Below are 230,686 nucleotides of genomic sequence, written 5' to 3'. Positions count from 1 at the left end.
TCGTTTGATTCATTTTTAACTTCGTTTCAACATGTGCCTGTCTTGTTGATTGATGACATTGGTGCTGAGGCGATCAGCCCGTGGGTGCGCGACGAACTGTTCGGCATCATTCTCCAATATCGGATGATGCATCGATTGCCGACGTTATATAGTTCGAACTTTAGCGGAGAAGAGCTTGAGACTCACTTTTCAATCGATGGGTCCGCGCAAAATAAAATGAAGGCACAGCGTCTCATGCAGCGAATTTCAACGACGACGACCCAAATCGAGCTGAAGGGTGAAAATCGACGTCGGTAAAGGATTGTTTTTCTTGGATGAGTTGACTATACTAATAACCATATAAGTGATGCATAGAAGAGGATATGGATCATCGAGACGAGTTTTAGCGAGGGAAGGGCGGTGGAAGCTTCCTAACGACGACGATGCATTTACTCCCTCAGAGCACCGTACGGGTCAATCGTGCGGCGATTCACACTCGTTATCGTGTGTTCGAGCCAAGCGTGATGCTTGGGAACGAGGGTGGTACCACGAGAATCAAAGCTCGTCCCTTTTTGAGGGATGGGCTTTTTTTATATTCATTTTTTGAGAGGGGACAGATGTACATGATTCAATTGACATTTCCAGATGGCGCAGTAAAAGAATTTGATGCCGGCGTCACGGCAGAAGAAGTCGCAGGCTCAATCAGCCCGGGACTTCGCAAAAAAGCAATCGCAGCAAAACTAGACGGAGAACTCATCGACTACCGTCGTCCGATTGAACAGGACGGCAAAATCGAGCTCGTCATGCCAGATTCAGAGGACGGTCTCGACTTGATGCGTCACTCGTCAGCGCACTTGATGGCACAAGCGATCAAGCGTCTGTACGGAGAAGAGAATAACATCTATCTCGGGATTGGACCGACAATCGAGAACGGATTCTATTACGACATCGAAATGGACCGCCGAATCAACGAGGAAGACCTGCCTGAGATTGAGAAGATGATGAAACGCATCGTCGATGAAAACTTAGAAATCACTCGTGAAGTCGTTTCACGTGACGAAGCGCTCGCTCGCTATAAAGAGTTGGGAGACCCACTCAAAATCGAGTTGATCGAAGACATTCCTGCCGATCAGACACTTACAATCTATCATCAAGGTGAATTCTTCGACCTTTGCCGCGGACCGCACGTCCCATCGACTTCGAAGTTGAAAATCTTTAAATTGATGAGCGTGGCTGGAGCATACTGGCGTGGCGACTCAGACAACAAGATGTTACAGCGTATTTACGGGACGGCTTGGGCGACGAAAGAACAACTCGCCGAGCACTTGCGACTTCTTGAAGAAGCGAAAGAACGCGACCATCGTAAACTCGGAAAAGAACTCGACCTCTTCTTCGTCTCGCAAGAAGTCGGTCAAGGACTTCCGATGTGGCTGCCAAAAGGTGCATCGATTCGTCGTACGGTCGAACGCTATATCGTCGATAAAGAGCTCGAACTCGGATACCAACACGTCTATACACCGGTGCTTGGGTCGGTCGACTTGTATAAGACATCTGGACACTGGGACCACTATCAAGATGACATGTTCCCGAAAATGGAGATGGACAATGAGGAACTCGTCCTTCGTCCGATGAACTGTCCGCACCACATGACAATCTACAAACATGAGCCACGCTCATACCGTGAGCTTCCACTCCGAATTGCTGAGCTTGGTGGGATGCACCGCTACGAGATGTCAGGCGCGCTCACAGGACTTCAACGTGTCCGTTACATGGTCTTGAACGACGGGCATACGTTCGTGACACCTGAACAGATGAAACAAGAGTTCAAAGACATCGTTCACTTGATTCAAGAGGTGTATGCTGACTTTGGCATCAAAGATTATCGTTTCCGTCTCTCGTATCGCGATCCTGCCGATAAAGAGAAGTACTTCGATAATGATGCAATTTGGGAAATGGCACAGAGCCAGTTGAAAGAAACGATGGACGAGCTCGAACTTCCATACTTCGAAGCGGAAGGGGAAGCGGCATTCTACGGACCGAAACTCGACGTGCAAGTACGCACGGCGCTCGGGAAAGAAGAGACGCTCTCGACTGTTCAACTTGACTTCTTACTCCCAGAACGTTTCGATTTGACGTACACAGGACCAGACGGAAAAGACCATCGTCCAATCGTCTTGCATCGTGGTGTCGTTTCGACGATGGAACGATTTGTTGCGTATTTGATCGAAGAATACAAAGGCGCATTCCCAACATGGCTCGCACCGGTACAAGTGAAATTGATTCCGGTATCACATGTCCATGATGAGTATGTCGCTGAAGTCAAAGCGGAACTCGTCAAGCGTGGGGTTCGCGTCGAAACGGACCTTCGTGACGAGAAACTCGGCTATAAGATTCGTGAAGCGCAAATGAAGAAGATTCCAATGACGCTCGTACTTGGGGATAAAGAACGTGATGAGCGTGCGGTCAACATTCGTCGTTACGGTCAACAAGAACAAGTATCAGCATCACTTGACGAATTCATCGCATCACTCACAGAAGAGATTGCGAACCGTTCACGCTAAGCAAGGAGCCACCTTTCCATCTAGAAAGGTGGCTTTTTTCGGTCTAAAGACGGATGTGTATTTTGTCGTCTCCACGTATCGTAAACATTAAGGAGTGATAATTCATGAATTATTTGAAGCCAGTATTGGCACTTACTATTGGAGCAGTCGCATTTACAGGAGCACTTCCGAAAGTCGGGGCGGAGGCAATCGTCAATGACACGATTGTGACGCTCGGGGAATCGCTCTCTTCAGAACAACAAAAATGGGTACTTGAACGTATGGACGCGCCAGAGGGAATCGAACCGATTATTACGACGGCAGCGGATGAAGAAAAATATTTAGGAGATTCTGTCCCACAAGCGCAACGTGGGGGTGGCATGTATTCGTCCGCACGAATTAAATTAACGGACGGAACAGGTCTTGATGTTCAAACTGAAAATGTGACGTGGGTCACGAAAAATATGTATGCGAACGCATTGGTCACAGCAGGTGTGACGGATGCGGACATCTATATCACGTCGCCAATCAACGTGACGGGTACTTCTGCGTTGACAGGGATCATGAAGGCGTATGATCAAACGGCGGCCGAAACCGGAATTGAACTGTCTGATGAGCGAAAAGAGCTTGCGCAAGAAGAGTTAGCAGTGACGTCTGAAATCGGAAAGACGGTCGGTCAAGAAGATGTAGCCGGTCTCATGAACGAAATCAAAGCGGAAATCGCGAACCAAATGCCGGAGACGAATATTGAGATTCGCGATATCGTCATTCAAGTGTTAAATCAAAATAACGTTCAATTGTCTGAAGGACAACTCGACCAATTGACGACACTATTTGAAAACATGCAACAAGCGAATCTGGATTGGTCTGCGATCAGTAACGGATTAAAAGATGCAGGGCAGGACGTACAGGCTTTTCTTGAACAAGAGGAAGTCCAAGGATTTTTCGCAAGATTGTTTGAAGCAATCAGTAACTTCTTCAAGTCGCTCACGAATTAATTGTGTATCATTGTGAAAAGAAGGAAAACTGGATAAGGAAATCATCAGACGGGGTAAATAACTTTCATCCACTATCTTAATCTTAGGGAGGAATCGTTATGCTCGGTGGTGTTCCGCTACATCCATTGCTCGTGCACGCTCCGATTGGTCTTCTACTGTTTGGGACGCTTTTGATTTTGATTAGCTTCAAATGGACAAGTTTTCGACTGTTTGCACTCGTCACGCTCGTTGCTGGATTGATATCGGGCGGAGTGGCATTTCTATCGGGTGACAGTGCCGAGGAGTATGCGGAAGCAAACCTTCCTTCGGTCACAGAGGCGATGGTTGAAAACCATGAACATTTTGCCTTGTACAGCTTGATCGCGTTTGGCATCACTGTTGTCTTGCTTGCCGTAGGATATCGTGCGAAAGGGAAGCTATGGATCACACTTAGTTTTGTGATTGCGCTCGTGGGAGCGGGACTTCTTGCATACGCCGGGCACCTCGGGGGACAGATGGTTTACGCACAGTAAACATGAATAAACGTCCAATTCCATTGATGTGGAACTGGACGTTTTTACATGGTACATAAGAAAGACAGAATTCCTCACTCTTTAGTACCATCGTTTATGAATATAGTTTTGAGCTGACTCGTGATCATCGACAATCTTTAATGTGATACGATTCATCTCTTCTAATAAGTCCGTTAATACTGCCTGTAACTTTTCATCTTCTAAGCCATGCGCCTGCATCGTTTTACTGACGATCTGCTGAACCTGGTCGTGATAGTCATGTTCGCGCGAGACGTCTTTTCGCCAATTCATGTAAATCCCTCCTTTGTTATTTCATTATTCCCTTTGAAAAGGTATTGCGAAACGAGAGAATGACTGGTATCATCATAAAAGTGTGAGCTACCAATTATTCATGCGCGATATCTTGACATCTTTTCCTGCTAGTGCTAAGATGACATAGTGATTAAAAACAACAAAGCAGAAGCACCCGCTTTTCACCTCGTCTGAGAGTCATCAGGCAGGTCCATCAAGTTCTTGGTTCAATCGGCATCGTCTGCCGTTTTATGACCTCAACTGATGTGTGGGTGGGAAACTGCCGACGCTTTTTTTATTGCCATGTTGTCTTGTCAATCTAAATCTCGTGCAATCGCACGATGGAGGTGCTAACCATTAGCAAAGAGCTCTTTATCAACGAAAACATTCGTGCCCGTGAAGTACGTCTCATTGGCGCAGACGGCGCACAACTCGGTGTGAAATCGCGTAACGATGCGTTACGTTTAGCTGAAGAAGCGGAACTAGACTTAGTCTTAGTCGCGGACAAAGCGAATCCACCGGTCGCTAAAATTATGGATTATGGGAAGTACCGTTTCGAACTCCAGAAAAAGGAGAAAGAAGCGCGTAAAAACCAAAAAGTCATCCAAATGAAAGAAGTACGTCTCAGTCCAACAATCGAGGACAACGATTTCCAAACAAAATTGCGTAACGCACGCAAGTTCCTTGAAAAAGGAAACAAAGTGAAGGCTTCGATTCGTTTCCGCGGACGTGCCATCACACACTCGGAAATCGGGAAACGTGTTTTGGACAAAATGGCAGCGGAATGTGCCGATTTGGCAACAGTTGAACAAAAGCCGAAGATGGAAGGACGCAGCATGTTCTTAGTGCTGGCTCCGAACAAAGAAGATTAATCATCGATTCTCAGTGGGGAGGAAATACTCATGCCGAAAATGAAATCGCACCGTGGTGCTTCAAAACGTTTCAAACGTACAGCATCAGGTAAACTCAAGCGTTCACACGCTTACACAAGTCACTTGTTCGCAAACAAATCGACTAAAGCGAAACGTAAGCTCCGTAAAGGCGCTATCGTATCAGCTGGAGACTTCAAACGCATTCGCAACATGATCGCGAAGTAATACAGAAACAATTAGGAGGGAATCCATATGCCACGCGTAAAAGGCGGTTATACGACTCGTCAACGTCGTAAAAAGCAAATTAAACTTGCCAAAGGATACTTTGGTTCGAAACACATTCTATTTAAAGTAGCAAAACAACAGGTCATGAAGTCACTCATGTACGCTTACCGTGACCGTCGTCAGAAGAAACGTGATTTCCGTCGTCTTTGGATCACACGTATCAATGCGGCAGCACGTACAAACGGTCTCTCATACAGCCGTATGATGCACGGCCTCAAGCTTGCAGGAATCGACATCAACCGTAAGATGCTTGCTGAGCTTGCTGTGACAGATGCACAGGCATTCGCGTCACTCGCTGAAACAGCTAAATCAAAATTGAACGCGTAATCGTTCAATCGACAGCGCCGAGACACTCTCTCGGCGCTTTCTTTTTTCTTCAGAATTTCTTAGAATTAAGAGAAGGAGGAAAGCGTATGAATCAATCAGTTGTCGCCATCGTTGCCCTTGCGCTGATCGTCTTGAACGTATATACCTATATCCAGGCAAAACGTTATACGCATGGCCAAGGTGATTTTAACGTACTATACGCCTATGCGGGAGGAGCCATCGGTGCCTTGTTCGGTCTCCATTTGACACGAAAAAAGACCGTTCATGCCCCAAAACTGCTCCAATTACAAGTATTGATTTTAGCGGTAGGCTGGTCTTTAATGATTTTAGTACTGCTATAAGTGGAGATAGAGGAGGAACATCCGGTGAACTGGACAACACTGTTTGATCGGCAGCGCGAATTAGACGAGCGGATCAAAGAACAACATAGATTATCCGGAAATCAATTCGATGAACGGTTACTAGCGCTGCTTGTCGAACTCGGTGAACTGGCTAACGAAACACGTAGCTTTAAGTTTTGGTCGAAGAAAGGACCGTCGCCTCAAGATGTGATCTTAGAAGAATATGTAGACGGCATTCATTTCTTACTGTCACTCGGCCTTGCACTTGGATATGAACGAGACGCGTTTCCTGCGGGAAGCTCATATCTTGATGCGACTGATGCTTTTTTAGATATTTATCGGAAAGTGACGAACTTTGGTCTTTCGAAAACAGAAGCGATGTACGAGACGCTGATGGCAGCGTATCTTGAACTTGGCTATACGCTTGGGTTCAATGAACAACTCATTTTCATGGCGTATATGAACAAGAATGAAGTGAACCATGAGCGACAACAATTAGGCTATTAAAGAAAAGGAGCGGATTGGTATGAATGAATCGTTACATATGTTAAAACGTCTGACAGACGCAACTGGCGTCCCGGGAAATGAAGGGGAAGTCCGTCAGTTAATGCGTGAATACCTTGAACCACATGTCGAATCATTTGAACAAGACGGTCTCGGAAGTTTATTTGGTCGAGTGACTGGAAACGCAGAAGGTCCTCGTGTCATGATTGCAGGTCACATGGATGAAGTCGGTTTCATGGTCACGCGTGTGGAAGAAGGTGGGTTCCTACGTTTCCAAGCGCTTGGTGGATGGTGGAACCAAGTCTTGTTGGCACAACGGATGGATGTGGTGACACGTTCAGGTGAAAAGATCCCGGGAGTGATTGGTGCGAAACCACCACATGTCCTTCCCCTTGAAGCACGTAAAAAACCGGTTGAAATCAAAGACATGTTTTTAGATATCGGTGCGACATCAAAAGACGAAGTCACCGAATGGGGAATTCGTCCGGGTGATACGGTCGTCCCGCATTGTGAATTCACGGTCATGAAAAATGAGAACTTCTTGATGGCGAAAGCTTGGGACAACCGAATCGGTTGTGCCATTGCCATTGAAGCTGCAAAACGCCTGAAAGAAGAAGCATTCCCAGGTGTCATCTATACAGGTGCGACGGTACAAGAAGAAGTTGGATTGCGTGGAGCGGTTACAGCGGCTAACTTGGTTCAACCGGATGTGGCGATTGCTGTCGATACAGGAATTCCAAGTGATACGCCAGGAATGACACCGGCAGAAGGATTGTCAAAACTCGGCGATGGCGTTCAAGTCATCTTCTTTGATGCAACGACCGTGACAAATCCACGTCTCGTCGACCTCATTGTTGAGGTAGCAAAAGAAAACGACATCAAATATCAGCTTGATTTGACACCGGGTGGTGGAACGGACGCAGGACGATTCCATTTGTCTGGGATTGGAATGCCGGCAATCGCGTTGACAGTACCTGTTCGTTATTTACACACGAACGTGTCAATCATCCATAAAGACGACTACGAAGCAGCGATTGAACTCGTAGTCGCATTAACGAAACGCTTAGACCACGAGACGGTCCAATGGTTGAAAGAGGGATAATATGACGAAGATTACGTCTACGAAGAGCGAGACGATTAAACGATTAAAACGATTGATGACGAAAAAAGGACGCCAAGAAACCGGGCAATTCCTTGTAGAGGGAGAGCATTTGGTAGATGAGGCAATCCGAGCAGGTCGTCTCGTACAACTTATCATGGCAGAGTCGTACGTACCGAAAAAGACGTGGCGCATCGAGGACATGCCGGTGCTCGAGTTATCTGATCATGTCGCTGACCTGTTATCTGAGACAGAAAAGACACAAGGTGTGTTTGCTGTCGTGAAGATGACACCGGTAGAGCGTAAGATGAAGAAAGTTCTCGTGTTAGATCGAGTACAGGACCCGGGTAACCTAGGTACGATGATTCGGACGGCAGATGCAGCCGGATTTGATACGGTGCTCCTCGGGAAAGGGACGGTCGATCCGTTCAATGCCAAAGTCGTTCGTGCGACTCAAGGTTCCCTGTTTCACGTGAACGTGACTTCGGTTGACTTGCTTGAAAAACTACCTGCACTGAAAGAAGATGGTTTCCATGTGTATGGAACGGCTCTTTCGAAAGCGACATCGTACGAGCAGGTGGCATTTGAAGACAAAGTAGCTTTGGTCATCGGAAATGAAGCACAAGGTGTACATGCCGATGTGTTGGCACTGTGCGACACACGTGTCCATATTCCAGTACTCGGTGAGGCAGAATCGCTTAATGCGGCGGTCGCTGCCGGTATTTTAATGTATCGGATCGCTTTACAATAATCTTGTCAGCACGTGAAAAACGTGATAGGTTAAACACATCGATGAATATGATATGACGTTGAAAGAACATAGTAAGCGAATGACCGATTCCGTTCAGGGAGCATAGGCCGTGACTGAGAGCCTAAGCCGGAATCGTCGCTGAATTCACTCTGGAGTCGTGTTGGAGACAACACCGGTTTGGCATCTCGATAACGATGCTCTCAAGTGGGCCAACTATTGGCCAAGTAGGGTGGTACCGCGATGATTCGTCCCTTCAGTCAACGACTGAAGGGACTTTTTTATGTAGAGGAGGAAGTGAACACATGAAAGAACAATTAGAACAGTTACAAATGGACGCACTTGAAGAAATCAAACAGGCATCCACACAAAAATCATTAAATGACGTCCGCATCAAATATTTAGGGAAAAAAGGTCCGATGACCGAGGTACTTCGTGGGATGGGTAAGTTATCCGCAGAGGAACGTCCAGTCATTGGTGAATTGGCGAATACGGTCCGAACGTCGATTCAAACGACGCTCGATGCTCGAATCGAAGAAGTGAAGGCAATCGAGCTAGAAGAGAAGTTAAAAGCGGAAACGCTTGACGTGACGCTCCCGGGACGTACATCGGCTCCAGGGCACAGTCATCTCTTGCAACAGATCATCGACGAGATGGAAGATTTATTCGTCGGACTTGGTTACACGATTGCAGAAGGTCCTGAAGTCGAAACGGACTTGTACAACTTTGAGATGCTCAACTTGCCAAAAGACCATCCAGCACGTGATATGCAAGACTCGTTCTATATTACCGAGGAGACGTTGCTCCGTACACATACGTCGCCGGTACAAGCACGGACGATGCTAGAGGCGAACGGGAAACCGATTCGCATCATTTGCCCAGGAAAAGTATATCGTCGTGATGAAGATGACGCGACGCACTCGCATCAATTCATGCAAATCGAAGGGTTAGTCGTCGATGAGTCGATTTCGATGGCAGACTTAAAAGGGACACTTGAAGTGTTCGTGAAGCAATTGTTCGGTGAGGCACGTGAAATTCGTCTTCGCCCAAGCTTCTTCCCATTCACGGAGCCATCCGTTGAAGTTGATATTTCATGCTTCAAGTGTGGGGGAAAAGGTTGTAACGTCTGTAAGGGAACCGGCTGGATTGAAATTCTCGGAGGCGGGATGGTACATCCACATGTGTTAGAGATGGCAGGCTATGACTCGTCAAAAGTGTCAGGATTCGCATTCGGAATCGGTGTTGAGCGTATGGCGATGCTCAAACACGGTGTCGATGACATCCGTCACTTCTACACAAACGACTTACGCTTCATCGAGCAATTCTAAGGAGGAAGACAGATGTTACTATCAAAAAAATGGTTGAATCAATATATTGATGTGTCAGATTTGAGCGGAGAAGCACTTGGCGACTTGATCACAAAAAACGGGATTGAAGTGGAAAGTGTCACAAACCGTGCAGAAGGACTTTCTGGGATTGTCGTCGGTCGTGTCCTTTCATGTGAGAAGCATCCAGAAGCGGATAAATTGAACGTGACAAAAGTAGACATCGGCGAATGTGATCCCGTTCAAATCGTCTGTGGCGCACCGAATGTACGCGAAGGTCAACACGTCATCGTGGCGAAAGTTGGCGCACGTTTACCGGGATTAAAAATTAAAAAAGCGAAACTTCGCGGTGTCGAATCTCAAGGAATGATCTGTTCGCTTGAGGAACTCGGATTCGAGAAGAAGCAAATTCGAGAAGATGAGCAAGACGGAATTCACACATTCCGTGAAGATGTCCAAGTTGGAGCGGACGTACTCGACTTACTCGACTTAAACGATGAGGTCATCGAGCTTGGCCTGACGCCGAACCGTTCGGACTGTTTGAGCCTTTATGGAATCATTCATGAAGTGGCGGCCATTCTAGAACGTCCGTACACGTTACCAGAAGCAGATGTCACGTCCTCTTCTGCGTCTGAAGTGTCGATTGAACTCGCTACACCGAACTGCCCGTACTATGCGGCGCGTGAAGTACGAGGAGTCACAATCGCAGAATCTCCACAATGGCTTAAAAACATCTTGATTGCAGAGGGCGTTCGTCCAATCAATAATATTGTTGATGTGACGAACTACGTGATGCTTGAGATCGGTCAACCGCTCCACGCATTCGATGCGAAAAAACTCGGTCAATCGATTGTGGTCCGCCAGGCTGAGGACGGAGAAGAAATGGTTACTCTGGATGATGTGACACGTACGCTCGACGCTTCAATGATGGTCATCACAGATGGTCAGACACCGGTAGCAATCGCAGGTGTCATGGGTGGTGCGAACACAGAAGTGGACGCCTCTACGACAGATATCGTCTTAGAATCAGCATACTTTGATCCGGCTTCAGTTCGTAAGACGAGCCGTACGCTCGGTCTTCGTTCTGACTCAAGCGCTCGTTTTGAAAAAGGTGTGGACCCGGAACGTGTCATGCTTGCGCTCGACCGTGCCGCTCAATTGATTGTGGAGCTCGGTGGAGGCGAGATTCGGGAAGCGACTGTTTCTGGTGAAAAAGCGTCACGCGCTCGTCAAATCGAAGTCTCGGTCGATTACATTAATAAACGTTTAGGGATGACACTCGATCGTCAAACGATTGAACGTATTCTAGAACGTCTCGGTCTAGCTACAGAAGGCGATGATGTATTGAGTGTCCATATCCCTTCTCGTCGTCCGGACTTAGAGCTGCCGGCTGACATCACGGAAGAAGTTGCGCGTCTATACGGATATGACAGTCTCCCATCGACGTTACCTGCATCTCAGTCGAAAGGCTATTTACCAGCAATCAACGTGTTGCGCAGAAAGACACGCCGCATGTTACAAGGTGTCGGATTATCACAAGCGATCACCTATTCATTAACGAGTGAGGCACATGCGACACGTTTTGGTGGTCAAGCCGATCAACTCGTCCGTCTAGCGATGCCGATGAGTGAAGAGCGTTCTGTACTTCGCACATCACTCATCCCTGGGTTGCTAGAGGCGGCACGTTACAACACGGCGCGTCAACAATCAAACGTCGCACTCTACGAAACAGGGCGTGTCTATACAGAGCAAGGTGATACGTTACCAAGTGAAAAAGAACGAGTGGCGGGAGTTGTCACAGGTCTTTGGATGGATCATCGTTCACAAGGCACTCGGATTCCGGTCGACTACTTTGTCGCGAAAGGGATTGTCGACACGTTGGTTCAAACACTTCGTCTTGATGTCACGTATGAAGCGGTATCGATGCCAGATATGCATCCAGGTCGTACGGCGAACATTTTGATGAATGGTGACGTCATCGGTTATGTTGGACAAGTGCATCCAGGAACATCAAAAGAAGTCTACGGGATGAAAGAAGTGTACGTATTTGACCTCGACCTATTGGCACTTAGTGGGGAAGAGACGCTTCTGTATCAAGACGTGCCGCGTTATCCATCGATTTCACGAGATTTGGCACTCGTCTTGCCACGTTCGATTCCGGCTGGCACAGTGGAGCAAACAATCCGTGAAGCGGCAGGTCCACTCTTGATCGACCTCGTCTTGTTTGACGTATATACAGGGGAGAATGTTGGACCAGAAGAGAAGTCGATTGCCTTCTCACTCAAGTTCCAAGACCCGTCACGAACGTTACAAGATGAAGAAGTAACAGCAGCATATGAAACAATCGTCGAAGCGGTCCGTGCAGCACACGGCGCTGAAGTACGAGCGTAAAAATAAGGAGCGTTGTCCGATTTGGACAGCGCTCCTTATTTCATTGAATTTCAAGGGCGAGGTCACCGAACTTCGTCCAACCGACGAGGCTCGTGACACGATAAAGTGCCCAGGTAATGAGTGCAGGAAGAACAACACCCGTCATCGTGAAGATGAGAAACGCGTCCATTCCTTGTACCGCTAAAATTTGAAGAGGGGCAATGAGAGAGTTGAGTCCGAGACCGGCGATTTCATACGGCACTTGTAGTGAGAACATTAACGTGGCAATCGGTGCTGAGATCATCGCTGCAATGAATGGTGGAACGACGATTCGCGGATTTTTGATGATGTTCGGGAACTGAACTTTCGGCGTGACAAAGAAGGAAGCGACCAAACCACCTGGATCGGTTTGACGATACGCCATCAATGTAAATCCGACAAACTGAGCAGAACAACCAATCAATGCGGCAGCACTAGCGACAGGGTCTAATTGAAGAGCGATGGCGAGTGCGGCTGATGAAGCAGGTGACATGAGCATGACACTGAAGACAAGGGCGATGACGAGAGATGTCGCGATTGGTGAAGTTTCAACGGACGCTGTGATTCCTTGACTAATGGAGTTGATGAGAGGAGTCGTGACTGCCGCTGCGGCAACACCGACGACTCCACCTCCGAGAACGGCTGTTACGGGTACGACCATCATGTCGAACTTTGTTTTTCCGAGAACGCGTTTGCCGAGCCATACTGCTGCTGCGGCTGCAATCAATGCACTAATTGGTTGACCTGGAACGAGGACGAGCCCACTTTCGGTCGCTTTTAAAGCAGCACCGCCAATCGTTGCGGCAATCATTGCGCTAAACAAGATGAGCGTGTTCCCACCGAGTTGAAAGGCAACACCGGCTCCTAGTGCTGGTGCCAACAAAGATTTCGCAACTTGCCCGATTTGAACGAGCATCGCGATCCCGGTCAAATTACCGATCGTCTCAATCAATAGACCAACACCGAGCGTGACGAGTACGGCGTTTGCCATCCCTGCTGAAATTTTTACCATTCGATCCATCATATACTGCTTCACTTCCATCATCTCCTCTTTGTCTATGTGCCAATAAAAAAACCTATCCAACTAGGATAGGCGCGGGCTACATGTGCAGGCGCCTGTCCGATTACCACGGGAACAAGGGCCTGAAAAGTCGTTTTTCAAAAACAAAACGATTTCAGTCCCTCAGTCGAATAATAATCAGCAGGCTGTTCATATGTACGGGTTTGAACATCTCAAGCATCTCCTCTTTGTTGGATTTGCTAAAGAATACCATCTATTTTTGTAATAATCAATATTTTCTGAAAATAAACTGAAAAAAATTCAGGATGTATGGTGGCATCCTGAATCAGCTCATTTGTAGAGAGCGTGCTTGAATTTGATCGTCGATAAATTTCATCGACAATGAATTGAATTGCTCGGGTTGGTCCACATTCACGACGTGACCAGAGTCTGCAACGATTTCAACATTGGCAGTCGGTTGGTGTTTTGCGGTCCGTTCCACAGCTTCGAGGAACATATAATCTTCATCGCCCATGATATATAAAATCGGGACGTTCGTTTGAATCGAAGTGATTTGATTTAATAATGGATTGATGTTCTCAGTCATCTTAAACCAGCGTATAAATTCGCGTTGACACAAGTTCGCAGCGTCTCGTACAAACATCATCCGTGATTTTTTATGCCGTTTTTTCGGCAGTAAGATCCATGCGAACAATTTGTATAACCACATATAGGGAACGAAATTTTGAACGAGGCTACCGAGTCGAATGAGAAGCGTCGAACGAACGTTGAACTTGACGATGGCACCTCCAAGGACGACCGACGCGATCCGATCCGGATAATGTTCAAACATCGCTTGAATCACAATCGTACCTAAAGAGAGTCCGACCATATGACCTTTTTCGATGCCTAAGTGGTCCATGACCTCGATGACATCTTTCGCGACGACATCGAACGTATAGGCGTTCAATGGTTGTTTGAGCGATTGTTCAGCATCGTATGAACCACCATGTCCACGTAAATCGACGAGCAACACATTATATTTCTTACGGAATGGGCGAAGTTGACGATACCAATGCGACAAACTTCCACCGGCTCCGTGAATGAAGACGACCCAAGGATGGTCATCGCTGATCGTGTAGGTTTTATAATGCAACATGAACGCTATCCTCCAAAAATTTTAAGTTCATTTAACCATAAAATGAGTATATCATATTTGAAATCGAACCTCTACAGACGACGTTCGTTTAAGTTTATTGCTTTTTTTGTGTTGGCAAAATGGACTTTAGCAATCTTTTGTAAATAATCTTGTCCATGACGTCGGATGATTTGAGCGGCCACTTGGTCGACTTTTGCCCCTGCCCCTTTCGGAAGGGTCAATCCTGCTTGTTTACTTAGTTTGTCCATCTCTTTTAAGAAAAAGGCGCGGGCTAAGATGGAAGCGGCGGCGACTGCGACGTGTAGTCCTTCCGCTTTTGTTGAAAAGTAGACGTCATCACGGACGACATCGCGCTCTGCCCGTAGATGTTGATAGTAGACCGACTTTTCGGCAAACTGATCGATCAGGATGGCGTCAGGTTTCTGTTCAAGTTTTTCAAGCAAGGCATGAAGTGCAGCGTTATGTGCGATGGCGGTCATTTTGCCTTGTGTCATCGTGCGTTGCATCTTATTATACGTCGGGTTGTGTAGTGTCGCCTTTTGATATGGAATGGCTGCGTGTAAATCTCTAGCGATTCGAATGATTTCAGGATCAGATAGCTGTTTTGAGTCTTTGACACCGAGCTCTTTGACGAGTGCGATCTGGTCGCGTGATACAAAAGCGGACACGACGACGAGTGGTCCGAAATAATCCCCTTTTCCGACTTCATCGCTCCCGACGACAGACCAATTCGAAAAGCCTTCAGGTAATGTCGTCTTCGGTGGAGACGCTTGTTTTTTCTTGGCAGGGGTTCCCCATTTCACTGCCTCGGAATCTGCATCTTTACCTTGGAACATCACTTTACCCGATTGATAAATCGTGACGACAAATCCAGGGGTTTTTGCACTGAAAGTCGCGTAAGGAGGCGGGGTGACTGCATACTTGTGATACATGGTTTTTAGTTTTTCTTGATCAGCAGTTGATAGCTTGATGACTTGGTTGCCCAAAATGAGCACTTCCTTTCTGTCTGGCAAATTCATTTTACATTTTTTTATGATTTTTTGAAACCGATGATGAGGTTTTATCGTATATGAAAGTGATTAGAGTAAAGTGAGGTGAGATGGACGTGTGGTGGCGCGATGACACGAATCAAGATGAGGTAGAGGAATTGTACAAGCACATTCTCGAACTCGAAGCGAGAATTGCCAAGTTAGTGGCTCATCAAGTGAGAGTGCGTCGGCTGCTGATGCAAGATTCTTCTGAGGACGTGACGGATCAAGTGGTTCAGGTTCAAAAAGAAGTTGAATATTTTTTAAACAGGATGCGACTCGAACGTCAAGAACTCGTCGATGTATATAATCGACGGCGCATTGAACAATCGATTGGTCGAGTTCGGGAAGCGAACGATCTATCCACGTCGTCCCTATCCGAATGGGATAAGATTGAGGATCAGCTCGCCCTTGAAGTCGAGCAACTTCGACGTATGTTATTTATGGAACAGCAACGTCGACATGAGGAGGGGTGGTAATGGAGGCAATCGATCAACTGTACTGGTGGGTGTTGATCATCGCTGGTTTTGGAACCTTCATCTATATGATGTTCTCTGATGCATTTGACATGTTTGAAGGCTGGTTTAACCCTGCAGTTATTTTATCGTTTTTAGCACTTGGTGCTGGAATCGGACTCATTTTAAACGCATTGGCGCACGTGTCACCGGTGATTGGACTTGCTGTCGCATTGGTCGGGTCGCTCGCTTTGACAACACTTCTCTATTTGTTCGTGTTGTTACCATTATCCAATGCTGAAGAGTCAATCGGATTGACCGATGAAGCGTTGGTAGGACAAGTCGGACGGTTAACAGTACCGATCCCAGAAGGCGGATACGGTGAGGTCATGATTGAGACAGTGACCGGGTCCCTTTTGAAGACAGCTCAAAGTTTAGATGGGACATCGATTTCCACTGACCATCGCGTCATTATTATTGAAGTGAAAAGTAATATCGCCATCGTCATGACATATGACGAACCTACGATTCGAGAGGAGAAATAACTTATGAATACGGCTATTTTAGTCAGCATCATCGTCGGGGTCATCATCCTCGCACTCGTGTTTGTATTCGTTTTGAAATACCGCACGGTCGGACCTGACGAAGCGTTGATTGTAACAGGTAGTTATTTAGGCAAGAAAAATGTACATAGCGACACCTCGGGTAACCGTGTCAAAATCATTCGTGGTGGAGGAACGTTCGTCCTCCCAGTGTTCCAACAAGCAGAACCACTCAGTTTACTCTCTAGCAAGCTAGAGGTCACAACGCCTGAAGTGTATACCGAGCAAGGTGTACCGGTCATGGCGGACGGAACGGCCATCATTAAAATCGGCGGGTCCATCAGTGAAATTGCGACAGCCGCAGAACAGTTCCTCGGAAAACCGAAAGTTGAACGAGAAAACGAGGCGAAAGAAGTATTAGAGGGTCATTTGCGATCTATTCTTGGTTCGATGACGGTTGAAGAAATTTACAAAAACCGAGACAAGTTTTCTCAAGAAGTCCAACGCGTCGCCTCTCAAGACTTAGCGAAGATGGGACTTGTCATCGTCTCCTTCACAATCAAAGATGTTCGAGATAAAAATGGTTATTTAGAATCACTCGGTAAACCTCGTATCGCGCAAGTGAAGCGTGATGCCGATATCGCAACAGCGGAAGCGGATAAAGAAACGCGCATCAAACAGGCGGAAGCGATGAAAGATGCGAAAAAAGCAGAGTTAGAACGAGCATCAGAAATCGCAGAAGCAGAGAAAGAGAATCAGCTCCGGATTGCGGCATACCGTCGCGAGCAAGACGTTGCCAAAGCCCGGGCCGACCAAGCTTACGAGCTCGAGGAAGCACGTGCGAAACAAGAAGTTACAGAACAACAGATGCAAGTTCAAATCATCGAGCGTCAAAAGCAAATCGAGCTCGAAGAGAAAGAAATCATGCGTCGTGAGAAACAGTATGATTCAGAAGTGAAGAAAAAAGCCGATGCGGACCGTTACTCGATCGAACAATCGGCCGCTGCGGATAAAGCACGTCAAATCGCAAGCGCAGATGCCGAGAAATATCGCATCGAAGCACAAGCGAAAGCGGATGCGGAACGAGTTCGTTTGGCTGGTCTTGCTGAAGCCGATTCTGAACGCGCGAAAGGTGAAGCGGAAGCTGAAATCATTCGCTTGACGGGTCTCGCGGAAGCGGAAGCGAAAGAGAAAATCGCCGAGGCGTTCGCTCAATATGGGCAGGCAGCGATTCTCGATATGGTCGTCAAAATGCTTCCGGATTATGCGAAGGAAATTGCGGCACCACTTGGTAACATCGATCAAATCACGGTCGTCGACACAGGCGGTGGTCAAAACGGTGGAGCAGGGAAAGTGACGGGATATGCAACGGACCTTATGGCTTCATTGCAACAAACGTTGAAAGCCTCTTCGGGTATCGATATGAAAGACTTGCTCGAGAACTTTGCCGGTAAAGGGAACGTCGCAAAGGCGCCTGCACCGGAGCGAGAGTTAGCGGATACGACGGTCGCTGCATCAAAAGAATAATTGACACGAGCCATAGACATCGTCTATGGCTCTGATTTTTGTACATGATTGACTAGTATGAAATGACTTCAAATGCTTTTAGGACGGAAATAAAATAATACAATGTCGGCACGAACGTGATGAATAGACCGAACCATTTCGTTCGCGGTCTGAACTGTAAAACAAAACCGACCGTCCATAGTACAAACCAAAGCATGAAATACCAACGATATTGTGGGGTGTCTGTCTCTGCTATACCAGGACCACTCAACCAAAGTGACAATAAGAGAACAAATAATCCAGATATGACGTTCCAACTATGTCGAATGATCTTTTCTATCATTTCCTTCATCCTCCCTTCGGATTTGTCATCAAAGTCATTCATATGTGTATTCAACAATTAGAAAAAAATCCCTTTTGAAACATCTAACGTTCTCAGATATCCCGATATTTTATTCCCACAACTTTTAAAAATAATGATGGATAACCGTGTCTTCTCTGTCGATAAAAGAGTTGTCAGACCAATAGAGAGAGGGAGTATGGAATACATGAAGAAAAGCATAATCATCAGTACAATCACAGCTTGTTCACTGTGGTTGTCCGGTTGTCAGTCGGTCATCGATGACCCGACTGCCGCTGTTGAAGAACGTCAGACGATGGGCGTCGTCCTATCGGATGTTGGTCTCGGGGACCAATCGTTCAGTGATGCGGCGATGCGTGGCATGGGGGAGTTACGTGAGACGGGCGAATGGTTCGTCGACTATCGTGAGTTATCCGAGACAGAAACATATCAGGCAGGGTTTGAAGAGTTGGTCAAAGAGGGACATGATGTGATTGTCGGTCTCGGTTTTGCGTGTCAGGAAGATCTTGAGACGGTAGCGGCAAAACATCCGAATCAACAATTTGCCCTCATCGATGGCGTGTCAGCCTTACCGAACGTTTTAAATGTCACGTTTGAAGAAGGAGAAGGCAGTGCGCTTGCGGGTGCGGTAGCTGGTCTTGAGACAGAGACGGATAAAATCGGTTTCATCGGCGGGATGGATATTGAACTCATTCAGAAGTTCGAGGCAGGATTTGAGCGCGGAGCGAAATCCGTAAACGAGGATATCGAGATGCTCGTTGACTTCTCGAACGACTTCGCCTCACCCGAACTTGGACGCAAACTAGCGGAGAAACAAATCAAAGAGGGGGCAGACGTCCTCTACGCAGCGGCTGGACTGACAGGAGTCGGGGTATTGGAGACTGCTGAAAAGTATGGAATTAAGGCAATCGGAGTCGATAGCGATCAATCGATGATTGCACCTGATGCGGTCGTAACTTCGATGTTAAAACAAGTCGATTTGGCGATTGTTGAAATCGCAGGTCGTGTGACAAAACAGCCGTTTAATGATCATGTCATCCTTGGTATTGAAGAAGGTGGCGTCGGCTTAGCGCCGCTTCGTCGCATTCAGTGGGATGAGCAAGAGACGACTCAGTATGAATCGGTCGAACGTCAACTGAAAGAGGGGACACTAAAATGAGTTTACGTAAACGGTTTATCTTCTCAACGGTGTTCACCGTCGTCTTGATCGTTCTCATGATGAGTTATGTCTTGTCGACCTTGAACCGTCTGCAGACTTACAATGAACAGTACGGGAGTCAGATGATTGAATTGTCTCAACTTGAGACGTCACTCTTACAAGAACAGTCGCTCTGGACGTCGCTTGGCGAACAATCGAATCAATCAACACTCGTCCAACTTGAGCGAATCCGTGTATCGAATGCGAAAACGTTTGACGATCTCAAACAAACTTACTTGATTCCAGAGTTTTCGAATCATCTAGAACGTGCCACGATGAAGTATGAACAAGTGAACGAGGATGTCGAGTCTGCATTAGAAGGTGGGATTGGAGCGCGGATTCAAGCTGCCAAGCTCGAAGGGTTGTTAAATGATATCAACACACTGATTGCAAAGAACGGTTCGTTCTACGAGGCGCTTCAAGTAGAGGCGGCAAATGAGACAGAGCGTCTATTATTCATCTCAATCTTGTTGACGATTCTCGTTGTCTTAGCGCTCGGCATTTACAACTTCTTCTTCGCGCGTTCCATCACACGCCCGCTCGAACGCAACGTGAAAGTCGCAGAAGCCATCGCTTCAGGACGCCTCATCACATTGCCAGAATCAACTCGCAATGATGAAATCGGGCGACTAGAACGCGCAATGCGCGAGATGACGACATCTCTTCAAACGGTCATCGGTTCGATTCGTGTGACATCGATGAAGGTGAATGGGATGACGGAAACGGCAGCGGCTGAAAATGAAGCGGTTGTCAGCACGACGTCAAACATCACGAACGCAGTGGATGAAATGGCACATGGCGCGCAGTCCATCGCTAATGAATTGCAAGAGACGCTCAGCTCGGTCCATACGATGGCAACGTCGTTCGAGACGAGCTTGAATCAAACGAAACAGACGACAGAAGAAACGACTGAGATGACACGAGAAGTGGCAGCCGGGATTGAGACGTTGACGGATCAGGAACACATCCTTGATCGCTCGAGCGAACGAAATGAAGTCCTTGTCACGAGAATGGATCATTTTGCTAGACAGACGGCGGAGATCGAATCGATGGCGAAGCTCGTGGAAGACGTGGCGGCCCAGACGAATTTACTCGCCTTGAACGCAGCGATTGAAGCGGCTCGTGCCGGTGAAGCAGGACGTGGGTTCGCGGTCGTGGCGAGCGAGGTGAAAAAGTTGGCCGAAGAGAGCAATAAGGCAACCCGCTCGATTTTCCATGTCGTGGAGACGATTCAACAAGAAGTCGTGCGATTGACGGAAACGGTGAACGAATCAAAACGCGAACAAGAAGCACAGCTTGAAGCATTCGGTTTAACAAAGGAAGCGTTCAACCGAATCCATGAACGTACAGACCATGTTGCCTCGTTCGTCCGTACGATTGAGCAAGAGATGCGCACATCTAGTAGTGAAGTGAACAACGTGTTGCGTCGTGTCGAGGAAGTATCGGGCGTGACAGAAGAATTGGCAGCTGGAAATGAAGAAGTGGCTGCTTCGATGAAAGAACAACAAGCAAGCTTTGATCAAATCTTTACGTTGATGCAAGAACTAGAAGGACAGGCTGCGGCACTCGCTGACCAAGTCCAGCATTTCGAGGAAGAGTAATGATCCTTATGCAGAAGGACCGAAGACCATCGTTGGTTTTCGGTTTTTTTGCTATTTCGAATGTTTGGACCCCTTCTTCTGTTGTCGCAAGGAAATGAGCGATTATCTTTCAGATTGTATGAGGGTCGGGTACGTTGCAGGCAAGCAAACGACTCCGTTGAGAATGAATTAAGACCTGGAACGGGACAAGTATAGTCACGCTGGATTCGGCATACTAGATACAATAGTCGAAACAGGGGGAGAATCGTCTTGGAAAAGTGGAAGCAGGTCATCATCGGTGTTGTCGTCGTCCTGTTTTTAGGTGTTGGTTATTTATTTTATAGTAAAGAACCAGAAGAACGTGTCGTCGATGAATTCGTCGTAGAATCAGAAGAAGTAGTTCCGGATGAGACCGTAGAGCGATTAGAAATCGTCGTCTATGTCACAGGCGCGGTCGAGTCTCCGAACGTCTATACCGTGCCAGAAGGTGCTAGAGTCGGGGATGTTCTCTCGTTGGCCGTATTAACAGATGAAGCCGACCCGGAACAATTGAACTTGGCACAACTCCTCGTGGACGGTGTAAAAATCATCGTACCGAAAAAAGGAGAAGCGCCGATTGCACAAGAGGTACCTAGCACAGAGTTAGAAGCAAATGGGGTACACGTGAATAGTGCCACGAAAGACGAGTTGATGTCGGTCCCTGGTATTGGTCCTGCAAAAGCAGACGCGATTTTGAACCACCTGAAAGAGAATGGTCCCTTTAAAACATACGAGGACTTAGGTGATGTGAAAGGATTTGGGGAGAAAACATTAGAAAGTATGAAACCTTACTTATTGGTACCATGAGATGCCGTTATTTCCACTATTTGCGATAGTGATGGTGACCGGATTGACTGAAGGAATCTACCTCGTCACAATCGTTTCCGGTGTGTTATACTTCGCGTCTCGAGGCGGACAACATCTATATGCGAAACTCGGTGTCATTTTCCTCATCCTGATTGCATGGCTACATGCCGATCCGGCAGAATGGACACCGACAGACACAATCGTGTTCTCGATTGAGAGTCGTAAAGAGAACGGGAAGACGGCCCGATTATATGGGAACGTGGGGACTCATCAAGGTGTGTTGCGGGGGAGGGAGCTCTCGATTGGTAGACCTGGTGAGACGTGTCTCGTAGAAATGGAACAAGAACTGTTTCAGCCGTTACGGAACATCGGGGGATTTGACGAACAGAAATGGGCGGCTAGCGCGGACTTGTCCTTAAAAGGAAAGATCAAGCGAATCGACGAGTGCCGTCCGACAGCAGGGATGGACGGTTGGATGTTGAGGTGGAAAGAGAGACGTCTCCAACAGATTGAACAACAATATCGCGCCGATGTCGCGCTATACATAGAGGCCTTACTGTTCGGTGAGAGCCGGATGCTCGACGAACAGACTTCTTTCTCATATCGAGTGACGGGTCTCCTGCATCTTCTCGTCATCTCAGGTTCGCATATCGCCATGCTGATTGTCGCGCTTCGAGCAATGTTTCGGCCAATCCCGATTCGACGAGAGACGAAGACGGTATTGATTCTATTGACGATTACGGCGTTCGGATGGCTGACTGGTTTTTCACCACCGGTCGCACGAGCTGTCCTCGTGGCAGATGTGTTGCTCATCCTTTCTTTATTTGGTGTATCGGTAAGGGACCCGATTCGTCTCTTAAGTTGGTGCGCAGCTGCCATGCTTGCCTTTCAACCACACCTTCTCTCAAACTTAGGGTTTCAGTTAACGGTCGGGATGACGTTCTTCTTGTTGGTCACGAGACAACTGTGGACCGGGTTGTTGGAGTTGTCCGTGTTTGCCCAACTATTTGGATTATTTGTCCTTTGGCAAGTTCAACCGATTCTATCCGTCGCTGCACCCCTTTTCAATATCATCATGGCGTTTTGCATATCATGGGTGATGATGCCGCTCGCACTGATTGTTTGGGTCGTTCCAGAAGCCGCACAATTATTCATGGTGATCCTAGACGCCATTAACGGAATATTCTCCATGCACGATATGAATCGACCATGGCTACCGTTGCATGAACTGACATTTCCGCAGCAAGTCGCTTTATGGATTGGGATTTGGGGAAGTTTACTTCTTGTCCAACGGAAGCGATGGTTCGGATGGTGTATGGCCATATTGACGTGTATTCTCGTTGCCGGTTGGGCCGAATGGGCAGAGGCTCCACGGGTGACATTTTTAGATGTCGGTCAAGGCGATGCGATTGTTGTAGAGTCAGGAGAAACAATTGGTGTGATTGATGTCGGCGGCGTCTTTCAGGATCCCAAGGAGCAAAAACGGACAATATATGACCCGGGAGCGGACGTTGTGGCTCCATATATATGGAAGCGTGGGGAGCGTGCACTTGATTTTGTCCTCTTGACGCATGCGGACCATGACCACATCGGTGGCTTAGAAGGATTGTTGAAGCTCGTGCATGTAAAGGAGATTTGGTTATCGAAAGAAGTGGCGAATGCAGAGAAGCGTGAGGAGATTCTTCGGTTGGCGGTAAAATACGGGGCATCCGTTCGCTATCTCGAGGCAGGAGATCGACCGAGGTCTTGGATGTGGATTGTCACACCGACTAAAGTGCATGAAGATGAAAATGATCATTCAATTAGCCTCTATATGAACGTAGGTGACATGCGGTATTTATTGACAGGGGATTTGCCTATAGAAGAAGAAATCAACTTACCGACGGTTGATGTCGACGTGTTTAAGTTAGGGCATCATGGATCGAATACGTCGTCAGGGGAAGAACTGCTCGAGCGAATCGATCCGGAATGGGTGATTGCGAGCGTCGGAGCGAACAATCGTTATGGCCATCCACATCAGGAGACGTTAGACCGGATTGTCGGACGTCGCTTGTTGCGAACCGATTTCGATGGGATGATCATCTGTGAAAAAAGAATGTGTCGGGGGATCATCGACTAGTGCGTTAATAAATATGATACACTAAAAAACGATTGCTCCCCCGGGGCAATCGTTTGAAAACTTATAGGCTTAAGAACTTGATGATGACACCGATGAAGAAAATCGTGAAGAAAAAGCCAAATGGGACGATGAAGCCGATCGCAGAGTCGATCGCGTCATTACGTTTGCATTGAACATCATTTTCAAACGGGTTTTCACTCGGTGGGCGTACAGAGTTAATTTGCATATTAGGTCCCTCCTTATCATACTTCCTTTATAAGTATAGCGAATCATGCGAAGATAATCTATGTTTAGATGAGAATAAATTGTGAAAGTGGTGTGTGTTTTGAATGAACCGTGGTTACATAATGGTAAACTAGCGAGCGTCTATGTTCTCCATGGAACTGAAAAGTATTTATTAGAGAATTGGGAACGTGGAATCGTGAAGGCGGCCAACCCATCCGGTGATCAATTTGATGTCATGCAACTCGATCTCCAAGAGACGTCATTAGATACTGCGCTCGATGAAGCGGAAACGGTCCCTTTTTTCAGTGAATTTCGGACGGTCATCGTCAAGAATGCCCAATTTTTGACGGGAGCGAAAGAAAAGCAAAAGCATAACGTCGACCGTCTCGCCGAATATGTCGTTCAACCCGCGACTTACTCTGTCCTCGTCCTCATTGTGGAATCAGAAAAACTCGATGAACGTAAAAAAATCGTGAAACGGTTGAAAGAACGGGCCATCGTACTCGAAGCGAAAAAGCCAAGCCAAGCAGAATTGATGCGATATGTGAATGATACGCTTAGTCAGGAGCAACAAAAAATGGAACGGGCGACCATGGAGCGACTGTTGTTCTTATGTCAGGATGACTGGGGAAAATTAGTCCGAGAATTAGAAAAACTACAGTTATATGCAGGAACAGGCGCGATGATTCCGATTGAGATCGTGAATGATTTGGTGCCACGTACGCTAGAAGATAATGTGTTTCAGCTGTCCGAGCTCCTCGTCAAACGACGCGCAGATGCGGCGCTTCGGTTAGTACGTGACTTAGAGAAGCAAGGACAAGAACTGATTGGACTTCTTGGTTTGTTAGCAAGGCAATACCGAAACATGTATCTATCAAAGCAGTTGACAGAAGCGGGGTACGGAGAAAAACAAATCGCTTCAAAAATTGGTGCTCATCCATATACCGTCAAACTAGCAACACAAGCGAGTCGTAATTTTTCAGAAGCGCAGCTCGCGCAAGCGTTGACGTTGATTGCAGATGCGGATGAAGCGATGAAAACAGGTCGTGGCGATAAACAAATCGTATTCGATACACTCGTTTGCCAACTGGCCTTATTGTGAGGTGAGAATATGGGATTGAAACAAGTATCACTACAAGATGTGATTCCACTTCGACATATTGTACTCAGACCAGGTAAAGGGATTGAGACTTGTTATTTTGAAGGGGATGAGTCGTCGACGACTCGTCATTTTGCTTGGGTCGAAAGAGAGCACGTGCAATCGGTCGCGACTGTCATGTTGTCATCAAGAGAAATTGAAGGCGAGTCAGTGCCGTATCAACTTCGGGGAATGGCGACGGACCCGAATCTAGCCGGACAAGGAATTGGATCGTATTTTCTACAGGCATTACACGAAGAGTTGGATGGGTCGTGGTGGTGTAACGCCCGAGAGGTGGCAGTTCGCTTCTACGAACGGAACGGTCTCGAGCGAATTGGTGAACCGTTCGATATTCCTGGAATTGGTCCTCACTACGTCATGGTATACAAAAAAACAGCCGGCTCCGAGTAGGAGGCGGCTGTTTCGTTTGGTCTCTAATTAGAGAGCAGCGATACGAGCTGCGAGGCGTGATTTATCACGACCTGCTTTGTTTTTGTGGATAAGGCCTTTTGATGCAGCCTTGTCGAGCTTCTTCGTAGCGAGGACGAAAGCTTCTTGAGCAGCTTCTTTGTTTCCTTCGAGTACGAGAGCATCAACACGTTTTACTGCTGTACGCATTGCCGCTTTCTCTTGAGAGTTCGCAACACGACGTTTTTCAGAAGTTTTTGCACGTTTGATTGCTGATTTGATGTTTGCCATTGTTTGTCACCTCCTGAAACAAGAAAGTGTATGTTCTTATTACTTCAAGTAATCATTCAACAGAACAAGCACAATTGTAGCAAACGGTTATATGAAAAGCAACCACTTGATGATTATTCTGAAAACTATATGTGGTATTGTTGTAGTAGGTCGTACACATTACTTTAGGATTTTGATATAATGACACGGTATGCATGAGAAGGATAGGTGAACCCATATATGAATAAACAAGAATTAGAGAATCGTCAGAAGAAGATTCGTAACTTTTCGATTATCGCTCACATCGATCATGGAAAGTCGACACTCGCTGACCGGATTCTTGAGAAAACTGGTGCACTCACGGCTCGTGAGATGAAAGAGCAGACGCTTGACGCGATGGATTTAGAGCGTGAGCGTGGGATTACAATTAAATTGAACGCTGTTAAATTGAACTATACGGCAAAAGACGGAGAAGAGTATATTCTTCACTTGATTGACACGCCAGGACACGTCGACTTCACGTATGAAGTGTCGCGTTCGCTTGCGGCATGTGAAGGTGCAATTCTCGTCGTCGATGCGGCACAAGGAATTGAAGCGCAAACTCTTGCGAACGTATACTTAGCACTCGATAACGACCTCGAAATCATTCCGGTCATCAATAAAATCGACTTGCCGTCAGCGGATGTCGATCGCGTGCGTCAAGAGATTGAAGACGTCATCGGTCTCGACGCGAGCGATGCGGTCCCGACTTCTGCCAAGGCAGGGATTGGAATCGAAGAGATTCTCGAGCAAATCGTCGAACTTGTTCCACCTCCGACAGGTGATCCGTCAGAACCGTTACAAGCCTTGATCTTCGACTCGTACTATGATGCCTACCGTGGTGTCGTCGCATCGATTCGAATCGTCAACGGTTCGGTCAAAGTAGGAGATAAAGTTCAGATGATGGCTACCGGGAAGACGTTCGAAGTAACGGACCTCGGTGTATCGACACCGAAGCCTGTCTCGGTCAAAGAATTGAACGTCGGTGATGTAGGAACACTTTCTGCATCAATCAAAACAGTCGGAGATGTTCGTGTCGGGGATACGATTACACTTGCGAAAAATCCTGCCACGAGTCAGCTTCCGGGTTACCGTAAAATGAACCCGATGGTGTACTGTGGATTGTATCCGATCGATGCAGCCAACTACAACGACCTTCGTGAGGCACTCGAAAAGCTTCAACTTTCGGATGCCGCGCTCGAGTTTGAACCTGAGACGTCACAAGCACTCGGATTCGGTTTCCGTTGTGGATTCCTAGGGATGCTTCACATGGAAATCATCCAAGAACGGATTGAGCGTGAGTTCGGGATCGACTTGATCACGACGGCACCATCGGTTATCTATCACGTGACGACGACTTCAGGAGAAGTCGTCCACGTTGATAACCCATCGAAGATGCCGGAACAACAAAAAGTGGAATCGATCGAAGAACCTTACGTCAAAGCGGCCGTCATGACACCGAACGATTATGTCGGGGCCATCATGGAGCTTTGTCAGAAGAAACGTGGGACGTTCATCGATATGCAGTATATCGACACGACACGCGTCAAAATCACGTATGAAATCCCGCTGAGTGAAATCGTCTATGACTTCTTCGATCAATTGAAGTCGAGCACGAAAGGATATGCGTCTCTCGACTATGAGTTGATCGGCTATCGTCAATCTCGTCTCGTGAAGATGGACATCTTGCTCAACAACGAAGTGGTCGATGCCCTCAGCTTCATCGTTCACCGCGACTTCGCGTATGAACGCGGAAAAGTGATTGTCGAGAAGTTGAAAGCACTCATCCCGCGGATGCAGTTCGAAGTCCCTGTACAAGCTGCCGTCGGAACAAAAATCGTCGCGCGTTCGACAATCAAAGCACTTCGTAAAAACGTTTTGGCTAAATGTTATGGGGGAGACATCTCGCGTAAGCGGAAACTCCTTGAGAAACAAAAAGAAGGTAAGAAGCGCATGAAGATGGTCGGGTCTGTCGAAGTCCCGCAAGAAGCGTTCATGTCCGTTCTATCGATGGACGAAGAATAATTGGATTGAATCACCCTGATGTTCGAATCGGGGTGATTTTTTTGTTTAGGCAGGAAATGGCACTTCGCTTAAGGAAGAGTACACCCTTAGACAGACAAAAGAGGAGGAAACACCGTGTCGACGTATACATACTCTGCGGGTCCCGGCATGCTACCAAAAGAAGTGATGCAAGAGATTCAACAACATCTGCTGACATTCGAATATGAAGGGGTCTCGATCATCGAAACGAGTCATCGTTCAGAGTCATTCCAACAAGTGGTCGACTCGCTCGAGGCAAGGCTCAGAAGACTCATGCATATTCCCGAGAACTATGCCGTACTTTGGTTGCAAGGTGGGGCGACACTGCAATTTTCCATGATCCCGATGAATTTACGGAAACGAAATCGTTTCGCCTATGTCGATACAGGGATTTGGTCTAAAAAAGCGATGGAAGATGCCAGGCACTTCGGACAGGTCGACGTCATCCATTCACTCATAGATGAGGCAGGTGGGATGTCATTTGAACCGAGACTCGCTCAAGATGTCGACTATCTACATGTGACGTTAAACAATACGATTGAAGGAACCCGATTCACGACTATACCCGAAACGGATGTCCCACTCATTGCGGATGCCTCTTCGAATATTCTTGCCGAGCAGATTGACGTTGAGCGTTTCGGTGTAATTTATGCGGGGGCGCAGAAAAATATTGGACCAGCAGGACTGACGGTCGTCATTATACGTCGCGACTTGATTCAGTCGATGGAGCTACCAAGTTATCTTCATTACGGGTCTCATGTCGATACGTTATTCAATACGCCATCGACGTTCAGTATGTATGCTGCAGAACGTGTCCTCAAGTGGGTCGAAGATCAAGGGGGCGTCGAGGCGATGGAGCGACTGAATCGTGAAAAAAGCGATACGGTCTATTCGTTCCTTGAACAATCGAATGTATTTTCTTCTCTCGTGTCGGGAGAACGCCGCTCCTTGACGAACATCCCGTTCACAACGGGTGACCAAAATCGAGACAAGGACTTTCAACAATTTGCCCTTGAACGCGGATTACTCGAACTCGGCGGTCATCGTTCCGTCGGTGGTCTAAGGGCGAGTCTTTATAACGCGATGCCAAAAGAAGGTGCTGTGCGCCTTGTCGACGTCATGAGAGCATTTGAGGAGGAGAACCATGTATCACATCAAAACATTTAACCAAATCGCTGCAGCGGGTCTGAAGCGATTTGAGCCGAATGAATATATCATCAATTCATCAGATCAAGCTGACGCCTGGGTACTCAGAAGTCATAACGTGCACGATGAAGCGATCCCACCCCATCTGCTCGCCATCGCAAGAGCCGGAGCAGGTGTCAACAATCTCCCGCTCGATCAACTAGCAAAACAAGGAATCGTGGCGTTTCATACTCCTGGCGCGAATGCGAATGCGGTGAAAGAACTCGTCCTGGCCAGTATGATTCTCTCGGTCAGACCGATCGTCAAAGGTTTCAACTGGGTAAATGAACAGGCGACCGAGTCACAATCTCAGTTAGAAGAAGCGATGGAGCAACAGAAACGGCAGTTCCTCGGGGCCGAGTTACGGGGGAAGAAAGTAGGAATCATCGGGCTTGGGGCCATTGGGGCTTCACTTGCCAATGACCTTCTACAACTTGGGGTCGATGTCATCGGATATGATCCCCATCTCTCGGTCGATGCCGCTTGGAATATTTCAAAACACGTCACACGCGCCAAGCATTTGAGTGAGGTTCTAGGATCCGTTGATCTCTTGTCGATTCATATGCCGCTGACGAAAGAGACGCGCTTCAGTATCGACCGGAGTTGGTTCGAACGGATGAAGCCAGGGATGACCGTTTTGAATTTCGCGCGTGGGGAGCTCGTGAAGGATGCTGATTTAGTTGAAGCATTCCATCATCACGTCGGACTATACATCACCGACTTCCCTCGACACTCGCTCATCGGACATCCTCAAGTGATGGCGTTGCCTCATCTCGGTGCCTCGACAAAGGAATCAGAAGTCAACTGTGCCATCCAAGCCGTCGAGACACTCAAATTTTATCTGGAGACTGGTAACATCCGTTCGTCCGCCAACTTCCCAAATGCGGAACTTCCGTATACCGGCAAACGTCGCCTCGCGATTTTGCATCAAAATGTGCCGAACATGGTCGGACAAATTACGGGAGAGCTCGCCTCACATGGACTGAACATCGATAACATGATCAACCGTAGCCGAGGCGAGATGGCCTATACATTGATTGATTTAGACAACAACGAACATGAACCGTTATCAATTCACGCACTGTATGACATCAAGGGCGTCATTCGCGTCCGAGAATTTTAAGGAGGATCCTATGGTCGTATTTAAACCGTTCAGCCCATACATGCCCGTACACGCTAAAGAAGTTGCCGCAGATCCGTATGACGTCGTTTCTGTAGAAGAAGCGAAGGCGGTCATCGCTGAGCAACCGAACTCATTTTTGAAGGTAGATAAGCCAGAAGCTCTTCAAGCAAACCTCTCACTCGAAGACTGGGGAAAGCGTGCTCGTCAGGAGCTAGAACGTCTATACGAAGACGAGCTGACGGTTCGTCCGAGTGGATTTTACGTATATCGATTGACCCGGAACGAACGTCAGCAAACGGGCTTAGTCGCCACATTTTCAGTTGCGGACTATGAAGCCGGGCGAATCAAAATTCACGAACATACCCGTGAAACGAAGGAACGGGAACGGGTCGAACATGTCCAAGCGACGGGGGCGCATACCGGTCCGATTTTACTTAGCCACCCGCCACATGCGAGTCTGAAACAGATTTTAAACAGTGCGACGGAAGAAGAGACACTGTTCTCGTTTACGGATGATCGTGGCGTGTTACATGAAGGATTCATGATTCCGAGCCGAGAACTTGCGCGCGTCATGATGATTGGTGCGACGATTCCGTCTATCTATATCGCGGATGGTCATCATCGCGCAAAAGCGGCAGCGGTCGTTTCTGAGATGGGTGGGGGACATTCTCAAAAGAATGAACGAACACACTTTTTAGGTGTCCTCTTCCCGAGCGACGAGTTGACGATTTTGCCATATCATCGTCTGTTGACCACTATCGCCCCTGAAGAAGTGGAACATATGTTGGAAGGACTTTCGTTCTCGTATGAAGTGACAGAAGAAGATGAACTCGTCTTACCTGAAAGTCATGGCGTGTTCGGCGCTGCGTATCGAGGAAATTATTACAAGTTATCGAAACGAAAAGATGAAACCGATCTCGATGTCGCCGTGTTACAGCGTGATATCCTTGCTCCGTACTTCAACGTTGAAGATATTCGTACGGATGCCAGAGTCGATTTTGTTGGAGGGAACCGGTCAATCGAAGAATTGCAACAACTCGCGCAAGTACCCGACCAATTACTGTTTACGTGCCATGAAACGACGATGCCACAGTTGATGCGAGTGGCTGATGGGGGTGGGCAGATGCCACCAAAATCGACATGGTTCGAACCAAAGTTAAAGAGCGGTTTGTTTATTCATCGGTTCGATTGATGGCGCATGCTGGAAAGAACGGACGAAAAGCGTTATAAATGGAATGAGAAGAAAGGGGTGGCCGAAATTGGCTAAAGCCGTATATCTTCACATTCCATTTTGTGAACATATTTGTTATTACTGTGATTTCAACAAGGTGTTTTTAAAAAACCAACCTGTTGATGAATATTTAGATGCATTAGAACGAGAGATGGTATTGACGCTCGAAGCGTTTCCGACAGAACGGATTGAGACCATCTTTATTGGAGGGGGCACACCGACGGCGCTCAATGAAGCGCAGATGGGTCGCCTGATGGACATGGTCCGTCGACACCTCCTCCCGCTCGCTTCAGACGACCTAGAATATTCTGTCGAAGCGAACCCGAACTTTGTAAGTTCGGAAAAACTCGACACGATGAAAGCCGGCGGCGTCAATCGACTCAGCTTCGGTGTCCAAACATTCGACGATGGTGGGCTCGAACGGATCGGAAGAACGCATCGCGCTGACGACGTATTTGAAACGGTGAATGAGGCGGCGAAGCGCTTTGATAATATCTCGATTGACCTCATGTTCGGGCTACCAGAACAGACGTTCGAACAGATTGACCGAGACTTGAAACTAGCGCTCGAGCTTCCGATTCAACACGTCTCATCCTATTCCTTAATTCTTGAGCCGCATACCGTGTTTGCGATTCAAGACCGAAAAGGTAAGCTCCGTTTACCGGGAGAGGATGTCGAGGTCGAGATGTATCTTAAAGTAATGGAGACACTTGAACGACATGGACTGAAGCAATACGAAATCTCGAACTATGGGTTGCCGGGTCGAGAAAGTCGTCACAACCAAGTGTACTGGCGGAACGAAGAGTATTATGGATTCGGGGCAGGTGCGCACAGCTATTTAAATGGCACACGTCGTGCAAATATCGCACCGATCCCTCACTATATTAAAGCGGAAGGTATCCCGGTGAAACGGGTGACTGAGCTCGAAGAAGTAGAAAAAATGGAAGAAGAGCTGTTCCTCGGATTACGAATGCGTTCAGGGGTCTCCCTTCAGACATTTGAACAGAAGTATGGCGTGGCACTCGATCATGTGTTCGGTCACGTCATCGACGATTTGGTGAAGAAGTCGTTGATTGAACGGACAGACTCCCATATCCGATTGACGGCGTCTGGTCTACCACTCGCGAACGAAGCGTTCGCGGCATTTATCGGAGAGGCAAAACTCGAGCATACCGAGTCATGAAAAATGGACAAGTTCCTTATTTGGGACTTGTCCATTTTTTAGCATTATAAGACGAGATCACGATAGAGCGGCGTGAGCCGAGCGAACGTGTCTTCGACCAAAGCGAGAAAAGCGTCTTCGTTTTGAAGAATCGATGCATCGGCAGGCAGTTGTCGTCCGATTAAGAAATCAGCCTTTTTGACAGTGCCGAAGCGCTCGAGCAACGCCTGGATGTCTTCGTTTGATGTCTCTTCAATTAGGAACGCATCTTTTTTCATATGGTCGCCCGCAATATGGAAATCAGTAAACGTTGATTTAAAATCGATTTGTTGCAAATGTTTCGCGATTGCGTCTTTGTTCGGCATCTCATAGATGAATGCGAGCCAGATGAAAACGCGGTCGTCGAAAAGACCGACTTGTAAGTGTGGATGTTTTTTATACCCGCGCTTATCGTGACAGATGGCCATCCATGTGTCTTTCGGAGGGTTTACCGTGCGGCGTGCATGTTTTGCGACATGCAGGTAGAGAGGGATTCCGACATCTGCCTCGAGCTGTGGGCCGACCTCGTCATAAATCCGATGAAAGAGCGGTTGAATATCCGAACGGATGCCAGACATGCGTTCGTCGAGTCCGTCCTGTTTGAATACGTTAAATTGTTTTGTTGTAAACATTTCATCACCTCACGTTCTATCATAACGAAACGCTGCTTCTTTTTCAGGTTTGCCGTCTGCAAAAAAGGTGAAAAAATCCGAGTGTATGAATTGACAAATAGTGAGAACATGATAATATTTGAAGTGTGATTAGCACTCGTTAAATATGAGTGCTAATAAAGCGAGGTAACTTTTTCAGAGAGGAGTGATGTTGTGCTGACAGATCGACAATTGCTCATTCTTCGAGCCATCATTGACGATTATATTCAGACGGCTCAACCGGTCGGTTCGCGTACGTTATCGAAACGAGACGATTTGACGTTTAGTTCGGCAACGATTCGGAACGATATGGCCGATTTGGAAGACATGGGGTTGATTGAAAAACCACATACTTCCGCGGGTCGAATCCCGTCAGAGGTCGGATACCGATATTACGTGGACCATCTCGTCGAGAAGCAAATCATCGACGAGCGGGAAACGGGTCGCTTAGAAGAGCGTTTAAAGCAATCTTCAAAAGAGTCTGAGATCCTGATTCGCCAAGCTGCAGATCTCCTTTCTGATTTGACCAATTATACGACGGTCGCCCTCGGTCCCAATAGCCAATCCGAAAGATTGGCACGTGTGGACTTTATGCCATTAGATGAGCGACGAGGTGTCGTTCTCATCGTCACGGATCAAGGTCATGTCGAGCATCGTACGGTCATGTTCGAATCACGTGTAGCTCCTGAAGTCATCGAGGAAACGATTCGACTGTTAAACGATCGTCTCGTCGGGACAGCGATCGGACAACTTAAAGTCCGAATCGGAGAAGAGGTTGCAAAATTGCAACTCGCGCAGCGACAGCAATATGAAAATATGATGCAACTGATTCAGTCGACGGTTGGAATTCAAACGCCGTCTTCGCTTTATCTCGGAGGCAAGAAGAATATCTTCAACCAACCTGAGTTTCAGACGTTAGACACGCTCAGACCGTTCCTAGAATGGATTGATGAGCAAGAACGATTGACGCACTGGCTCGAATCGTTGCCAAATCGCGAGATTTATGTGAGCATTGGGAGCGAGAACGGAATTGTCGCCCTTCAAAACTGTAGTGTCATCACTTCGGATTATACACTAGATGGAAAAACGTTCGGAACGATTGCCATGATTGGCCCGACTCGAATGAATTACCGTCACGGTGTCCAAATGATGGGACAAATTATTGAAGCGTTGCGACGAACGAAACTAGATGAATGACGGAAAGGAGTTTTACTATGACAGCAGATCATCAAAACGGGCACGAACAAGAAGACGTGCTTGAAGAAAAATCTGTAGACTCGGCACAGACAGAAGAGAACGAGTCAACTGAATCAAATGAAGATGAGGTTTTAAATGCTGAGATTGTGGAAGAAAGTTCTGAGGGGACGGACTTACAAAAAGAAATCGAAGCGTTGAAAGCGAGCGAACTTCGCATTCGTGCCGACTTTGACAACTTCCGTCGTCGGACGAATGAAGAGAATGCAAAACGCGTCAAGTTTGCTTCACAGTCTGTCATTGAAAAATTGATTCCGCTCATTGATAACTTTGAGCGTGCACTTCAAGTGCAAGCAACTTCAGAGGATGCTTTGCAAATTCAATCAGGCGTCGACATGATTCATCGTCAACTGCTTGACGTATTGAATGCTGAGCAAGTCGAAGTGATTGAAGCAGTCGGACAGCCGTTCGACCCGAATTTCCATCAAGCAGTCATGCAAGAGCCGAGCGATGAGTTCGAGTCTGGCATCGTGACGATGGAGCTTCAAAAAGGATATACGATGCATGGTCGAGTCATTCGCCCAAGCATGGTAAAAGTTGCAGAATAATACTACTTAACGAGACGGAGGAATAAACGATGGGTAAAATTATCGGTATTGACTTAGGGACTACAAACTCATGTGTGGCAGTAATGGAAGGTGGCGAAGCAGTCGTCATCTCAAACGCAGAAGGTAACCGTACGACTCCTTCGGTTGTTGCATTCAAAGGAGAAGAACGTCAAGTAGGTGAGGTCGCAAAACGTCAGGCCATCACGAACCCGAACACGATTCAATCAATCAAACGTCACATGGGAACGTCACATACAGTTGACGTAGACGGCAAGAAATTCACACCACAAGAGATCTCGGCAATCATTTTGCAGAAGTTGAAGAAAGATGCTGAAGACTACCTCGGTGAAACAGTCACGGAAGCAGTCATCACAGTTCCTGCATACTTCAACGACGCTGAGCGTCAAGCGACAAAAGATGCTGGTAAAATCGCTGGTCTTGATGTCAAGCGAATCATCAACGAGCCAACAGCTGCGGCACTCGCTTACGGATTAGATAAAGGTGAAGACCACACGATTTTGATCTATGACCTCGGTGGTGGTACGTTCGACGTTTCAATCCTTGAACTTGGTGATGGCGTATTCGAAGTTGTCGCTACAGCTGGTGACAACCGTCTCGGTGGAGATGACTTCGACCAAAAAGTCATCGACTACCTCGTTGCAGAATTCAAAAAAGAGAACGGCATCGACCTCGGGAAAGACAAGATGGCACTTCAACGTTTGAAAGATGCAGCTGAAAAAGCGAAGAAAGACCTTTCAGGCGTCACAAGCGCACACATCAGCCTTCCGTTCATCACAGCAGGTGAAGCAGGTCCACTCCACTTGGAGATGACACTCACGCGTGCGAAGTTTGAAGAATTGACGGCTGACCTTGTCGAACGCACAATGGAACCAACTCGTCGTGCCTTGAAAGATGCAGGACTTACACCATCTGACCTCGATAAGATCATTCTCGTCGGTGGTTCGACACGTATCCCTGCCGTCCAAAAAGCAATCCACGACTTCACGAAGAAAGAGCCATTCAAAGGGGTAAACCCGGATGAAGTTGTTGCACTCGGTGCAGCAATCCAAGGTGGAGTTCTCGCTGGAGACGTAAAAGACGTCGTCCTTCTCGACGTTACTCCACTCTCACTCGGTATCGAGACAATGGGTGGCGTGATGACGAAACTGATCGATCGCAACACGACGATCCCGACATCGAAATCACAAGTGTTCTCAACTGCTGCAGATAACCAGCCTGCTGTTGACATCCACGTCCTTCAAGGGGAACGCCCGATGGCACCAGACAACAAGACACTTGGTCGCTTCCAATTGACTGACATTCCGCCAGCACCACGTGGTGTGCCACAAATCGAAGTTAAATTCGATATCGATGCAAACGGAATTGTTCACGTATCAGCGAAAGATCTCGGTACGAACAAAGAACAGTCGATCACAATCCAATCTTCTTCAGGTATCGATGAGGCAGAAATCGAGCGTATGGTAAAAGAAGCTGAAGCAAACGCTGACGCAGATAACAAACGTAAAGAAGAAGCGGAACTTCGCAACGAAACAGACCAACTCGTCTTCGCGACAGACAAGGCAATCAAAGACCTTGGTGAGCAAGTGGAAGAGGCGGACAAAGAAAAAGCAGAAGCTGCGAAAGAAAAAGCGAAAACTGCTCTCGAAGGTTCAGACCTTGAGGCGATCCGTACAGCCAAAGACGAATTGTCAGCTGTCGTTCAAGAGTTGACGCAAAAAGTATATGCTAAAATGGCTGAACAGCAAGGTGCTGAAGGCGCAGAACCACAAACAGAAGCGAAACAGGACGATGATGTCGTGGACGCAGAGTTTGAGGATCTCGACGACCGTAAATAAACAGCCGTTGTAAAGGAGAGCGCCAAAGCAGGTTTCTGCTTTGGCTCTTTCCATGTTAAGGTAGAATCGGTAAAATCGATACGTAGATTGTAAGGATAGGAGCGAGAATAGTGGCGAAACGAGATTATTATGAAGTGCTCGGGCTCGACAAGTCGGCCTCGGCACAAGAAATCAAGCGGGCATATCGGAAATTGGCCCGTCAATATCACCCGGACATCAACCAAGAAGCAGATGCGGCGGATAAGTTTAAAGAAATTGGTGAAGCCTACGAAGTGCTTTCTGACGAACAAAAACGTGCCCAGTATGACCGATTCGGTTTTGAAGGGGCGAACCAATTCGGAGGCGGCGGTGACTTCCAAGGTGGATTCGGTGATATCTTTGACATGTTCTTCGGAGGCGGCGGACGTCGTCAAGACCCGAACGCACCGCGTCGTGGAGAAGATTATCAATACGTTGTTGACCTCGATTTCATGGAGAGTGTGACAGGCAAGACGGAAACAATCGAGCTCGAAATCGAAGTCGAATGTGACACGTGTATGGGGAACGGTGCGAAACCTGGAACGAAACCAGAAACGTGTAACCAATGTGGCGGCAGTGGCGTCGAGACGGTTGAGCAAAACACAATTCTCGGTCGTATGGTCAACCAACGTCCTTGTAGCAAGTGTCACGGTAGTGGTAAGACGATCAAAGAAAAATGTCCGACTTGTCATGGTTCGGGTCACGTGAAGAAGAAACAGACCGTCGAGGTGAAAATCCCAGCCGGTATCGATAACGGGCAACAGATCCGTTTATCTGGAAAAGGCGGTCCTGGCGTGAACGGAGGACCAGCGGGAGACTTATACGTCGTCGTCCGCGTGAAAGCTCATGAGATCTTTGAACGTGTCGACCAACACATTGCGATGGAAATGCCGGTCACGTTCGCACAAGCGGCACTTGGCGCAGAAATCGAAGTTCCGACGGTTCACGGGAACGTGAGTTTGAAAGTGCCAGCTGGAACACAAACTGGCTCGAAGTTCCGTTTACGCGGAAAAGGGATGCCAAGTGTGCGTGGTGGCGCGAATGGCGACCAGTACGTGAGCGTCATTGTCATGACACCGAAAAATATGACGGACCGCCAAAAAGAATTGCTTCGTGAATTCGAAGAAATCAGTGGCGAATCGGGTGTCGAAGAGGAACACGGCATGTTCCAAAAAATGAAAAAGTTCTTTAGTCACTAAAAGGAGTGTGTACAAACGATGAAATGGTCTGAAATTTGTGTCCACACGACACAGCTTGCGGTGGAAGCCGTATCGAACTTATTACACGAAGTGGGGGCACAAGGTGTCGTCATCGAGGACGTCGAAGACTTCGACCGAATGATGGCGGAAGACCATTTCGGAGAGATTTGGGACGTTTCGGATCGTGAAACGTATCCGACTTCTGGAGTACACGTCAAAGCGTACGTGCCGGCTTCAGGTGATTTCCAAGATGTGCTCGCAAACTTGAAAAAAGAAATCGAGCGACTCCGGAACATGCTTGATATCGGATCAGGTGAGGTCACGGTCGCAGAGATTGATGAGGAAGATTGGGCGCATTCTTGGAAGCAGTATTACAAGCCGGTCAAAATCTCACAACAGCTGACGATTGTCCCTTTGTGGGAAGAGTACACACCACAACCGGAAGAGAATGTCATCTTGCTTGACCCGGGCATGGCGTTCGGTACAGGGACACACCCGACGACGATGCTCTGTATTCAAGCGATTGAGAACTACATCCGGGAAGGTGACCGCGTCATCGATGTCGGTACAGGATCAGGCGTATTGTCGATTGCCGCTGCGAAACTTGGAGCGACGAGCGTAAAAGCGCTAGACTTGGATTCGGTTGCTGTTGAAGCTGCTCGTCAAAACGTAGAGACGAATGGTGTTGAATCACTTGTTCAAGTGGATACGGGAAATTTATTAAAAGGTGTAGATGGAGAATATGACTTAGTCGTGGCAAACATCCTTGCCGATGTCATTCTTCTCTTCATCGAAGATGCATATGCTCGTACAAAAACGGGTGGTCGCTTCATCACATCCGGGATCATTGGAGAGAAACGGGCGGAAGTTACGAACGCTCTGATAGCTGTAGGGTTTGAAATTGAAGAGACACGCGTGATGGAAGACTGGGTCGCAATCATCGCCAAGAAGGGGTAAGCTATGCAACGTTATTTTCTGATACCAGAAGCTTTCACAGGCGATGTTGTGACACTTCCTTCAGATGTCGCTCATCATATCGGAACGGTCCTGCGACAAGGGGCGGGTTACGAAATGGTTCTTCTCGACGGGACGGGCAATGAGTATGCATGTGTCGTGACGTCGCTTGAGAAGAAGAGTGGAGTGGCTAAAGTATTGTCGACTCGTCAATCAGAGACCGAACTGCCGATTGACGTGACGCTCGCTTATGCGTTGCCGAAAGGTGACAAGGTCGAACTTGTCGCGCAAAAAGCGACCGAGCTCGGCGTTCATCATCTTCTATTGTTCGAATCTTCCCGATCAGTCGCCAAATGGGACTCGAAAAAAGTGCCGAAAAAAGTAGAACGTATTCAAAAAATCATGCAAGAGGCGGCTGAGCAATCGTATAGGGCCGTTGTTCCGTCATGTACGTTCCTCACTTCGAAGCAACTGTCGAAGCAATTTGAACAGTATGATGAAGTCATCATCGCATATGAAGAATCGGCGAAAGAAGGCGAACAGTCGGCACTTGTCGACACATTGAATCGACTTCAATCAAAACAACGCCTCCTCGTCATCACGGGACCTGAAGGCGGATTTGACACAGCAGAAGTCACGCAATGGATAGACGCGGGTGCGATTGCTTGTGCGTTCGGACCTCGAATCCTACGTTCGGAGACGGCTCCGTTATATGCACTGTCTGCCATCTCGTACGCGCTTGAATTGGCGAAAGAATAAGAAAACGGCTGACCCTCGTGGGCAGCCGTTTTTTTCGTGAATAAATTATTTTTTATTGATCGTGATGACTTTCTTCGTCACATTGCCACCGAGGTCAGTCACTTCAAATGTGAAAGTGTTTTGTCCCTTCGTTACAGGAAGTGAGACGGTTTCGGTACGTGAGAATGCGCGCATCGCATAAGGTTCTTTCAACGTATGACTCCATTTCAAATCACCGTTGACACGGAGTTTGATGTCGTCAAAGTTATCCGTCACTTGAACTTTCACGTTCACAGAGTTTTGTTTCGCCGAAACGTTTTTCGGCACGTTGCTGATTGAGAGCGTCGCCTCCGTAGAATCGACAAAGATTGGACGGACAAAGTTCGTCACGTTACCAGACGTGTCTTCCGCGATGAAACGAATCTTGTGGAATCCATCTTCATACGAACGTGTCGTATTGAACGTGTATTGTTTTGCAGCTGCGTCATACGTGAGCGGTACGTCCACATCGTCGACGGTGAACGATACAACGTCAGAGGCATCTTTAATCTGACCGATGATTGGCACAATCGATGAACCGTATGGAGACAGGGCGAGTGGTGCATCGACAAAAACTCCTGGTTTATCTGCGTCATTTTCTGTAGATACGTCGCGTGTGATCACGTTACCCGCATTATCTGAAACGCGAACCGATAGTTGGTCCGTTGATTCAAGTGGCGCATCGAGTGTGAAGTTTGCTGTATCTTTTGCTTCTTTCGCAACGACTTTCCCATTGAGGAGGAACTCAATACCGTTGATTCCTGCAAAGTCGTCGGATGCTTTGACACTAGCCACACCTTCGTTCCAACGAATCGTGAAGCGAGGATTCGTGTAATCCACTTTCACTGGGATCCGTAGCGTCTGGGCTTGTTTTTTCATGTAGTCGATGCTCGCTTCAATTTCGTAGTAGTACGTTCCTTTCGGCGCCATCTCTCCGTTCAGTTTTCCGTCCCAAGCGTTATCTGACGTGTAGTAGTATGGGTCACCACTTCCGCCATCAAAGTAGTTCTTTCTCAATTCCTCGTCGATTTTAAGGGTACGAAGGACGTTTCCTTTTTCATCGACGATCCGATACTTGATGTCTTTCGCATTTCGTAAGAGCGAGTAGACCGGGGTAGCCGTGTCTTTTGAACCGTCTCCGTCAGGCGAAATCGCTACCGCCTCTTCAGCTACAGACTCATCAAGTTTCTCTCCTAAATAGTTCCCGGCCGCATCGACCAATCCAGAGATTCCATAGAATGAACCATCTTCATAAATCGTTTCGTCAAAGATTGGTGCTTTGCCCCAATCGCCTTCGAATCCGACGAATGGGACAACGAGTGACGGATTGCCGTCTGTCCCACGTGGGTCAGTCAAGCGTAGGAATCCATCGACGAAGTAACCATTCTCAAAGACTGATTTTGCAGATACCGTTCCTTCTAACGTTTCAGGATTAAGTACTTGTGCCTTCGAGACGTCAATCGAGACTGTGATTTCTTTCTTTTGTTTTGCCTTCAACGTGACTTTACTTGTGTTTTTGCCATTGATCTTAATGATTGCTTGTTGAAGAGCCTGAGCTTCCATCGCATTCTGAATGACGCCATCCTTGTTAGTAACGGCAAGGTCTGTCTGGAGGGAAGCGGCCACATCGTATGTGAGTGATTCGTCAGACATGTTTTCAACGACAATCGTGAACTTCGCCTTACTCTTCGACAATTCTTTTAAAGCGACTTTCGCTTCTTTCGTCTTCTTCTCATACGCGACTGCCGGAGATGTGACGGCCGCATGGAGTTGCATGAGACCAGCTCCCGCCCGACGTGGTGAATATGGAAGAGACTGCTTCAATTCCTGGTTATACGGTCCGATGTCTGTGACAGGTTTCGACGTATTGAGTAGCAAGTTCTTTGCCATCGTCACACGAGCCGCTCCGCTCAAGTCGAAATCGCGATCGACACGTTCAAGAACAAGAGCTGCACCGCCGGCAACGTGAGGTGCGGCCATCGATGTTCCGCTCATCAAACCGTATTGGTTGTCGTTGAACGTTGAGAAGATTTGACCGCCTGGGGCTGAAAGTTCCGGCTTGAAGTCAAGGTTCGGTGTGACACCCCAAGATGTGAAATCAGACATTGCGCCTGCCGAGCGGTTGTTGACGCTGATTCGATCACCGGCAAACGTGAGTTGGAGCGGTCCATCCGCTAATTTCTCTTTTAATTCGTTCCCGTCTTGGATGCTGAGTGATGCCATCGGGATGAGTGGTTGATCGAGAGCCATAGACACATAGTCTCCGTGTGAGACGGCGCCTCGTACGATGACACCGGCTGCCCCTTGTGCCTCAGCCGTTTTTTGAATCTTCGAGTAGAAGTATCCTCCGTCGCGAACAGCGAGAACGAGCTTTCCTTTCACGTCTTTCCCGGCATAGTTTTCTGGTTGTCCATCTCCGACGTAAACGATGTCATATGTACCTTCCGAGAATGCAGGTCCATCTTGTTTCTTCCATCCGATTTTTTCATCACCGACGCGGAAAGCATCCAGTTGAATTTGATCGTTCTCGAGTGAAGCGACCGATGTCGATGCTTGGCTGACACTAGGCGCCCCGACGACACCCGTATCTGGGTTTGAAGCCGTTGGTAAGTCGAATCCATGTCCGAAGTATGCTGAGTTCCCAGCAGAGATGGACATGAAGACACCGTTGTCTACAGCGCGTTGAACGGCTTGTTGTTCAGGAGAGTCAACATCGACAAAGCCTGCTGTTGAACCAAGACTCATGTTAATGACGTCAGCTCCAAGCTTGATCGCATCGTCAATCGCTTTAATATAAATATCTCCATATGTAGATGCGTAGTTCGGGTCGTTACTGAATACTTTAAGGCCAAGGATTTGAGCTTCAGGTGCGACACCTTTAATTCCACCGTTTTCTAAATCACCGTTTGCAGCGACCGTCCCTGAGACGTGCTGACCGTGCATAGAAGCGCCTGGGGAATCATCTTTAATATCATCGTTTTCGTCGTAGTAATTATAGGCGTATGGAACTTTCTCATTCACATATTCACCAGGTAGACCGAACGAAGTGATCGCCTGATCGACTTCTGATTTCGTCAATTCTGCCGTTTTCGAATCTGTGATTCGGTAATCACGGTGGTTGGCATCAATTCCCGAGTCGATGACAGCGACGACGGTACCTTCTCCGGCAAATCCGTAATCTCCCCATGTTTGTTCGGCTTGTACCATTCTGTTGCTTGTAACCATATCTGGTTTCACTTCAGGACGTTCATATTCATTCACGACATGTACAGTCGCTACTTCAGGTAGCGCTTCAACTTTAGCGATTTCACTTGTAGAGAGGAAAGTGGAGAAGCCGTTAAAAACGGTCGTGAACTCTTCGATTGGTGTAGCAGTCACGCCTTGTTTTTTCAATGCGGATTTTGCGCGTTTCTGTTCAGACTGAACAGATTGTTGCGCCTTGTCTTGTTCTGATTTCGTCAACTCATTAAATTTTTTCCCTTTTTGCGCTGCTTCTGCGATTGCAGGTGCACCGACGAGTTCGACGACGACCCGGACTTTTTTCTGTTTCTTTTCGAGCTCAATTTTTGGTTTGATGGAAGCTTCTGCTGAAACAGATGACGTACCCGCTTGAATCAACACAGGTGTTAAAGCAATACATGTAGCAAGTGAAGCGTTTAAGTAGACTTTTCTTCTTGGCAACGTGTTTACCCCCTAATATTTGTTATTACCTGTAAAAAACAAAGTTTTTTTCTTGCATTGTGAACTATCATATCGTTGTTCAGACGAAAAAGAGTGGATTTTTTTGTAAAGTAGGGGAGTGTTTTTGCACAAATTTAAATGTTCAGACAATTACTAAAGACCTGAATCATAAGACCTATATCAAATTTTGGTGATCGTAAGAATCACGCGAATGACTTGAAATGTCCAAAAAAACCTGTTAATGTAACGTTAATGTTAAATACCAATAAAACATATCAATTTAGTCAGAATTAAGGATGGGGTGGCGCTATGAATTTACCATTCATGGATATCTTCAAGGATTGGGCGAAAGATTACGATACGGCAGTCGGGGGGCATGACGAACAATATCATGAAGTATTTGTCGGATATGATCAAATGCTTGATGACGTTGCGTTACACGTTGAAGGAACGGTCTTGGAATTTGGTGTCGGCACAGGCAACTTGAGTGCCCGAATTTTAAAGGGACATCCTTTAATTGCAATCGAACCTTCTCCAGAAATGAGGCAGATTGCAATTGAGAAGTTGGGCATATCGGTCAAACATGGAGATTTTCTCCGTTATCCAACGTTCTCACATGTCGATACGGTCGTTTCCTCGTACGCTTTCCATCACTTGACGGATTCTGAGAAAGAAACAGCGATCGGTCAATATGTTCGCGATTGGGGACATCCGAAGTTCGTATTGCTTGATACGATGTTCGAATCTCCACACGCACGTCAAGAAATTATTGACTGGGCTACGGAACAAGGCTATTCAGACTTGGTCGAGGATTTAAATCGTGAATATTATCCGTATACGACAACCATTCGTACGATGCTAGAGGCGAATGGATACAACGTGACAATGACACAGAAAAATAAATTTGTTTGGCTTGTCGTCGCTACAAAATAATTAGGAGGAATTACTCATGAAAACATATAACGTTGAAAGCTTTAACTTGGATCATACGAAAGTTCAGGCTCCATTTGTCCGTCTCGCCGGTGTGAAAGAAGGAACGGCTGATACGATTTACAAGTATGATATTCGCTTCATCCAACCGAACGAAGGCCTCATGCCGATGCGTGCTGTTCACTCTCTCGAGCATTTGATCGCCGAAAACAGCCGTAATCATTCAGAAGACATCGTGGACATTTCGCCGATGGGATGCCAAACAGGTTTCTATTGGACGATGTTGAATGATGGGAACTATGAGCGCATGCTCGACCTCGTAGAAGCGACATTGCGCGATGCGATGAACGCGGAAGAATTGCCAGCGCAAAACCCTGTACAGTGCGGGAATGCGAACCATCATGATTTTGAGGGAGCCAAAAAATTAGCAGCTGACATGCTTGCGAAACGTGACGAGTGGCATATCGTCTTCAAGGACGAAGCGTAAGATGATTGTCCGTGACGTCTATGAACTCATCGGGGACACACCGCTCATCGAGCTCCGTTCATTACCTGTTCCAGCTACGGTAAAAGTGTACGGGAAGATGGAGATGATGAATCCGGGAGGAAGTGTCAAAGACCGACTCGGTATGAATTTGATTGAGCGGGCGATGAAACGTGGAGACGTGGCACCAGGTGGTACTGTGATCGAGCCGACAGCTGGGAATACGGGAATCGGACTCGCGCTCGCTTGTCAGCGATACGACATTCGTCTGATTACCGTGACCCCTGAAAAGTTTAGTCAAGAGAAACAAGCATTGATGCGTCTCCTTGGAGCGACCGTCGTCAACACGCCAACCGAGCTTGGAATGAAAGGCGCAATCAGTTACGCGCTTGAATTGGCTGAAGAACATGACGCATACGTGCCGGAGCAGTTTTCAAATCCGGACAACCCGGACGCCTATGTCGACATCCTTTCGCAAGAGTTGTTGAAGGACGTGCCACAAATCGACGTATTTGTAGCGGGGGCGGGTTCAGGAGGTACGTTCACTGGTGTCGCCAAAACGTTAAAACCACAAGGGACGAAAACTGTGGTCGTGGAGCCGGTCGGTTCGATTTTGAACGGCGGTGAGCCAGGTCCACATAAAACAGAAGGAATTGGCGTCGAAAAATGGCCGCCATTTTTGGAAAAGGCTTATGTCGACGCGATTCATACCATCACAGATGAGGAAGCCTTCTATTACGTAGCGCATCTCGCGAAACAGGAAGGATTGCTCATCGGAAGTTCTTCTGGTGCTGCCATCGCAGCATGTGTAAAGGAAGCAAATCAAATGACTGAAGGCACGATTGTGACGATCTTGCCAGACAGTGCAGAACGATATTTAAGTCAAGGAATTGTCAAGGAGGCAGAACATGCGTACAAAGACAGCACTCATTCACGGCGGTAAAACGACCGACCCATTGACAGGAGCGGTCACACCACCGATTTATCAAACGAGCACATATAAGCAAGACGGAATCGGTAACTTACGGGAAGGATACGAGTATTCTCGATCTGCAAACCCGACACGTACCGCACTTGAGACACTCATAGCGGATATCGAAGGCGGTGTGCAAGGTTTTGCATTTGGGTCTGGGATGGCTGCCATCTCGACCGTACTCATGTTGTTGAAATCTGGAGACCACGTCATCGTCGGGTCTGATGTATATGGAGGAACATACCGTGTATTCAATCGAGTATTTCAGTCACGAGGCTTGGAGGCAACTTTTGTCGATACATCCGATGAAACGGCGGTTCGTGATGCGCTACAAGCGAACACGAAAATGATTTATGTGGAGACGCCGACAAATCCACTCTTGAACGTGACGGATATCCGAGCGATGCGCACGATTGCGGATGAGGCAGATGTCTTGCTCGTCGTTGACAACACGTTCATGACACCTTACTTCCAAAATCCGATCGACCTTGGTGCCGACTATGTCTTACACAGCGCCACAAAATATTTAGGCGGTCATAGTGACGTCGTGGCAGGTTTAGTCGTTGCACGTACGGAAGAACAAGGAGAAGCGTTGGCATTTCTCCAAAATTCGGTCGGTGCAGTCCTCGGACCTCAAGACAGCTTCCTCGTCGTACGTGGGATTAAGACACTTGCCGTTCGAATGGAAGAGATTGAATCGAACGCACGGGCGTTGGTTGAATTCTTACAATCAAACGAGAACGTGTCACGTGTCCTTCACCCGAGTGTCTCTAGTGAAGAAGCGAAACGCGTCCACTTGTCGCAAGCGCGTGGGTTCGGTGGCATGATTGCGTTTGACGTCGGTTCGGCCGAAGCGGCTGAAATGATGGTCGCGAAGACGAAGTATTTCACGCTCGCAGAGAGCCTAGGTGCAGTTGAAAGCTTGATCAGTGTTCCGGCTCGCATGACACATGCGTCGATTCCGGCTGAGCGACGTGCAGAACTCGGGATCACGGACGGACTCGTTCGAATCTCAGTTGGATTAGAAGATATCGATGATTTAGTTGAAGATTTAGCACAAGCTCTATCTGCCATCGAACAGATAAAGCAATAAACAGTAGGGGACGCGATTTCGCGTCCTTTTTTCATGAAACAAAAGCCTTGTATCGGAAGTCATTCATCGACTAAACTATTTTTATCTTGAAAGAGAGCGGGTGAACGTGTGAACAAGGGAGTATGGACGACAATCGGGGCCTACGTGATGTGGGGCGTCCTCCCAATCTATTGGAAGTTTTTGCAGGAAGTGCCGAGTGGACAAATTTTGGCACATCGTATCGTTTGGTCCTTTTTATTTATATTACTCGTCTTAAGATGGACGAATCAGTGGAAAGAGTTCGGTTACGCTCTTCGCCACCCTGCCACACGAAACGCGTTCATGTTGAACGGATTCATCGTCAGTGCAAACTGGTTCGTGTACATATGGGCTGTCAATCACGGTTATATCATCGAGGCATCCCTCGGCTATTACATTAATCCGCTTGTCAGTATGGTGTTAGGGGTGCTCGTCTTTCGGGAATCATTAAACCGAGTCCAATGGATGGCGGTCGGGATCGCGTCAATCGGCGTCCTCGTCTTGACGCTTGGGTATGGCTCGTTTCCGTGGATTTCGTTCGTATTAGCGAGTACGTTTGGTTTTTATGGAATGGTGAAAAAAAGGCGACCTCTCGCTTCAACAGTGAGTCTCGGGATTGAGACGTTAGCTGTCGTGCCTGTCGCGCTCATCTTTCTCAGCAATCAGGTCGTCACGGACCAGATTGCCTTCGACATGTCGCCGATGATTTGGGTTGCACTACTAGGAACGGGTGTGGTGACGGCGCTTCCGCTTCTTTTGTTTGGTTACGGGGCACAACATATCCCGTTCACACTCGTCGGATTCCTTCAATTTATCGCACCGACACTTAGTTTGATTATCGGAGTCGTCATGTATCATGAACCGTTCACAGCGTATCATGTCTTCGCATTTACTTGTATTTGGCTGGCCATCTTCTTTTTCAGTTGGAACAGTTGGGTCGTCGCTCGTAAACGTCGTCAACTCATTTAAATTTGGAAGCTGTTACATCTCGAGAAAACGTGGTAATATGTTAGATGTCAGACTTATTTGTCAGAGGAGGAAATGAATAATGGAATTAGCCCGTTATATCGACCACACAGCTTTAAAAGCTGAAACAACAAAAGATCAAATTACAAAACTTTGTGCAGAGGCACTCGAATATAAGTTCGCAAGTGTCTGTGTCAACCCGACATGGGTCAAATATGCTGCGGAGCAACTTAAGTCAGATGACGACGTCAAAGTATGTACAGTCATCGGGTTCCCACTCGGAGCGAACACGCCTGAAGTGAAAGCATTCGAAACAAAAGACGCAATCGCAAACGGTGCGGATGAAGTCGACATGGTCATCAACATCGCAGCACTCAAAGACGGCGACTACGACCTCGTAGAACGTGACATTCGTGCGGTTGTCGAAGCGGCAAACGGTACACTAGTCAAAGTCATCTTCGAGACATGCATGCTTACAAAAGAAGAAATCAAGAAAGCTGCTGAACTTTCAGTGAAAGCTGGAGCAGATTTCGTCAAAACATCAACTGGTTTCTCAACTGGTGGCGCAACGGTCGAAGACATTCGCCTCATGCGTGAAACAGTCGGACCAGACCTCGGCGTAAAAGCTTCAGGCGGTGTTCGTGACTTCGAAGGTGCGAAAGCGATGATCGATGCTGGTGCGACACGCATCGGTGCTTCAGCTGGTATCGCAATCGTCACAGGCGGACGTTCAGACAGCGACTATTAATAAGTGGTTGACCACACGACTTAATTTCACTATAATATGATATGACGTGTGAAACACGTTTCCTTAGTCGTGTAATTCGGAGGGAGGGAAAACTAGTGGAAACTCGTGTCCGTAAAAACGAATCGCTTGAAGACGCTCTTCGTCGTTTCAAACGCGGTGTTTCGAAAGATGGCACACTTGCCGAAGTTCGTAAACGTCGTCACTACGAAAAGCCAAGCGTAAAACGTAAATTGAAATCAGAAGCTGCGCGTAAGCGTAAGAAATTCTGATTCCAGTTTCATTGTGTAGAGAGGGTGTTGGCTCATGAGTCTTCAAGAACGCTTGACGGACGACATGAAGCAAGCCATGCGCGCTAAACAAAAAGATCGTCTCACGACGATCCGGATGGTAAAAGCGTCGCTCCAAAATGAGGCTATCAAACTAGGCCGTCAAGATCTTACCGAGGAAGAGGAACTCACGGTGCTCAACCGAGAGATGAAACAGCGCAGAGACTCCCTCCGAGAATTCGAAAGCGCTGGTCGTGAAGACCTTGCTTCCAAAGTAGCAGAAGAGATTGTCGTCCTAGAAGCCTATATGCCTGAACAACTTTCAGAAGATGAAGTGACTGCGATTGTCCAAGCAGCAATTGCTCAAACGAACGCATCCGCTCCATCTGATATGGGTAAGGTGATGGGCGTCGTCATGCCGCAAGTCAAAGGCAAGGCAGACGGTGGTCTTGTGAACCGAATCGTCAAACAACAATTGACGAATTGATGAGAAAGCAGAACTTTTCGGGAAACCGAAAGTTTCTGCTTTTTTTGCGTATTCTGAAACCACATTCATTCTTGTTTCGTATACACTAGAGATAGGAGATAGCTTTGAATTTGGAAGGGGGTAGCAAGACGATGACATTTGGTCTCGGAGTGATTCTGACAGTCTTTTTTGTCGGAGTCGTCCTTCTTGGAATTGAAGTGTTCGTTGCAGGGTTTGGATTGTTCGGTTTGCTTGGGATCGGAGCGGTCGTTGCCAGTTTGATCATGGCGGGTGCGACGATCGGTCAGCTATGGCTCTCTATCGGTTTGGCGGCAGCGGTGCTCACTGGACTTGGGTTCTGGGCATACCGCCGATTAAGTACGAATCGTCCGCTCATTTATAAAGGGTTGATCTTGACGGATTCGACATCGACCGAAAAAGGTTACTTGTCCCATGATGACCGTAAACAACTTCTCGGGAAAGTCGGTGTGACGTTAACACCACTTCGCCCGGCCGGTACTGCCGAAATCGACGGAGAACGTATTGACGTCGTGACAGAGGGTGGCTATCTCGATCAGCAGACAAAAATTCAGGTATATAAAGTGGATTCAGGGCGGATTGTCGTTCGGACCTTTATAGAACCGAAGGAGGATGTAACAGAATGACACCAGAATTATTGACGACGTTACTCATCACAGGTGGAGGATTGATTGCGCTTGCCGTCTTCTTCACGTTTGTACCAATCGGATTATGGATTAGCTCATTCGCAGCAGGTGTACACGTCTCGATTTTCACATTGGTCGGGATGCGCCTTCGCCGCGTCGTACCATCAAAAATTGTTAACCCATTGATTAAAGCAGTCAAGGCGGGTCTCGGTTTAAACACGAACCAACTGGAAAGTCACTTCTTAGCGGGTGGTAATGTTGACCGTGTCGTAAACGCATTGATTGCGGCACACCGCGCAAACATCGAATTATCGTTCGAGCGTGCCGCTGCCATTGACTTGGCAGGACGTAACGTACTTGAAGCCGTACAAATGTCGGTTAACCCGAAAGTCATTGAGACACCATTTATCGCCGGTGTGGCAATGGACGGGATTGAAGTGAAGGCGAAAGCACGTATTACAGTGCGTGCCAATATCGATCGTCTCGTCGGTGGTGCGGGAGAAGAAACGATTATCGCCCGTGTCGGGGAAGGTGTCGTATCGACAATCGGATCTCAAAACAATCATAAGCACGTACTTGAGAACCCAGATATGATTTCACGTACCGTGCTCACAAAAGGTTTGGATTCAGGTACGGCGTTTGAAATTCTCTCGATTGATATTGCAGATATCGATATCGGTAAGAACATCGGGGCGGTCCTTCAGACTGACCAAGCCGAAGCAGATAAAAAGATTGCCCAAGCGAAGGCGGAAGAACGCCGAGCGATGGCGATTGCTCGCGAACAGGAAATGAAGTCTTCTGTAGAGGAAATGCGCGCGAAAGTTGTCGGCGCCGAAGCGGAAGTCCCGCTCGCGATGGCCGAAGCGTTGCGTAACGGTAAACTCGGCGTCATGGATTACGTGAATTACTTGAACGTTCAAGCAGATACGGAAATGCGAAAAGCGATTGGGTCCCCTATCGATTCTGAATCAGATAGTGAGTGATAAATATGGAAGGACTATGGGTACTTTTGTTAGCAGCCTTCGGGATCGCCTCGGCGGTAATGAAGCGGCTTGAGAAGTCATCGTCTTCAGGCGACCGTCCTCAGAGCAGTGAACTGAAACGCTACTTGGATTCGGTCGGAGACGTGATGAAAGAAATTGAATCGGCGTTTGACGACTCCGAATCAGAACAAAAGTCAGCACCACAAAAGGTGAGACGACGGGTAGCGCGAACCGAAGAGCGACCAGCGCCTCGGGAACGTCAAGTCGAGATGCCGAAAGTGAGTGCGCAGTTTGAACAAGCGGTGAAAATCCCTCCAATTCAGGAGGAAATCAAACCGAGACAACTGAAAGTTTCGAAAAAACAAATGCGGGAAGCTGTCATTTGGAGCGAGGTGTTACAACCTCCGGTCTCGAAACGAAAGAAGTAAGGCAAAGGCAGTAACCTCGCGTTACTGCCTTTTGCATGGGGAAATACACGGTCTTTCTTTCACGATAGGCGTGATAGTGCTAAAGTAAAAGAGGAATAACCGATATTTAGAGGGGGCAACGTATCCATTGATTATGACCGATAAAATACCTTTCGTCATGGAACATGCGAATGAAGCACAAGCTTTACTCGGACCGAAAGATGAAGTGTTCCAAGCGATTGAGACAGAATTGAAAGTGGCACTCATTCCAAGAGGCGAGGAATTGATTATCCAAGCCGATACCGGAGAAGCGCTAGAATTGACAAAACAAGTCATCCTCACGTTACAGACGTTAGTGAAAAAAGGTGCACGTCTTAACGAAAGCGACGCCATCAGCGTCATTCAACATATCCAAGTCGGAAAGGGTGACGAACTGCTCGAACATTATGAGCGTGTCGTCTTCACGACAAACAAGGGAAAACCGATTCGTGCTAAAACAGTTGGGCAGAGTCGCTATGTTCGCGCAATCGAACGACGAGACCTCGTCTTTGGAATCGGACCGGCTGGAACGGGTAAAACGTATTTGGCAGTCGTGCTAGCGGCGCGAGCACTAAAAGAAGGTCAGGTGAAACGGATTATCTTGACGCGACCTGCCGTTGAAGCAGGGGAGAATCTTGGGTTTTTACCAGGTGATCTGAAAGAAAAGGTAGATCCTTATCTTCGACCGTTATATGATGCCTTGTTCGACGTCTACGGCGTGGAACAGACGAATCGCTTATTAGAACGAGGGACAATCGAAGTGGCTCCACTCGCCTATATGCGTGGACGTACGTTAGAAGATGCGTTTGTCATATTAGATGAGGCACAAAACACGACGAAAGAACAAATGAAGATGTTTTTGACGCGACTCGGTTTCGGATCGAAGATGGTGGTCACGGGGGATTTGACACAAGTCGATTTACCGAAAGGCAAGGCGTCAGGTTTACAAGAGGCGTTACGCTTACTAGAGGGAGTGGATGGGATTCACTTTGAACACTTCAGCGCGTCTGACGTCGTCCGCCATCCACTCGTTAAGAAGATTATCAACGCCTATAGTACAGACCTCACATAAGGACGATAGTGAGGTCAACGATTGTGAAAGGGGGGCACACGAATGCAGCAAGCCAAACATTGGACAGTCGCAACGATTTCGCTGATTTTCTTTCTCTTACTAGGTGCCATTCTATACTTCACCGTGCGCCCATCCATTATTAGTGTGGAACCGTTAGGGATTGCCGAACAGGACATCCGGTCTCCGATTACGGTCGAGGATCGAGTGGCGACTGAACGGTTGAAACAAGAAGTCACGAACGGCGTCGGCAGTCAGTTTTCGCTTCGTCGGGAATTTGCCGATCAACAGATTGCTAAAGTCGAGCAATTGTTCGCGGCGTTCGACCAAACGGATGAAGAGACGGAACTGGCAGATATCAAGAGCCGTCTGAACTCGACGGAAGCGAGCGGGGTACTCGCAGACGAAGAGCTGAACTCACTCCTCGAGGCGACGGAAGATACGCGCCAAACCGTTGAAGACGTGACGGTGACGGCTTTGCAACAAGTGATGGATGATCGGATTGAGACGAGTAATGAAGCGGTCGCAGCGGCCAGAGACCGCGCGGCTGCAATCGTCGATCAATCACCACTCTCGTTTGAATTCCGTGCGATCGCAAAAACATTAAGCGATGAACTCATCGTTCCGAACTATGTGTTTGACTCTGAGGCGACTCGTCAAAAAGAACAAGAAGCCATCGATGCAGTCGATCCTGTCATCATCCAAGAAGGGCAACTCCTTGTTAGTCAAGGAGAAGTCGTCACGCGTGAGATTTATCGGAAGCTAGAACTCACTGGAGCGATCGATCCGAACCGGTCACTCGCTCCACTGTTCGGATCATTCTTATTGAGCGGATTATTGACGGGCGGTTTCTTATTCATGCTTATCCGCTCGAAAATCAAAGATCTATTACTAAGCCCGAAAATATTAGTGACCGTCTATGGGTTGCTTCTGTTACAACTCGGTATCTTCTTTGGCGTCGGATACATCGGCGTCGACTACACGACGTATGCTTATCTTTTGGCACCGACCGCCTTCGTCGTATTATTACTACGTATCTTGATTGACGAGCGTGTCGCCCTCGCATCGGCGTTCATTACCATGATTGCGGGGAGTATCGTCGTCACATTCGGTCAAAGCACGAACTTCATGACGTTGGTATATGTCGCAACCGGAAGTTTCTTAGCCGTCTTTTTAGTCGAGCCAAAAATTCAGCGGAAGCGCTTGTTCTTGTCGGGCGTCTTACTCGGCATCGTGAATATCATCATGGTCATCGCGTTGCTCTTATTACGAAACGTTCAAGTGACTTGGGAAATGGCGATGTACCTTTCTGGGTTCGCCGTCATCAGCGCCTTGCTATCCATCGTGTTGACATTTGGATTCTTGCCTTTCCTAGAACCTTGGTTTGGCGTCCTGTCGTCTGGTCGACTCGTCGAATTGATGAGTCCGACACATCCATTGCTCCGAAAGCTCTTAATGGAGGCGCCAGGCACGTATCATCATAGTATGATGGTGGCAAACTTGGCGGAATCGGCATGTGAAGCCATTGGGGCGGACGGGTTGCTCGCGAGGGTGGCGAGTTATTACCACGACCTCGGGAAAACGGAACGTCCTCTTCACTTCATTGAAAATCAGCAAGGTGGAGGGAATCCGCACGATCGTCTGACACCAGAAGAGTCCGCTGACATCATCATGGCTCACCCTTATGATGGGGCCGATCTATTGAGACGCTATAAACTACCAAAGGAAATTATCGATATTGCTGAGCAACATCATGGGACATCTTTATTGAAATACTTCTTTGTCAAAGCGAAAGAAGATCATGAGAAAGACGTGGTGGAGTCTCGATATCGTTATCCTGGTCCGAAGCCTCAAACACGTGAAGCGGCGGTAGTCATGATTGTCGACTCAATCGAAGCGGCCGTTCGTTCGCAAAAGCAACCGACACCGGAAAAAATTCGGATGCTCGTTCGTGCCATCATCCGTGATAAGCTGGCAGACGGACAGTTTGAAGACTGCGACTTGACGACAAAAGAAATTTGGCGTGTCGGTGAGAGCGCATGCGAGACGTTGACGGGCTTGTTCCACGAGCGAATTGAATATCCAGAACTAAAGAAAGAGGGAGAACTACATGCAAATCATCTCGAACGATGAACATGAATTGTTGACGGCGTCTCAAATCGAGCTTGTCGAGTCGATTCTGCAACATGCCGCACAATTAGAAGAGGTCGAAGAGCCGAGTGAGTTGTCGGTCACGTATTTAACGAATGAAGAAATCCATGAGGTGAACCGGGAATGGAGAGGAAAAGATGCCCCGACCGATGTGATCAGCTTTGCCTTTGATGAGATGGGCGAAGACGAAATGGACTTCACACTCGATGAGGACGAACCGCATCTCCTCGGAGACTTGGTCATCTCGGTGGAACGATGCCGAGAACAAGCGGCGGACTACGGACATTCTTTTGAGCGAGAACTCGGTTTCTTGGCCATCCATGGATTCCTTCATCTATTAGGATATGACCATATGACACCAGAGGAAGAGGCGGAAATGACCGCAAGACAAGAGGAAGTTCTCACTCATTTCGAGTTGAAGCGAGGCAACGTGTGAGACCGTTTCGTGTGGCATGTGAGGGAATCTTCCATGCCATTCGGACAGAACGGAATATGCGTGTCCATCTCATATCCGCCTTACTCGTATTTGCTGTCGCGATTTGGCTACAAACGACAAGGATGGAAAACCTTATCCTGCTCGGATGGGTGACGCTAGTCCTGAGTTTAGAGCTCATGAACACGGCCATCGAACGGGCGGTCGACCTTGTCACAAAAGATGTCCATCCACTCGCGAAGCAGGCGAAAGACGTGGCCGCGGGTGCCGTCCTCGTCGCTTCAGTCGGAGCGGCTGTGACAGCACTCATTATATTCGGTCCAAGGCTATGGAACGTGCTATACTAAGAGTTCTGAAATTGAGAAAGCAGGTGCATTATGTATCAAGAAGATTTTAAATCTGGTTTCGTGTCGATCATTGGTCGACCGAACGTCGGGAAATCGACATTCCTCAACCGCGTGATCGGTCAAAAGATTGCCATCATGTCGGATAAACCACAAACGACACGAAATAAAGTACAAGGTGTATATACGACGGATGATTCTCAAATCATTTTCATCGATACACCGGGAATCCATAAACCAAAACACCGCCTCGGCGACTTTATGATGAAAGTGGCGACGAACGCCCTTCGCGAAGTCGATGCAATTCTTTTCATGGTGAACGTGACGGAACCTCGTGGTGCTGGCGATGACTTCATCATTGAAAAATTGAAAGGACTCGACACACCTATCATTTTGGTGATGAATAAAATCGACTTGATTCACCCGGATGAACTGCCGAAAGTGATCGAGCAATATACAAATGAATTGGACTTTGCAGCGTACGTCCCAATCTCGGCTTTACAAGGCAATAACGTCGAACCGCTCTTAGGAGAAATCAAGAAATTGTTACCTGAAGGACCGATGTACTACCCGGCCGATCAAGTGACAGACCACCCGGAACGATTTATCATCTCAGAGATGATTCGCGAAAAAGTGTTGCATAAGACGCGAGACGAAGTCCCGCATTCGATCGCTGTGGCAATCGAATCGATTAAGAAACGTGATAACTCGGAAATGATCGATGTCGAAGCCGTCATCATGGTGGAACGTGATTCGCAAAAAGGAATCATCATCGGGAAAAAAGGTTCGATGCTCCGTGAAATCGGTACAGATGCCCGTCAAGACATCGAGGCGCTTCTCGGCACGAAAGTGTACTTGAACCTTTGGGTCAAAGTCCAGAAAGACTGGCGTAACAAGATGGGTCAGCTTCGTGACCTCGGTTTCCGCGACGACGAGTATTAAGCCATGTTACAAAAAGTCACGGGAATCGTCATTCGTACCGTCAATTATGGTGAATCGAATAAAGTCGTGACATTGTTTTCAGAAGAGCTTGGCAAAGTTGCGATTATGGCACGAGGCGCAAAAAAACCGGGGAGCCGGTTTCATGCCTCGAGCCAACCGTTTGTAGAAGGTGTGTATATTTTCCCATCTAGCCGTGGGCTCGCTCAGTTAAAATCATCCGATGTTATGACTTCTTATCCAGAGATTCGAAAAGATGTCGATCGGATGGCGTACGCCATGTATTGGTTAGAGCTCGTCGACCGGTCTGTCGAGGATCGGGTACAAAATCGTCCGCTCTTTCGGATTTTACAGGATGCGCTTCAAGCATTGAATGCGGGGATGGACGCAGATGTGATCACCCATCATCTCGAACTGCGTATCTTGCATCTTCTAGGTGTTTCCCCTGTGCTGACAGGGTGCGTCCGCTGTGGAGACGTGACGGATCCGATGTATTTCTCGGTCGCCTCTGGCGGTTTTTTATGTGGACGGCATCGAGAAGAGGGAGCGGTTCGATTATCAGAACGTCTCGCCAAATTGCTTTACTTGATGAGCAAACATGAGCTGTCGGAATTTCGGAACGTACCGTTATCGAACGAGTCTAGACTCCTCTTGCGTCAACTCTTTGATGCATACATGGAGTCGTATAGCGGACTACGATTGAAGACGAAACGAGTGCTCGACCAAATGATCCGTCTTCATCTGAATGAGGATTGACTTTTTAAACCGAATTCGATACGATGAGTTACGATTAGACAAATGAAATAGCGTGCGCGATGAAGGAAAAAAGTAACTCTTCCTGTCATGAATGAAGCGAGTTCGGGGTGGTGTGAGCCGAGCGTCATGAGAAGAGTGAATGGCGATTCCAGAGCGCCCACATCTTTTAAGAGTGGCCCCGTTGTTGGGGCAAGTAGGGTGGAACCGCGGGAATCAATCCCGTCCCTATGTGCTAGGCACATAGGGGCGTTTTTTGTCGTTTCAATACTATTGGAGGTGTCATTTATGAAGCATATGACTATGCAAGAAATCATTCTCACGCTACAAAAGTTTTGGGCATCGAAAGGTTGTTTGACGATGCAAGCGTACGATGTAGAAAAAGGGGCGGGTACGTTAAACCCAATGACTACATTGAGAACGTTAGGACCAGAGCCTTGGAACGTTTGTTACACGGAACCGTCACGCCGCCCGGCTGACGGACGTTATGGGGAAAACCCGAACCGCCTGTATCAACACCATCAGTTCCAGGTGATCATGAAACCGTCGCCGAGCAACATCCAAGAGTTGTACTTAGAAAGTCTCGAGTTGATTGGAATCAACCCGCTCGAACATGACATCCGCTTCGTCGAAGATAACTGGGAAAACCCGACATTCGGAGCAGCCGGTCTCGGTTGGGAAGTATGGCTGAACGGGATGGAAATTACGCAATTCACGTATTTCCAACAAGTTGGAGGAATCGAGTGTGACCCAATTGCGGTTGAAATCACATACGGTCTTGAGCGCCTCGCTTCGTACATTCAGGAAGTCGAGAGCGTATTCGACCTCGTTTGGACGGATGGATTCAAGTATGGAGACATCTTCTATCAACCAGAGTTCGAACACTCAAAATATACGTTCGAGTTATCAGACGTCGATATGCTCTTCACGCTATTTGACACATATGAGAAAGAAGCAAAACGTGCTCTCGAAGAAAATCTCGTCTTCCCTGCGTACGATTACATTTTGAAATGTTCACATACGTTTAACTTGTTAGACGCAAAAGGTGCGATTTCCGTGACAGAGCGTACTGGATTTATCCAACGCGTCCGTAACATGTCACGCGCGTGTGCCGCTAAATTTATTGAAGAACGGGAGCGCCTCGGTTTCCCACTTTTGAAACAAGAGAAAGCAGGTGACTTGAATGCGTGACCTTTTATTAGAGATTGGATTAGAAGAACTACCGGCTCAATACGTCTTGCGCTCAGAGAAGCAATTGGCAGAGCGCATCGATGCGTTCTTGAAAGAAGCGCGTGTTGAATTTGGTTCAATCGATGTGTATTCTACACCTCGTCGTTTAGCTGTAATCGTTCGCGATGTGGCAGAGACACAACAAGATTTGACGGAAACTCTTCGTGGGCCTGCGAAAAAGATTGCTCAAGATGCTGAAGGGAACTGGTCGAAAGCGGCAGAAGGTTTTGCTCGTGGTCGTGGATTAACAGTAGAAGACCTATACTTCGCCGAAGAAAAAGGTGTTGAATACGTCTTCGCAGAACGCCATGAGGCGGGCCAGGATACGATGTCGTTATTGAATGGTCTTGAAGATGTCGTTCGGAGTTTGACGTTCCCGAAAAACATGAAGTGGGGAACGAGCAGTTTACGCTATATGCGTCCGATTCGTTGGTTGATCGCCCTCTTCGGTCAAGACGTCATCGACTTTACGATTGAAGGCGTGAAAACAGGGGATATGACTCGAGGTCACCGTTTCCTCAGCAAGGGAGATGTCGTCGTCGAGTCACCTGCTGAATATGTGAAAGCGCTAGAGGCTGCATTTGTCATGGCAAGCTACGAGACACGTAAAGCCGAAATCGAACGTCAAATTCAAGCGCTCGCGACAAATCAAGGGTGGACGATTCCGCTTGATGCCGATTTGTTAGAGGAAGTCACGAACTTAGTCGAGTGGCCGACTGCACTCTTTGGTGAATTTGATGAGGCGTATCTTGACTTACCAGAAGAAGTTCTCATTACAACGATGAAAGAGCACCAGCGCTATTTCCCGGTATATGTTGATGGAACGTTGAAAAACTATTTCGTGACCGTTCGAAACGGGAATGCCGATCATCTTGAAAACGTCGCACGCGGGAACGAAAAGGTCATCCGTGCGCGCCTTGCGGATGCGGTCTTCTTCTATGAAGAAGACAAGAAGACAAAAATCGATGACCAGCTTGCACGTCTCGACCGAATCGTTTTCCACGAAAAATTAGGAACGACTGGAGCGAAAGCACGACGTGTGACCGAAATCGCACAAGCCCTTGCTCCTTTGTTTGATGCAGATCTTGAAAAAGTAAATCGTGCTGGTGCGATTCATAAGTTTGATCTTGTCAGCCAGATGGTTTACGAGTTTACTGAACTCCAAGGAATCATGGGTGAGAAGTATGCCCTACAACAAGGTGAGGACAAGGAAGTAGCTGCGGCGATTCGTGAGCACTACATGCCACGTTTCGCAGGAGATGCATCTCCTGAGACAGCGACAGGTGCGGTGCTTGCTCTCGCAGATAAGCTCGATTCGATTGCTGCGTTCTTTGGTATCGGCATGATCCCGAGTGGTTCACAAGATCCGTTCGCACTTCGTCGCCAAGCACAAGGAGTCGTACAAATCCTTGGGGATTGGAAGATTGATCTCTCAATCGACAAACTACTTTCGAAAGTTGTCGAATTACAACTGGAGGCAGGACTCTATGAAGCCGATAAAGAACAAGTCAAGGCACAGCTCGTCGAGTTCTTTACACTTCGCTTGAAATATCGCTTGCAAGAACAGCAAGTTCGCTATGACGTGATTGATGCCGTGTTGACGACTACGCTTACGGTTGACCGTCTTGATGCTCGTGCACATGCGATTCAACAATTCGTTTCGACGGACGCGAAGTCATTGATCGAGCAATTGTCACGCGTCGTCAATATCTCGAAAAAGGGTGAGCCAGGAGACGTCGATCCGTCATTGTTTGAAAACGACCAAGAGGTTGCATTACATGAAGCGATTGAACAGACTGCTCCTGACGCGATGAATGCCGTTCAAATAGGAGATTACAACAAAGCGCTTCAACTTCTTCAGACGCTTGAATCACCAATTATGATGTATTTCGAACATACAATGGTCATGAGTGATAACGAGGCGGTACGCCAAAACCGGCTCCACGAAATGAACCGACTTGCTACGACGATTAAGAGTGTCGCAGACTTCAACGCGCTCGTACTCTAACAAACTAGAGGGGGTTGGCTATGCAACTGAATGAACGCCAACAAAAAATCGTCGAGATTGTAAAAGAAAATGGACCGATTACAGGGGAGCAAATCGCGCAGGAATTATCGCTGACGCGTGCGACCTTGCGTCCAGATCTTGCGATTTTGACGATGACAGGAATACTTGAAGCAAGACCTCGCGTCGGCTACACGTTCGTTGGCAAACGGAATTCGTCGATGCTCCGCGAAAAGCTAGATTCCTTAACGGTCGGAGATTTTATGTCCTCTGCGAAAGTCGTTCGGGATGAGATGACGGTATATGATGCGATTGTCACGCTCTTCTTAGAAGATGTGGGCTCGCTGTTCGTTGTCGGACGTGACAGAGAACTCGTAGGGGTACTGTCACGTAAAGACCTCCTCCGCGCAGCAATTGGGAATCAAGATTTAGATCAATTGCCGGTCAACGTCATCATGACACGCATGCCGAATATCACGGTTTGCGAGAAAAGCGAGACATTGATTCGTGCGGGAATGAAATTGATTGAGAAGCAAATCGATGCCATGCCGGTCGTTGAAGAGAAGGATGGCAAATTGATTGTTCTCGGTCGGATGACGAAAACGAACATGACGAAGGTGCTCATTGCGTTAGCGAACGATGAGTCGATTTGAGGAGGAAACCGATTTGACTACGAAACAACTCGTTTTTGTGGTAAGTGATTCGGTCGGAGAGACATGTGAGCTCGTCGTCCGAGCAGCGAGTATCCAATTCCATGAGAATGCGATTGATACGCTTCGCATCCCATTCGTTGAGGATGAGCAGACGATTATCGATGTGGTCACACAAGCGAAGGCGCAACACGCAATCATTGCATTCACGCTCGTCAATGAAGAGCATCGCGCGCTTCTCATGAAACTCGGGGAAGAACACCAGGTCAAGACGGTTGACTTGCTCGGTGATTTGCTCGATGTCTTATCGGGACAGCTGAAAGAAGCCCCACGTGAAAAACCGGGACTCATCTATCGCTTGGACGATGATTACTTCCGTAAAATCGAAGCGATGGAATTTGCCGTCAAATATGACGATGGTCGAGACCCGCGTGGTCTGAAAAAAGCTGACATCGTACTCGTCGGCGTCTCGCGAACATCGAAGACACCACTGTCTCAGTATTTGGCATTGAAGCGATATAAAGTCGCGAACGTCCCACTCGTACCAGAATCACGACCTCCAGAGGAGTTATTCGACTTACCGGCAGAACGGTGTGTCGGGTTAATCATCTCTCCAGAGAAGTTGATTTCGATTCGAATGGAGCGCCTCAAGTCACTCGGTTTGAAGCCGGAAGCAGACTATGCACAACTTGAACGAATCAATCGAGAGCTCGAATATGCTCGCGGGATTTATGAACGAATCGGTTGTGATGTGATCGATGTGACGAACAAGGCGGTTGAAGAGACGGCGGGTATTATCTTACGTCATCTCGAGCAATCAAAAGACGACTAATCTGCATAAGTGTTTCGATTAGTAATCGTTGCTTTGAGAGGGTATAATAGAGTATTGACAGTACAGTGAAACGGAACGTGATGAGCGTTCCGTTTCGTTGCGAGATTGGAAACAGGGAGTGGTCAAGATGCCACGGATACCAGATGAAGTCATCGCAGAAGTGAAGCAAGCGACCGATATCGTCGAATTGATTGGCGAGCGTGTCGAATTAAAGAAACAAGGACATCGGCTTGTCGGGTTATGTCCATTTCATTCCGAAAACTCACCGTCTTTTTCCGTTTCACCTGAAAAAGGGATGTATCACTGCTTCGGTTGTGGTGCCGGAGGGAACGTGTTCACGTTCGTGATGGAGACGGAAGGGTTATCTTTTCCTGAGACAGTGGAGCGTTTAGCAACGCGCGCGAATATTTCAGTAGAAGGTATACAAGGGGACGAAGAACTCACACGTGAACAAGTATGGCGTAAACAAATGCGTGATGCGCATCGACTCGTCGCGGACTTGTATCATGAAGTCTTGATGAAAACGGAAGCTGGCGAAGTGGGATTGTCGTATTTGCGAAACCGTGATTTAACGGAAGAAACGATTGCGCAATACAAGATTGGATTTGCCCCAGACCAACGACGCTTTACTGTCGAGTTGTTGGAGCGGCGAGGGTTCGATTTAGAAGTAATGGTTGAGGCAGGTTTAATCTCGAAGTCCAAATCCGGTGAATATTTTGACCGATTTGAAGGACGGGTCGTCTTTCCGATTGCGGATCGAGACGGCACCATCGTTGGCTTCAGTGGACGTGCGATTGATGACCGTCAACCAAAATACGTGAATACGGCTGAAACACCGCTATTCAACAAGAGTGAATTGCTATTTGGCTTCTCTCAAGCCCGGGCATTGATGCGTAAGAAAAAGCGAGTCTTTCTCGTAGAAGGAAACGTAGATGTCTTACAAGTCGCGCAAGCAGGTACACAAGAAGTTGTGGCATCACTTGGGACTGCCTTCTCTCCACAACATGCAAGAGCATTGTCTCGAATCGTGGAGGAAGTCATCATCTGTTATGACGGAGACCATGCGGGACAAGAGGCGACTCAAAAAGTCATTCGCTTATTGGAGTCATCCCCGCTCGATGTACAAGTTTTACCGTTACCCGAAAAGACAGACCCGGATGATTATATACGTCAACACGGGGCGTCGCATTGGCAACAGTTTGTCGAGACGGAACAGTTGAGCGTGCTTGATTTTATGAATCGCATGCTCAGACGAGGAAAAAACTTGAACCGAGAAGGAGAACGGATTCGCTTTATTGAATCTATGCTTGAAGAGATCGGTAAGACGAATGATTCGATTCGAAGAGATTTATATGTGAAAAAGCTGTCGGATGAGTTTGAGATTCCGCTCGAGACGCTTCGTTCGAGAATTCCTCGTCCGACGTCAAGCGAATCGACACCCGTCCGTACGATGGAGCCTGTGGAACCCGTTCGAAAACGTTCGAGTAAAACGGGCGAACCACGCTGGATGAAAGCAGAGAAGTATTTGTTACGTGCCATGTTGACTGGACCGGAACAAGTCCGCTTTGTACGCGATCGTCTAGGGCTACGTTATCAGGATGAGACACATCGTATGCTAGGTTCGGCATTGTATGAAATCGTCTCTGAGACGATGACACAAGATGAGTTCGATCAAGTGACGTTGCCGTTTATGGAGCGTTACTGCGACCAACGTCCCGATTATGCGATGCGTTTTGCGGAGATCCGACTGATGGCTGGACCGGATGAACTGTCTGAAGAGGTTTTAGACGAATACATTCGGGTCATAAACAGTTATGAGGAGCAACGTCAAATCGAGCGTGCAAAAAGGGAAATCGCTCAAGACGCCGAAAGTATTGTTGACCAGGCGTCCAAGCTACAAGAATTGATTGCCCGTAGTCGTCGTCTACGAGAACGATGAACGTGGATGAAGTTTGGAAGGAGTTGAACTGCTAAATGGCAGAGAAGAAGAAAGAGGATTTATTTAACGCCATAGAAGAGCTCGAAAAGTTAGGAAAGAAAAAAGGCGTCGTCTCAATGCAAGCCATCCAAGACCGCCTCAGTCATTTTGAGGTGGACTCGGATTTCATTGATAACTTCATCGAAGATTTAGAAGCGAAAGATATCCGTGTCACAGAGGACGCAGCTGACGCTGAAGAAACACCTGCGAAAAAAGAGGATGAGGAAGTCGACTTAAACGACTTATCGGTACCACCTGGAATTAAAATCAACGACCCGGTTCGAATGTATTTGAAAGAAATCGGACGTGTCGACCTTCTCAGTGCGAAAGATGAGACGGAGCTTGCGAAACGAATCGAGCAAGGAGACGAAGAAGCGAAAAAACGTCTTGCGGAAGCGAACCTTCGTCTCGTCGTTTCGATTGCGAAACGTTACGTCGGTCGTGGGATGCTCTTCCTTGATTTGATTCAAGAAGGAAACATGGGCCTCATCAAAGCAGTCGAAAAATTCGACTACATGAAAGGGTTCAAATTCTCGACTTATGCGACATGGTGGATTCGTCAGGCCATCACTCGTGCGATTGCTGACCAAGCGCGTACAATCCGGATCCCAGTTCACATGGTCGAAACGATTAACAAATTGATTCGCGTTCAGCGTCAATTGCTCCAAGACCTCGGTCGTGAACCTTCTCCAGAAGAGATTGCGAAAGAGATGGAACTCACACCTGAAAAAGTACGTGAGATTCTAAAAATCGCGCAAGAACCGGTGTCACTTGAAACACCAATTGGGGAAGAGGACGATTCACATCTCGGTGACTTCATTGAAGACCAAGATGCAATGGCCCCACAAGATGCGGCAGCCTATGAATTGTTGAAAGAACAGTTAGAAGACGTTCTCGATACGTTGACGGACCGTGAAGAAAACGTCCTTCGTCTTCGTTTCGGTTTAGACGATGGTCGTACGCGTACACTTGAAGAAGTCGGGAAAGTGTTCGGCGTCACACGTGAGCGGATTCGTCAGATCGAAGCGAAAGCTCTTCGTAAATTACGTCACCCAAGTCGTTCCAAACGCTTGAAAGACTTCCTCGATTAAGTTCATATTTGAATAAAGTGTGAAGTTTTAGAAGAAAGGAAGGAAAATGAGTGATTTTCCTTCCTTCTTTATTATTTTTTGAGTAAAATAGTGTTGGATAGAAATTTGGAATGAACATGAGGGGGAACTACAATGCGTAATCCATTGTTACCGTTTGCGGCAATCGCAATCGTCGCAATTATTGCCATGGTATCATTATCGTATTTTGGTGTGAATCAGGCGCAACAAGCGGCTGAAGGTCCAGCAGTCACTGAAATGAACCCAGAAGAGTTATATGCAGCGAAGGGTTGCACAGGTTGCCACGGCGGAAACCTTGAAGGTGGCGTTGGTCCAGCACTTACTGGTGTTGGCGATCGTCTTTCACCAGAAGAAATCGCAAACATCATTGTCAACGGACAAGGTGCGATGCCTGCAGGTCTTGCATCAGCTGAAGAAGCAGAAGTGCTTGCGAACTGGTTGATCGAACAATAAGAAGTGGCGCACTCCGTAGCGGGGTGCGTTTTTTGTTGTCGAAGTGTAAAGAATTCGATACGCTAGGGAAGAAGTAGAACAAAGGAGTTGTCTTACATGCAAGAACGTGTCATCTTAGATCGCCGCTTGAAGCAAGTTGTCGATTATATCCCGAAAGGAAGCGTGCTCGCTGATATTGGGTCGGATCACGCATATGTGCCATGCTACGCCCTTCAACAAGGAATCATTTCAAAGGGGATTGCAGGCGAAGTAAATGTTGGTCCGATGGAGGCCGCGAAAGCACAAGTAGACTTGATTGGAGCGCGAGAAGTCATCGACGTACGTCTCGGTGACGGTCTGGCTGTACTACATGAAGACGAAGCGACATGTATCTCGATTTGTGGGATGGGTGGCAGTTTGATTCGTTCGATTCTAGAATCCGGGAAAGAGAAGCTCGGTGCAGTCGAGCGTCTGATTCTTCAACCGAATGTCGACGGACAACACGTTCGGAGTTGGTTGCTTGAGAACGGATATGTTCTCGTCGAAGAAGCGATTGTCGAAGAGAATGATAAGGTATATGAGATTCTCGTCGGCGAAAAAGGGACTGAGACAATTTATTGTGACGATCTCACAGAACGGACTTGGCAACTATTATTCGGTCCATATTTGATTCAGGAACGCCCTGAGGCGTTCAAACTGAAGTGGAGTCGTGAAGCGGATAAACTCGAATATGTACTCGATCAAATGGCAGATGGCATTCAGTCAGAGGCGTTGGTTCAAAAACAAATCGAATTCAAACGGATGCGTGACAAAATGAGAGAGGTGAGTCAGTAATGGCGAACGGCAATCAAGTGATCCAGTTGTTTGAAGAGTTTGCGCCAAAACACTTAGCAGTCGAAGGCGATAAAATCGGCTTGCAAATCGGATCGCTCAATAAAGATGTCAAACGGGTCATGGTGACGCTGGATGTGCTTGAATCGGTCGTGGATGAAGCGATTGAGAAAAAAGTGGATTTGATCATTGCCCATCATCCGCCCATCTTTAGTCCGTTATCTCAAGTCAATGATCGTTCTACGGCAGGGAAAATCACGATGAAATGTATTCAGCATGACATCGCGGTCTACGTGGCACACACGAATTTAGATGTCTGTGTTGGCGGTGTGAACGATTGGATGAGTGAAGCGATCGGGTTGCACGACACAAAAGTACTCGTACCAACGTATGAGGAGCCAGTCTATAAATTAACGGTGTTCGTGCCGGAATCACACGCAGAAGACGTGTCACGTGCATTAGGCAGAGCAGGTGCCGGACATATCGGAGACTATGCGGATTGTCAGTTCCGAGTTTCTGGAAAAGGACAATTCACTCCTCTTGAAGGGACGACACCATTCATTGGTAGAGTTCACGAGACAGAACAAGTCGATGAGGTTCGAATCGAGACGGTCGTCCGCGAAAGCCAGAAGAAGCGAGTCTTGAAAGCGATGAAAGATGCTCATCCGTATGAAGAAGTAGCATACGATTTGATTCGAGATGAGATTGAAGGACACGTATACGGGTTAGGACGCATCGGTAGACTTGAACGTCCTGTAACACTTGAAGCGTTCGCCGACCATGTGAAGACGAGCTTTGGAGTGGAAGGTGTCCGTTTCGTCGGAGACCCGAAACAATCCATTGAGAAAGTGGCTGTACTTGGAGGGGACGGAAACAAATATGTTTCCGCTGCACATTTCAAAGGTGCAGATGCCTATGTAACAGGTGATTTATACTTCCACGTGGCGCATGATGCGATGGCACTCGGACTCGCGGTCGTCGACCCAGGACACCACGTCGAAAGTGTCATGAAGCATGGTGTGGTCGGGATTCTCACTGAGAAGTTTCAGAAAGCAAAAATCGATGTCGAGTTGATGATTTCCGAAGCGAATACAAATCCGTTCCAATTCAGATGACATCAAAAAATCCCCCATTCTCAACCAGAATGGGGGATTCGTTCACTTACGCAATGCCTTTACTTTCGGTAAGATACTGCGAAGTTCGAGATATGGTGTTTTATCATGCGTACTCAAATCTTCTGGATTGTACTGTGACAAGAAATCGATGACCTTTTTCGTAATCGGTGTCGGTGTAGAGGCACCAGACGTCACAGCGACGGTCTCAACGCCCTCGAGCCAGTTCAAATCAAGTTCGCTCAAATCGCCGATGCGATATGCATTTGTGCCGGCAATCTCTTTAGAGACTTGCGCCAAGCGATTCGAGTTATTTGATTTTGGATCGCCGACGACGATTAATAATTCGCAGTCTCCGGCTTGTTCGGCCACGGCTTCTTGACGAACTTGAGTCGCATTACAAATTTCGTTATGCACTTCAACGTGTGGATAACGGGACTGAATCGTCTCAATCAGTGCAGAGACATCCCATTGACTCATCGTCGTCTGGTTCGTCACGAGAATTTTCCGGTCGAATAACCGACTCGGTAACTGATCGATTTCATGTTCATATTGAATCAAATGAACATGGTTCGGTGCGACTCCAATCGCGCCCTCTGGTTCTGGGTGGCCATGTTTCCCGATATAGATGACATCATATCCTTCAGCCGTTTTTTCCCGAATCAAATCGTGTGTGACGAGGACGTCAGGACAAGAGGCATCGACAATCGTCAATCCTTTTTCAATGGCACGTTTCCGAACGAGTGGGGAAATCCCGTGCGCCGTGAAGACGACCGTTCCGCGGTCGATGGTTTCAAGCGCCTGCATCCGGTCCTCACCGTCAACCGTTTTGACACCGAGATCCTCGAACGCCTGTGTGACGTGACGATTATGGACAATCATTCCGAGTATATGAATCGGGCGTGGCAAATCTGGATTTGCAACCGCCTCATTTGCGAGTTTCATGGCATCGACGACACCATAGCAATATCCGCGTGGACTAATTTTTTTAACTTTCATATGAAGACGAAGGCTCCTTTCGAAGTGCTTTCATACGTATTAGTCTAACATTGTTTCGAAAATACGAAAAGATTTGCGTGTATTCATGCTATAATTTTTAGGTTAGAAAGGAGGGACATCGTGAATCGAATGAAACAGTTGCGTGAACTTAAAAAATCATACTTTTTCCAAATTACGTTTATCATCATCATTATTTTAGCACTTGTTATCTCGTCGCTTGCATTCTCTGCTGATCGCGTCACGGTGTCTCGTGCAGAAGAGCTGGCGAAAGAGCAATTTGACTATGCGATTGACGATAGTATTGAAAATGTCGAGTCCCGACTCGGTAAATTGTATGAGGACCTGGTTTATCTTGGAGCTTACGTCGGAAACGAACCATGGATTGAAGAACGTATCCGGACAGGGTATTTAAATCAACGAACGAGTTTTACATCGATTTTCTATTATGATGTCAGCAAGAATTCGTTTAAATGGTATTCTGAGCGTCAAGTTTCCTCTTCTGTGATCAAACGTGACCCTAAGTTCGCAGAAGTATTGACTGCGAGTGGAAAAGAACTATATATGAGTGACCCCATCATGATTAGTGGGGACATGGGAACATTCTTATATGTTCCTGTCATTGAAGACAATCGGCCAATCGGTATTTTTGGGGGAAGCATCAGCGTGCTCAACTCCGATTTGTACCGTCGGTCGCTCGAGTCAGCGAATGATGACATGATTCTTTACCTGTTAGATGAACAAGGAGAAGTGTTGACGACGTCGTTCAACTTGGTCACAGATGCAGAACGTCGCGTATCACGTGAAGTCATTGACGACGTTTTAGGACGGAGTACACGTACGATTTTAAGTACAGAAGAAGACACGATGATGTACGAACCGGATGCACGAGTCAGTGGCTGGAGCATGCTTGCAAAACATCAGAACGACTCTGTATATGAGACGGTCTACGATACACGTTGGCAGTACTTGATGATTGCACTTGTGACGTTTTTCTTGAGCATCCTTGTCGGATTGTTGCTCTCGCGAACGTTGACGAACCCGCTCGTCGAACTTGTCAATCAAATCAAGAAGCAACAGTCACTCGGTGCCATCACGCTTGAGAGGACCGGTTCAAAAGAAGTTGAGACGTTACTGGATACGTATAACGATTACGCCCAGCGGATGGAAACATCAAGGCGTGAACAGTTGAGCCAGCAACAATTGATTTTGCATCAAGAAAAGCTAGCGTCACTTGGACAATTAGCAGCCGGGATTGCCCATGAGATTCGAAACCCGCTCACACCGGTGCATATCACCTTACAGTTGGCACGAGAAGGACAAAGCAATAAAGACATGGTAGACGTCGCCATCAAAGAGTTGGAGCGGGCGAATGATTTAATCTCGACGATGCTGACACTCGCCAAACCTGATCAGGCAGGAAGAGACGAAGAATGGATTGATATGTTAGACTTTGCGAAGCGACTCGAATTCTTGATGGACGCTGAATGTTACAAGCGTCCGACCAAGTGGGAATTACTCGTTCCGAATGACATGCCTCCTTTCTATGCCTCGTTTGATATGCTCGTTCAAATCATCTATAACCTGTTCAAAAACGCGGTCGAGGCTGTCGAGTCGAAAGGCGCAGAGGGAAGTGTTGTCGTGACCGTCCTCTTTACGGAGCAGGAATATCGGTTCTTAATTGAAGATAACGGGATTGGCATGACGGAAGAACAACTCAAGACAGTCGGTTCGGCATTCAACACGACGAAAGACAACGGAAACGGTCTTGGGATTTACATGATTCATGAATACTTGAAGAGTGTGAACGGATCAATGGAGATTGATAGCGTCGTCGACAAAGGAACGGCGATGTTGATCAAAATTCCAAGGAGAGATCCATCATGAAAACCCTCAAACACTATTGGCTTTGGTTACCAATCGTTTGGGCCATGACGATCCTACTGATCACATCGATTCAATTACCGGAGCAAAAAACAGATGAAAGAGAAGTCGGATTCGTGTTCGTCAGCGATAAACATGAGCATGCGAACAAGCTGTTAGACTCATTCGTTCATACGGCCAACCAAAAAGGATTTATCCCGATTCCTACGACGAGTGAAGATTCACGCGTGTTAGAAAAAGAAAAATTGGACTCCTTGATTGACCGGGGTGTCGAGGCCATCTTCTTGACGACGCTCGATGACACGTTCATCCAACCGTCGTTAGAACGTGCAAAACGAGAAAATATTCCGATTATTGCGATTGACCGGATGATTGATCATCCGAGTGTCTTGACATCGGTCGTCTCTGACAATGTCGATATCGGTCGGATGGCAGCGGAACAAATTGCCGCGAAATATAGCGACCTGGATCGACCGATTCGTGTCGTCGAAGTGAGAGGTACGCCGAAGGTACGCTCCACGATGGACCGCAGTCTTGGGATTCGGGAGTATGAAAAAGCGAATGCCGACCAATTCGAGATCATTGCCTCTATCACGGGGAACTATGATACATTCCAAGCAGAGATTGAGATGTCACGTTGGTTAGAAGAAGAAATTCCATTTGATGCTGTCTTTTCGCACAATGACGATAATACGTTCGGTGTCGTCCGAGCTTTAGAAAGTCGTGACTTATCGGACAAGACGATTGTATCGGTAGACGGCATTTCTGATATTTATCCACTCATTCAAAATGGGAAAGTCAATGCGACTGTCGTACAGTCGCCAAACGAGATGATGGAAGTCGGCTTCAAAGCGCTCGAACAACATTTAAATGGAAAGAAAATTGCCAAGCATTATTATTCATCGAGTTATTTATATGAAGGCGTGGCAAAAGATTGATTGACAAATGATTTGATTCCGCTATGCTAGGAAAAGTGGAAAGAAACAGGAGGTGTATCGATTGAACAGCTTCCAACAGTTCAAATTGCTACCGTTTATGATCGATGCGTTAACAGAAAAACGCATCACGAAACCGACCGATATACAAGCACGGATTATTCCGGCTGCACTGAATGGTCGAGATATTATTGGGAAATCACAAACAGGAACGGGGAAAACACTTGCGTTCCTATTACCGATTGTAGAAGCAATCAACCCAGAAGAGGAATCTGTCCAAGCGATCGTTGTCGCACCGACACGTGAACTCGCATGGCAGATTCATGAAGAATTAAAATCAATCCTCATTAAGAATCCGGATTACATCAAATCAAGTTTGATTGTCGGAGGAACAGACCGCGAACGTCAAATCGATAAGATGAAAAATCCACCACAACTCATTATCGGGACACCGGGACGAATCCTTGACTTGATGAAAGCACAAGCATTGTTCCCGCATAAAGTGACGCATTTCGTTGTCGATGAAGCTGACCAAATGCTCGATATGGGATTCTTGCCGGAAGTTGACCGCATCGCGCAATCACTTCCAGAAAAACTTCAAACGATGGTCTTCTCAGCGACAATCCCTGAGAAGCTCGAGCCGTTCTTGAAGAGATACTTGCATGATCCACGTTTCGCTGAAGCGAGCCCTGAACATCGTGTCGCACCAAAAATCAAGCACCATGTCATCCCGGTACGTCACCGTGATCGTAAGGAATTGACTGTCGAAATTGCGAAAGCAATCAATCCGTTCGTCTGTCTCGTATTTACGAATACGAAGCAAGAAGCGGATGAATTAGAGACATCATTCCGTGAAGCGGGATTGAATGTCGGTACGTTACACGGGGACATGCAGGCACGTCGCCGTAAACAAGCCATTAAGGACATTAACGATGCGAAGTATCAGTACGTGATTGCTACAGACTTGGCAGCTCGAGGAATCGACATCTCAGGCGTTTCTCACGTCATCAACCATGGGATTCCGAAAGACCTTGACTTCTATACGCACCGTGTCGGTCGTACAGGTCGTGCGGGCGCTTCTGGTGAGGCGTATACGTTGTATGAAGACCATGAAAATGGACCGATCAACCGACTTGAAGAACGAGGGTTCGAATTCACACACGTGGACTTGCGCAATGGTTCGATTCAGCCAATCAAAACACGTCGTCGTCGCCAAACGGACCGGAAGATGAAAGTTTCGCATACGGCACACAGTCGTATGGCCGGTGAAATCAAGAAGGCGAAGAAGAAAGTCAAACCTGGCTATAAGAAGAAATTTAAGTATAAGTTAAAAGAAACGGCTTCACGCGAACACATGCAACAGCAGCGCTCGGATCGTCGTGCCGCTCGTAAGAAAAACAAGCGTTAATCGTTTGAAGAATCGACTTCTTGGAGTCGGTTCTTCTTTTTGTGTAAACTGAAGATAGAAGCTTATGAAGGGAAGATGATGATGTTAAAAATAGGTTCACACGTTTCGGTATCAGGTAAAAAAATGCTACTTGCAGGTAGTGAAGAGGCTGTTTCATATGGGGCGAACACGATGATGGTGTATACGGGAGCTCCTCAAAATACACGTCGAAAGCCGATTGAGGATTTGAATATCGAGGCTGCACTCACACATATGGCTACTCATGATATCGAAGAGATTGTCGTCCATGCACCTTATATCATTAACCTCGGAAATACGACAAAACCTGAAACGTTCGAATTGGCCGTTTCATTTTTGACACAAGAGTTGAAGCGTGCTGAAGCACTCCAGGTTGCTCGACATGTCGTTCTTCACCCAGGGGCTCATGTTGGTGCTGGAGAAGAAATTGGTCTTGCTCGTATCATTGAAGGACTGAATGAAGTGTTAACTGGCGACGAACAGGTTAAGATTGCGCTTGAGACGATGGCAGGGAAGGGAAGCGAGCTCGGAAAGACGTTCGAAGAATTAGCAAAAATCATAGACGGCGTCACACACAATGACCGTCTCTCTGTCTGTTTTGATACGTGTCACGTACATGATGCAGGATACGACTTGGTCGGTGACCTGGACGGAGTGATTGAAGAATTCAATCGAATCGTCGGACTTGATCGTCTCGGTGTAATTCATGTGAATGATTCAAAAAACGTGCGCGGTGCGAGGAAAGACCGGCACGAAAATATCGGATACGGTGAGATTGGATTCGATACATTAAATCGAATCATTCATCATGAGGCATTTGCACATCTCCCAAAAATTTTAGAGACGCCATACATCCCGGTTAGTGAAAAAACGAAAGTGGCACCATATAAAAAAGAAATCGAGATGTTCCGTGCGAATCAATTTGATCCTGAATGGCGTGAACGCTTCACGCTTTCTCATCAATAAATGATGGCGATCCTTCAGGTCGATCCGAATCGATATGATGTCTGGAACGCATTCCCGACCTATTTTCTTGAACAGAGTCCCGTTTATGTGAAAGGGTCCGTGACGACCCCGACAGCGTTCATCGAAGTGGTGGGACATGGGATTGTGGCAGAGGCAGAGGTATTGTTAGAGGAAATGATTGAGCAACCTGACGATCCATACTGGCTTAGCGCTGAGAAGGAAGAGGTGGCGACATATAGCTTGGTCGATTTAATCCAACTTCATTTCCACCATCCGCTTTTGAAAATAGGGATGTATGAGGCGGATGAACCGTACGAATCTATTCATCAGAAATGGATAGATGGGTACCACGTTCCCTCATCGAAATGGACAAAAGCGAATTACGAAGCGCATCTGTTTCGGGAGAAGCTTGTCGCCCCGTACGCTTCGGTGACAACATGTTCTGTTTGTGAGATCAATCTTTTCGAACGATACGGAAACGATGCATCGAAACTGATGGAATATCATCTGCAAGATGACCACGGAATTTGGGTGTGTCCGACCTGTCATAAAGCGATTCATACGTTAGACTAAAAAAAAACGATGCCTGAGAGGCATCGTTTTTTTTAGAATGGCCAATTTGCCACGACGAATTGATATACTTTCATCCCGAGGAAAACCCCGAAGATTCCGACGACACCTGGTAACACAGGCGGGGCTGGCAATGGCAATTTGAGTGCCGTGAAGATGGCACCACAAATCAAGCCAGCGAGTAATGAAAGTAGAATTTCTTGCATGTATAATTCCTCCGTCTCTTCTGGTGAAAGCGCTTTATAATGACTGAACCGCATTTATTATACAATGACTTTCTCTTTTTGAGAAGTCTAACATCAGTCATCCGTCATTTTCTCATTTTCAGCTCGGAGTCGTAAAACTTCCCGCTCAGCCCAATTTGAAGGCTCTCGTTCAAATACGCTAGGAATGTTGTTCCAACGCCCTCCGGTATATTGATGAATGATAATTTGAGACTGAATCTCTTCTTCATTATTTTCGCGTTTTACATATACATAACGACCATCAGAACGTTGTCTTCTCGCCTTCACGTTATCGACAAGTTGAAGTGCCATCATATCTTTGATGTACGTTTTATGCGATGCATTGAGGATTGGAAAGAGAATCTCGATTCGCTTCTTCATGTTGCGTGTCATCCAGTCTGCGGAAGAACAGTACAAGTCTTCTTTTCCGTTTTGATAGAAATAAAAAATACGTGAGTGCTCGAGATACCGATCAATGATGGAGATGACTCGAATGTTTTCAGAGACGCCTTTGATTCCTGGTCGTAAGCAACAGATTCCTCGAATAATTAAGTCGATTTTTACACCTGCGGACGAAGCATCATACAATTTTGTGATGATGGCCCGATCTGTAATCGAGTTCATCTTCGCAACGATTCTACCGTTCCCGTACTTCTCGTGTAATTTGATTTCATCTTCAATTTTGTTGAGGAAGAAGTCTTTCATATCATCAGGTGACGTCTCGAATTGGTGCCAAGACGGTCGTTCTCCATAACCGGATAGCCAGTTGAAAAAGTTCGTGGCATCCTCGGCAAGCTCTTCGTTTGTCGTCAAGAGTCCGATATCCGTGTACAGTTTTGCCGTGGAGTCGTTATAGTTGCCCGTTCCGAGGTGAATGAACCGTTGCAACACACCACCTTCTAAAATACGTACGACGAGTGTGATTTTTGAATGCGTCTTAAGTTCTTTATAGCCGTAAATGACGTGGGCGCCCGCTTTTTCAAGTTGTTTGGCCCATTGAATATTTTTCTCTTCGTCAAATCGTGCTTTCAATTCGACGAGGACGGTCACTTGTTTACCGCTCTCGGCCGCATCGGTCAAGGCCTTGATGATCGGAGAGTCACCGGAGACCCGATACAGCGTTTGTTTAATCGCCAGTACGTTCGGATCTTTAGCGGCTTGGACGATGAATCGTACGATTGGATCGAACGAGTGGTACGGGTGGTGAAGAAGATAATCTTGTTTGGCGATACTTTGGAATAAATCTTTTCCGGATTCGAGACCTTCCGGGATAAATGGGATCAACGTCTCATTGATCATGTCGTCATATTCTATCCCGATTTGACTATATATACCGAACAGGAAGGTCAAATCAATCGGACCATCCACAATGAAAATATCACGGTCGTGCAAATCAAGCACATCTTGAAGCATGAATAACAGTTCTTTTCGTAATGAGCGTTGCTGCACTTCGAGCCGGATGGCGACCCCATAGCGGCGTTTTTTCAGCTCTTTTTCAATTTGTTTCAACACATCGCGACTCCCTTCCTCATGGAAAGGCATATCCGCGTTACGGGTAATCCGGAACGGCATCGTCGATTCGACGACAAACCCTTTAAATAAGGAATCGATAAATTGAATGATCAAATCTTCGAGCAAAATCAAATCGGTATGTTCCTCGTCGTCCGTAGGCAGTTCAAGATAACGGGGGAGGACGGAAGGTACTTGAACGAGGGCGAGTCGCTTTTTCCCTTCGCCATTCGAAGCGATTTCGACGGCAATATTTAATGATTTTGATAACAACATCGGGAAAGGACGGTAGGCGTCGACGGCAATCGGTGTGAGAACCGGGAAGACGTGTGTACGGAAATACTCTTTCACGAAGTCTTGTTGTGTCTTGTTCAAATGTTTCGTGCGCAAAAAACGCACGTTTTGATTGGATAACTGTTTCGTGATTTTCTTATACGTCGCATATTGTGTCTCGACAAGTTCTTGAGCACGCATCGAGATAGCTTTAATCTGTTGCTTCGGAGTGAGTCCTGTCTTGTCTTCCGGACGATTAAATCCTGCAAGCACCTCATCTTTCAAACCTCCGACACGAACCATGTAAAACTCATCTAAGTTTGAACTGAAGATTGCTAGAAACTTCAGCCGTTCCATGAGCGGATTACGATCGTCCACCGCTTCTTCGAGGACACGTTCGTTGAAGTCGAGCCAGCTAAGTTCCCGATTGTTGAAATGTTCGTACGTATAGTCGGGCATGTTTATTCCTCCTCGTTCAAGACAATCTCAATCGATTGGTCGATTGCGCGTTCTAAGTGTTTTTTGTGTCGAGTGCTTCGTTGTAACTCAAAGCGGGCAGACCCGTTCGTATCTAATGAGAGTGTAAGACCATCTTTTGAGCTAGAGACGTGGATGTCCGTGACGATTTGGCGCTCAGTCAAATCAAGTGCATCGACAAGTTTGACAATTGAACCGAGCAATTCAAGACTCTTCAACAATTTGTGGTCAAACCACTTCGGAAAGGCCTCGATATGTTGTTCTAACACGCGTTTTGATTTAAATGATGTAACAAGCGCGAGTGCGAGCCGGTCTTCATTATTCAACCCTTTGAAATCATTCGTCGTGATCAAATGGAACGTGTGGTCGCTCTTATTGTTATGGTCGATATATTCCCCGACATAAGCGAGACGACAAGCACCCTCGAGTAGACCTGGTTCGAACGGTTTCGGTTTGATGGCCTTCTCTTCAATCAGTCCGGTATACAGCTGACGAGCCAATCGAATCAAGTGTTGGTGGCGGGTCGGGTTCACATCATATTGTTTTTCAAAATGTCGAAAGCTTTCTTCTTTCACATCGGCAAACCGCACTTTATCATGCTCATGTAAATAGTTCTCATAAAACAATCCTTCTCGAAGTCCGTTATTGCTCATCGTGAACTCCGGAACTTTCAAATATTTCGCCAGTTCGCCGATTGCTGTGACAGCCGGGGCGATGATGTCGACACGATCTTTTGACAATCCATCTAATCGTCCGAGTTGCTTACTCGACATGTCGACGAGTTCATCCACGACTTCTTCGAGTTGATCGGATGAAATCGTATATTGATGGATTCCTTCAAGTGGGAAATTCGACATGGTCTGTTCGACGCGAACTAAGTTACGGGCTGTTCCTCCGACGCCGACAAGCGGGACGCCATGAGGTTCTAACCATTCGATTTCTTTAAATGCTTTCTTTAAGTATGAGGTCAACGCTTTGCGTTCGTCTTTGGTCATCGTATCGTCTTTCATGAACTCTTTCGTCAAGGTGACGGCTCCAAATGGGAAGCTATGATAAAAGACAAGCTCACGATTCTGGAAATAGGTGACTTCCATTGATCCCCCGCCGATATCGACAGAGTAACCGTCTTCAACATATGTCGAATTGACAATGGCAGAGTACCCATAGAATGCTTCTTCGTAATCACTTAGTAAGCGAATCGTCATACCGGTGGCGTTTTTCACTTGCTGTAAGATATCATCCGAATTGTTTGCATTTCGGATGGCCGCTGTCGCGACAGGAAGAACATCAGTAACGATATGATAATCGTTCAATTCTTTAAAATGCCGAAGCGTATCGATCAAAGCAGCGATTCCGTCCTCTGTCATTTCATTCGAGTCACTAATATGACTAGATAAACGAGCTACTTCTTTCACGTTTAGGCGCTCGAAATATTGTCCTTCCTCGTTGACTTCAAAGATGACATTCCGAATCGAGTTGGATCCGATATCGATGACTGCAAGTTTCTTTTCCATAAAACCATCCCCTTCATATCTTTAGTGTAATCGACAAGGTTTTGGACGAACATATGATTTACGTGAATTTAAAACATTTTGATTAACGAAAACGGTCTCGCTTGAAGGCGTGCCGGATATTCTGTATAATACAAACGCCTAGAAAGTAGAAATGATTACGATTTATCAAATGAGAGAAGGGATTAGATGACAGCATCCGTCGTCAAATTAAACGATGTGTCTTATTACTATGATGGGACACCGGCCTTACAACAAGTTTCGATTGATATTCGACAAGGGGACTTCGTCGCAATCGTTGGAGAAAACGGTTCTGGGAAGTCGACATTGATTCGAACGATTCTTGGTTTACTACAACCACAACAAGGATCCGTTGAACTGTTCGGAAAGCCAATTTCGCAGTTTAAAGATAAGTCTCGTATCAGTTACGTTTCCCAAAAAGCGGCTTCATTTAACTCGGGATTCCCGGTTACGGTTGAAGAAGTTGTGGCGATGGGGAGATATGGCCGCCTCGGTTTATTCAAGCGTCTAAAAATGGAGGATCAGGCAGCGATTCAAAATGCGCTTGAGACGGTCAACATGTGGCAGTTCCGCCATCGTAAAATTGGGGACTTGTCAGGAGGTCAACAACAACGCGTCTTTATCGCGCGGGCAATGGTCAATCAACCTGATTTATTGATTTTAGATGAGCCTACGGTTGGTGTGGACCAGAAACACTTACAAGACTTTTATGAAGTGTTGCATATGCTCAGGGAACATACGACGTGTACGTTCGTCCTCGTCACCCATGATTTAAACGTCGTGACGGACCTCGTCACGAAAGTCGTTCATCTCGACCGTGGGCGTTTGGCATGTAATTGTGGTCTTCGAGAATATAGCGAGCTCGGTGAACTGGCGTCATCCATTAAACCATATCCTGTGAAAGTGCTTGTCCATGAGGGTACAACATGATTGCAGACCTTTGGACATACAGTTTTTTACGTTATGCGTTCATTGCAGCGCTCGTCATTGGTTTCACAGCACCGCTCATCGGCTCGTTTATCGTCGTTAGACGAATGAGTTTGATTGCCGATGCCCTGTCACATATGACGCTTGCCGGTATTTCATTCAGCTTGTTTCTCGGGCAATACATCGCCTTGTTCGCTGATCTCAATCCTCTCTATATGGGAACGTTGATTTCGGTATTGGCGGCGCTCGGACTCAACTGGTTACGAAGTAAATATGTTCACTTTCAAGAATTATCGATTCCCATCATGATGTCAGCTGGGATGGGACTGAGTGCTATTTTCATCTCGCTCTCAAGAGGATTCTCCGTGGATTTGTCGACGTTATTATTCGGATCAATCTCCGCAGTGAGTCAGTCAGATATCACATTGATTGTCAGTGTGGCGATTTTAACGGTCCTTGTAATCTTTATCTTCTATAAACAGTTATTGTTCTTGTCATTTGATGAAGAACAAGCGAAAGTCTCGGGACTTCCGAGCACATTGCTCCATCTATTGTTCATGTTCATCGTGGCACTTGTCATCGCTGTCAGTATGCGAATCGTCGGTACGCTTCTCGTATCAAGTTTGATTACGCTACCTGTCGCAGCGGCGTTACGTTTCACTTCAAGTTTCAAACAGACAATCCTTTGGTCCATCATCTTTGGTGAAGTTGCGACAATCGGTGGACTTGTCCTTGCTTACGACCTTGATGTCGCACCAGGTGGGGTCATCGTGTTAATCGCGGTCGGTATCTTGGCGGGTGTCATGATTCTTGAGAAAGTGATGAGTTTCAGGAAAAAGGAGGTACAACATGAATGAGACTGAACAATTGAATCGTCTTCGTGCATCTTCTTTAAAAGTTACGCCGAAACGTCTTGAGATGTACGCCTTTCTCTCTGAAGAAGATCGCTACGTCAGTGCTAAAGACGTACTGGAATATATGCGCGATAGGCATCCGACGATGAGTTTTGATACAGTTTATCGAAACCTCAAGTCTTTTGCTGAGGAAGGGCTACTCGAAGCGACAGAGCTTGAAGGCGAAAAGTCGTTTCGCGTCACATGTAGCGCATCACATCATCATCACCATTTGATTTGTCGAAGTTGCGGAAAGACAAAACTACTTGATTTGTGTCCGATGCGTTTTGTAGAAACAGTGGATCCTGAATTTGAAGTGGTCGATCATAAATTTGAGATATATGGGTATTGTAAAGAATGTAAGCAAAAGGGATTGAATTGATTCAATCCCTTTTTTGTATCGAAAGGGGGAAGTCAGATGATTTACACAGCGAAAGAAATCAAACAGATCGATCAAACCGCCAGTCAAAACGGGATGCCTGAGGCAGTATTGATGGAACGAGCGGCTTCGGCAATCGTGCCGAAGATGCAGATAGATTCCTCTTCAACAATTCTAGTGATTTGTGGGAAAGGCAATAACGGCGGAGACGGATGGGTTGTCGCGAGAGAACTTGCGGTGAAAGGTCACAACGTGAGCGTTTGGTCACCACTAGGTGAAAGTAAATCGGAGGCGGCATCGACACACGCGATTTATGCGGCATCATTCGTTCACATCATTGAACAACCGATTGCTACGGACGTCATCATTGATGCGTTGTTCGGTGTCGGACTCTCAGGACCCGTTTCAGGAAAAGCGAGAGACGTCATTGAATGGATCAATGAACAATCGGCAGAGGTGTTGTCGATTGACATTCCTTCCGGTATGCCGAGTGACCACGCTCGTGAGTTTGATGGCCTGGCTGTTCAGGCGACCCATACTTATTCTTTACATGGCTATAAGCGGACAGTTTTTTTAAACCGCACTGCACTTTATTATGGGCAGCTCGAACGAATCGATATCGGGCTCCCGCATACATCGGACTGGAACGTATTGACCGAATCTGATTTTGATCAATCGCTTTTAGAGAGAGACCGATTCAGTCATAAAACGGATTATGGGCACGGCATATTGATTGGAGGGAGTCGTCATCTTCTCGGGGCCCCATTTATGGCTGGCCGCGCAGCACTTCGCTCCGGGATTGGCTTGTTAAACCTCTCGATCCCAAGGGAGGCGAGTCCTCTCATTTCGACGTTACCTGAAGCGATGTACGACCAGCATACGGATCTCTTGGAAAAAACATACGACGCGATTGCAATCGGTCCTGGAATGGTGGAAGGTGAGGGTTTGGACTTGATTTGGCAACAAGTGACTCGGCAGTCGTGTCCCGTCATCGTTGACGCGGGCGCACTATCGACAAAGCGACTTGAAGCACGAGGACCGCTCATCCTCACCCCGCACCCTGGTGAATTTTCTAAATTGACAGGTCGATCAGTTGAAGAAATTGAAAATGACCGTTTCACCATTGCTGCCGAATTTGCAATAGAGCACCGTGTCCATCTGATTTTAAAAGGGACATATACCCTCATCGTGGCACCCGATGGAACTGGCGCGGTCAATACAGTGGAAGCCTCTGCCCTAGCCAAAGGAGGGAGCGGCGACGTGTTGACAGGAATTTTGCTCGCTTTATGGGCGAGAGAAGGTGGGTCATGGTCACCAAATGAACAAGCAGTCCTTTGGCACGCACTCGCAGCTAAATCGATCAGTCAAACGATTCATCCAGCAAGTGTACTGGCAAGCGACGTGATTGAAGAACTTGGTCGTATATAAAAAGAAGACATTCCCGTTAGCTGAACGGGAATGTCTTCTTAGCGTTGGTTAAGAACTATTTGTTTTTCGATATGCGCAATCTGGTGATGCGCTTCACGCCATGTTGAGATACGTGTCACACCTTCAGGTAGCACTTTCCGATTGTAAGGTGCATCGAACAATAGGACGGGGATAGACGTTTCTTCGTGGATCGATACCGCATTCTCATAACGGTCCTCCATGAATAATTCGAGTGACAAGTCTTTGACGACATTGATTTTATCGTGTGATCCGGTCATCACGAGCGAATCGAGTGGAAGTCGGTGACTCGTAATCCATTCTTCTGTGACAGGTCGAACCGCCTCGCTTCTTGCAGTGACGTAGTGAAGGTGATGTTGTTGTTTCAACTTCCATAATACGTCCAATACATCGGAATGGGGAAGGGAACGACGATAGATTGCTTCCTCATGTCCTTCTTCAATCATAAACTTCCAAAACTCATGCTGTTCCATCGTGGTATACGTATGCAGTTCATACTCTGTCGCACGATGATAGTCAATGGAGTAACCAAGTGATTCATTCATATATATAAAGCAACTTCTAGGGTCTGTTACGGTCCCATCTAAATCAATACCGATTCGCATCTCATCACTCCTCCTCACATGCCCTCTATTCTATCAAAAACCCGCACGGTTGCAACCGTGCGGGTAAAGTGATTCATTAATTTGATTGATTAGCAAGCTCTTGTTCTTCACGCTCGCGTTCAGCTATCTTCTCAGCAGCAATCGCATCGATTTCTTTTTTCAATTCCTCAACCATCGTGGCTTCAGGAACTTTACGGATAATCTTACCGTGGCGGAAAAGAAGACCTTCATTGCGGGCACCGGCGATACCGATGTCAGCCTCACGTGCTTCACCAGGACCGTTTACCGCGCAACCGAGAACAGCAACTTTAATGTTGACGTTAATGTTTTGAATATATTCTTCTACTTCTTTCGCGATCGAGATCAAATCGATTTCGATTCGACCACAAGTCGGACAAGAAATCAATGTTGCGGCATTTGCAGCAAGACCAAATGACTTGAGCACTTCTTTCGCAACTTTTACCTCTTCGACTGGGTCATCTGAAAGAGAGACACGAACCGTTGAACCGATTCCGAGTGAGAGGATTGCGCCAAGCCCGGCTGCTGATTTAAGTGAACCAGAGAAAAGTGGACCTGATTCTGTGATTCCGACATGGAGCGGGTAATCAAACGTCTTCGCAGCGAGCGTATACGCTTCAAGTGCCAAGTTTACGTCAGAAGCTTTGAGTGAAATAATTGTGTTATAGAATCCGAGATCTTCGAGAATCTTCACGTGGTGCATCGCACTCTCGACCATTCCTTGTGCAGTCGGATAACCATACTTTTCAAGGAATTGTTTCTCGAGTGACCCGGCATTGACACCGATTCGAATCGGGATTCCTTTTGCCTTCGCGGCGTTTACGACAGCTTCTACTTTTTCGCGGCGACCGATGTTACCTGGGTTGATTCGAATTTTATCGACGCCACTTTCGATAGCTTTTAAAGCAAGCTTGTAGTCGAAGTGAATATCGACAACGAGCGGGATGTTAATACGGCTCTTGATTTCAGCGAGTGCGTCAGCTGCACGTTCGTCTGGACATGCCACGCGAACAACCTGACACCCAGCTTCTTCTAGACGCTTAATCTCGGCGACAGTTGCCTCGACGTCGTGAGTTTTTGTTGTAGTCATAGATTGAATGACGACTTCGTTCGATCCTCCGATAATCAAATTACCGACGCGAATCGGACGAGTTAATGAACGATGCAAAATTTCTGACATATACGTAATCTCCTTCTTTTGGAAAGATTCCAATCGATTTAAGAAAATAAGGTTTCTTCATTATCATAACGAAAAGAATGTGAAAAAGCATCTAGGATGCGTAACGGATGTGTGCTCTTTACAAACTCTAACGTTATCTTAACATCTACTTCATAATTTTCCACCGTCTCAAGACCGATATAAAGGCGAGAATAGAAAAAGAGGTGGCAACATATGAAATGGGGCTTCAAACGGAATCAAATGAAGGAAGCGAGAGAAAACAATCGACCGAATCGACATTATAAAATGGCACACCGCCTCCAATGGACGCTCATGCCGCTTATTTTACTAGTCTTTATCATGACGTTTGGTTGGTTCGCATTAAAGTCTGAACAACTCTTGTCCGCAGAAATCGAGCAACGTCTCGTCCGGGAAGTCACGGTCATGCGAGAAGCGGTAAAGACATCCTACAGTGCATACGTTGCAAACGAGAAGCAACTGAATCGTTCATTAAAATCTACTTATATGCAACAAGCTTCTATTCTATCGGGGGATGAATTCGAAGCCGCACAATTTTTAGTGCGTGGACAGTCTATTGAGCAATTGAGTGGACCAAAAGGGATGGAGAGAACAGAAAGCCTGGAGAAAGTCGCATCGAAGACGAAACCGGAAGTGACAGAAACGGAGCGATACTTAATGGCATCTATCTCCATTCCTGAGTTAAAAGCGGATTATGTTCTCGTCGTAACGAAAGAATCGACACTTGGTCCGATGAATGAGCTACGACGATTGATCATTTATATCTTATTGATTTCGATGATAGGGATGGCAATCCTATTTACACGATTGATTCAGCGCGAAGTCAGACCGTTGAGTATACTTGCCAATTCATTGCGTCATGCCGTAGAATCGCGCCGATTCGATGATGTGTCACTCGGAGCAAAATCAAAGGAGATTCATATTCTCGAAACGGAGTTCAATACGTTCATTCGCTTATGGAATCAATCTATGGAAATGATGGGGAAGACGGCAAATGCGTTCCATCAAAGTCTTCCTGTCTTTAAACGGGAATTGATGAACAGTCATCATCAAGTGGAACAGTTCCAAGAAGTCGCAACCACTGTAGAACATACGAGTGATTCGTATCAGATGGTAACGAGCGACTCTACATCAAAAATGAAGGAAGTGACCGAACAAATCGAAATGCTCGGACGTCAAATGGACAGTGTCGATGAGCGAGGGAATCGCTTGAAGTCCATTTTACATGATGAACTTGAAACGTTTTCTTCTGTCAAAAACGCAAGTGAGTATGTTGAACACCAAGTGGGGAATATTCAGCAAAAATTAATCGAAAGCGAAGCCAACTCGTCAAAAGCGGATGAAGCGCTGAAGAGTATCCTCTCGGTTTCGGCAGCCACAAAAATGTTATCGCTAAACGCATCAATCGAAGCGGCAAGAGCGGGCGAGCATGGGAAAGGATTTGCTGTTGTTGCCAGTGAGGTGGGGAACTTAGCGAAAATGACAAATGAAGCGACACTGCTCGCGGTATATGCAATCGAAGCGCTGAACGAGGAGCGAAAGGATTTGTTAGTGGAAGTCCATGACTTCATCAATCAAGTACATGGATTAAAAGATGCCGTTTCACGAGTAGAGAGTGGAATTGGAACGATCGATCACGAGATCAAAGTTCAGCTAGGCGAGTTTCAATCCATCACGGATCATACCTCACACACAGGTAGACAGCTTTTACAATTAATCGAATCAAATGAGCAACTACGAGAAATCAGTTCGTTACTTGAACAAAAATTGGGAGAGCTGAGCGAGGGAGTCGATCGGTGGTCATACGTTCAATCTGCCTTACGATCTGCGGGCGCAGATTTAGAAGACCAAAGCGAAGCGTTAAATCGAACGCTTGAGGATCTTTCACCAAAATAAAAAACAACGACGAGCGTTCACGAAGACGCTCGTCGTTGTTTTTTTTGAGGTACTTTTGTTAATGGATAGGTGATATATCCAAGTCCAATCACAAAGCCAATCGAAATCAATGAAGAGTTCATGTGATACAAAATCACTAATAAAATTGTTGGTACAAGTGTCATCGACACTGCGTATGGCCAAGCTTGGCGGTAAGCCCACATGTTTTTGGAATAGACTCTTGTAAATAATTGAACATATAAAGCCATGAAAGCGACCCAGATTAAATAGAAAAAGAAGATGGCGAATCCGTGTAAGAAGAGCCACATCGGAATGAAAAAGTCAGGACGAATCACAATAAAGTCCAAGACGGTAATGAGTAACGTCAACACAAAAGTGGCTCCCATATAGGCGTGAAGTGGAGCGAGGCGGAGACGGAGGGCTCGTTTTGACGGCACTACGCTCGTTCGAATAAATGTAAAAATGGTGGACAACATGCTAAAAACTCCAATCTGTTATATTACAACATCCATAAAAACATTAAAATTAGTACAGTGTTTTAATAAAACTTTTACATAAAACGTGTTTACATGAAGATGCCGATGAAGGCATAATGAGTAGGGCATTAAAAACCAAGCAAATCCAACCAATTCTTAATTAAAAGGAGTACAAAAATCGTGGAATACAATTTGCAAGAAATGTTATTCATGTTTTTTGGAGGTCTAGGGATCTTCCTCTTCGGGATCAAATCGATGGGAGACGGACTCCAAAAGTCTGCAGGGAATCGCCTGCGCGACATCCTAGATAAGTATACAACGAATCCATTCCTTGGTGTACTCGCCGGGATTATCGTTACTGTATTGATTCAATCTTCTTCAGGTACAACCGTTATTACGGTCGGACTTGTTAGCGCCGGCTTCATGACACTCCGTCAAGCGATCGGGGTCATCATGGGGGCAAACATCGGTACAACGGTGACGGCATTTATCATCGGATTCGATGTCGGTGAGTATTCACTCCCGATGATTGCAATCGGTGCAGTCTTACTCTTCTTCTTTAAGAAAGAGCGTTACCAACATCTTGGACAAGTCATCTTTGGACTTGGTGCATTGTTCTACGGTCTTGAGTTGATGGGAGACGGCATGCGTCCGCTCCGCTCAAGTGAGTATTTCATCGACTTGACGCAATCAATGAGTGACAATCCGTTCCTCGGTGTCATTGTCGGTACAGTATTTACAGTTATCGTCCAGTCATCTTCTGCAACAATCGGAATTTTGCAAGAGCTCTATGCAGGTGGTTCAATCGACTTGGATGCCGCTCTTCCAGTATTATTTGGTGACAACATTGGTACGACAATCACTGCCATTTTAGCATCAATCGGTGCATCGGTTGCCGCACGTCGCGCAGCTGCAGCACACGTTATCTTTAACTTAATCGGAACGACAATCTTCATGATCTTGTTGATTCCGTTCACAAACTATATTTATTGGATTACAGACTTCTTGGCAATTGAAGACAAGATGCAAATTGCATTCGCTCACGGAACGTTTAACGTCGTCAATACATTCGTCCAATTCTGGTTCATTGGAACGATTGCTTGGATCGTGACGAAATTGGTTCCTGGTGAGGATTCAATCGTCGATACGAAAGCACAGCACTTGGACCCAATCTTCATTCAGCAATCTCCTTCGATTGCAGTGGAACAAGCGAAATACGAAGTCATCCGCATGGGAGATTTCGCAAAACTTGGTCTCGACGAAGCGCGCAACTATTTGACAACAGGAGATAAGAAGCACTCTGAAAAGTCTGCGCATATCGAAGAAGCGTTAAACTCGTTGAATGCGAAAATTACAGATTACCTTGTGAAATTGGCTGCGGTTGATTTGACTGAGCAAGAATCACAAGAGCACAAGACGCTCATGCATGCAATCAACGACATCGAACGTATCGGTGACCACGTTGAAAACATCATTGAGTTGATTGACTATAAGACTGCTACGAAAGTGACACTTTCAGCAGATGCTCAAAAAGAATTGACTGAAATGTATGACCTCACACGCGAAACGTTAGAGAAATCACTTCAGACGTTAGCGAGCGGTGACATGGTTGAAGCACGTAAAGTCATCGAAATGGAAGCGAAACTCGACATGCTCGAGCGTCAATTCCGTAAAAATCACGTTGTTCGTTTGAACACGGGTGCTTGTGATGGACAAGCAGGTATGTTCTTCGTCGACATGCTCTCAAACCTTGAGCGTATCGGTGACCATGCTATGAACATCACGGAAATCACACTCGAAGATGCAAACGAAGTGACGGTATAAAGATGAGGCACTCCAACTACGTGTTGGAGTGCTTTTCTTTTCAATGGAAAGGAATTTCCCTTGACAGTATGGAGCAAATTCAGTATATTATTACTGTATAACAACATGGCGGTGTAGCTCAGCTGGCTAGAGCGTACGGTTCATACCCGTGAGGTCGTGGGTTCGACTCCCTCCGCCGCTACTTATAAGGACCCTTAGCTCAGCTGGTTAGAGCAGACGGCTCATAACCGTCCGGTCGTAGGTTCAAGTCCTACAGGGTCCATTTTAAACAACTTTCATTTTGTGAAAGTTGTTTTTTTGTTTTCAATCTAAAATTCGTGGGTAAATAGTCGTTAGCATTTTGTTTTTTGAAAAATATGAAATGAGGCGGACAAAATGGAACGAAATCACACCATGATGCAGTTTTTTGAATGGCATGTCGAAGCGGATCAAAAACATTGGAAGCGGTTAAAAGAGAGAGCGGAAGATTTAAATAAAGCTGGGATTACGGCGCTTTGGTTACCACCTGTCACAAAAGGGCAAAGCGGCGAAGACACAGGATATGGCATCTATGACTTATATGACTTAGGTGAGTTCGATCAAAAAGGATCGATTGCCACGAAATACGGAACGAAAAAAGAGCTTCTTGAAGCGACAACCTATTGTCAGCAAGAACTCGGGATGCAAATTTATATGGATGTCGTCATGAACCATAAAGCAGGAGCAGACGCGACCGAGAAGTTCGAAGTGCTCGAAGTGGATCAGAATGATCGTACGAAAGTTCTTTCAGAAGAACCTTTTGAAATCGAAGGATGGACTAAGTTTGATTATGAAGCTCGTGATGGGAAGTATTCTACATTTAAATGGGACTTCACACATTTTAACGGTACCGACTATGATGCGGCGACAGATCGTTCTGGTATCTTCTTTATTGTTGGAGAAAACAAAAGATGGAACGACAATGTCGATGACGAATTCGGTGTCTATGACTATTTGATGTTCGCAAACATCGATTATCATCATCCTGAAGTTCGGGAAGAAGTCTTGAACTGGGGTAAATGGTTCATTGAGGAAACGAAATGTGACGGCTTCCGATTGGATGCAATCAAACATATCAACTATGATTTCGTGAAAGAGTTCAGTCAAACGATGCGGGAAGAGAAAGGCGATCAATTCTATTTCGTCGGAGAGTTTTGGAAGTCTGATTTGGAAGCATGCCGTGAATTCCTCGATAACATCGATTACCACGTCGATTTATTCGATGTTCCGCTCCACTATAAATTACATCAGGCGTCAGAAGAAGGGGCCGCATTCGATATGCGTACCATTTTTGATGATACGCTCGTTCAGTCACACCCGCTCCATTCAGTGACGTTTGTAGACAATCACGATTCGCAACCGGAAGAGGCACTCGAGTCGTGGGTAAAAGATTGGTTCAAGCAAATCGCATACGGTCTCGTCTTGCTTCGTAAAGATGGCTATCCATGTGTCTTCTACGGGGATTACTACGGCATCGACGGACCTCACCCGACTGATGGGATGAAGCTCGCCATTGACACGCTTCTTTATGCTCGTCGGGAAAAGGCTTATGGGGAACAGGATGATTACTTTGATGATGCAAACGTTATCGGCTGGGTACGCAAAGGTGTGGAGGAGATCGAGCGTTCAGGATGTGCCGTTCTCATCTCAACTTCAGATGAAGCTGAAAAGAAAATGTTTGTCGGGGAAGAGCGAGCTGGCGAAACATGGGTCGACTTGACGAATACACGTGAAGATAAAATTGAGATTGATGATGAAGGATTTGGGGTATTTAAAGTGGCGGCGGGATCTATTTCAGTCTGGGCGTTACCAGAAGAAGATGTAGAGTGAAGCATTACAATTGAGTCGACCGTCACAAATCTGTTACATTTATAACGAACGTTGTTCAAAACACTTTTAAGGGGGATTTTAGTAATGGCTAAATTTGAATTACCACAACTTGATTACGCATATGATGCACTCGAACCACACATTGACGCACGCACGATGGAAATCCACCACACGAAACACCACAACACATACGTCACAAACGTAAACAATGCACTCGAAGGAAAAGACGTGGAGTACTCTTCACTCGAAGACTTGCTTCAAAAAATCGATTCGCTTCCTGCTGACATTCAAACTGCTGTCCGTAACAATGGTGGCGGCCACTGGAACCACTCGTTCTTCTGGAAACTCTTGAAGAAAAACGAGAACGGGACACCTTCAGGCGATCTCGCTGCTGCAATCGACGAGTCGTTCGGTAGCTTTGATGCATTCAAAGACGAGTTCACAAAAGCTGCAACTACTCGTTTCGGTTCAGGATGGGCATGGCTCGTCGTGAAGAACGGCAAACTCGAAGTGACATCTACACCAAACCAAGATTCACCGATCATGGAAGGCGTTACGCCAATCCTCGGACTTGACGTTTGGGAGCACGCTTACTACTTGAACTACCAAAACCGTCGTCCTGACTACATCAATGCATTCTTCCACGTCATCGACTGGGATTATGTTGCGAAATTGTACGCTGACGCAAAATAAGTCGTTTGTCCCGAGATTCTCCATAGAGTCTCGGGTTTTTTTGTGTCTTTCATTAATTTGTAAACAAATTATGATATAGTGAAAAACGGACAAAATAGTAGATGACCGTGTACGCTATACTATAGAAGGAATCGATTGTGGAAGGAGATAACGGACTTGGCAAAAAATCGTGTGAAAGTGCCGAAGAAACGGCGAAACCACTTACCGTTACGTTTAAATTTGTTATTTTTCATCGTCTTCGTTCTATTTGCGACCTTAATCTTTCGATTAGGCGTCGTTCAAATCGTGAATGGGGAATTGATTGCACGTGAAGTACAAAAAACTGAGTCAAGTAAGATTAAATACGAGGTACCGCGAGGGAAGATTTATGACCGTAACGGTCAAGTGCTCGCGGATACGATTTCAAACTACTCGATCATGTACCGTCGTTCGCAGGTGACGAAAGCGGATGAACGCTTAGATGTCGCCAAAAAGTTGTCAGAAATCGTCGATATTCCGAAAGAAGATCGCAAAATGACGGAACGAGACCGTAAAGATTACTGGATTGCAACAAATCCAGAACTCGCACAAGAACGTACGCAAGCATTGTTGGAGGAGTTACCGGAAGATGAGCGGGCTGCCTTGTCCAACCAAGATGTAGACCGGCTCCTACTCGACTCCATCACAGAAGAAGAGATCACGTTCGATGATGCGACAGAAGAAATCATCGCCATTAAACATAATATGGAGAGCGGCTATGCGCTCGACCCACAAGTCATCAAAATCGGCGCAAGCCCGAAAGAGATGGCAGTCATTGAAGAAAACTTAGAAATGTTGCCAGGTGTGAGCGTTGAGCCATACTATCAACGGGACTATCCGTTCGATGAGACGTTCAAGAGTTTCTTAGGAAGCTATCGTCAAATCCCGGCAGAACAACGAGCTTCTTATCAGGCGAAAGGATATGGACTGAACGACCGTGTCGGGACGTCCTACTTGGAGCAACAATATGAAGACGTCCTTCGCGGAACGCCTGCATACGATGTGTTCACGACGTATAAAGGTGAACCGGTCGGGGAACCGACTCGCGTGAGCGGGAACCCGGGGAAAGATATCGTGTTGTCGACTGATATTGAATTCCAAAAAGAAGTCGACGAGATTTTGAAAAAAGCGATTCGGGCCGGACGTTCTGGAAGCCCTCATTTCGACCGAGCTTTTGCTGTCGTCATGAACCCGCAGACGGGTGAACTCCTCGCTTTGTCAGGTCAGGAGCTTGATCTAGAGACGAACGAGTTCAAAGATGTCTCGACAGGTACCGTGCTCCGTGCCAGCCAAATCGGGTCAACCATCAAAGGGGCGACGGTCGCTTATGGATTTGAAGAAGGCGTCGTCGAGCCGGGAGAATATATTTATGACGCGCCAATTAAAATCGGATCGTCGACCAAAGCCTCTTACCGTAACATGGGGAACATTAACGATTTAGATGCACTCGCGATGTCGTCAAACATTTATATGTTCCAGATTGCCTTGCGTTTGGCTGACTATTATTCGACTGGACAAATTGTCGGGGAAAACGTCACACAGGCGTTTGAAACGATGGAACATTATTATAAACAGTTCGGACTCGGAATCGAGACGGGAATTGATTTACCGTTCGAGTCGACCGGATTCCGTAGCGTGCCCGACCGTGTCACGCTCCTCATGGATATGTCGATTGGACAGTATATCTCGTACACGCCAATCCAGTTGGCACAATACACCTCTGCGTTAGCGAATGGCGGTTATCGCATTCAGCCGCATTTACTGAAGGAAATCATTGAGCCAGGTTCGCTCGATGAAAACAAGAAACAAGTCGTCAGCACGTTCCAACCGAACGCGTTGAATAAAGTCGATATTCAAGACGAGTATATTGAGCGGGTTCGTGAAGGATATCGTCAAGGGGTTGAATCTTCATCTGGTTCATCTCGGATTTTGCAACAGACAGGGATGACTGCGGCCGGTAAGACAGGAACGGCACAGGCAATTGCTGAAGGTGCAGACGGTCAGGCGAAACGTAATGCAAAAGGGGAACCAATAAAGACGCTTAACTCAAACCACGTAGGTTGGGCGCCATTTGATGATCCTGAAATCGCATGGGCGATTATCATGCCTGGACTTGAAGCGGAAGGAATCAATACACGTGTCGCGCACGATATTATGAAAGCTTACTTTAACTTAGAAGATGTGAATGCAATGCTTCAATGAAAGGAGTCACTTCGGTGACTTCTTTTTTTGTCTTTACAATTCTTTTACGTTCCGTTTATTTCTCGTTAATAGAAGTTCATTAGGATATTAATTGTAGGACAGAACAACAGATCCACAACAAAAATCAAAGCAAACTCAAGGAGGACGTCACAAATGTCTTGGATGAAAAAATCAGCTTTACTCGCTTCAATCACTTCGGTCGCACTCGTAGGTGCAGCCTGTGGGAACAATGAAGAAGGTGGCGCTGCTGAAGGCGATGCGCTCTCAGGAAAAGTCGTCATGGACGGATCATCAACTGTATTCCCAATCATGGAAGCAGTCGCAGAAGAATATTCAGCTGAACAACCAGAAGTTGAAGTGACGGTCGGTGTCTCTGGTACGGGTGGTGGCTTCAAACGCTTCGTGACGGGAGAGACAGACTTCTCGAACGCATCACGTGAAATCAAAGAAGAAGAAGCAGCTGAAGCTGAGAAAAATGGTGTGGAATTTACACAACTCTCAGTCGCACTTGATGGTCTTTCACTCGTTGTGAACCCGGCGAACGATTGGGCTCAAGATATCACGATTGAAGAATTGAATAAGATGTGGACAGATACGAGCGTGAAAACGTGGAAAGATGTTCGCTCAGACTGGCCAGATGAGGAAATCTCATTCTTCGCACCAGGTAAAGATTCAGGTACGTACGATTTCTTCGACGAGAAAGTTCTTGATGAGACAGATATTCGTCAAGACGCACAATTGTCTGAAGATGACAACGTACTCGTAACAGGTGTAGCTGGGACAGAAGGTGCAATCGGATTCTTCGGATTTGCTTACTACCTCGAGAACCAAGACACACTTCGTGCCTTGAATGTTGAAGGAGTAGAGCCGACACATGACACAATCAACGATTTGTCTTACCCGCTCTCACGTGAAATTTACACGTATGTTAACAACGCTTCGTTGAAAGACAAAGAGCAAGTAGCTGACTTCGCACGCTTCATGAACGAAAATGCAGCTGACCTTTCTGAAGAGGTTGGTTACGTAAAAATGGAGCAAGCGCGTTACGACGAAAACATGAAGATGATCGATGAGATCGCTGGAGAATAAAATGATACGTGGCAGAAGGTGAGGGTAACTCTCACCTTCTCGCCATGCTTTCTAGTATGAAGAGGTAGGGAGCGATACACGAGATGAATGAACCAAACAAAGAGCTCTCGATTCGAGAGATGATTCAACAAAATAAACAAAAGAAATATAGTACGACGAACGTGTTTGATAAAATCATGCCGTTCTTATTATTCTTGAGCGCATTCGTATCGGTCGTCACCACAATCGGTATTGCGTTCACACTTGGCTTTGAGCTATTTAAGTTCTTTGAACGAGTGCCTGTCGCTGAATTTTTAGGAACGACAGAATGGTACCCGCTTAGTGCAGACCAGCGCTTCGGGGTATGGGCCCTTGTGATGGGAACACTCCAAATTACTGTGATTGCAATGATCGTTGCAGTGCCGCTTGGACTGGCGTCTGCGATTTATTTGAGTGAGTACGCTTCGGAGCGAGCGCGTCGAGTATTAAAGCCGATCTTAGAAGTGTTGGCAGGTGTACCGACCATCGTATTCGGTTTCTTCGCGTTGTCATTCATCACACCGATTTTGCAAGCGTTGATTCCAGGACTTCAAATTTACAATGCGCTTAGTCCTGGTATTGTCGTCGGGATCATGATTATACCGATGATCGCTTCGATTTCTGAAGATGCGATGAGTGCGGTGCCGAAGAAAATTCGAGATGGTGCGCTTGGTCTTGGTGCAACGCGTCTTGAAGTGGCCACGAAGGTCGTTATGCCGGCAGCGACGTCTGGAATCATTGCTTCAATCGTTCTCGGAATGAGCCGTGCGATTGGGGAGACGATGATTGTAACGATTGCGGGTGGGTCGCAACCGAACTTCGAGTTCAATCCGCTCAATGCGATTCAGACGATGACAGCATATATCGTTCAAATCGCAAAAGGTGACGCAGGTTACGGCACAATCGAATATTACAGTATCTATGCGGTCGGTGCGTTATTGTTCGTCTTCACTCTATTGATGAACTTGTTCGCAAACTGGGTGACGCGCCGCTTCAGAGAGGAGTACTAATATGGCTTTACCGAACAGTGAGTTCAAGAATACGAAGAACCTGATGGATCGTGAAACGGTGTCTGAACGAATCAAACGCCGTTTACAACTGAATGAAATTTTCAAATACGTCTTTTTGGCAGGACTCGTCTTTGCATTAGTCGTCTTATCGACTTTGATTTATGACATCGTCTCAAAAGGGGCGGGCTGGGTCGACCTTGATTTCTTACGTAACTTCCCGTCACGTCGCCCTGAAGATGCTGGTCTATATCCTGCATTGATCGGATCATTTTGGTTAATGTTATTGATCGTACCAATGGTGTTCGTCATCGGTGTCGGTGCAGCCATCTACCTAGAAGAGTACGCACCGAAGAATCGAATGACTTCATTTATCGAAGTCAATATTTCGAACTTGGCTGGTGTCCCTTCAATCGTTTTCGGATTGCTCGGTCTGACGATATTCGTCCGAGTCATGGAATTAGGGAACTCGGTTATGGCAGGTGCGTTAACGCTCGGACTCATGAGTTTACCGATTGTCATTGTAGCTTCACAAGAAGCTTTACGGGCAGTCAAAATGGAGTTACGACACGCTTCTTTAGCGCTAGGTGCTTCAAAATGGCAGACGACGTTCAATGTCGTCTTGCCGTCAGCGATTCCTGGGATTATCACAGGAATCATTCTAGCCGTGTCTCGTGCAATTGGTGAAACAGCACCGTTGATCATGGTCGGCGCAGCAACATTTATTTCAACAACACCAAGCAGTATTTTCTCTGACTTTACGGCGCTCCCAATCCAGATTTATAACTGGACGAGTCGACCGCAAGCAGAATTCCAAAACTTGGCTGCGGCAGGAATCATCGTACTCATGACGATGCTCATTGCGATGAACTCTGTAGCGATTTATATCCGAAACAAATATACGAACCGACATTAAGTCGTTTTTGCAGATGAATGAGGAGGAAGCTCGAGATGATGAAACAACAAGAGCTCAATAAAGGAGATCAAAACGTGAACACAACAACGACAGAACCGACAACTACTGAGATGAAAAAAGATAGCGCTTATGTCGTCAATAATTTGAACCTATGGTACGGCGAAGATCAAGCTTTGATTGACGTCAACCTCGATATTAAAAAGAATGAAGTTACGGCCATCATCGGACCATCTGGATGCGGGAAATCAACATTCATTAAAACGTTGAATCGCATGGTAGAACTCGTACCATCTGTTCGGACGAATGGTGAAATCTTGTATCATGGTCGGAACATCTTCGACCGTGGATATAAAGTAGAAGATTTACGTACATCGGTCGGAATGGTATTCCAACAACCAAACCCGTTCCCGAAATCAGTATATGATAACGTAGCGTACGGTCCTCGTACGCATGGCATCAAAAATAAAAAAGTACTCGATGAGATTGTCGAGCGCTCACTTCGTGGCGCTGCCATTTGGGATGAAGTGAAAGATCGTCTGAACGAAAACGCATACGGACTTTCTGGTGGACAGCAGCAACGTCTCTGTATCGCTCGTACGCTAGCAATCGAACCTGACGTCATCTTGATGGATGAACCGACATCTGCCCTTGACCCGATCTCTACATTGAAAGTGGAAGAACTTGTTCAAGAGTTGAAAGAGCAGTACTCAATCATCATCGTCACGCATAACATGCAACAAGCTGCCCGTGTTTCGGATAAAACGGCCTTCTTCTTAAATGGAGAAGTTGTCGAGTTCGATGTAACAGATAAGATTTTCTCGAATCCATCTGACAAACGGACGGAAGACTATATTTCTGGCCGTTTCGGTTAAGGAGGAGACTAGATTGATGGCACAAAATCGCACATTTTTTGATACGAAATTAACTGAATTAGAAGATAAAGTAGTCCGTTTGGCAAACTTGACGATGCGACAAACGGCGACGGCAATCGAAGTGTTAGAAAAACATGATCTTGAGTTGGCGCAAACGGTAATCGACAACGACAATGAACTAGATGATTTAGAATTAACTATCAACGACGAAGCGATTTTATTGATTGCTAAGCAACAGCCTGTTGCGACTGACTTGCGTCGTCTGATTGTAACGATGAAATCGGCGACGGACTTAGAACGCATTGCGGATTACGCGACGAACATCGCCAAAGCTGTGACGCGAATTGAACATGTTCCTTATTTACATGACATTCAACCACTCAAACAGATGGCTGAACAGTTGATTGACATGCTCGAATTGGCGACGCGTGCGTATCGTAAAGGAGAAGTGAGTCGTGTCCGTGAACTCAATGAAATGGACCGTGTGATTGACGAAATCAATCTAACGGTGATTAAACAATACATCGGTTCCCTTCCGGCAATGACGGTCGGAACGAACGATGTATACGAGTTCTCAAACATCGCTAGATATCTCGAACGGATGGGCGATCACGTGACAAACTTCGGAGAACATTTAATTTTTCTTGAAAAAGGGAAACATTATGATTTGAATCAATAAGATTAGTGGTAAAGAACAACAGTGCTGTTGTTCTTTATTTTTTTTTTGGAGGAATTCATAAAGAATGAGCGAATAATAGTCTACATGGATTTTTACATGAAGGGAGCCATACAGAGATGGAAGAGAAAATCGTATCCTTGAAGCAACAAGGACTTACGTTGAAACAGATTGCGGCAGAACTAGACGTCCCGATTGGCAAAGTCCAATACGCATGGCGAAAATGGAGAAATCAGCAACAAGAGTCGGAGGAAGTTGTCCCTGTGAAACAAAAGAGTAATAAAAAAACAAAGGCTAAAGCGCAAGGAGCAACTTCGCGTAAACAAGTCGCCACAGCGAAAGAAACGAGTGATGTGAACGTTTCGCCACTTCTTGCGAAAGGGCCAGAAGGATACTGGCAGTTGCCAGACCGATACAATGTAGACTTTTTACATGCAGTCGTACAATCACCGAACTCGGTTTATGTGTGCTGGGAAGTGTCTGATTTGGTCAAAGAGACGTTAGAGCTTCAGTTTATGAGACGATGGGAAGAGCTACCGAAAGCATTCCGTATTTTAGACGTGACGTTGCTTGATTATGCAAGTGGTCATGCAAATCGTTCATATACGTTCGACCTACCTGAAATGACGAATAGTTGGTTCGTTCGTCCTCTCGATCCGAATACGACATATGTGTTCGAATTCGGGATTCGTACGATGGAGGGAGAATTTTTACCAATCGTGGTATCGGCACCGCTTGATACACCGCGTGCAGAACCAGCTGGCATCGGACGTTTCGCGGAACCGGTGAGACGTTGGCAGTACGGAGAAGTGGATTCTCCTGAGTTATTAGATACATTACCAAAATATGCGGCATACCGTCACGTACGTTAAGGAGGATATTTTTACATGAAACCAGGATACTTTTCACTCGTCCTTCATGCTCATTTACCGTACGTTAGGCATGAAGAGAAGCACCGATTAGAAGAAAGATGGGTATATGAAGCCATCTCAGAAACATATATTCCAATCCTTTGGCAAGTTGACCGCTTGAAGCGGCAATTGCATTGGACAGTCAGTATTTCGCCACCAGTTGTGGAAATGCTCGCAGACCCGCTCATCCAAGACCGCTACGTTGAGCATATCGATGAGATGCTTGAATTGATTGCGTTAGAACTCTCAGAGGGAAGAACGGATGAGGAGACGTCGACGCTACATTTCTATGAACAGCGTTATCACGACTTAAAAAATACGTTCCTTCATTGGAATAAAAACTTGAATGAAGCGTTCCGTACATATCGTGAAGCGGGATATATCGACATGGTGACATGTACGGCGACCCACGGCTTCAACCCACATCTCTTCACGGAGCAGGCGGCACGGGCTGAAATTCGGACAGGTCTCAACTGTTTCGAACGTCACTACGGGTTCCGTCCGACAGGGATTTGGTTGCCAGAGTGTGCGTATACACCAGGCGTGGACCGAATTCTTTACGAAGAAGGGATTCGATACACGTTTGTCGATGAACATGCATTGCTCGATGCGGACCCGACTCCTGAAAAAGGCATTGGTGCTCCGGTCTATTCTCCACACGGTGTCGCATTGTTCCCACGAGACCAAATCATCTCGGGTAAAATCTGGAGTTCGATGATTGGATATCCAGGTCACCCTGACTATCGAGAGTTTTATCGAGATTTGGCCTACGACCGAGATTGGGACTATATTCAATCGTTCATGCATCCGGAAGGCATTCGATTCGACACAGGATTAAAAATGCACCGCATCACAGGTGACACCGATCAAAAAGACTTTTATGTACGTGAGTGGGCTGAACATCAAATCGAGAACCATGCGACAGACTTCGCTCAAACGTTAGAAGGGCACCTGGAGGCACATGGCGGACAAACGTTCCCGCCGTTCTTGGTCACAGCACCGTTCGATGCGGAATTGTTTGGCCACTGGTGGTTTGAAGGTCCTGAATTTCTTGGGAAAGTCGCAGAGCGACTCGAAGAATTTGGAATCGAAACAATCACGCCAGCAATCTTTCTTGAGCGTCACTTCAAAGATTTACAAACCGTCCATGTTTCCATGAACACATGGGGACGAAAAGGCTACGGTGAAGTTTGGATCAATGAACGAAATGAATGGATGCTCCGTCACCTGCACATGATGGAGATGCAACTCGTCAAAGACGTAGCAGATTATCGTGATCGATCGGATTTGACGAATCGTGCGTTAAAGCAATTGATTCGCCATTATGTGTTGGCTGTATCGAGTGACTGGGCGTTTATCTTAGATGGGCAAACGACAGCACAGTATGCGGCTGAACGCTTCAGGGAGCATACACGTCTCTTCGCAGAACTTGAAACGGCGCTTTATCAAGGCACTGTCTCGAACAAGTTGCTCGATGATCATTATGCGGCGTATCCATTCCTTCAAGACGAAGATCTTGATGTCGATTCATTCCTCTCCCCACACGACTATTACGTGACGACTGAACGAGATGCAGAAGAGTCGGCAATTCTTATGCTGACACCCGAATATCACGGTCATATCGTCGGTGGACTTGGTCATCGTGTCGTCGAGGAAGTGGAGGCGAGAGCAAATGAGGGAGAAACCGTCTATGTGCTGACGCCGTATCACGATGAGTTACCGGAATACGAACGACACGGAAACGTTCATGTGTATCGAGTTCGTCCGACTAGTCCATTTTTAGAGCACGTCATGAATCAGGTTGCCACGCAAAATATTGCGTATGTTAAACTCGTTCATGAACTGTCGAAACGGGTATCAATCAAAGTGATTCATCACTTTGATTGGATGACGATTCCAGCTGCAAGAGAACTTGCGCAATCACTTGCGCTTCCGTTATACTCAACTATGTTGTCCTTTGAAGCGACACGGAACCCGCACGGGCACGGTGGTTTGTTCGATGCGATCCATCGTATTGAAAACAGTGTGTTCTCGTCAGCGGAGTACGTTTATGTCGGCGAAGAGCTCTCGATGAACGACCTGAAACAATGGTATAAAGTAAGCGAGAATGTCAACACATGCCTACCTCTTGAATCTTCTCCTTACGGACAGGAATCAATGAAAAAGAACGTGAAATAACCTTGCTTTTTCATAAGAAACTTGGTAGGATAATTGAGTATGCTTAGACTGTAAAGCAAAAGCACTTGATACAACATCATTAAGATGGGAGTGAAAGAAATGCGCGTTAAAATTACATTAGCTTGCACAGAAACAGGCGATCGCACGTACATCACGAAGAAAAACAAACGTAACAACCCAGAGCGCCTTGAGTTGCGCAAATACAACCCACGTCTCCGTCGTCACACGCTTTACCGCGAAGTGAAGTAATGAGGGACCGGCCGTCACATATGTGGCGGCTTTTTTTGTAAGGAGGAATGCGTTGTGGAAGACAAAGCAGCGTTAAGACGAACGGTCCATCAGTATATTAAACAAATGAATAATCGCCAACAAGTTGACCGAGTCATCCATCAGAAGTTGTTTGCAACAGAGATATGGAAAGAAAGCCAGACGATTGCCGTGACATCGTCACTTCCGCTTGAAATCAATACATCGCCAATCATTCATGAAGCATTTGAAGCAGGAAAAACGGTGTGCGTCCCGAAAGTAACGGAGCAGGGGTTAACGTTTCATATTATTCATTCGGTAGATGACCTTGAGACGGGCGTCATGAATATTTTGGAGCCGACGACCCCGCCAACAACGAAAACCATCGACCTCTGTCTTGTGCCGGGAAGGGTATTTGACCGTTCAGGATATCGAATCGGTTGGGGTGGAGGATACTATGACCGATTTTTACGTACATATGAAGGGGAGACGGTTTCATTAGCGTACTCCGTTCAATTGGTCGATCAAGTGCCGACTGAACCACATGATCTACCTGTTCAGTGGATTGTGACAGAAAAGGAGATGATTCAATGTTCGCCATATTTATTGTAACTTGTATCGTCGCCTTTCTCGGGTATCGGTTGCACTCCTTGACGATCTCGGGAGCCGTCTTGACAGTGGTGACGGGGGTATTGATCGGGTTATCGTTTGGTTGGTTCGGCCTCTATTTACTGGGTGTATTCTTCTCGACGTCTTCTCTTGCATCGAAATATCGATCTCGTGATAAACAAAATGTAGATGACATAGTCGAAAAAACGGGAGCGCGCGACGCCATTCAAGTGTTAGCAAACGGTGGGGTAGGGATTCTTTGTGCCCTCGGTTACTTACTGACAGATGATCCCGTTTATCTTTATATGTACATCGTGTCTATTGCGGCAGCGACGAGTGACACGTGGGGATCTGAATTCGGTGTCCTCGCAAAACGTAAACCGCGTTTCATGTTCACGTTTAGAGAAGTTGAGCCGGGAACGAGCGGTGCTGTCTCAACGTTTGGAACGATCATGTCGATTGTAGGGGCATTCGTGATCGTCTGTTCTTCTCTCCTGTTTGTCGAATTGAACATGGCATTACTAGTGGCGCTTTGGGGAATCGGACTGAGTGGGAGCGTCATCGACACATTGCTTGGGGCGACGGTACAACGGAAGTTTCGCTGTACGGTTTGTGGAAAGCTGACGGAAAAGAAAGTTCATCATCAAGTTCCTACAACATATGTGTCAGGGTGGCGTGTGCTAGGGAATGATGCAGTCAATTTTTTATCCGTTCTTGGAGCGGCGTCTATTTGTTTTTTTGTGTTCGGATAAGGGTAGTACAGAAAATGAAGATGTTTCAATTGAATGTGAAAGTTGTCACAATATCGCCAAAGTGAAAACGGTTTCCACTGTAGTTAAGGTTTGTGAATGATGTTACAATCTTGTTGTAACAGAGATAACAAAAACATGAAACAGATTGATCGAAGGGTGGAGAATCAATATGGAAACATTAAATCATGCTAAAGTAACGCGCGTCGCACTTGTAGGGGCAGGGGCAGTTGGAGCGAGCTTTGCGTACCAGTTAACGACAGCAAGCCTTTGTGAAGAACTCGTCATCATCGACATCAACAAGGCAAAAGCAGAAGGGGAAGCGATGGACTTGAACCACGGCGTCTCGTTCGCGTCTTCACCGATGCGTGTATGGGCAGGGGATTACGCAGATTGTGGTGTAGCAGACATCGTCGTCATTACCGCAGGTGCACCGCAACGTCCAGGGGAGACTCGTCTTGACCTTGTCGAAAAAAATGCGAAGATCATGAAGTCGATGATTTCAGATATTATGGATTCTGGTTTTGATGGCATTATCATTATCGCCTCAAACCCTGTCGACATTATGACGCATTTGGCATGGAAGTATTCAGGACTCCCTAAACATCGCGTCTTCGGCTCAGGTACTGTACTCGACACGTCGCGTTTACGTTACATGCTTGGCGACTATTTTAATGTCGACCCACGTAACTGTCATGCTTACATTATGGGTGAGCACGGTGACACCGAGTTTGCTGCTTGGAGTAATGCTCGTATCTATGGAAAGTCTGTTGAGCAGTTGCTTGAAGAGCATGATGAATATAACTGGCAAGACCTTGAAGACATATATGTGAACGTACGTGATGCGGCATATCACATCATCGAACGTAAAGGTGCGACATACTATGCCATTGGACTCGGATTACTCCGTTTGGTCAAAGCGGTCCTTCGTAATGAGAACACGTTGCTGACAGTCGGTGCTCATCTTGATGGGGAATACGATTTACACGATATTCATATCGGGGTACCGGCGATCATCAACCGTCAGGGCGTGCGTGAGGTCGTTGAGATTGAGTTGTCAGAAGAAGAACATCAAAAAATGCAACATTCTGCGAACGTCCTTATGAAAACGATGGAACCTGTCTTGTAATTGCGATATATGAGTGCCCGTAGCCGTAAAGGTTGCGGGTTTTTTGTACGTTTGAGGCAAACCTCGACTTTGTAGTGAGGTACAACGTGATTTACAATAGAATGAGAGAGGAGGGATTTTGTTGGCGACTTGCTTCTGGGAAGACATTTATCAAGCGGTCGAGAACGGTGGACGAATCGAAGGGATATTAGAACCGTCCCGTGCAGTCATCTTGTTTGATACAAAAGCAGGTGATCGCTATGACTTATACGTTCAAACTGAAAAAGCATGGGCGAATCATCTCGGTACTGACATTAACGCAATCTTAAGCGCCTTTCGTCTGTCTCGTATTGGACGAAAACGTTTGACGATTCACATATATGGTGACCGTCTCGTTGATGAAGAGCGGGTCGACTCCATGACGTTCCCGATTCCAGCGAGAGTGACATTATCTCGCTCGATTTGTACACCTACGATGGAGGAAGATCGCTTTCGAATGCTCGCGGTCGCGATGGATCGAAAGAAGAAAGCGGAATTAAAAAAGCGATTCTCCTTCGGCAAACCGCAAGTAGTATACGGCTTGATGTTCATCACGTTTTTAGTCATGTGGCTAGCTGAGTCAGTCGGTTCGACATTCGATCCGAATACGTTGATCGCATTCGGTGCGAAAGTGAACCCGCTCATCGAAGAAGGAGAGTGGTGGCGGCTGATTACGCCAATGTTTCTGCATATCGGATGGTTCCATTTTGCCATCAATATGTTTGCGCTCTGGTCACTTGGTCCGCTCGTTGAACGAATGTACGGCTCTCTCCGCTTTCTCATCATCTACGTGGTCGGTGGGATTTTAGCGACGACAGCATCGTACGCGTTCAGTGAATCCGTTTCAGCGGGGGCATCAGGAGCCTTATTTGGTCTGGTCGGTGCCTTACTCTATTTTGGACTGCGGGATCGTTCGCTCTTTATGAAGACACTCGGACCTCCGCTCTTTATTATGTTAGGATTAAATGTAGGACTCGCGTTCGTATTGGGTGCGAACTTGGATCATTTTGCACACGCGGGTGGTTTACTAGGTGGATTCGTCGTCTCTGGTGTCGTCGGATTGCCTGATGAGGAAAATCGAACACAACGCATCTTATTTTCTGTGCTCACGGCCACGTTATTTGGTCTACTGTACGGGTATGGATCTTGGTAAGGGGAGAATATGATGATAGAAACACTGAAAACATTAGTTGAAATCCCGAGTCCGTCTGGTATGACGGAGGAGGCGATCGGATTTGCAGAAAATAAACTCCAAACACTCGGTGTCAAGACGTCTCGTTTACATAAAGGAGCGTTGATCGCGACGTTCCCAGGACGTTCGGACGAGGCGCGTCTTTTGACGGCGCACGTCGATACCCTTGGGGCGATGGTCAAGGACATCTTGCCGAGCGGACGCTTACGACTCACGCAAGTGGGTGGATACGCTTGGACGGCGATCGAAGGAGAAAACTGTCTCATTCATCGCGAGGAGGGGGAGGCGATCGAAGGAACCATCCTCATCCATCAGTCGAGCGTTCATGTGTATAAAGACACGAACTCTGCAGAACGATCTGCTTCAAACATTGAAGTTCGATTGGATGAGAAAGTCCATTCTCGTGAAGATGTGACGGCACTTGGAATTGAAATCGGTGACTTTGTGTCATTTGATCCACGATTCAAGGTGACGTCTTCCGGATACGTGAAATCTCGTCATTTGGACGATAAGGCGTCTGTGGCCATTTTATTAGACTTAGCTAAAGATTTGGTTAGCTACGAGTTGCCACATACGGTTCACTTCTTAATCTCGAATTATGAAGAAGTCGGATTCGGGGGAAATGCCGGCATTCCTGAAAATGTTGTGGAATACATTGCTGTCGATATGGGGGCGCTCGGAGATGGCCAACATTCAGATGAATATACGGTTTCGATTTGTGCCAAAGATTCGTCTGGACCATATGATATTAGCTTGCGCCGTAAGTTTACTTCATTATGTAAAGCACATGACATCGCTTATAAAGTGGATATCTACCCTTATTATGGCTCGGATGCGTCGGCTGCGATCCGTGCAGGCTACGATGTGAAGCATGCCTTGATCGGTCCTGGAATTGAGTCAAGTCATAGTTATGAACGGACACATGTGACGTCTATGGAAGCGACAAGAGAATTGTTAAATCGTTATGTCTTGTCAACGATGGAGGAAGAAGCATGAAAAACTTTTATGATGTCCAACAGTTTTTAAAGTCGTTCGGGACCATTATTTACATCGGGGAGCGGGATGCTGAAATCTCACTGATGATGATGGAACTCGACGAGTTGTATGAAGGGGGCATCATCGAGCAGCGTGTATACGATACGGCGAAAATCATTTTGACCCACGAATTGAAAAATTCAACAGATTGACAGAAATCCCCTTAGTGCAAAGGGTTGCACTAAGGGGATAATAGTGTACACTATTGAATGAAAGCGATTTAGTTGAGATGAGGAGTGAACGGTATGAAATGGTTATTAGGGATCGACATCGGTGGTACAACGGTGAAGATGGCTGTTTTAGACATGAATGGCATCATTTCTGATAAGTGGGAAGTTAAAACGGATATTCGAGAAAACGGTGTACATATACCAAAAGACATCGCAGCCTCATTTGAAACGTATTTAGAGACGTCAGGCAAGAAGAAAGAAGACTTCGCAGGTGCAGGTATCGGAGCCCCTGGATTCATCAATTTCTCTGAAGGTGTTGTCGAGTATTCACCGAACATCGGATGGAAAGACTTCGCTCTGGTGAGTGAGTTCGAAAAAGCGGTCGGACTCCCCGCTGTCCTCGAAAACGATGCGAATGCCGCTGCCCTCGGTGAGATGTGGAAAGGTGCAGGTGAAGGTGCATCAGAATTACTTGCCATCACGCTCGGTACAGGCGTCGGTGGTGGCGTCATCACGAACGGAAACATCGTTCATGGTACGGCTGGTATGGCAGGAGAAATCGGTCATATCACCGTCGAACGAGATGAGGCGAAAGCTGTAAAATGTGGCTGTGGCCGATTAGGGTGTATCGAAACGATTGCCTCTGCGACAGGTATTTCACGTTTAGCGTTGCAAAAACGAAAAAATCAAGATACTTCGTTGAACGAATTGAAAGAAATGACGGCACGTGACGTATTCGAAGCCTATAAAGCTGGGGACACAATCGCGACAGAAGTGGTCAATGAGATGACGGAATATCTCGGATTGACGATCTCGAATATCGCCAACACACTCAACCCGAAAATGATTGTCATCGGTGGCGGTGTCTCAAAAGCAGGTTCAGCATTGCTTGAACCGCTCGATACTCAGTTCAAGCGTTTCGCACTCGAACGTGTCTATGAGTCAACGACGTTTAAAATCGCTGAACTTGAGAATGATGCCGGAGTCATTGGTTGTGGCTGGTTAGCACGTAAACACTTCCTTCCGACACGCGTATAAAACTGACACGTCTGCACATCGCAGGCGTGTTTTCTTGTGGGAAAGGGTATGGGATATTGTAAAATTTGTAACGTCACAGTTGATTTTTTATTAAAAAAGGGGTAAGATTTGGACTTGATACTGGACGTGTACTATTCAAATCGAATTGTACAATGTATGAACAAATATAAAAATAAATGGCTATAAAAACATGCCGAAAACTGAAAAGAGGAGGAGACCGTCAGATGAATTCATCTCAACGCTTCTCGAAGCTATCGACGAGACTGAACGATACGGTCCGCGCTTCGTTTCAAGAATATCGTCTATTTTGGATATTTACGTTATTGCTTTGGACGAAGACGTATATCGTCTATCAATTTTTCTTCAACATTCCGATTGAAAACACCGCACAAGCTTTTATCTTACTGATCAGCCCGATCAGTTCGACATTATTCTTGTTTGCCTTCCATTTCTTCTTTAAAGGAAACAAACAAAAATGGGTGCTCTACACGCTTTACGCGCTCGCATCCTTCATCTTGTTTGCGGATGCCGTATATTATCGTGAATTTACGGACTATTTAACGATGCCGGTCATTATGCAACCATCGAACATGGAGACGCTGTCGACATCGTTCACATCACTACTTGAATGGAAGGACTTGATCATTCTTGGTGACGTATTTGTCTTACCGTTTATCTTATGGCGGATGAATATGAAAGAGAATGCCGCTTCACATCGTCGCGCGCTCGTGACATTCGTTGCAGCTGTATCGGTATTCTTGTTCAACCTTTCGTTGGCGGAGACAGAACGTCCTGAATTGTTGACTCGTTCATTCGACCGTGAGCTATTAGTGAAAAACATCGGAACGTTTAACTTCCACGTGTATGATGCAATGCTTCAAACGAAAACATCTGCTCAAAAAGCGATGGCTGACGAATCTGAGCTTGCAACGATTGAACAATTCACTCGTCAAAACTATGCTGCACCGAACCCTGATTTGTTCGGTAAGTATAAAGGGAAAAACGTGATTGTTGTGTCGTTCGAATCTGCACAAAACTTCACGCATAACATGAAAGCGCCGAACGGTGAATATATCACACCAAACTTGAACAAGCTGATTGAAGAGTCTCATTATTGGCCAAACTACTACCATACAGTAGGTCAAGGGAAGACATCGGATGCGGAGTTTGCGCTCGATAACTCGCTATATGGCTTACCGCGTGGTGCCGTGTACTTTACGAACGCGGACAACGAATATCAAGCACTTCCAGAATTGATTAAAGAAGATAACTATTATTCAGCCGTCTTCCATGCGAATAATAAATCGTTCTGGAACCGCGACCAAATGTATAAAAATATCGGTGTCGATCAATTCTTCGATGAGAAGAGCTACGATCTCGGAAACCCAGAAGACATGACAGAATGGGGTCTCTTAGATGATAGTTTCTTCGAACAATCGATCCCGATGCTTCAAGAGTTGCCTGAGCCGTACTATGCGAAGTTCATCACATTGACGAACCACTTCCCATATACGATGCCAAGTGAAGACTATGAGCTCGTACCGAAGTTCGAGACAAGTTCAACGACGTTAAACAACTTCCCGCAGGCGCTTGCATATCAAGACTATGCACTCGGTCTCTTTATCGATCAATTGAAAGAGAACGGAATGTGGGAGGATACGATTTTCGTTGTTTATGGTGACCACTACGGTATCTCGACGAACCACAACAATGCGATGGCAGAGTTGCTCGGTAAAGAAGAGTTGACACCATATGATGTGGCGAAATTACAACAGGTTCCGTTTGCGATTCACTTGCCGGATCAAGAAAAAGGTGAAGTGCATGAAACAATCGGAAGTCACGTCGACATGAAACCGACAATCTTGCACTTACTTGGAATTGATACATCGGACACAATCGGATTCGGGAATGACTTGTTCTCTGAAAACCGAAATAGTCGTGCAATCTTCCGAGATGGTACGGTTGTGACGGATGAATATGTATGGACACAATCAACTTGTTACAATGCTACTTCTGGAGAAGTGGTTGAGGACACAACGCTTTGTGGTCCAATGACGGAAGAAGCAGAAAAGATCTTACAAATGAACGATGATTTGATCTATTCCGACCTTCTCCGCTTTAAAGAACAAACGAATGAATAACCTAAAAGCGAACCAAACCACTATGTGATTTGGTTCGTTTTTTATATCGAGGAATTATAGGCACAAAAAAAGCGACCGAAGTCGCTTGATGATTGCTTGATACAAATCCATTAACCTGGAATACCGCCGTAGATCAACGTGGCAACACCAAAGAATCCGAATACGAGTACAGTTAAGCCTGCAACTGCGAGTGGAAAGAATTGGCGTTTTTTGAATGAACGAATCATTCCCCATACAGCCACAATCGCGACGATGACAGAAATCCATCCGAACGGTTCATACAAATGCATGACGAGTTCCCCCTTTAATTATACGTCATGAAATTCATAAAAATTTCACTGAAATATCATTATTATTTTATCCGATTATTGAGGCGCTGTCGAGTAAAGGTTGACATCGATACAATTTTGCCACAATATTGTTTTGAATGAGAGGGGGATCAATCATATGCAAGTGAAGAAGATTACGTCAGGCTTAGCGCAGGAGAATGGATACGTCCTTGAAAAAGAAGGTAGTGTCGTCATCATCGACCCAGGAACGGATGACCCAAGATTTTTCGAGGTGATTGATCGTCTTGGTACACCCGCTGCGATTTTGTTGACTCACGCCCATTTTGATCACATTGGAGGAGTGGATGCACTCCGTGAACGCTATAAAGTTCCAGTATATGTCCATCGTCTCGAAAGTGATTGGTTGACGAATGGAGAAAAGAACGGGGCGGCTGCTTTCAATCTTCCTGTACCGGCGATGAAGCCGGCTGAAAAGGTATATGAAGGCGATACGTTGACTGTCGGCAATTTTACATTCGATCTTTATCACACCCCTGGTCATTCACCAGGTAGCGTCGTGTTATACATGGCGGATGAAAAGATTGCGTTTTGCGGTGACTTGATTTTTAAACAATCAGTCGGTCGTACCGATTTATTTGGAGGCGATCAGGCAACGTTGATGGGATCCATTGAACGCATAAAGCACTTGATTCCGGGTGCGACGGTTCTTTATCCGGGTCACGGACCAAAAACAACGCTTGAAGAAGAAAAGCAAACGAATCCATTTTTCAAGCAATAAAAAAGATTGTCTCCGACGAGACAATCTTTTTTACATTTGGAAGTTGCTCCAATACGTAAAGACAACGAAGAAAATTGTCAAATACGCGCCGAAGACGTATACATATGTTTTTTCAGTAAGCTTTAAGTAGCCAAGTGCGACGAAGAAAATCGTTTGTGCTAAGAAGACAAGTCCCATAACGATAAAGTCACCAGTATGTTCACTACTACTTTGGTCGCCGCCTAGTGCGCCTACGAAAGCAAGTGCCGCCACTAGCCCAGTCCAGAAGCCTAGGACACGAAACATTCTTGCCATGTTAATCCCCCCATACGTGCATTATTCCATTCTCATTCACTATTTTACCAACACATTCGAAAAAATGCTATGGAAACGTGAGAATTGAGCAAAATAATCGTGAAAAATATGTGAAATCAATACGGAAAATAAAGTTGTACAAAATTTATAAAAAAGTTGTACAAAATATGTACAAACGGGGTATAAGAGATGTATAATCAACTTATACAAAATGAGCGAAATAAAAAGTTGAAATGAGGAGGAACATAAAATGGCATCAGAATTAATGTTTTACACGTACCCGAGCTGTACTTCTTGCCGGAAGACGAAAGCGTTTTTACATGAACAAGAACTTCAAGTGAGTGAACGTCACATTTTCAGAGATGCACCAACTGTCGACGAATTACTACAACTCCTTGCGATTAGTGAAGAAGGTGTAGATTCTCTTCTTGCTACTAGAAGCCAAGCCTTCAAGCAACTCGACGTTGATGTTGAGGATTTGAAGCTGAGCGAACTACTCAAGCTGATGAGTGAAAATCCGAAATTGTTAAAACGTCCGATTTTAACAGATGGAAAAGAAGTCATTGTCGGTTATGACAAGGTTTCAATCGAAACATATGCACGCCGTCATCATGTCGTTTCGACACAAGTTTCATAAGACAAGTCCACTTTCAACAGAGTGGGCTTTTTTTTATGCTGTTCTCGAGGTGAATGAAATGAAGGAGCTTATTGAACAACTGATGATTATGGCGAGAGAGGCGGGGGCAAGCGATCTTCATTTTATACCGAGTACACATGAAGTGAAGATTCAAATCCGATCAGATATGAAACTGCTTGATCTTCAGTCGATGGATATCGATCAATATGACCGTCTCACACTTCATATGCGATATTGGTGTTCGTTATCGGACACGAATCAACGTGTGCCCCAGTCGGGCGTGTACGAACTTGATCGAGAAGTCATCCGCGTAACATTTCTCCCATCATTTGCGCAAACATTGATGTCCTGGAGGGTACCGAATCAAGCGTTTGAGCTTCATCACTTGTTGAGACCAGGGGACGTTGAACGTTTTCAAGAAATGTCTGCATCGCGACATGGTCTCCTATTAATCGGAGGGGCTACTGGTGCGGGCAAGACGACAATATTGTATGCGCTTCTTAATCACTTAAAGCGTGAGCGGATCGTCACGATTGAAAATCCTCCAGAACAAAAGATTGATGGGGTGATTCAACTCGAGGTGAATGCAAAAGCAGGGTTGAATCATCGGCAGTTATTAAAAGAAACGTTACGTGCCGACCCAGACATCATTGTAATCGGAGAGGTACGGACAGAGGAAGAGTTGAACGTCGCCTACGATGCTGCACTCAGTGGGCATTTGACGATTACTACGTTTCATACAGCGACGATTCAGGATGGGGAGAAACGGCTTGAACAATTACTCGGAAAATCGTCAGTGACAAGACATTGGTGTGTACTGACGCGTGATCAGGAGGTGACGTGTGAATGGGAAACGCTTCAGTAAAACCACCGATTCAATTGATTCACCGTTTTCTGCGTCTTCAATCCCGAGGCGTATCGTTGAAAGCCACAATGGAGACACTTGAATATCATGAAACAGGAAACAGGAAAGCGGACGTTCAGGAGATGAGGGCACAACTCGAATCTGGTACTTCTTTAGCGGACGTGTTCTCGCTAATCATCACAAATCGCCAAATGCAAGAAATATTGATGACAGCCGATCGGAACGGGCGGTTTATGGATGGGTTATCTCAAGTCGTTTTAGTTTTAGAAATGCGGATGCGGCTGAAGGAGGAATTGAAGCGACTCATTCGGTATCCTTTAATCATTTTCTTTATCTTGCTCGGTCTTGGGATGGTCTATGCGTTGTACATTTTCCCGAAGCTGATGGGGATGGTTGATGTGTCCACGTATGAGGGAGCAGGTTCAATTTTACTATCGAAATGGTTCTTTCCAGCTCTGTTTTCTGTATTTGTGATGCTTGGGATCACGGTCTACATGCTGCATCGACGAGGTGTAGAACTACCGTTTTACATATGGAACCGTGGTAAAACTCTGTACCTGACTTATTTGTTTGTCAGCGAATTGTCGTTATTACAACAGACAGAAACGAACATCAGGCAAATTATCAGTCGACTCGCCAATGAAAAGGGGGAGATGGCTGAAATGGCAAATCGGATTCACAAACGATTGTCTGCCGGTGAAGGAATCGAAATGGCTGTCAAACAGGAACGGTTTATTGACTATGAAGTGGTTAGTTTGTTAGGGGTGGGGTCGATGAGTGGAGAACTCGGTGAATTGATGTCACTTCATCGAGAACTAGTATTCGAAGAAATGGAACAATATAGTCGTCAATTGATTGAAAAAGTAGAGCCGGCACTTTATGGAGTGCTCAGCGTCATGGTCGGCACTCTATTCTATACGCTTTATTTGCCTGTAAAACTTATCATGGCTCAATTATGAAAGGGGACATTCACATGAAGGAAGAACAAGGATTCACACTCGTTGAGATGGCTGCAGTCTTACTCATTATTTCAATCTTACTGTTATTGCTCGTGCCGACGCTGACAGAAGGAAAGTCACGGGCGGACCAAGTGAGTTGTGAGGGAAGTGTCCGAATCGTCGAGTCAGAAATCAATTTACACTATGCCGAACATAAATCGTACCCTGCCACATTAGAAGTGATTGAACGTGCTTCTGCATCGGATCCACTTGTATATAGTTGTCAATCGTCAGCCTACACGTATTCTCCACTTGATGGTTCGCTGAAGAGACAATGAAAGGCTATACGTTTGTTGAGATGGCGTGGGTACTCGTGATCATTTCCTTCCTCCTGCTGATTAGTAGTCCTGTAGTGAAGCCTTTTGAGCGACTTGAACTTTATGACTTTACAGATACGTTAGTGACAAATATTCAAGAAGCGGGACAATACCCATACATTTCGGAAAATGGAAGTTGCGTGCCGAAGTTGATTTGGGTGGCTAAACAGCGAAGGTATTTAATCATGTGTGGAATGACGTTAGTGCGAAGAGTGGACGTACCGGAAGGAATCATTGTTTATCTTCCGACCTACAATACCATCACCTTCTCCCAGGCAACAGCTTCCTATGCAGGACAGTGGAAATTTGTCAGTGGGAAAACATCCGTCACGTTTAAATTTCGACTTGGAACGTATGAACCGGAGGTGATCATCCATGAAGGGGGATGAGAAAGGATTCTCGTTATGGGAAGTGAGTGTGAGCCTAGCGATTGTAATGGGCTGGGTACTCATTTTGACGTCGTTTGTGACACAAGGAAATGACCAAGTCGCAAGGTTACGTGACACGTTGTTCATTTATGAACGATTACAAGGAGAGGTGCTGCTTGAAGCCGCTGAACCGACTGGGCGTGAAGAAGTGTGTGAAAAGGGTTTTTGCTTACCGACGCTTTGATTCGGGGTTTACCATGCTAGAAATGACGGCAGTATTGTTGATTCTTCCCATCTTTTTATTATTGTTGGTCGAATTGCTCACCCTTGGTCAACGTCTTTACGAACAACCGAAGTGGAACCACCATACGACTCCCCAACTCATTGTGCGTCGTTTGCAGAACAGCAAAAATTGTCGCGTCGATGAGGGGCGATTAAGAGGTGACTTTCTTAAAGCGGATGAAGAGGTATGGTCATGGACAATCAAACAGTTGAACGGAAACTTGGTAATGGTTGGAGACGGAGGAGGGAACTTGTTATTTTTAAGAGGAATCGATCAGTATCGCGTCGAAACGGTCGGTATGGGATTTCGAATTTCATGGAAAGATTCAACTTTCGAGAGGGAGCGGTACGTCATGTGTATGAAAGAGGATTCTTTCTAATCACTACGTTGACAATCGTCGTGTGGTTACTTGGTACTGCATTATTTTGGTATACTGATGTAGAACGAACGACGAGACGAATCTCAGATGAGATATTGGCCATACGTTTTGAATCCCACTTGTTGTTGGCAAAAGAACGTTGTGGCAATCAACCAGTAACACTCACCAAACCGACGGGGACGGTGACATGTCGTCCGATTGCACCGAATCGAACGGAAGTGGAGATGGTGTTGACATCTGGTGAACGTCATAAAGAGGTGATTGCTTATGAATAAGAAACCGTTTTATATCGTGGGATTTATGGGTACAGGTAAGTCTACCTTGTTCAATTTTATGCAAGAACATGGAGACGTCGTGGACCTCGATGGAGAAATCGAAACCTGGATTGGAACCGACATCGCTACATATTTTGACCAATACGGGGAGTCAGCGTTTCGCGACGTGGAATCAAAAGTGCTTCAGCGGATTGATGCTGACTTTGTCCTCACGGGTGGTGGTGTGGTCGAACGCTCTAAAAATATACGTTGGATGCGCGAACACGGTAAAATCATTCATTTAGACTTACCATTTGAGGAATGCTGGGCACGGATCAAAGATTCGAATCGACCACTTGTGAAACATGGAGAGTCGGAAGTTCGGGCATTATACAACCGACGGACCACTCTTTATCATGAAGCGGACGAGACGATTGATGCGTCTCAGACACCGCGGTGTATTGCAGAACAGATTATTCGTATGAAGGAGGAAAAGTATGATTTGGATTAACCTTGCAATTCTTTTATTCGCCATCATTGGACTTGGTGTATATGGATATTTGTTATTTAAAAAACAGATGAAGCCGACGTTTGGAAGACTAAACCGTTTGACGGAACGATTTAAGATTCGTGCTGACGTCATCAACCAACAAGTCACTGAAATCAAGGGGCATGTGGACGCGGTCAACCGTTCCGTTACCCAAATCAAAGATTTTGGCATCAAAGCTAAAGACGAATCGATTGAATTGAAACAGGCGGCAGTCGGGCTGACACATGAAATCAAACGTACAGCGGGAATCGAACGCTCTGACGTTTCCACCGAGACAAAAATGTGAAATAATGAGGATGAAAACGTTTTCGTTTTTCATCCTTTTTCTTTTTCGCTTTTTTAACTATGCAGAAAGAATAAAAATTGTTAAAGTGGAATGGAAAACGAAAGATTTCAAAAACAAAAGCATTTTATGTTCGGGATTGGGGGATATTATGGAAAAGGTTACTTTGAAACGTACGCCTTTGTTCGAATTGATTGAACCGAAGGCGAAGATGGTTGATTTTGCGGGGTTCGAAATGCCGATTATGTTTTCTTCGATCAAAGAAGAGCATCAGGCTGTACGTCAAAACGTGGGGATGTTTGATGTATCTCACATGGGAGAAATTCGGATTGAAGGACCGGACGCTCTAGAACAAGTGCAGAATCTTGTGACGAATGATGTCTCAAAGATTAAAGTCGGTCAAGCGCAGTACAACCTTCTCTGTCTCGAGAATGGTGGCGTAGTGGATGACTTACTCGTTTACCGGTTAGATGAAGATACTTATTGGCTCGTCGTCAATGCCTCGAATATCGAAAAAGACGAGGCGCACATTCGTCAATTTGTTTCTGGTGACGTCACTGTGACGAATGAGTCTGATGAATATGGCCAAATTGCCATTCAAGGTCCAAATGCGGAAGCTGTTCTTCAAACGATTACGAATGTAGCGCTTGACGAAGTTGGTTTCTTTAAATTTATAAACGGTGATGTGGCCGGTGTTGCTTCAATCATTTCGCGTAGTGGTTATACAGGAGAAGACGGATTCGAGATTTATGCGCGGGCAGAAGGAATCTCAGCAATCTGGGAAGCGCTTGAAGCAGAGGGTGTTACACCTTGCGGGTTAGGTTCACGAGATACGCTACGGTTTGAAGCGTGCCTTCCGCTCTATGGGCATGAACTAGATGAGTCGGTTACGCCGTTCGAGGCGAACCTTAATTTTGCGGTTAAATTAGATACTGATTTTATTGGGAAAGAGGCGCTCGCTACACAAAAAGAAAACATTCCGAACCGGATGGTGGGCTTGAAATTGCTTGGTCGCGGAATCGCACGTCAAGGTGCGCAAGTAGAAATCGACGGGAACGTCGTTGGAGTCGTTACTACCGGTACGATGCCTCCGACAGTAAACGAGTCGATTGCTTGGGCACGTGTGGATGCACGTTACAAAGATGAAGAGCGATTTGTCATCGACATTCGTGGCAAAAAGATTGAAGCCGAACGCGTACCGACACCTTTCTATAAACGAACGAAATGAAACAGGGGGATTCAGAATGAACAGAATGGAATTTCGTTATTTACCGATGACCGAACAAGATGAGCGAGACATGCTTCAAACGATTGGAGTGGATTCCATCGAATCGTTGCTCGCGGATATTCCAGAGTCGCTTCGCGAAAAAGCGTCGCTTGCAGCAATCGGGTCACCACTTCCGGAAGTTGATCTCGTTCGTCACATGACGAAACTAGCGGATAAAAACAAAAACACGAAGTCTTATCCAAGTTTCCTCGGTGCCGGGATGTATGATCATCTCTCACCGACTGTGATGAACCATATGCTTTTACGTTCTGAATTTTATACGGCGTACACGCCATATCAACCTGAAATTTCACAAGGCGAGCTTCAGGCGATGTTCGAGTTCCAGACGATGATTTGTGAGTTGACCGGAATGGATGTCGCAAACTCGTCGATGTATGACGGCATCACGGCTCTTGCTGAAGCGACTTACCTAGCGAGTGCGCAGACGAAGAAAAAACGCGTCGTCGTTTCTGGAGCGGTACATCCTGAAGCGAAAGATGTCATTCGCACATATGCAGATGGTCCAGGACTTTCTGTCGAATATACAAACGTCACAAATGGGGTAACGGATCTAACTGACCTCGATTTAACAGACGCTTCATGTCTCGTCGTACAATATCCGAACTTCTACGGTCGTATTGAAGATTTGGAGCAATTGGCGAAACAAGCGCATGATGCAGGTGCACTGTTCGTCGTATCAAGTAACCCGCTTGCATTAGGCATTTTGGAATCACCAGGTGCGCTTGGAGCGGACATTACGGTCGGGGATGCTCAACCGTTCGGGATTCCACAAAGCTTTGGTGGTCCGTCTTGTGGTTATTTTGCGGTGAAGAAGTCGTTGATGCGTAAACTACCTGGTCGACTCGTAGGACAAACGGTAGATGAGGATGGAAAACGTGGATTCGTCTTGACGTTACAGGCGCGTGAACAACACATTCGTCGTGACAAAGCAACCTCAAACATCTGTTCGAACCAGGCGCTCAACGCATTGGCCGCCTCGATCACGATGTCCGCTTTAGGGAAATATGGCATTCGAGACATGGCTGTCCGGAATATCCAAACAGCCCATTACATGAAAGAAGCATTGAAAGCAGCAGGATTTACAATCGTTGACGAGGGACCAATGTTTAATGAATTCGTTGTTGATTTCGGACGCGATGCAGAAGAAGTATCTCGTCACTTGCTTGAACATGGAATGATTGGTGGACTACCGCTCGGAACGTATGAAGAAGAGCGCCAGTCACAGATGCTAGTCTGTGCGACAGAGTTACGTACAAAAGAAGAGATTGATCAGTTTGTCGAAGTGGTCGGGGGGATGAAATGATGCAACACGAACAAACGCTAATTTTTGAAGTATCACGTGAAGGACGAACAGGATATAACTTACCGACGCCAACCGTTCCGGAAGTTGACCTCGAGTCATTATTGCCGGCGACGATGATTCGAAAAGAAGTGGCTGAACTACCTGAAGTATCTGAGCTCGATGTCGTTCGTCATTACACGGCGCTCTCTACACGAAACCATGGAGTAGATTCAGGATTTTATCCACTTGGTTCTTGTACGATGAAATATAATCCGAAAGTGAACGAAGATATGGCACGCCTTCCTGGATTCGCGCACATTCATCCATTGCAGCCCGTTGAGACGATTCAAGGTGCGCTTGAACTAATGGTCGACTTACAAGAGCAACTTGCTGAGATCACAGGGATGGATGAAGTGACGTTGCAACCAGCAGCAGGGGCGCATGGCGAATGGACGGGGCTCATGTTGATCAAAGCGTTCCACGAACGCAATGGGGATACGGCTCGTACGAAAGTACTCGTTCCAGACTCGGCACACGGAACGAACCCGGCTTCTGCCGTCGTTGCTGGATTTGAGACGGTGACGGTCAAGTCGGATGAGCGTGGTCTTGTGGATTTGGATGATTTGAAATCAAAAGTTGGTGCAGATACGGCTGCTCTCATGCTGACGAACCCGAATACGCTCGGATTGTTTGAGGCGGACATCCTCGAAATTTCAAAAGTGGTTCATGAGGCTGGTGGAAAGCTTTATTATGACGGTGCGAACTCGAACGCGATTCTTGGAATCGCACGTCCAGGAGACATGGGCTTTGATGTCGTTCACTTGAACTTGCATAAGACATTCACGGGTCCTCACGGCGGTGGTGGTCCGGGTTCTGGTCCAGTAGGGGTAAAACGTGATCTGATTCCGTTCTTGCCAACACCGATCGTCACGAAGACAGACGAAGGGTTTGGCTTGGATTACGATCGTCCACTCTCGATTGGTCGAATCAAGCCGTTCTATGGAAACTTCGGAATCAATGTTCGCGCGTATAGCTACATTAAAACGATGGGAGCAGAAGGGTTGACGCGTGTATCGCGTGAAGCCGTGCTCAACGCGAACTATATGTTTGCTCGATTGAAAGATGCCTTCGACGTACCATACGATACGTATTGCAAGCATGAATTCGTCTTGTCAGGGAAGCGACAAAAGGCACTCGGTGTCCGTACGCTTGATATCGCGAAACGATTGCTCGACTTCGGGTACCACCCACCGACAATCTATTTCCCATTAAATGTGGAAGAGTGTATTATGGTGGAACCGACTGAAACCGAATCAAAAGAAACGCTTGATGCGTTCTGCGATGCGATGCTTCAAATTGCAAAAGAAGCGGAAGAAAATCCAGAAATCGTACAGACGGCCCCGCATACGACGGTCGTTAAGCGTATGGATGAGACGCTCGCTGCTCGGAAGCCTGTTTTAAAATATGAACGTCGTGAGGCGTCATCCGTGAAATAAAAGGAGCGGGTCGATTCAATCGACCCGCCCATTTTTATGCTTTTTTAATTTTGCCTTTCCAGTTCTTGAAGCCGCCTTCAAGCATGTAGATATTGTTATATCCATTTTTCATGAGTAGTTTGGCCGCTTGGTTAGAACGTGAGCTTCCTTGGCAATAAATTAAAATCGGTTGGTCTTTACGTAATTCTTTCATACGCATCTTGAGTTGACCGACCGGGATGTTTCGAGCACCGACGATGTGACCACCTTTATATTCATTCGGTTCACGTACGTCAATCAATTGTCCTTTGCGGAGTGAAGCACGGAATTCTTCTTGTTTCATTTTTTTCAACCCGCGAGCTGGCATGAAGCGCCATACGATGTAGGCGATCAAGGCAACCCATAGGAGGATGACGAGGATTGTTTCAATTCCCATAGATGTTCTTCCCTTCTCTTTCAAAGTTACCATATCTCATTATAATGAATTTAAGGTCACGAGACAATGATTGACTGAATGAATCGGGGCTTTCCCTTTCGATTTCAGCTTCGTTAGGATAAAATATAAAGTGGAAACCGGAACATTAGGGGAGGTCGTGCCCATGCCGACACCGAGTATGGAAGATTATTTAGAACGGATTTATTTACTCATGTCAGAAAAAGGATATGCGCGTGTTTCTGACATTGCCGAACATTTAGGAGTTCATCCCTCCTCTGTCACCAAAATGGTTCAAAAGTTGGACCGTGAAGAATATCTGGTGTACGAAAAATACCGCGGTCTCATGCTTACGAAGAAAGGTCAAAAAGTAGGGAAACGACTCGTCGAGCGCCATGCGATGCTCGAGTCTTTTTTACGTCTGATTGGAGTCGACGAAGCGGATGTATACGAGGATGTGGAAGGAATCGAACATCACCTCAGTTCAAATACGCTCGATTGCATGACGCAGTTTGTGGAATTTTTTGAAGACAAACCTGAACTAATGGATCAATTCAGAGAATTTCGTGAGCAAGAGCGAGCAGTAGAAGAATAATGTATAAAAAACGTCAATTTCTTGCGATTGACGTTTTTTTGTAGAGTGAACAGGACTTAAATACGAACGAAAACATCTATTTTATCTACTAATGTATATTTTTAAGTTGAAAATATGATAAGATGAATCGTGGATTCACTAAATAGGGGGTGACGGCGAACATTCGCCGAGCTGATGGACATTATAATTAAAGGAAAACTGTTTGATGAGCAACAAATTCGAAATCGGGTACAAGAATTAGCAGAAGAAATTGAGAAAGACGCAAACGGGACGCCTATTGTCATTGTTGCGGTCTTAAAAGGGTCAATGGTATTTGCTGCTGATTTGATGCGTTATATGAAAGGGAGTGTACAACTCGACACAGTCGCGACGTCTTCTTACGGGAAAAAGACCGTTTCGAGTGGGAGTGTACAACTACGTAAAGACCTTGACTTGGATGTGGAAGGAAAGTATGTCGTGATTATCGAGGACATCATCGATACAGGGCAGACGTTGAAGTTCTTGTGCAAACATATGGAACTCCATCAACCGAAACAGCTGAAAATCTGTACGCTTCTCGATAAACCAGCTCGACGTCTCGTGCAATTAGATGCAGACTATGTCGGCTTTGAGATTCCGGATGAGTTTGTCATCGGATATGGCATCGACTATGCCGAGCAGTATCGCAACTTACCATACATCGGATATGTAGAGACAACGTAAAAAGGAGCGCCGCGGCGCTCCTTTTTACATGTTGGCTTTCTTTTTCTTCTTCCCTTTTTTTCCCTCGATCACAGTGAGATGCGGGGGATTGCTTCGATGAACGTTCGATCGTTTGGACAACTTCGTGACGTTCGATCCCGGCTTCTTGTTCTTCTTATTCTTCATGGATGCGGAAGGTTTGACTTGAGGTCCACGGTTCCCTTGCATACGTTTCTTAGAGGCTTGAGCGGTTTTACGATAGCGCATATCCTCTGGGGACATACGTCGTCCGATGAAAACGCGATAGATCACATAAAAGACTAACCCGAATATCCCGATGAACAACAATTGTCTAAATAATCGACCAGGATCGGTGGCGAGCATATGCCCGACCCCGATGAAGCCTAAGATAAACACGATTGTTGCAGCGGTCGAACCAATTCTTTGTCTGATCATGGTGCTTCCTCCTCTTATCCCTCTCTATGAATGACCGATTCTCCTAACTCTTTACGTTCCCATGTCTCGAATGCTTCGATTGCGACTTGAATCTGTTCATCGCTCGGCTCTCGAGTCGTCAATAGCTGGAGAGACAGACCCGGTTTTCCGAGGAATGAAAGAAAGCGATGTTCACGGAAACGGTTGGTGAATTGAAGGACTTCAAATGAGATTCCGATGACGACAGGTAAGAGCGCAATTCGGCTGACGAGTCGTAACCAAAGTGGATCGATTGGGACGATCATGTACACGCCAATCCCGACGAAAACGGTGAACAAAATAAAACTCGACCCACAACGGTAATGAAGACGTGAGCTCTTTCGAACTTGTTCGACCGTAATCGGACGTCCGGACTCATAACAGTTGATGACCTTGTGTTCAGCCCCATGATATTGGAAGACGCGTTTAATGAGTGGCGTCAACGATATCAAATAGAGGTAACTGAGCAACAATACTAATTTTATTCCCCCTTCAAGGAGGTTTTGAACCACGTGTCCGGAAAATAACGGCACGTCTTGAAACATCGAGGCAAGAAGAGCTGGAGTCACGTTAAAAATCAACTTCCCAAAGACATAAGAAATCACACCGATGACGGCAATGAAGGCAATCATCCACATGCTCTGCTTCTGTTCCTCGTTCGTACTGACATCTTCACTCGGGTCGACGTCATAACGATTGCTTGCAAAATTCATATGCGCTGATCCGTTCTTCAATGATTCATATAAGGCGACAATTCCTCTCAAAAACGGTACCTTTTTCAACGATTGGACCCACGGGACGAGGATGCGCGCTTGCTCGAACGTTTCGATGGAACCGTCTTTTCGCCGAATGGCGGATGCGCTCTCGGAGCGGCCTTGGAACATGACGCCTTCCACGAGTGCCTGTCCTCCGACAGGAATGTTTGGTTTAGAATTCATTCACTTTCCTCGATTCTTACAGAGTTGTACTTGAATTATACCGCGATTTATAAAAAAAACGAAAGGGCGGAAGGCTCGATTCACGTTCTTTCGATAAATTTGTTACAATAGATAAGACTTGACGAACGAGGGGGAAGAAGATTGCGGATTCTAGTGTTGAATGGTCCGAATTTAAATTTATTGGGTCGCCGTGAACCGAACCTGTATGGGGACGTGTCGTTAAAAGGTCTAGCTGCCGAATTGATGCTTGCTGCACCGGATGACGTCGAACTCACTTTCATTCAATCCAATCACGAAGGAGCGTTGATTGATGCGCTACATGATGCCTACGACTATGATGGTGTCATTTTGAACGCGGGTGCTTATACGCATACATCGATCGCGATTCGCGATGCCATATCTGCAATCGCTGCCCCGGTCGTTGAAGTACATATCTCGAACGTGCATGCCAGAGAAACATTTCGCCACGAGTCAAAACTCGCAGGCGTTTGTTTAGGTGTCATTACCGGCTTCGGGCTGACGAGTTACACGTTGGCACTGCATGCACTAATCGAACATTGGAGGAATCGACATGATTGAACGCGTAAACAAACTGCAATCACAGTTAGAGGCAAACGAGATTGACGCATTGCTCGTCACAAAACGAGAGAACATCCGTTACTTATCAGGCTTCACTGGATCAAGCGGTGTGATCGTCATCACGGCGAAATCTGCAAGCTTTATCACAGACTTCCGTTACACGGAACAGGCGAACGATCAAGTAAAAGGATATGACATCATTGAACTTGATACGTCACTCATCAAATCGGTAGCAGATGTTGTGTCACGTGAGTCAATCGCACGCCTTGGAATCGAGCAAGACGCGATGACAGTCGGTCAATATCGCGCTTATGAAAAAGAAGTGGATGCAAATCTGATCGAGACGTCTGGAATCGTTGAAAAACTGCGCTTGATTAAGGATGAATCAGAGATTAAGATTATGAAGGAAGCTGCGGCAATCGCTGATGCAGCGTATGCACATATCCAGACATTCATTCGTCCGGGTCGTACCGAGAGAGAAGTCGCAAACGAACTCGAAATGTTCATGCGCTCAAAAGGTGCTGATTCGTCATCGTTCGATATGATTGTTGCCTCTGGTCTCCGCTCGGCACTTCCGCACGGCGTTGCGAGCGATAAGGTCATCGAATCTGGCGAACTTGTCACACTTGATTTTGGTGCTTACTATAAAGGGTACTGCTCAGATATTACGCGTACACTCGCGGTCGGACCGATTTCGGACGAGTTGCGTCAAATCTATGACACAGTGCTTCGTGCCCAACTCGCTGGTGTGGAAGGTACACGTGCTGGCATCACAGGGATTGAAGCTGACGCATTGACACGAGACATTATCAAAGAAGCAGGATATGGTGAATACTTCGGCCACTCGACAGGTCATGGTCTTGGCATGGAAGTGCACGAGGCACCTGGATTATCATTCCGCTCGGAAACAGTACTCGAGCCAGGGATGGTCGTCACGATTGAACCGGGTATTTACATTAACGGTGTCGGCGGTTGCCGAATTGAGGACGATGTCGTCGTTACGGAAGACGGATGTTACCGTCTGACGCAGTCGCCAAAAGAGTTAATTACGATTGAGGCTTGAGTCTCGTCTGAATTTAGGAGGAAATCAACATGGTATCAGTTAACGATTTAAAAACAGGATTGACAGTCAAAACATCTGACGGTTCGATTTGGCAAGTCATCGAATTCCAACACGTAAAACCAGGTAAAGGTGCAGCATTCGTTCGTACAAAAATGCGTAACTTGCGCAACGGAGCGATCCAAGAAACAACGTTCCGCGGCGGAGAAAAAATCGAGCGTGCGCACATCGAGCGTAAGCGTATGCAATATCTCTATCCAATGGGCGACACGTATGTCTTCATGGACAATGAATCATACGAGCAACTTGAGTTGACGAGTGAACAAGTGAAAGCAGCGCTTCCTTACTTGCTTGAAAACATGGAAGTCAGTATCGCGGACTACAATGGTGAGATTCTTGGAATCGAGCTTCCGACGAGCGTGGTGTTGACAATCATCGAAGCAGACCCAGGCGTCAAAGGGGACACAGCATCGAACGTGAAGAAAAACGCGACAGTTGAAACAGGTCATGTGATTCAAGTACCACTTTTCATCGAGCCAGGTGAAAAAGTGACGGTTGATACACGTACTGGAGAGTTCATGGGTCGTTACAACGGTTAATCTGAGAGAGTGTTCATTCGAATGAATGGGCACTCTTTTTTTCTCGTTGCATTCATTGGTCTGACCAGTTATAGTGAAGAGGAGATTAGTACCAGGTATAAACAGGGGGTAAGAAAGATGCAAATCGATCAAATCAAAGAGCTCATTCAACTATTGGACCAATCAACGGTTCATGAAATGGAGCTTGAAACATCTGATTTCAAACTGTCATTAAAGAAAGAAGCGCAAGCGGTCATGAGCGCGCCTGTGATGCAGACACAAGCAATCGCGCCACCTGCGCCTGCTGCTCAAGCAGAAGAACATAAAGAACAATCGACGCCAGAACAAGCGTCTTACCGTACAATCACCTCTCCAATGGTCGGAACGTTTTATTCCCGTCCAGCTCCGGATAAAGAAGCCTTCGTCAACGTAGGTGATCGAGTGGAGTCAGGACAAATCGTCTGTATTCTAGAGGCGATGAAACTGTTTAACGATGTCGAAGCGGAAATCAGTGGCGAAATCGTAGAAGTGCTCGTCGCAGATGGCGATCTCGTCGAATTCGGTCAACCGCTCTTCAGCGTGAAGTGAGGTCGTTATGAAATTATTAATCGCTAACCGTGGAGAAATCGCGGTTCGAATCATACGTGCTGCAAAAGAATTGAATATTCCGACGGTCGCTGTTTTTTCAGAAGCAGACCGTGAAGCATTACATGTTCATTTGGCCGACGAAGCATACTGTATTGGACCAAATCCGTCCAAAGACTCGTATTTGAACATTCCAAACATCTTGTCGGTCGCATGTGCCGTGGACGCGACGATGGTGCACCCTGGATACGGATTTTTAGCTGAAAATGCTGAATTTGCCGAGATGTGTGAGGCGTGTGGCATCCAATTTGTCGGGCCGAGTAGCTATGCCATCCGCAAGATGGGAATCAAGGATGAGGCCAAACGAACGATGATTGAGTCAGGTGTGCCGGTCGTCCCGGGTTCTAGCGGTGTCGTCACGGATGAAGAGGCCGTAGAACTCGCGCGCGAGATGGGCTATCCGGTCATTATCAAGGCGACGGCAGGTGGTGGGGGACGCGGTATTCGGGTCGCCCGAAACGAAGACGAACTCATCCAAGGGTTGGTCGCTACACGCAAAGAGGCGAAGCAGGCGTTCGGTAACGGAGACGTGTATCTCGAGAAATTTATCGAGTCGTTCCGTCACGTAGAAGTGCAAGTTCTCGCTGACCAATTCGGGAATGTGATTCATTTAGGCGAGCGTGATTGCACGATTCAACGACGGATGCAGAAGCTCATTGAAGAAGCGCCATCACCTGCGATTGACGAAGCAACACGTCAAATGATGGGAGATGCGGCAGTCAAAGCGGCGAAAGCGATTCAATATTCTGGAGCGGGGACAATCGAGTTCATCTATGTTCCAGAATCCAATGAGTTCTATTTCATGGAAATGAATACGCGGATTCAAGTCGAGCACCCGGTCACGGAGATGATCACCGGATTCGATCTCGTGCAAGCACAATTAGAAGTGGCACTCGGGCATCCGCTCGCCATCTCACAAGAAGACATTACCTTCTCCGGGCATTCGATTGAATGCCGAATTAACGCCGAAGATCCATTCATGGATTTCCGTCCAATGGCGGGGAAAATCGATCAATACATCGTCCCAGGTGGTATGGGTGTTCGGGTAGATAGCGGTCTATATGCAGGAGCGATGATTCCTCCGTTTTATGACTCGATGGTCGCCAAGTTGATTGTGCACGCACCGACGCGTGACGAGGCGATTTTGAAGATGTTGCGCGCTTTGGACGAGTTTACGGTTTCAGGAATCAAAACGACGATTCCGTTCCATCAGCAAGTGATGGCACACGAGCAGTTCCGAATCGGCACATTCGACACGAAATTTGTCGAAAAAGAAATGTCATTGGCGAAATAACAACATCCAGGAAGCCCGAACATTATTTCGGCTTCCTGGTTTTTTGTACTGAATTTATGAGTGCTTTATGCTAAACTATCACAATGAAAGCATGTAAAAGGAGAGTAACTGAATGAAACGTCATGAAGCACGAGAGAAAGCGATTCAAACGCTTTTTCAAATCGAAGTATCTAAATTAGAGGTGGACGAAGCTATCGAATTCGCATTGGACGGGCAAGAGTCTGATCCGTTTTACGAACAACTCGTCACAGGAACGCTAGAGCATCAAGAGGATATCGACGCCTTGCTCGTCGAAAACTTGAAAAACTGGCGCTTGGATCGCCTAGGGAATGTCGAACGTACGATTTTACGAATGGCGACGTTTGAATTGTTATACGTTGAAACGATTCCGGAGAACGTCACCATCAACGAGGCGGTCGAACTCGCGAAATCGTTCGGAGACGAAGAAGCCGGTAAGCTCGTGAACGGCGTACTCGGCAACATTATTAAAGAAGACTAAAAAATAGAGATAAGACACCAGACCAACTACAGAAAAACCTAAAGACAACGGGGGATGAGAGAGATGGCAGTAGTGATCGACGGGAAACAAGTGGCAGCATCATATCGAGAAACGTTAAAAGAGCGTGTGACAGCACTTCGTGCACGCAACATCGTACCGAAATTGAAAGTAGTATTGATTGGGGATGACCCAGCAAGTCATAGCTATGTACGCGGGAAAGAACGGGCAGCACAAGAAATCGGAATCGATTCGCAAGTGCTCCGTTTTGATGAGACGATTAGCGAGAAAGAATTGCTCGACTTGATTGACTTGATGAATGAGGATGAGGAAGTACACGGGATTCTCGTGCAACTTCCACTACCAAAACACATTGACGAATCACGAGTCATCATGCGCATCTCTCCTGAAAAGGATGTAGACGGCTTCCATCCTGAGAACGTCGGAAAGATGATGCTCGGTCTTGATACGTTGCTTCCATGTACACCACACGGCATCTTGCATCTCGCAAAGACACAAACTGAGATCGCTGGGAAACACGTCGTGGTCGTCGGTCGCAGTCAAATCGTCGGAAAACCAGTCGGCATGTTGTTCTTGAATGAGTCTGCTACGGTCACGTACTGTCACTCGAAAACGAAAGACCTTGGAGAAATGACACGACAGGCTGACATCTTAATTGTCGCAGTTGGGCGTGCAAGTCTCGTTACTGCGGACATGGTCAAACCTGGTGCGCTCGTCATCGACGTCGGCGTCAACCGTGTCGAAGGTCGTCTCGTTGGCGACGTCGACTATGAGGCCGTTAAAGAGAAGGCGAGTGCGATTACACCGGTTCCTGGCGGTGTCGGTCCAATGACGATCACGATGCTTATGCACAACACGGTCGAGGTAGCGTCACGTGGCTAATCCACTTCCGGTCTCCGAAGTTGTTCGATATGTGAAGCGACAACTCGATGATGATGTCTTGCTTCGACAAGTCGCGGTCATCGGTGAGATCTCGAATTTTAAACGCTATTCATCTGGTCATTGTTATTTCACCTTGAAAGATGATGCGTCCCGCATGAAAGCCGTCATGTTCTCTCGAGATGCGAAACAGCTTCAATTCGAACCGAAAGATGGAATGAAGGTCATCGCCGTCTCAAGAGTGACTATGTATGAAGCGACCGGTGACGTTCAATTGTACGTCGAACTGATGCGTCAAGACGGAATCGGTTTATTATATGAACAGTATGAGGCGAGAAAACGTGAACTTGAGGAGAAGGGTTGGTTTGATGTAGACCGAAAACAACTCCTTCCGACGTTTCCTGAGCGGATCGGAATTGTCACATCTCCGAAAGGGGCAGCGTTACATGATATCGCGACCACACTTCGGCGTCGTGCGCCCCACGTTGCCATCACATTCGCCCCTGTGGCTGTACAGGGCGAAATGGCTGCCCCACAAGTGGCATCTGCCATTCGGTGGATGAATGAACGGACCGACTGTGATGTGCTCATCGTCGGCCGTGGTGGCGGCTCGATTGAGGAATTGTGGGCGTTTAATGAGGATGTCGTGGTCGAAGCCATCTATGCGTCGACCATCCCGATCATCTCTGCTGTCGGTCACGAGACGGATTATACGCTCGCAGATTTTGTCGCAGATGTTCGGGCCGCAACTCCGACAGCGGCGGCCGAACTCGCCACAGCGATGATTGACGCCCAGCGGAAAGATGTAGAGCGTCTAGACACCCATCTGCATAAAGCCGTCAGGATTCAACTCGATGATTCTCGGAACCGTGTAGATCGGATGATTAACAGTTATGGCTTGAAATCGCCACGATATACGATTTCTCAAAAGCGAGAACGGTTTGCTCAGTCGGAAATCCGCCTCGAGCAAGGGATGAAACGACATCTTTCAGAAGCGACTCACAAGCTCCGTCAGTTGTCACAACAGCTAGATGTGAAACGGTTCTCAAAAACCTTGTCGCAACAAGGAGAACAGGTCAATCAAATGGTCGATCGACTTCGTCGGACAAAACCATTAGAACAATCGAAACGACAATTTACACAACAGGTAGGAAGATTGCATGCGGTCAGTCCGCTTGCGGTCCTATCACGGGGCTACACGTTCATTGAACAAGATGGAGCATACGTGCAAAATGTGAAAGAATTACGCGATGGAGACATCTCGATTCGTTTTCGGGACGGTCACGCTGTCGCTGAAGTGAAGGAGAGGATTGTTGGTGACGAAACAAGAACAGACGTTTGAAGCGGCACTTGAACGACTCGAACAGATTGTCGCTCAACTTGAGACTGGTGACGTACCATTAGAGGAAGCGATGACTTTATATGAAGAAGGTGTCCGGTTATCTGCTTTGTGCCAGACAAAACTCTCGGCCGCTGAAAAGAAAATGGACGAAATACTCGAGTTAGACGGTACCCTTCGTGAAAAAGGAGGGTCTGCATGAACCGCACGGATGATTTGAACAAGTGGAAGCGAACTGTCGAAGAATCGATGCGTTCGCTCATTGAGGCGAGTGACATGCCGACGCGACTTCGCGATGCGATGGTCTATTCTCTAGAAGCGGGCGGAAAACGAATACGTCCCGCGCTTGTCTATGCTGTTCTAGAAACGTACGGTGTTCCACTCGAGCGAGGTAGCGAGGTTGCGGCGACGCTCGAGATGGTCCATACATATTCGCTCATTCACGATGACTTGCCGGCGATGGATGATGATGATCTTCGCCGGGGTCGACCGACGAATCACCGACAGTTTGATGAGGCGACTGCCATTTTAGCAGGAGATGCGCTTTTGACGGATGCGTTTCGCATTCTCACACAAATGTCGCTCCCTGCTGGAGAAATCGTCGAAATCATTCGCGTTTTCGGTCTAGCAGCTGGTAGCTCTGGCATGGTCGGCGGTCAGTTGGACGATATGCTCGCTGAGAAACGGAGTGACGTCACGTTACAGGAACTCCAGTCGATTCATGAACGAAAGACGGGTGCTCTGCTCGTCTATGCGCTTGAGGCGGGTGGGATCCTGGCCGGTGTGTCAGAGGAAGATCGGACACAATTAAAACAGTTCGGCCGACACCTTGGCATCGCATTTCAGATTCAAGACGATATCCTAGATGTCGTCGGAGACGAGAAGGCAATCGGGAAACGTGTTGGTTCGGATGAAGAGAACGAAAAAACGACGTATCCGAAACTGCTCGGATTAGACGGGGCGAAGCGTGCACTCGATGCAGAAGTAGAGGCGGCGACCTTTGCTATCGAGTCGCTTTCGATTCAAGCTCCGCTATTATTAGACTTGTTGGCGTTTGTGGTGAAACGAAATCATTGACCCAGGTGACACGATGAGCACATCGTGTCACCTTTGTTTTGGGGAATGTGTGGCATCTACCGTCACATTCTTGTAAAATGTAAGGTACGAATCAGTAAAATGTGAGGAGAAAGGATGGTCATTATGGACTTGACATCCATTCAAGACCCGTCATTCCTGAAAAGGATGTCTGTCACCGAACTCGAATCACTCGGCTCAGACATTAGACGATTCTTGATTGAAAAATTGGCAGTGACGGGAGGGCATTTAGCGCCAAACTTAGGAGTTGTAGAGTTGACGCTAGCCCTGCACCGTGTATTTGACAGTCCGAAAGACCAATTTGTATGGGACGTCGGTCATCAGGCATACGTTCATAAAATTTTGACAGGACGTACGAGCCAGTTTGATACCCTTCGACAATACAACGGGTTGTGTGGTTTCCCTAAACGTTGTGAAAGTGAACATGATGTATGGGAAACTGGTCACAGTTCGACGTCGCTTTCAGCAGCAATGGGGATTGCAATCGCAAATGAATTAAAGGGACGTGCGAATGATCGTGCCATTGCCATCATCGGTGATGGAGCGTTAACCGGAGGAATGGCCCTCGAGGCGTTGAACCATATTGGTGCCGAGAAGCAGAATGTCATCGTCATCTTGAATGACAATGAGATGTCCATCGCACCGAACGTTGGGGCGATGCATAATATGCTCGGTCGAATCCGTGCGTCGCGTAAATTGAAGCATGCACGTGAAGAGATGGAATCAATCATCAAGCATATTCCACTCGTCGGCAATTCACTCGAACGAAGTGGGGAGCGAGTAAAAGATTTGTTGAAGTCTGCACTCATTCCAGGCACATTCTTTGAAGAACTCGGTTTCACTTACTTTGGACCGACAGACGGTCACGATTTGAAAGACTTGCTTGAGACACTCGAGTATGCGAAAAAAATCGATGGACCGGTTCTCGTTCATGTCATCACGAAAAAAGGGAAGGGTTACCGTCCCGCTGAGTTAGACGGTGTTGGAACATGGCACGGTTTAGGACCTTACAAGATTGAGTCAGGTGAAGTGATCAAGGGGAAACCGAAAGGACCTAGCTATTCGAAAGTCGTCGCTGAGACGATCACGAGAGTGGCAGAGTCGGATGAGCGGGTGACGTTGATCACGCCTGCAATGAGTGTCGGTTCAAAACTCGACTGCTTCACGAAAAAATTCCCGGAACGCATGTTTGATGTCGGGATTGCCGAGCAGCATGCGGTAACGTTAGCGGGAGGTCAGGCAACACAAGGTTTGAAACCGGTCGTCTCGATTTACTCTACATTCTTCCAGCGCGCGTACGACCAACTTGTCCATGACATTTGTCGTCAAAACTTGAACGTTGTATTCACGATTGACCGTTCAGGACTTGTCGGGGCAGATGGAGAGACGCACCAAGGGGTATTCGATATCGCCTTCATGCGTCACGTACCGAACATTCGAATTTTGATGGCGAAAGATGAAGAAGAGTTACAACAACTCGTTTACTCAGCGCTTCGTTATGATGATGGACCGATTGCAATCCGCTTCCCTCGTGGCGAAGGGATTGGCGTGCCGATGAGTGATACGCTCCAAGAAATCTCGCTCGATGATTGGGAAGTCGAGGCAGAAGGAACGGATGTCGCCATTTTGACGTTTGGACCACAAGTTCAAGATGCTTTGGAAGTACGTTCATTATTAGAAGGCAAGCTCAGTGTGCGTGTCATCAATTGTCGTACGATCAAACCGCTCGATGATGCAATGCTCACTTCTTTATATGCAGAAGGCATTCCGCTCGTGACACTTGAAGAAGCGGCACTCGCAGGTGGCTTTGGAAGCAGTGTGTTAGAACATGCGAATGAAACAGGAGCGTTCCCGCGGATTCAACGCCTCGGGATTCCAGACCGATATATCGAGCACGGCGGTGTCAACCAACTTTTGGAAGAGATTGGTCTCCGACCAGCCCAAATGGCGGAATCGATTGAGCGGTTCGTGATGGAGACAAATCGACAGAATGTGTGAGGGATTATGGAAAAAAGAACGAAAACAAGATTAGATGTACTACTCGTCGAACGCGGTCTCGCTGAAACACGAGAGAAGGCGAAACGGGCCGTCATGGCCGGTCTTGTCTACAGTGGGACCGAACGTCTGGATAAAGCAGGCGATAAAGTGTTTGACGATATCCCTCTTGAAGTGAAAGGTCAAGTTCTACCGTACGTCGGACGAGGCGGACTGAAGCTTGAGAAAGCTCTGCAAGTATTTCCGCTCGACGTACAAAATCGTGTAGGGATTGATATTGGTTCCTCTACGGGAGGCTTTACAGACTGTGCGCTTCAAAACGGGGCCACACAAATGTATGCGGTCGATGTCGGTTACAACCAGCTCGCTTGGAAGCTTCGCAGCGATGATCGCGTCATCGTTATGGAACGGATGAATTTCCGTCATGCGACAGCCGATCAATTCCCCGTCAAACCGGATTTTGCGACGATCGATGTTTCTTTCATCTCACTTCGTCTCATGGTGCCACCTCTTAAAGCGATTTTAAAGCAAGAAGGGGTCGTCATGGCGCTCGTTAAACCTCAATTCGAAGCCGGTAAAGCCGACGTCGGAAAGAAAGGGATTGTGCGAGACCGTGACGTACATGAGCGTGTGGCGAGTGATATGGTTCGCTATTTTGCATCGGAAGGGTTCTTCGTCGAAGGATTGGATTACTCCCCGATCACGGGTGGAGACGGAAATATTGAATTCCTCTTATTCGCCCGTTATACGGGAATAGGCGGGATCGAACCATCGCTACGAGTCGAAGACGTGGTAGATGCGGCACATGCCAAACTAAAGGGATAAGCAATGGCTACAGACAGATTTGTCTGTAGCTTTTTCTTATCGACGAAGAAGAGATGGGGAATGGTGGAAATACCCACTGGAATGCTAGACCTTTTTTCGACAATACTTTAGAATGATAATGTGTATGTGAAACGAAGAATGAGGTGTCAGCGCTTATGAATAAAGGACAGCGATTGATTAAAATTCGAGACATCGTGACGAATCGTGAAATCGAGACGCAAGATGAATTAGTAGACGAACTTCGTCGCCTAGGATATCCCGTCACACAGGCGACTGTATCTCGGGATATTAAAGAGTTACATTTAGTGAAAGTTCCTTTGAATGACGGACGATACAAATACAGCTTGCCTGCGGATCAGCGGTTTAACCCATACGGAAAAATGAAGCGCATCCTCGGTGACAGCTTCGTCTCGGTCGACTCAGCTCAAAACTTGGTTGTTATGAAAGTGTTACCAGGTAATGCGGATGCAATCGGCGTCTTGATTGACCATCTGTCATGGGATGAATTAATTGGAACAGTTTGTGGGGATGACACGATTCTCATGATTGCTCGCGATGAGGAGAAAGCGAAGCAAATCATCGAGCGACTACTCGGAATGTTATGAGGTGAAAGTACGTATGTTGGCAGAACTATCAATCAAACAGTTTGCGATTATCGACGAATTAAACATTCCGTTTAATCGGGGCATGACCGTTCTCACAGGTGAGACAGGTGCCGGTAAATCGATTTTGTTAGATGCGATTGGGTTGCTTGTTGGAGGACGTGGATCGAGCGAGTTCGTTCGTTATGGTCAGGATAAGGCCGAAATCGAAGGAATGTTCATGGTTGAATCGGATCATCCGGTCATTGAGGCGGCCGAACAATATGGCATTGAAATCGAGGACGGGACAGTCATTTTGCGCCGAGACTTACATAGTAGCGGGAAAAGCGTCTGCCGTGTGAATGGAAAGATGATGCCACTCTCGACGCTACGTGAATTCGGTCGCTTGCTTGTCGATATCCATGGTCAGCATGAACATCAACACTTGATGGACTCAGAATTTCACTTGGGCATTCTCGATCATTATGCCGAAAAGGAAATCGGACCACTATTAGAGGAGTATCAGACAGCGTACGCATCCTGGAAAAAAGTCGCGGATGAACTGAAGCGACTCAGTCAAAGCGAACAAGAGCTTGCACAACGCATGGATTTGCTATCGTTTCAAACAAAAGAGATTGAGGCGGCTGAACTAAAGGCAGGTGAGGAACAGGCGTTAATGGAAGAACGGGATGAATTAGCGAACTTTGAACGCATTCATCAACACATTCGCCTGTCTTATGAGGCGGTCGCGGAAGATTCGAACGGACTTGACCAAATCGGGGTCGCAATGCGCGAGATGGAAGAAGCTTCTCAATTGTCCTCTTCCCTCGCATCCGTGTCAGAAACAATCTCGAATGCTTATTATTTGCTCGAAGATGCGAAGTTTCAGTTGCGGGATCAACTCGACTCACTTGAGTTCGATCCGATTCGGTTGGATGAAATTGAGTCACGTCTAGCGCTGTTCCAACAGCTTAAGCGGAAATATGGCACGACAATCGAAGAAGTCATCGCTTACGGGGAACAAGTATCCGATGAATTGAAATCGATGACGAATCGTGAGGAGTTGCTGCAAACACTGTCAGAAGACCTTGTCCGACTAGAGACGGTTGCAAAAGAGGCAGGTGCACGACTGTCAGCGTCACGTAAAGCGGCGGCCGAGTCCCTTCAGCACGACATCCATCGAGAACTAAAAGAATTGTATATGGAGAAAACAGCGTTTGAAGTTCGATTCCGAACGACGCCATTAAAACAAGACGGTCTTGATGATGTCGAATTTTATATGATGACGAACGTTGGGGAACCGTTCAAGCCGCTTGCGAAAGTGGCTTCAGGTGGTGAACTTTCTCGTGTCATGTTAGCCCTTAAATCAATCTTTTCCCGAACGGTGGGAGTCGCATCGATTATCTTTGATGAAGTTGATACAGGAGTATCAGGGCGTGTCGCACAAGCAATGGGAGAAAAAATCTTCCGTCTGTCTGTCGGTTCGCAAGTACTGTGTATCACGCATTTAGCGCAAGTTGCTGCAATGGCAGATCAACACCTTTACATCACGAAGACGGAAACAAACGACCGGACGAAGACGAACGTTGCCACTCTTGACCGTGAGAGCCGGATTGACGAGCTAGGTCGAATGATTGCGGGTATTCAAATGACAGACTTGACGAAGCAACATGTTGAAGAGTTGCTCGAAATGTCACAGCAAGTAAAACAGAAGTTCATCAAAGGAGTGTCATAAGTGATTACATTATGTATTGCGGACGACAATCGAGAAATCGTCGATTTGTTGAGCCGACAACTAGAATCTGAGCCTGATCTCCGTGTCGTTGGAACAGCGCACGATGGTGAAGCATGCTTAGAGGTCGTCAAGACACACCAACCGGATGTACTCTTACTCGATATTATCATGCCTCATTTGGATGGAATCGGAGTATTGCAACGTTTACATGAAGAGCTCGGAGATGCTAAGCCAGAAGTGATCATGTTGAGTGCGTTCGGAAAAGATGAAGTGACGAAACAAGCGGTTCAATTGGGTGCCTCTTACTTTCTCGTCAAACCTTTCAATATCCAACAACTGTTGACGAAAATTCGTGAGTTGTCGGATGGTGCGAATCGCGAATTCGAAGGAATGTCTCCAGATGAAATTGAAATTTCGCTCTTGCTCCAACAGCTTGGCATTTCTCCTCGAATCAAAGGGTTCAAGTATATCCGCCAAGCTGTCATATACGTACGCGAGCGTCAAGAGTTGCTCGGATTGATCACAAAGGAATTGTATCCGATGGTCGCAAAAGAGCATGATACGACTTCGTCACGTGTAGAGCGGGCGATGCGTCACGCCATCAAGACGGCGTGGGAGAATGGCATGCGCGACCATGAGATGTTTGAAGGGCGACCTGAGCGTGAACGGAGTCCGAAGAACTCGGAGTTCATTTCGTATTTCGTCACCTACTTGTCGTTTAAAAGTAATTGAATCGTTCAGAAGGACTAAGCCGTTTGATGGCTTAGTCCTTTTTGTAAAATAATCATTAAAAAATTTATTTACTTTATGAAAGAAAGCGCTTGCAAAACGAGCATGTTTTGTTATAATAAAGGTGTACCAAGTTACTTGGACAAGCGTCAGATGAACGCTTTTCAAACTTGTTCCGGAGCAATGTTTGAAGAAACAAAATCATCTCGGTTCGCTATCCGACAATAGCTCAGAGGTGGGAACGACATCTCAAGTCGTTAATGTCCCGACGTGAGGTCGCGACAGTCGCTCATTCGCGAGGCGATTCTATCATCAACTCGAAGCTAGGGGTTGGTATAGGAAAAACAAATCGTTCAGTTAACCAAAAGGAGTGTTGTCAACCGTTGAACAGTTTATGGCAAGCGTTCGACTTCACGATGGATGGTTGGACATGATCCGATAACTAAAAAAGTTAGTAACTCGAATGGAAACGTTCCGTTCACGCAAGACGGCAGTTACTAAAGTTCTTTCATACTTCTTCATTAAGAAGACGTTGGATCTCATGTCAAAGGAAGTAAAGCAGTTGGAAAGGAGATCATCCGTAGTGATCACAATTCAATACGAATAAAAGGTTCCGCACTTGAAATGAAGTCAAGTTAGGGAACCTTTTTTTGTGCGCTTATGAGTCGAGTCGTTGTACTTTACCTGTTTTTTTGTCGCGGTTAAATATATAGCCAGCTACAAATCCGATCCCGCCCATGGCGAGCAGAAGTCCGAACGTCCCCTGCAACATGGAGGCGGCAGCGAGTGAATCAATCCATGTGAACGGTCCACTCGTCTTCAAAAAGAAGCTATCACGAAGTAATTTGATTCCGTAAACACCGAGTAAACCAGGGACGATTAAGATTAGAAGCGCGATGAAACGCATGCAATCTCCTCCTTTACCATACATTATTTTAACAGAAATTCAGTCATTCCACACTGTCTATTTTTAGTCGGCTTGCGCATCATGTTCGGATTCAGTAGCATGAAGATGAGAAGAGAGAAAGATGGGGGAATTCTTATGAACAAACGATTGATGATTGTCGGGGCAGGAAAAGGAGGAACGGAAGTCCTGAACATGTTGATGGACTCTCCGCTTGCTACGATCGTAGCGGTCGTGGACTCCGATGCATCAGCTGAAGGGATCGCACTTGCCAAAAGTTATGGCATCGCCGTGACGGATAATTGGACGAAATATGCGGATGCATCATTAGACTTTGTCATTGAGACGACAGGGCAGCATCAAACGTTTGAAGAGTTGAAGGATCATTATCAAGACGCAGTTGTGTTGCCGGGAGAGTTTATTCGGATCGTTGTCGAGCGATTGAAACAGAATCAACAGATGCTTGAGGCGATCATCGAATGTACGAGTGAAGCGATTTCGGTAGCCGATCATCACGGCAACACCATCTTGATCAATCCGTCATATACCCGGTTGACGGGATTTAAAAAAGAGGATGTCGTCGATAAGCCTGCCACTGCCGACATCGGCATGCAGGAGAGTGTGCATATGAAAGTATTATCGACGGGACAAGGGGTCCGAGACATCCGGATGCAAATCGGGGCGACGCGACGTGACATCCTTGTGAATGCCGAACCGATCATCGTTGAGGGAAAATTGCGAGGCTCGGTCGGCGTCATCCGCGACGTGTCTCAAATTCGTGCGCTTCGTGATGAATTACAAGAAGCGAAAACACGCATTCGAAATCTAGAGGCGAAATATCAGTTTGCCGATATCATCGCGACAAGTGATACGATGCGATTCGTCATCGATCAAGCGAAATTGGCAGCTGTGACACCGGTGACAGTATTGATTCGCGGAGAATCGGGAACAGGAAAAGAACTGTTCGCCCATGCCATTCATGGGGAGTCCCCTCGGAAATTCAAAAAGTTTATCCGGGTAAACTGTGCGGCCATTTCACCCACGCTTCTCGAAAGTGAACTGTTCGGCTATGAAGATGGTGCGTTCAGCGGTGCGAAGCGTGGCGGAAAGACCGGTTACTTCGAGGAGGCAGACGGTGGCTCGCTCTTTTTGGACGAAATCGGAGAACTGCCACTCGATGTCCAAGTGAAGCTTCTACGTGTCCTTCAAGAAAATGAGATCGTACGAGTCGGAGGGACGACGGCAATTCCGATCGATGTCCGCATCATCGCTGCGACGAATGCCGATCTTGAACAGAAAGTGGCAGACGGGGCGTTTCGTGAAGATTTGTATTATCGCATCAATCGAATGCCCATCCATATCCCTCCCCTTCGTGAACGGTTGAATGAACTCGAGGCACTTTGTGACCGGATCATTCGAAAGTTGAATCAAGAGTATGGTCGGAGTGTACAAGGGGTGGATGAAGATGCCCTCGTGCTCCTAAAAAGTCAGCATTGGAAGGGGAACGTCCGGGAACTTGAGAATGTGATTGGTCGGGCGATGATTTATATGGCGAGCACGGAACAATGGATTGCCCCACATCACCTGCAATTATCACCTCGAACGCCGAGTCAGAAAGTCGTTGAGTCCCGAACGCTCCATGAGGCGGTTGCGAAATATGAGCGTGATTTGATTGAACGAACGATTGAAGAAACTGGTGGGAATAAGTCAGAAGCTGCACGTCGATTAAAAATTTCAATTCGAACTTTGTATAACAAATTAGAAACCATGCAGTAAAATGCATGAATTTTTCTGCATGGCGAGCAATTATTTGCATGGTCATCCGCATAATAAAGCGCTTACAATTCAGGAAAGAAACTTGCTTATGTTATAGTGTAGAGAGCAAGGGGGGACAATGATGAATTTTGAACGGATGCTGACGAACGCAAAACAACTAGAGGGTTGTACGGTATCCATTGCGGGGGCAGCGGATGAAGAAGTGATCCGAGCCGTAAAACTTGCCACGAATCATGGATTGTCACGTTTCATTTTATTTGGTGAAGCCCGGGAAATCCGAAAGTTATGTGAACAGTATGGAATCGATGAGTCAGACGTCGATATTTTACATGCAAAAGGTGATGTAGAAATTGCCAGACGTGCTGCACTAGCCGTGAAAAACAAAGAGGCGGATGTGCTCATGAAAGGGATGGTGTCGACATCGACATTCATGAAAGCCGTCCTCAATCGAGAGGCCGGTCTTCGGACGAACCGGACGCTCAGTCATATCGCACTCTTTCAAATTCCAAATCGGGAAAAATTGATTGGTGTGACCGATGCTGCAATCCATATCGCGCCAACGCTCGAAGAAAAGGTCGAAATCATTCATAATGCGGTAGAAGCGATGCATGACATCGGTTACGAATCGCCAAAAGTCGCAGCGATTGGGGCTGTTGAGGTTGTCAATCCGCAGATGAACGCGACGCTCGATGCCGCGTTGCTCAGTCAGATGAATCGTCGGGGACAAATCAAAGGCTGTATCGTAGATGGACCGCTCGCCCTTGATAACGCGGTCGATATGGTCGCAGCGAAACAAAAAGGAATCAATAGTGAAGTGGCGGGGCAAGCAGATTTATTAGTCGTACCATACATAGAGGTCGGCAACGTCCTTTATAAATCAATCATGTATTTCGCAGAGGCGAGCGTTGCGGCGATTGTCGTTGGCGCATCTGCCCCTGTCGTATTGACGAGTCGTGCCGATACAGCGGAGGCGAAACTTTATTCCCTCGCATTCGCTTTGTTACATGCCAAAAACTAATCGTATTTAACAGGAGGAATTGATCATGATGGAAACAAACACAGAACCACGCTTCCGTATTTTTGATGTCTTACAATCTGAGGATTACGAACAAATCGTATTTTGCCAAGACCAAGCGTCTGGTCTAAAAGCAATCATTGCGATTCACGATACGACACTCGGTCCAGCACTCGGCGGACTTCGTATGTGGAATTATGAGTCAGAGCAAGAAGCACTCACAGACGTATTGCGTCTCGCAAAAGGAATGACTTATAAAAATGCTGCAGCCGGTCTCAATCTCGGTGGCGGGAAGGCTGTCATCATTGGGAATGCCAAGACGGACAAGTCAGAAGCTCTTTTCCGTGCATTCGGTCGTTACGTACAATCACTCAGCGGACGTTATATCACTGCTGAAGATGTGAATACGACGGTTGCTGACATGGACTTCATCCATATGGAGACAGATTACGTCACAGGAGTCAGCCCTGCGTTCGGTTCAAGTGGTAACCCATCGCCAGTAACGGCGTATGGTGTCTACCGCGGTATGAAAGCCGCTGCGAAATGGAAGTTCGGAACAGACTCACTCGCAGGGAAGACGGTTGCCGTGCAAGGTGTCGGTAACGTAGCCTACAACCTATGTCGTCACCTCCACGAAGAAGGCGCGCATTTGATTGTGACAGACATCAACGAAGAAGCGCTCAAACGTGCAGAAGCAGACTTTGGTGCGACGGTCGTCAAACCAGATGAGATTTATGCAGTCGAGTGTGACATTTTCGCTCCATGTGCACTCGGTGCAGTCATCAACGACCAAACGATTCCACAATTGAAAGCTCAAATCGTTGCGGGTGCCGCAAACAACCAATTGGCGGAAGATCGTCACGGGGATGTGCTTGACGAGAACGGGATCCTCTACGCGCCAGACTTTGTTATCAACGCCGGTGGTGTCATCAACGTCGCGGACGAACTTGAAGGTTACAACCGTGAACGGGCAATGAAGAAAGTCGAACTCATCTATGACAACATGATGCGTGTCTTTGAAATCGCGGAGCGTGATGGAGTACCGACGCACGTGGCGGCTGACAAGATGGCCGAAGAACGGATTCACATGATGGCACGTTCACGTAGTCAATTCCTTAAAGTTGAAAAAAGTATTCTAGGGAGACGCTAAGATGACAAAACGGCTAATTCTTGCGATCAACCCAGGGTCGACCTCGACAAAAGTTGGATTGTTTGATGGGAAGGAAGAAGTGATGACACGTACGGTCCGCCATGAGATTGACGTGACCGGTCTCAGCCTTCCTGAGCAGTTACCTCATCGTGAGCAAGAAGTGCGTGCCTTGTTAGAAGAGACTGGCATCGCGGTCAACGATTTGACCGCGATTGTCGGTCGTGGTGGTTTGCTTGCACCGATGACATCAGGAACGTATACCGTCAATGATTTGATGCGAGAGGACTTGACGAGCGGAAGATTCGGAATGCATGCGTCTAACCTCGGTGGATTGATTGCATCCAAAATAGGAGAGATTGAAGGAATTCCAAGTTTCATCGTTGACCCTGTCGTTGTCGATGAGATGCATGAGTTGGCAAGAAAGACCGGAATGGCCGACATCAATCGCCGTAGTATTTTTCATGCCCTGAATCAAAAAGCCGTCGCCAAACGCTTTGCAACCGAAAATGGAAGCGATTACAATGAGCTGAATTTGATTGTCGCTCACTTGGGCGGAGGGATTACAGTCGGTGCGCATCAGCATGGACGCGTCATCGATGTGAATAATGGACTCGACGGTGATGGACCACTTGCTCCAGAACGGGCAGGCTCAATTCCTGTTGGACAGGTGGTAGAACTATGTTATAGTACCAGGTATAAAGAATCGGAAATGAAAAAGAAAATTGTCGGTCAAGGTGGGTTGTTCGCACACCTCGGTACATTCGATGCGATTGAGATTGAGCAACGGATGGAATCGGGAGATGATGAGGCGAGACTCCTTTATGAGACGATGGCTTATCGTGTCGCACAAGAAATTTCAAAACATGGTGCGACGCTCAGTGGTCGAGTGGATGCCATCTTATTGACAGGTGGAATCGCTTATTCTGACTGGCTGACTGACAAGATTAAAGAGCGTGTCGCATTCCTCGCGCCGGTATACGTTTATCCAGGTGAAGACGAATTGAAAGCCTTGGCAGAAGGTGCACTTCGCGTCATCGAGAAGGAAGAGACCGCAAGAGAATATGAGGGGGATACACATGGCACGAGAATTTGATGTTGTCGTCATTGGTGGAGGACCAGGAGGATATGTGGCTGCGATCAAGGCTGCACAGGCTGGTAAATCTGTCGCAATCGTCGAGGCGAGAAAATTAGGCGGCACCTGCTTACATAGAGGTTGCATCCCTACGAAAGCTCTTCTAAAAGCTGCCCATGTCTATCAAACGGCGAAACAGGGGGCAACGTACGGCGTAGAAACGGGAAGTGTGACGTTCAACATGGAACGAGCCCAAACGTATAAACGTGATCTTGTGGCTGGTCTTGAAAAAGGAATCGAGCACTTGATGAAACAAGGAAAAATTGAAGTGTTTCACGGAAAAGCCTCGATCCTTGGACCAAGTATCTTCTCGCCACAACCTGGGACCGTATCCGTTGAAGATGAAAGCGGTGAGTCAGAACTCATCTTGCCAAACCAATTGATTATCGCAACAGGTTCGATTCCGCGTGAACTTCCTGGATTGCCGTTCGATCACGAACGTATCTTAAACTCGGACGACCTCCTCAATTTTGAGACACTACCTGAATCGATTGCGATTGTCGGTGGTGGTGTCATCGGAGTCGAATGGGCGTCCATGCTCGTCGATTTAGATGTGAACGTGACGTTGATCGAAGTAGGAGATCGATTACTTCCACTTGAGGATAAGGCGGTCTCTCGCGAAGTAGAACGTCTACTGAAAAAACGTGGCGTACGTGTGAAGAAGAGCGTGACGGTCGACGCTGAACGAACATTGATTCACGAAAATGCAGTGGAGCTTGCTGTCGGGGAAGAGATGTTACAAGTAGACTGTGTCCTCGTCTCGGTTGGCCGAGTTGCCAACACGGAAGACTTAGGACTTCAAAACACTTCTATCGTCGTAGAAAATGGGATCATTCAAGTCGATAGTCAGTATCGGACGAAAGAACGTCATATCTTCGCAATCGGGGATTGCATCGGAAAATTACAACTCGCTCACGTCGCGTCTGCAGAAGGCGTGAAGGCGGTCGAAACGATTCTTGGACTTGAACCGATACCACTCGATTACGCGCTCATCCCACGTTGTGTATATAGCGTTCCTGAAGTCGCTTCGGTCGGCTTGACGGAAGAGGCGGCAAAAGATGCCGGACATGATGTGAAGACGGGGATATATCGATTCAACGGACTCGGGAAAGCGCGGATTGAAGGACAAGCCGACGGATTCGTCAAACTCGTTTCGGACAAAGAAACAGATGACCTTCTCGGTGTTCATATCGTCGGACCGAAAGCGACTGAACTCATCACGGAAGGTGGACTCGCGCTCGTCTTGAACGCGACGGCTTGGGAGATGGGACAACTTGTGCACCCACACCCTGCATTGAGCGAAGCCTTCCAGGAAGCGGCACTTGCCGTCGATGGATTACCGATTCACGCCTAAGGAGGAACAAGGATGGAACAGATGACTGTAAACTCATATGAAGAGCTTGGTTTAACGAAACAAGATTTATTGGCGATGTACGAAACGATGGTACGTGCCCGTAAGATTGATGAACGGATGTGGAAGTTGAACCGCGCCGGGAAAATCCCATTCGTCGTCTCATGTCAAGGACAAGAAGCGGCGCAAGTCGGTGCGGCGTTCGCACTCGAAAAAGGAATCGACTACGTCTTGCCTTACTATCGTGATGTGGCAGTCGTCCTTCACTTCGGTCAAACATCAAGAGACTTGATGTTATCGGCATTTGCGAAAGCGGAAGACCCGAATTCGGGTGGTCGTCAGATGCCTGGTCACTTCGGCTCGAAAGAACATCGCATCGTGACGGGTTCATCTCCGGTTACGACACAAGTCCCTCATGCGGTCGGGATTGCACTTGCGGCGAAGATGAAAAAAGAAGAACTCGTCACCTTCGTCTCGTTCGGAGAAGGCTCTTCAAACCAAGGTGACTTCCACGAAGGCGCAAACTTTGCAGGTGTCCACAAGTTGCCAGTCATCTTGTTCTGTGAGAACAACAAGTATGCGATCTCGGTTCCGCTTACGAAACAGTTAGCATGTGAGCGCGTATCAGACCGTGCAAAAGGTTACGGCATGCCAGGTGTGACAGTCGACGGGACAGACCCGATCGCCGTCTATGCGGTCGTGAAGGAAGCGCGTGAACGTGCACTTCGCGGAGAAGGACCGACATTAATCGAAGCAGAAGTTGAACGTCTCGTGCCACACTCATCGGATGACGATGACAAAGCGTACCGTTCAGCTGAAGAATTGGCTGGATTAAAAGAGCGGGATGGCATTCAATTGTTCCGTCAACGACTTGTAAACGACGGAATCGCAACGGCGGAGACACTTGCTGAAATCGATGCACAAATCGATGCTGAAGTGAATGAAGCGACGACATATGCGGACAAAGCACCGTATGCATCGCCTGAATCTGCACTAGATTACGTCTATGAGGAGGAAAAATGATGAAAACGTTTATCGAAGCGATCAATGAAGCGATTCATGAGGAAATGGAGCGCGACGAAAACGTCTTCGTCGTCGGGGAAGACGTCGGCGTACGTGGTGGTGTATTCCGTGCCACGCAAGGGCTGATTGAGAAGTATGGTGAAGACCGTGTCATCGACGCACCGCTCGCTGAAAGTGCGATTGCCGGTGTAGGAGTCGGGGCTGCCATGTACGGCATGCGTCCGATTGCAGAAATGCAATTCGCAGACTTTATCATGCCAGCAGTGAACCAAATCGTATCGGAAGCGGCAAAAATTCGATACCGCTCAAACAACGATTGGACCTGTCCGATGGTCATCCGAGCTCCTTTCGGTGGTGGCATTCACGGGGCACTCTATCACTCGCAATCGGTCGAGGCGATGTTCAGTTCGACGCCAGGTCTAAAAGTCGTCATTCCATCTGACCCAGTCGATGCGAAGGGGTTGTTGAAAGCAGCAATCCGTTCGAACGACCCTGTTCTCTTCTTCGAGCATAAGCGCGCCTATCGTCTTTTGAAGGCAGACTTGCCGACGGACGAATACACGGTTGAAATCGGTAAGGCTGCGGTTAAACGGGAAGGTGACGATATCACGATCATCACATACGGTCTTTGCGTGCATATGGCACAAGAAGCAGCGAAAACGCTCGAAGAAGAAGGAATCAGCACGCACATCCTCGATCTTCGTACCGTCTACCCGCTCGACCAAGAAGCGATCATTGAATCGGTCAAGAAGACGGGTAAAGTGTTACTCGTGACGGAGGATAACAAAGAAGGAAGCATCATCGGAGAAGTGGCGGCGATTATCGCGGAGAAGGCGCTCTTCGAACTCGATGCGCCGATTGAACGCTTAGCAGGTCCTGATGTGCCGGCTATGCCGTATGCACCACCGATGGAAAAATTCTTTATCGTATCCCCAGAAAAAATTGCCGAGCGGGCGCGTCAGCTCGCGGCGTTTTAAGGAGGCATCTCCATGGAACAAACGATTACCATGCCCCAACTTGGGGAGAGTGTGACAGAAGGCACAATCACGACCTATCTCGTCAAACCGGGCGACCGTGTGGAAGAGTATGAACCACTCGCGGAAGTCATGACGGATAAAGTGACGGCCGAGATTCCGGCGACTAGTGCGGGAGTCGTCAAAGAGTTTCTCATTCCAGAAGGGGAGACTGTCAGCGTCGGGACCCCGGTATTGACGATGGAAGTTGAAAGTGCGGAGGAAGCTGTAGTTGAGACGAAGACCGAACCGATTGCAGAAACGACACCTGCAGAACCCGTCTCTAAGCAAGCGGTCGCCACTACTCCGAAAAAACAGAGTGGAAACGGTCGATACTCACCTGCTGTCATCCGACTCGCCAACGAGAATGATATCGATTTGAATGAACTGAGCGGAAGCGGTCTAGGCGGTCGGATCACGCGGAAAGATATTCTTCGTTACTTATCAGAAGGACGTCCGGCATCGACTCCTGAGAAAGCGACACAAGCACCTGTCCAAGAGACGATGGTACAAACAAAGATGGACGTTCCGACTGAAGCGCCACGTCCTGTCGTTGAACCGTCACAACCGGTCGCATCATCATCGACGTCATCTGGACGTTATGAATCGATTCCGACAGCCGGGGTACGTCAAGCGATTGCGAACAATATGGTCCGCTCGAAGCATGAGGCGCCACACGCATGGCTCATGATTGAAGTGGATGTGACGAACCTCGTTGAAGCCCGTGCGAAATTGAAAGACGAGTTCATGAAACGGGAAGGCGTCAAATTGACGTTCATGCCGTTCTTCATGAAGGCTGCCATCGAAGCATTGAAGAAGTATCCGATGATGAACTCGGAGTGGGCAGGAGATCACATCAAAGTTCACCAAGACATCCATCTCTCGGTAGCCGTCGCGGCAAACGACGCCCTTTACGTACCGGTCATTCGCCAAGCGGATGAGAAGAACATCAAAGGTCTCGCCGTGGCCCTTCAAGACGTGGCAACGCGAGCGCGTGAGAACCGTTTGAAGGCAGAAGAGATGCGTGGTGGGACGTTCACCATCAACAACACAGGTGCATTTGGTTCGATCCAATCGGCACCGATTTTGAACTACCCACAAGCGGCAATCCTCTCAGTCGAGTCGATCGTGAAGCGTCCGGTATGGATGAATGGAATGTTTGCGGCACGCGATATGGTCAACCTTTGTATGTCGGTCGACCACCGTGTCCTCGACGGTCTCGTCGCAGGTCAGTTCTTGCAAGCAATCAAACAATCGCTCGAGTCGATCGACCCGAACACATATACCGTATATTGAAAAAAATGGAGGCGCTCCCAGTGGGGCGCCTCCATTTTTCATGAGTTATAGCCAAGGAATACCGTGAAGACGAAGCTTGAGGCTGAGATCAGTAAGAGAAGGAACGACAAGGACATGCCTATTGTGACGAGTCGCTTAGAGAGTCGTTGTTTGGATTTATAGAGTGAAAATGCAAACACGAGACTGAATAGGCCGAGCGTCGCGAATAGTGTAAGCGGGATTATTGCTCGGTCTTGGAGTAACTGAAGTAAATCCAACGTTGAATCATCCTTTCTAATCAAGGGCATTCTGAAATCGTCGTTGATGGACACGGTACGTCAATCTGCTGATCACGACGAACAGGAGCAGGAACATCCAGTATATGAAGACATAGTTTAATGAAAATGCAGAGACCCCATCATGTCTGACCGAAGAAATCCAAAGCAAAAGGAGTGAGGCAGGGAAATGAATCAATAGTACAAGATAGGGCATGAACTTCATGAAGGATAAGGCGTTTGACGACGGATTGCGCATGAGACGCATGGCAATCAAACCAATCAACACTTCGAGCCCACCAAGCGTGAAGAAAGCGAGTGAATCAGAAAGACTAGTCTCTAGAATCGGTAAGGCAAGCGTTGCAAGACCGAAACTCCCAATCATTATTAAAGCAAACAAGATGTAGTCACCTCCAGAAAAGGGTTGATTCCATATGTTGATTGTAAAATAATGGATTATCAAATTCAATACCTCAGAAAAACACGCCATTCATAGAAATGGCGTGTCAGTGAGTTCCTCAAATCGATTGTTCAATCATCGATTCGATGTCGCGACGGACTTCGGCAACTGATAAACGCGCGACGTCATATCGCACACGATGTGTCGACTCGTCCGTTCCCGTCAAATCAGCGAAGAGACTACCGAAATCGTGGACACTGCGGTCGACTTGTATGAGTAATTCAATCGAATCCTCTTCTTGTAAGATGACGACTTCGACTTCATCTAACTGACGCCCTAAACGTGAGCCGTTCGCTGAATATTCGAGTTCTTGTGCAATCGGAAGACGACCTGAACGATGGCGTGCCGGGAGCATCTCTGTGTCGGCTTTCTTGAGACGGAAACCGAGTTCGTCCATCGCGTCTAAAATGACTTGTTGTGCAGCGTTTGGTTGAACGGTAATCGCATCTTCATCTTTTGGGTCGACGGCTTGGGCGATATCAAGCCCGGTCTCAATCCATGATTTTGATTGGCTGACAGAGAGTGGGGTATTGAACGGGACGTTGACCGTGAACGGAATCTCTTTCACTTCTCCAGGTCCGATCATAAATGGAGCCTCATTCAATAAAATCTTTTCAATCGTAAACGTCGAGTATGTCGACTTGTCGTTAACTTCGTGTTTATACAGCGTGTTGAAGAAAAGATAGATGCTGTCGACCGACTGTTCGACTGAACCTCCTTCTACATGGACTACTCCATTGAGTTCACCACCGGGTGTACAATGGCTTTCATTCAAACGTGTGTCGACTTTTGCGGCACCGATTCCGATTGATGATAAAATCTTTTTAAACATATGTGTATCCTCCTTTGACGTAACGTCGTCTTCGTGTAATAGTATGTACGGACAGGTGAAACGATATGTTTCAAAATTTCTAAAAAAGGATTGAATCCATTGGAATATAAAGCGTTACAAGAACGTCTCGAAGACGTGATCCAATCAAATCATCTCGTGTCGGCGACAATCAGTCAACCCCGTCAAAAATCAAGTGATCTCAGACGCGTCAAATTGAAACCGGTCATGCTTCGGAATGCATACCACATCCAGTTCGAATATCAGTACGAACGGGTGATGAACCATAAAAACTTACCACCGGATGAGGCTGTAAAAGAATTGTTCGACCTTCTTGAAACGTTCAGACAGGGGCAATTTCAATTAAAAGAGTCTGACCTTCAATTTCAGTTATCCAAAAAATTTAAAGTGACCTTTAAAGAGAGACAGACAGCTCAAAAAGAAATTCAGTTGAGCCACAATCGGGAAAAACAATATGTGCTACCACTTGACGAACCAGTCCCATTCTTAATTCGACTCGGCATTCAGTCGAGTGATGGGAAAGTGAAGCGTCAAAAGTATGACAAGTTTAAACAAATCAACCGCTTCCTTGAGTTCATTGAGGACTCGCTTAAACACTTGCCGACAGACCGTACCGTCCGAATCTTGGATTTCGGTTCAGGGAAGTCGTATTTGACGTTCGCGCTCTATCACTTTTTACACGAGATGAAAGGATATGATGTTCATATCACAGGTCTCGATTTGAAAAAAGAAGTCATCGAAGAATGTGCATCGATTGCGAAAGACTTAGGATATGAGCGACTTGAGTTCTTAGTTGGAGACATCAATGAATATGAAGGGGAGACAGCTGTCGATATGGTCGTGACGCTTCATGCATGTGACGTGGCGACCGACATGGCATTGGCCCGTGCCGTCCGCTGGGGGGCGAAAGTCATCTTGAGTGTTCCTTGCTGTCAGAAGGAGTTAAATCGTCAACTTCAAGCACCGAATCTAGACGTGATGCTTCAGCATGGATTGATCAAAGAACGGTTCGCTTCGCTGGCGACAGATTCGATTCGGGCTGAACTTCTTGGGCTTGTCGGTTATGAAGCTCAGTTACTGGAGTTCATCGACCTCGAGCATACACCGAAGAACATCATGATTCGTGCGTATTTGACGAATCGTAAAGCGAGTGCTGAGACGAAGGCGCGCTACCTCGCCTTTAAACAAATGTTACAGGCAGATCCGTTCTTAGAACGTGAATTGAGCGATAGACTTGTCCTCGAGGTAGAACAAGACGTAAAATAAGAGAGTATAGACGAAATGTCGAAAGGGGAAACAACATGGATTTTCAATTATATTTTCAAGATGTAGTCGAGCAAGCGCGTAACGAAGTGCGTGCTGCAGGATACACAGAGCTCACGACACCGGAAGAAGTAGACGGGGCACTGAAAAAAGAAGGGAAGACACTTGTACTCGTTAACTCGGTATGTGGTTGTGCAGGCGGGATCGCTCGTCCGGCCGCTGCTTACGTAAACAAGATGGAAGGTGTAAAACCTGACCATTTCGTGACCGTGTTTGCAGGTCAAGACCGTGAAGCGACAGATCGTGCACGTGAGTATTTTGAAGGATATGCACCGTCTTCACCATCGATTGCCCTCCTCGAGGATGGAAACATCGTGACGATGGTAGAGCGTAGTGAAATCGAGTCGTCAACTGCGGAAGAACTTGTCGACCAATTACAAACATTGTTCGATATCTACTTCGCATAATCAAGCAACGGCGCAAAGGCATTGCCTTTGCGCTTTTGTGAAAAGGGGCAGTGTATATGGAACCAGTCATCAAAATTATGACGGAGGCAGAATATATGATTGCCCTGTCACGCGGTGAAATCAATGAACCGTCTCTTCAATCGGAAGGAACGATTAAATGTTGTACGCCGCAACAGATTGGAAAGGTCGTCAAAGCGTCGTATGCGGGAGAAGCGGTCGTTCTCGTCTCCCTTTACGTCAATCGTCTTGGGCAACTGTTACATTATGAGTTAGATGAGGACGGGGAACGTTATCCGCACGTGTATAGTGCCATCCCAATGTCATCCGTCAAACAGGTCCAACCATATGGGTCTCGCGACAACGGAACGGTCACATATTTCGCTTTCGAGCGGATGTGACCTTCTTTTTTTGTATAAATTGCATGAATATACTTTACAAGTAATAATTATGTGTATATAGTGGTTGGAGACACAAGTCGGACAACTGATGTGTCATAGAACAGTTGAGTTACGTTCACACATATGTCATAATTTTGTTAAAGTTCTGATAATTATCATTCAATTACGAAAGGGAGATGAAGATGAAAAAAGGTTTTCTAGCATTATGTTTAGCAGGACTGGCCGCGTTCTCAGTCGCATGTGGAGCAGACGTGAACGAAGGAGGATCGACATCGACCGATGGTGAGGATGACAAAGTCATCGTCATGGGTACGAGTGCCGATTACTTCCCGTATGAATTCGTCGACACAGCGAATGGCGACGAGATCGTCGGATTTGATATCGACATCGCCAAAAAAGTTGCAGAAAACATGGGATATGAGTTGAAAATTGAAGATATGGATTTCGGAAGCTTGCTCGGAGCCCTCAACGCGGGTCGTGTCGACTTCGTCATGGCTGGTATGACACCGACAGAAGAACGTAAAGAAAATGCCGATTTCTCGGATATCTATTTCACAGCGGTGAACTTGATCTTATCGAAAGATGATTCACTTCAATCACTTGAAGATTTGAAAGGCAAAAAGATTGGTGTCCAGCTTGGTTCGATTCAAGAAGGAATCGCACAGGATCAAATCGCAGACGCTGAAATCATTTCATTGAACAAGATTCCTGAGATCATCCAGGAAATCAAGACAGGACGTATTGACGCAATGGTCATCGAAGATACGGTCGCAAAGAAATACCTCGAGCAAGACAGCGAATTGACAACATTTGAAATCGTGGACGAAGAAGAAGCGGGCTCTGCTGCTGCCTTCCGTAAAGACGATGAACTCCGCGATCAATTCAACGAAGAGTTGAAGAAGATGATCGACAGTGGAGAAATCGAAGAGTTAGCACAAAAATGGTTTGAAGAAGAGGCTGCACCAGCCGAATAATGAATCGTACGAGGCTGACTGAAGATGAATCGGTCAGCCCTTTTTTAGGAGGAACTTACAATGGATTTTAGCCGGATTTATGATTCGATTCCTTACATACTTGAAGGGATTCCAGTCATGTTCCAAGTGGTCATCGTCTCGGCATTGATCGGGATTTCACTTGGTATTGTCGTTGCAACACTGAAAATCGTACCGAATCGTCTCATCAATTTTATTGGACATGCATACACGGCTGTATTCCGTGGGACACCACTCATCTTGCAACTTGCCATCATTCACTTCGGGTTGCCACAATTGACTGGCTATATCACGACGCCATATCAATCGGCAGTCATCGCCTTTTCATTGAACTCAGGGGCGTATATTTCAGAGATTATTCGTGCTGGTATTCAAGCGGTCGATAAAGGCCAATGGGAAGCATCTGATGCTTTAGGTGTCCCATACGTCAAACAATTACGTTCAATCATCTTGCCGCAGGCGTTCAAGAATATCTTGCCCGCCCTCGTCAACGAGATGATTACATTGACGAAAGAGTCGGCACTCGTCTCGACGGTCGGCGTACTCGACATTATGCGCCGGGCACAGATTGTCGGTGGGCAGAAGGCAATCTACTTCGAACCGCTTCTATTCGCCGGTGTGATATACTTTACGATAGTGATGATCTTGACGTATCTTGGACAACGTCTAGAAAAACGGTTAAGAAAGAGTGATGGAAGATGATCGAAGTTAAAGACCTACACAAACAATTTGGTGACTTAGAAGTATTGAAGGGAATCACGACGACGATTGAACGTGGTGAAGTGGTCGCCGTCATCGGACCGTCTGGGTCTGGTAAATCGACATTTCTGCGTTGCTTGAACATGCTAGAAATCCCGACGAGCGGGACGGTCAGTGTGGATGGATTCGAACTTACGAAAAAAGGGGCGAACGTCGCGAAGGCTCGCCAAAATATCGGGATGGTGTTCCAACAGTTCAACCTCTTCCCGCATATGAGCGTAATGGACAATTTGACGTATGCACCGGTCAATGTTTTGAAAGTCAGTAAGGCTGAAGCTCTTGAACGTGCGAAAAAATTGCTCGAACGTGTCGGCCTCTCTGAGAAAATCGACGCCTACCCGAGCCAATTATCAGGTGGACAAAAACAACGTGTCGCGATCGCACGTGCTTTGGCGATGGAACCGAACGTCATGCTATTCGATGAGCCGACATCGGCACTTGACCCTGAGATGGTCAACGAGGTACTCGATGTCATGAAAGGATTGGCTGAGACAGGAATGACGATGGTCGTCGTCACACACGAAATGGGCTTTGCTCGTGAAGTGGCAGACCGTGTCCTCTTCCTTGATGAAGGAATTCTGATGGAAGAAGGAAAACCGGCCGACTTGTTGTTGAACCCGCAGACAGACCGCGCGAAACGATTCTTAGAAAAAGTGTTGTAATCTGAACTTACGAAGGAAGGATGAATGCACATGAAAATCACTTATTATGGACACGCGACAGTAGGATTTGAGATCGATGGCGTTAACGTGTTGATTGATCCATTTTTGACGAGTAACCCTCATACGGAAGTAGACCCTTCCACGTTACGCCCAGACTATTTGTTGCTTACCCATGCTCACTTTGATCATATCGAAGATGTCGAATTGATCGCGAAAGAGACGGGTGCGACGATTGTGGCGACGCATGAGCTCGCGACCTATTATGAGAAGAAAGGATTTTCTGTACACGGAATGAACATCGGTGGCGGACACGCTTTCCCGTTCGGACGTGTCACGATGACACAAGCCTTCCATAGTTCGAGTTTCGATATGGGCGACACACCGATCTATATGGGGATGCCAGCCGGATTCATCATCGAGACGAATGAGCTGACGCTCTATCACGCTGGGGATACGAGCCTGTTCTCGGATATGAAAATGTACGGAGAACGTTTCGAAATCGATGTCGCATTCCTTCCAATCGGAGATAATTTTACGATGGGACCTGCAGATGCATTAGACGCGGCGCAGTGGCTCCAAGCCAAACGGGTCGTCCCAATCCACTTTAATACGTTCCCGCCGATCAAGCAGGACGCTCAGGCATTCTGTGACCAGTTACATCGTCGTGGTCTTTTGATTGAACCGAACACGACGATCGAGATTTAAGCGTGGATGTGATACAAGCGACGAAAACGTTCGTCGAACAGATTCATGCAGAAGACCATACAGGGCATGACACCGCTCATATTGAGCGCGTCGTCCGACTGGTGGAGCGTTTGATGAAGGATGAGCCTGTCGACGAGACAGTGCTCATCCTTGCTGCGTATTTACATGACGTGGAAGACCATAAGCTCGGTCGACCGAAGGGACTCGTCAAACAACATTTGACTTCTCTAGAAATCACTGAAGAGCAAGCAAACTTAGTGCTGACCTTAATCGATGAAGTGTCTTTCTCAAAAGGGATTCAGCCTACGACTCGCGAAAGTGAAATTTTGCAGGACGCCGATCGTCTTGATGCCATCGGGGCCATTGGGATTGCGCGAACATTCCAATTCGCTGGTTCTCGCGGAACACCGCTCAATCTGTCGGAAGAAAGTGCGATACAACATTTTCAAGATAAACTGTTGAATCTGGCGTCTAGGATGCATACCGCTAAAGCGAAACAATTGGCGATGTCACGACATGCTTTTATGGAGCGCTTTTTGGTGCAGTTTCACGAAGAGTGGGATGGAGAAGACATATAAAAGGACGACCGAGACACATCTAATTCGGTCGTCCTTTTGATTAGATTAGAATGGATGTTTGTTTAGCCAGTGGCCGCCGTCAAGAGAGATACAATCTCCGTTCAAGTAGCGCATCTCGTCAGAGGAAATCCAATAGGCCAAGTCAGCGATTTCTTCCGGTGTCCCAAAACGTCCGAGCGGTACGTTGCGGCGAATCCGCTCCACTTCTTTCACATGGGACACGAGTTTTTCCGCACCACCTGTCCGTTCAATCGGTCCTGGGCTGATTGCATTGACACGGGCACCGAACTGATAGCCCCATTCGACTGCGAGCGTTCTCGTCAAATTCAGGACGCCCGCTTTCGCCGCCGCACTCGGTGCGACACCAGGCCCTGCCTGCCATGCATACGAGGCGACCATGTTAATAATTGACCCGCCTCGCAATTCTTCTGCTTCCCAATGTTTCCCGAGAACATGGGTACAGTTGAATGTGCCGTTCAAGACGATGTCAATGACGCTCGCCCAACCGTTCGGAGACAAATCAAGTGTCGGACAGACGAAATTACCTGCCGCGTTGTTGACGAGTGCGTGAACCGGTCCGTAAGCGGATACGATGTCAGCGAGTGCTTGAGCGCATCCTTCATAATCACGAACATCATGCTGCACACTCATCGCTTGACCTGCTTCAATAGCGTTCAGTTCGTTCATCGCTTCAAGTAGTCGTTCCTCGTTTCGACCACTGATGGCGACATTCCATCCTTCTTGTTTAAATTTTAATGCCATGGCTTTCCCCATACCAGACGATCCCCCGGTAATCCAAATCGTTTTCATATTGATTCCCCCTTGAAAATGAATGGTCGTTCATTCTATGTATTCGTCTTCTGATTTGAAATTCCTTCAATCAGATGTCATTTGGTGTTGAATCATTTCTTCGACAAGAAGCGTATATAGAATATGGTACGATTGAAGTGCGTAAGATGATATCAATCCGGTAGAGGGGAATGCTAAGCCATGAAGCGACTGTTAGGAATAACACTTTTCAGTATATTTGTTTTGATAGCGCTCGTTTTTACGAATATGGGAGATGATGATTTGTCCGAACCGATTGAAAAGATGACGAATTCTCAAGTCGAAACAAAGACAGCTCCTGAGATGACTGTGGGCGAACTAAAAGGTATCTTAACTGATTTCCAACGCGATGTGGCCCCGCAAATCAAGAATGATTTCGAACGGAAGTTGGCGGAACGAATGTACGTGGAGATGAGTATATTTGATGAAAGCATTGATATAAACAAGCTCATAACGCGCGCTTCAGAGCAAGCTGATTTTGAACGTGCTTGGTTGACTCATGCGAAAGACGAGTATGGGGTCGTCGTAACAGATGAAGAAGTCGATGGTTGGATTGAACGAGGACCTGATGCGGAGGTAGTCGAGTCACAAAGACGGTATGCCGAGGCAAAAGAAATGAGTGTATATGAGCTGAATCATAATTATTATCGCGATCAATATGTGAAATGGGTTGTTTGGGAAAAACTAATCCCACTCATCACGGAACGATACGAAGAGTCAAGTGAGCAAGTGCTTGACAACAATCGACTCATCGAGCTTTACGAAAATGAAGTGAAGGATACTTTATAAATCAATGATACGTTAATCAGCCCGACTCATTTGAGCCGGGCTACTGTTCATTTCATTTGTTTCAATTGTTCTAAGCCAAGTTCACGATCGATTGCATACATCGTACCGGCGACCTTCTCACCCCAATACGGGTCTGAGGCGTAGAAGATGTTAATTCCTTCTTGTTTGTTACCAGGGTAATCTCCGCGTGCGTATTGACCTTTTACATATTTTGTGGCGAACAGTTCGGCAGCCGCGTCAACGCTCGCTTCAACCGTCTCAAAGGTTGTGGCATTGCCGCTCGGGTCGTCATCTGTTGCCCGGAATCCGAACAAGTTACGTTTTTCCCGTGCGATGTCGGACGTCCCAAACCTCGACTCATGACCGGCTACAGCGAGTAGGAATAAGGCATTGATGCCATATGTCTCTTCCGCACGTTTGAAGGCGTCACCCTCTCCAGCGAGTGGCGAGTCGATGGATTGTAAATACTGATCGAACGCTTTGACGGAATACGGTGACGATGATCGTATTGAAGCAAATTGATAGGGAGAGTCGAAGACGTCTCGGACACGTTCCGTATAAAAACGATCTTCTGAGCGCTTCTCTGTCGGTCCGACAAGAAACGTGCCGGCGAGATTCGCATTCGCCTCAACGGAATGATATACATCACCATCTCGAATCTCGTAATATCCACGTCTTTCTACTACGGCTTCTGGGAACAATGCCATCTGATCAGGCTTTATATAGACGTCTGCGCCTGAGATGCGTACTTTCAAATGGTCTTCGCCTCGTTCAAGGAGTTGAAGTCTTGTACCACCAGCGACATAAGACTGACGTTTTTTAAACGATTGATCTTCGTAAAGGTTCGTGATGGCATCGCTTGGAGTCACGACCACACCGGTGCCTGTGAAGTCGAGAACTTCTCCAGAAGGAGAGAATAAGGTGCGGTTATTTCCCGCTGCCATATAGCGTTTTGCCTCAGCAAGAGATTCGAACGACCGTGTGACACGGTCTCCGTTCGTGACGGTTTCGACAGTATACGTGTCTTCACGGGCGGACTGAATCCATAAAAATGCGGCGATGGCGAGACTAAGCGTCGCAATCATCGGCCAAATCGTACGTTTTTTCTTTCGTTTCAATCAGATCACTTCCAAACTTTTGAATTGCCAAACGAGTTGATTTAGTCAACAATTTGATGGAGAAGGGGGAAATCAGTATGAAAATTGGAACGCGGACGTTAAAAACCGCGGTCGCAGCGGGTATCGCAATGCTCATTTCCGAGACGATTCATCTTGATTATTTTGTATTTGCTGCTATTATCGCCATTTTGAGTATTCAAGAGACACGCAAGAAATCCATTCGCGCCTCGTATGAACGTGTCATGGCGAGTCTTCTCGCCATCGGGATGGGCGCCGCGATGTTTACGTTACTAGGTTATTCACCAGTGACGCTCACATTTTATTTTGTCATCTTCATTCCGCTCGTACAACAACTGAAACTGCAAGATGGACTCATTACGAGTGTCGTGATCTTGACGCATCTCTATACCGAGGCACAGTTTTCACTCGAATTGTTCATCAACGAGTTATTGCTCATCGCGATTGGTGTCGGGGTCGGACTCGTCGTCAACATGTATATGCCGACGCTAGACCGTGAAATCGAGCGAATCAAAGATAGTATCGATCGATCGCTTGCCGTACTCTTTTACGATGTGGCAGCCTGTGTCGAGACCGGTGTGTATAACAACCATTCGATGATGCTGATCAAGACACGGGACTATTTGAAAGAAGGGAAAGATTTGGCCCTTCGTCGTATGGGTAACTCCATCGGGAAACGGAATGAAGACATGGACTATCTCTACTTCCGGATGCGGGAGCGACAATACGATATTTTGAAGCGGGTTGCTGATAACGCAAGAGAAATCACCATGGTCGTCAATGAAGCAAAACCTGTTGCAACATTTTTGCGTCGCGTAGGGGACCACGTGAACGAGCAGGCGGACGCTTCCGTCTTTCTGCAAGAACTCGAAGAAATGATTGAACATTATCGAAAAAACGTACCTCTCCCCACAACACGTGAAGAATTTGAGGTACGCTCATCTTTGTTGAACATTTTATCGGATGTGAAAAGTTATTTGATCTTGAAAGAGCGTTATATTTTGCTCTTAAAAGAACATGGTCATGCTCGAGAGAAACGTGCTGATCAAAAAGATTGAGACGATGACGATGACGCCAATTTGAATGATGCGTTGTCGTCTTTTTTGCTTTTTCTTCATAACTTGCCTCCATGTACGTGTTTGCCATCATTGTACAGAATGGAAAAGATTCGTGCAATCTAAGGGAGTTTGTTATAATGGTCAAGAAATGTTTGGATGGAGGGATGTTGTTTATGGTAAACGAGACACGTGTGCTCGACACATTTTTAGGATTGGTCGGCATCGATTCAGAAACGAAGGAAGAAGCTGTCATTTGTGAACACTTGAAAGCGGTATTCACAGAGCTTGGATGTGATGTGTATGAAGACGATGCATCAACGAAGACAGCACATTCTGGTAACAACTTAATCATCACGTTGCCTGCAACGAAAGAGAATGTTGATCCGATTTACTTCACAGCTCACATGGATACGGTGACACCTGGGAAGGGAATCAAGACGAGCATTAAAGATGGTTATGTCGTCACGGATGGCACAACAATCCTTGGTGCAGATGATAAGACAGGTCTCACAGCGATGATCGAGCTTGTTCGCGTATTGAATGAAAAACAGATTCCACACGGTCAGATTCAATTCGTGATTACGGTCGGGGAAGAATCAGGACTCGTCGGGGCGAAAGTCTTGGATTTATCAAAAATCGACGCGAAGTTCGGTTTTGCGCTTGACTCGGACGGTCCAGTCGGCGACATCATCGTCGCGGCACCGACACAAGCGAAAGTGAACGCGAAGATTTATGGCAAGACGGCTCATGCGGGTGTCGCTCCTGAGAAAGGGATTTCAGCGATTCAAATCGCAGCAAAAGCCATCGCGAAGATGCCACTCGGTCGAATCGATGAAGAAACAACGGCGAACATCGGACGCTTCGAAGGGGGACGTGCCACAAACATCGTTTGTGACTATGTCGAAGTACTCGCTGAGGCTCGTTCGCTCATTCATGAGAAAATGGAGAAACAGGCGGAAACGATGAAGCAAGCCTATATCGAAGTGGCGGAGTCATTCGGTGGTCGTGCTGAAGTCGACATCGACATCATGTACCCGGGATTCAAGTTTGAAGAAGGCGATGAAGTTGTCGAGGTCGCAAAACGTGCGGCGACGGCAATCGGACGTCCGACACGAATCTTGCACTCTGGTGGCGGTTCGGATGCGAACGTCATCGCCGGTGGCGGAATTCCGACAGTCAACTTAGCGGTCGGTTATGAAGAAATTCATACGACGAATGAGCGGATGCCACTTGAAGAGCTGTATAAACTCGTTGAGTATGTCGTCACGATTGTTGAAGAAGTCGCATCACCTAAGCAATAAAAAAAGAGCCGACCATTCGTCGGCTCTTCGTATGTGTTCGTACTCGTTATGCTGCGAACTCCAGAGACTCCAAAATCAACTCGTCTGTGCAATGAAGTTCGATCGCTATGTCGTGAATGCGGATAGAGGTGCCTTGTTCCTGTTGGTGCAAGCGATTCATCAAAGCCGCACGGTCTCGAATCGTCTCGTAAATGGATTCGGGTTGTTCTGCTTTGGTCATCACAAATCACATCCTTTTCAGCGATTACCACAAGTATAGCATGGAACGGACTTGAAGAAAGGACTAATTTATTTATGAAGTTACAGTTTTTAGGAACTGGATCAGGTATGCCATCAAAACAGCGTAACGTGTCAGGTCTTGCGCTCGTTTTACCGAAAGTCACCTGGTTGGTCGACTGTGGAGAGGGGACTCAACATCAGATGCTCTACACGAAAGTCAAACCACGTAAAGTGACAGCGGTATGGGTGACACATTTGCATGGTGACCATGTATTTGGCTTACCTGGATTTTTATCGACCCGTTCTGCGTTAGACGGAATGGATCCTCTCACGGTTTATGGTCCAAAAGGATTAAAGAAATGGCTCGAAGCGACACTTCGCGTCACAGGTTCTCATCTCGGTTATGAGTTGAACGTCATTGAATTCACGGACGGAGACACATTTGAGCAAGACGGTCATACGATCACTGTGCGAAAATTAGAGCATCGGTTCCCTTCTTACGGGTTTCGTGTCACAGGCCCGGAAAAACCGGGAACGTTACGCGTCGATCGGGTAAGAGAGCTTGGAATCCCAAGTGGACCCATCTATAAAACAATCAAAGAACAAGAACGGTTCGAATATGAAGGAAAATGGTACGATTCTAAAGAATACGTCACTGAACCGACTCCGGGCAAAGTCGTTGCGATTCTTGGGGACACGACGCCATGCGAGAACGCGCGATTGTTAGCAGAAGGGGCCGACCTCCTCGTTTATGAGGCGACATTCATGGAAAGTGAACAACCGCTCGCCCGAAAATATGGTCACTCGACGACGCGTGAAGCGACTACTCTTGCGAAAGCGTCTGCGGTAGGCCAATTGATTGTCACGCATATTTCCGCTCGATATGTCGGACGAGAGGAAGAATTTGAACAAGAGGTCGTTTCGGATTTTCCATCGAGTTTAGTTGCGACCGACTTTTTAGAATATACAGTGGGGGATTGATGTGACCATTCAACTCTATGTTTGGGCCGCGTTTTTAGTGATCAGCGTCCTGTTAGGTGTCCGCTTGAACCAATTGAAAGAACCGGAAGCCAATTTCTTTCCGAAGTTTTTATTTTATTCACTGCTCGGCATCGTTTCGTTTCCAATCGGTGGATTTCATATCCCAATCGGGTTTTTATTGTCTTTTTTATTCTTCCCAAAACAGAACAGCCGCTATAAATGGTATGGAGCACTTTTAGGATTTTTCTTTTTTATCGTTTTATTGTTCGTACCATTGTTTGACCAATCTGGGTTTCGTGCGGAATCGCAACAAATCGGCGCCGTTTCTGTCACGAATGAATCTTTCGATGAGATGACAGAGAAAATCTTACAACGAGTCCACAGTGACTCCATCAAGCTAGACCGAGGTAAACTTCAAATTCATCGGGATGGGGACGTTCAATCGATTGAGTATTTGCTGATGGTCGAACGAGCCGAATCGTTCCAACAAATTCGCGTGACGTACGCAGACGGCCAATTATCTTATGAACAGGTCGATGAATTACGAAAAGAATCAGGTCAGGCATTCTTTGAAAAGCTCGTCGAATTTGACCATATGTTGTCTACTTTAAGGGAACCTTCATGGGAAGAATATACAGATGTCATAGCCGCCCCAATCCTTCAACTTTCTTACGATGGGCTGTATGATATGTATACGTTCGAGAATGAGTCGATGCTCATGATCAACCGTGACAATGAGCTCGTTAAGTTCTGGCTACAACGTGAACCAGTCCTTGCTAACAGTATCCAGCTCGTCGGACTGACGCAAGAGGGACGTAGCACAGGTGAACGCTATGCGATTCTTTACAATTATTCGATACACCAACGAGAGGATTTGACAGACCAATGAAATCATATGTAACGATTGCTCTACTAGCGACCGCACTACTTGCCGGATGTGGCGGGGAAGAGGCGCAACAAGAATCGTGCGGAGTTAGTCCGACTATTTCGGTCTATAACGCAGCGACTGAGGAAACGCTCTATCAAGAGAAAAGTGTCTGCCTAGAAGAGGACGCGACTGTTCTCGATGCATTAAAAGCAACAGGACTCGACCTTGAGGTGACAGGGAGCGGTGACATGTCCTATGTGACGGCAATCGAAGGAATCGAAGAAAAATCTGAAGGACAATCGTCAGGATGGGTATTTGCTTTCAACGGTGCACCCGGGGATGAAGGTGCGGGCGCCAAAGAAGTGGAATCGACGGATGTTATTCAATGGCGGTTCGAAGAAGATGCAGTGGCTTTCTTCGAATGAGGCAGATTGGGAGCGGAGACATCCTGTCACGCTCCTTTTCTATCTCTTCTGTCACCTTTACATATTAATGAATGTCGAAGACGTCACTTTTTTTGTGGTTGGACTCCTCTTGCTGCTCATCATTGAACGTCGTTTCCCTTGGTCAATGCTCTCCATACTGATTGCGTTTGGGTTGATTTCAATCATGCCCATCCTGATTGGTTGGGAAATTTCTTATTCATACATATGGCGTCAGCTTTTGAAATTGGCTGCCTTTTTACTCGGGATGTTATGGATTGCACGCATCATTCGTCTCGAACGATTGCTCCCGCTCTTATCGAACTTTCCACGATCGTCTTCACTCTTATACGGCGCATGGGCCCTCATTCCGTCAATGGAGCAGGCGGTACGTCAGGCAGTCAGGAGTCATCCGAGGGCATCTTGGCTAGAGGGTGTGCAAATCGGGATTGAAAGTCAGCAAACTGAGCCGAAGTTTGCGGTTGACCCGATACGGCGCTTTCGTTTAGAGGATTTGTTGCAAATCGTCCTCATCGTAATCATTTGTTTTTCCTCACTTCATCTGTTTGTCGGACTTTGGCTGATTTATCCTTATCTCACGAAAGGAGGGATGCGTGATGCAATGGCTATCTACCGTTGACGGTTCGTTCGAGCAATACGTCGAACGTTACCGCCCGTATGTGATCGAGATGACGCAATCGTTCTCAGGAAAGGTTGGGCACTTACTTTCGAGTGTCGATCCTTTTCGAGGGGCGGAACTCGCTACACTATTACAAATCGACGCGCTTTATCCGAAGCGGTTTGATGCATGTTCGAGTGGAGAACAACAGATTGTTCGAGTCGCCTACGCCCTGTTAAATCGACCGGACTCCATCGTCCTGATTGAACCATTTCGGCATCTAGACCAATTTCGAAGAGAGCATTTAGAGATGTTGCTCCGCCGTATTTCTGGAATCGGGGTACAAATCGGTTATACCGAGCGAGCGAAAGAACCTTCTGGAGAAGTGACGTTCACGTTCAACGAATCGAAAACGAAACCTTCCATCGATGCGACCGACGTATCTTATCGGCATCCTCTGCAAGCGACCTATGCGATTGATCACGTGACGGTTCAGATGACTGAGCCTGGACTCACAGTTTGTGTCGGGACGAACGGGAGTGGGAAGTCAACTTTACTCGAACTATTAGCTAGAAGTAGACGTCCACTTCAGGGACGAGTGAAAAAGGGGGAGCGGGCAGTCTATCTTCCTGCCAATCCAGAAGTTGGTCCGTTCCCACAAGAAGAGAAGCGACGGGTCGCCCAACTTCAATCCGTCCTACACGATCCGTCGAGTGTTCTTTTACTCGATGAACCGACCGTGGATTTGACGAGGGGAGAGCGGGATGCGTTCTTCAGAGCCCTTCAACAAAAAGCAAAGTCGGCCCGCGTGATTTGTGCAACACATGACATGGGCCTCATACAGGTTGCGACGGATGTGATTTATCTAGCGAGCGGTCAAGTCGTCTTTCAAGGCGATCGGAACCTTTTTCAAGATCGGAGCACCTTATGGTCACATACGTCTTCGCCATCCTGATCGCGATCGTCGTGTTGTACCGGTTCGAAAAATCTAGAATCCCGATTCAACCACTCGTTCAATTGTTAGCACTTGCGGTCATTGGGCGTTGGCTCTTTATGACGATACCGAATGTTCAACCGACGACGGCCATGATCATGTTGACGGCCTTACTGGTCAGTTTGAACGGGGCCGCCATCCTCGCGCTTTTTGTTCCGATTTTGTCAGGACTTTTGCTTGGGATTGGTCCCTTTGTATTTTATCAATTTTTAGGATGGCTCCTTGTCGTTGTGCTCGTCCGTTTATTTCGACCGATTCTATTGAAATCGACAATCCTTTTCTTACTGCTCGGTTTACTATCAGGTTTTTTATATGGGTGGACGACAAACTTGGCGTTCATTGAAGTGGTCGGGACGGATGTCGTGAAGTTGTTCTTACTCAGTTTTCCATTTGATCTGGCCCACGGTATTTCGAATGTCGTCTTCTTGATCATGATTCGTCCGCTATTTGAGCGCATATTCCTTCGTCAACTCGGGTAAATATACAATATTCCTATCATATTGAGTGAGGTGAACGACGGATGAGTGCTTATATTAACATCACTGAAGTCGGCATGTTTCTACTCGTAGGGTTGTTGTTTATCTTATTAAACCTTGTTCTTTTAGTGAAACGTTATACGAGGGCCCGTTTCGCCATGCTAAGCATTCTAGCAGCGAGTGTATGGCCAGCGCTGATGATTGTTCTATCAGTAGAACAGTTGAGCGTGATGGATCAATTGACCTCAGGTGAATGGTCACTAGATGCTGTGCTTGCGTGGGGAGTCGTCCTCTCGACAGCGCTCATGACGATGATTCCAGCAGGTGTCTTTTTACATCGGCTCGTAAGTGTCTCGCGATTACCTTCAGAATCTTAAAAGGAGCGACCGTCGCCGGTCGCTCCTTTTTTCATGTCGTTGATTCAGTGGCTGACCCGTCTGCTGGTTTTTGGACACGACGCAATACTTCGAGACTGAGAGCACGTGGCATCAACTTAGCCAACCCGACTAGGAGTTGATTCGAGAGACCAGGCACAACCACGCGCTTATTATTCATGACACCTTTATAACCGAAGAAGGCGACGAGGTGAGATGGCATTTTTGAGAAGGACAATTCACTACCGGCGCGATCAAAGAAATTCGTATCTGTCGGGCCAGGACAGAGGACACTGACGTGAACACCGCTCCCTTTCACTTCGGCATGCAACGCCTCGGTAAGTGAGAGGACATAAGCCTTCGTCGCATAGTAAACGGCCATATACGGACCGGGTTGGAACGCAGCGACGGAAGCGACGTTTAGCACATAGCCGTGATTTCGTTCGAGCATACCCGGTAAATAGGCTTTTGTCAGTTCCGTCAATGTGTTGACGTTCAATCGGACTTCGTCCGCCTCCGTCTCGGCATCGAGGTCAGCGAACGCACCTGACGTTCCAAATCCAGCATTGTTTATCAAAAAGTCGACGGTTAGTCCCGCTTCTTCAATCATCGAAGTCAAACGGTTGGCAGCGTCATGTTTCGCCAAATCGAGCGCGAAGACATGTACATTGATTCGATATCTCGTTTCAAGTACTTTTTTCAGTTCGTGTAAGCGAGGTTCGTTTCGGGATACGAGAATACAGTCGTACCCGTCTCGTGCGGCGAGTACGGCCAAGTCTAAACCGATGCCCATCGAGGCCCCGGTAATTAAAGCTGTCTTTGACAACGTGATCCACTCCTTTAATGAAAAGTCATACATTGTTACTGAATTCTTCACGAGTTGTTAAAATCCTGCCCCGTTTGCACATTCGATCCTATGCTAAAGTATAGCAAGAATATGTGATTAGACTCACAAAGTAGGGAGAAGAACAAATATGATGATTCAGCTCGTCACTACGGCGCAAAGCGTCGAACAAGCAGAAGCGTTAATTAAAGCGGGTACGGACCGATTATATATCGGGAATTCTAGGTTCGGCTTGAGACAAAAGGGAGACTGGACAATCGATGCTGTGAGGGAAGTCACACAGCTTGCCCATCGATACGGAAAAGAAGTGACGGTGGCCGTCAACAATTTGATGCATAACGACCACATTCAAGAATTGCCGGATTATTTACAAACGTTGAAAGCAATCGGCGTCGACGATGTGACAGCCGGGGATCCCGGGGCCATCCGTTTGATCCGTCAAGCGAAAATTCCCTATTGGTACGATGCCCAAACGCTCGTCACGTCCGCCAAACAGATTCAGTTCTGGGGGAAACATGAGGCCATCGGAGCCGTCGTTGCGCGCGAAGTCACTCTCGAGGAATTGGTGTTGATTCAGCAACAAATCGGTCTCCCCGTTGAAGTTCAAGTGTACGGTCCGACGTGTATCCATCATTCGAAGCGACCGCTCGTGACAAACTATTTCAATGAACTTGGACGCTCTTCTGAAGAGGCGAAACAACGTGAGTTTTATATGAGTGAGCCAGCAGATGCGGAGAGTCGTTACCCCATCTACGAGGACGAGAATGGCACACATATTTTCTCAGAAGATTTGACGCTTATGGGTCAGCTACCGACGTTAGTCAAAAACGGCCTTCACACATGGAAACTTGATGGCTGGCACGCGGGAGAACAGTTTGTTGAAATCGTTCAGTTGTTTACCGTCGCACGGGCGAATCTATTGAATGGTCAATTCGACCGAATCGAGATGGAACACCGCCTCAGAGAATTACAACCGAAAGCGTTTCGACTCGGAACGGGACTATTGTTACGCAAACCAGAAGAGATCAAGTGAGGGATGAAGATGAAACAACGTCCAGAATTATTAGCGCCAGCAGGAAACTTAGAGAAATTGAAGATGGCGATTCATTATGGTGCCGATGCGGTCTATATCGGCGGTCAACAATTCGGGTTACGTTCGCGTGCCGGAAATTTTAGTTATGACGAGATGCGTGAAGGTGTGGCTTTCGCACATGCTCGCGGGGCGAAAGTATATGTCGCTGCAAACATGGTGACGCATGAAGGGGATATCGAAGGAGCTGGTGACTTCTTCCGCACGCTCCGTGATATCGGGATTGACGCAGTGATCGTCTCTGACCCTGCCATGATTGAGACGTGTCTCACAGAAGCGGAGGGCTTACCGGTTCACCTGTCGACACAAGCTTCCGCGACGAACTACGAGACGCTTCGTTTTTGGAAAGAAGAAGGACTCGAACGGGTTGTATTGGCACGTGAAGTATCGATGGATGAGATTGTGCAAATGAAACAGGAAATCGATGTTGAAATCGAGACGTTTGTCCATGGTGCGATGTGTATCTCATACTCCGGTCGTTGTACGCTGTCGAATCATATGACATTGCGGGATGCCAATCGAGGTGGCTGTTCCCAGTCGTGCCGTTGGAAATATGGCTTCTTTGAAGAGGATGATCTCTTAACGAAAGAGATGGAGGCCCGTGATGAAGAGCCGTTCTCGATGAGTTCGGTCGATTTATCGATGGTCCGACATATTCCCGACTTGGTGGACGCTGGAGTCGACAGTTTGAAAGTCGAAGGACGAATGAAATCGATTCACTACGTCGCAACCGTGTGTAACGTGTATCGTCAAGTGATTGACGCATACTGTGAAGATCCTGAGAACTTTGTGTTCGAGCCGGCTTGGGAAGAAGAGATTTGGAAAGCGGCACAGCGAGAACTCGCAAGTGGTTTCTATTACGGGATTCCAACCGAGAAAGAACAATTGTTTGGGAAACCACGTTCGATTCCACAGTACGCATTTGCCGCACGTGTCATTGCATACGACCCGTCGAGCGGGATGGCGACACTCGAACAGCGAAATCACTTCTCAACAGGTGAAGAAGTTGAATTTTTCGGACCTGGATTCGTTCGTTTCTCCCAAATCATCGAGACGATTGAGGATGTAGACGGTCAACCGATTGAATCCGCCAATCAAGCGATGATGACGATTCGAGTCAAAGTGGAAAAACCCGTCGCGACCGATTACATCATGCGCAAGCGAAAAGGGGTCCCTGCGCGCGTCTTCGCTTGACACATCCACCGAGCCAACATAGTCGCCCGAACTGTCTAATCCTGCTACCCTAAGAGATAGAGACGGAGGGATGGAAGGATGAACCAAAATACGGAGCAATTGCGGACAGAGCCCATCGGTCGACTCCTGTTTAAGTTATCGCTACCCGCGATGATCGGGATGCTCGTGACGGCGCTCTACAATATCATTGATACGATTTTTGTCGCTCGTGGCATTGGCGCTTCGGCCGTCGCTGCCATCGGGATTGCGTTTCCCATACAGATGATCTTAATGGCCGTGTCGAGTGCTGTTGGTCTCGGTGGCGCCTCCATCAGTTCTAGGAAGTTAGGTAGAGGAGACGATGCCGGTGCGGCTGTCACATTTTTGAATGTGCTCGTCCTCGTCGGATTGTTTGCTGCCCTCGCGGTGAGTTCCGCTTTCTTTATGTTGGATGAGATTTTAATGGTCTTCGGGGCGACGTCCGAGATTATGGAACTCAGTAGACAGTACTTATCAGTTGTTTTGATCAGTTCACCATTCTTTATGTTCACACTTGCTTCAAGTGCGATGGTTCGTGCCGAAGGTCAGGCACCGTATCAAATGAAGGTCATGTTGACGACCGTTCTCGTCAATCTCGTCACGACGCCACTTTTCATCTTCACGTTCGACTGGGGGATGTACGGTGCAGCGACTTCGACGGCACTCGCTCAAGTCATCGGTTCCATATTGATGCTTCGATTCTTCTTCGCCCGAAAACCAAAAACGGAACTGCGCTTCAAATGGCGACAGTTCCGGATACGATTCGATGAGATGAAAGAGATTATGGCAATTGGTTCCTCTTCATTCATCATGATGGTGTCCCAATCCATCTTGTTCGTTGGCGTCAACGTGATGCTCGGAACATACGGTGGGACAGAGGAGTTGGCGATTTTCGCCATCATCAATAAGTTCATGGCGCTCGTCGGCATGCCAATCATGGGAATTGTCCAAGGGATGCAACCGATTGTCGGATATAACTATGGTGCCGAACGGTATGATCGTATGCGTGAGACCATATGGACAGCGATGCGGGCAGGGATTGCAATCGCTGTGATCATCTGGCTCATCTTGCAGGTATTCCCGAATACGTTGATGGGATGGTTCTCGACGGACGAGGCATTGATTGCGGGAGGCGTGACGGCGATTCACATCTTGTTCGCCGTCTCGTTTTTACCGAGTGTTCAAATGCTCGTCAACGGGATTTACCAGTCGCTCGGGAAAGCGCGAGTCGCCATGTTCTTGTCCCTTTCACGTCAGACGCTCTATACGATTCCGCTCGTCTTTATACTCCCGTCGTTCCTCGGAGTGTTCGGGGTCTGGTTGGCGTTTCCGATTGCCGATGCGATGACGTTTTTGACGGCAGTCGCCTTGGCATTTTGGGACCGTAAATTATTGTTCCGTCCTTCAGAAGAAGATCAAGAAGCGCATGATGTAAATCCGAAAGCGACAAACTTATAATCAAACGTCCGCTCGTGTCGAGCGGGCGTCTTCTTTTAGGAACAAGTAAATCCCGCCAAGCAAGACAATGGCGCCGAGCCACTGGAACGGACCGAGGCGCTCACCAAAAAAGGCGTACCCAAATAGCATTCCCCATAAGGCCTCTCCAAGGATGGTAATACTGACGACGGTCGCACTGACCCGAGCGAGTGCATAATTGAACAGGTTATGCCCTAAAATCGTCGGGAAGAAGGCAAGGGCGAGGAAATACCACCAGTTGACCGTTTCAAAGTCCGTGAACGTCGTCCCGCGTACGAGGAGCATGAAGCAAAGGACGACAGTCGCGACGAGATAGACGCTAAAAGAATACGTATTCGTGTTCATCGATGTCCGGACATGTTGACCGACGAGCCAGTACCCTGCGATGAGGAGGGCGGCAATCAGAGCGAGCAGGTCACCAAATAGTGCTTCTCGTCCGAGCTGAATATCACCTGCAGCGACAAGCATCCCACCGAGGACAGCTACGAGCGCGTATGACAATCCTTTTCGCGTCGGGTTCTTTTTAAAGATCAAGGCGTTTCCAATTAATACGAAAATCGGACTCGATGTGACAAAAAGAGTGGAGCTGGCTACTGTCGTATAATCGAGTGATAAAAACCAGAGCCAAAAGTGAAACGCGAGCAACGTTCCGCTAAGTAACAAAGCATATCGTGTCATCAATCGCGTTGTGATGAGTGATTTGAAATCGACGAATGGAAGTAGCATGAGACATGTGATCAGCATGCGGTAAAACGCAGCCGTCTCGGCTGGAGCCGACGTCCATTTGACAAACAAGACGCTCGTCGACAAGAAAAAAACAGCAGCGAATAAAATGAGGTAAGACATGACGACACTCCTTCACATATGTATGTTCTCTGTTAATCATATCGGAAAACAGCCGTGTGGCAAGCTATGATTCATGGAATACAAACAAATGCTCCCCTCTCGATATGTCCATCCTCGACTTGGTATAGTAAAATACATAGAAGAAGCAATCCCACCACGTACGTCTTGCCAAGAAATTTAAGGCAAAGTAAGGAGTTCTTATGAGACTAATCATTGCGGAAAAGCCATCACAAGCACAAAAGTTGGCGGCTCCCTATCCATCTAAAAAAAGAAAAGATGAGATTGAAATCTCACCATGCTCACGTTTCCCGGAAGGGGCGATTGTCGTTTGGGCGGTCGGTCACCTTTGCGAACTACAGGAACCGTCACACTATCGTCCAGAATGGAAATCTTGGAAATACGAGGCACTTCCGATTGTTCCGGAACGGTTCGATTATCGGATCTCGAAAGGAAAATCAAAGCCGTTTTACGCTATCAAGAAATGGCTACATGACCGCTCTATTACCGATGTGATTATCGCTTCGGATGCCGAGCGGGAAGGGGAGGCGATTGTTCGATTAATTCTTCGGCTCGCCGGAAACAAAAAACCGTTAGCACGACTATGGATTTCGAGTCTGACGGAACAAGCGGTCGACCGTGGATTCTCTCAACTGTTACCGGGCGAGCAAACGGTCCCATATTATCATGAGGCGATGAGTCGAGCATGTGCCGACTGGCTCGTTGGAATGAACGCTTCCCGTGCATACACGACCTTGTTGAAAACAATCGGCATCGAGGACGTGTTCTCGCTCGGTCGTGTCCAGACTCCGACACTCGCCTTGATTGTCAATCGCGAGCGAGAAATCAAACAGTTCGTGCCAGAACCGTACTTTGAAGTCGAGGCGACACTTGCAAAAGGTCGGGGCACCTTCAAAGCAAAATATACATTCGGAAAGACAACGAAGCTCAAAACGCGTGAGGAAGCAGACGCGGTCGTGAAACGAGCTTCCGGCACCGCCACGGTCAAAACAATCGATAAAGAAGAAAAGATGGAGCAACCTCCATTTTGGTTCAGTTTATCCGGGCTTCAGGCAGAAGCAGGGAAACGATTCGGTTTCGGGGCGAAAAAGACGCTCGATATCGCTCAAAAGCTTTACACGAAAGGGTGGATCAGTTACCCGCGGACGGATTCTGGCTTTGTCACCCCAGATGAAGCGACGCTATTCCCTCAGACGAAGGCGAGATTGCTGAAGTCAGCCGCTTATGAGGGTCTTCGCGACGTCTTAACCGAGGACCCGTCAAAAAATCGTCGATACGTCAATGCGAAAAAGGTCAGTGATCACTACGCAATCATTCCGACCGAAGCTTGTGGTGACGTCACACGTCTCGGCGGCGATGAGGCAAAGCTGTACGATTTGATCAACCGACGTTTTCTCGCGGCATTTGCACCTGCGGCAAAGCTCGAGAAGACAACAGTTGATTTGATTGATGGAAACGACCTATATCGGGCAAAAGGGACCGTCGTCGTGAGTCCAGGTTATCGTCAAGTCGTCGAGATGAAATCAAAAGACGTCGAGCTTCCTGTGTTGGCAATTGGCGAAGAATTAAAAGAGAAAAAAGTTGAAGTGTTGTCAAAACAGACGGAGCCACCGAAGCGGTATACGGAAGGTTCACTGATCATGGCGATGAAAGTCGCAGGAAAACAGCTCGATGACGAAGAGCTGATTCATATCATGAAAGAAGTCGAAGGTCTTGGCACCGAGGCGACACGCGCTAACATTATCGATGGATTGAAAAAGCGCGGTTATGTTCAACTTCAGAAAAAAGAGCTCGTTCCGACAGACAAAGGACGTCTCTTGATTGATGTGCTCGGAGACAGTATTTTAGCATCGCCTGTCATGACGGCGAAATGGGAGAAACGCCTTCACGAAATCGGCCAAGCATCGGCATCTGCCGCTGAATTTATAGAACAAGCGAAAAAGATGTCGATTCATTTGGTTGAAGAGGCGAAGTCACGAGTCAAGGCAGCAAACCCGGAAGGTTATACGATTGAGGCGAAGCGTTACGGGAAAAAAGGAGCGACTCGACCGAAACCCTCGTTTGGAGTCTGTCCGAATTGTGGCAAAGCCCTCGTTGAGCATCCGAAGTTTATCGGTTGTAGTGGTTACCGGGAAGGATGTCGCTTCACCGTCTCCAAACAAGTACTTGGTGTCGGACTGGTGAAAGATGAGTTGAAGCAAATGATCAACGGAGGTCAATCGAACGTGCATACGTTCAAAAAAGGCGAGAAGACGTTCAATGCTTCTTTATATCTTGAAAAAGGGACGCTCCGATTCGAATTCAAATAAAAGAAGGGTCGCGTATTAAAGCGGCCCTTCTGTCTTGTCAGTCTTTTCTTGTTTTTGGTCAGACTCGATGCGACGATTGATTTCGTCATAGTCTAGAACGATGTCGTCTTTGTTATCTTTGTAGGCATATCCTTTTTGAATGACGACGATGGATGCGATGAGGACGAGTAAAATAATCAAACCGCTGACGGCAAATATCCAGGCCATAAGAACCCCTCACTTTCTCTCTTCAGTATGCCAAATAGTGAGTCGATTCTTCAACTGGAACGAACAGACGGTAATCTCGTGTGACATTGAAAAGATATGGTACAATACGATGTAGAACACTACGTAGAGAAGGAAGGGATAGTCATGGCGATTTTGATTGTGGACGACGAACCGGTCAATACGCTCGTTCTCGAGCAACTGCTTCACCAGCACGACTATGAGACGATATCGGTCTCGAGCGGAGAAGAAGCGCTCGATTTATTGATGGCCCCACAAGCCGCATCGCTGTATGATCTCGTCCTGTTGGATGTCGAGATGCCCGGGATTTCTGGAATCGAGACATGTAAACGAATTCGACAGATGGCTGATTACGAAGAAATGCCAGTCATCATGGTGTCGGGTCGTACAGATGAAAAGCAGATTGCTGAGGGACTAGATGCAGGAGCGTCAGACTATACGACGAAACCGATCAAGGTGACGGAGTTGCTCGCACGTATCCGCTCTGCTCTTCGCTATAAAGCGGCCGTCGATGAACGGAAAATCTATGAGGCCCGTCTCCAATACGATTTGGATCTTGCGCAAAAAATCCAACAAAGTGCGCTCACGCCACCAATCAGTAATGAAGAGATTGACGTGCGCGCTCTCTATCTTCCATCAAAAAAATTAGCGGGGGATATGTATGCGTGGTTCCAGGTCGCACCGGACCGGTATGGTGTCATCATCTTTGATGTCATGGGTCATGGGGTCTCTTCGGCACTCATTACGATGGGTATTCGCTCGATTCTTCCGGGACTTGTTGGAAATGTTCAGTATCCGGTGGACGTGATGACCGAGTTGAATCGTCAAATGACGTTCTTATTCTCGGGTGACGATATGCACAGTTACTTTACAGCGGTGTATTGCTATATCGATACAACGAAGCGTCGAATTGAGTATGTGAATGCAGGGCATCCTCCAGTCATTGTGACGTCAGAAGAAGGCAATTGTCGTCTTGAGACGACGGGAGTACCTGTTGGCATGTTCGAAGAGCCAAATTATGAATCTAAAGAAGTTGATATTGCTCCGGGTATGACACTTCACATGTACACGGATGGACTCATGGAATGTTATAGCAAAGATATTGACGATGGGATTCGCTGGCTTGAGAAGGACGTCTCCACGTACGGTCTCGACTATAGTCGTCACGTTGCAGAGCAACTCGTCCCGAAAATTGAAATTGAGGATGACCTTTGTCTCGTCACGGTCAAGATCACATAACAAAGAGCCTGACGTATGATGCGTCAGGTTTTTTTAGTATGTTTGTTAAGTAGTAGTTACTCAGACCAGATGATTGTTAATCCTATAATCAAATCAAAAGGAGATGGGGCGAAAGAATGAGTAGTCAGAATGAAGTATTTATAAAGGCAATCTATAGAACGATTATTGAAGGCAACTTAGCATCATATAAAGAAATGTATGAAGAAAGGCTAGATCACACAAAATTAAACAATTCAGAAATGGATGTTTATTGGAAAAAACAAGATGAATTCTACAATAGACTAAACAGTGAACAAAAAGAAGTTTTGATGTTAATGATGAAACAAACGATGATTGATACCATTTCGCATGTGTTTGGAATTATTGATGGAAGTTCAGGACTTGTAGACGCTGAAGTAGAACCCACTTTATTACTGGATTCTATTGATTCTGAGGGTGATTTACAAGATTTATTTTTAGCATATATCGAAGACGAAAATCTGTTTCCATAAATAATGATTACTTATCTCTCGAAATAAAGTATGAAGAACTGATTTGTGATAAAACATACTTGTGAGAAGATTTTCTGTGAATAAAAAGACAAACTGGTCATCGATTTTCGGTGAGCAGTTTGTCTTTTTATTGAAAATTTGAAGTGAACAAATCTTGTCTTATACTTTTGCCCGTTAGAAATATCGTTTTCGCCATAGGATATAAAAGGCAAGACCAGAAAATCCAATCATCATAGTAATCGCCATGATGAATCCGAACGGCTGTCCTTCCCATGGAACTTGGACGTTCATCCCAAAGATTCCAGAAATCATCGTTGGAATACTGAGTACAATCGTAATCGACGCTAAGAACTTCATGACGAAGTTGACGTTGTTCGAAATGATTGATCCGAATGCTTCCATCTTAATGCTGATGATATCATTATAAATTGACGCCATTTCCATGGCCTGGCGGTGTTCGACGAACACATCTTCTAATAGTTCTTCGTCCTCTTCATGTTTCTCCAAACTTGGTGTCTTGACGATTCGGTCTAAGACACTATCATTCGCTTTCAAAGAGGTCATGAAGTAGACGAGGGATTTTTGCAGGTTCATCAATTGAAAGATCTCTTGATTTCGCATCGAACGTTGTAGTTCCTGTTCAAGCTCATCCATTCTTCGGTCGATTTGTCGCAAGAAACGTAAGTACGTCATACTCACCCGATGTAAAATCTGAAAGACGAAACGACTTCGATAATTCGTCCGGAACAGTCGTGCTTTGCCGTTTGCGAACAAGTTCAAGACGTCAAGCTCACGTGAACAGACGGTGATAAAATGTCGTCCAGTCACGATGATACCGAGCGGGATTGTATTATAAGTTCGCCCCGTATCATCTTCCTCCACGTACGGGACGTCAATGATCATGAGAAGTCCCTCATCATCTTTTTCAAAACGCGGTTTTTCTTCGATATCAAGTGGGTCATATACAAAGTCTTCTGGAATGCCGGACGCCTCGATGACTTGATCGGCCTCATCTTTTGTCGGATTCACGAGTTGAATCCAGCTTCCTTTATCAAAGTCTTCGATTTCATCCACATGGCCTGATGCGTCAGTACGGTAAATCGTCAGCATGCATCTTCCTCCTACCTTAACTCAATCTTATTATAGGTAGCGAAAATGAAGAGTGCAATCCAAAGCAGGAGATTTTTTGTTTTCTCTAGAAAACATGTTACAGTGAAAGGGAACGATCGGATGATCGTTTATTGAGGAGGGGTTATATTGACAAGAATGCCCGAAGACGCTCTGTTCAATGAAGATAAATTAGCGGAGCTCCACCAAATCGCAAATGGAAACATGGAATTTTTGAATAAAATTGCAACCACATATATTAAGCAGTTCGAAGAAAAATACCCTGAATTGCACGCAGCTGTCGAGTCGAACGACTATTCACGTGTCGAACAACTCGCCCATTTATTAAAAGGGGCCTCTTATTCGGTCGGCTTGGAACAGACCGCGCTTCTTTTTCATGACCTTGAACTGGCAGGCGAGAATGCACATCTTGAAGGTGCACATGAAACGCTTGCGACAATCGAGTCGCATAGTCAGCGCTTTTTAGTCGAATGGAATAATCATTTTGAGCAGTTGACATAAAAAAGTTTGCGACCGTGAAGTCGCAAACTTTTTTTGTTACCCTACAAATTCGTCGAGCGTCGCAATCAAAATCCCGATTTCTGGTTTTGTGATTTGAGCATTCGCACCGACGGCCTCGCCTTTATGCTTCAAGTCGTCTGAGATGAGCGACGAGAAGATAATGATTGGAAGGGACGCGTAACGGTCCATCTCCCGGAGACGCTTCGTTAAATGGAGTCCATCCATCTGTGGCATCTCGATGTCCGTGATGAGAAGGTCGCACTCTACACCATCTTGTTCAAACGCATCGAGTGCTTCTTTCCCGTTGTTGAAGACGGTCGTATTGAAATACCCGGCATCATCTAACGTATCGAGGATGAGCGTTCGGAGCATTTCCGAATCTTCAGCAATCCAAATGTTTTTATTCGAACGTTCGCGAGCCCCGAGGCGTTTGACTGATTCGCGGGCCATGATGTCTTTACGAGAAAGTTCGAGTGCGATTCGTTCATAATCAAGTAAGATGATCATTTGGTCACCTGTTTTGACGACACCATTCGTGATGCCTTGGACGCCGCGTGCAAGATCGGAAGGCGTATCAATCTGCTCCCACGAGATGCGTTTGATCTCCGTCACTTGGTCGACACGAAGAACTGATTTTTCCCCGTTAAACTCACAGACAATCAATCGATCGTCACTTCCGACCTCACGTGGGTGATTGATGACCATTGGAAGGTCGATGACGGTCATGACCTCGCCCCGTAATTCGATCAGTCCCATAATTGCCTCTGGTGTACCCGGAAGAGGTGTCAATGGAAGCATCGTGATGATTTCACGTACTTTCATGACGTTGATACCGAATAAGAACGGTCCAGCTTGGAAGATGACGATTTCAAGTTCGTTCGTTCCAGCCTCAAGTAAAATATTATGATCAGTGCTCAATGGTTGTCCCTCCTATTTCACGTACTCTCTCCTTTACTATCGGTCTCAGATCATCAAATCTATAGTGAAAAATTGTCGAACTCTCGTCAGAATTCACAAAAAGTTTCATAGTAACCGTTTACATCTTATAAACTGAATCGTTATAGTTGTCCAATGCAAAAAAATCTGCATACAATGGGGTTGGCAACGAGATATTACAGCTTACTCAGGAGGCAGATAGAGATGATGAGTATGAACACATATCCATATTTATTGAATGGTCAATGGCAGGAATCATCAAGTCAGGAAACGATTGAACTCGTTTCACCATATAAAGACGAAGTCGTAGGTCGCGTTCAGGCGATGTCACGCGACGAAGTCGATGCAGCCATCCATGGCGCAAAACGTGCACAACAAGAATGGGCGACGCTTCCGGTCAACAAGCGCGCTGAATTGTTGTATGCATGGGCAGAGAAACTCGAAGAACGCGTTGATGAGATCGGTCAAATCATCATGCAAGAAGTCGGGAAAAACTTGAACGACGCGAAAAAAGAAGTCGTTCGCACAGCTGAAATCATCCGTTACACAGCGGAAGAAGGCATTCGTTTCAATGGTGGATTCATGCAAGGTGATTCGTTCCCTGGTGGTTCGAAAAACAAGATGGCCATCATCAAGAAAGAAGCGCTTGGTGTCGTGCTCGCGATTTCACCGTTCAACTACCCGGTCAACTTGGCAGCAGCAAAAATTGCGCCAGCTCTCGTCACGGGGAATGCGGTCGTTTTCAAACCTGCGACTCAAGGTGCAATCAGCGGAATCAAGATGGTCGAAGCCCTTCATGACGCAGGACTTCCAAAAGGTCTCTTGAATCTCGTGACAGGACGCGGTTCGGTCATCGGAGATTACTTGACGTCTCACCCAGGAATCGACATGATCACATTCACAGGTGGAACAGGTACAGGTCAACATTTGTCACAACAAGCGTCGATGGTACCGGTCGTGCTCGAACTCGGTGGAAAAGACCCGGCTCTCGTCCTTGAGGATGCAGATTTGACACTTGCGGCAGATCAAATTGTCAGCGGTGCATTCTCATACTCAGGTCAACGTTGTACAGCCATCAAACGTGTCTTCGTCCTCGAAGACCAAGCGGATGAACTCGTTGGCATGTTGAAAGAACGCGTTGCGAAACTCTCGGTCGGTTCACCTGAAGAGAACAGTTTCATCGTTCCTTTAGTCGATGCGAAAACGACAGATTACGTTCAAGGTTTGATTGACGATGCGGTCAACAAAAAGGCGACGGTCGTTCATGGAAATGAGCGTGAAGGAAACCTCATTTATCCGACATTGCTTGATCATGTGACGACAGATATGCGTGTCGCATGGGAAGAACCGTTCGGACCAGTCCTTCCTGTCATTCGCGTGAAATCACTCGAAGAGATGATTGAACTCACGAACGAATCTGAGTTCGGTCTTCAAGCGAGTGTCTTCACACAAAATGTGAATAGCGCCTTTACAGTCGCTGACAAGCTAGAAGTCGGTACGGTCCAAGTGAACGGACGTACGGAACGTGGTCCAGACCACTTCCCATTCATCGGCGTGAAACAATCGGGACTTGGCGTTCAAGGAATCGGACGTAGCCTCGAGACGATGACGCGCGATAAAGTGACGGTTATCAACTTATAATATTCACCATTCGTGAGGGGGAGATGTCCCCCTCTTTTTTGTTTGATTGAAAACGCATCTTTCAGACGGGTATAATGGAGAAAGACAGGAAGAAGGGGTGGTGATGACGTGGCGGACTGGATTTCAAGCCAACTGGCAAGACTCGATATTCCGACACCGTTCGAAGTTGGAAACGTGAACGTATATATCGTTGAACATATGAATCGCTTTTTTATGGTCGACTGTGGACCAGATACGGAAGAAGCGTGGACTTCATTGAATCGGCAACTTGAAGAGCTTGAACTATCGTTGTCTGACATCGACTTTTTATTTTTGACGCATCATCATGCCGACCATGCGGGGCAGGCGTGGCGACTTCGTGATGCCTCGATTCCGGTGTATGGGCACGAGAAGCTCGTTCGATACTTAGAACAAACCCCGAATTTTCTAAAAAGGGGCAACCACTTTTTACATGAATTGGCGCTCTCATTTGGAGCACCGGCGCCACTCGTGGAAAAATTGCCAGACTATCGGGAAGCATTACGTTGGATTGGGCCGACGACCGTCACCATGACGTTTAGTGACGGACAAGCTGTGACACCGGACGGGGCGTGGCAAACGATTCATTTGCCGGGACATGCGAGTGACCAGCTCGGATTGATCGGTCCTGGAAGCGTTTTGATTGCGGGAGATCACTTGATTGATAAGGTCGAACCAAATCCACTCATTGAACAACCGTATGAGGATGAAGGGTTTGCCTCACCGGTTATTCTCTACATCGATTCACTTAAAAAGTTGCGTGGAATCGATTTGAAACTTGTCGTCAGTGGACATGGTGAACCGATTCATCATCCGAACGATTTGATTGAGAACCGGATCCGACAACGGTATGAACGCAGTGAACAATTGCTCGCTGAATGGGAAGATGGACTCAGTGTCTTTGATTGGTCGATGAAATTATATGGGAGAAAGATGCGAAGTGGTATGCCACTCGTCTTTAGCGAGGTGTTCGCACGACTCAGTTTACTCGAAGAGCGTGGCGACATCGAGAGACGCCGAGATGACCAAAAATGGATTTATACAAAGAAAGAAGCGATGTCATGAAACGGGTAGTCATTACAGGTGCGTCAAGCGGACTCGGTGCCGCATTGGCGCATTCTTTTTATGAAAAAGGATATAGCGTGTTATTGATTGGAAGAAATGAAGAACGTTTGAAAACCATTGCGACCACATGTGAGGGAGAATGGATACGCGCGGACGTCACGAAGGCGGATGCTCTTGTCGATGATGTGATCGAGCGATTTGGGAAGTTTGACATTTGGGTCAATAATGCAGGAATGGCTGAATTTGATTTCGTGACCGATCAATCGACTGATGTGATGGAAGAGACGATGCATGTGAATGCCGTCGCTCCGATGTTGTTGTCGAGAAACGCTGCCAGAGTGTTAGGACGTGGAGGTGTCATCATCAACATTTGTTCGCAAGCTGCGAAAGTTCCGACACCGAAATCAGCCGTTTACGCAGGGGCGAAGGCGGCACTTCTACAGTTCTCTAACGCCCTACGACTCGAGTTGAAGCCGCATGGGGTCCATGTCATGACTGTCAATCCGGGACCGATTGCCACCCCGTTCTTTGATCGAGCCGACAAGAGTGGTACATATGCCCAAAGCGTTAAGGGAATCATGCTCGATCCGAAACGATTGGCCGATGCGATTGTCAGAGGGAGTTTGACGCGTAAACGCGAAATAAATGCACCGTGGTGGATGAATATCGGTGCGAATGTGTATGCAATCTGCCCAAATATGTTCGAAATGCTCGCAAAACGGGGATTTGAGAAAAAGTAAAAAAGGGGGAGAACGATGAAGAAATGGAGAGTATTGCTCGCAACGTTTATGCTCACTTTCGTTGCAGCATGTGGGAATGAAGAGGCGGTTGAGTTTTCGGACTCATTCGAAGCTGCGGCTGAGTCAGCGAACGGGTCGACCGTCAACTTATATATGTGGGGTGGGGACGAGGGAATTAACAGCTATATTGATGACTACGTGGCACCCCGGCTTGAGGAATCTTACGATGTCGAATTAAATCGTGTCGCGATGAATACGGCAGAATTCGTACGTCAGCTATCGCTCGACAAAAAAGCGGACAGACAAGTCGGAACAATCGACGTCGTCTGGATTAACGGCGATAATTTCCGAAATGCGAAAGAAGCAGGACTCCTTCGGGATGGACTGATGGAGCGTGTCCCAAATGCCACGTTATTAAATGAAACGGCTCAACAATCAGATGCCGGTACACCGACAGATGACTTGGAACTCGCTTGGGGAAATGTACAGTTTATCTTGCATTACGATGCAGCGAAAGTAGACAATCCTCCAGAATCGTTTGAGCAATTACGTCGCTGGACCGAAGACAACCCAGGTCGTTTCACGTATCCTGAAGTCACAGATTTCACTGGAAATGCTTTTGTCCGTCATCTTTTATATGAGCGCTACGGTGACGAATTGAACAATAATGCGACCGTTGAAGAGTCGTTCTGGGATGATTTGAAAGCATGGTCCCCGAATTTATGGAAAGAAGGACAGACGTATCCGAAGACGCTTGAACAACTCGATCAACTCTATGCATCAGGGGAAGTTTGGATGACGATGGGCTTCAATGAACGTCGAGCAGAAGCGGAAGTGATGGAAGGCATTTTCCCGAAAGAGACACATGCACTTCTCTTAGATCACTCGATTGCCTCGACGCACTTTTTGGCGATCCCCTTCAATTCACCAAATCCAGATGGGGCGCTCGTTCTCATTCAAGAACTGTTGTCGCCAGAAGCTCAGCTCGTGAAACAAGGTCCTGATTATTGGGGAGATGGGACGTCACTCGATTTGACAAAACTTGACGCAAACGACCAACAAGCCTTCGAAGAGCTAGGAGACGGCGTGACGTATCCGAATCCGGAACAGTTACTCGAACGGTCGATTCCAGATTACGGACCGAACATCATTGATGTCGTACGCGAGGAGTGGCCGCGTGTTGCGAAGTAGTGTCGCGTTAACGATTCTCGTATCTTTTTTGCCGCTCGCTGCCCTCCTTTTTCTAGGAATGGAGGCGCAAGGGACGGATTGGGGCGCACTGTTGACAGACGAAACGTGGCGAGATAGTTTGTTCGCAACGCTTTATGTCGTCAGTGTGTCAACCATCCTATCACTCTTCTTCGGAACGTGGGTTGCACGGACGGTTGTAAAACAAAGATGGCGATTCACATCGACAATCTTGAAAATCCCAATGTTCGTTCCTCACATCGCAGCGGCGTATTTGTTTTGGATATTATTTAGTGGGTCCAATGGTTTATGGGGGATTGAGGCGAACGAGCGAGATTATGTGACGGTCATCCTGACATACATATGGAAGGAGACGCCGTTCGTCTTTTTAATGATGCTCGGGACGTATGAACAATTGAATCGCAGTTACGTAGAAACGGCGAAAACGCTACAACTTTCTCCCTTTGCACAATTCAAACATGCAGAGTTCCCGTTCTTGATTAAACCGTTGCTCGACTCGACCTGGATCTTAATCGCTTTTATTTCATTTGCGTATGAGGTTCCGGCACTGCTCGGTGTGACCTATCCAAAACTAATCGGTGTCCTCGCTTACGAACGACTCTCTACGGGACTCTATTTGGAGGCGACAGAACCGTATGCTGTCGCCCTTATTTGGACATGTCTTGTCGGATTCGGTGTATTCGTTTCTTACGTGATGACCGCATCTGTTCGTCGACGGATTGAACGGGGGGTGAGGCGATGATTCGTCAAGGATTCATCTTACTTATTGCGTTATTCCCGTTCGTCAGTTTATTTTTAGTCGCTCCGTCAATGGAAATCGGGAATGTTGAGTCCATTGTTCATACGGTTGGATTAACCATTATTCTATCCGGAATCAATGTGTGGCTCGCGACGACATTTGCCTGGTGGCTCTTATGGACAGAATCGAGATGGAAAAGTGTCATAGAATGGCTTGTGTTTTTACCGTTGTTCATTCCGATGCTTGCCACACTGTTTGGGCTTTACCTGATTTTAGCGGAAGTTGGGCTAATCGGGACGTATGTCGGAGTCATACTTGCCTTGCTCGTCGTGACGATTCCATATTCAATCCGTCTCGCTTATAACGGAATGGCGGTCATCGGTCGTCCACTTTTAGAACAGGCACGACTATTGCCGATGAGTCGACGAGTCGTCTATGTGCTATATCCGCTCTTCTCGAGAATGATGCGGACCATCGCGTTATTCACGACCGTCATTTTACTCAGTCAATTCGCACTCATTCAGCTGATCGGTGCAGGATTGATCCCGACGGTGACGACAGAATTGTATCAATCTTATGCGGGAAACAATAGGAGTCTCGCGCTCTCGAACACATGGATGCTCATTTTATTCCCCGTAGTCATCTATTTCTTGCTTTCCGGATGGAATCGATGGATGGTGCGTATGCTGAAAGGACGTTTGCAATGAGTTTGAATGTACACGATTTACGTAAACAATTTGGATCAAGACAAATACTGGACGGTGTTGATTTTAAAGTCGCACCTCATGACATTCATGCAATCGTCGGGGTGAGCGGCTCAGGGAAATCAACAATTCTCCGAATCATCGCAGGTCTCGAGACGGCTGATGGAGGTGATGTGTGGTGGAATCATCGATCCTTACACAACATTCCTGCCCATAAACGTCGCGTGACGATGCTATCGCAGACTGCATTGTTGTTTCCACATCTGACGGTAGGGGAGAACGTCACACTCGCGACACGTGGGCGTTCACGTAAACAAGCAGAACATTGGTTACAAGTCGTTCGCCTCACTGACCGGTACGATGCTGAAATACACGAACTATCGGGTGGCGAACAGCAACGTGTTAGCCTTGCCCGGGCTCTAGCAGCAGAACCGGAACTTCTGTTGTTGGATGAACCGTTCACAAACCTTGACCCGAAGCTAAAACTTGATTTGCAACGTTTCATCCGTGACTTAGTCAAAGAGCTCGGCCTCACGGCAGTATTGGTCACCCATGACCGAGAAGAGGCGATGCTCATGGCAGATCGAGTGACACTGCTTGAAGCTGGCAAGGTGACGCAGACAGGGACCGCAGAGGAGTTATATGACTCCGCACCTGGATTCGGAGACTTTGTCATGCTCGATGGCAAACTTCGACCATTGTCCGAGGTGGAAATATCCGAAGCGATTGGTGAACCGGTGCAATTGATGAAGAAAATTTATCGGTTCGGTCAGTGCTTTGGAGAATATCATTTCGAGGATGGGAGGTCGGTCATGTTACCGACGCATGAATGGTTTCAAATCGGAATGACATATCGAATCAAACGAAAGGAGGAATACCATGCTTGATACGTACGGGAGTCGTTACGTCCAACCTGTCATTGAACGGGGGGCAAATCGACTGCTCAAATGGAACTTTACACCGAATGAAGTAACCATTTTAGGCGGAATCATAGGGGTTTCGACAGGAATCTTTATTTATAATGACATGCACTGGACGGCCGTTATCTTATTGTGGCTATCTGGTTTGTTTGATGTCTTGGATGGAACGATGGCACGAAAATCCAAAACGACTGGTTTTGGAACGGTGCTCGACCTCGTCTTAGACCGGTTCGTCGAATTATCGGTCGTGATTGCCCTCGCACTTCGCTATCCGGAATACATGCCAATCTTTCTCATATTGATTGGATCATTTGTCATTGCGATGACGCTATTTTTAGCTGTTGGTGCAAGTAGTTCAAGGCGATCAGAGAAGACATTTTATTATCAGCCTGGAATTATTGAACGAACGGAATGCTTCATCTTGTTCACGTTGATGATTCTCTTCCCAAACTGGGTCGGTGTGATTGCGCTTATCTTTTTAGTACTTGAAGTGATGACGATCACGCAACGATTCATCGAGGCGCGGAGAATTTTGCGATGAAACCAGTATTGGTGTTGGCAGGACTCGGTCACGGACAGCTTGAAATTTTGGACCGTCTTGATGAGATTCGTGAACATTATGATGTTCGCTATATTGGAGGGCGACAGACGGTGTATACAGGTGCCTTCCCACAAGTGATTGCTGGATTCATGAACTCCGCGACAGTCAAATTGCCTCGACTTGAACCGGTCGCAGAACGGGTTATCTCGATTGACCCTCATCAGCAGACCGTACAAACGGAAAAAGGGGCGATTCACTACGATCAACTAGTGCTGGCGACGGGTGCAAAAAGCAGAGGGATTGGGACACCTCTCAAACCGATGACGCAAGCTCTCCTAGAGCGCATTGATTCGAGTTCGGAAGTGACAATCGCTGGAGGAGGCAAAGCCGGGGTAGAATTGGCGTTTACATGCGCTCGGACGAAAAATGTGACGCTCTATGCAAAACGGATCTTGCCAGAGGCGCCGGCTCACACCCAAAAACAAATCGAACGTCTTTTAGTGAAGTCAGGCATCATGGTCGTAAAACGACAGCTTCAAGATGACGCATCAGAAGGATTCTTGTTAGATGCGACTGGCGTCGTCCCGGTTGAATGGTGGGCTGAATCCGGGCTTGCAAAACCTGACAATTTTATAGACACGGATGAATATTTACGTCATCATCAGTTTACAAATATATATATAACAGGAGATATGGCATCCTGCTTAAATGGAGGCGTCGATGCTGTCAAATCGGGGCGCTTTGTTGCCAAGCGGTTACTCGGTGAGACGAGTCAACCATTTCGAAGACGTCAATCGATGAATATACTATTGACGACACCAGGTCGTGCCTTGCTGACATTTGGACAGTTCACGTGGCATGGACGACTTCCGTATTACGTGAAGCGTTTCATTGACTCGCGATATGTTCGGCACTACAAGTAGTCGGATGTCTAAATCTTCATTCGCTCGGCAAATAGCCAATCACTTCATTCGATTCTGATTCAACGAGCACTTGTGGAGTCTCGACCGTGCGCTGTGAATCAGAAGGAAACGTGACGAGCCAGGCCCTTGACCCTTCAAAGCGTGAATCAATTAATTCAAAACGATTGTCGACTGTGATGGATTGAATCGTGGCCTGTTTGCCATCTTCGTCGGTTGGTAGCCAATCCATATTGTTTAGATATTCAATTGCATGATTTATGATGACTTTCTCATCATCCGGTGGTATAGCTGATGAGGTGGATGATTGTGTACAGCCGACTAACATGAAGATTGTGAAACAAAGTGCGGTAAAAAGGCGAGTTCGAGTCATGATCATTCTCCTTTCCTGTTTGGTTATTTCTTACAGTATAGACGAGGATGACATAAGCGTGTACAAAAAAATCCTGCAGCCGATAGGTCTGCAGGAATCAGGTTATGCTTGAATCGTATCGAGGAATGAACGAATTTGCATCTCCGTCTTGGCGTTTGCCGAGTGGAGGTGTTCTTGTTTTACCCCGTCTTTATAATAGAGAAGTGAAGGGATGCCGCGAACTTCTTGAGCATCAGATAATTCTGGTAGTTCGTCGCGGTCGACGACATGCCAGTTAAACTGTGGATAGTCTTTGACGAGCTCGTCGACATACATGTCGAGACGTTTGCAGTCCGGGCACCATGACGTGGTGAAGACTACCATTCCATGATCTTTTGTGGTTTCGTCAAATTGTTGTGATGAATGAATCGGTTGCATAGACAACTCTCCTTTCTTCTATCTATTTTGTCGGGTTTTAAACGAGTCGTCAACAGATTGGCATTCTCGAATCCATAGAAGAATGTGATACACTTATAAAAATAGCATGATAAGGAAAAGGTGATGGATATGGCGTTACGTCACGCATTGCTCGGGTTATTGACCCATCAGCCTGCGACCGGGTATGCCCTGAACGCAACGTTCAAGGCGCAGATGATTCATTTTTGGAACGCACACCATACACAGATTTATCGGGAACTGTTAAAGATGGAAGAAGATGACCTTGTCTCAGCGGAGCATATTTCGCAACAGGAGTTGCCAGATAAGAAAATCTACTCGATCACGGATCAAGGACGTGAGGAGTTGATCAACTGGCTGCGTCAACCGACAACGTTTCAACCAAAAATGAAAGATGAGAACCTATTGCGAGTCAGTTTGCTTCAATTGCTTCCGGTCGAAGAAGCGGTCCGATATATCGAAGAGACAAAAGCCCATCACGAACAAGTTGCCCAACAAATTCGGATGTTTCAAGAAGAACATCAATCAGATGAAGATACGCTCGGCTATTTATTGACGAGTGAATATGCGATTCGGATGATGGAAAACTATGCCGGATGGGCAGACTGGGCAATCGAACAGATTAAAGCGCGCAATGAAAAACACGTGACCTGAAACAGTTCAGGTCACGTGTTTTGTATAAGGATGAATCGGCAGACGGGCGAGTAGGCGGTCAAGCGCATCTTCATCGATTTCAGTCTCGAACGCGCGAATTGTCTCGTTCAATTGCTTCACTGAAGAGGCGCCCGGTAAGACGATGTCACAGAAACGCTTAGCGGCTTCGAGTGCATACGCCTGAATCGGATTAGGCATCATCGCCAATTCACTGGCAAGTTCCTCTTTTCGCCATGCCTCAAATCCTTTATCCCCGAGTCGTGTCTCCCATTCATCCGTTAGTAATCCTTTGGCAAGAACACCACGACCTACGATCGGAATCGACAATTCAAGCGTCTCTGGTCGTCGATCAAGAAGGGAATACGGCGTCATGAGCACATCGAGAGCTCCGGAAGCGCCCCAATGTTTGATGACGTTCGGTCGAATCGATGAGAGTCCGATTTGTCGGATGAGACCATCACGCTTCTGTTTTTGCGCCCATTCAATCGTTGCATCGAGGTCGTCCTCGAGCGTACCGCCGTGAATATAATATAAATCAAGATAATCGGTTTGTAATCGTTCGAGCGATCCGTGTAACGCTTCCTCTAAGTACGACGGATTAGGATTCCAACGCATCCCGTCTTCAGTCAGTTCGTTTCCACCTTTACTCGCTAAAAAGAGTTGTTTTCGTTCCTGACCTAACGTTTCCCCGATTACGCGCTCGACAGCTTGTCGTGCATAGACATCTGCTGTATCAATATGACGAATCCCTGATTGAATGGCCATCTCCAGGATCTTCTTCGCCTCAATCTCCCCATGTTTCAAAATCGTCATCGTTCCGAGTCCGAGTTCACTCATATGGATTCCTCCTTGTTCGAAATGTTGGTTTGACTCATAATCAGAGTATATCGAAAAGTGAGGAGTAATCATATGGAAGAAAAAACGATTGAGCGGGAAGTCATCTACGAAGGTAAGATTTTCGATGTGGAAAAGCATGTCGTCTCCCTTCCGAATGGAAACACGTCTGTGCGAGAACTCGTCTATCACAATGGTGCTGTTGCCGTGCTCGTCATCGATGAATCGGACAAAATTGTCATGGTAGAGCAGTATCGAAAAGCGTTTGAATCGATGTCGCTTGAAATCCCAGCAGGCAAACTTGAAAAAGGGGAAGAACCGGTATCGAGTGCCGAACGTGAGTTAGCTGAAGAGACCGGATATACGGCGGAGTCGCTCGAAAAGATTTTCTCTTTCTACGGAGCCCCAGGTTTTTGCAGTGAACGAGTCGATGTGTTTGTCGCGAAAGGATTATCAGCGGGTGAAATGAATCTTGACGAGGATGAGTTTTTAAACGTGAAACGATATTCTTTTGAAGAGGCGGTTGATTTGTTAGACAGAGGTGTCATCACCGATGCGAAGACAATCATGGCGATACAATGGTGGCAATTGTCTAGATTAAAATAATTCTAATCTGAAATTTTATATGGTAAACTTACATAGTAATGATTTTAAATTGAAAATTGATTAAAACTTCGGTATGCTTTGTGTAGTGAACTATGTAAAGAGGGGGCGCCTTATGGAAACGCGAATTGAACGAATTAAACAGCAATTGAGCGCCAAAGGATATAAATTGACACCGCAACGTGAATCAACGGTTCGCATCTTACTTGAGAATGAGAGTGACCATTTGAGTGCCGAGAACGTCTTTATGCTCGTCAAGAGCATCGCACCAGAAATCGGACTCGCAACGGTGTATCGCACACTTGAGTTATTGACTGAACTCGGTGTTGTCGATAAAGTCAACTTCGGTGACGGGGTTGCACGCTTTGATTTGCGTCCTGAAGGGGCGAATCATTCGCACCACCATCTCGTCTGTGTCGAATGCGGATCGGTTGAGGAAATCATGGAAGACTTGCTCGTCGATGTTGAGAAAAAAGTCGAGAGCAAATATGAATTTTTGATTAAAGACCATCGCTTGACGTTTCACGGCATCTGTAAAGTGTGCCAAGCAAAAGGCGTCACGCTCGAAGGTCATAAAGCAGTAATTAACGGATAACGATTACTTTAAACCATTCTTTCTATAAGGATGGTTTTTTCTAATGTTCTTTTAAAGAAAAGGCTCACTTAATCTTGTCACAAAAAAGTGAATAAAAAATGAGGTCAGACATCTTCACAACGGTTTACATAAGTGATATGCTGTAAGCGTATTCAGGCGAAATGTGGAAGGAGGAGGGTATGATGCGTTCGCATATCGAGTCATTTCTTCAGTACATGACGGTTGAAAAGCGGATGTCCGCTAACACGAGACAAGCGTATGCGAGCGACTTGACGCAATACGCATCGACTTTGACCCAGTTGGGGGTGGAGGATTGGAACGACGTGACACGTTCTCATATCGTTAAGCATATCGAAGAGCTGTCACAGGCGGGGCGTGCTTCGTCTTCTTTGAGACGGGCTGTCAGTTCAATCCGCATGTTCCATCATCATCTAAAAATGACCGGGGTCACGACGACAGATCCGTCTCTTTATCTAGAGACGCCGAAAGCAGAGAAAAACCTTCCGGATACTTGGTCACAAGCGGAAGTCGAGCGTCTCTTAGATAGCGTCCCGACATCCGACCCCCTCTCACTTCGGGACCGTGCGATGCTCGAGTTGCTTTACGGGACCGGAATGCGGGTCAGTGAACTTTTAGGTCTTGATTTGGATGATTTGCAGTTCGAATTGGGGTATCTACAATGTGAAGGGAAAGGCGAGCGCGCTCGAATCATTCCGGTTTCGTCGGTCGCGCAAGGGTTTGTTGAGCGATATATTCAACAAGCTCGAAACGGACTCGGCGGCAGAGAGACCGAAGCGCTCTTTTTAAACGGCAGAGGTGGACGGCTCAGTCGTCAAGGATTTTGGAAGATGATCAAACGACGTGCCAAGCTTGCAGGAATTGATAAGGAGATCACACCTCACGTTCTCCGTCATTCCTTTGCGACACACTTGCTCGAGAACGGCGCTGACTTACGTGCCATTCAACAAATGCTCGGTCATGCGGATTTAGCGACGACGCAAGTGTATACACACGTCAATAAGTCGCGGCTACATGATGTGTATCGCAAGCATCACCCTCGTGCCTAGACATTGAAAAGGAGGAATTTTTTGTGAAGAAGTTTAAACGTATTTTTTTAGTGGTCATGGACTCGGTCGGTATCGGTGAAGCACCGGATGCTGAACAGTTTGGTGACAAAGGGGCCGATACGCTCGGACATATCGCTCGTGAACATAACGGATTGAACATGCCGAATATGGGAAAACTCGGACTCGCGAACATTAAACCGATTCAAGGAATCGACGTGTCGGAGACGCCAAGTGCATATGGTCGTATGGAAGAAATCTCGGCAGGTAAAGATACGATGACAGGTCATTGGGAAATCATGGGTCTTCATATCGAGACGCCGTTCCGTGTTTTTGAAGAATTCCCGGACGATTTGATTCATCGTCTAGAAGAGTTCAGTGGCCGTAAAGTCATCGGAAACAAGCCGGCATCAGGTACAGCCATCTTAGATGAGCTCGGTAAAGAACATGTCGAGACAGGTGCGCTCATCGTTTATACATCAGCAGACTCGGTTCTACAGATCGCCGCGCACGAAGAGATTGTGCCAATCGACGAGTTGTACCGGATTTGTGAATACGCGCGTGAGATTACACGTGAAGACCCGTATATGCTCGGTCGTATTATCGCCCGTCCGTTCATCGGCACACCTGGTGCATGGGTACGTACGGCAAATCGTCATGACTACGCACTCAAACCTTTCGGTAAGACAGTCATGAATACGCTCGAAGAGGCTGGGAAAGATGTCATCGCTCTCGGGAAAATCAGTGATATCTACGACGGTGAAGGTGTAACGAAAGCGGTCCGTACGAAATCGAATATGGACGGGATGGACAAGTTGGTCGAATCACTCGAAGAAGATTTCGAAGGGCTTTGCTTCTTAAACTTGGTCGACTTTGACGCATTGTTCGGTCATCGTCGTGATCCGGAAGGCTACGCCGTCGCGCTTGAAGAATATGATGCCCGTCTACCTGAAGTGATGGAGCGTCTCCGTGAAGACGACTTACTCATCATCACGGCAGACCACGGGAATGACCCAGTACATGCTGGTACAGACCACACGCGTGAATATGTACCGCTCATCGTGCATCACACTGGAGCGAAAGCAGTTGATCTAGGTATTCGAGGTACGTTCGCAGATATCGGTGCGACAGTAGCTGACAACTTTGACGTTGCGGCACCATCAAACGGAAAGAGTTTCTTAAACGAAATTTGAGGAGGCAATATTCATGGTAAATTGGAACGAAACAAAAGCGTTTTTGCAGGAGCGTATGGGCGATACACCAGAAATCGGACTTATTCTCGGGTCAGGTCTTGGGGTCCTCGCGGACGAAATTGAGAATCCGGTTGCAATCCCTTATGAGGAGATTCCACACTTCCCAGTTTCGACCGTCGAAGGACATGCAGGACAACTCGTGTTCGGGGAACTTGAAGGAAAACGCGTCGTCGCGATGCAGGGACGGTTCCACTTCTATGAAGGATACTCGATGGAACAGGTGACGTTCCCTGTTCGTGTCCTCAAATTGATCGGTGTCGAGACACTCATCGTCACGAACGCGGCAGGCGCGTGTAACGAGTCATTCAACCCAGGTGATTTGATGATCATCACGGATCACATCAACTTCTTCGGGACAAGCCCACTTATCGGGAAGAATGCGAGTGAATTCGGGACTCGCTTCCCAGATATGTCAGAAGCGTACGATAAAGAATTCGTGAAATTGACAGAACGCGTCGCTTCTGACCTCGGACTCACTGTCCAAAAAGGGGTTTACTTCGGGAACACAGGCCCAACATACGAGACACCAGCAGAAGTGAAAATGGCACGTCTTCTCGGTGGTGACGTCGTCGGGATGTCGACGGTACCAGAAGTCATCGTCGCGCGTCACTCGGATATGCGCGTTCTCGGGATTTCGTGTGTCTCGAACATGGCGGCAGGGATTTTAGATCAACCACTTAACCATGAAGAAGTCATCGAGACGACGGAACGTGTCCGTCAAGACTTCCTTTCACTCGTGCGCGGCACGATTAAAAGCATGTAAGTAACTTATTTCTAGGAGGACGACAGTTATGCGTATGGTCGATTTGATTTTGAAAAAACGTAACGGTGGAGAATTGAACGAAGAGGAGATTCGCTTCGTCGTCGAAGGATTCACGAACGAAACGATTCCTGACTATCAGATGTCGGCATTGTCGATGGCCATCTATTTTAACGGGATGACTGAAAACGAGACGGCAGCCTTGACGATGGAAATGGTGAAGTCGGGCGATACGATCGATCTTTCGAACATCGAAGGGAAGAAAGTCGATAAGCACTCAACGGGCGGAGTCGGTGACAAGATCAGCTTGATCGTCGCACCACTCGTCGCGTCAATCGGGATCCCGGTCGCGAAAATGAGTGGCCGTGGTCTGGGTCATACGGGTGGTACGATTGATAAACTCGAATCGTTCCCAGGTTTTAACGTCGAATTGACGGAAGAACAATTCACGAAACAAGTAAACGACATTAAGATGTCGATTATCGGTCAGACGGGGAACTTGACGCCAGCTGACAAACGTCTTTATGCGCTACGTGATGTGACGGCTACCGTTGAGTCGATTCCACTCATCGCGAGTTCAATCATGTCGAAAAAGATCGCAGCAGGAGCTGACAGTATCGTCCTCGACGTCAAGACGGGTTCTGGTGCGTTCATGAAGTCGTTCGATGATGCGAAAGCACTCGCAGAAGAGATGGTCGCAATCGGGAAGAACGTCGGTCGTAAGACGGTCGCTGTCATCACCGACATGGACCAACCGCTCGGCTTTGAAATCGGGAACGCGAACGAAGTGAAAGAAGCTATTGAAGTCCTTTCAGGTAAGGAAGTAGAAGACTTGAAAACAATCGCGCTCACGATTGCAGGTCATATGGCTGTCCTCGGTGATTTCTATCCAACGTTTGACGAAGCATATGCAGACCTTGAAAAACGAATTGCTGACGGTCACGCCCTCGAGGTGTTCCGTAAGTTCGTCGAAGCACAAGGTGGGGACGCGTCGCTCGTCGATGACGTGACAAAATTACCACAAGCTTCATACGAGACGACATTCGTCGCAAAAGAAGCGGGTTATGTCGAGTCGATCATCGCAGACGAAGTCGGTGTCGCAGCGATGCTTCTCGGAGCAGGTCGTGCGACGAAAGAAGACAAGATCGACTTCGCGGCAGGCATCACGCTCGAGAAGAAAGTTGGCGACCGTGTCGAGGCGGGCGATGTGATTGCCGTACTCCGCTCGAACATGGAAGACATGTCTTCGGCTGTCGAACGTTTAGATCACGCGTATACAATCGGTGCGACGAAACCAGAAGCTCGACCACTCGTTCACGCTGTCATCCAATAAGGCAGAACGTCTGTTTCCACAAAAAAAGTGGAGACAGACGTGTTTTTTTGATAAGATGGGTAATGTGAGTGTAAAACAGCAGGATACATATTCAAATAAAGGGGTTGCTTGAAACATGAAAAAAGGTTCTATGAAACTTGAAAATGGCGAAATGATTGAATTTGATTTATTCCACAACGAGGCACCGATCACGGTCGAAAACTTCGAAAAACTTGCGAACAGCGGGTTCTACAACGGATTAACATTCCACCGTGTCATTCCTGGATTCGTCAGCCAAGGCGGTTGCCCGGATGGTACTGGAATGGGTGGTGCTGGTTATACGATTCCATGTGAGACATCGACTTCTTTCCCACACAAACACGAAGCGGGATCACTCTCGATGGCACACGCAGGACGTAACACAGGGTCTTCACAGTTCTTCATCGTCCACGAGCCACAACCACACTTGGATGGTGTCCATACAGTTTTCGGTAAAGTGACATCTGGTCTTGAACATGCCGTCAAACTTCGTCAAGGAACGAAGATGGCAGAAGTGAAGGTTTGGGACGAGAATTGATTTTTGCCTGAAGGTTATGGCACAATGAACCATGTCTCTCACGTCTTCACATCGTGAAACTTGAATGACTAAAGGTGGTGAACCCAGCGATGCTGGTCAAATATAAACGTTCTTATGAAAAGACGGCGATGGGTCTACTCGCATTCTCATGCAGTGACAAATCTCCGCTTAGCTTGCTTGAACTCGTCCGATCGTATGACGAGGAAGAGTCGAAGTTCCTCTATTTGTGGAAAGTCGGTGAAGACTTCGTCGGCATCATTGGAATGGAGCAGCAAGGAACGACGATGGTCATCGACCATATCGCCTTGTCGCCATCATTCCGTGGCGAGAAACGTTCTTACGAGCTTCTAGACGAGGTGAGAAACGTACTTCCACTTGATTTGACGTTAACCGGTACAGGCAAGACGGGCGATTTATTGGATAAATGGAATCAATTAGTCGTCTGATGACAAAAACCCCCGTAATCACGATCGTGATTACGGGGGTTTTACATATTGCATGGAGTAAATCACAAACCCTTTAAATGAGGTGGATTCATGAATCGAGTAACAATCGATGAACTGATCAATCGATTGGAGCAAGTGCTCAGGCAAGAACGAACGCGAGAAGAAATCTCTGACTGGGCATATCAGTGGATGGAACAGTATGAAAATATAGATGGATTTGATTGGACAGCTTCTGACGAGGTGGTTTGGCCCTGCTTACAAACAATCTATGGCATGGATTTACTTGAAACCCCTTCTGAATATTTACATGATCGGAGCGATCTCGAGAGTTGGGTGATGGCGTTTAAGAAGTTAAAAAATCATCATTGATCATGAAAAGGAGACTTCTTGAATCTTGACGTCAACTTCTTGCACGTTGCCTTTTTAATAGTGCCAACTCCCGTTCCGTGATGACCTCACTCCGGTCACGGTGAAGATGCTTGTGGACCAATTCCTCGAACGACAGGTCTGTCGATGGGAATGTCGGTTTTAGTGATTCGACCGTGTCACGAACATCCTGTTGTAAGGGGAGCTTCGTGTGTAACGGCCATTCATCAAGCTGTGCGATGAAGGAGTCGACATCCAGACCGAGCTCATGTAAATAGGGGGAAGCGATGTCCATCTTTCGACGTAAGAGTCGCAAGCTCTTTTTCGCGCCGATGAGATTGTCTCGTCGTAGATGATAGTGAATGACGGCGTATTGGATGAGTGCCGCATAGCCGTGATGACGACGTCCGTCTGCCTGCCACGCTTCTTCTAATACCTCATGACATTCGAAATAATCGGCATGACATTCAAAAAGCAACGTATAATGAATAAAAGGGGTCATGAATCATTTTTCTCCTTTCGTGTCCACGGTGTTATAAAACATGTTATACTAAAGCGCAAAAATGTAAAATGGCAGGTGTCTCTATGGAAGCCTATAACGTTAAAATCGATACGTTCGAAGGTCCACTCGACCTGTTGCTCCATTTGATTGGAAAAATGGAGATTGATATCGTCGACATTTCCGTGGCAGAAGTCACTGACCAGTATGTCGGCTATATTCGCACGATGCAAAAATTTGAACTCGACGTGGCCAGTGAATACTTGGTCATGGCGGCGACGTTGCTCCAGTTAAAGAGCAAACAGTTGTTACCGCCTGTTCAGGTCGAGGATGAGGATGTTCCAGACTTTAGCGAAGAACCGACGCGTGAGGGACTCATTCGTCAATTGATCGAATACAAAGCATATAAAGAAGCAGTCGTTTTTATGCGTGAACAGGAAGAACATCGTCTTGAACTTTACACACGACCGGGAGAAGATTTGACGAACTACATGTCAGAGGAAGTGTCGAAGTACGACGGACCGCTGAACTTCTCAGACCTTCTTCATGCCTATTCTAAAATGATTGAACGGAAACGTTGGAAAGAACGACGCAAAAAGACGATTAAACGCGAAGAGCGAACGCTCGAGGAACAGATGACGAGACTTCATGAGCACGTTTCTTCTACGCGACAGACATCGTTTTTCGCCTTCTTTGTAGAACGACCGAACGTCTCAGATCTCGTCGTGACGTTTATGGCGCTTCTTGAGCTGATCAAGCTACGGGTCGTCGAAACGAAACAACTTGACCAAGACATTCAAATCTCGTTCATCGAATCATCAAAGAAAGGGGATGAAGCGGTTGCTGTCCTATGAAACGATTATCGAAGGATTGCTATTCGTCGTCGGGGACGAAGGGATGGAAGTCCGAGCGCTCGCAGAGACGCTCGACATCTCAGAGGCTGCTGCGCGAGAACAGCTCAGTAAGTTAGAAGCCTCGTTTAAAACATCGAACCGACCGTTCCAACTCATGGAATCGGCAGGTGTGTACAAACTTGTGACCGTTCCAGACGTGTCTCCCTACATTCAAAAATATGTCGGGACGATGGCGGAGCAGGCACTTTCACGCGCGGCGATGGAGACGCTCGTCATTATCGCCTATAAGCAGCCGGTCACGCGGGCGGACATCGAAGAGGTTCGCGGTGTCAAAGTGGAGCGAGTCATTCATACACTATTATCAAAAGGGTTAATCGAATCAGCCGGTCGTGCTAAAACAATTGGTCGTGCCAAGTTATATCGGACGACAGAGCATTTCCTCGACCACTTTGGATTTAATTCGCTCGAGGAATTACCACCATTAACATTTGAGGATGAACTGACAGACGAAGGCGATTTGTTCTTCGGTCAGGAATCACCGAAGCAAGAAGAGAGATTGGAGAAGGATTAATCATATGGAACGTTTGCAAAAAGTAATCGCACAAGCGGGGGTCGCCTCGCGTCGTAAAGCGGAAGAAATGATTTTGGATGGTCGCGTCCGCGTCAACGGAAAAGTGGTACGTGAACTCGGGACGAAAGTCGGACCGAAGTCAGAGATTGAGGTCGATGGCGTCAAAATCGAGCAAGAAGAGCATGTCTACTACGTGCTTTATAAACCGAGCGGCTATGTGTCGACGGTAGAAGACGATAAAGGACGTAAAGTGATCACGGATCTCGTGCCACCAGGGGCACGTGTTTTCCCGGTCGGACGTCTTGACTATAACACGACAGGACTCATCATCTTGACGAATGATGGAGAGTTCTCGAACATGATGACGCATCCGAAATATAAGATTCAAAAGCGCTATGTGGCAAAAGTGAAGAACATCCCTTCTTACTTGGCAATCAAGCAACTGGAGTCAGGTGTTCAGCTCGATGACGGATTCAAAACGGGTAGTGCGAAAGTGAAGATGAAGTCTGTCGACCAGAAAAAGAATACGGCCATCCTTGAGATCGTCATCTCGGAAGGACACAATCGTCAAATCCGTCGCATGGTCGAAGCAATCGGTTCTGAGGTCATCAAATTGAAGCGTGAACAGTTCGGTTTCTTGACGCTCGACGGTCTCAATACCGGCGACTGGCGTGAACTTTCACACAAAGAGATCAGCAAGCTTCGTGAACTCGCGAATCCGACGGTTCCACCTAAACCACGAGGCAAAAAGAAGAAAAAATAACAACAAAAAATCGTCCTGAAATAGGATGATTTTTTTGATTGTGTAAATTGTGTGACAAAAAAATGAAAAAAGTCTGTTAATGTGCGTTTTTAATGTTTTTTCAGTACAATAGCAACTGAAGGATGGTGTGAAAACGATGACAAAAGATCAAAAGAAAGACGACCGCATGGAACAAGCGGTCGCGAAAAAGAAAAAGAGGTCATTTTGGCGCTTAATGATTATGACGGTCGTTCTCTTTGCGGGAGCCATCACCGTCATGCAATTGTTCGACCAAGCCGGTAATGACGGACGCATCGAGGCAGGGGACGAGGCACCGAACTTCAAACTCGTCACACTCGATGGTTCAACCCTTTATGAACGTGACACATACGAAGGAAAAGGAATGCTTCTCAACTTCTGGGGTACATTCTGTGAACCTTGTAAGAAAGAAATGCCGGTCGTACAGGAAAATTACGCAACACTGCAAGACATGGGTGTCGATTTTTGGGCGGTAAACGTCGGTGAGACACCGCTACGCGTCGATAACTTCGTGAACGACCTCGGTGTCGGTCTCGATTATCCGATCTTGATGGACACGAAGAGTGAAGTCGAGAAGGCCTATGGCATTTATAACTTACCTGTCACATTCGTCATCGATGGTGAAGGAAACGTAATTGAAAAATATGAAGGTGAACTCACGAAAGAGAAATTGATGGAGCTAGCCGAGAAGTCATTGTAAGCGAACGGGGGACGCACAGATGCTAGATATGAAATACGAAGGCGCTGATTTACGGTCGAAGCGTCGTCCTAAATCGGTCATTGACCGGGTGTGGAACTTATTCGCATCGGTCAAAGTGGGATTGTGGTTGATTGCGCTGATTATTGTCGGCTCGGCAATCGGCACGATTTTCCCTCAAGAAATGTACATCCCACAACAGTTACCTCCAGAGCAATATTACTTGGAGGAGTATGGGACGCCAGGTTCGATTTATTATGCGCTTGGATTCCATAACCTATATACATCTTGGTGGTATATCGGTCTCATCGTCATGTTGACGCTCTCGCTCATCGTCGTATCGATTGACCGTGGTGTCCCGCTCTATAAAGCGCTCAAGAATCAGCCGGTTAGACGGACAGAGCGCTTTATGAAAGGACAACGCCTCTTCGGACAAGGCGAAGGAACAGACGCTCAGATTGACGAGATGGAAGTGTCGCTCAAGAAGAAACGGTATCAAGTCAAACGGGACGGAGATGCCTTGTTGGCTGAAAAACATCGTTTCGGTCGTTGGGGTCCATACGTGAACCACGTTGGTCTCGTCATCTTCTTCCTCGGGGCGATGCTCCGCGTGTTCCCGGCATTCCACACGGATACACTCGAGTGGATTCGTGAAGGAGATACGGTCTCACTAGAGGCGACAGACGGGGAATACTATTTACGGAATGACCAGTTCATTCTTGAAATGTATGACCCGGAGAACAATGAGGAAGATGCGAAGTTCGCAGCTGCCATTGAAAAAGCCGGAGCCGTTCCAAAAAACTACGAGACGGAACTGACATTATTTAAGAAGACGGGAACGAACGAGGACGGATCGCCGCAACTCGAACAAGTCGATGTCGGTTCGACGAAAGTCAACCACCCGTTTAAGTTCGAAAAATATGAAGTGTATCAAGAGCAATATTCAAGTCGTCCGGAATTCTTGTCAATGTCGTTCATGCTTGCCGATAAACAGACAGGTGACGAGTATGGACCGTTTAAAGTCGACCTCGAGAATCCGGAAAAGTCGTATGACTTAGACGGGGTCACGGTCACGTTGAAAGACTTGTATCCTGATTTTGAGGTGAAGGATGGGCAACCGAACACGAAATCACCACGTGCACTGAATCCTGCCTTCTTCTTCGATGTCGAATCACCTGAAGGCGAGACGGAATCAAACTTGATTGGTATCCGACTTAACGTCGCTGATGAAGAAAACCGGTACGAAGTAAAGTTTGCGGGCACAGAGATGGCAAGCACGAGCGGTCTTCGAGTGAAGAGTGACTCGACGTACCCGATTCTGATCGTCGGTGCGACCATCTTCATGATTGGAATTGTGATGGGCATGTATTGGCCACACCGCCGTGTCTGGATTCGTCGTCATGAAGATGAGGTACTCGTCGCAGGCTTTACGAACAAAAACCCGTCCTCGCTCCGTCGAGAGGTTTCGCCATTATTAGAACAGGCCGGTTTACCGATGTGGGAAGATCAGGCGAGATTTACTTCGAAGCCGGAGAACGAGTCAACAGATGAAAGAGGGGAATCTTGATGGAATGGATTGAATGGAGCAGCCGAATGCTGTTTATCGCATTCTTCCTTTACGCGATCTCGACGGTTCTCTTTACGATTGCCGTTAGTGGTATGCGTAAGGATCGAAACGTCAACCGTGTCGCCTATGGGAAGTATGCCTTCATCTTGGCAATTATCGGATTTATCGCCCAAATGACATATTTCTTTATGCGTTGGGCAGGTGTCGGCTATGCGCCGGTATCAAACTTATATGAATATACGACGTTCTTCGGCATGATGATGGTGCTCGGGTTCCTCGTCGTATACGGGATTTATAAAAATGATGTACTCGGATTGTTCGCGATGCCAGTGGCGTTACTCGTCATTGCTTTCGCCTCGATGTTCTCGAGTGAGGTCGCACCGCTCATTCCGGCACTCAACAGTGTATGGTTAAAAATCCACGTCACGACGGCAGCGCTCGGACAAGGGATTTTGGCCATCAGTTTTGCGTCAGGTCTCATTTTCTTATTGAATGAGACATCGATGAAAGAACAGTCTAAGTCACGGACGTGGCTTGAAGTGACGATGTTCGTTCTCATGTGTACACTCGGGTTCATCATCGTGTCGATGCTCTTCAAAGGAATCGGTGCCGGTGGAGTCGTCGAATTCACGAATGACCGCGGTCAAGTCGAGACGTATGAATACTTCATGCCAATCCTATTCGTACCAGAAGGGGCACAGCTCTTGTCAGGAGCGAGCGGTTTGTCACTTGAGTTGCCGAATTGGATCAATACACTCAAGTTGAACACGCTCATCTGGTCGGTGATCGGTGGTGTCGTGATTTATGCGTTGCTCCGTTTCGTCATTTTGCGAAAACGCATTGCTGAAGCGCTTCAACCGCTTGCGAAAAAGGTCGACCTCGACCTTGCTGATGAGATCAGCTATCGCTCGGTCGCAATCGGATTGCCGGTCTTTATCCTCGGCGGTCTCATCTTTGCGATGATTTGGGCACAGATTGCATGGAACCGCTTCTGGGGTTGGGATCCAAAGGAAGTATGGGCCCTCATTACGATGCTCATTTATATTTATTACTTGCATATGCGCATCCAGCGCGGTTGGACCGGAACGAAAGCGGCTTGGTTATGTGTCGGTGGATTTGCCATCATCATGTTCAACCTCGTCTTCGTCAACTTGGTCATCGCCGGTCTACATTCATATGCATGACGCGAAAGAAGTCACAATTGTGACTTCTTTTTCATTTGGTCCATCAAATCATCGTTGTGAAGCGAAATAATAGAGTGGTATAGTTATGGCAGGGAGTGGAATGTTCACAATTGTGCAACATTCGCTACAACTCGTAATGGGTCTTAGGAGGGTTTCTGGTATGGCTGAGAAAACGAAGATTTTAGTAGTCGACGACGAAGAGAGAATTCGCCGACTTTTGAAAATGTACTTAGAACGTGAACAGTATGTGATTGAAGAAGCGGTCAATGGAGAAGAGGCACTCGCTCTCGCTCTTGAAAACGAATACGACGTCATCTTACTTGATTTGATGATGCCGAAAATGGACGGAGTCGAAGTGTGTACAGAACTCCGGAAAACGAAAGCGACACCGGTCATCATGCTTACAGCGAAAGGTGAAGAGATTGATCGTGTCCAAGGATTTGAAGTCGGGGCGGACGATTACATCGTGAAACCGTTCAGTCCGCGTGAGGTCGTTCTTCGCGTCAAGGCACTCCTTCGTCGTTCTGGCTCGACTAAGTTTATGCAGACGAGTGAGAAATCAAAAGATTTGATCGTGTTCCCGCACTTGACGATTGACAATGATGCGCACCGTGTCACGGTCGACGGAGAAGAGATTGCCCTTACACCGAAAGAATATGAATTGCTGTTCTTCCTTGCGAAGCAGGTCGATAAAGTCTTTTCTCGTGAGCAGTTGTTGAAAGAAGTATGGAACTATGAATTTTTCGGAGACCTTCGGACCGTCGATACGCATGTGAAACGTCTTCGTGAGAAATTGAATCGCGTCTCACCAGATGCGGCTCATATGATCACGACTGTATGGGGTGTCGGGTACAAGTTCGAAGCTGCTAGTGAATGATGATTCGGCGAAACAGCATCGTCACGAAACTGTGGCTGACGATTCTCGTTTTGGTCAGCGTCATCTTATTCATCGTCTCGGTATTGATGCTTGAATTTTTCAACTCTTTTCACATCGACCAAGAACGTGGTCACCTCGCCAAACTTGGCGGACAGGTTCAGTCGGTGTTGTTGAATGAAGGTGACACGTCCCAGACCATCGATCAAATCATCGAAGTATATGGTGCGAACTATATTTTAGAAAACGGGACCACGCGCTCAAATTTCGGGAATCAAGTGGACGGGCTGATGGTTGAACTTGAACGTCAAGATTGGGAAACCTATCAGGCAGTCGGGGAGACAGCCATCGGTAATTTCTCTTCTTTTGACGATCAAGCTGCACTTGCCTACCGGACGACGTTTTCGTTATCGACCGGACAATATACACTCTACTTACTTGAACCACTCGATGCGATTTCGAGTGCGAATGCCGGTGCCCGAACAATCATTCTTTGGACTGTTGCTTCGGCCATCATCGTGACGACCGTGTTCGCCTTCTTCTTATCGACGCGGATCACGGCCCCACTTCGAGCGATGCGAGATGCGGTCAATAAGACGGGGAAAGGTCAATTTGACTTGCGTCTTGAGACGAAGACTCGAGACGAAATTGGAGAACTTGCCGCCTCGTTCAACGCGATGAGCAGTCAACTGGCAAAATATGTCGACGCGTTAGACCGAGAACGTCTGCAACTTGCCTCCATTCTTCGTTCGATGGCGGACGGTGTCATCACGCTCGACCGTCACGCAAACGTGATCGTCACCAATCCACAGGCTAGTCCATTGCTTCAAGACGGTCAGCCGCATGAAGTTGTTCTGTCACTTTACGAAGAAGTAATGGAAGGGACGGCTGAGAAGACGATTGAAGTGAAACAAGATGACCGTTACTATACGTTGACGGTCACACCGCTCATCGGGGAGGATGATTTCGAAGGAGCCGTCGTCGTCATTCGCGACACGTCTGAAAGTCATCGTCTCGATAAGATGCGAACCGATTTTGTGGCGAATATTAGCCATGAACTGCGGACACCGCTCGTGACGCTACAAGGTTATTCAGAGGCAATCATCGACGGGATGACAGAAAGTGACGAGGCGACGAAAGAGTTTGCGTCAATCATTTATGACGAATCTCTTCGACTTGCGCGACTTGTCAACGACTTACTTGATTTGGCCCGCATCGAATCGGGTAAAGAAACGATGCAATTCAGTTCGTTCGACATCGGTGATTTCTTGCCACGTGTCATGAGAAAGTTCAATCAAATGGCATCTGAAAAAAAGATTCGATTACAGACGGACGTACCGCATCGACAGATTGAAGCAGACGGTGACCGACTCGAGCAAGTATTCACGAACTTGATCGGCAACGCGATTGCCCATACCGATTCAGGAGAGATTCGAATTGAGGCGACCGAGATGCCTGATGGGTTGCAGATTCGACTATCCGATACAGGACACGGGATTCCGAAAGAGGACTTGCCGTTCGTGTTTGAGCGATTCTATAAAGCTGACAAAGCACGAACGAGCGGGTCGAAGACCGGTACCGGGATTGGTTTAGCCATCGTGAAAAATGTGATCGATGCCCACCATGGAACGGTCAGCGTATCGAGCACACTCGGTGTCGGAACGACGTTTGACATTTACTTACCATTTGAACAACCACATATCTCATAATGGTGACTCGTCTGAGTCACCATTTGTGGCATTTTAAGGGGGAAGCCGAATGAAGCGATATACACGCACGGGCGACACGGGTGAAACATCACTGATTGGTAGCCGCGTCGACAAACATCATCCTCAAATCGAAGCGATGGGGCATCTTGATGAATTGAACAGTCACATCGGATTAGCGATTGCGCAACAGACCGACGCGTCGCTCCGGGAACAGCTGACGAAGATTCAGCACGACTTGTTTGACCTCGGTTCGGAGCTGATGTATACGGACGCGCCCCCGAAAACGGTCGATTTGTCGATTGTGACGGAACTTGAACAATGGATGGACGAATTGGAAAAATCATGTCCAGAACTTGTGCGTTTCATCTTACCGGGAGGAAGTGTCGCAGCGGCGAGCCTGCATGTGGCACGATCCGTTTGCCGTCGTGTCGAACGAGATTTGACCGCACTCGGTGTCGCCGACCGACAACTTCCATATTTTAACCGATTGAGTGACTATCTTTTCACGGTCGCACGGTATGCAAATGTTGTCGCAGGCGTACCGGACCAAGAATATGCACGCGGCGCTACCGTGTTTCAACCAAAACGAAAAAAGGAGTGATCGGCTGATGAAAGGAATCGAACAGTTCCAACATCAATTGCACTATTCGGTCTATCCGACCAAAAAATTTAAAACGACGACTTGCCTCGTCTCGTTTGCGGCCCCGCTGTCTCAGGACACGGTGGCAGACCGGGCACTGCTTCCATTCATTATGGAAAAATCGACAGAAGCTTATCCATCAATTGAGTTATTTCACACACCGCTAGAAGATTTATACGATACAAACTTGTATGCGGGCGCATCAAAAATTGGGAAAGAGCATGTCATCCAATTTCAACTCGAAGTCGTTAATGACAATCTTGTCGGCGAAGACGTCTTAAGTCAGGCCATTCAATTACTCGAGGAAGTGTTACTTCGTCCGAATGTCTATGATGGCGCGTTCCAACCGCTCATCGTGGAGCAAGAACGCCGATTGCAGCGTCAGCGAATCGAGTCAGTCTATGATGACAAGATGCGTTTCGCTCAACAGCGCCTGCAAGAGATGCTCGGAGGCGAGCTCGCCATCCCGTCTCTCGGTACGCTCGAACAGCTCGATCACGTCACGCCGAAATCACTTTTCAATGCTTATCAATCGATGATTCAGAACGATCGTGTCGACATTTATGTCGTCGGCGATGTCGACCGTCAACAAGTCGAACAGGCATTTAACCCGCTCGAATCGCTCGGGACGCGTCAGCCGAGACGTCTGCCCGAACCGAGCCGTGGTGAGTTCAAACGATTAGAAGAGCATCAAGACATCAAGCAAAGTAAACTTCATCTCGCCTACGCGATTGACGTCGATCCGCGGACAGAAGATGCCATCCGTATGCAAGTCGTGAACGGATTATTCGGTGGGTTCCCGCACTCGAAGCTGTTCATGAACGTCCGGGAAAAAGAGAGTTTGGCCTACTACGCCGCGTCACAATACAGTTCGCTCAGTCGAAAACTGTTCGTGTATGCTGGAATCGATGCATCAAATCAACAAAAGACCGAACACATTATCGAAGAGCAGTTAAAAGCACTGCAGGCGGGTGAGTTCGAAGATGAGACGTTACAACAGACGAAAGAAATGTTGTTCCACCAACGTCGCCAACTCGGAGACAGCCCTCGTCAGTTGATTGGATGGATGAGTGGTGCAGACATACGCCCGTTTTCACTCGACGAAGAGATGGCAATCATCGAGAGTACGACACGCAACCACGTCATCGCGCTTGCGAATGAGATTTCGCTCGAAGCAGTTTACTGTCTGAAAGGAGGAGAAGCATGAAACTAGATTTCCCAAACGTCGGAGAGACTTTACATCACCACGTTCTCGACAATGGCCTCTCCGTATATTTGCTGAAGAAGACTGGATATGAGAAAACGTTCGCGACGTTCACGACGAAATATGGTTCAATTGACCGTCGCTTCAAATTAGAGGATTGGATAGAGGTGCCGGACGGAATCGCACATTTCTTAGAGCATAAGATGTTCGAAAAAGAGGATGGCGACGTCTTCCAACAGTTCGGTCGCCAAGGGGCATCAGCGAATGCCTTCACCTCATTCACGCGGACGGCATACTTGTTCGGGGCAACATCGAACGTGCCGGAAAACGTGAAAACGCTACTCAATTTCGTTCAGGAACCATATTTCACGAAAGAGTCAGTCGAGAAAGAAAAGGGTATCATCGGTCAAGAGATTCAAATGTATCAAGACAATCCGGGATGGCGTCTTTATTTCGGATTGATCGAAGCGATGTATGAGACACATCCCGTCAAAATCGATATCGCCGGAACAATCGAATCGATCTCAAAAATCACGGCAGAAGATTTGTATACGTGTCATCAGGCATTCTACCATCCGAGCAACATGGCGTTGTTCGTCGTCGGGAACATCGAGCCAGATGAGATGCTTGAATTGATTCGTGACAATCAGGCAGCTAAATCTTTTGACGCGCCACCTTTAAGCGCACGTGAGACGGTGGAAGAACCGACCACGGTTCGTCTGTCAGAACGGGTCATTGAGATGGATGTCTCGGTTCCGAAAGTGATGATTGGCTATAAAGATGTCCCACAAGCTGGAGAAGCCGGTCTCAAACAAGAGTTGACGGTGGAGCTCCTCATGCACGCGCTCTTTGATACGACAGCCCCCCTCTACACGGAATTGTACGCAGAAGGGTTAATCGATGATGCATTCTCATTTGATTATACGTCAGAAGAGACGTTCGCCTTCGCCGCACTATCGATGGAAACGTCCCATGTCGATGCTTTTGTCGAACGTGTCACGGGTGCGTTGGAGCGCCCACTTCATCTTGATCAAGAGACGCTCAATCGTAAGAAGCGGATGATGCAGGGACAATTTTTAAAAGCACTGAATTCGCCAGAGTTTATCGCCAACCAGTTCTCACGGTATGCACTCAATGACGGGAACTTGTTCGAGATTCCGAATTTAATCGATGCCATCACATTAGATGAACTTCACGAAGCATACGTACGATTGTTCCGAAGTGAGCAACGAACGGTGTGCGTTGTCAAAAAGCCATGAAGACGTTGATTGTCGGAGCGAGCGGCGCGATTGGACGTGCCGTCTCGCTCGCTTTTCGTGAGGATGAGCTTTTGCTACATGCGAATCGAGGTCGTGAGACACTTACTCGAATGATGGAGACTGAGAAGCTACAGGCTGAACTGATTATATGTGACTTATCGGACCGAGCAGAAGTAGAGAAGTGGGTGTCGTCAATCGATACCGTTGATCGCATCGTCTACGTCGCCGGTCACGCGCTACATGGGCTTGTCGTCGACCAATCGATAGATGAGCTGGATCGACTTTACGAGGTGCATGTACGTGCCATGGTTCGGTTGATTCAGTCAGTTGTTGCGCGTAAACCGTATGACCATCGACTAGATATTGTCGTCGTCTCAAGCGTTTGGGGTGAAGTCGGGGCAGCAGCCGAAGTGTTCTATTCTACGGTCAAAGCGGCACAACTCGGTTTCGTCAAAGCGTTTGCGCGTGAAGCAGGACCGTTCAATGTTCGAATCAATGCGGTCACACCAGGGTGGATTGATACGCCGATGAATGATACGGTAGAAGAGTCGAAACAAACCGTGATGGATGACATTCCGCTTGGGCGTCTTGGTACCACTGAAGACGTGGCGAAGACGATCCGATTTTTATGCTCATCGGATGCTTCATATATGACCGGCACAGTACTACGCATTGATGGCGGTTGGCAATGATCTCGTCAAGATGCATAAACGAGTTCTTTTCAATTCTTCTAAAATAATTTAAAATAGGCAAGGTAGCGAATTTGCTCGAAAGGATGGTTCGGGATGGAACATAAATTCGAAGAGTGGTATCTCGAATATGAATTGTGTCAAAATCGACCGGGTATCCTCGGAGACATCGCGTCTCTCATGGGAATGCTTCAAATCTCCATCGTCACCATTAATGGAGTCGACCTGCAACGTCGTGGCATGCTGCTCAAAGCTCCGGCCGCAGATCATGTCCATCGACTCGAGCATATTTTAAAACGTATGGAAGCCATCGCAGTCATCAAATTGCGCCGCCCGAAATTACGGGACCGGATAGCGATTCGACATGGTCGTTACATCGACCACGACAGCGATGATAAGAAAACGTTCCGTTTCGTCCGAGAAGACTTAGGGATTCTTGTTGATTTCGTAGCAGAACTGATGAAAGAAGAACGTCATCTATTGATTGGCGTACGGGGGAACCCGCGCGTTGGGAAAACAGAATCCATCGTCGCAGCCAGTGTGTGTGCGAATAAACGGTGGTTGTTCTTGTCATCGACCCTTATGAAACAGACGGTCCGAACCTCTTTGTTTGAAGAAGAGCGGGAAGGCGATCATGTATACATAATCGATGGAGCGGTCTCTACGCGTACGATGGACGAGCGACATCGTCAACTGATTCGTGAGGTCATGCGGTTGCCTGCCGTGAAGGTCATTGAACACCCTGACCTTTATGTCCGAAACACCGATTGCGTGTACGAAGACTTTGATTATATTATTGAATTGAGAAACAATCCGGATGAGACGATTATCATCCCACAAGAAACGCATCGTGAGTCAGAATGGTTTGAATAATTATGTGAATGGAAGGTGTGGACCCCTGTGACAGAACTAGGGACTTTTTTGAAACAAAAGCGTGAGGAGAGCGGATTGACGCTCGACCAAATCCAGCAGACGACGAAGATTCAAAAGCGCTATATCATCGCGATCGAGGAAGGTGATTACAAAAATCTCCCTGGCTCTTTCTATGCACGGGCGTTCATTAAAACGTATGCGGAGTCACTCGGTCTCGATGTGGACGAATTGTATGAGACTTACGCAAAAGATTTACCAAAAATCGAAGCACAGCCATCCGTTCAACTTTCTCGTAAAAAGACGTATTCCAAAGCGTCCGAGTCGACGAGTCGAGTGTCGAGATGGGTTCCGAAAGTACTTCTCGCCCTTACCGTCTTTTTGCTCATTACAGCAATCTATTTTGCCGTGAGAAGCATCGACTTCGGTGGACAAGACGCAAGTCCGGCTGAACCACCGAGTTCAAATGTCACACTCGACCAGAACGAGGATGTCCCAGCGGATGAACCTGCAGAGGAAGAACCGGTATCAGAGGAGCCTGCTGAGGAAGAACCGCCAGCGGAATCTGGTCCGATTGCGGTAACGGAATCGAACGGGGCGGACATCACATATGAGCTCGCTACGAGCGATAAACTATCGACCGAAATTTATGTGAAAGAATCGCCAGCCTCATATGTCGGTGTTCGTGATACATCACTTGAAGGTCCGTTCCTTGCGCCTGAATATCCGAACCAATCGAAACAGAATCCGATTGTCATTGAAGATGCTGAGACGGACACGTTACGAATCCGGATCGGACTCATCGCAGGTGTTGAGAAAATCGTCGTCAACGGTCGCGAGCTCGAGCTTCAAGAGTCTCCGGTCACACAAAATATATTTGTAAAGAGAGTCGACGCAGAATAAGTCGACTCTCCTTCTAAGAGGAGGCGTTCTACATGAACCTACCTAACCGATTGACGATGTTACGCGTGGTGTTGATTCCCGTATTCGTCGTCTTACTCGCTGTTGATTTTGATTGGGGAAACATTGCCTTTTTAGGTGCTGAGATCCCGCTACACCAATTTATCGCTGGTGTCATCTTTACCATCGCGGCCATTACAGACTGGTTGGACGGTCATTTGGCGCGGAAACACAACTTGGTCACGAACTTTGGGAAATTCATGGACCCGCTCGCGGACAAACTACTCGTGACAGCGGCGCTCGTGTTGCTCGTCGAGATGGACCTCGTGGCTGCGTGGGTCGTTGTCGTGATTCTTTCTCGTGAGTTTGCGGTCACGGGTCTTCGACTTGTCGCTGCTGATGAGGGGATTGTTGTCGCGGCAGGTAAGTCAGGAAAAGCCAAAACATGGGTGCAACTGTTCGCCATCATTTTCCTCCTATTCGGTAACCCGATCTTCAGTTATGTCGGCATCCCGTTTGGAGAATGGGCGATGTGGTTGGCACTCGCACTCACGATTTACTCAGGTGCCGAGTATTTCGCACAAAACTACAAGATTATTGTGAAGTCGATGTAAGTCGACAAAGACGAGTTGGTTGATCTAGCTCGTCTTTTTTTTGAAGTCGAGGAGGAAATAAGATGAAACGAGCCGAAATCATTGCGGTAGGAAGCGAGTTGCTCTTAGGAGAAATCGTCAATACGAATGCGAGTTACATATCGGAACAACTGTCGAAATACGGTGTCTCGGTCTTGTATCATCAAGTTGTCGGGGATAACGCGGAACGAATGCGGGAGACGTTCGAGATTGCGCGTCGTCGTTCAGACCTTGTCATCGTTACGGGTGGACTTGGACCGACGGCAGATGATGTCACGAAGACAGTCTTGTCTGATTTGCTCGAACGCCCGATTGTTCGAGACGAAGAGGCGTTTCACACGATTCAACAATTTCTTCAGTCACGTAACCGTGAGATGAATGAAGGGGACGCTCGTCAGGCGGATGTCTTGTCAGGTTCGGACGTTTTACAAAATCCGGTCGGTCTGGCTCCAGGTATGTGGATTGAAGGGGAGACGACGTGGATGCTACTTCCTGGTGTGCCACGCGAGATGCGGGCGCTTATCGATGCGACGTTTCCGAAAAAGTTTTCAGGCGCGACGCTCGTCTCGGAATCGCTACGATTTTATGAAATTGGAGAATCGGCACTTGATGATGCCGTCAAAGACTTGTTGAACGGGTCTAACCCGACTGTCGCACCTTATGCTGAGACAGGAGAAGCGAGACTTCGAATCAGTGCTCGGGCGGTAGATGATACGGCTGCACGACTGATGATTGAAGAAATGAAAGATGAAATCTTACGACGTGTCGGTTCGTATTATTTCGGGTCAGATGATGAAACGATTGCCTCATACCTCGTGCAATCATTGACAGGTCATCACCAAACACTGGCAATTGCTGAGTCATTGACAGGAGGAGAAGTCCAATCGATGATCACATCGACTCCAGGAGCATCGGCTGTCTTTTTAGGGGGAGTCGTTACCTATTCAGATGAGCTAAAAAATAGGTATTTAGGGGTCGCTCTTGATACAATTGAACAGCACTCAGTCGTCTCAAAAGAAGTTGCTTATGAGATGGTAGATGGATTAGTTAAACAAACGAATGCGGACTACGCGCTCTCGTTCACCGGAGAAGCTGGACCAACCTCAAATTCAGGGCGTCCCGTCGGTACGGTCTACATCGGGGTGAAAACACCGGATGGAATCGAGGTCATCGAACGTGTTTATCCGCATCAAGAACGTAACGTCATTCGGCTGCGGGCTGCAAAAGATGGACTATGGGCCCTCATACAACGAATTAAAAAAGGCGAATAAATGTTCGTAAAAAACTTGTGTATCGCTATATGTTCACGTATAATGAAAGTATCAATTAAAGGAGGCTCATTTATCTATGAGTGATCGTAAACAAGCGTTAGAAATGGCATTACGCCAAATTGAGAAACAATTCGGTAAAGGCTCGATTATGCGCCTTGGTGAAAATACAGACCAGCAAGTATCGGTCATCCCTTCTGGGTCGATTGCCCTCGACGTCGCACTTGGTGCGGGTGGATATCCACGCGGTCGTGTCATTGAAGTGTACGGACCAGAATCTTCAGGTAAGACGACTGTTGCCCTTCATGCGATTGCAGAAGTTCAAAAACGTGGCGGTCAAGCTGCGTTCGTCGATGCCGAGCATGCGCTCGATCCAAAGTATGCTAAAAATCTTGGCGTCAACATCGATGAGTTGTTGCTCTCTCAGCCAGATACAGGGGAACAGGCGCTCGAGATCGCTGAAGCGCTCGTTCGCTCGGGAGCAGTTGATATCCTCGTCGTCGACTCGGTTGCGGCACTCGTACCGAAAGCCGAAATCGAAGGGGAGATGGGAGACTCGCACGTCGGTCTTCAAGCTCGTTTGATGTCTCAGGCACTTCGTAAATTGTCTGGTGCAACGAACAAATCGAAAACAATCGTCATCTTCATTAACCAAATTCGTGAGAAAATTGGAATCATGTTTGGTAACCCGGAAACGACACCTGGTGGTCGTGCCTTGAAGTTCTACTCTTCAGTACGCCTCGAAGTACGTCGTGCAGAAACGCTCAAACAAGGTCAAGATATGGTCGGGAACCGTACGAAGATCAAGATTGTAAAAAATAAGATCGCACCACCATTCAAGACGGCGGAAGTCGACATCATGTACGGTGAAGGGATTTCACGTGAAGGGGAACTCATCGACATCGGTGCAGACCTCGATATCGTTCAAAAGAGCGGTGCGTGGTACTCGTTCAACGAGGAGCGTCTCGGTCAAGGTCGTGAAAATGCGAAACAATACATGAAAGAAAATCCAGCCATCGCGGCCGAAGTGGAACGTCAAATTCGTGACCACTACGGCTTGAACGGAGAAAAAACAGTCACAGTTGAAGGTGAAGACGACGAAGTTCTCTCACTTCTTGATGACGAATAAGCACATGGTCTCACTCGGAATCATCCGAGTGAGATTTTTTTAGTATAATTTTTAGGCAATTGGTAGTTCTATCCTGTCCGTGCATTGCATTCTCTCTCTTAAATAAGTACAATAAAGTTATGCGCGGGCTTGCCTGCGTTACTCACTTATTAAAAAAATAAAATAACCTTGCGAAAGGGAGGTGAACATGATGGAATGGCTATACTGGCTTATTCTGATCCTCCTTTTGCCGATAGCTTTTGTTGCAGGTTTTTTTGTGCGTAAATCGATCGCCGAAGCGAAGATTCAAGGTGCCGAGACGGAAGCGACTAAGATTGTAGAACAAGCAAAACAACAATCGGAAGCGATGCAAAAAGAAGCACGGCTTGAAGTAAAAGAAGAGATGATTCAACTTCGCAATGAGACGGAACAAGAATTGCGTGAACGTCGCGAAGACCAGAAAGTGAAAGAGAATCGCCTCGTTCAAAAAGAAGAGCTTCTCGACCGCAAAGCAGATATGCTCGAGCGGAAAGAAGATTCGCTAGATGAACAGGAGCGCGGGCTCGAAAAACGCAAACGTGAAGTAGAAATGCTCGAAAGCAAAGTGGAGGACTTATACGAAGAGGCACGCCAAGAACTTGTACGCGTGGCAGCCCTCTCGAAAGATGAAGCACGTACCATCATCATGGACGAAGCGAAGCAGGAAGCGCTTCACGATGCTGCTCTCCTTCAAAAAGAAATCGAGCAAAAAGCAAAACAAGAAGCGGATAAAAAAGCGAAACACCTCTTATCTCTCACGATGCAACGATACGCTGCTGAACATGTCGCGGAGACGACGGTATCTGTCGTCAACTTACCGAGTGATGAGATGAAAGGTCGCATCATCGGGCGTGAAGGACGTAACATCCGTACGCTCGAAACGTTGACTGGAATTGATCTCATCATCGATGACACGCCAGAAGCGGTCATTTTGTCAGGTTTCGATCCGGTTCGCCGTGAAATCGCCAAAATGACGCTCGAAAAACTCGTTCAAGACGGGCGCATCCACCCGGCTCGCATTGAAGAGATGGTAGAGAAGTCTCGTCGTGAAGTCGATGAGCGCATTCGTGAGTACGGAGAAGAAGCTACTTTCGAAGCCGGTATTCACGGACTCCATCCAGACCTCGTCAAGACACTCGGTCGCATGCGCTATCGTACGAGTTATGGACAGAACGTCTTGTCTCACTCGGTCGAGGTGGCACATCTTGCCGGGATGATGGCAGCCGAACTCGGGGAAGACGTCACACTCGCGAAGCGAGCTGGACTCCTGCACGATATCGGAAAAGCGATCGACCACGAAGTCGAGGGCAGTCACGTCGAAATCGGAGTAGAGCTTGCAACGAAGTACAAGGAACATTCGGTCGTCATCAACTCGATTGCTTCCCACCACGGGGACGTCGAGGCGACATCGACGATTGCAGTACTAGTCGCAGCAGCTGACGCCTTGTCGGCAGCTCGCCCTGGAGCTCGTCAAGAGACGCTAGAAAGCTACATTCGCCGTCTCGAACGACTCGAGTCAATCTGTGAGTCGTTTGAAGGTGTCGAGAAATCGTATGCGATTCAAGCGGGACGTGAAGTTCGAATTATCGTTCGCCCTGACGTCGTCGACGATGTCGTCGCCGGTAAGATGGCACGCGATATTTGTAAACGAATCGAGGATGAACTCGATTATCCTGGACAAATTAAAGTGACGGTTATTCGTGAAACACGTTCCGTCGATTATGCGAAGTAAACGAAGCGGAGAATTTCTCCGCTTTTTCTGTTTGAGGGAGGATTTTATATGAAAATTTTATTTATCGGTGATGTCGTCGGGAAACCCGGTCGAGATATTTTGAGCAATCAAATTGGTCGGTTGAAAGACAAATACAACCCAACGTTCATGCTCGTCAACGGTGAGAATGCGGCAAACGGTCGTGGTCTCACAAAAAAGATTTATCAACAGTTTTTAGAACTCGGCTTCCATGGGGTGACGATGGGGAACCATACGTGGGATAACCGTGACATCTTTGATTGGATTGACGATGCCGACCGGATCGTCCGTCCAGCAAACTATCCGGACGGGACACCTGGGGTCGGGATGATGAAGTTAAAACAAAATGGAAAGAAATTGGCCGTCATCAATGTCATGGGGAATGTCTTTTTGCCGTCTCTTGACTGTCCGTTCCGTACCGTCGACCGTCTCGTCGAAGAAGTGCGTGACGAGGTAGACGCCATCTTCGTTGATGTCCATGCCGAGGCGACAAGTGAAAAGATTGCGATGGGGTATCACCTTGACGGGCGTGCCCAAGCTGTAGTCGGGACGCATACGCACGTACAGACGGCAGATGAACGTGTCTTGCCGAACGGGACAGCGTATATTACCGACGTCGGGATGACGGGTCCACTTGACGGGGTACTCGGGATGGATGCATCCGTTGTTTTAAAAAAATTTATGACACAACTCCCAGTTCGGTTTGAAGTTGCTGAGGGACGGGAACAACTTAATGGAGTTTTCATTACAATCGATGATCAGACGAAACGAGCGACAAAAATCGAACGAATACACCTAGATGATCAGACCGTCTGGTTTGATTGAACAACCTACCCGAGGGGGAAACAAGAATGGACGTACTCAAAGTTTCGGCAAAATCGAACCCTAACTCCGTTGCGGGTGCTTTAGCGGGTGTGCTACGTGAAAAAGGAACGTGTGAGATACAGGCGATTGGGGCAGGTGCGCTGAATCAGTCCATCAAAGCCGTCGCGATCGCCAGAGGCTTCGTCGCGCCAAGCGGTCTCGATTTGATTTGCATTCCAGCCTTTACCGATATTATGATTGACGGAGAGGAACGTACTGCCATCAAGCTCATCATTGAGCCACGATGAGCGGTCGGGACATAGGTCCTATTCTTGTGAAGAGGAGCCATCGGCGCGGATGGCTCCTCTTTTTTTGTGGAAAATGGACGTTCCGTCTTCTCAGTTTCGTCATTTTATGACAAGATGATAAAGAACGTATCGTTCGATCATAAGAGACAAGAGGGGGACGTTTTCAATGGAACAACTCGTGTCAACCACAGAGAAGGAAACAACGACACCAGTAATGAAAGCGATTCAAAAACACACGGCCGGTTTTGGGGCAAAACTGGTCGACGTACCAGTTCCGACGCCAGGACCTGGAGAAGTACTCATTCAAGTCAAAGCGACATCGATTTGCGGGACCGATGTTCATATCTATGAGTGGGATGAGTGGTCACAAAGCCGTGTCAAACCACCGTATGTATTCGGTCATGAGTTTTCGGGAGAAGTCGTGGCACTCGGGAAAGGGACGAAACGCATCAAAATCGGACAGACCGTATCCGCTGAGACGCATATCGTCTGTCATCAGTGTAAACAATGTTTGCGTGGACAATATCACATCTGTAAAAATACAAAAATCATCGGTGTGGACACGCAAGGTTGTTTTGCAGAGTATGTCGTTATGCCTGAAGAGAACCTATGGGTGAACCCGGAGTCGATGCCAGCGAAACTCGCCTCGATTCAAGAACCGCTTGGAAACGCGGTACACACGGTGCTAGCGAGTGACGTGTCTGCCAAATCGGTCGCCATCGTCGGATGTGGACCAATCGGACTCATGGCGGTAGGCGTCGCTAAAGCAGCTGGTGCGAGTCGCGTCTATGCGATTGACGTCAATCCGTATCGCTTAAAGCTCGCAGAAGAGATGGGGGCCGATGTCGTCATCAATAGCTTAGAAGAGAATCCGCTCGAATTGATCGAGCGTGAGACCGACGGAGACGGAATCGATGTTGTCTGCGAGATGAGCGGTCATCCGATTGCGATCGACCAGGCGTTCAAAATGGTCACGGCAGGCGGGGATGTCAACGTACTGTCACTCCCAGCTCGTCCGGTCGCCATCGACCTCACGCGTGATGTTGTCTTTAAAGGTGTCCGTGTCCAAGGGATCACAGGACGGAAGATGTACGAGACGTGGGGGCAAGTCTCGACGATGCTCGCGACGGGTCAGTTGAACGTAGAACCGATCATCACGCACGTCTTCAAGCTCGAAGAGTTCGAAAAAGGGTTCGAACTCATGCGGGCAGGGAAATGTGGGAAGGTCGTCTTAATACCTTAAAGGGGGAAACAACATGGCATTTGAACATATTACAGAAGCAATCAATGAGATGAAAGAACAGGGGACGTTCCGTAAGCTCGTCCCACTCGAATCGGCACAAGGGAACGAAGTGACAATCGACGGGAAGTCACTCGTCCAGCTGTCATCAAACAACTATCTCGGACTAGCGAACCATCCACGTTTGAAGCAGGCAGCGATTGAAGCGATCGAACAGTACGGTGCGGGAACAGGATCGGTCCGGACGATTGCCGGTACGTTCGAGATGCACGAAGCATTTGAGCGCGAACTCGCAGAGTTCAAGCACACGGAAGCATCGCTCGTCTTCCAATCGGGATTCGCGACGAACCTCGGGGTCTTGTCTGCACTTCTCGGACCGGAAGATGTCGTCATCAGTGACGCACTCAACCATGCGTCGATTATCGACGGGATTCGTCTTACGAAAGCAGCGCGACGCATTTATAAGCACGTCGACCTTGAAGACTTGGAGAAGGCATTAAAAGAAACACAAGATTATCGGACACGTCTCGTCGTAACGGACGGTGTGTTCTCGATGGACGGGAACATCGCACCGCTTCCTGCCATCGTCGAACTCGCAGAGAAATATGACGCTGCGGTCATGGTCGATGATGCCCACGCATCCGGCGTCCTCGGGAAGAACGGACGCGGAACGGTCAACCACTTCGGTTTAGACGGTCGTGTCGCGTTACAGGTCGGAACGCTTTCAAAAGCAATCGGTGTCCTCGGCGGATACGTCGCCTGTTCACAAGACGTGCGGGATTACTTGATTCATAAAGGTCGTCCATTCCTCTTCTCGACATCACATCCACCGGCAGTCGTTGCTGCGAACCGTGAAGCGATCCGTGTCATGAAAGAGGAAGAAGAGTTGTTCGAAAAATTGTGGGCGAACACGGAGTTCTTCAAGAACGGACTACGCGACCTCGGCTTCGATATCGGACATGCGACGACACCGATCACTCCGGTCATGCTTGGCGAAGAGACGCTTGCGCATACGTTCTCGGACAAACTGAAAGAGCATGGCGTATTCGCACAGAGTATCGCTTTCCCGACGGTCGAGCGCGGAAAAGCACGCATCCGGACCATCGTCACAGCGGAGCACACAAGAGATGACCTCGAACGCGCACTCGAGGCGTTCAAAACGGTAGCGGAAGAGTTGAATGTGACACTTCACGCATAAACGGGGACTGCAGACAATCTGTCTGCAGTTTTTTGATGGATTTGTACGTAAAATCGAGTATATTCAGATAGAGCATAGATAGAGTAAGCTGAAAACGTATTCTTAATATTTCAATTACCGTAATTTGATTTAAACAGTACATATCAGAAATGAGGATAGGCTATGTTTCAGCAAGGAATATTTCAAGTGGGAATGGTGTTAGATCGAGAGACGTTTTCCATTCTAACCATTTCACCACCATTCATCATAAATGTGATTTTTAGTGTCTTGATTGTGATATATGTCTTGTACTTTCGGAGTGAGGGTTGGAAAGAGAAATTGTGGAACGTTGTACTAATGTGCTACGCGCTCTTATTCATCTCTGTCTATATAGTAGCCTGGTTTGTGAGGTTGAAATACAACCTTACACCGAGTTTCGATGAATCGTTTGCCCTTGAATCCTTTCCAGGATGGAAAGCTTTTCTTATGCAAATGATTGAGAACAACATAGGAGAACCAAATTTGACAGCGAATGCGATTACGTTTGGTGCATTGTTGTTCTACTCTCGGCAGTTAAAAAGTAGAATTATGTGGGTGTTAAGATTGCTTGCAATGATTCCTGTCAGTTTGTTTTTCATCATGTATATTCCGCAATTCCTTAGTTGGTTATTCCGATAAAAAAGAAGCAATGCGCATTGCCTTGCTTAAATCATAAGTATCCCTCTAAATCCTCGAGCCGCATAATAAGAATCTGCACCATTGTGATAGACAAAAGTGTGATCATAACGGCGGTCGCAGAACAGGGCGCCGCCTTTTTGACGAATCTCATTCGGTGTCAGAATCCAACTCGATGTCTTCAAATCGAATTGACCGAGCGTTTGTAAATGTCGGTATGTTTTTTCGTCGAGAAGGGTTATGCCCATCTGTTCAGATAAGGCGACCGCGCTTCCGACGGGCTTATTCTTTTTACGTGCCTCAAGAGCGGGTTCGTCATAACAGAGGCTTCGTCGACCGCTCGGACTCTCGACTGAACAGTCGCAAAAAGCGAGATCTCCGTTAGCTAGACGAATCACGTCGGGTTCGCCTCCTGTCTGTTCCATTAAGGAGAGTGTAGCCAACTTGTCCTGATTAACTTGAATTCGTTCCAATACGTCTGACCAGATGAGGTCAGGATGACGTTCCACGTTTTCGGTAAAGCGAGACTCTAACGTATTTAATAACTCGAGAGTTTCTTCGTGTGAAAGCTTCGACATGGGAATCACTCCGATCATTTGTTTCTTCTAGTATACGATATGAATCGCTACAGTTTGTCTTATCCATTGTGAGAAAGGGGAATCCAAATTGAATTTTGATGAAATAAACGTTGAGCATCTAAAGGTGAACTCATTTCAGACAATGGATCTGTTCACATTGAAAACAGACTATTTGAGTCGATTGCCTGTCGGTTCGTATCGAGTCACAGATTACTGTGAACTTGACGTGATTGTCACTAAGTCACAATTAGGACGACTTCGGTACGTTGATTTGACCTTGCCGTTGGGCGTGTATATAGAGGGTCGACTTCTCTTTTTGTATGATCCGTATCGTCGTGAGATCTATTCAACACATGAACAAGTCGATTATCCAAATAAACAAAATATCTCGACTGTTGATTTCTTATGTGCTAATAGTCGCGACTTTCACGACCGTGATTCGTATTCACTAAAGAGTGAAGACCTGTATAAACTACCATCGGATAGTCATTGGAGGGAATTTGGGTTGCCGAAAGTAAAGTCATCTGCCACATTCCTCTTGCGACTAGTCAAATCACTGAACGTCTCTTCATTTCAGACAGTTTTAAAGAAGAGTCGATTTCTAACTGATCTCAAGGGATGGGCAGATGTGACAAAGTGTGAATACAGTGTCGAACATTACGGAAAATGGATGTGGTCGAATGAGTATATGATGACCTGTCATCTTCCAAACGTATCTGAAGGTGAACTTCTTCAATTGATTACGTTGATTGAGGAGAGTGATGAGTTGGAAAGTTTTCGATTTTTGATTGAGACCGAGGCAAGCATTCTTTCACTTTTTATTTTAGGAGATATGAAGCGAGGCTATGGCGTAGGAGTATTTCAATACGGGAGTGACGAATAGGGAAAATTAAACACTGGATTGTAATTGAATAGAACGTCCAACTATTTATTTCGGTGGGAAATTCTATACAACAGGCGCCCTCTTTTAGAGAAGGCGCCTGTTGCTTATACAGATGATACGGTTAACATAGACTGTTCAGTTAATCGTCCGATCCAAATCAACGGAAGGGTCAAAAGTGCTCCGAGAAGGTAAACCGAATCAATCGGTAGTCCGTCCGCGAGAAGTCCGAACAGCAAGCTCCCCACACTGAATGCAAGGGCGTATCCTGTCTGTTGCACACTATATACATAAGGAAGCTGTGTAGCCGGAATCTGTTCTTGAATGACGGTGTTCGTCTGGATGATGCGGATTTGTGTAGCTGCGCCTTGAATGACTAACGCCAAAATTGCAAACGCGAGATGTGCAGTCATGCCGAACAAAATGGCGGCGACAATGGATAAGATAGCGGTCGACGGTAACGATGGCGCTTGTCGAGACCGATAAAGATGGGCACTCGCCGCAATCATACTGATCAAAAATGCTGCGTTGAGCATCCCCCACCAGCCCGTATCGACTTGTAGATGTCGTTCGAGATAGACGAGAAGCAATGCCGAAATCCAGAGCGTGCTGACAAATGATTCATACGTCACAAACCATGTCACACGACGGGCGAATGGTGACGTTCTTACATAAGTAAGACTAGCGCGTAAGGTAATCGATTCATCCGTTCCATCATCGACGCTGTCTTCCGTAAGCGATTGATTGAAGTAAATCGTCACAATCGTGGAAAGGACGAAGAGAACGAGGGAAACGACTAACGCGAGAGCGCTCGAGGTGAAAGAGACGAGCATCGTCCCGAGCGGCCACATGGCGAGCTGGATGAACTGATTGGAACCTTGCACGAGGCTGTTCGCTTGTTGACGATTCGTCGTCAATCTTGGGATGAATGATGCTTGGATGGGACGTGCGAATCCATCGAGGAAAGCGATCAACACGACAAGACCGAGAACTAGAATCGAATCCGTAAAGAGAACGAGAACAAGGGTAACCGTCTTCATCAGTTGTGACAGGACGAGCGTTTTCCCTAGCGAGTAGCGGCTGAGGATACGGGCGAAAAAGAGTCCGCTGAGTGTCATACCGGCAGTCACGGCAATCGGGAAGCTGGCCGCCATGAGAGCGGAACCGGTTTGTTGATACAACGAGGCAATGAGCGCGACGATGTATAGGACATCGCCAATATTGGCGAGCCATTGGCTAACGAGCAGTGTATAAAACGATTTCATCACAAATCTCCTCCGAATCTATTCAATTGGGTGGGTTCGACGAATCGTTTTTACACATTTTCACCTCTTCATAAAATGATATAAAAATAATTATACAAAATTTGATTAATTCTGTAAACTTATCGTATGGGTAAAATTGTATTTGTGAGATGGAGAATTGAATATGCGGAGTTGATTTTATGGTTTACTTAAAAGAGTAACCACAACATCCCCTTTTGAAGTTGAAGTGACGAATATTATTTAAAGTTGATATGAAATGATACATATTTTGATAAGTGAGAAGGATGAGGTAAAAATGCTTGAATATAAATTAAATAACGATATCACACTTAGAATGTTTAATGTAAACGATGCAGACGCACTGTTTGAACTGACGATGGCATCGAAGCCTTATCTACGAGAGTGGCTCGGATGGCTTGACTACATTGAATCAGTGGAAGACTCAAAGCGGAACATAGAAGGACGAATCAAAGGGCTGATTGAGACGGGTGGATTCCCAAAATCATTCGCTGTGATCTATAAAGGCGTGCTTGCCGGGACAATCGGATTTAACGAAATCGATCGTGGGATTCAATGCGGTACAATTGGTTACTGGCTCGGACAAGAGTTTCAAGGGAATGGAATCATGAGTCAAGCGCTCGAGACCATCATCGAGTACGGATTCCGAGACCTTAAACTAAATAAGATTGAGATTCGAGTTGCGACTGAAAATGTAAAGAGTCGTGCACTTCCGGAGCGCTTTGGTTTTAAGGAAGAAGGCGTCATTCGAGATGCAGAATGGCTGTATGACCGTTATGTCGATCATGTCATTTATGGGTTGCTTCAGAATGAATTTTTACAGCTAAATCATCATTCTGAAGCTTATATTGAGGCTGAAAATCGTATATAACAAGTACATGCTTTTAGAAGGGGACTATTGGATGACGACCATATACTTTGTCAGACATGCACATTCAACCTACACGGCAGACGAACTCGCCAGTCCATTAATTAGTTAACACATATGGTAATTTCATTTCTTATCGAGTTCCTCTAACGCTTAAGCAATTGTTTCCTGTGGGCAAAGAAAATAGTCGAGTAAAATATTGATATGTTCACCAGATAGGTTAAAAATTCACTGCGTCCGAGGATACCAGTTCGCATTGAGAGGATAAAGAAAGAGGTTTTAGTAAAAGTGCACATTTCAAAAAAAGTTATGATTAGTTCTGCTTTAACAATTTTAGGAGTTATAACAATTTATACCATTCATCAATTTTTTAAAACAGAAGATAGAACCTTGGCACCAGTTGTTTCGACCGATATCACGGACGTGACGTTTCAACCACCGAGTGGACATCTTTATTTGCTATACCCTTACTTAAATATATGGGCAGACGAGAATGAGCCGAAAGACACGTATTTAGTAGAGATTGATCAAGACGGAAATATCATGAATGAAGAAAGTATTCAAGATTCAAATTTCGGGGCAATCAGTCTTGATGTGAAGACTACTCGACCAGACACGCTTTTTGGTTCTTTGAATAGTGGACAGTATGCCAATCACTATTATACATTCAATCTAGACACGAAACGATTCAACAAAGAAGATATTACCTATTTCGAACACGATGTGATGCTGGATTCAATTAGTCATCAAGGAGAACAGACTTGGTTTAAATCGATTGCATCTTATCAAACCGGCACGCAGACGTATGTTGAAGGATTAGGAATGTCGATGACGATTTCAAATGTTGAAGAACGACAGAATTATTTGACGCCACCACAAAATTTACCTACCCACTCGCCACTTCTAGAGACAGAGAATCACATCGCTTATGTGAGCGCAGGGGAAGAAGGGTCGGATGGAGAAGACGCGGCGATGGTGTTTCTCGACCGAGTGACTGGCGAAGCGACAGTTTACCGCGGTGAAGAGGAGCCTTACGAGTATACGGCGTTACATACGGATGGGAACAACACCTATTTTGCTGACAGCCTAGGTATGATGCATCGAATCGATGCTTCAGGGAAAAAAACTTCGACGTATCATCAAGTAATTGATAACGCGTATTACAATTCTCATGAAGGTATTCGTATGATTGATGCGAACATAGGCTATCAAATCGTCTCAAAATATGATTCGAAGACATCAGTCGACGAACTAATGATGGTAAAGTGGTCATTCGGAAAAGATTTTTCCGTTGAAAAGATGGATCTTCCATACTGGGATGAAAATAATCTATATCGATACTTGTACTACAATCCGATTTTGAAGCGCTCGTATCTCACCGAGGTAGGAGAAGATGATAAATCTGGTAGACTGTTAATTGTCGATGAAAATTTGAAATTGATTAATGCTATCCGGATTGATTACCCTATGGGAGTAGATTTGGTCGTAGAATAAAACATAAATGATAAATTTATTGAAACCCGCAAACGTGAATAAAAAAGCCGATGACGCTCTCTGCTTCTGGAATGAAGTCACCGAAACACACATTCAAATTCAAGAAACATGATTACTCAAACACTCGGGGGCATGATTGAGTACAGGTTCTAAGTGCTTAATCTATATAAGATTTAGATTAAAATCGCAACATGAAATGTAAAAATCTGCGCACTCCCGGAACGTTTCGGTTTTAAAGAAGAAGGGGTCATTCGAGATGCAGAATGGCTGTATGACCGTTACGTTGATCATGTTGTTTATGGGTTGTTGCAGGATGAATGGAGAGGAAATAATGACTGACGTGAATCAAGAATTTGTTAGGGCGATTTATGAAACGGTGATCAGAGAAGGAATCGATGAATATAAAGAAATGTATGAGACGGTAGAAGTGGATTCAAACATGGATGCGTTTTGGAATTTATATCAAAACTCTAATCCAGATGAAAAGGAAATCTTATTAAAGATGATGGAACAAATCATGATTGATACAGTCTCTCATATGCTAGGGATTATTGACGGAAGTTCCACACTAAATGATAGCGAGCTCGAGCCTAAGTTATTGCTAGACTCACAAGATACAGAGAATGAATTGCAGGATTCATTCTTAGAATTGGTCGAATTGAACTTGGATGGCAATGACGAGGAGAATAGAAGATAAGATATTATATTGAGTTATATGATGATTCTAACGATCAATTTGAAGTGGCTTCGTATTTTCCACTAGATTCTTGAGTTACATGACAAAGACCCGCCCTTCACGAGAGGGCGGGTCTTTCGTCTGAGTCGAACAATTCAGTACCGAATTCTTCATACGCCTGTTCATATCGACGTAAGGAAGATTCTTTGTGCATACAGGTGACGTTCATTCGCTCAGATGGCGTCATATCGGTCGCATACGTTTTTAACACATGGGCGTTTCGAAGCATTGACGGGGTGACCGATCGTGCGAGCCCGCTCCGTTCATTTAGCTGTCGCATCATCTTCGTGATCATGACGATCGTCAATTGCTTCGGTTGATTCTTCGCATACACCCAGCGGAATGTCATCCTTGCGAAATCGAATGAGACGAAGACCGGGTCTTCCGAGTACCAACGTGGTCGCACCGGTGTCGGAATGTCGGCCAAATAGTTCATGAGTAACGATTGGTCCTCTTGCGAGAGCTTCAACGTGAACTGGTTCCCGAGACGGTCATACACGTCAAAAGTATGATCAGCCAGATGCAGGTCGCTCATACGCAAACGAATGATGTGATGGACACGCAAGCCGTACTTATAGAAGAGCGTCACAATCAGTTCGTTCCGATTGACGAGATATGGATGGGCTTGCAACTGATTCTCGCTCAAGCCCCTCGTCGAACGAATCGTATGAACAAGACGATCGAACTCAGACTCGAGTGCGATTTGGTCGATGGACAACGTATGTGCCGGCTGCGAGTAGGCGAGCATCTTCTTCCGAAGCGGATTTAAAAAGTGGGTCAGGCTATTGATGACCGTGACGATTCGAGCGACGGTCGCCTGTTGATAGTGCTTCTCTTCGATTAAAAAGTCATTCACAAACGTCTTCCACGATTCGATGGGGACGTCTAACCAGTCCGTCGGTTCGTTCAGTTCGACATTGTGGTCGTGAAAGTATTTATGCACGTCAATCAAGTCGTAGCGATATCGTTTTAGCGTCGAGGGTTGACGGCCGCTTGCTCCGAGATGATACAAGTACGTTTCGATAAATTCCGGGAGCGGATAGTCTTTTCTACGTTTCGTCATGGTCGAGCCTCCTTCTTCTTTTATCCTACCACAAACGGACGTTCTCTATACGTTGATTCGTGGTAAGATGAAAGGTGAGACTTTATGGAATGAGGGATTACATGATAGAACGTGAAAAAGTTGTCATCGTCGGCTGTCAGTTACCGAATGTCGATGATTGGACATATGAACAGTCGATGGGCGAGCTCGTCGAACTCGTGGATACGGCGCAAGGTGAAGTCGTCGCACGACTCGACCAAAAACGTCAACAAGTCGACCGTCGTACCTTTATCGGGAAAGGAAAAATTGAAGAGCTCGCGATGCTCGTCGAACAGTTCGAGCCGGATTTGTTAATTTTTAACGCCGAGTTGACACCGGCGCAGTCGAAGAACATTCGCATCGCCTTGAACGACCCGGATGAGATGAAGCTGATTGACCGTACGCAGCTCATCTTAGATATCTTTGCGAGCCGTGCGCAATCGCGCGAAGGGAAATTGCAGGTCGAACTCGCGCAGATGAACTATTTACTACCACGTCTCATCGGACAAGGGACACAGCTCTCGCGACTCGGTGGTGGAATCGGGACTCGTGGACCGGGTGAGACAAAACTTGAGTCGGACCGTCGCCACATCAAGCGTCGCATCGATGAGATTACGAAACAACTCGAAGGAACGGTCGCACACCGGGATCGCTACCGGGAACGTCGGAAAGAAAATCGCGTCTTCCAGGTCGCGCTCGTCGGGTATACGAATGCCGGGAAATCGACAATCTTTAATCGATTGACGGATGCAGATACGTATGAGCAGGATGAGTTGTTCGCAACACTTGATCCGTTGACGCGTGAACTCGAACTTCCACGCGGTGGAAAAGTGTTGATTACCGATACGGTAGGATTTATTCGTGATTTACCGACGAAACTCGTTGCCGCTTTCCGTTCAACTTTGGAAGAAGTGGTCGGTGCTGATTTGATCCTTCATGTCATCGATGCATCGAACCCACATTATTTGAACCAAATCGATACGACGAATGCGGTATTGGAAGAACTCGGTGCAAGTGAGGTCCCACAACTCGAGGTATATAATAAGAAAGACCGGCTCACGGAAGACTTCGTCGGTGGACCGTTGTTGATCTCTGCGATCGCATCAGAAGATATCGAACAGTTGATTGGTGCACTCGAAGATAAAATCTCGGACATTTTAACAAAAGTCCACGTCGTCTTACCGGTGACGGCTTTTGAACATTACCACCCAGCCAAAGAGGCGATGTACCGTCTTGAAGAAAACTTCTTGGATGATGGTTCTGTCGAGTTGGTAGGCTATATGAGAGAAGACACGCGTCTATATGCGACGCTAAAACAATTTGAGGTGTAAGTATGTGGCAAGAAAAGATTGAACATTATGATGCACTCGCGCCGTATGTGAAAAAGGCAGAGGCACGAGTGAAACCATTTTTTGAGAAGATTGAAGAGACGGCTGAGTTCAACCAGTATCGTGTTCTCGAATCGTTTAAAAAGCACAAAGTATCGGATTTCCATTTTAATCCGACGACAGGGTATGGATATGATGATCTCGGTCGTGACACGCTCGAGTCGATTTATGCAGACGTGTTCGGAGCAGAGCTCGCATTATGCCGACCGCAAATCATCTCGGGTACGCATGCGATTGGGATTGCCTTGTTCGGTGTCCTTCTACCAGGTGACGAATTGCTGTATATCACAGGGAAACCATATGACACGCTGGAGGAAATCGTCGGCATCCGTGGAGACGGTCGCGGCTCATTAAAAGAACTCGGTGTCCATTACGACACTGTTGAATTAAAAGAAGAACGTGAAATCGACATCGACCGCGTCATCGAACGAATTCGTCCAGAAACGAAACTCGTCGGGATTCAGCGCTCGAAAGGATATGCGAATCGTCGCAGTATTCCAGTCGAAGAAATCAAGATCGCCATCGAACGCATCAAAGCGGCGCATCCGCATGTGTATGTGTTCGTGGACAATTGCTACGGTGAATTTGTCGAGACAATTGAACCGACGCACGTCGGAGCCGACTTGATGGCCGGTTCTCTGATCAAAAACCCAGGAGGCGGATTGGCGAAGACGGGAGGGTATATCGCAGGAACGAAAGAATTGATTGAACGTTGTTCGTTCCGGATGACCACTCCAGGTATCGGAAGTGAAGCCGGACCGTCGCTCTACTCGCTTCAAGAAATGTACCAAGGTTTTTATATGGCTCCTCATACTGTCGCACAAGCGTTGAAAGGGGCACACTTGACGGCAAGCCTTTTATCGTTGATTGGGTTTGAGACTGACCCACACTATTCGACTCCGAGAACGGACTTGATTCAATCGGTGACGTTCCGCGACCGTGAGAAGATGATCGCGTTTTGTCAAAGCATCCAAATGGCATCACCGGTAAACGCTCATGCGTTACCTGTTCCGGCCTATATGCCTGGATATGAAGATGATGTAATCATGGCAGCAGGCACGTTCATTCAGGGTTCATCAATCGAGTTGTCAGCGGATGGACCGCTTCGAGCACCATACACAGCGTATGTTCAAGGTGGTCTTACGTATGCTCATGTTAAAGTCGCTCTCATGTTGGCGTTGAGCCAATTACACGATAAAGGACTGGTCGAATTCAACGACCAAAATCAGCAAGCGCATTTGTAACCGTTCTGTCATGTTAACTTTCTTAACATCTATTGACAGGATTGTTGTCATGTATTATTCTCACATTGTGAGACAGAAAAGGAGGGGTAAGGATGGCTGATCAATTTCGTCGCTCCAACCCGTTGTTTCCGATTGGAATCGTCCAAGATCTGACGCAACTGACTGGTAGGCAGATTCGGTATTATGAAGAACAGGGTCTGATTTCGCCTAGTCGGACGGAATCGAAACGACGGCTTTATTCCTTTAATGATGTCGAACGTCTACTCGCAATCAAGGATTACATTGATCAAGGCTTTAATTTGGCGGCAATTCGTCACATGTTAGAGCAAGAAGGTGAAAAAGAAGCAGAAGCGTCTGCTCCGGCCGCACCGGTCAATGAAGCACCAAAGGTTTCGGAAAAAGAGTTACATCATTTGTTGAAAACACAGCTTCAAGAAGCCGGTCGTTTCAATAAGACGTCGCTCATTCAAGGCGAGCTTTCACGTTTTTATCGATAACGCCGCACACATCAACCATTACACAATGTGAGAGGGGACATTTTACCATGGCCAGAAAAACGTTCACAAAAGAAGACATTAAACGCATCGCACAAGAGGAAGACGTACGCTTTATTCGTCTTCAATTCACGGATATCCTCGGAACAATCAAAAACGTCGAGGTGCCGATCAGCCAATTGGACAAAGCACTTGATAACAAGATGATGTTTGACGGATCGTCAATCGAAGGATTCGTCCGCATCGAGGAATCAGACATGTACTTATATCCAGACCTCAACACATGGGTTGTCTTCCCGTGGACAGATGGCAGCGGAAAAGTCGCTCGCTTAATTTGTGATATTTATAACCCAGACGGTACACCATTCAGTGGTGACCCGCGCGGTACACTCAAGCGTAACCTTGAGAAAATGCAAAAACTTGGCTTCTCAGCGTTCAACGTTGGACCAGAGCCAGAATTCTTCTTGTTCAAGAAAGACGCATCAGGTCGTCCGACACTTGAACTTAACGACCAAGGTGGATATTTCGACTTGGCGCCAGTTGACCTCGGTGAAAACTGCCGTAAAGAAATCGTCATCGAACTTGAAAACATGGGCTTTGAAATCGAAGCATCACACCACGAAGTTGCACCAGGACAACACGAAATCGACTTCAAATATGCAGATGCTGTCACAACGGCAGATAACATCCAAACGTTCAAGCTCGTTGTTAAGACGATTGCTGCGAAGTATGGTCTTCACGCGACATTCATGCCAAAACCACTCTTTGGTGTAAACGGTTCAGGGATGCACGCGAACATGTCACTCTTCAAAGGCGACACAAACGTCTTCTACGATCCAAATGGCGACATGGAACTTTCAGACACAGCTCGCGCGTTCACAGCTGGTATCTTGGAGCACGCTCGTGCGTTCACAGCAGTATGTAACCCGACTGTGAACTCTTACAAGCGTCTCGTACCTGGTTACGAAGCACCTTGCTACGTTGCTTGGAGCGCACGCAACCGTTCACCACTCGTACGCGTACCAGCAGCACGTGGTCTTTCGACTCGTATCGAAGTACGTTCGGTTGACCCAGCAGCGAACCCGTACCTCGCACTTGCTGCTCTCTTGGCTTCAGGTCTTGACGGAATCGAAAAAGATTTGAATGCACCAAAACCAATCGACAGCAACATCTACGTAATGGACAAACCAGAGCGTGTAGCGAACGGGATCGACGACCTTCCAGCAACGCTCTTCGACGCACTCGAAGTGCTTCGTGCGGACAAAGTCGTGATGGAATCACTCGGTGAGCACATCGGCGAACACTTCCTCGAATTGAAAGAAATCGAGTGGGATATGTTCCGTATGCAAGTCACGGAGTGGGAACGCGATCAGTACATGACGCTCTACTAATAGAAGAAATATGCAAAAAGAGCACGGAATGACCTTCATCTGAAGATTGTTCCGTGCTCTTTCATTTACTATGCCATTTAAGTAAAAAAGACCACCTCCGTGAAAAAATCGGCAGGTGGTCCTTTTAATTGTTCAGAATGCTTTCTTAAAAAATGTCGATGTATAGTCGAGTGTCGTGTGCAGTGTCGTTGCAAATACAAGACCTAAAAAGAATGACATGCCGTGTACGTCCACCCACGACCGGATTTCTGTTTCATATGCTGTGAAGGGCAAGAGCAGAATGAGTGGGAAGCCGATGTACGAAATCCGAATCAGATCACTCAAAACAGGTAAATGCGAAAAGAGCGAACGGTGTGGCATGAGCTTCACATATGGGAGCCATATGAATTTAAGTGGACCCCATCGGTAATAGGCATCTGATTTTAAGTCAAGATCTGGGGAGAGCCAGAGTGTACCGATAATCGCACCGATGATCAATGCGAACGGAATATCGATTTCAATAAAAGGCGTGGCAACCGCAAGTGCGCCGGTTGCCACGAGATTCGTTCGGGTATGGGTCTTGCCACTAGCCATTAATGAATCGTCCGGTATACACCGATGACCTTCCCTAAAATCGAGACGTTGTCAAAATACATCGCTTCCAACTCATCGTTTTCCGGTTGAAGACGGACTTTTGAAGCTTCTTTATAAATCCGTTTCACAGTCGCCTCGCCCTCATCGGTCATGGCGACGACAATCTCTCCATTGTCGGCGGTGCTTTGCTGACGAACGAGCACGCGGTCCCCGTCCAAAATTCCGGCGTTGATCATCGAATCTCCGGAAACGGACAACATATATACATTATCTGAACCGACGATATGTGCCGGGAGCGGGAAGTGTTCTTCCACGTTCTCGATGGCGGTAATCGGTGTCCCGGCGGTAACTTTCCCGATGACCGGTACGTACATGACGGACTCCTGCTCTTCCATTGCCGGCATATCTTCAGTCAAAATTTCAATCGCGCGAGGTTTCGTCTTGTCTCGACGGATCAACCCGCGTTTTTCCAAACGATCTAAGTGACCGTGTACGGTCGAACTAGAAGCAAGGCCGACGGCTTCTCCAATTTCACGAACAGAAGGCGGATATCCCTTTGCCCGAACTTCGTCTTTGATGAAATCAAGAATCTGTTGTTGTCGCGCTGACATTTTTTTCATTATGTTCACCTCGATGTAATCGAATAACCTGCAAACGCATCCTATTCTTTATGTGTCTAGTGTAACACAAGAACACATGAGCGTACAAACATTCGTTCGTTTTTTTGTGTTGACCGAACACGGGTTCTTGTTTTATGATGAGTACAGATAAACGAACAAACGTTCTAACGAACATATATTCTTATACAGGAGGCAATGCAATCATGAAAGATACACTTAACGGGTTCTTGTTTTATGATGAGTACAGATAAACGAACAAACGTTCTAACGAACATATATTCTTATACAGGAGGCAATGCAATCATGAA

At 47.0% G+C, this 230,686-nt stretch carries 244 protein-coding genes, 2 tRNA genes and 1 pseudogene (1 of these 247 cut by a window edge); 205 read left to right on the top strand and 42 right to left on the bottom strand.

Annotated features, from left to right (window positions below):
• The 4 genes from dnaI to KNO86_RS03995 all read left to right on the top strand — a co-directional run.
• Positions 1-297 carry the 3' portion of a primosomal protein DnaI gene (dnaI, locus tag KNO86_RS04010; protein WP_214693213.1) on the top strand. It extends 618 nt beyond the left edge of the window, so only the last 297 of its 915 coding nucleotides appear in the window; its start codon lies off the left edge, out of view; it ends in the stop codon at positions 295-297.
• Between the two features lie 299 nt (positions 298-596).
• On the top strand, positions 597-2,540 hold the full coding sequence (thrS, locus tag KNO86_RS04005; protein WP_214693211.1) for a threonine--tRNA ligase: 1,944 nt from the start codon (positions 597-599) through the stop codon (positions 2,538-2,540).
• Positions 2,541-2,644: 104 nt separating this feature from the next.
• Complete coding sequence (locus tag KNO86_RS04000; protein ID WP_214693210.1) at positions 2,645-3,517, top strand: DUF1002 domain-containing protein; 873 nt, start codon at positions 2,645-2,647, stop codon at positions 3,515-3,517.
• A 98-nt stretch (positions 3,518-3,615) separates the two neighbouring features.
• Complete coding sequence (locus KNO86_RS03995; RefSeq protein WP_214693208.1) at positions 3,616-4,029, top strand: DUF2231 domain-containing protein; 414 nt, start codon at positions 3,616-3,618, stop codon at positions 4,027-4,029.
• 81 nt (positions 4,030-4,110) lie between these two features.
• Here KNO86_RS03995 and KNO86_RS03990 read toward each other — a convergent pair whose 3' ends face one another.
• Positions 4,111-4,320 carry a hypothetical protein gene (locus KNO86_RS03990; RefSeq protein WP_012726699.1) on the bottom strand — a complete coding sequence of 70 codons (210 nt, stop codon included), beginning with the start codon at positions 4,318-4,320 and terminating at the stop codon, positions 4,111-4,113.
• A 341-nt stretch (positions 4,321-4,661) separates the two neighbouring features.
• Between KNO86_RS03990 and infC the strand changes: the two genes are divergently transcribed.
• The 9 genes from infC (at position 4,662) to pheT (ending at position 12,212) form a co-directional block, all read left to right on the top strand.
• Positions 4,662-5,192 carry a translation initiation factor IF-3 gene (gene infC / locus KNO86_RS03985; RefSeq protein ID WP_074033409.1) on the top strand — a complete coding sequence of 177 codons (531 nt, stop codon included), beginning with the start codon at positions 4,662-4,664 and terminating at the stop codon, positions 5,190-5,192.
• Between the two features lie 30 nt (positions 5,193-5,222).
• The gene (gene rpmI / locus KNO86_RS03980; protein WP_012726697.1) at positions 5,223-5,417 is read left to right on the top strand and encodes a 50S ribosomal protein L35; all 195 of its coding nucleotides are present in this window, start codon (positions 5,223-5,225) and stop codon (positions 5,415-5,417) included.
• 27 nt (positions 5,418-5,444) lie between these two features.
• A complete protein-coding gene (gene rplT / locus KNO86_RS03975; protein WP_012726696.1) occupies positions 5,445-5,804 on the top strand; it encodes a 50S ribosomal protein L20 in 360 nt (119 codons plus the stop codon).
• Positions 5,805-5,890: 86 nt separating this feature from the next.
• Positions 5,891-6,145: a hypothetical protein gene (locus KNO86_RS03970; protein ID WP_214693206.1), complete on the top strand. Its 255-nt coding sequence runs from the start codon at positions 5,891-5,893 to the stop codon at positions 6,143-6,145.
• Between the two features lie 24 nt (positions 6,146-6,169).
• Entirely contained in the window at positions 6,170-6,652 is a 483-nt protein-coding gene (locus KNO86_RS03965; RefSeq protein WP_214693204.1) for a dUTP diphosphatase, read from the top strand.
• A gap of 19 nt (positions 6,653-6,671) precedes the next feature.
• Positions 6,672-7,751: a M42 family metallopeptidase gene (locus KNO86_RS03960; RefSeq protein ID WP_214693202.1), complete on the top strand. Its 1,080-nt coding sequence runs from the start codon at positions 6,672-6,674 to the stop codon at positions 7,749-7,751.
• Between the two features lies 1 nt (position 7,752).
• Entirely contained in the window at positions 7,753-8,499 is a 747-nt protein-coding gene (locus tag KNO86_RS03955) for a TrmH family RNA methyltransferase (RefSeq protein ID WP_214693201.1), read from the top strand.
• A 302-nt stretch (positions 8,500-8,801) separates the two neighbouring features.
• Complete coding sequence (gene pheS / locus KNO86_RS03950; RefSeq protein WP_214693199.1) at positions 8,802-9,824, top strand: phenylalanine--tRNA ligase subunit alpha; 1,023 nt, start codon at positions 8,802-8,804, stop codon at positions 9,822-9,824.
• 12 nt (positions 9,825-9,836) lie between these two features.
• Positions 9,837-12,212, top strand: coding sequence for a phenylalanine--tRNA ligase subunit beta (pheT, locus tag KNO86_RS03945; protein WP_214693193.1), 2,376 nt, complete (start codon positions 9,837-9,839; stop codon positions 12,210-12,212).
• 40 nt (positions 12,213-12,252) lie between these two features.
• On the opposite strand, the gene KNO86_RS03940 is transcribed toward pheT, so the two are convergent.
• The 3 genes from KNO86_RS03940 to rnhC all read right to left on the bottom strand — a co-directional run bounded on the left by KNO86_RS03940 (position 12,253) and on the right by rnhC (position 15,375).
• Positions 12,253-13,275 (bottom strand): PTS sugar transporter subunit IIC, encoded by a 1,023-nt coding sequence (locus tag KNO86_RS03940; protein WP_214693191.1) that lies wholly within the window; start codon positions 13,273-13,275, stop codon positions 12,253-12,255.
• Between the two features lie 301 nt (positions 13,276-13,576).
• Positions 13,577-14,389: an alpha/beta fold hydrolase gene (locus KNO86_RS03935; RefSeq protein ID WP_214693189.1), complete on the bottom strand. Its 813-nt coding sequence runs from the start codon at positions 14,387-14,389 to the stop codon at positions 13,577-13,579.
• Positions 14,390-14,460: 71 nt separating this feature from the next.
• Entirely contained in the window at positions 14,461-15,375 is a 915-nt protein-coding gene (gene rnhC / locus KNO86_RS03930; protein WP_214693182.1) for a ribonuclease HIII, read from the bottom strand.
• Positions 15,376-15,488: 113 nt separating this feature from the next.
• On the opposite strand from rnhC, the gene KNO86_RS03925 reads away from it, so the two are divergent.
• Genes KNO86_RS03925 through KNO86_RS03915 form a run of 3 tightly spaced genes read left to right on the top strand, consistent with a single transcriptional unit; the run spans position 15,489 to position 17,941 of the window.
• Complete coding sequence (locus tag KNO86_RS03925; RefSeq protein WP_251126882.1) at positions 15,489-15,896, top strand: hypothetical protein; 408 nt, start codon at positions 15,489-15,491, stop codon at positions 15,894-15,896.
• Complete coding sequence (locus tag KNO86_RS03920) at positions 15,896-16,417, top strand: NfeD family protein (protein WP_074033399.1); 522 nt, start codon at positions 15,896-15,898, stop codon at positions 16,415-16,417. Before KNO86_RS03925 ends, KNO86_RS03920 begins: the two co-directional genes overlap by 1 nt.
• 3 nt (positions 16,418-16,420) lie before the next feature.
• Positions 16,421-17,941, top strand: coding sequence for a flotillin lipid rafts scaffold protein FloT (locus KNO86_RS03915; RefSeq protein ID WP_214693180.1), 1,521 nt, complete (start codon positions 16,421-16,423; stop codon positions 17,939-17,941).
• A 52-nt stretch (positions 17,942-17,993) separates the two neighbouring features.
• Here KNO86_RS03915 and KNO86_RS03910 read toward each other — a convergent pair whose 3' ends face one another.
• Positions 17,994-18,263 carry a hypothetical protein gene (locus tag KNO86_RS03910; protein WP_214693179.1) on the bottom strand — a complete coding sequence of 90 codons (270 nt, stop codon included), beginning with the start codon at positions 18,261-18,263 and terminating at the stop codon, positions 17,994-17,996.
• Positions 18,264-18,468: 205 nt separating this feature from the next.
• On the opposite strand from KNO86_RS03910, the gene KNO86_RS03905 reads away from it, so the two are divergent.
• The 4 genes from KNO86_RS03905 to KNO86_RS03890 all read left to right on the top strand — a co-directional run bounded on the left by KNO86_RS03905 (position 18,469) and on the right by KNO86_RS03890 (position 24,024).
• Positions 18,469-19,440 carry a BMP family lipoprotein gene (locus tag KNO86_RS03905; protein WP_214693173.1) on the top strand — a complete coding sequence of 324 codons (972 nt, stop codon included), beginning with the start codon at positions 18,469-18,471 and terminating at the stop codon, positions 19,438-19,440.
• Positions 19,437-21,080 (top strand): methyl-accepting chemotaxis protein, encoded by a 1,644-nt coding sequence (locus KNO86_RS03900; RefSeq protein WP_214693171.1) that lies wholly within the window; start codon positions 19,437-19,439, stop codon positions 21,078-21,080. The genes KNO86_RS03905 and KNO86_RS03900 overlap by 4 nt, the downstream gene beginning before the upstream one ends.
• 249 nt (positions 21,081-21,329) lie before the next feature.
• A complete protein-coding gene (locus KNO86_RS03895; protein ID WP_214693170.1) occupies positions 21,330-21,905 on the top strand; it encodes a helix-hairpin-helix domain-containing protein in 576 nt (191 codons plus the stop codon).
• Position 21,906: 1 nt separating this feature from the next.
• Entirely contained in the window at positions 21,907-24,024 is a 2,118-nt protein-coding gene (locus tag KNO86_RS03890) for a DNA internalization-related competence protein ComEC/Rec2 (RefSeq protein ID WP_214693168.1), read from the top strand.
• Positions 24,025-24,085: 61 nt separating this feature from the next.
• Here KNO86_RS03890 and KNO86_RS03885 read toward each other — a convergent pair whose 3' ends face one another.
• Positions 24,086-24,250 carry a YqzM family protein gene (locus KNO86_RS03885; RefSeq protein ID WP_012726678.1) on the bottom strand — a complete coding sequence of 55 codons (165 nt, stop codon included), beginning with the start codon at positions 24,248-24,250 and terminating at the stop codon, positions 24,086-24,088.
• Between the two features lie 90 nt (positions 24,251-24,340).
• On the opposite strand from KNO86_RS03885, the gene holA reads away from it, so the two are divergent.
• Positions 24,341-25,351: a DNA polymerase III subunit delta gene (gene holA / locus KNO86_RS03880; RefSeq protein WP_353047388.1), complete on the top strand. Its 1,011-nt coding sequence runs from the start codon at positions 24,341-24,343 to the stop codon at positions 25,349-25,351.
• Positions 25,352-25,360: 9 nt separating this feature from the next.
• On the top strand, positions 25,361-25,798 hold the full coding sequence (locus tag KNO86_RS03875; RefSeq protein WP_214693161.1) for a GNAT family N-acetyltransferase: 438 nt from the start codon (positions 25,361-25,363) through the stop codon (positions 25,796-25,798).
• A 27-nt stretch (positions 25,799-25,825) separates the two neighbouring features.
• Here the strand turns inward: KNO86_RS03875 and rpsT are convergent, their stop codons facing one another.
• Positions 25,826-26,086 (bottom strand): 30S ribosomal protein S20, encoded by a 261-nt coding sequence (gene rpsT / locus KNO86_RS03870; RefSeq protein WP_012726675.1) that lies wholly within the window; start codon positions 26,084-26,086, stop codon positions 25,826-25,828.
• Positions 26,087-26,305: 219 nt separating this feature from the next.
• Here rpsT and lepA point away from each other — a divergent pair, with 219 nt between their 5' ends.
• The 5 genes from lepA to hemW all read left to right on the top strand — a co-directional run bounded on the left by lepA (position 26,306) and on the right by hemW (position 32,869).
• Positions 26,306-28,129, top strand: coding sequence for a translation elongation factor 4 (gene lepA, locus KNO86_RS03865; protein ID WP_214693159.1), 1,824 nt, complete (start codon positions 26,306-26,308; stop codon positions 28,127-28,129).
• Positions 28,130-28,243: 114 nt separating this feature from the next.
• Positions 28,244-29,314 (top strand): 3-phosphoserine/phosphohydroxythreonine transaminase, encoded by a 1,071-nt coding sequence (gene serC, locus KNO86_RS03860; RefSeq protein ID WP_214693154.1) that lies wholly within the window; start codon positions 28,244-28,246, stop codon positions 29,312-29,314.
• Positions 29,292-30,455 (top strand): phosphoglycerate dehydrogenase, encoded by a 1,164-nt coding sequence (locus KNO86_RS03855; protein ID WP_214693149.1) that lies wholly within the window; start codon positions 29,292-29,294, stop codon positions 30,453-30,455. The genes serC and KNO86_RS03855 overlap by 23 nt, the downstream gene beginning before the upstream one ends.
• 10 nt (positions 30,456-30,465) lie before the next feature.
• Entirely contained in the window at positions 30,466-31,647 is a 1,182-nt protein-coding gene (locus KNO86_RS03850) for a DUF1015 domain-containing protein (protein WP_214693147.1), read from the top strand.
• A 67-nt stretch (positions 31,648-31,714) separates the two neighbouring features.
• Positions 31,715-32,869, top strand: coding sequence for a radical SAM family heme chaperone HemW (hemW, locus tag KNO86_RS03845; protein WP_214693141.1), 1,155 nt, complete (start codon positions 31,715-31,717; stop codon positions 32,867-32,869).
• A 44-nt stretch (positions 32,870-32,913) separates the two neighbouring features.
• Here the strand turns inward: hemW and KNO86_RS03840 are convergent, their stop codons facing one another.
• The gene (locus KNO86_RS03840) at positions 32,914-33,519 is read right to left on the bottom strand and encodes a DUF1054 domain-containing protein (protein ID WP_074033387.1); all 606 of its coding nucleotides are present in this window, start codon (positions 33,517-33,519) and stop codon (positions 32,914-32,916) included.
• Between the two features lie 192 nt (positions 33,520-33,711).
• On the opposite strand from KNO86_RS03840, the gene hrcA reads away from it, so the two are divergent.
• The 6 genes from hrcA (at position 33,712) to KNO86_RS03810 (ending at position 40,125) form a co-directional block, all read left to right on the top strand.
• Positions 33,712-34,734 (top strand): heat-inducible transcriptional repressor HrcA, encoded by a 1,023-nt coding sequence (gene hrcA / locus KNO86_RS03835; RefSeq protein WP_074033386.1) that lies wholly within the window; start codon positions 33,712-33,714, stop codon positions 34,732-34,734.
• Positions 34,735-34,751: 17 nt separating this feature from the next.
• On the top strand, positions 34,752-35,339 hold the full coding sequence (gene grpE, locus KNO86_RS03830) for a nucleotide exchange factor GrpE (protein ID WP_214693139.1): 588 nt from the start codon (positions 34,752-34,754) through the stop codon (positions 35,337-35,339).
• Positions 35,340-35,368: 29 nt separating this feature from the next.
• Positions 35,369-37,195, top strand: coding sequence for a molecular chaperone DnaK (gene dnaK, locus KNO86_RS03825; protein ID WP_214693135.1), 1,827 nt, complete (start codon positions 35,369-35,371; stop codon positions 37,193-37,195).
• A 110-nt stretch (positions 37,196-37,305) separates the two neighbouring features.
• On the top strand, positions 37,306-38,412 hold the full coding sequence (dnaJ, locus tag KNO86_RS03820; RefSeq protein WP_214693130.1) for a molecular chaperone DnaJ: 1,107 nt from the start codon (positions 37,306-37,308) through the stop codon (positions 38,410-38,412).
• A gap of 18 nt (positions 38,413-38,430) precedes the next feature.
• Positions 38,431-39,369, top strand: a complete 939-nt coding sequence (gene prmA / locus KNO86_RS03815; RefSeq protein ID WP_214693128.1) for a 50S ribosomal protein L11 methyltransferase — start codon at positions 38,431-38,433, stop codon at positions 39,367-39,369.
• 3 nt (positions 39,370-39,372) lie between these two features.
• A complete protein-coding gene (locus tag KNO86_RS03810) occupies positions 39,373-40,125 on the top strand; it encodes a 16S rRNA (uracil(1498)-N(3))-methyltransferase (RefSeq protein WP_214693126.1) in 753 nt (250 codons plus the stop codon).
• A gap of 45 nt (positions 40,126-40,170) precedes the next feature.
• Here the strand turns inward: KNO86_RS03810 and KNO86_RS03805 are convergent, their stop codons facing one another.
• On the bottom strand, positions 40,171-43,824 hold the full coding sequence (locus KNO86_RS03805; RefSeq protein ID WP_214693125.1) for a S8 family serine peptidase: 3,654 nt from the start codon (positions 43,822-43,824) through the stop codon (positions 40,171-40,173).
• 309 nt (positions 43,825-44,133) lie between these two features.
• Between KNO86_RS03805 and KNO86_RS03800 the strand changes: the two genes are divergently transcribed.
• The 26 genes from KNO86_RS03800 (at position 44,134) to KNO86_RS03675 (ending at position 67,733) form a co-directional block, all read left to right on the top strand.
• Positions 44,134-44,757 carry a class I SAM-dependent methyltransferase gene (locus KNO86_RS03800; RefSeq protein WP_214693123.1) on the top strand — a complete coding sequence of 208 codons (624 nt, stop codon included), beginning with the start codon at positions 44,134-44,136 and terminating at the stop codon, positions 44,755-44,757.
• 16 nt (positions 44,758-44,773) lie between these two features.
• Positions 44,774-45,241 carry an S-ribosylhomocysteine lyase gene (locus tag KNO86_RS03795; protein ID WP_012726660.1) on the top strand — a complete coding sequence of 156 codons (468 nt, stop codon included), beginning with the start codon at positions 44,774-44,776 and terminating at the stop codon, positions 45,239-45,241.
• Position 45,242: 1 nt separating this feature from the next.
• Positions 45,243-46,181, top strand: a complete 939-nt coding sequence (locus KNO86_RS03790) for a PLP-dependent cysteine synthase family protein (protein WP_214693121.1) — start codon at positions 45,243-45,245, stop codon at positions 46,179-46,181.
• Positions 46,147-47,304, top strand: coding sequence for a bifunctional cystathionine gamma-lyase/homocysteine desulfhydrase (locus KNO86_RS03785; protein ID WP_214693119.1), 1,158 nt, complete (start codon positions 46,147-46,149; stop codon positions 47,302-47,304). The genes KNO86_RS03790 and KNO86_RS03785 overlap by 35 nt, the downstream gene beginning before the upstream one ends.
• A 108-nt stretch (positions 47,305-47,412) precedes the next feature.
• Positions 47,413-48,291: an EamA family transporter RarD gene (rarD, locus tag KNO86_RS03780; RefSeq protein WP_214693116.1), complete on the top strand. Its 879-nt coding sequence runs from the start codon at positions 47,413-47,415 to the stop codon at positions 48,289-48,291.
• A 79-nt stretch (positions 48,292-48,370) separates the two neighbouring features.
• Positions 48,371-49,036 (top strand): deoxyribose-phosphate aldolase, encoded by a 666-nt coding sequence (gene deoC / locus KNO86_RS03775; protein WP_214693114.1) that lies wholly within the window; start codon positions 48,371-48,373, stop codon positions 49,034-49,036.
• Between the two features lie 74 nt (positions 49,037-49,110).
• A complete protein-coding gene (gene rpsU, locus KNO86_RS03770) occupies positions 49,111-49,305 on the top strand; it encodes a 30S ribosomal protein S21 (protein ID WP_029334745.1) in 195 nt (64 codons plus the stop codon).
• A gap of 34 nt (positions 49,306-49,339) precedes the next feature.
• On the top strand, positions 49,340-49,789 hold the full coding sequence (locus KNO86_RS03765) for a GatB/YqeY domain-containing protein (RefSeq protein WP_074033373.1): 450 nt from the start codon (positions 49,340-49,342) through the stop codon (positions 49,787-49,789).
• A gap of 104 nt (positions 49,790-49,893) precedes the next feature.
• Positions 49,894-50,433, top strand: a complete 540-nt coding sequence (locus KNO86_RS03760) for an NfeD family protein (RefSeq protein ID WP_224861488.1) — start codon at positions 49,894-49,896, stop codon at positions 50,431-50,433.
• The gene (floA, locus tag KNO86_RS03755; RefSeq protein ID WP_074033371.1) at positions 50,430-51,416 is read left to right on the top strand and encodes a flotillin-like protein FloA; all 987 of its coding nucleotides are present in this window, start codon (positions 50,430-50,432) and stop codon (positions 51,414-51,416) included. Before KNO86_RS03760 ends, floA begins: the two co-directional genes overlap by 4 nt.
• A 5-nt stretch (positions 51,417-51,421) precedes the next feature.
• On the top strand, positions 51,422-51,844 hold the full coding sequence (locus KNO86_RS03750; protein WP_214693112.1) for a hypothetical protein: 423 nt from the start codon (positions 51,422-51,424) through the stop codon (positions 51,842-51,844).
• Between the two features lie 133 nt (positions 51,845-51,977).
• Positions 51,978-52,934, top strand: coding sequence for a PhoH family protein (locus KNO86_RS03745; protein WP_074033920.1), 957 nt, complete (start codon positions 51,978-51,980; stop codon positions 52,932-52,934).
• Between the two features lie 42 nt (positions 52,935-52,976).
• Positions 52,977-55,064, top strand: a complete 2,088-nt coding sequence (locus KNO86_RS03740; RefSeq protein WP_214693110.1) for an HD family phosphohydrolase — start codon at positions 52,977-52,979, stop codon at positions 55,062-55,064.
• A complete protein-coding gene (ybeY, locus tag KNO86_RS03735; RefSeq protein ID WP_214693109.1) occupies positions 55,042-55,518 on the top strand; it encodes an rRNA maturation RNase YbeY in 477 nt (158 codons plus the stop codon). Before KNO86_RS03740 ends, ybeY begins: the two co-directional genes overlap by 23 nt.
• Positions 55,515-55,862, top strand: coding sequence for a diacylglycerol kinase family protein (locus KNO86_RS03730; protein WP_214693097.1), 348 nt, complete (start codon positions 55,515-55,517; stop codon positions 55,860-55,862). Before ybeY ends, KNO86_RS03730 begins: the two co-directional genes overlap by 4 nt.
• A gap of 30 nt (positions 55,863-55,892) precedes the next feature.
• Positions 55,893-56,801, top strand: a complete 909-nt coding sequence (era, locus tag KNO86_RS03725) for a GTPase Era (protein WP_214693095.1) — start codon at positions 55,893-55,895, stop codon at positions 56,799-56,801.
• 3 nt (positions 56,802-56,804) lie between these two features.
• Positions 56,805-57,554, top strand: a complete 750-nt coding sequence (gene recO / locus KNO86_RS03720; RefSeq protein WP_214693093.1) for a DNA repair protein RecO — start codon at positions 56,805-56,807, stop codon at positions 57,552-57,554.
• A 294-nt stretch (positions 57,555-57,848) separates the two neighbouring features.
• The gene (gene glyQ, locus KNO86_RS03715) at positions 57,849-58,742 is read left to right on the top strand and encodes a glycine--tRNA ligase subunit alpha (protein WP_198930010.1); all 894 of its coding nucleotides are present in this window, start codon (positions 57,849-57,851) and stop codon (positions 58,740-58,742) included.
• Complete coding sequence (glyS, locus tag KNO86_RS03710) at positions 58,735-60,789, top strand: glycine--tRNA ligase subunit beta (RefSeq protein WP_214693092.1); 2,055 nt, start codon at positions 58,735-58,737, stop codon at positions 60,787-60,789. Before glyQ ends, glyS begins: the two co-directional genes overlap by 8 nt.
• A 20-nt stretch (positions 60,790-60,809) precedes the next feature.
• Positions 60,810-61,439, top strand: coding sequence for a transcriptional regulator CcpN (ccpN, locus tag KNO86_RS03705; protein ID WP_074033362.1), 630 nt, complete (start codon positions 60,810-60,812; stop codon positions 61,437-61,439).
• The gene (locus tag KNO86_RS03700) at positions 61,426-62,268 is read left to right on the top strand and encodes a pyruvate, water dikinase regulatory protein (protein ID WP_214693090.1); all 843 of its coding nucleotides are present in this window, start codon (positions 61,426-61,428) and stop codon (positions 62,266-62,268) included. The genes ccpN and KNO86_RS03700 overlap by 14 nt, the downstream gene beginning before the upstream one ends.
• Before the next feature lie 127 nt (positions 62,269-62,395).
• Positions 62,396-64,207 carry a DNA primase gene (dnaG, locus tag KNO86_RS03695; protein ID WP_214693088.1) on the top strand — a complete coding sequence of 604 codons (1,812 nt, stop codon included), beginning with the start codon at positions 62,396-62,398 and terminating at the stop codon, positions 64,205-64,207.
• Positions 64,208-64,242: 35 nt separating this feature from the next.
• Positions 64,243-65,337: an RNA polymerase sigma factor RpoD gene (gene rpoD, locus KNO86_RS03690; RefSeq protein WP_012726640.1), complete on the top strand. Its 1,095-nt coding sequence runs from the start codon at positions 64,243-64,245 to the stop codon at positions 65,335-65,337.
• A gap of 132 nt (positions 65,338-65,469) precedes the next feature.
• The gene (gene cccA / locus KNO86_RS03685; RefSeq protein ID WP_012726639.1) at positions 65,470-65,808 is read left to right on the top strand and encodes a cytochrome c550; all 339 of its coding nucleotides are present in this window, start codon (positions 65,470-65,472) and stop codon (positions 65,806-65,808) included.
• Between the two features lie 96 nt (positions 65,809-65,904).
• Positions 65,905-66,621, top strand: coding sequence for a tRNA (adenine(22)-N(1))-methyltransferase (locus tag KNO86_RS03680; protein WP_214693086.1), 717 nt, complete (start codon positions 65,905-65,907; stop codon positions 66,619-66,621).
• The gene (locus KNO86_RS03675; RefSeq protein WP_214693084.1) at positions 66,621-67,733 is read left to right on the top strand and encodes a Nif3-like dinuclear metal center hexameric protein; all 1,113 of its coding nucleotides are present in this window, start codon (positions 66,621-66,623) and stop codon (positions 67,731-67,733) included. The genes KNO86_RS03680 and KNO86_RS03675 overlap by 1 nt, the downstream gene beginning before the upstream one ends.
• Positions 67,734-67,775: 42 nt before the next feature.
• Here KNO86_RS03675 and KNO86_RS03670 read toward each other — a convergent pair whose 3' ends face one another.
• Complete coding sequence (locus KNO86_RS03670) at positions 67,776-68,729, bottom strand: 4-hydroxy-3-methylbut-2-enyl diphosphate reductase (RefSeq protein WP_214693078.1); 954 nt, start codon at positions 68,727-68,729, stop codon at positions 67,776-67,778.
• A 129-nt stretch (positions 68,730-68,858) separates the two neighbouring features.
• Between KNO86_RS03670 and KNO86_RS03665 the strand changes: the two genes are divergently transcribed.
• From KNO86_RS03665 to KNO86_RS03645, 5 genes are all read left to right on the top strand, one after another.
• Positions 68,859-70,613 (top strand): sensor histidine kinase, encoded by a 1,755-nt coding sequence (locus tag KNO86_RS03665; protein ID WP_251126928.1) that lies wholly within the window; start codon positions 68,859-68,861, stop codon positions 70,611-70,613.
• Positions 70,610-71,548, top strand: coding sequence for a sugar ABC transporter substrate-binding protein (locus tag KNO86_RS03660; RefSeq protein ID WP_214693074.1), 939 nt, complete (start codon positions 70,610-70,612; stop codon positions 71,546-71,548). The genes KNO86_RS03665 and KNO86_RS03660 overlap by 4 nt, the downstream gene beginning before the upstream one ends.
• A 61-nt stretch (positions 71,549-71,609) precedes the next feature.
• Positions 71,610-72,953: a DEAD/DEAH box helicase gene (locus KNO86_RS03655; protein ID WP_214693072.1), complete on the top strand. Its 1,344-nt coding sequence runs from the start codon at positions 71,610-71,612 to the stop codon at positions 72,951-72,953.
• 81 nt (positions 72,954-73,034) lie between these two features.
• On the top strand, positions 73,035-73,937 hold the full coding sequence (locus tag KNO86_RS03650) for a deoxyribonuclease IV (protein ID WP_214694002.1): 903 nt from the start codon (positions 73,035-73,037) through the stop codon (positions 73,935-73,937).
• A 3-nt stretch (positions 73,938-73,940) separates the two neighbouring features.
• Positions 73,941-74,510, top strand: coding sequence for a hypothetical protein (locus KNO86_RS03645; RefSeq protein WP_214693070.1), 570 nt, complete (start codon positions 73,941-73,943; stop codon positions 74,508-74,510).
• Positions 74,511-74,542: 32 nt separating this feature from the next.
• On the opposite strand, the gene KNO86_RS03640 is transcribed toward KNO86_RS03645, so the two are convergent.
• From KNO86_RS03640 to KNO86_RS03630, 3 genes are all read right to left on the bottom strand, one after another.
• Positions 74,543-74,713 (bottom strand): DUF1427 family protein, encoded by a 171-nt coding sequence (locus KNO86_RS03640; protein ID WP_074033351.1) that lies wholly within the window; start codon positions 74,711-74,713, stop codon positions 74,543-74,545.
• A 93-nt stretch (positions 74,714-74,806) separates the two neighbouring features.
• Positions 74,807-76,972 (bottom strand): RNA degradosome polyphosphate kinase, encoded by a 2,166-nt coding sequence (locus tag KNO86_RS03635; RefSeq protein ID WP_214693068.1) that lies wholly within the window; start codon positions 76,970-76,972, stop codon positions 74,807-74,809.
• Positions 76,973-76,974: 2 nt separating this feature from the next.
• Positions 76,975-78,504: a Ppx/GppA family phosphatase gene (locus tag KNO86_RS03630; protein ID WP_214693063.1), complete on the bottom strand. Its 1,530-nt coding sequence runs from the start codon at positions 78,502-78,504 to the stop codon at positions 76,975-76,977.
• Positions 78,505-78,690: 186 nt separating this feature from the next.
• Between KNO86_RS03630 and KNO86_RS03625 the strand changes: the two genes are divergently transcribed.
• Genes KNO86_RS03625 through KNO86_RS03610 form a run of 4 tightly spaced genes read left to right on the top strand, consistent with a single transcriptional unit; the run spans position 78,691 to position 82,149 of the window.
• Complete coding sequence (locus KNO86_RS03625) at positions 78,691-79,452, top strand: metal ABC transporter ATP-binding protein (RefSeq protein ID WP_214693061.1); 762 nt, start codon at positions 78,691-78,693, stop codon at positions 79,450-79,452.
• Positions 79,449-80,306: a metal ABC transporter permease gene (locus tag KNO86_RS03620; protein ID WP_214693059.1), complete on the top strand. Its 858-nt coding sequence runs from the start codon at positions 79,449-79,451 to the stop codon at positions 80,304-80,306. Before KNO86_RS03625 ends, KNO86_RS03620 begins: the two co-directional genes overlap by 4 nt.
• Positions 80,299-80,724, top strand: coding sequence for a Fur family transcriptional regulator (locus KNO86_RS03615; protein WP_214693057.1), 426 nt, complete (start codon positions 80,299-80,301; stop codon positions 80,722-80,724). Before KNO86_RS03620 ends, KNO86_RS03615 begins: the two co-directional genes overlap by 8 nt.
• A 36-nt stretch (positions 80,725-80,760) precedes the next feature.
• On the top strand, positions 80,761-82,149 hold the full coding sequence (locus tag KNO86_RS03610) for an NAD(P)H-hydrate dehydratase (protein ID WP_214693056.1): 1,389 nt from the start codon (positions 80,761-80,763) through the stop codon (positions 82,147-82,149).
• Between the two features lie 38 nt (positions 82,150-82,187).
• On the opposite strand, the gene KNO86_RS03605 is transcribed toward KNO86_RS03610, so the two are convergent.
• The gene (locus KNO86_RS03605) at positions 82,188-82,772 is read right to left on the bottom strand and encodes a hypothetical protein (protein ID WP_214693055.1); all 585 of its coding nucleotides are present in this window, start codon (positions 82,770-82,772) and stop codon (positions 82,188-82,190) included.
• 76 nt (positions 82,773-82,848) lie between these two features.
• Positions 82,849-83,970 (bottom strand): flavodoxin-dependent (E)-4-hydroxy-3-methylbut-2-enyl-diphosphate synthase, encoded by a 1,122-nt coding sequence (gene ispG, locus KNO86_RS03600; RefSeq protein WP_214693053.1) that lies wholly within the window; start codon positions 83,968-83,970, stop codon positions 82,849-82,851.
• A gap of 213 nt (positions 83,971-84,183) precedes the next feature.
• Here ispG and KNO86_RS03595 point away from each other — a divergent pair, with 213 nt between their 5' ends.
• Positions 84,184-85,884, top strand: coding sequence for a methyl-accepting chemotaxis protein (locus KNO86_RS03595; protein WP_214693052.1), 1,701 nt, complete (start codon positions 84,184-84,186; stop codon positions 85,882-85,884).
• Positions 85,885-85,901: 17 nt separating this feature from the next.
• Here the strand turns inward: KNO86_RS03595 and KNO86_RS03590 are convergent, their stop codons facing one another.
• On the bottom strand, positions 85,902-86,360 hold the full coding sequence (locus KNO86_RS03590) for a hypothetical protein (protein ID WP_214693050.1): 459 nt from the start codon (positions 86,358-86,360) through the stop codon (positions 85,902-85,904).
• A 180-nt stretch (positions 86,361-86,540) separates the two neighbouring features.
• On the opposite strand from KNO86_RS03590, the gene KNO86_RS03585 reads away from it, so the two are divergent.
• The 22 genes from KNO86_RS03585 (at position 86,541) to KNO86_RS03480 (ending at position 108,939) form a co-directional block, all read left to right on the top strand.
• The gene (locus KNO86_RS03585) at positions 86,541-88,184 is read left to right on the top strand and encodes a Na/Pi cotransporter family protein (RefSeq protein WP_214693048.1); all 1,644 of its coding nucleotides are present in this window, start codon (positions 86,541-86,543) and stop codon (positions 88,182-88,184) included.
• Positions 88,185-88,291: 107 nt separating this feature from the next.
• A tRNA-Met gene (locus tag KNO86_RS03580) sits at positions 88,292-88,365 on the top strand.
• Positions 88,366-88,372: 7 nt separating this feature from the next.
• Positions 88,373-88,446 (top strand) — tRNA-Ile (locus KNO86_RS03575).
• Between the two features lie 113 nt (positions 88,447-88,559).
• Entirely contained in the window at positions 88,560-90,032 is a 1,473-nt protein-coding gene (locus KNO86_RS03570) for an alpha-amylase (RefSeq protein ID WP_214693046.1), read from the top strand.
• Positions 90,033-90,116: 84 nt separating this feature from the next.
• The gene (locus KNO86_RS03565) at positions 90,117-90,725 is read left to right on the top strand and encodes a superoxide dismutase (RefSeq protein WP_074033338.1); all 609 of its coding nucleotides are present in this window, start codon (positions 90,117-90,119) and stop codon (positions 90,723-90,725) included.
• A 156-nt stretch (positions 90,726-90,881) separates the two neighbouring features.
• Positions 90,882-92,945, top strand: coding sequence for a peptidoglycan D,D-transpeptidase FtsI family protein (locus KNO86_RS03560; RefSeq protein ID WP_214693044.1), 2,064 nt, complete (start codon positions 90,882-90,884; stop codon positions 92,943-92,945).
• Between the two features lie 153 nt (positions 92,946-93,098).
• Positions 93,099-94,034, top strand: coding sequence for a PstS family phosphate ABC transporter substrate-binding protein (locus tag KNO86_RS03555; protein ID WP_214693040.1), 936 nt, complete (start codon positions 93,099-93,101; stop codon positions 94,032-94,034).
• An 83-nt stretch (positions 94,035-94,117) separates the two neighbouring features.
• The gene (gene pstC, locus KNO86_RS03550; RefSeq protein WP_074033335.1) at positions 94,118-95,062 is read left to right on the top strand and encodes a phosphate ABC transporter permease subunit PstC; all 945 of its coding nucleotides are present in this window, start codon (positions 94,118-94,120) and stop codon (positions 95,060-95,062) included.
• A gap of 1 nt (position 95,063) precedes the next feature.
• Positions 95,064-95,975 carry a phosphate ABC transporter permease PstA gene (pstA, locus tag KNO86_RS03545; RefSeq protein WP_214693039.1) on the top strand — a complete coding sequence of 304 codons (912 nt, stop codon included), beginning with the start codon at positions 95,064-95,066 and terminating at the stop codon, positions 95,973-95,975.
• Between the two features lie 110 nt (positions 95,976-96,085).
• Positions 96,086-96,847, top strand: coding sequence for a phosphate ABC transporter ATP-binding protein PstB (pstB, locus tag KNO86_RS03540; RefSeq protein WP_224862754.1), 762 nt, complete (start codon positions 96,086-96,088; stop codon positions 96,845-96,847).
• Positions 96,848-96,863: 16 nt separating this feature from the next.
• Positions 96,864-97,526, top strand: coding sequence for a phosphate signaling complex protein PhoU (gene phoU, locus KNO86_RS03535; RefSeq protein ID WP_214693037.1), 663 nt, complete (start codon positions 96,864-96,866; stop codon positions 97,524-97,526).
• 116 nt (positions 97,527-97,642) lie between these two features.
• A complete protein-coding gene (locus KNO86_RS03530; protein ID WP_214693035.1) occupies positions 97,643-98,395 on the top strand; it encodes a DUF4912 domain-containing protein in 753 nt (250 codons plus the stop codon).
• Positions 98,396-98,410: 15 nt separating this feature from the next.
• Entirely contained in the window at positions 98,411-100,612 is a 2,202-nt protein-coding gene (locus KNO86_RS03525) for a 1,4-alpha-glucan branching protein domain-containing protein (protein ID WP_214693034.1), read from the top strand.
• Positions 100,613-100,696: 84 nt separating this feature from the next.
• Positions 100,697-100,861, top strand: coding sequence for a 50S ribosomal protein L33 (gene rpmG / locus KNO86_RS03520; RefSeq protein WP_255313299.1), 165 nt, complete (start codon positions 100,697-100,699; stop codon positions 100,859-100,861).
• A 54-nt stretch (positions 100,862-100,915) separates the two neighbouring features.
• Positions 100,916-101,470 carry a 5-formyltetrahydrofolate cyclo-ligase gene (locus KNO86_RS03515; protein ID WP_214693031.1) on the top strand — a complete coding sequence of 185 codons (555 nt, stop codon included), beginning with the start codon at positions 100,916-100,918 and terminating at the stop codon, positions 101,468-101,470.
• Positions 101,449-102,219, top strand: a complete 771-nt coding sequence (locus KNO86_RS03510) for a DUF92 domain-containing protein (protein WP_214693029.1) — start codon at positions 101,449-101,451, stop codon at positions 102,217-102,219. The genes KNO86_RS03515 and KNO86_RS03510 overlap by 22 nt, the downstream gene beginning before the upstream one ends.
• A 169-nt stretch (positions 102,220-102,388) precedes the next feature.
• The gene (locus tag KNO86_RS03505) at positions 102,389-103,345 is read left to right on the top strand and encodes an L-lactate dehydrogenase (protein WP_214693023.1); all 957 of its coding nucleotides are present in this window, start codon (positions 102,389-102,391) and stop codon (positions 103,343-103,345) included.
• 121 nt (positions 103,346-103,466) lie between these two features.
• Entirely contained in the window at positions 103,467-104,516 is a 1,050-nt protein-coding gene (locus KNO86_RS03500) for a rhomboid family intramembrane serine protease (protein ID WP_251126880.1), read from the top strand.
• A 12-nt stretch (positions 104,517-104,528) separates the two neighbouring features.
• Positions 104,529-105,551 carry a M42 family metallopeptidase gene (locus tag KNO86_RS03495; protein ID WP_214693020.1) on the top strand — a complete coding sequence of 341 codons (1,023 nt, stop codon included), beginning with the start codon at positions 104,529-104,531 and terminating at the stop codon, positions 105,549-105,551.
• Positions 105,548-105,742, top strand: coding sequence for a YqgQ family protein (locus KNO86_RS03490; protein ID WP_012726602.1), 195 nt, complete (start codon positions 105,548-105,550; stop codon positions 105,740-105,742). Before KNO86_RS03495 ends, KNO86_RS03490 begins: the two co-directional genes overlap by 4 nt.
• A gap of 93 nt (positions 105,743-105,835) precedes the next feature.
• Complete coding sequence (locus KNO86_RS03485) at positions 105,836-106,798, top strand: ROK family glucokinase (protein ID WP_214693018.1); 963 nt, start codon at positions 105,836-105,838, stop codon at positions 106,796-106,798.
• A gap of 224 nt (positions 106,799-107,022) precedes the next feature.
• On the top strand, positions 107,023-108,939 hold the full coding sequence (locus KNO86_RS03480; RefSeq protein ID WP_214693016.1) for an LTA synthase family protein: 1,917 nt from the start codon (positions 107,023-107,025) through the stop codon (positions 108,937-108,939).
• A 110-nt stretch (positions 108,940-109,049) separates the two neighbouring features.
• Here the strand turns inward: KNO86_RS03480 and KNO86_RS03475 are convergent, their stop codons facing one another.
• Entirely contained in the window at positions 109,050-109,229 is a 180-nt protein-coding gene (locus KNO86_RS03475) for a DUF2759 domain-containing protein (protein WP_074033323.1), read from the bottom strand.
• 157 nt (positions 109,230-109,386) lie between these two features.
• On the opposite strand from KNO86_RS03475, the gene KNO86_RS03470 reads away from it, so the two are divergent.
• The gene (locus tag KNO86_RS03470) at positions 109,387-110,007 is read left to right on the top strand and encodes an MBL fold metallo-hydrolase (RefSeq protein ID WP_214693014.1); all 621 of its coding nucleotides are present in this window, start codon (positions 109,387-109,389) and stop codon (positions 110,005-110,007) included.
• 30 nt (positions 110,008-110,037) lie between these two features.
• Here the strand turns inward: KNO86_RS03470 and KNO86_RS03465 are convergent, their stop codons facing one another.
• Entirely contained in the window at positions 110,038-110,301 is a 264-nt protein-coding gene (locus KNO86_RS03465) for a DUF2626 domain-containing protein (protein WP_012726597.1), read from the bottom strand.
• 250 nt (positions 110,302-110,551) lie between these two features.
• Between KNO86_RS03465 and KNO86_RS03460 the strand changes: the two genes are divergently transcribed.
• The 13 genes from KNO86_RS03460 (at position 110,552) to gcvPB (ending at position 119,301) form a co-directional block, all read left to right on the top strand.
• Positions 110,552-110,938 (top strand): Spx/MgsR family RNA polymerase-binding regulatory protein, encoded by a 387-nt coding sequence (locus KNO86_RS03460; protein WP_214693012.1) that lies wholly within the window; start codon positions 110,552-110,554, stop codon positions 110,936-110,938.
• A 58-nt stretch (positions 110,939-110,996) separates the two neighbouring features.
• On the top strand, positions 110,997-111,803 hold the full coding sequence (locus KNO86_RS03455) for an ATPase, T2SS/T4P/T4SS family (protein ID WP_214693007.1): 807 nt from the start codon (positions 110,997-110,999) through the stop codon (positions 111,801-111,803).
• On the top strand, positions 111,785-112,762 hold the full coding sequence (locus KNO86_RS03450) for a type II secretion system F family protein (protein ID WP_214693005.1): 978 nt from the start codon (positions 111,785-111,787) through the stop codon (positions 112,760-112,762). The genes KNO86_RS03455 and KNO86_RS03450 overlap by 19 nt, the downstream gene beginning before the upstream one ends.
• Before the next feature lie 14 nt (positions 112,763-112,776).
• On the top strand, positions 112,777-113,079 hold the full coding sequence (locus KNO86_RS03445) for a prepilin-type N-terminal cleavage/methylation domain-containing protein (protein ID WP_214693004.1): 303 nt from the start codon (positions 112,777-112,779) through the stop codon (positions 113,077-113,079).
• On the top strand, positions 113,076-113,507 hold the full coding sequence (locus tag KNO86_RS03440) for a prepilin-type cleavage/methylation domain-containing protein (RefSeq protein WP_214693002.1): 432 nt from the start codon (positions 113,076-113,078) through the stop codon (positions 113,505-113,507). The genes KNO86_RS03445 and KNO86_RS03440 overlap by 4 nt, the downstream gene beginning before the upstream one ends.
• On the top strand, positions 113,494-113,730 hold the full coding sequence (locus KNO86_RS03435; RefSeq protein WP_214693000.1) for a hypothetical protein: 237 nt from the start codon (positions 113,494-113,496) through the stop codon (positions 113,728-113,730). Before KNO86_RS03440 ends, KNO86_RS03435 begins: the two co-directional genes overlap by 14 nt.
• Complete coding sequence (locus tag KNO86_RS03430) at positions 113,636-114,148, top strand: prepilin-type N-terminal cleavage/methylation domain-containing protein (protein ID WP_285800657.1); 513 nt, start codon at positions 113,636-113,638, stop codon at positions 114,146-114,148. The genes KNO86_RS03435 and KNO86_RS03430 overlap by 95 nt, the downstream gene beginning before the upstream one ends.
• Entirely contained in the window at positions 114,124-114,423 is a 300-nt protein-coding gene (locus KNO86_RS03425) for a hypothetical protein (protein WP_214692997.1), read from the top strand. The genes KNO86_RS03430 and KNO86_RS03425 overlap by 25 nt, the downstream gene beginning before the upstream one ends.
• Complete coding sequence (locus KNO86_RS03420; RefSeq protein WP_214692995.1) at positions 114,416-114,913, top strand: shikimate kinase; 498 nt, start codon at positions 114,416-114,418, stop codon at positions 114,911-114,913. The genes KNO86_RS03425 and KNO86_RS03420 overlap by 8 nt, the downstream gene beginning before the upstream one ends.
• Positions 114,900-115,238 carry a hypothetical protein gene (locus tag KNO86_RS03415; RefSeq protein ID WP_214692993.1) on the top strand — a complete coding sequence of 113 codons (339 nt, stop codon included), beginning with the start codon at positions 114,900-114,902 and terminating at the stop codon, positions 115,236-115,238. Before KNO86_RS03420 ends, KNO86_RS03415 begins: the two co-directional genes overlap by 14 nt.
• Before the next feature lie 148 nt (positions 115,239-115,386).
• On the top strand, positions 115,387-116,463 hold the full coding sequence (gcvT, locus tag KNO86_RS03410) for a glycine cleavage system aminomethyltransferase GcvT (RefSeq protein ID WP_214692987.1): 1,077 nt from the start codon (positions 115,387-115,389) through the stop codon (positions 116,461-116,463).
• Positions 116,464-116,488: 25 nt separating this feature from the next.
• Positions 116,489-117,826, top strand: coding sequence for an aminomethyl-transferring glycine dehydrogenase subunit GcvPA (gene gcvPA, locus KNO86_RS03405; protein WP_214694000.1), 1,338 nt, complete (start codon positions 116,489-116,491; stop codon positions 117,824-117,826).
• Entirely contained in the window at positions 117,826-119,301 is a 1,476-nt protein-coding gene (gene gcvPB / locus KNO86_RS03400; protein WP_483297962.1) for an aminomethyl-transferring glycine dehydrogenase subunit GcvPB, read from the top strand. Before gcvPA ends, gcvPB begins: the two co-directional genes overlap by 1 nt.
• A 34-nt stretch (positions 119,302-119,335) precedes the next feature.
• On the opposite strand, the gene KNO86_RS03395 is transcribed toward gcvPB, so the two are convergent.
• On the bottom strand, positions 119,336-119,716 hold the full coding sequence (locus KNO86_RS03395) for a rhodanese-like domain-containing protein (RefSeq protein WP_083600098.1): 381 nt from the start codon (positions 119,714-119,716) through the stop codon (positions 119,336-119,338).
• A gap of 163 nt (positions 119,717-119,879) precedes the next feature.
• Between KNO86_RS03395 and mntR the strand changes: the two genes are divergently transcribed.
• On the top strand, positions 119,880-120,308 hold the full coding sequence (gene mntR, locus KNO86_RS03390; protein WP_251126879.1) for a transcriptional regulator MntR: 429 nt from the start codon (positions 119,880-119,882) through the stop codon (positions 120,306-120,308).
• A gap of 174 nt (positions 120,309-120,482) precedes the next feature.
• Complete coding sequence (gene hpt, locus KNO86_RS03385; protein ID WP_214692984.1) at positions 120,483-121,010, top strand: hypoxanthine phosphoribosyltransferase; 528 nt, start codon at positions 120,483-120,485, stop codon at positions 121,008-121,010.
• 24 nt (positions 121,011-121,034) lie between these two features.
• On the opposite strand, the gene KNO86_RS03380 is transcribed toward hpt, so the two are convergent.
• Positions 121,035-121,445: an SA1362 family protein gene (locus KNO86_RS03380; protein WP_214692982.1), complete on the bottom strand. Its 411-nt coding sequence runs from the start codon at positions 121,443-121,445 to the stop codon at positions 121,035-121,037.
• Positions 121,446-121,459: 14 nt separating this feature from the next.
• Positions 121,460-122,401 carry a DUF1385 domain-containing protein gene (locus KNO86_RS03375; RefSeq protein ID WP_214692980.1) on the bottom strand — a complete coding sequence of 314 codons (942 nt, stop codon included), beginning with the start codon at positions 122,399-122,401 and terminating at the stop codon, positions 121,460-121,462.
• Between the two features lie 141 nt (positions 122,402-122,542).
• On the opposite strand from KNO86_RS03375, the gene aroQ reads away from it, so the two are divergent.
• The 15 genes from aroQ to spo0A all read left to right on the top strand — a co-directional run bounded on the left by aroQ (position 122,543) and on the right by spo0A (position 136,255).
• Entirely contained in the window at positions 122,543-122,980 is a 438-nt protein-coding gene (gene aroQ / locus KNO86_RS03370; protein ID WP_214692978.1) for a type II 3-dehydroquinate dehydratase, read from the top strand.
• A complete protein-coding gene (locus KNO86_RS03365; protein WP_214693998.1) occupies positions 122,976-124,043 on the top strand; it encodes a M24 family metallopeptidase in 1,068 nt (355 codons plus the stop codon). Before aroQ ends, KNO86_RS03365 begins: the two co-directional genes overlap by 5 nt.
• 29 nt (positions 124,044-124,072) lie before the next feature.
• The gene (gene efp / locus KNO86_RS03360; protein WP_214692975.1) at positions 124,073-124,639 is read left to right on the top strand and encodes an elongation factor P; all 567 of its coding nucleotides are present in this window, start codon (positions 124,073-124,075) and stop codon (positions 124,637-124,639) included.
• Positions 124,640-124,756: 117 nt separating this feature from the next.
• Positions 124,757-125,206, top strand: a complete 450-nt coding sequence (accB, locus tag KNO86_RS03355; RefSeq protein WP_214692970.1) for an acetyl-CoA carboxylase biotin carboxyl carrier protein — start codon at positions 124,757-124,759, stop codon at positions 125,204-125,206.
• A 7-nt stretch (positions 125,207-125,213) separates the two neighbouring features.
• The gene (accC, locus tag KNO86_RS03350; RefSeq protein WP_214692968.1) at positions 125,214-126,557 is read left to right on the top strand and encodes an acetyl-CoA carboxylase biotin carboxylase subunit; all 1,344 of its coding nucleotides are present in this window, start codon (positions 125,214-125,216) and stop codon (positions 126,555-126,557) included.
• 112 nt (positions 126,558-126,669) lie between these two features.
• Positions 126,670-127,056 (top strand): transcription antitermination factor NusB, encoded by a 387-nt coding sequence (gene nusB / locus KNO86_RS03345; RefSeq protein WP_214692966.1) that lies wholly within the window; start codon positions 126,670-126,672, stop codon positions 127,054-127,056.
• A gap of 63 nt (positions 127,057-127,119) precedes the next feature.
• Entirely contained in the window at positions 127,120-127,956 is an 837-nt protein-coding gene (gene folD / locus KNO86_RS03340) for a bifunctional methylenetetrahydrofolate dehydrogenase/methenyltetrahydrofolate cyclohydrolase FolD (protein WP_214692965.1), read from the top strand.
• The gene (gene xseA, locus KNO86_RS03335) at positions 127,949-129,295 is read left to right on the top strand and encodes an exodeoxyribonuclease VII large subunit (RefSeq protein ID WP_214692963.1); all 1,347 of its coding nucleotides are present in this window, start codon (positions 127,949-127,951) and stop codon (positions 129,293-129,295) included. The genes folD and xseA overlap by 8 nt, the downstream gene beginning before the upstream one ends.
• On the top strand, positions 129,270-129,494 hold the full coding sequence (gene xseB / locus KNO86_RS03330) for an exodeoxyribonuclease VII small subunit (RefSeq protein ID WP_074033298.1): 225 nt from the start codon (positions 129,270-129,272) through the stop codon (positions 129,492-129,494). The genes xseA and xseB overlap by 26 nt, the downstream gene beginning before the upstream one ends.
• Positions 129,491-130,369 (top strand): polyprenyl synthetase family protein, encoded by an 879-nt coding sequence (locus tag KNO86_RS03325; RefSeq protein WP_214692961.1) that lies wholly within the window; start codon positions 129,491-129,493, stop codon positions 130,367-130,369. Before xseB ends, KNO86_RS03325 begins: the two co-directional genes overlap by 4 nt.
• A 123-nt stretch (positions 130,370-130,492) precedes the next feature.
• Entirely contained in the window at positions 130,493-132,385 is a 1,893-nt protein-coding gene (gene dxs, locus KNO86_RS03320; RefSeq protein WP_214692955.1) for a 1-deoxy-D-xylulose-5-phosphate synthase, read from the top strand.
• A 6-nt stretch (positions 132,386-132,391) separates the two neighbouring features.
• The gene (locus KNO86_RS03315) at positions 132,392-133,207 is read left to right on the top strand and encodes a TlyA family RNA methyltransferase (RefSeq protein WP_214692950.1); all 816 of its coding nucleotides are present in this window, start codon (positions 132,392-132,394) and stop codon (positions 133,205-133,207) included.
• Between the two features lie 155 nt (positions 133,208-133,362).
• Positions 133,363-133,812, top strand: coding sequence for a transcriptional regulator AhrC/ArgR (ahrC, locus tag KNO86_RS03310; protein ID WP_074033294.1), 450 nt, complete (start codon positions 133,363-133,365; stop codon positions 133,810-133,812).
• A 13-nt stretch (positions 133,813-133,825) separates the two neighbouring features.
• A complete protein-coding gene (gene recN / locus KNO86_RS03305; RefSeq protein ID WP_214692943.1) occupies positions 133,826-135,523 on the top strand; it encodes a DNA repair protein RecN in 1,698 nt (565 codons plus the stop codon).
• Positions 135,524-136,255, top strand: coding sequence for a sporulation transcription factor Spo0A (spo0A, locus tag KNO86_RS03300; protein ID WP_214692941.1), 732 nt, complete (start codon positions 135,524-135,526; stop codon positions 136,253-136,255). It abuts the gene before it with no gap.
• A 655-nt stretch (positions 136,256-136,910) separates the two neighbouring features.
• On the opposite strand, the gene KNO86_RS03295 is transcribed toward spo0A, so the two are convergent.
• Positions 136,911-137,159, bottom strand: coding sequence for a DUF2627 domain-containing protein (locus KNO86_RS03295; RefSeq protein WP_074033291.1), 249 nt, complete (start codon positions 137,157-137,159; stop codon positions 136,911-136,913).
• Between the two features lie 135 nt (positions 137,160-137,294).
• Here KNO86_RS03295 and KNO86_RS03290 point away from each other — a divergent pair, with 135 nt between their 5' ends.
• The 8 genes from KNO86_RS03290 to KNO86_RS03255 all read left to right on the top strand — a co-directional run bounded on the left by KNO86_RS03290 (position 137,295) and on the right by KNO86_RS03255 (position 146,912).
• Positions 137,295-138,932 carry a sigma 54-interacting transcriptional regulator gene (locus KNO86_RS03290; RefSeq protein WP_214692939.1) on the top strand — a complete coding sequence of 546 codons (1,638 nt, stop codon included), beginning with the start codon at positions 137,295-137,297 and terminating at the stop codon, positions 138,930-138,932.
• Positions 138,933-139,053: 121 nt separating this feature from the next.
• Positions 139,054-139,950, top strand: coding sequence for a phosphate butyryltransferase (yqiS, locus tag KNO86_RS03285; RefSeq protein WP_214692930.1), 897 nt, complete (start codon positions 139,054-139,056; stop codon positions 139,948-139,950).
• Between the two features lie 25 nt (positions 139,951-139,975).
• Positions 139,976-141,097 (top strand): Glu/Leu/Phe/Val family dehydrogenase, encoded by a 1,122-nt coding sequence (locus tag KNO86_RS03280; protein WP_214692928.1) that lies wholly within the window; start codon positions 139,976-139,978, stop codon positions 141,095-141,097.
• Between the two features lies 1 nt (position 141,098).
• On the top strand, positions 141,099-142,190 hold the full coding sequence (gene buk, locus KNO86_RS03275) for a butyrate kinase (protein WP_214692926.1): 1,092 nt from the start codon (positions 141,099-141,101) through the stop codon (positions 142,188-142,190).
• Entirely contained in the window at positions 142,174-143,583 is a 1,410-nt protein-coding gene (gene lpdA, locus KNO86_RS03270; protein ID WP_214692924.1) for a dihydrolipoyl dehydrogenase, read from the top strand. Before buk ends, lpdA begins: the two co-directional genes overlap by 17 nt.
• Positions 143,584-143,595: 12 nt before the next feature.
• Positions 143,596-144,603 (top strand): thiamine pyrophosphate-dependent dehydrogenase E1 component subunit alpha, encoded by a 1,008-nt coding sequence (locus KNO86_RS03265; protein WP_374193974.1) that lies wholly within the window; start codon positions 143,596-143,598, stop codon positions 144,601-144,603.
• Entirely contained in the window at positions 144,603-145,580 is a 978-nt protein-coding gene (locus KNO86_RS03260; RefSeq protein WP_012726557.1) for an alpha-ketoacid dehydrogenase subunit beta, read from the top strand. Before KNO86_RS03265 ends, KNO86_RS03260 begins: the two co-directional genes overlap by 1 nt.
• Positions 145,581-145,592: 12 nt before the next feature.
• Positions 145,593-146,912, top strand: a complete 1,320-nt coding sequence (locus tag KNO86_RS03255; protein WP_251125248.1) for a dihydrolipoamide acetyltransferase family protein — start codon at positions 145,593-145,595, stop codon at positions 146,910-146,912.
• A 38-nt stretch (positions 146,913-146,950) separates the two neighbouring features.
• Here the strand turns inward: KNO86_RS03255 and KNO86_RS03250 are convergent, their stop codons facing one another.
• The 3 genes from KNO86_RS03250 to KNO86_RS03240 form a co-directional block, all read right to left on the bottom strand.
• Positions 146,951-147,169, bottom strand: coding sequence for a hypothetical protein (locus KNO86_RS03250; protein WP_214692922.1), 219 nt, complete (start codon positions 147,167-147,169; stop codon positions 146,951-146,953).
• A 16-nt stretch (positions 147,170-147,185) separates the two neighbouring features.
• Positions 147,186-147,566: a hypothetical protein gene (locus tag KNO86_RS03245; protein WP_214692920.1), complete on the bottom strand. Its 381-nt coding sequence runs from the start codon at positions 147,564-147,566 to the stop codon at positions 147,186-147,188.
• A gap of 118 nt (positions 147,567-147,684) precedes the next feature.
• Positions 147,685-148,458, bottom strand: a complete 774-nt coding sequence (locus tag KNO86_RS03240) for a sporulation protein (protein ID WP_214692914.1) — start codon at positions 148,456-148,458, stop codon at positions 147,685-147,687.
• Positions 148,459-148,557: 99 nt separating this feature from the next.
• Between KNO86_RS03240 and KNO86_RS03235 the strand changes: the two genes are divergently transcribed.
• The 8 genes from KNO86_RS03235 (at position 148,558) to KNO86_RS03200 (ending at position 154,300) form a co-directional block, all read left to right on the top strand.
• Positions 148,558-149,742, top strand: coding sequence for a class I SAM-dependent methyltransferase (locus KNO86_RS03235; RefSeq protein WP_214692912.1), 1,185 nt, complete (start codon positions 148,558-148,560; stop codon positions 149,740-149,742).
• A 35-nt stretch (positions 149,743-149,777) separates the two neighbouring features.
• A complete protein-coding gene (locus KNO86_RS03230) occupies positions 149,778-150,206 on the top strand; it encodes a BrxA/BrxB family bacilliredoxin (protein ID WP_012726551.1) in 429 nt (142 codons plus the stop codon).
• 56 nt (positions 150,207-150,262) lie between these two features.
• Positions 150,263-150,604: a DUF952 domain-containing protein gene (locus KNO86_RS03225; protein WP_214692910.1), complete on the top strand. Its 342-nt coding sequence runs from the start codon at positions 150,263-150,265 to the stop codon at positions 150,602-150,604.
• Between the two features lie 182 nt (positions 150,605-150,786).
• Positions 150,787-151,578 (top strand): transporter substrate-binding domain-containing protein, encoded by a 792-nt coding sequence (locus tag KNO86_RS03220; RefSeq protein ID WP_214692908.1) that lies wholly within the window; start codon positions 150,787-150,789, stop codon positions 151,576-151,578.
• Positions 151,579-151,638: 60 nt separating this feature from the next.
• Positions 151,639-152,298, top strand: a complete 660-nt coding sequence (locus tag KNO86_RS03215) for an amino acid ABC transporter permease (RefSeq protein WP_012726548.1) — start codon at positions 151,639-151,641, stop codon at positions 152,296-152,298.
• The gene (locus tag KNO86_RS03210; RefSeq protein WP_214692901.1) at positions 152,295-153,017 is read left to right on the top strand and encodes an amino acid ABC transporter ATP-binding protein; all 723 of its coding nucleotides are present in this window, start codon (positions 152,295-152,297) and stop codon (positions 153,015-153,017) included. The genes KNO86_RS03215 and KNO86_RS03210 overlap by 4 nt, the downstream gene beginning before the upstream one ends.
• Positions 153,018-153,047: 30 nt before the next feature.
• A complete protein-coding gene (locus KNO86_RS03205; RefSeq protein ID WP_214692892.1) occupies positions 153,048-153,722 on the top strand; it encodes a metal-dependent hydrolase in 675 nt (224 codons plus the stop codon).
• 2 nt (positions 153,723-153,724) lie between these two features.
• Entirely contained in the window at positions 153,725-154,300 is a 576-nt protein-coding gene (locus KNO86_RS03200) for an HD domain-containing protein (protein ID WP_214692890.1), read from the top strand.
• A gap of 45 nt (positions 154,301-154,345) precedes the next feature.
• Here the strand turns inward: KNO86_RS03200 and fadH are convergent, their stop codons facing one another.
• Positions 154,346-155,116, bottom strand: a complete 771-nt coding sequence (gene fadH, locus KNO86_RS03195) for a 2,4-dienoyl-CoA reductase (protein ID WP_353047410.1) — start codon at positions 155,114-155,116, stop codon at positions 154,346-154,348.
• A gap of 174 nt (positions 155,117-155,290) precedes the next feature.
• Between fadH and KNO86_RS03190 the strand changes: the two genes are divergently transcribed.
• Positions 155,291-155,917: a hypothetical protein gene (locus KNO86_RS03190; protein WP_214692886.1), complete on the top strand. Its 627-nt coding sequence runs from the start codon at positions 155,291-155,293 to the stop codon at positions 155,915-155,917.
• 47 nt (positions 155,918-155,964) lie between these two features.
• Here KNO86_RS03190 and KNO86_RS03185 read toward each other — a convergent pair whose 3' ends face one another.
• Positions 155,965-157,035 (bottom strand): N-acetylglucosaminidase, encoded by a 1,071-nt coding sequence (locus KNO86_RS03185; protein WP_251126877.1) that lies wholly within the window; start codon positions 157,033-157,035, stop codon positions 155,965-155,967.
• 77 nt (positions 157,036-157,112) lie between these two features.
• Here KNO86_RS03185 and KNO86_RS03180 point away from each other — a divergent pair, with 77 nt between their 5' ends.
• Together KNO86_RS03180 and KNO86_RS03175 are read left to right on the top strand one after the other, a co-directional pair.
• Positions 157,113-158,111, top strand: coding sequence for an aromatic acid exporter family protein (locus KNO86_RS03180; protein ID WP_214692884.1), 999 nt, complete (start codon positions 157,113-157,115; stop codon positions 158,109-158,111).
• A 173-nt stretch (positions 158,112-158,284) separates the two neighbouring features.
• Positions 158,285-159,412, top strand: a complete 1,128-nt coding sequence (locus KNO86_RS03175; RefSeq protein ID WP_214693991.1) for a M20/M25/M40 family metallo-hydrolase — start codon at positions 158,285-158,287, stop codon at positions 159,410-159,412.
• A gap of 46 nt (positions 159,413-159,458) precedes the next feature.
• Here KNO86_RS03175 and KNO86_RS03170 read toward each other — a convergent pair whose 3' ends face one another.
• The gene (locus tag KNO86_RS03170; RefSeq protein ID WP_214692882.1) at positions 159,459-159,632 is read right to left on the bottom strand and encodes a hypothetical protein; all 174 of its coding nucleotides are present in this window, start codon (positions 159,630-159,632) and stop codon (positions 159,459-159,461) included.
• Between the two features lie 74 nt (positions 159,633-159,706).
• On the opposite strand from KNO86_RS03170, the gene rnz reads away from it, so the two are divergent.
• From rnz to KNO86_RS03135, 7 genes are read left to right on the top strand one after another with little or no spacing between them, the layout of a single operon-like run.
• Positions 159,707-160,612, top strand: coding sequence for a ribonuclease Z (gene rnz / locus KNO86_RS03165; protein WP_214692880.1), 906 nt, complete (start codon positions 159,707-159,709; stop codon positions 160,610-160,612).
• Position 160,613: 1 nt separating this feature from the next.
• Positions 160,614-161,501: a hypothetical protein gene (locus KNO86_RS03160; protein ID WP_214692878.1), complete on the top strand. Its 888-nt coding sequence runs from the start codon at positions 160,614-160,616 to the stop codon at positions 161,499-161,501.
• Positions 161,498-161,905 carry a DUF4430 domain-containing protein gene (locus KNO86_RS03155; protein ID WP_074033270.1) on the top strand — a complete coding sequence of 136 codons (408 nt, stop codon included), beginning with the start codon at positions 161,498-161,500 and terminating at the stop codon, positions 161,903-161,905. The genes KNO86_RS03160 and KNO86_RS03155 overlap by 4 nt, the downstream gene beginning before the upstream one ends.
• Complete coding sequence (locus tag KNO86_RS03150; protein ID WP_251126876.1) at positions 161,856-162,542, top strand: hypothetical protein; 687 nt, start codon at positions 161,856-161,858, stop codon at positions 162,540-162,542. The genes KNO86_RS03155 and KNO86_RS03150 overlap by 50 nt, the downstream gene beginning before the upstream one ends.
• Positions 162,520-163,476, top strand: coding sequence for an ATP-binding cassette domain-containing protein (locus tag KNO86_RS03145; RefSeq protein WP_214692876.1), 957 nt, complete (start codon positions 162,520-162,522; stop codon positions 163,474-163,476). The genes KNO86_RS03150 and KNO86_RS03145 overlap by 23 nt, the downstream gene beginning before the upstream one ends.
• On the top strand, positions 163,449-163,994 hold the full coding sequence (locus KNO86_RS03140) for a hypothetical protein (RefSeq protein ID WP_214692874.1): 546 nt from the start codon (positions 163,449-163,451) through the stop codon (positions 163,992-163,994). Before KNO86_RS03145 ends, KNO86_RS03140 begins: the two co-directional genes overlap by 28 nt.
• 41 nt (positions 163,995-164,035) lie before the next feature.
• The gene (locus KNO86_RS03135) at positions 164,036-164,368 is read left to right on the top strand and encodes a hypothetical protein (RefSeq protein ID WP_074033266.1); all 333 of its coding nucleotides are present in this window, start codon (positions 164,036-164,038) and stop codon (positions 164,366-164,368) included.
• 31 nt (positions 164,369-164,399) lie between these two features.
• On the opposite strand, the gene KNO86_RS03130 is transcribed toward KNO86_RS03135, so the two are convergent.
• The gene (locus KNO86_RS03130) at positions 164,400-165,191 is read right to left on the bottom strand and encodes an SDR family NAD(P)-dependent oxidoreductase (protein WP_251126875.1); all 792 of its coding nucleotides are present in this window, start codon (positions 165,189-165,191) and stop codon (positions 164,400-164,402) included.
• Positions 165,192-165,345: 154 nt separating this feature from the next.
• On the opposite strand from KNO86_RS03130, the gene KNO86_RS03125 reads away from it, so the two are divergent.
• The 3 genes from KNO86_RS03125 (at position 165,346) to KNO86_RS03115 (ending at position 168,969) form a co-directional block, all read left to right on the top strand.
• Positions 165,346-166,242 (top strand): peptidase U32 family protein, encoded by an 897-nt coding sequence (locus KNO86_RS03125; RefSeq protein WP_353047403.1) that lies wholly within the window; start codon positions 165,346-165,348, stop codon positions 166,240-166,242.
• 3 nt (positions 166,243-166,245) lie between these two features.
• The gene (locus tag KNO86_RS03120; protein ID WP_251126874.1) at positions 166,246-167,493 is read left to right on the top strand and encodes a peptidase U32 family protein; all 1,248 of its coding nucleotides are present in this window, start codon (positions 166,246-166,248) and stop codon (positions 167,491-167,493) included.
• 78 nt (positions 167,494-167,571) lie between these two features.
• Positions 167,572-168,969, top strand: a complete 1,398-nt coding sequence (locus KNO86_RS03115; RefSeq protein ID WP_214692868.1) for an MATE family efflux transporter — start codon at positions 167,572-167,574, stop codon at positions 168,967-168,969.
• Here the strand turns inward: KNO86_RS03115 and KNO86_RS03110 are convergent, their stop codons facing one another.
• Entirely contained in the window at positions 168,970-169,833 is an 864-nt protein-coding gene (locus KNO86_RS03110; RefSeq protein ID WP_214692866.1) for a DMT family transporter, read from the bottom strand.
• Positions 169,834-170,033: 200 nt separating this feature from the next.
• On the opposite strand from KNO86_RS03110, the gene KNO86_RS03105 reads away from it, so the two are divergent.
• Complete coding sequence (locus KNO86_RS03105; protein ID WP_214692864.1) at positions 170,034-172,160, top strand: DNA topoisomerase III; 2,127 nt, start codon at positions 170,034-170,036, stop codon at positions 172,158-172,160.
• A 15-nt stretch (positions 172,161-172,175) separates the two neighbouring features.
• On the opposite strand, the gene ytzI is transcribed toward KNO86_RS03105, so the two are convergent.
• Positions 172,176-172,367 carry a YtzI protein gene (ytzI, locus tag KNO86_RS03100; protein WP_214692862.1) on the bottom strand — a complete coding sequence of 64 codons (192 nt, stop codon included), beginning with the start codon at positions 172,365-172,367 and terminating at the stop codon, positions 172,176-172,178.
• 144 nt (positions 172,368-172,511) lie between these two features.
• Here ytzI and KNO86_RS03095 point away from each other — a divergent pair, with 144 nt between their 5' ends.
• The gene (locus KNO86_RS03095; RefSeq protein ID WP_214692854.1) at positions 172,512-173,624 is read left to right on the top strand and encodes a PP2C family protein-serine/threonine phosphatase; all 1,113 of its coding nucleotides are present in this window, start codon (positions 172,512-172,514) and stop codon (positions 173,622-173,624) included.
• Positions 173,625-173,740: 116 nt separating this feature from the next.
• On the top strand, positions 173,741-174,115 hold the full coding sequence (locus tag KNO86_RS03090) for a transposase (RefSeq protein ID WP_214692852.1): 375 nt from the start codon (positions 173,741-173,743) through the stop codon (positions 174,113-174,115).
• A gap of 174 nt (positions 174,116-174,289) precedes the next feature.
• Here the strand turns inward: KNO86_RS03090 and KNO86_RS03085 are convergent, their stop codons facing one another.
• Positions 174,290-175,225, bottom strand: coding sequence for a magnesium transporter CorA family protein (locus KNO86_RS03085; protein ID WP_074033258.1), 936 nt, complete (start codon positions 175,223-175,225; stop codon positions 174,290-174,292).
• Between the two features lie 156 nt (positions 175,226-175,381).
• On the opposite strand from KNO86_RS03085, the gene KNO86_RS03080 reads away from it, so the two are divergent.
• Positions 175,382-175,744, top strand: a complete 363-nt coding sequence (locus KNO86_RS03080) for an Hpt domain-containing protein (RefSeq protein ID WP_214693986.1) — start codon at positions 175,382-175,384, stop codon at positions 175,742-175,744.
• Between the two features lie 36 nt (positions 175,745-175,780).
• Here KNO86_RS03080 and KNO86_RS03075 read toward each other — a convergent pair whose 3' ends face one another.
• Positions 175,781-176,662, bottom strand: coding sequence for a chemotaxis protein CheV (locus tag KNO86_RS03075; RefSeq protein WP_214692850.1), 882 nt, complete (start codon positions 176,660-176,662; stop codon positions 175,781-175,783).
• A 222-nt stretch (positions 176,663-176,884) separates the two neighbouring features.
• Between KNO86_RS03075 and KNO86_RS03070 the strand changes: the two genes are divergently transcribed.
• The 9 genes from KNO86_RS03070 to KNO86_RS03030 all read left to right on the top strand — a co-directional run bounded on the left by KNO86_RS03070 (position 176,885) and on the right by KNO86_RS03030 (position 185,180).
• Positions 176,885-178,321: an NADP-dependent glyceraldehyde-3-phosphate dehydrogenase gene (locus KNO86_RS03070; protein WP_214692848.1), complete on the top strand. Its 1,437-nt coding sequence runs from the start codon at positions 176,885-176,887 to the stop codon at positions 178,319-178,321.
• A gap of 108 nt (positions 178,322-178,429) precedes the next feature.
• On the top strand, positions 178,430-179,404 hold the full coding sequence (locus KNO86_RS03065; RefSeq protein ID WP_214692846.1) for an MBL fold metallo-hydrolase: 975 nt from the start codon (positions 178,430-178,432) through the stop codon (positions 179,402-179,404).
• Positions 179,401-180,144, top strand: a complete 744-nt coding sequence (locus tag KNO86_RS03060) for an SDR family NAD(P)-dependent oxidoreductase (protein ID WP_214692844.1) — start codon at positions 179,401-179,403, stop codon at positions 180,142-180,144. Before KNO86_RS03065 ends, KNO86_RS03060 begins: the two co-directional genes overlap by 4 nt.
• Before the next feature lie 15 nt (positions 180,145-180,159).
• Positions 180,160-181,335, top strand: coding sequence for an ABC transporter substrate-binding protein (locus KNO86_RS03055; RefSeq protein ID WP_214692842.1), 1,176 nt, complete (start codon positions 180,160-180,162; stop codon positions 181,333-181,335).
• Positions 181,322-182,095: an ABC transporter permease gene (locus tag KNO86_RS03050; protein WP_214692835.1), complete on the top strand. Its 774-nt coding sequence runs from the start codon at positions 181,322-181,324 to the stop codon at positions 182,093-182,095. Before KNO86_RS03055 ends, KNO86_RS03050 begins: the two co-directional genes overlap by 14 nt.
• Complete coding sequence (locus KNO86_RS03045) at positions 182,092-182,799, top strand: ABC transporter permease (protein WP_214692833.1); 708 nt, start codon at positions 182,092-182,094, stop codon at positions 182,797-182,799. Before KNO86_RS03050 ends, KNO86_RS03045 begins: the two co-directional genes overlap by 4 nt.
• Entirely contained in the window at positions 182,796-183,683 is an 888-nt protein-coding gene (locus KNO86_RS03040; protein WP_214692831.1) for an ABC transporter ATP-binding protein, read from the top strand. Before KNO86_RS03045 ends, KNO86_RS03040 begins: the two co-directional genes overlap by 4 nt.
• Complete coding sequence (locus tag KNO86_RS03035; RefSeq protein WP_214692829.1) at positions 183,676-184,257, top strand: CDP-alcohol phosphatidyltransferase family protein; 582 nt, start codon at positions 183,676-183,678, stop codon at positions 184,255-184,257. The genes KNO86_RS03040 and KNO86_RS03035 overlap by 8 nt, the downstream gene beginning before the upstream one ends.
• Complete coding sequence (locus KNO86_RS03030; RefSeq protein WP_214692827.1) at positions 184,254-185,180, top strand: NAD(P)/FAD-dependent oxidoreductase; 927 nt, start codon at positions 184,254-184,256, stop codon at positions 185,178-185,180. The genes KNO86_RS03035 and KNO86_RS03030 overlap by 4 nt, the downstream gene beginning before the upstream one ends.
• 16 nt (positions 185,181-185,196) lie before the next feature.
• Here the strand turns inward: KNO86_RS03030 and KNO86_RS03025 are convergent, their stop codons facing one another.
• Both KNO86_RS03025 and KNO86_RS03020 read right to left on the bottom strand, forming a co-directional pair.
• Positions 185,197-185,550, bottom strand: coding sequence for an outer membrane protein assembly factor BamD (locus KNO86_RS03025; RefSeq protein ID WP_214692825.1), 354 nt, complete (start codon positions 185,548-185,550; stop codon positions 185,197-185,199).
• Between the two features lie 102 nt (positions 185,551-185,652).
• Complete coding sequence (locus KNO86_RS03020; protein ID WP_214692818.1) at positions 185,653-185,967, bottom strand: thioredoxin family protein; 315 nt, start codon at positions 185,965-185,967, stop codon at positions 185,653-185,655.
• Between the two features lie 129 nt (positions 185,968-186,096).
• On the opposite strand from KNO86_RS03020, the gene KNO86_RS03015 reads away from it, so the two are divergent.
• Entirely contained in the window at positions 186,097-186,639 is a 543-nt protein-coding gene (locus KNO86_RS03015; RefSeq protein ID WP_214692816.1) for a PadR family transcriptional regulator, read from the top strand.
• Between the two features lie 6 nt (positions 186,640-186,645).
• Here KNO86_RS03015 and KNO86_RS03010 read toward each other — a convergent pair whose 3' ends face one another.
• Positions 186,646-187,476, bottom strand: coding sequence for an aldo/keto reductase (locus KNO86_RS03010; protein ID WP_214692814.1), 831 nt, complete (start codon positions 187,474-187,476; stop codon positions 186,646-186,648).
• A gap of 72 nt (positions 187,477-187,548) precedes the next feature.
• Here KNO86_RS03010 and KNO86_RS03005 point away from each other — a divergent pair, with 72 nt between their 5' ends.
• The 9 genes from KNO86_RS03005 (at position 187,549) to KNO86_RS02965 (ending at position 194,452) form a co-directional block, all read left to right on the top strand.
• Positions 187,549-188,079 (top strand): NUDIX hydrolase, encoded by a 531-nt coding sequence (locus tag KNO86_RS03005; protein ID WP_214692812.1) that lies wholly within the window; start codon positions 187,549-187,551, stop codon positions 188,077-188,079.
• 112 nt (positions 188,080-188,191) lie between these two features.
• The gene (gene fur, locus KNO86_RS03000) at positions 188,192-188,671 is read left to right on the top strand and encodes a ferric iron uptake transcriptional regulator (protein ID WP_012726507.1); all 480 of its coding nucleotides are present in this window, start codon (positions 188,192-188,194) and stop codon (positions 188,669-188,671) included.
• Between the two features lie 182 nt (positions 188,672-188,853).
• Positions 188,854-189,738: a site-specific tyrosine recombinase XerD gene (xerD, locus tag KNO86_RS02995; protein ID WP_214692810.1), complete on the top strand. Its 885-nt coding sequence runs from the start codon at positions 188,854-188,856 to the stop codon at positions 189,736-189,738.
• Positions 189,739-189,761: 23 nt separating this feature from the next.
• A complete protein-coding gene (deoB, locus tag KNO86_RS02990) occupies positions 189,762-190,928 on the top strand; it encodes a phosphopentomutase (RefSeq protein ID WP_214692808.1) in 1,167 nt (388 codons plus the stop codon).
• A gap of 13 nt (positions 190,929-190,941) precedes the next feature.
• On the top strand, positions 190,942-191,751 hold the full coding sequence (locus KNO86_RS02985; protein WP_214692807.1) for a purine-nucleoside phosphorylase: 810 nt from the start codon (positions 190,942-190,944) through the stop codon (positions 191,749-191,751).
• A gap of 28 nt (positions 191,752-191,779) precedes the next feature.
• Entirely contained in the window at positions 191,780-193,081 is a 1,302-nt protein-coding gene (locus tag KNO86_RS02980; protein WP_074033239.1) for a pyrimidine-nucleoside phosphorylase, read from the top strand.
• A gap of 115 nt (positions 193,082-193,196) precedes the next feature.
• Complete coding sequence (locus KNO86_RS02975; protein ID WP_074033238.1) at positions 193,197-193,637, top strand: peptidylprolyl isomerase; 441 nt, start codon at positions 193,197-193,199, stop codon at positions 193,635-193,637.
• A gap of 89 nt (positions 193,638-193,726) precedes the next feature.
• Entirely contained in the window at positions 193,727-194,083 is a 357-nt protein-coding gene (locus KNO86_RS02970) for a GCN5 family acetyltransferase (RefSeq protein WP_031423428.1), read from the top strand.
• Between the two features lie 90 nt (positions 194,084-194,173).
• Positions 194,174-194,452, top strand: coding sequence for a hypothetical protein (locus tag KNO86_RS02965; protein ID WP_214692806.1), 279 nt, complete (start codon positions 194,174-194,176; stop codon positions 194,450-194,452).
• 31 nt (positions 194,453-194,483) lie between these two features.
• Here the strand turns inward: KNO86_RS02965 and KNO86_RS02960 are convergent, their stop codons facing one another.
• On the bottom strand, positions 194,484-194,951 hold the full coding sequence (locus tag KNO86_RS02960; RefSeq protein ID WP_214692805.1) for a DUF309 domain-containing protein: 468 nt from the start codon (positions 194,949-194,951) through the stop codon (positions 194,484-194,486).
• 83 nt (positions 194,952-195,034) lie between these two features.
• Between KNO86_RS02960 and KNO86_RS02955 the strand changes: the two genes are divergently transcribed.
• The 22 genes from KNO86_RS02955 (at position 195,035) to KNO86_RS02850 (ending at position 217,094) form a co-directional block, all read left to right on the top strand.
• Positions 195,035-195,802, top strand: a complete 768-nt coding sequence (locus tag KNO86_RS02955) for a segregation/condensation protein A (RefSeq protein ID WP_214692804.1) — start codon at positions 195,035-195,037, stop codon at positions 195,800-195,802.
• Positions 195,780-196,373 (top strand): SMC-Scp complex subunit ScpB, encoded by a 594-nt coding sequence (gene scpB / locus KNO86_RS02950; protein ID WP_074033229.1) that lies wholly within the window; start codon positions 195,780-195,782, stop codon positions 196,371-196,373. The genes KNO86_RS02955 and scpB overlap by 23 nt, the downstream gene beginning before the upstream one ends.
• Positions 196,374-196,377: 4 nt before the next feature.
• Positions 196,378-197,136, top strand: coding sequence for a pseudouridine synthase (locus KNO86_RS02945; protein ID WP_074033228.1), 759 nt, complete (start codon positions 196,378-196,380; stop codon positions 197,134-197,136).
• A gap of 136 nt (positions 197,137-197,272) precedes the next feature.
• Complete coding sequence (locus tag KNO86_RS02940) at positions 197,273-197,854, top strand: redoxin domain-containing protein (RefSeq protein ID WP_214692802.1); 582 nt, start codon at positions 197,273-197,275, stop codon at positions 197,852-197,854.
• A 19-nt stretch (positions 197,855-197,873) separates the two neighbouring features.
• Positions 197,874-199,418: a cytochrome c biogenesis protein ResB gene (resB, locus tag KNO86_RS02935; protein ID WP_214692800.1), complete on the top strand. Its 1,545-nt coding sequence runs from the start codon at positions 197,874-197,876 to the stop codon at positions 199,416-199,418.
• Positions 199,418-200,602, top strand: a complete 1,185-nt coding sequence (ccsB, locus tag KNO86_RS02930) for a c-type cytochrome biogenesis protein CcsB (RefSeq protein WP_214692798.1) — start codon at positions 199,418-199,420, stop codon at positions 200,600-200,602. Before resB ends, ccsB begins: the two co-directional genes overlap by 1 nt.
• Before the next feature lie 160 nt (positions 200,603-200,762).
• Positions 200,763-201,479 carry a response regulator transcription factor gene (locus KNO86_RS02925; protein WP_026825821.1) on the top strand — a complete coding sequence of 239 codons (717 nt, stop codon included), beginning with the start codon at positions 200,763-200,765 and terminating at the stop codon, positions 201,477-201,479.
• Positions 201,476-203,185, top strand: coding sequence for a sensor histidine kinase (locus KNO86_RS02920; RefSeq protein ID WP_214692792.1), 1,710 nt, complete (start codon positions 201,476-201,478; stop codon positions 203,183-203,185). The genes KNO86_RS02925 and KNO86_RS02920 overlap by 4 nt, the downstream gene beginning before the upstream one ends.
• A gap of 49 nt (positions 203,186-203,234) precedes the next feature.
• Positions 203,235-203,786 (top strand): cob(I)yrinic acid a,c-diamide adenosyltransferase, encoded by a 552-nt coding sequence (locus tag KNO86_RS02915; protein WP_214692790.1) that lies wholly within the window; start codon positions 203,235-203,237, stop codon positions 203,784-203,786.
• A 7-nt stretch (positions 203,787-203,793) separates the two neighbouring features.
• Positions 203,794-205,032, top strand: a complete 1,239-nt coding sequence (gene yfmF / locus KNO86_RS02910; RefSeq protein WP_214692788.1) for an EF-P 5-aminopentanol modification-associated protein YfmF — start codon at positions 203,794-203,796, stop codon at positions 205,030-205,032.
• On the top strand, positions 205,029-206,288 hold the full coding sequence (gene yfmH, locus KNO86_RS02905) for an EF-P 5-aminopentanol modification-associated protein YfmH (RefSeq protein ID WP_214692787.1): 1,260 nt from the start codon (positions 205,029-205,031) through the stop codon (positions 206,286-206,288). Before yfmF ends, yfmH begins: the two co-directional genes overlap by 4 nt.
• A complete protein-coding gene (gene ymfI, locus KNO86_RS02900) occupies positions 206,267-206,980 on the top strand; it encodes an elongation factor P 5-aminopentanone reductase (protein ID WP_353047680.1) in 714 nt (237 codons plus the stop codon). The genes yfmH and ymfI overlap by 22 nt, the downstream gene beginning before the upstream one ends.
• 93 nt (positions 206,981-207,073) lie before the next feature.
• Entirely contained in the window at positions 207,074-207,850 is a 777-nt protein-coding gene (locus tag KNO86_RS02895; RefSeq protein ID WP_012726484.1) for a YmfK family protein, read from the top strand.
• Between the two features lie 27 nt (positions 207,851-207,877).
• Entirely contained in the window at positions 207,878-208,750 is an 873-nt protein-coding gene (locus KNO86_RS02890) for a helix-turn-helix domain-containing protein (RefSeq protein WP_074033219.1), read from the top strand.
• 32 nt (positions 208,751-208,782) lie between these two features.
• Positions 208,783-209,361, top strand: coding sequence for a CDP-diacylglycerol--glycerol-3-phosphate 3-phosphatidyltransferase (pgsA, locus tag KNO86_RS02885; protein WP_214692781.1), 579 nt, complete (start codon positions 208,783-208,785; stop codon positions 209,359-209,361).
• A gap of 62 nt (positions 209,362-209,423) precedes the next feature.
• Complete coding sequence (locus KNO86_RS02880; RefSeq protein ID WP_214692779.1) at positions 209,424-210,650, top strand: competence/damage-inducible protein A; 1,227 nt, start codon at positions 209,424-209,426, stop codon at positions 210,648-210,650.
• 76 nt (positions 210,651-210,726) lie between these two features.
• On the top strand, positions 210,727-211,776 hold the full coding sequence (recA, locus tag KNO86_RS02875; protein WP_074033216.1) for a recombinase RecA: 1,050 nt from the start codon (positions 210,727-210,729) through the stop codon (positions 211,774-211,776).
• Between the two features lie 187 nt (positions 211,777-211,963).
• Positions 211,964-213,526 carry a ribonuclease Y gene (rny, locus tag KNO86_RS02870; RefSeq protein WP_483298397.1) on the top strand — a complete coding sequence of 521 codons (1,563 nt, stop codon included), beginning with the start codon at positions 211,964-211,966 and terminating at the stop codon, positions 213,524-213,526.
• Positions 213,527-213,574: 48 nt separating this feature from the next.
• Positions 213,575-214,369 (top strand): TIGR00282 family metallophosphoesterase, encoded by a 795-nt coding sequence (locus tag KNO86_RS02865; protein WP_214692776.1) that lies wholly within the window; start codon positions 213,575-213,577, stop codon positions 214,367-214,369.
• A 26-nt stretch (positions 214,370-214,395) separates the two neighbouring features.
• On the top strand, positions 214,396-214,656 hold the full coding sequence (locus KNO86_RS02860) for a stage V sporulation protein S (protein ID WP_012726477.1): 261 nt from the start codon (positions 214,396-214,398) through the stop codon (positions 214,654-214,656).
• Between the two features lie 166 nt (positions 214,657-214,822).
• Positions 214,823-215,899 (top strand): L-threonine 3-dehydrogenase, encoded by a 1,077-nt coding sequence (gene tdh, locus KNO86_RS02855; protein WP_214692771.1) that lies wholly within the window; start codon positions 214,823-214,825, stop codon positions 215,897-215,899.
• 13 nt (positions 215,900-215,912) lie between these two features.
• Positions 215,913-217,094, top strand: coding sequence for a glycine C-acetyltransferase (locus KNO86_RS02850; protein ID WP_214692769.1), 1,182 nt, complete (start codon positions 215,913-215,915; stop codon positions 217,092-217,094).
• 683 nt (positions 217,095-217,777) lie between these two features.
• Here KNO86_RS02850 and KNO86_RS02845 read toward each other — a convergent pair.
• Entirely contained in the window at positions 217,778-218,326 is a 549-nt protein-coding gene (locus KNO86_RS02845) for a DUF4256 domain-containing protein (RefSeq protein WP_214692762.1), read from the bottom strand.
• 124 nt (positions 218,327-218,450) lie between these two features.
• Between KNO86_RS02845 and KNO86_RS02840 the strand changes: the two genes are divergently transcribed.
• Positions 218,451-219,209 (top strand): hypothetical protein, encoded by a 759-nt coding sequence (locus KNO86_RS02840; protein WP_214692760.1) that lies wholly within the window; start codon positions 218,451-218,453, stop codon positions 219,207-219,209.
• Between the two features lie 104 nt (positions 219,210-219,313).
• Here KNO86_RS02840 and KNO86_RS02835 read toward each other — a convergent pair whose 3' ends face one another.
• The gene (locus tag KNO86_RS02835) at positions 219,314-220,471 is read right to left on the bottom strand and encodes an MFS transporter (RefSeq protein WP_214692758.1); all 1,158 of its coding nucleotides are present in this window, start codon (positions 220,469-220,471) and stop codon (positions 219,314-219,316) included.
• A gap of 295 nt (positions 220,472-220,766) precedes the next feature.
• On the opposite strand from KNO86_RS02835, the gene KNO86_RS02830 reads away from it, so the two are divergent.
• The 4 genes and pseudogenes from KNO86_RS02830 to KNO86_RS02820 all read left to right on the top strand — a co-directional run bounded on the left by KNO86_RS02830 (position 220,767) and on the right by KNO86_RS02820 (position 223,548).
• Positions 220,767-221,360 carry a GNAT family N-acetyltransferase gene (locus KNO86_RS02830; protein WP_214692756.1) on the top strand — a complete coding sequence of 198 codons (594 nt, stop codon included), beginning with the start codon at positions 220,767-220,769 and terminating at the stop codon, positions 221,358-221,360.
• A gap of 387 nt (positions 221,361-221,747) precedes the next feature.
• On the top strand, positions 221,748-222,851 hold the full coding sequence (locus KNO86_RS02825) for a hypothetical protein (RefSeq protein ID WP_214692754.1): 1,104 nt from the start codon (positions 221,748-221,750) through the stop codon (positions 222,849-222,851).
• Between the two features lie 195 nt (positions 222,852-223,046).
• Positions 223,047-223,190, top strand: a pseudogene (locus tag KNO86_RS14860) (GNAT family N-acetyltransferase); the annotation flags it as partial.
• Positions 223,123-223,548, top strand: coding sequence for a transposase (locus KNO86_RS02820; RefSeq protein WP_483298399.1), 426 nt, complete (start codon positions 223,123-223,125; stop codon positions 223,546-223,548). The pseudogene KNO86_RS14860 and the gene KNO86_RS02820, both read left to right, overlap by 68 nt.
• Before the next feature lie 97 nt (positions 223,549-223,645).
• On the opposite strand, the gene KNO86_RS02815 is transcribed toward KNO86_RS02820, so the two are convergent.
• The gene (locus KNO86_RS02815; protein WP_214692752.1) at positions 223,646-224,650 is read right to left on the bottom strand and encodes a tyrosine-type recombinase/integrase; all 1,005 of its coding nucleotides are present in this window, start codon (positions 224,648-224,650) and stop codon (positions 223,646-223,648) included.
• A 101-nt stretch (positions 224,651-224,751) separates the two neighbouring features.
• Here KNO86_RS02815 and hflX point away from each other — a divergent pair, with 101 nt between their 5' ends.
• The 4 genes from hflX (at position 224,752) to glnA (ending at position 229,185) form a co-directional block, all read left to right on the top strand.
• Positions 224,752-225,999, top strand: coding sequence for a GTPase HflX (gene hflX, locus KNO86_RS02810; RefSeq protein WP_214692745.1), 1,248 nt, complete (start codon positions 224,752-224,754; stop codon positions 225,997-225,999).
• A gap of 2 nt (positions 226,000-226,001) precedes the next feature.
• Positions 226,002-227,300 (top strand): methionine gamma-lyase family protein, encoded by a 1,299-nt coding sequence (locus tag KNO86_RS02805; protein ID WP_214692731.1) that lies wholly within the window; start codon positions 226,002-226,004, stop codon positions 227,298-227,300.
• A gap of 92 nt (positions 227,301-227,392) precedes the next feature.
• Positions 227,393-227,797 (top strand): MerR family transcriptional regulator, encoded by a 405-nt coding sequence (locus KNO86_RS02800; protein WP_214692728.1) that lies wholly within the window; start codon positions 227,393-227,395, stop codon positions 227,795-227,797.
• 47 nt (positions 227,798-227,844) lie between these two features.
• Positions 227,845-229,185: a type I glutamate--ammonia ligase gene (gene glnA / locus KNO86_RS02795; protein WP_214692727.1), complete on the top strand. Its 1,341-nt coding sequence runs from the start codon at positions 227,845-227,847 to the stop codon at positions 229,183-229,185.
• 132 nt (positions 229,186-229,317) lie between these two features.
• On the opposite strand, the gene KNO86_RS02790 is transcribed toward glnA, so the two are convergent.
• Together KNO86_RS02790 and lexA are read right to left on the bottom strand one after the other, a co-directional pair.
• Positions 229,318-229,758: a metal-binding protein gene (locus tag KNO86_RS02790; protein ID WP_214692725.1), complete on the bottom strand. Its 441-nt coding sequence runs from the start codon at positions 229,756-229,758 to the stop codon at positions 229,318-229,320.
• On the bottom strand, positions 229,758-230,378 hold the full coding sequence (gene lexA, locus KNO86_RS02785) for a transcriptional repressor LexA (RefSeq protein ID WP_074033201.1): 621 nt from the start codon (positions 230,376-230,378) through the stop codon (positions 229,758-229,760). The genes KNO86_RS02790 and lexA overlap by 1 nt, the downstream gene beginning before the upstream one ends.
• Between the last annotated feature and the right edge of the window lie 308 nt (positions 230,379-230,686).

It is taken from the genome of Exiguobacterium sp. s160 (assembly GCF_018617575.1).
Classification (GTDB): domain Bacteria; phylum Bacillota; class Bacilli; order Exiguobacteriales; family Exiguobacteriaceae; genus Exiguobacterium; species Exiguobacterium aestuarii_A.
This window is presented reverse-complemented; position numbering and strand designations above follow the sequence as displayed.

Bases quoted from the DNA above. Each gene is read 5' to 3' on its own strand.
- efp (WP_214692975.1), top strand. From the start codon at position 124,073: ATGGTATCAGTTAACGATTTAAAAACAGGATTGACAGTCAAAACATCT.
- yfmH (WP_214692787.1), top strand. From the start codon at position 205,029: ATGAAACTAGATTTCCCAAACGTCGGAGAGACTTTACATCACCACGTT.
- KNO86_RS02805 (WP_214692731.1), top strand. From the start codon at position 226,002: ATGTGGCAAGAAAAGATTGAACATTATGATGCACTCGCGCCGTATGTG.
- KNO86_RS03650 (WP_214694002.1), top strand. From the start codon at position 73,035: ATGTTAAAAATAGGTTCACACGTTTCGGTATCAGGTAAAAAAATGCTA.
- KNO86_RS03645 (WP_214693070.1), top strand. From the start codon at position 73,941: ATGGCGATCCTTCAGGTCGATCCGAATCGATATGATGTCTGGAACGCA.
- KNO86_RS03885 (WP_012726678.1), bottom strand. From the start codon at position 24,250: ATGCAAATTAACTCTGTACGCCCACCGAGTGAAAACCCGTTTGAAAAT.
- thrS (WP_214693211.1), top strand. From the start codon at position 597: ATGTACATGATTCAATTGACATTTCCAGATGGCGCAGTAAAAGAATTT.
- KNO86_RS03905 (WP_214693173.1), top strand. From the start codon at position 18,469: ATGAAGAAAAGCATAATCATCAGTACAATCACAGCTTGTTCACTGTGG.
- KNO86_RS03395 (WP_083600098.1), bottom strand. From the start codon at position 119,716: ATGGGAATTGAAACAATCCTCGTCATCCTCCTATGGGTTGCCTTGATC.
- KNO86_RS03615 (WP_214693057.1), top strand. From the start codon at position 80,299: ATGAATGAGACTGAACAATTGAATCGTCTTCGTGCATCTTCTTTAAAA.
- nusB (WP_214692966.1), top strand. From the start codon at position 126,670: ATGAAACGTCATGAAGCACGAGAGAAAGCGATTCAAACGCTTTTTCAA.
- KNO86_RS03030 (WP_214692827.1), top strand. From the start codon at position 184,254: ATGAAACCAGTATTGGTGTTGGCAGGACTCGGTCACGGACAGCTTGAA.
- hpt (WP_214692984.1), top strand. From the start codon at position 120,483: ATGGACATTATAATTAAAGGAAAACTGTTTGATGAGCAACAAATTCGA.
- KNO86_RS03190 (WP_214692886.1), top strand. From the start codon at position 155,291: ATGAAGCGACTGTTAGGAATAACACTTTTCAGTATATTTGTTTTGATA.
- pstA (WP_214693039.1), top strand. From the start codon at position 95,064: ATGGCTTTACCGAACAGTGAGTTCAAGAATACGAAGAACCTGATGGAT.
- KNO86_RS02925 (WP_026825821.1), top strand. From the start codon at position 200,763: ATGGCTGAGAAAACGAAGATTTTAGTAGTCGACGACGAAGAGAGAATT.
- KNO86_RS02895 (WP_012726484.1), top strand. From the start codon at position 207,074: ATGGAACATAAATTCGAAGAGTGGTATCTCGAATATGAATTGTGTCAA.
- KNO86_RS03750 (WP_214693112.1), top strand. From the start codon at position 51,422: ATGGAAGGACTATGGGTACTTTTGTTAGCAGCCTTCGGGATCGCCTCG.
- KNO86_RS03605 (WP_214693055.1), bottom strand. From the start codon at position 82,772: ATGCGAATCGGTATTGATTTAGATGGGACCGTAACAGACCCTAGAAGT.
- KNO86_RS03910 (WP_214693179.1), bottom strand. From the start codon at position 18,263: ATGATAGAAAAGATCATTCGACATAGTTGGAACGTCATATCTGGATTA.
- KNO86_RS03420 (WP_214692995.1), top strand. From the start codon at position 114,416: ATGAATAAGAAACCGTTTTATATCGTGGGATTTATGGGTACAGGTAAG.
- KNO86_RS03620 (WP_214693059.1), top strand. From the start codon at position 79,449: ATGATTGCAGACCTTTGGACATACAGTTTTTTACGTTATGCGTTCATT.
- KNO86_RS03295 (WP_074033291.1), bottom strand. From the start codon at position 137,159: ATGCGTTTCATCGCGCTTCTAATCTTAATCGTCCCTGGTTTACTCGGT.
- pstC (WP_074033335.1), top strand. From the start codon at position 94,118: ATGAATGAACCAAACAAAGAGCTCTCGATTCGAGAGATGATTCAACAA.
- floA (WP_074033371.1), top strand. From the start codon at position 50,430: ATGACACCAGAATTATTGACGACGTTACTCATCACAGGTGGAGGATTG.
- KNO86_RS03045 (WP_214692833.1), top strand. From the start codon at position 182,092: ATGATTCGTCAAGGATTCATCTTACTTATTGCGTTATTCCCGTTCGTC.
- KNO86_RS03590 (WP_214693050.1), bottom strand. From the start codon at position 86,360: ATGTTGTCCACCATTTTTACATTTATTCGAACGAGCGTAGTGCCGTCA.
- rpmI (WP_012726697.1), top strand. From the start codon at position 5,223: ATGCCGAAAATGAAATCGCACCGTGGTGCTTCAAAACGTTTCAAACGT.
- KNO86_RS03555 (WP_214693040.1), top strand. From the start codon at position 93,099: ATGTCTTGGATGAAAAAATCAGCTTTACTCGCTTCAATCACTTCGGTC.
- accB (WP_214692970.1), top strand. From the start codon at position 124,757: ATGCAAATCGATCAAATCAAAGAGCTCATTCAACTATTGGACCAATCA.
- glnA (WP_214692727.1), top strand. From the start codon at position 227,845: ATGGCCAGAAAAACGTTCACAAAAGAAGACATTAAACGCATCGCACAA.
- KNO86_RS03455 (WP_214693007.1), top strand. From the start codon at position 110,997: ATGAAGGAGCTTATTGAACAACTGATGATTATGGCGAGAGAGGCGGGG.
- KNO86_RS03020 (WP_214692818.1), bottom strand. From the start codon at position 185,967: ATGCAACCGATTCATTCATCACAACAATTTGACGAAACCACAAAAGAT.
- KNO86_RS03450 (WP_214693005.1), top strand. From the start codon at position 111,785: ATGGGAAACGCTTCAGTAAAACCACCGATTCAATTGATTCACCGTTTT.
- folD (WP_214692965.1), top strand. From the start codon at position 127,120: ATGGCAGTAGTGATCGACGGGAAACAAGTGGCAGCATCATATCGAGAA.
- KNO86_RS03290 (WP_214692939.1), top strand. From the start codon at position 137,295: ATGAACAAACGATTGATGATTGTCGGGGCAGGAAAAGGAGGAACGGAA.
- KNO86_RS03140 (WP_214692874.1), top strand. From the start codon at position 163,449: ATGGTCACATACGTCTTCGCCATCCTGATCGCGATCGTCGTGTTGTAC.
- glyS (WP_214693092.1), top strand. From the start codon at position 58,735: ATGCGTGACCTTTTATTAGAGATTGGATTAGAAGAACTACCGGCTCAA.
- KNO86_RS02860 (WP_012726477.1), top strand. From the start codon at position 214,396: ATGGACGTACTCAAAGTTTCGGCAAAATCGAACCCTAACTCCGTTGCG.
- rplT (WP_012726696.1), top strand. From the start codon at position 5,445: ATGCCACGCGTAAAAGGCGGTTATACGACTCGTCAACGTCGTAAAAAG.
- KNO86_RS03220 (WP_214692908.1), top strand. From the start codon at position 150,787: ATGAAAAAAGGTTTTCTAGCATTATGTTTAGCAGGACTGGCCGCGTTC.
- KNO86_RS02800 (WP_214692728.1), top strand. From the start codon at position 227,393: ATGGCTGATCAATTTCGTCGCTCCAACCCGTTGTTTCCGATTGGAATC.
- KNO86_RS02850 (WP_214692769.1), top strand. From the start codon at position 215,913: ATGGCATTTGAACATATTACAGAAGCAATCAATGAGATGAAAGAACAG.
- KNO86_RS03495 (WP_214693020.1), top strand. From the start codon at position 104,529: ATGATAGAAACACTGAAAACATTAGTTGAAATCCCGAGTCCGTCTGGT.
- KNO86_RS03025 (WP_214692825.1), bottom strand. From the start codon at position 185,550: ATGACTCGAACTCGCCTTTTTACCGCACTTTGTTTCACAATCTTCATG.
- KNO86_RS03145 (WP_214692876.1), top strand. From the start codon at position 162,520: ATGCAATGGCTATCTACCGTTGACGGTTCGTTCGAGCAATACGTCGAA.
- rpsT (WP_012726675.1), bottom strand. From the start codon at position 26,086: ATGGCAAACATCAAATCAGCAATCAAACGTGCAAAAACTTCTGAAAAA.
- recA (WP_074033216.1), top strand. From the start codon at position 210,727: ATGAGTGATCGTAAACAAGCGTTAGAAATGGCATTACGCCAAATTGAG.
- buk (WP_214692926.1), top strand. From the start codon at position 141,099: ATGACAAAACGGCTAATTCTTGCGATCAACCCAGGGTCGACCTCGACA.
- dnaK (WP_214693135.1), top strand. From the start codon at position 35,369: ATGGGTAAAATTATCGGTATTGACTTAGGGACTACAAACTCATGTGTG.
- KNO86_RS03935 (WP_214693189.1), bottom strand. From the start codon at position 14,389: ATGTTGCATTATAAAACCTACACGATCAGCGATGACCATCCTTGGGTC.
- ispG (WP_214693053.1), bottom strand. From the start codon at position 83,970: ATGTCAGAAATTTTGCATCGTTCATTAACTCGTCCGATTCGCGTCGGT.
- pstB (WP_224862754.1), top strand. From the start codon at position 96,086: ATGAAAAAAGATAGCGCTTATGTCGTCAATAATTTGAACCTATGGTAC.
- KNO86_RS03470 (WP_214693014.1), top strand. From the start codon at position 109,387: ATGCAAGTGAAGAAGATTACGTCAGGCTTAGCGCAGGAGAATGGATAC.
- KNO86_RS02985 (WP_214692807.1), top strand. From the start codon at position 190,942: ATGGTAAATTGGAACGAAACAAAAGCGTTTTTGCAGGAGCGTATGGGC.
- glyQ (WP_198930010.1), top strand. From the start codon at position 57,849: ATGACTATGCAAGAAATCATTCTCACGCTACAAAAGTTTTGGGCATCG.
- KNO86_RS03205 (WP_214692892.1), top strand. From the start codon at position 153,048: ATGAAAATCACTTATTATGGACACGCGACAGTAGGATTTGAGATCGAT.
- KNO86_RS03110 (WP_214692866.1), bottom strand. From the start codon at position 169,833: ATGTCTTACCTCATTTTATTCGCTGCTGTTTTTTTCTTGTCGACGAGC.
- KNO86_RS03570 (WP_214693046.1), top strand. From the start codon at position 88,560: ATGGAACGAAATCACACCATGATGCAGTTTTTTGAATGGCATGTCGAA.
- KNO86_RS03785 (WP_214693119.1), top strand. From the start codon at position 46,147: ATGCGTACAAAGACAGCACTCATTCACGGCGGTAAAACGACCGACCCA.
- KNO86_RS03510 (WP_214693029.1), top strand. From the start codon at position 101,449: ATGTTCGCCATATTTATTGTAACTTGTATCGTCGCCTTTCTCGGGTAT.
- KNO86_RS03490 (WP_012726602.1), top strand. From the start codon at position 105,548: ATGAAAAACTTTTATGATGTCCAACAGTTTTTAAAGTCGTTCGGGACC.
- ybeY (WP_214693109.1), top strand. From the start codon at position 55,042: ATGCAAATCATCTCGAACGATGAACATGAATTGTTGACGGCGTCTCAA.
- KNO86_RS03900 (WP_214693171.1), top strand. From the start codon at position 19,437: ATGAGTTTACGTAAACGGTTTATCTTCTCAACGGTGTTCACCGTCGTC.
- KNO86_RS03240 (WP_214692914.1), bottom strand. From the start codon at position 148,458: ATGTTTAAAAAGATTTTATCATCAATCGGAATCGGTGCCGCAAAAGTC.
- KNO86_RS03055 (WP_214692842.1), top strand. From the start codon at position 180,160: ATGAAGAAATGGAGAGTATTGCTCGCAACGTTTATGCTCACTTTCGTT.
- KNO86_RS03260 (WP_012726557.1), top strand. From the start codon at position 144,603: ATGAAAACGTTTATCGAAGCGATCAATGAAGCGATTCATGAGGAAATG.
- KNO86_RS03670 (WP_214693078.1), bottom strand. From the start codon at position 68,729: ATGAAAGTTAAAAAAATTAGTCCACGCGGATATTGCTATGGTGTCGTC.
- mntR (WP_251126879.1), top strand. From the start codon at position 119,880: ATGCCGACACCGAGTATGGAAGATTATTTAGAACGGATTTATTTACTC.
- KNO86_RS03625 (WP_214693061.1), top strand. From the start codon at position 78,691: ATGACAGCATCCGTCGTCAAATTAAACGATGTGTCTTATTACTATGAT.
- KNO86_RS03680 (WP_214693086.1), top strand. From the start codon at position 65,905: ATGCAAGAACGTGTCATCTTAGATCGCCGCTTGAAGCAAGTTGTCGAT.
- phoU (WP_214693037.1), top strand. From the start codon at position 96,864: ATGGCACAAAATCGCACATTTTTTGATACGAAATTAACTGAATTAGAA.
- KNO86_RS03995 (WP_214693208.1), top strand. From the start codon at position 3,616: ATGCTCGGTGGTGTTCCGCTACATCCATTGCTCGTGCACGCTCCGATT.
- KNO86_RS03790 (WP_214693121.1), top strand. From the start codon at position 45,243: ATGATTGTCCGTGACGTCTATGAACTCATCGGGGACACACCGCTCATC.
- KNO86_RS02915 (WP_214692790.1), top strand. From the start codon at position 203,235: ATGAAGCGATATACACGCACGGGCGACACGGGTGAAACATCACTGATT.
- gcvT (WP_214692987.1), top strand. From the start codon at position 115,387: ATGGAAAAGGTTACTTTGAAACGTACGCCTTTGTTCGAATTGATTGAA.
- lpdA (WP_214692924.1), top strand. From the start codon at position 142,174: ATGGCACGAGAATTTGATGTTGTCGTCATTGGTGGAGGACCAGGAGGA.
- KNO86_RS03525 (WP_214693034.1), top strand. From the start codon at position 98,411: ATGAAACCAGGATACTTTTCACTCGTCCTTCATGCTCATTTACCGTAC.
- KNO86_RS03135 (WP_074033266.1), top strand. From the start codon at position 164,036: ATGAGTGCTTATATTAACATCACTGAAGTCGGCATGTTTCTACTCGTA.
- KNO86_RS02835 (WP_214692758.1), bottom strand. From the start codon at position 220,471: ATGAAATCGTTTTATACACTGCTCGTTAGCCAATGGCTCGCCAATATT.
- KNO86_RS03255 (WP_251125248.1), top strand. From the start codon at position 145,593: ATGGAACAAACGATTACCATGCCCCAACTTGGGGAGAGTGTGACAGAA.
- KNO86_RS03120 (WP_251126874.1), top strand. From the start codon at position 166,246: ATGAAGATGAAACAACGTCCAGAATTATTAGCGCCAGCAGGAAACTTA.
- xerD (WP_214692810.1), top strand. From the start codon at position 188,854: ATGCGTTCGCATATCGAGTCATTTCTTCAGTACATGACGGTTGAAAAG.
- KNO86_RS03635 (WP_214693068.1), bottom strand. From the start codon at position 76,972: ATGCCCGACTATACGTACGAACATTTCAACAATCGGGAACTTAGCTGG.
- KNO86_RS03855 (WP_214693149.1), top strand. From the start codon at position 29,292: ATGTATCACATCAAAACATTTAACCAAATCGCTGCAGCGGGTCTGAAG.
- yqiS (WP_214692930.1), top strand. From the start codon at position 139,054: ATGAATTTTGAACGGATGCTGACGAACGCAAAACAACTAGAGGGTTGT.
- KNO86_RS02970 (WP_031423428.1), top strand. From the start codon at position 193,727: ATGCTGGTCAAATATAAACGTTCTTATGAAAAGACGGCGATGGGTCTA.
- KNO86_RS03700 (WP_214693090.1), top strand. From the start codon at position 61,426: ATGAGTCGATTTGAGGAGGAAACCGATTTGACTACGAAACAACTCGTT.
- recO (WP_214693093.1), top strand. From the start codon at position 56,805: ATGTTACAAAAAGTCACGGGAATCGTCATTCGTACCGTCAATTATGGT.
- KNO86_RS03090 (WP_214692852.1), top strand. From the start codon at position 173,741: ATGAGTAGTCAGAATGAAGTATTTATAAAGGCAATCTATAGAACGATT.
- KNO86_RS03485 (WP_214693018.1), top strand. From the start codon at position 105,836: ATGAAATGGTTATTAGGGATCGACATCGGTGGTACAACGGTGAAGATG.
- dnaG (WP_214693088.1), top strand. From the start codon at position 62,396: ATGCCACGGATACCAGATGAAGTCATCGCAGAAGTGAAGCAAGCGACC.
- KNO86_RS03465 (WP_012726597.1), bottom strand. From the start codon at position 110,301: ATGGCAAGAATGTTTCGTGTCCTAGGCTTCTGGACTGGGCTAGTGGCG.
- KNO86_RS03280 (WP_214692928.1), top strand. From the start codon at position 139,976: ATGATGGAAACAAACACAGAACCACGCTTCCGTATTTTTGATGTCTTA.
- KNO86_RS02820 (WP_483298399.1), top strand. From the start codon at position 223,123: ATGACCGTTACGTTGATCATGTTGTTTATGGGTTGTTGCAGGATGAAT.
- KNO86_RS03445 (WP_214693004.1), top strand. From the start codon at position 112,777: ATGAAGGAAGAACAAGGATTCACACTCGTTGAGATGGCTGCAGTCTTA.
- KNO86_RS03265 (WP_374193974.1), top strand. From the start codon at position 143,596: ATGGAACAGATGACTGTAAACTCATATGAAGAGCTTGGTTTAACGAAA.
- KNO86_RS03675 (WP_214693084.1), top strand. From the start codon at position 66,621: ATGGCGAACGGCAATCAAGTGATCCAGTTGTTTGAAGAGTTTGCGCCA.
- KNO86_RS03480 (WP_214693016.1), top strand. From the start codon at position 107,023: ATGAATTCATCTCAACGCTTCTCGAAGCTATCGACGAGACTGAACGAT.
- KNO86_RS03745 (WP_074033920.1), top strand. From the start codon at position 51,978: ATGACCGATAAAATACCTTTCGTCATGGAACATGCGAATGAAGCACAA.
- KNO86_RS03970 (WP_214693206.1), top strand. From the start codon at position 5,891: ATGAATCAATCAGTTGTCGCCATCGTTGCCCTTGCGCTGATCGTCTTG.
- KNO86_RS03610 (WP_214693056.1), top strand. From the start codon at position 80,761: ATGATTTACACAGCGAAAGAAATCAAACAGATCGATCAAACCGCCAGT.
- KNO86_RS03080 (WP_214693986.1), top strand. From the start codon at position 175,382: ATGCCCGAAGACGCTCTGTTCAATGAAGATAAATTAGCGGAGCTCCAC.
- KNO86_RS03850 (WP_214693147.1), top strand. From the start codon at position 30,466: ATGGTCGTATTTAAACCGTTCAGCCCATACATGCCCGTACACGCTAAA.
- KNO86_RS03460 (WP_214693012.1), top strand. From the start codon at position 110,552: ATGGCATCAGAATTAATGTTTTACACGTACCCGAGCTGTACTTCTTGC.
- KNO86_RS02945 (WP_074033228.1), top strand. From the start codon at position 196,378: ATGGAACGTTTGCAAAAAGTAATCGCACAAGCGGGGGTCGCCTCGCGT.
- KNO86_RS02920 (WP_214692792.1), top strand. From the start codon at position 201,476: ATGATGATTCGGCGAAACAGCATCGTCACGAAACTGTGGCTGACGATT.
- recN (WP_214692943.1), top strand. From the start codon at position 133,826: ATGTTGGCAGAACTATCAATCAAACAGTTTGCGATTATCGACGAATTA.
- KNO86_RS03170 (WP_214692882.1), bottom strand. From the start codon at position 159,632: ATGACCAAAGCAGAACAACCCGAATCCATTTACGAGACGATTCGAGAC.
- KNO86_RS03115 (WP_214692868.1), top strand. From the start codon at position 167,572: ATGAACCAAAATACGGAGCAATTGCGGACAGAGCCCATCGGTCGACTC.
- dxs (WP_214692955.1), top strand. From the start codon at position 130,493: ATGGACTTGACATCCATTCAAGACCCGTCATTCCTGAAAAGGATGTCT.
- KNO86_RS03175 (WP_214693991.1), top strand. From the start codon at position 158,285: ATGGTAAACGAGACACGTGTGCTCGACACATTTTTAGGATTGGTCGGC.
- ahrC (WP_074033294.1), top strand. From the start codon at position 133,363: ATGAATAAAGGACAGCGATTGATTAAAATTCGAGACATCGTGACGAAT.
- KNO86_RS03840 (WP_074033387.1), bottom strand. From the start codon at position 33,519: ATGTTTACAACAAAACAATTTAACGTATTCAAACAGGACGGACTCGAC.
- rpmG (WP_255313299.1), top strand. From the start codon at position 100,697: ATGGGAGTGAAAGAAATGCGCGTTAAAATTACATTAGCTTGCACAGAA.
- KNO86_RS03660 (WP_214693074.1), top strand. From the start codon at position 70,610: ATGAAAACCCTCAAACACTATTGGCTTTGGTTACCAATCGTTTGGGCC.
- lepA (WP_214693159.1), top strand. From the start codon at position 26,306: ATGAATAAACAAGAATTAGAGAATCGTCAGAAGAAGATTCGTAACTTT.
- KNO86_RS03640 (WP_074033351.1), bottom strand. From the start codon at position 74,713: ATGCAAGAAATTCTACTTTCATTACTCGCTGGCTTGATTTGTGGTGCC.
- KNO86_RS02815 (WP_214692752.1), bottom strand. From the start codon at position 224,650: ATGACGAAACGTAGAAAAGACTATCCGCTCCCGGAATTTATCGAAACG.
- KNO86_RS03095 (WP_214692854.1), top strand. From the start codon at position 172,512: ATGGCGATTTTGATTGTGGACGACGAACCGGTCAATACGCTCGTTCTC.
- KNO86_RS03005 (WP_214692812.1), top strand. From the start codon at position 187,549: ATGGAAGAAAAAACGATTGAGCGGGAAGTCATCTACGAAGGTAAGATT.
- hflX (WP_214692745.1), top strand. From the start codon at position 224,752: ATGATAGAACGTGAAAAAGTTGTCATCGTCGGCTGTCAGTTACCGAAT.
- KNO86_RS02940 (WP_214692802.1), top strand. From the start codon at position 197,273: ATGACAAAAGATCAAAAGAAAGACGACCGCATGGAACAAGCGGTCGCG.
- infC (WP_074033409.1), top strand. From the start codon at position 4,662: ATGGAGGTGCTAACCATTAGCAAAGAGCTCTTTATCAACGAAAACATT.
- KNO86_RS03990 (WP_012726699.1), bottom strand. From the start codon at position 4,320: ATGAATTGGCGAAAAGACGTCTCGCGCGAACATGACTATCACGACCAG.
- KNO86_RS03040 (WP_214692831.1), top strand. From the start codon at position 182,796: ATGAGTTTGAATGTACACGATTTACGTAAACAATTTGGATCAAGACAA.
- KNO86_RS04000 (WP_214693210.1), top strand. From the start codon at position 2,645: ATGAATTATTTGAAGCCAGTATTGGCACTTACTATTGGAGCAGTCGCA.
- cccA (WP_012726639.1), top strand. From the start codon at position 65,470: ATGCGTAATCCATTGTTACCGTTTGCGGCAATCGCAATCGTCGCAATT.
- KNO86_RS03800 (WP_214693123.1), top strand. From the start codon at position 44,134: ATGAATTTACCATTCATGGATATCTTCAAGGATTGGGCGAAAGATTAC.
- KNO86_RS03875 (WP_214693161.1), top strand. From the start codon at position 25,361: ATGGGATTGAAACAAGTATCACTACAAGATGTGATTCCACTTCGACAT.
- KNO86_RS03475 (WP_074033323.1), bottom strand. From the start codon at position 109,229: ATGCATTTGTATGAACCGTTCGGATGGATTTCTGTCATCGTCGCGATT.
- KNO86_RS03325 (WP_214692961.1), top strand. From the start codon at position 129,491: ATGAACCGCACGGATGATTTGAACAAGTGGAAGCGAACTGTCGAAGAA.
- KNO86_RS02790 (WP_214692725.1), bottom strand. From the start codon at position 229,758: ATGGCTAGTGGCAAGACCCATACCCGAACGAATCTCGTGGCAACCGGC.
- KNO86_RS03225 (WP_214692910.1), top strand. From the start codon at position 150,263: ATGGAACCAGTCATCAAAATTATGACGGAGGCAGAATATATGATTGCC.
- KNO86_RS03215 (WP_012726548.1), top strand. From the start codon at position 151,639: ATGGATTTTAGCCGGATTTATGATTCGATTCCTTACATACTTGAAGGG.
- KNO86_RS03795 (WP_012726660.1), top strand. From the start codon at position 44,774: ATGAAAACATATAACGTTGAAAGCTTTAACTTGGATCATACGAAAGTT.
- KNO86_RS02880 (WP_214692779.1), top strand. From the start codon at position 209,424: ATGAAACGAGCCGAAATCATTGCGGTAGGAAGCGAGTTGCTCTTAGGA.
- KNO86_RS02960 (WP_214692805.1), bottom strand. From the start codon at position 194,951: ATGACCCCTTTTATTCATTATACGTTGCTTTTTGAATGTCATGCCGAT.
- KNO86_RS03015 (WP_214692816.1), top strand. From the start codon at position 186,097: ATGGCGTTACGTCACGCATTGCTCGGGTTATTGACCCATCAGCCTGCG.
- KNO86_RS03955 (WP_214693201.1), top strand. From the start codon at position 7,753: ATGACGAAGATTACGTCTACGAAGAGCGAGACGATTAAACGATTAAAA.
- rpoD (WP_012726640.1), top strand. From the start codon at position 64,243: ATGGCAGAGAAGAAGAAAGAGGATTTATTTAACGCCATAGAAGAGCTC.
- gcvPA (WP_214694000.1), top strand. From the start codon at position 116,489: ATGGAATTTCGTTATTTACCGATGACCGAACAAGATGAGCGAGACATG.
- KNO86_RS03740 (WP_214693110.1), top strand. From the start codon at position 52,977: ATGCAGCAAGCCAAACATTGGACAGTCGCAACGATTTCGCTGATTTTC.
- pheT (WP_214693193.1), top strand. From the start codon at position 9,837: ATGTTACTATCAAAAAAATGGTTGAATCAATATATTGATGTGTCAGAT.
- KNO86_RS03155 (WP_074033270.1), top strand. From the start codon at position 161,498: ATGAAATCATATGTAACGATTGCTCTACTAGCGACCGCACTACTTGCC.
- KNO86_RS03915 (WP_214693180.1), top strand. From the start codon at position 16,421: ATGAATACGGCTATTTTAGTCAGCATCATCGTCGGGGTCATCATCCTC.
- lexA (WP_074033201.1), bottom strand. From the start codon at position 230,378: ATGAAAAAAATGTCAGCGCGACAACAACAGATTCTTGATTTCATCAAA.
- KNO86_RS03960 (WP_214693202.1), top strand. From the start codon at position 6,672: ATGAATGAATCGTTACATATGTTAAAACGTCTGACAGACGCAACTGGC.
- KNO86_RS03440 (WP_214693002.1), top strand. From the start codon at position 113,076: ATGAAAGGCTATACGTTTGTTGAGATGGCGTGGGTACTCGTGATCATT.
- KNO86_RS03920 (WP_074033399.1), top strand. From the start codon at position 15,896: ATGGAGGCAATCGATCAACTGTACTGGTGGGTGTTGATCATCGCTGGT.
- rny (WP_483298397.1), top strand. From the start codon at position 211,964: ATGATGGAATGGCTATACTGGCTTATTCTGATCCTCCTTTTGCCGATA.
- resB (WP_214692800.1), top strand. From the start codon at position 197,874: ATGCTAGATATGAAATACGAAGGCGCTGATTTACGGTCGAAGCGTCGT.
- KNO86_RS03180 (WP_214692884.1), top strand. From the start codon at position 157,113: ATGAAAATTGGAACGCGGACGTTAAAAACCGCGGTCGCAGCGGGTATC.
- accC (WP_214692968.1), top strand. From the start codon at position 125,214: ATGAAATTATTAATCGCTAACCGTGGAGAAATCGCGGTTCGAATCATA.
- grpE (WP_214693139.1), top strand. From the start codon at position 34,752: ATGACAGCAGATCATCAAAACGGGCACGAACAAGAAGACGTGCTTGAA.
- KNO86_RS03060 (WP_214692844.1), top strand. From the start codon at position 179,401: ATGAAACGGGTAGTCATTACAGGTGCGTCAAGCGGACTCGGTGCCGCA.
- KNO86_RS03315 (WP_214692950.1), top strand. From the start codon at position 132,392: ATGGAAAAAAGAACGAAAACAAGATTAGATGTACTACTCGTCGAACGC.
- prmA (WP_214693128.1), top strand. From the start codon at position 38,431: ATGAAATGGTCTGAAATTTGTGTCCACACGACACAGCTTGCGGTGGAA.
- pgsA (WP_214692781.1), top strand. From the start codon at position 208,783: ATGAACCTACCTAACCGATTGACGATGTTACGCGTGGTGTTGATTCCC.
- KNO86_RS03925 (WP_251126882.1), top strand. From the start codon at position 15,489: ATGGACGTGTGGTGGCGCGATGACACGAATCAAGATGAGGTAGAGGAA.
- KNO86_RS03565 (WP_074033338.1), top strand. From the start codon at position 90,117: ATGGCTAAATTTGAATTACCACAACTTGATTACGCATATGATGCACTC.
- KNO86_RS03105 (WP_214692864.1), top strand. From the start codon at position 170,034: ATGAGACTAATCATTGCGGAAAAGCCATCACAAGCACAAAAGTTGGCG.
- scpB (WP_074033229.1), top strand. From the start codon at position 195,780: ATGAAGCGGTTGCTGTCCTATGAAACGATTATCGAAGGATTGCTATTC.
- KNO86_RS03010 (WP_214692814.1), bottom strand. From the start codon at position 187,476: ATGAGTGAACTCGGACTCGGAACGATGACGATTTTGAAACATGGGGAG.
- ytzI (WP_214692862.1), bottom strand. From the start codon at position 172,367: ATGGCCTGGATATTTGCCGTCAGCGGTTTGATTATTTTACTCGTCCTC.
- KNO86_RS03035 (WP_214692829.1), top strand. From the start codon at position 183,676: ATGCTTGATACGTACGGGAGTCGTTACGTCCAACCTGTCATTGAACGG.
- KNO86_RS03940 (WP_214693191.1), bottom strand. From the start codon at position 13,275: ATGATGGAAGTGAAGCAGTATATGATGGATCGAATGGTAAAAATTTCA.
- KNO86_RS03665 (WP_251126928.1), top strand. From the start codon at position 68,859: ATGAAACAGTTGCGTGAACTTAAAAAATCATACTTTTTCCAAATTACG.
- KNO86_RS03765 (WP_074033373.1), top strand. From the start codon at position 49,340: ATGAGTCTTCAAGAACGCTTGACGGACGACATGAAGCAAGCCATGCGC.
- KNO86_RS03595 (WP_214693052.1), top strand. From the start codon at position 84,184: ATGAAATGGGGCTTCAAACGGAATCAAATGAAGGAAGCGAGAGAAAAC.
- KNO86_RS02865 (WP_214692776.1), top strand. From the start codon at position 213,575: ATGAAAATTTTATTTATCGGTGATGTCGTCGGGAAACCCGGTCGAGAT.
- KNO86_RS02975 (WP_074033238.1), top strand. From the start codon at position 193,197: ATGAAAAAAGGTTCTATGAAACTTGAAAATGGCGAAATGATTGAATTT.
- ccpN (WP_074033362.1), top strand. From the start codon at position 60,810: ATGCAACTGAATGAACGCCAACAAAAAATCGTCGAGATTGTAAAAGAA.
- KNO86_RS03430 (WP_285800657.1), top strand. From the start codon at position 113,636: ATGAACGATTACAAGGAGAGGTGCTGCTTGAAGCCGCTGAACCGACTG.
- ccsB (WP_214692798.1), top strand. From the start codon at position 199,418: ATGGAATGGATTGAATGGAGCAGCCGAATGCTGTTTATCGCATTCTTC.
- deoC (WP_214693114.1), top strand. From the start codon at position 48,371: ATGGAATTAGCCCGTTATATCGACCACACAGCTTTAAAAGCTGAAACA.
- KNO86_RS03085 (WP_074033258.1), bottom strand. From the start codon at position 175,225: ATGCTGACGATTTACCGTACTGACGCATCAGGCCATGTGGATGAAATC.
- KNO86_RS03890 (WP_214693168.1), top strand. From the start codon at position 21,907: ATGCCGTTATTTCCACTATTTGCGATAGTGATGGTGACCGGATTGACT.
- tdh (WP_214692771.1), top strand. From the start codon at position 214,823: ATGGAACAACTCGTGTCAACCACAGAGAAGGAAACAACGACACCAGTA.
- KNO86_RS02830 (WP_214692756.1), top strand. From the start codon at position 220,767: ATGCTTGAATATAAATTAAATAACGATATCACACTTAGAATGTTTAAT.
- era (WP_214693095.1), top strand. From the start codon at position 55,893: ATGTATCAAGAAGATTTTAAATCTGGTTTCGTGTCGATCATTGGTCGA.
- KNO86_RS03530 (WP_214693035.1), top strand. From the start codon at position 97,643: ATGGAAGAGAAAATCGTATCCTTGAAGCAACAAGGACTTACGTTGAAA.
- KNO86_RS02965 (WP_214692806.1), top strand. From the start codon at position 194,174: ATGAATCGAGTAACAATCGATGAACTGATCAATCGATTGGAGCAAGTG.
- KNO86_RS03810 (WP_214693126.1), top strand. From the start codon at position 39,373: ATGCAACGTTATTTTCTGATACCAGAAGCTTTCACAGGCGATGTTGTG.
- KNO86_RS03230 (WP_012726551.1), top strand. From the start codon at position 149,778: ATGGATTTTCAATTATATTTTCAAGATGTAGTCGAGCAAGCGCGTAAC.
- KNO86_RS03630 (WP_214693063.1), bottom strand. From the start codon at position 78,504: ATGGAAAAGAAACTTGCAGTCATCGATATCGGATCCAACTCGATTCGG.
- KNO86_RS03210 (WP_214692901.1), top strand. From the start codon at position 152,295: ATGATCGAAGTTAAAGACCTACACAAACAATTTGGTGACTTAGAAGTA.
- KNO86_RS02980 (WP_074033239.1), top strand. From the start codon at position 191,780: ATGCGTATGGTCGATTTGATTTTGAAAAAACGTAACGGTGGAGAATTG.
- KNO86_RS03505 (WP_214693023.1), top strand. From the start codon at position 102,389: ATGGAAACATTAAATCATGCTAAAGTAACGCGCGTCGCACTTGTAGGG.
- KNO86_RS03435 (WP_214693000.1), top strand. From the start codon at position 113,494: ATGAAGGGGGATGAGAAAGGATTCTCGTTATGGGAAGTGAGTGTGAGC.
- gcvPB (WP_483297962.1), top strand. From the start codon at position 117,826: ATGCAACACGAACAAACGCTAATTTTTGAAGTATCACGTGAAGGACGA.
- fur (WP_012726507.1), top strand. From the start codon at position 188,192: ATGGAAACGCGAATTGAACGAATTAAACAGCAATTGAGCGCCAAAGGA.
- pheS (WP_214693199.1), top strand. From the start codon at position 8,802: ATGAAAGAACAATTAGAACAGTTACAAATGGACGCACTTGAAGAAATC.
- KNO86_RS02845 (WP_214692762.1), bottom strand. From the start codon at position 218,326: ATGTCGAAGCTTTCACACGAAGAAACTCTCGAGTTATTAAATACGTTA.
- KNO86_RS03375 (WP_214692980.1), bottom strand. From the start codon at position 122,401: ATGAATTCTAAACCAAACATTCCTGTCGGAGGACAGGCACTCGTGGAA.
- KNO86_RS03070 (WP_214692848.1), top strand. From the start codon at position 176,885: ATGATGAGTATGAACACATATCCATATTTATTGAATGGTCAATGGCAG.
- KNO86_RS02955 (WP_214692804.1), top strand. From the start codon at position 195,035: ATGGAAGCCTATAACGTTAAAATCGATACGTTCGAAGGTCCACTCGAC.
- KNO86_RS03150 (WP_251126876.1), top strand. From the start codon at position 161,856: ATGTTATTCAATGGCGGTTCGAAGAAGATGCAGTGGCTTTCTTCGAAT.
- KNO86_RS03380 (WP_214692982.1), bottom strand. From the start codon at position 121,445: ATGATCAGACAAAGAATTGGTTCGACCGCTGCAACAATCGTGTTTATC.
- KNO86_RS03415 (WP_214692993.1), top strand. From the start codon at position 114,900: ATGATTTGGATTAACCTTGCAATTCTTTTATTCGCCATCATTGGACTT.
- rnz (WP_214692880.1), top strand. From the start codon at position 159,707: ATGAAGTTACAGTTTTTAGGAACTGGATCAGGTATGCCATCAAAACAG.
- yfmF (WP_214692788.1), top strand. From the start codon at position 203,794: ATGAAAGGAATCGAACAGTTCCAACATCAATTGCACTATTCGGTCTAT.